This window comes from Achromobacter sp. Root170 (genome assembly GCF_001428165.1).
GTDB lineage: Bacteria > Pseudomonadota > Gammaproteobacteria > Burkholderiales > Burkholderiaceae_B > Achromobacter > Achromobacter mucicolens.
Genome location: NZ_LMHN01000016.1, coordinates 417,964 through 635,458, shown reverse-complemented (window position 1 = coordinate 635,458; position 217,495 = coordinate 417,964). Strand labels below are relative to the sequence as shown.

Sequence of the window (217,495 nt, the reverse complement as noted above, 5' to 3'; positions counted from 1 at the left end):
TTGGACCCTGTATGTACAAGGCAAGTGGGCGCAGCGGGCTTCTTTGGTATTGGCAAGGGAGCTTAGGTTTATGTTTTTTCTCGGAATTGACGTTTCTAAGGCGAAGCTRGATTGCGCGCTGCTTGGCAGCGATGCCAACAAACGCAAGACCAAGGTCGTACCCAACTCGATAGCGGGCGTGCAGACGCTGCTGCAGTGGTGCGCCAAGCAGGGAGCCGAGCCGGCGCAGTTGCATGCCGTGCTCGAGCCCACAGGGCAATAYCAYGAGCAGGCYGCCACGGCCCTGCATGAYGCTTCRGTCRGTGTCTCGTTGGTCAACCCTGCCCAGGTGCGCGACTTCGCCGGKGCGCTGGCGGTGCGCTCCAAAACCGATGGGATCGATAGCTACGTGCTGGCCCGCTACGGTCAGGCGCTCAAGCCTGGGCTGTGGCGCCCCGCRCCGCTGCATGCCCGTCAACTACGGGCCTTGTTGGCTCGGCGCGACGCGCTGGCCAAGGATCTGCAGCGCGAACTCAATCGCCAGGAGAAGACGCAGTTCAGTGATCCACCCGTGCTGGTCGAGGGATCCATCGCCAAAACGATCGCGTTCCTGCGCGAAGAGATCAAACGCCTGGATCATGCGATCAATGACCACATCGACCGCCACCCGGACCTGAAGGAGGATCGGGAACTGCTGACCAGCATCCCCGGCATCGGGGATCGAGCGGGGAACTCGATCCTGTCGATCATGCATAACCGACCGCCACCCGGACCTGAAGGAGGATCGGGAACTGCTGACCAGCATCCCCGGCATCGGGGATCGAGCGGGGAACTCGATCCTGTCGATCATGCATAACCGACCTATCGAGTCAGCCGAGGGCTTGGCCTCCTACCTGGGGGKGGTGCCGGTGCAACGCCAGTCCGGCACCAGTCTGAACAGCCGGCCGCGGCTATCTAAAACGGGTCCCAGCACGGTACGTGCCACCCTCTACATGGCCGCTATCGTCAGCAAGCGCTTCAACCCACACGTTGGTGCGCTTTACGCGCGGCTCTTAGCAGCTGGAAAGAGCAAAATGGCCGCGCTAGGCGCGGCCATGAGAAAGCTGGTGCATCTATGCTTCGGCGTGCTTAAAACTCGGACACCGTATCGGCCCGACTACGCCTGAACGCTTGACGGTCAAGACGGTATCTGTATCTTGGCCACTGTAGTGATTAGCTATCGCTACAAGCGGACCGATGAGCGTGTTCAGACACCTAGAGCCTGGACTTTGTGGTTCAGATTACGCCTCGGTTCCGCACCTCTGAGCCGGCTGGACACTGGACGGTAGCCTAGGGCNCCATGAGAAAGCTGGTGCATCTATGCTTCGGCGTGCTTAAAACTCGGACACCGTATCGGCCCGACTACGCCTGAACGCTTGACGGTCAAGACGGTATCTGGCTGGGCACCTGGCCGCGACCTGCAGTTGTCATGCCGCGCCGCCGGTAGGAGAATTCCGCCGAGCCGCGCGCGTCCGACAGCGCGCCCCCGAAGCGCGTCGCCGCCTCAAGAGGATCCGCCCGTGAAGGATGATGTTGGCCAATACCAGACTCACCCCGTCACCCTGCTCCAGCCGGACCCGTCATCGGAATGGGTCTACCACTGCGCGATGAGCCTGCTCAAGCTGCCCGCGGACGATGCGATCTCCGAGCAGCTTGCCTACATGGGTGAAACCTCCGACATCGACCGCTCCTGGATGATCGAGTACCGCCCGGACATGCTGCGGCTGCGCAATACGCACGAATGGTGCCGCGGCCAGACCGAACCTTTCGTCGCCGAGCTGCAGGATGTGCCCACCACGCTGATCGCCTGGCTGCACCGCTTCATGGTCAAGGGCCAGGCGGTCGCCATCCACGACGTCAACGACCTGCCCCGCACCGCGCGCACCATCCAGGCCGAGTTCCAGCGCCAGGGCAACAAGAGCGTGCTGAGCGTGCCGGTCTCTCATGACGGCAAGCTGCAAGGCATCATCGGCTTTGACACCACGTTGCGCCACCGGCACTGGTCCGCCGCCGAGGTCGGCGCCCTGTACCAATGCGCGAACCTCATCGGTCAGGCCAAGTACGGCAGCGGCCGCACTCGTGCGCCGCTGGGCAACCCTGCCGCGTCAGTGGTGTACCTGAGCATGCGCGGCGTGGTCCGCGGCGTGCAGCCAGAGGCCATCGTCGGCGTGCGCTCAGCCGGCAATTACAGCGAAATCTGGCTTGAGGACGGATCGATGGTGCTGGACTCGCGCGCGCTCGGCGTCTGGTCGACGCTGCTGCCCGAGCAGACATTCTTCCGGGTGCACCGCACCGCCATTGCGAACGCGTTGCATGTCATGGACGTGGACCGCAGAAGCGTCGACAAGTGGCAGATCCGGATGCGGGCCGTGGACGACGCCTGGCCGGTGTCCCGCGCCTATCGCAAGCCGCTGCGCGAGCGCATGGGGCTTTGAGCCCGGGTTTGCCGGTTGCGGCGCCGCCCAATATGCCATTCATCATGCGGGAATGTTGTTTCATCCTGGCGCAGATGGCTGCGTCGGCGGATTTTGGGATCATCGCGGCATGCGGACGGGACACCCCCAGCCGCGCCTCTTCGAGAGAACCGCATGCTGACGTCCCGCCTTCTGCCGCGCATCTCCCTTCTTGCCTTGAGCGCTGTCTGCGCACTGGCTTCCGGCCCGGCCCGGGCAACTGACCTTGCCCTGCAGGATGCCGTTTCCATGGCCGGCATGCAGCTCTACCTGAACGCCGGCGCGCCCGCCCTGATCATCGCGGCGGTGCGCGGCAATGACGTCGTTGTGCAGGGCTATGGCGAGACCGCGCCCGGCAGCGGCGTCGAACCCGACGGCCAATCCATTTTCCGCATCGCGTCGGTGTCCAAGGTGTTTGCCGGCGATGTGCTCGCGTCGTTGGCGGCCAAGGGCAAGCTCAAGCTGACCGATCCGCTTGCGAAGTACGCGCCCGATCAAGCCAAGGTCGACGCCAACGGCCGGCCGATCACGCTGCTGGACCTGGCAACGCATTCGGCCGGCCTGCCCCGCGAATTGCCCAATCCCGACGCCAAGCCCTCCGACAACCCGTTCAACGCCTTCGACCGCGCCTATTACTGGAAGTGGATGGGCACCCACAAGCCGGCCTATGCGCCGGGCACCACCACGCTGTACTCCAACCTGGGTTATGGCCTGTTGGGCGACGCGCTGGCCAAGGCGGGCGGCGCGGACTATTCGACCGTGCTCGCCAACGAGGTCTTCAAGCCCGCCGGCATGACCGACGCCACCAACATGCTGACCGAGGCGCAGAAAAAACGTCTGATGACCGGTCTGGATCCCTTCGACAAGCCGGATCCCAATGCGGTGGCGCCCGACATCATGTACGCCAGCGCCGGAATCTATGCCACGGCGGACGACATGGTGCGCTGGATGCGCTGGCATCTGGATGGCGCCCGGCAAGCCCGCGAGGCCGCGCTCCTGGCCCACACGATGTGGCTGCCGTACGACGGGCTGAAGTCCGTCGTGGGCACGGAAGTCACGGATGGCGACGGCATGGGGCTGGGCTGGGTGGTGACCCTGCCGCGCAACGGCACGCCGTTCCTGCTGGGCAAGAGCGGCGGCATCGGCGGCTTCATGTCCTACGCCGTCCTGTCGCCCAACCGCGACCTGGGCGTGTTCGTCGTCGCCAGCCGGGTGAACTTCGGGATGTTCAACAACATCCATGCGCAGGTGCGCGAACTGGCGGCCGAGCTGGGCCGGTGATGCGGCGCCTTCGTGCGCCGCGCCTGGCCGCAGCGGCGCTGTTGCTGGCGTGGGCCGCGCAGGGCGCGTGGGCGCAGCAGGCGCAAGACATTTTCAAGACCGAAATCTTCCTTACGCCCTACAGCGACCTGTCGGGCGGCGACGACTCGTATCCGCGCCTGAACGGCAGATTTCTGATGATGACTGGCTACACGGGCTTTTTTGGCGTGCGGGACGACAACGGCCAGCTGCCTCGCTCGCACTGGAGCAGCGTGCAACCGACGGCTGAGGCGGCGCTGGTGCTGCAATTGACGCGGGCGTTCTCGGTCCGGACCAAGGCAACCTTCAACTCGTCCACCAACGACACCAAGGACAACGCGTTTTCCGATCTGGGCGTGAATCTGGACAACCTTTTTGCCGCCTACACCGCCGACAACTACGCGCTCTACGGCGGCAAGATGGACCTGGGATTTGGCGACGCCTGGCACATCGTGGACGGCCTGTATTCGGGATTCAACGAGAACTCGGAATTCCGCGGCTCGATCGGTGTGGGCGGACGCTACACCCTGGACACCGCGGGCCGCGGCGCGCACTCGGTCGCCGTCATCCTGTTCAAGCGCGACAACACCGCCATGAACCGCCGGTTCAGCCTGGACGGCGGCCTGCTCGGGCCCGATGAACCGCCCCTGTTCAGCGACCAGCTCAAGTCATTCGTCGTGTCGTACGACTTTCGCGATCTGCCCGGATTGCCGGGCGTCTCGGGCGGGGTGGACGCCGGCCGGCTGCACCTGGATCCGGACCAGGGAAAAAGCGCCAACACGGTATCGGCCCGCCTGAGCTACGACACGCCGCTGGGCAACGCATGGCACCTGAACTGGTTCAACGAAGCCACCTACTCCAGCGCCTTTCGCGGCACGCCGGTCGCCAACGGCAATGGCGTAACCTCGGTGTCGTTGTCTCGTGACCGCTGGCAGGTTACCGCGACGGCCGCCGCGCGCAAGCTGACCGGCGGCGGCCAGACACTGGCGCGGCATGGCTGGCAGGACGGCACGGATTGGGGAGTATCGGGCGCAGTCACCTACGTCACGCCCTTGGGATTGATCGTGCAGGCCGGGCTGACGCATCAGCGTGACCAGGCCCTGCGCATCAACCAGGGCGTTTTCCGCATCGCTTACCAGGCAGGATTCTGAGGCCGACATGAACAACACCATCACGCGCATCACCGCAACGATCGTTCTGGCCCTGGGCGGCGTCATGCCGGCCGGGTCGCAGCCGGTGCCGATTACCCGCGCCGACTACCCGCCGGCGGACGCGGTCGCCATCCCGGCCGGCAGCCGCGAACGCGCCGTGCGGGACTTGCCCGGCATCGTCACGGACATCATGAAACGCAGCCAGGTGCCCGGCCTTGCCGTGGCCGTCGTCATCGACGGCAAGACCGTGCTGGCGCAAGGCTACGGCACGCGCGAGGCCGGCAAGGACGCGCCGGTGGATGCCAACACCGTGTTCCAGATCGCGTCCATCTCCAAGTCGTTGTCGGCAACCGTCGCGGCCATCGAAATCACGCGGGGCAAGGTGGCGTGGGACGACCCCGTGTCGCGTCACCTGCCTGGCTTTGCGCTCAGCAACGCCTATGTGTCCCAACACGCCACCATCGGCGACTTCTTCGCGCACCGCACCGGGCTGCCGGGCACGGCGGGAGACGATCTGGAGGACCTGGGCTTTTCCCGCAACGACGTCATCGCGCGCCTGCGCCTCGTGCCGCTCACCCCCTTTCGCACGTCGTACCACTACGCCAACTTCAGCACCACGATAGGCGCCGAGGCCGTGGCCAAGGCAGCGGGACGACTCTGGGAGCAGCTTGCCGACGAACAGCTGTTCAAGCCGCTGGGCATGGCGTCGACCAGCTACCGCCATGCAGCCTTCGAGGCCCAGGCCAATCGCGCCTTGCTGCATGCCTACCAGAACGGCCGCTTCGTACAGGCGGGCCAGCGCAACGCCGATGCCCAGGCGCCCGCGGGCGGCGTGTCCTCCACGGTGGTGGATCTGGCGCAGTGGCTGAAACTGCTGCTGGCCGACGGGCAGCACCAGGGCAAGCCGCTGGCCGCCCCCGGCGCGTTGCTGCCAGCGCTGTCGCCTCAAGCCTTCAGTGCGCGCGCGCCCGATGTGGATGCGCGTTCCGGCTTTTATGGCTATGGATTCAACGTCAACACGGAAACGGGCGGACGGCCGTCGATGGGACATTCCGGCGCATTCCTCGCGGGCACGGGAACGACGTTTCGCATCGTCCCTTCCGCCGGCATCGGCATCGTCGTGCTGACCAATGGCGCGCCGGTGGGCGCGGCCGAAGCCGTCGCGGCCACATTCATCGACACCGCGCTGTACGGCCAGCCGAGCCGCGACTGGTTTGCGGCGTACCACGGCGCCATGAAGGTGCTTTTCGAGCCGCAGGCCGATCTGACCGGGAAAGCCGCCCCCGCCAAGCCCGCTGCGCCGAAAGCGTTGCCGCAATACACCGGCACGTTCGACAACCCCTATTACGGCCCCGCCCGGATCGAGGAGGCGAAAGGCGCGCTGACGCTGGTGCTCGGCCCCAAGGACATGCGCTTTCCCGTAAGCCACTGGGACGGCGACACGTTCGCCTTTTCGCCGGCCGGCGAAGCCGAAATGATCGGCTCGCGCGCATCGATTGTCTTCAAGATGGACAAGGGCCGGGCCCAGGGCTTTGACATCCAGTACTACGACGGCGCCGGACTGGGGCGCTGGGTCCGAAAGTAAAGCGGGCGGGCGCGGGTCGAATGTCGACATTCGCCGGATCGCGTCCCACCATTCCCGCCACCACACGCTTCGGGCTAAAGTGCCCGTTCATCGGAATCCACGAAGGATCGAGCATGGCCGACGACAGCACGCTTCTCAACGACAACGCGGTGTACAGGACTTTGCTGGAATCGACCAAGGCGATTCCCTGGAAGATCGATTGGGCCACCATGAAGTTCGCCTACATCGGCCCCCAGATCGAAGCGTTGCTGGGCTGGCGCGCCGACAGCTGGGTCAGCGTCGAGGACTGGGCCATGCGCATGCACCCCGAGGATCGCGAGTACGTGGTGAACTTCTGCGTCTCGCAGTCCCAGGCCGGCATCGACCACGAGGCCGACTACCGGGCGCTGACTCGCGACAACGGGTACGTCTGGATCCGCGACGTGGTTCACGTCGTGCGCACGGAAAGCGGCGAGCCCGAGGCCTTGATCGGCTTCATGTTCGACATCACCGAACGCAAGAAGACCGAGGAAAAGCTGCTCAGCCTGCAGAAAGAGCTGGAAGTGCTGTCCTTCAAGGACGGCTTGACCAACATCGCCAACCGGCGCCGCTTCGACAGCAGTTTCGAACTGGAATGGGAGCGTGCGCGCGGCGAGGGGCAGCCCCTGTCGGTACTGCTCTTCGACGTCGATTTCTTCAAGCAATACAACGACCTGTATGGCCACACGCAGGGCGACAAGTGCCTGATCGAAATCGCCGAGACGCTGAGCCTGGCGCTGGACGGGCCGCGCGACCTGGTTGCGCGCTACGGCGGAGAGGAATTCGTGGTGCTGCTGCCCGAGGCCGACGCCGAGGTCGCCCGCAAAGTCGCCGAACGCTGCCAGCGCCAGCTTCAAAAAAAGGCCATCGTCCACGCGCTGTCGCCGCACGGCAGGCGCGTAACGGTCAGCGCCGGCGCGGGCACGGTGTCGCCGGCCGGCCCGGTGACGGCGGCCGACTTCATCAAGGGCGTGGATCAGGCGCTGTACCTGGCCAAGAACAACGGGCGCAACCGCGTGGAGCATGTGCAGGTGGGCAGATAGCGCCAATCCGCCATTTTCACCCGTAGTTCTCCGTATTGCAGTGCAGCAAAACGTGCTGTAGTGGCCGGGTGGAGGGCGCATTCCGCCCCGTCGCGTGCCCATCATGTCCAAACTCAGAAATCTCTCTCTCCGGAGCAGCCTGACTGCACTGGTGCTTTTTTTCATCTTGATGCTGGTGGCCGTCGGCGCCATCGCCATGCAGCAGCTCTGGAGCATCAGCCAGAAGCAGCGCGCCATGTACACGGAAACCGTCATGCCGCTGCGCGTCGTCGTCGACGCCGCCCGGCAAGGCGCCACGCACTTCCGGCGCATGTACGTCTACATCTGGAACACCGATCCGCAAGCCCGGCAGAACGAACTGCGCCTGAACGACGATTCCGAGAAATCGGTGCTGCAGGCGCGTGACCGCCTGCAGCAGGAGCAGGACCCTGCCCTGCGCGCTCTGGGCGGCAAGCTGGCCGACACCTGGACCCGCTACAAGGCGGCCGTGAACGACGTGAAGGGACTGGCCGACCGCAACGATCCGACCGCGATGACCGTGCTGCACAAGGACTCGGCCGAACTGCACGTGGCCGCGCGCAATATCCTGATGGAAGCGGCCAAGCGCCAGGAAGAGCTGGCCCGCCTGGATACCGAAGACGCCGCCGCGGCAGTCGAACGCACGTTCTGGACACTGACCGCGCTGATCGTGCTGTGCGCGCTGATCGGCAGCATCCTGGGCCTGGGCCTCGTGCGTTCCGTCATGCGCCGCCTGGGCGGCGAACCCGCCTACGCGGCCCAGATCGCGCAGGAAGTCGCAAAGGGCAACCTCGCCGTGCGCGTGCAGCGCCGCGACGGCGACCAGACCAGCGTGCTCGCCAACATGGACGCCATGCGCGCCAACCTGGCGCAACTGGTCAGCCAGGTGCGCCAGTCCAGCGAATCGATCGCCACGGGCGCCACCCAGATCTCCACCGGCAATACCGATCTCAGCCAGCGCACCGAAGAGCAGGCCGCCAACGTCGAAGAGACCGCGGCCTCGATGGAAGAGATGAACGCGGCGGTCAAGCAGAACCTGGAGTCCGTGCAGATGGCCGCCAGCCTGGCCGGCTCGGCAAGCGAAGCCGCCGCGCGCGGAGGCCAAGTGGTCGGCAACGTGGTCAGCACCATGGACGCCATCTCCGCCAGTTCGCGCAAGATCGTCGACATCATCGCCGTCATCGATTCCATCGCGTTCCAGACCAACATCCTCGCGCTGAACGCGGCCGTCGAAGCCGCCCGCGCCGGCGAACAGGGCCGCGGCTTTGCCGTCGTGGCCAGCGAAGTGCGTGCACTGGCCCAGCGCAGCGCCAGCGCCGCCAAGGAAATCAAGCAACTGATCGGCGACAGCGTCGGCAACGTCGAAGCCGGTTCCAACCTGGTGGGCGAAGCGGGCAGCACGATGAACGACATCGTCACCCAGGTGCGCCGCGTGGCCGACCTGATTGCCGAAATCGGCGCCGCCGCGCACGAGCAGGGACAAGGCATCTCGCAGGTGGGCGACGCCATCAACCAGCTAGACCAGACCACGCAGCAGAACGCGTCGCTGGTGGAAGAATCCGCCGCGGCCGCGCACAGCCTGAACGCCCAGGCCGCAACGCTGGTGAAGCTGGTCAGCGTGTTCCGCCTGGCCGAAGACGAAGCGCCGCGCCCCGTGGCGCACGCGCAGATCGCGCAAGCACGCCCCGCTCAGGCGCACATTGCTCAGACGCGCGAGACGCAGCCCGAGCCGACAGCGCCGCCGCCTGCAAAGCCGCAACGCGCGCTGGCCAAGCCCAGCGCGTCGCGCCCGGCTGCGGCCGGCAAACCGGCGTCGCCCCGCCGCGCCGAGGCGAAGCCGGCCGCGCAGCCTAAGGCGCCGCTGCGCGTGCCGGGCGATAGCAAGCCTGCGCAGTCGAATGACGATTGGGAGAGTTTCTGATCGGGAAGTCGGGCAACGCGGCAAACCCACGCTCGCTCCCCTCAGTTCCCTACGCAAGGTAATGAGGCTTGACGCCTGAAGGCGGCCAGCGGGCCGTCTTCACGCAGACCCCTGGCCAATGCCGACGACCTGCGACGCAAGGCCGGTACATGGCGGGCACGTCCACCCCGGACATCGAAGTCGAAAAGCGCGGCCTGCGCGATAACTGCCCGAAGAAACCGGATCGCGCCGCGGCGCTGTATCGCACCGCCCCCACTGCGCTTCACAACGCGCGTTATCGTTTCCACCAATTATCGTAATCCCTAATTTTTTCACTGCTGCTACCCCGTGATAATTTGCGGAAACGTTTCCACAAGGAGCAGAAATGAAGGGCGATGATTTGCAAGCAGCACGGGTCAAGACCGTGGTGGATCACATGGCGCTGGAATGCACGCAGGAGTGGGACAAGGTCATCGACACCTTCGAACACCCCCGCTATGAAATGCACTCCAGCGGCGCCGTTTTCGACGGCGAGAGCGAAGTCATGGGGTATTTCCAGTCATCGCGCGCGTCATTCCCGGACTTGAAGAACGAGATCATCGCGGTTGCCGCCGCCGACGGAACGGACACCGTGTTGGTTGAGTTCTGGCTGTCCGGCACGCACGCCGGCCCCTTCACCGTCGATGGCAAGACCTACGAGCCGACCGGCCGCAAGTTCCGCGTGCGCATGGCCGCGTCCTTCGAATTTGCGCCGAACTCGGACAAGGTGATCTGCGAGCGCCCCTATACCTGTCAAAACGCCAAGCTGCGTTCGCTCGGGTTGCTGTAGAAGTACAGGCTTTCCCGTTCAGGAGGCGGGAAGGCGCGAAGCATGAAGTTGTTCTGCACATAACAGCCAGGGCGGGCCATCCGGCACTGCACCAGGAATCCAACTCGAGGAGACAACAATGATGAAGCTGTCTGCCGCAGCGGCCGTGCTGCTCGCTGTACTCGGCATGGGAACTGCCCACGCCGACGATTATCCGAACCGCCCGATCCGCATGCTATTGCCCTTCTCCGCGGGCGGCGGCGGCGACACGCTGGGCAGGATCCTGGCAGAGCGCTTTGCCGTCGAACTGAAGCAACCCGTGATCGTGGAGAACAAGCCTGGCGCGGGCGGCACCATCGGCATTGCTTCAGTCGCGCGCGCGGCGCCTGACGGCTACACGATCACGATCGGCGGCATGACGACACATATCCTGTCTCCTTCCGTCTACAAGGATCTGCAATACGACCCGATAAAGAGCTTCACATCGCTCGGAGCCATTGGCAATTCAGCCATCATGGTCGTGGCTAACAACAACTTCGCCGCCAACAACATCGCTGAACTCAAAAACCTGGCCGCCTCCCGCAACGATCCAGTCCAGTACGGCAGTTGGGGGATCGGTTCGACGGGCCACTTCTGCGGAGAAGTGCTCGTGCAGAAGGGTGGCCTGAAGCTGCAACATGTTCCCTACAAGGGAACCACCCAGATCATGACCGACATCATGGGCGGTCATGTCGACGTCGGATTCGTCGATATGGCCACAGCGACCCCGATGGTCACGCAGCACAAGGTCAAGGGTTTGGCCGTCTGTACCCAGCGATCGCCCAGTGTCCCGGACATCCAGAGCTACAAGGAACAGGGTATCGACTTCGATCGCGAGTTGAACTGGGCCATGTACGTTCCGGCCGGAACGCCAACGCCTATCGTTGCCAAGCTGTCCCACACGCTGGAAAAGGTGCTCAAGGAAGCGGACGTCAAGGACAAGCTGCTTGGATTGGGCATTACGGCAAATTACGTTCCCGGACCGGCGCACGAAAAGGCCAACATCGCTGATATCGAAGCCTGGCGAGCCGTGGCCCGCGACGCCGGCATCAAGCCCCAGTAACTGCATCTCCACGGCGACGAGTGAGCTCGTCGCCGCTTTCGCGAGACCTCAATGAACCTGCTTCAAGACCGTGTCGCCGTCATATCCGGCGCCGCCCATCCCAAGGGGATCGGCAAGGCAACCGCCAAGCTATTCCTCGAGCATGGCGCCCGCGTGGCCATCCTTGACCTTGACGCGGCTCGCATACGCGAGGCCGCCGAAGACCTCGGCGCGCCGCAATCCCGACTCATTGCTTTAGGCTGCGATGTCGGCGACGCCCAGCAATGCCGCGCGGCAATCGATTCGGTTACGCAATGGGCCGGCGGCCGAATCGACGTGCTGGTGAACAATGCCGCCGTCACGCAAAAGGCGGCTTTCCAGGAGATATCTCCCGCGGACTTCGATCGGATCCTGCGGGTGAACCTGACTGGCGTCTTCAATCTGAGTCAGGCGGTCATTGCACGGATGATCGGGCAGCAGGCAGGAAGCATCATCTCGATTTCCTCGCTCTCCGCCCAGAACGGCGGCGGCATCTTTGGCGGCGCCCATTATTGCGCCGCCAAAGCCGGCGTGCAGGGCATCACGCGCGCCATGGCCAAGGAATTAGGCCAATACAGGATCCGCGTCAACGCCATATCACCCGGGCTCATCACCACCGACTTTTCCCGAACTGGCCGCTCGGATGAAAGCAAGGACGAAGCCGCTCAAGGCTGGCCATTGCGGCGGGCGGGGCGGCCACACGAAATCGCCGGCGGCTGTCTCTTCCTGGCGAGCGACCTCTCAACTTACATCACCGGCACGACGTTGGACATCAACGGCGGCGCATACATGAATTAAGGAAACAGCATGAGCAAGATCCTTGGGGGAGTCCGGCAGGTGGGCTACGTGGTTCGCGACATAGAGAAGGCCATGAAGCATTGGTCTGACGTGTTGGGCGTGGGACCGTGGTTCTACAAGGAGGAAGTGGGAACCACCGAGTTCCGCTACCAGGGCAAGCAATCCCGCCCTCCCCGCCTCTCCATCGCGTTGGCCAATACGGGGCCACTTCAGATTGAGCTGATACAGCAACGGGATGACGCGCCGTCGCTGTATCTGGACTCCCTGCGCAAAGGCGGAGAGTGCGCTCAACACGTGGCGTTCTGGACGCTGGACCACTTTGACGACTTTTGCGCCCACCTGAGCGCTCGCGGCTATGTGGAAGGCCATGGAGGGCGGATGGGAACGCGCGGCCGGTTCTCGTACTTTGTTCACCCCGACCTGCCCAGCGGCATGATCGAAATCTCCGAGATGAAAGGCGGAAAAGGCGAGTATTTCGAAGAGATCAGAAAGGCCAGCGAATCGTGGGACGGGTCCGCGCCGATCCGAGTGCGAACCTAGCCGGCCGTGCGCCAAAGACGGTGTATGTTAGCCACTTTTGGCACGGACAGAACGCAATCATGAAAGACCGGATCACAATTCGCGATGTTGCCAGGAAGGCCGGGGTGTCCCTGGGAACGGCATCGCGCGCGCTCAACCGTACAGGACGCGTCAGCGAGTCAGCCATCGCTGCGGTCGAACAGGCCGCGCGCAGTCTTGACTACCGTCCGGACGCCGTCGCGAGAAGCCTGCGGACAAAGTCTTCAGGCGTGATCGGGCTGCTGGTGTCAGATCTGGCCAATCCGCTTTACGCACGCATCATCACCGCTACGGAATCGGCGCTACAGGCGGAGGGCTACTCGCTGCTGGTGGCCAGCACCCATAACGAGCGGCGGCGTGAAGCGTCATTGATCGAGATATTTCGTGGCCGCCGGGTTGACGCGTTGATCCTCGGGCCCTGCGAAAGAGAGTCAGCCGATCTCATCGATGCGCTATCGCAGGAAATTCCGGTCGTGGCGCTGGATCGGGAGTTCGGTACGTCCTCCGTTGGTATCCATGTGGATCACGCGGCTGGGGCATTCCAGGCAACGCAATATCTGCTCAACCTGGGTCACCGGCGGATCGCCCTGCTTACGCCAGGAACCGACTTGCGTACGGGAAAGGAGCGCATCGCGGGCTTTCGTCATGCCTACGACGTGCACGGCATCTCGCCGGACCCGGCACTGATCCGTGCCGAACAGTCAGCAATGCAGTTTGCATTCGCCGAGGCCATGTCGCTGCTGTCGCATGCCAACCGCCCCACGGCCTTCGTCTGCCTGGGTACGCGAATACTGTCCGGCGTGCTTCAAGCCCTTCGACACACCGGCGACTCGGTGCCGAACGACATCAGCGTCATCAGCATCGGCGATACCGACCTGTCTCGGCTGTTCAGCCCTTCCATCACCTCGCTCAGTTGGGATCTGGAGGCGATGGGCACTTGCGCGGCGCAGCAGGTTCTCAAGCAACTGGATCGTCAGAATTCTTCAGAGCAAGGCGATCGCATTGTCATCAAAACACAACTGATACTGCGTGAGTCATGCGCTCCCGTGGCGCCCAGTTGACCCTTCACCCAAGGAAAATTCCATGACGCTTCCGTACACAGAAACCCACCAAGACCGTCTGCTGACCGTCAACATCGAAGACGGCGTGCAGCTTCCTGGCGCGGCGCCCGGCTCCTCGATCATTCCGCTCTTCCTCGATAGAGAAAACGGCGTCTGGGTTCTGTACGGAAAGTTCGCGCCGGGCACTCGCCTTCCCACCCACTTCCATACCGGCGTCGTCCACTTCTTTACGACGAAGGGCCAGTGGAACTATCTCGAATATCCGAACGACCCGCAGACAGCCGGCAGTTACCTGTACGAACCCGGCGGCTCCGTCCACACCTTTTCCGTGCCCGACACCGCCACGGAACCTGCCGAGGGATTCATGGTGGTATTCGGCGCCAACATCAACTTCATTGATGGCCAGTTCGCGAACATTCGCGATGCGGGCGCCATCGAAGACTCGATCATCGACGCAGCCAGGAAGGCCGGTCTGCCGCTGCCCCGCTACATTCGTCCGAAGGGCGGCGCCGAGTTCACGCGAGATTGAACCCGGAGACCATCAGCCATGCGGTTGAAATCCAAGATTGCCCTGGTCGCCGGCGCAGGCACATTGCGAAGCGCATTCTCGTCACCCGATCTGGTCGGCAATGGCGCCGCCTGTGCGATTCGGTTTGCCCAGGAAGGGGCAACGGTCATCTGCGCAGACCGGTCCTTGCCGGCCGCCCAGGAGACAATCGAGAGAATTCTGTCGGAGGGCGGTGCGGCACATGCCATCGAACTTGACGTCACCGATTCGGCCCGGATTGGCCACGCTGCACAGGACATCGCGCATCGTTTTGGCGGCATCGACATCCTGCACAACAACGTCGGCATCGAGATCCAGGGTGACCTGCTTGCGGTGCAGGATGACGAATGGGATCGCGTCATGACGGTCAATGTACGCGGGTCCATGGCCATGGCGCGCGCCTTTCTGCCGCAAATGAAAGCGCGCGGCGGGGGCTCTATCGTCAATGTCTCGTCGACGGCCAGTCTGAAATGGAGTCCGATGCAATTTCTTTCGTACAGCACCGCCAAGGCGGCGGTCAATCACATGACGCGGGTCATCGCCCGCCAGTATGCAGCCGATCAGGTCCGCTGCAACTGCATCATCCCCGGCATGATCCGGACGCCTCATGCGGACGCGCTCTACTCATCGGCGCACGCTGCCGCGCAAGGCCATGAAGCGCGCGACGCCCGATGCCCGATGGGCCGTCAGGGAAGTCCCTGGGATATCGCGAATGCGGCGCTCTTTCTTGCGTCCGACGAAGCCGCGTATATCACGGGCAGCCTGATGGTGGTCGATGGGGGATCCAGCCTTTGACCGGCGTCCGCGATGTCAAGGCTGGCCGGGACGCACGCCCAGCGCGCGCATCCACGGCATGTCCGGCAGACCCTGGATGGGCGCCCCGCCCGGCATCGGAAAGCCCACGGGATTGAGCGCGGCGTCTTGCAGCACCCGGGCCCATTCGCGCGGGTCGATCGGTTCGCCCATGCGCGCGCGCACGTCCAGCAAGTCCAGCGCCGCGCGCCGGTGTCCCGCCTCGGCCGCGTCGCGGAACAGGCGTTCGGCCACGGCGTAGTTCTTGGGCACGCCGCGGCCCATGCCGGTCAGTTCGCCCAGGTAGGTCTGCGCGGGTGCGAAGCCCTGGTCGGCGGCGCGCTGGTACCAGCGGGCGGCGACGGGGTAGTTCTGTTGCACGTGCTCGCCGTTCTCGGCGATCAGGCCCAAGGTGGTCATGGCGACCACGTCGCCCGCCTTGGCGCGCGCCTGCAGCGACGCCAGCCGGGGTTCATCCACATACTGGGCGCCCCGCTCGATCTCGTATTCCCATGCGCTCATGCGCGCCTTGATCAGGTCGCGGCCCAGGGTGGGCGACGGGCCACGGCCCTGCGCGGTCTGGCCGCCGGATCCGCCGGGCGTCGCGGGCGTCTGCCCGTCCGCCAGCGTCGTGAAGGTCACCGTGCCGACCAGGCTGCTGGCGTAGTGCGGAATCTGCCGGTAGGCGGTGGCCACCTGCACGTCGGCGGTCAACTGCTTGAAGAAGGTTTCCACGGGCGCCGTGGCGGGCAGCGCGCGCAGGCCCTGCGCAAAGTAGTACGCATAAGGGCTGTGACGCGGTCCTTGATTGCCGAAGCCGTCCTCGGCGGTCGCCCCGGGCTGCGTCGAAAACGCGATCAGCTCCCCGCCCGCGGGCACGGCATGCACCAGCCCGGCGGCAGGCGTGCCGCGCGTCAGGTTGGTGCGGCAGGCGTCCAGCACCATCAGGCGCGCGCGCACGTTGGCGCGCCGCAGGGCCTGCGAAACGCGCCTCAGGCTTAGCGAACTTTGCTGCGCCGTGCGGATGCGCACGTCGCCCAGCGGCAACGGCAGGTCCACGCCAAACAGATAGTTCACGTCGTCCACGGCGACGGCGTGTCCGGCGAAGTACATCAGCGCCAGATCCCCGCCTGCGGCGCGATCGGCGAATTCGTCGACGGCGGCTTCCATCTGCGCGGTGGTCAGATCCGTGAGCAGCGTCACATCGATGCTTCGCTGGCGCAGCGCCTCGGCGATCAGGCGCGCGTCGTTGACCGGGTTGACGAGCGCGTTGGCCGGCACGGCGTAGCGGGCGTTGCCGATCACCAGCGCGTAACGGCGCCGGGCAGCAGCCGGATTGGACGCCGCCTCGCGGTCCGCCTGGGAGGCCGCATTGGATTCGGGGTTGGGCACCGCCGCGCTGGCGGCGGGGTCGTCATCCGGCGCCGGCGCGGGCGTGGCGGGCGGGTTCGACGGCGCGGCGGACGGCGGCGGGTCGTCGTCCATCATGTTCCGATTGTTCAGCCCTCTGGCGTTGCTGCCGGCCGCCCACACGGCGGTCGCCGGTCCGCCGCTCAGGGCGGCGCCAAGCAACGCCGTCAGCAGACGCCGCCGCATGAGGGGGTGTGAGCGCGAAATGGGTGCGCTGGCACGGGCGGGTGGGTCGATGCGCTTCATGAGGGTTCGCGAACGGGGTTTCAAAGGGGGGGCTTCAAGGGGTGGGGCAGGCGCCGGCCGGCGCTGCCGTGGCGGACAGCGCGCCCAGCGCCGCCGCGGCGTCTCGCAGCGACGACTCGCGCGTGGCGGCCAGGACGTAACGGCCATCGGCGTCGGGGCCGTCGACGATGGACACGGCGTACTGAGACAGGGTGTTGCGCAGTTGCCGGGCGGTCAACGCGTCGGGCAGGTCCACCACCAGACGCGGGCACGAGGCGCCCCCGCGCGTCAGCACCGCATCGGGCGCAGCGCCGCCAGCGTCCGGACCGACGGGCGCCTGTTGCGCCACCATGACGGACAGCACGATCGCCAGCGCCCAGCCCAGCGGCATCAAGGGGCTGGCGGGCGTGGGCCACAGCCACTGCCACAGCCGGCGCGCGCGGGAGGCTGGCGCGTTCCGCGGACGCTGCTGCGCTAACGCGCGCAGAAAGGCGGCATCGCGCTCGGCCTGCCCGATCTCGTTGTGCGCCAGCTGGCGGGCTTGTGCCAGGTTGCGCCACGCCTCAAGCTCTGCCCGCAGCGCGGGATCGCGCGCGAGGTCCGCTTCGAAGGACCGGCGGGCATCCGGATCCATGCCGCCCGACAGATAGGTCAGCACTCGGTCCTCGGGAATCATCGGTCCATTCCTTTACGCGTGCAGTCGGTCACCAGCTTGCGCGCGGCGTGCAGGCGACTCTTCACGGTGGGCACGTGCAGGTCCTGCTGCCGCGCGATCTGCTCCATCGGCATGTCGTCCAGATACAGGAACATGGTGGTACGCAGCGTATCGCTGAGTTTGTTGATGCAATCGCGCATGCGCTTGATGATCGACAGGTGCTCGTAGGCGCGCGCCGGGTCGTTGAACTCGGAAGAATCAGCCACGTGCCGCGCATCGCCGAGCGCCGCGTCCTCCCCTTCCTCAATGCCCTGCGGGCCAGTCAAGTGCACTTCGTGCCGCGTGCGGCGATGGATCTGGATCAATTCATGCAGCGATCCGCGGTACAGGTAGCCGCCCAGCTTGCTGACCGCCAGCTCGTGCGCCGTCCATCCGCCCACGGGCTGGCCGTGCAACAGGGCTTCGTCCTTGAAGGAGCGCGTCTGCAGGAACTTCATGAGCGCGTTATTGAACGCATCCACCACGCCTTCCGGCGGTGCATTGAAGAATTTCCTGCGCAGCTTCAGCGTGATGTGCTGCTCGGCCTTGTTGCGAAACGCCAGCGCGTAGCGCGGGTCGGCGTGCAGGATGCGCAGCAGCGCGTCGACGTTATTGATGACGTAACGCTTGGAATCGAGCGTATTCATGATTCGGATTCTGGGAGCTGCGGCACCTTAGCCGCGCAGGGGCGGAAAATCAAGCGCGGCGGCGCATCGCGGCGATCCCGCGGACGGTAAAGGCGATGGCGATGGCCGCGCACAGATAGAAGCCGAATCCGAACGACAGGCTGTTCCACAGGTTGGACGCCATGTCGCCCGCCAGACTGCGGCTGGCGCGCGAACTGCCCATGAAACCCGCGAACTGGCGCGTCGCGTCCATGACTTCCCGCACTTGCGAAACCACGCCCGCCAGCGCAATGGCCCACAACGCCAGCGGCGCGAAATAGCCCAGGCGCGCCGCGCGATGTTCCATGAGCGAAGGCAGCAGCGGCCCCGCAACGGCCAGCAGCCACACCACGGCATACACGCCCGCGCCCGCACCCTGCCCTGCGATTGCACCCTGCAGGCTGGCGCCGTTCTGCAGGCGAAGCAGGTCGTAGAAGCTCAGGCTGGCGGCCGATCCCATCATGCGCACGGTAATGACGGCAAAGAGCGTCGTGCCCAGCAGGAACAGCAGTGCGCCCGCCGCGTCGCCGCGGTTGACGCGCCGCGCCGCGATCGCCGTCCAACGCGCCGCATGGGTCCTGGCCTGCGCCAATACGTCTTGTGCTTTGTCCTGCATGGTCTTTCCTTGTGAGGGTGAGGCGCGAAGGCCGGTACTAGTCGCTACGCGCGGCCGAACAGAAGGTTCGATTTTTTTTCGGGTCTTATTTGGCGATTGCCATTTCGGGTTCCGGTTTATGCTTCGCCCCAACTTTTTTCGAACCTTTTCCGAATCGGCGCGTAGCCATGGTCAAGGGCTCGCCTTTTCAGCCCCGCCTGCTGGAAAGCAAACCGCCACTTCCACCTGCCGATATTTCCCACCATCAAGAACGGAGCCTTCAAACATGTCCACCCCTACCCCGCTGTCCGCCCTGTACCAGACCCTCGTGCAAGAAGAACTGGGCCTGGTCGCCAGCCAGGACGATCAAGGCGACGTGGTCTTCAAGCATCCCGATCTGGGCATCATGTACTTCAGCCTGAGCGACGCAGACCCCGAGTTCCTGCGCCTGGTCTACCCCAGCTTCGTGCAGGCCGACGAACTGGACCTGACGCGCGACCAGTTCCTGGAGGTCATCAACGTCGTGAACAACCGCTGCAAGGCCATCAAGCTGACGCTGGCCCCCGAAAGCGCCGACCGCCCCGCACGCGTGTCGGCATCGGTGGAGAGCTTCGTGGCCGCCCCCGACACGCTGCCCGACCTTGCGCTGCTGCGCGGCATCGCGGCGCGCTGCGTGTCGGCCGTGCGCCATGGCGTGCACGAACTGGTCAAACTGTCGATGGAGTTCAAGCAGTCCGCCAACTGAGGCGCGCCCGCGCCGCGCAATTGAAAGAAGTCTGGCCCCGCGTTGTAACTTTGCGATACATTGCAGGGCTTTGATGAAAATGGCGCCCAAGAGGCGCCAATTTTTTCTGCCTACAACATGATGTCGATGCGCCTGTCCGATTCCCGTTCGTTGCTCCTTCGCCTTGCGGCCAGCGTGCTGCTCCTGGCGGGCTTGTCCGCCTGCGCCGTCAAGACCAATTCGCGGGGCAACCTCGTGTACGGGGTGGACACCGCCGCCCTGTTCGGCACCGAGATCGGCCAGTTTCCCTTGCAGGATGGCGGGCTGGGCACCTTGCGGCGCGAAGGCAAGAACTTCTCGGTCAAGCTGTCGGGTAACCAGCGCGTGGTGCCGATCAACAACGTGGAATCGGCGCGTATCGCGCGCACCGAGAACGTCGGCTCGCGCACGGTGGTCGTGATCGAGACCCAGCGCCGCAACTGCGATTACCGCTACAGCGTGCTGGCCATCGAAGGGTCCGACGTGCTGTCGTGGGACGTGGGCAATTGCCGCGACCGGCCGGTCGTGCTGGTCCAGGATGACCGCAGCGCCCTGACTTTCGACTTCCCCAAGGGCTCGTCGATCGAACGCTTCGTCTACACGCAAGACGGCCGCATGCGCCGCGGCAACGTGAAGGCGGTGGCAGGATTGAATCCGCGCGCCAAGCCGTTCGCCGACGAGTCGCTGTATCCGCCCGGGTACATGGATTCGATCCGCCTGCATGGCGTCTATCCGCCGCCCGCCGCGCCGGCCGCCCGGCCGGGCAAGGCGGCAAAGCCCGCCAGCGGCAACCGGCCGAACCGGCGCACCGCCCCCGACGCTCCCGCAGCGGTGCAAACCCAGACGGCCAGCGGCGCGGCCAGCGCAGGCCGCGTCGTGCCACCGCCCCCGCAGCGCGTGCCGGCGGGCGACACGCCCGCGCCGGCCCGTTCGGGCACGGCATCGCGCACGCCCGCCAAGCTGGATCTGCCCGATGAAGAAATCACCTCGACCCGCCTGGATCTGAGGGATTGAACGTGCGCCAAGCCCAGATTCGCCAGATCCTCTTCCTGATCGTCCTGACGGTCATCTACCTGAGTTTTGAACTCGGGTTCAACGCCCGGCTGCTCGATGTGGTGGGCAGCCGCGCGACGCCGCACGACATCGAGGAGCTGGAATTCTTCGGCCGCACCCTGTCCGGCATCGCCGCGGCGCTGGTCGTGCTGCAACTGATGCTGGCGCGGCGGCTTGCCACCGGCGGCCGGCCGTCGTACCTGAAGATTGCCATTGCCTGCGTGGTGACGGCGCTGCTCGTCTTCAGCGCCATCAAGATGATGGTGAGCGTGCTGGTCGACTCGCGCGACGGCGAGTTCCGCCGCGTTGCCACCAACGCCGGACTGCTGCAACGATCGCTCGTGCAGGGCGACCTGCATCTGGATGGGCTGGTCGACGATGGCGTCTACGCGCGCCCCGAAGGCAAGGCGTTCCTGGCGGTGTTCCAGGTGCTGCTGTCCAACATCGACAACCTGGACGACAAGGTCGAACCCAAGAAGCGGCAGGTCATCCGCACCGACCTGCAACGCCAGATGAAGACCTTCACCTTCGATGACCGCGAAGTCCGCATGACGGCGCCGGGCATTCGGGGGTATCACCAGGTCTACACCAGCGTGATGCAGTCCGTGGCCGAGCGCTGGAAGCAGTACGCGGGCGTGCCGGTGGCGTCGGACATCGGCCTTGCGCGCGAACAGGACCGCGCCTGGGGCGATTACCGCCGCAACCTGTCGCGCCGCGGCTGGACCCCGGAAAGCGTGCCCGCCCGCTATCAGGGCCGCGTGGTGCAGGACGTGCGCAAGCGCATTCCCGTGCCTGCAGGCTGGCAGCCGCACGACCGCGCCACCTTCAACGAAGCCGTCGCGCAGCAATACTGGAAAACGATGCGCAGCCGCACGGTGCACGTCGAAGGCGACGCCATCCCGCCGGGGCTGTCGTACGAAGATTTCGTGGCACGGCCCGGCGTGCAGAAGCTGCTGCGCCAGACCTTGATGGTGCCGGCCACCATGAACGTCGCGCCCAACTACACCGACGCCGCCGGCTTCAAGCGGCTGTACGACGGCATGCTGGACCGCGCGGTGGACGAAGCCCTGCCGCGCTTTTCGGCGAGCAGCGCGGATTTTTCGCGCGGCGGCCAGCATTACAAGCTGGGCGAAGACGCCGCGCGCGCGGCGATCGTGCCGCCCGTCGCGCTGCTGTTTTCATTGCTGGGCGCGGTGGGCCACTTCGGCAAGCTGCTGTACCTGATCGTCAAGCTCATCGTCTGGCTGCGCACGCCCGCCGGCCAGCAGCCGGGGCGCACCGCGACGCGGGCCGCGGGCCTGGCGCTGGTCCTGACGCTGGCCTGCGTCTGGACCGCGTTCTCGTTCATGCAGAACGGCGTCACGCAAAGCGACCTCTTCCAGCAGATGTCGCGCGTGGAAGGCGGCCGCGATGACGAATCGATCGGCCAGGCGCTGCGCCGCCGCGTGCTGGCCAACGTGGCGCACGTGATCGTGGTGGGGCAGGCCTACACCTACCCCTTCAACGAGGCCGTGCGCACTTACGTGCTGGGCGGCTTCCGGTTTGGGTATCACGGCAATGCGGGCTGATCGCCTGATGGCCGGATACCGTCAATAGGCGGGCGGCTTCGCCTCCCGCCCGGCAGAGGCGGCCTGCGCCAGCGCGCGGGTGATGATGCTGGTCGACACGTTGGCAAAATAGCGCGCGCCCATTGCCCCGTACTTTTCCTCGTCCTGCGGCGTCAGCGCGATGATCCCCGAGCACTTGCCGGCCCCGGCGATGGCGCGCAGCCCGGCCTCGATGGCGCGTTGCACGGGTTCGGCATTCCAGTCGCTGCCGTGGCCCATCGCGTGCGCCAGATCATTGGGCCCGATGAACACCGCATCCACGCCGTCCACCGCCGCAATTTCGCCCGCCGCCGCAATGGCCTCGGGCGTTTCGATCATGGCGATAAAGCCGATGCCGTCATTGCTGCGCTGCGTGTGACCTGCGCCGCCGAAAGCCCCGTAACCCGCCGCGCGCGTACTGAAGGCGCTGCCGCGGCGGCCCACCGGCGGATAGTGGATCATGCCGGCCAGACGCCGCGCCTGCTCGGCGGTCTCCACCATCGGCACCTGCACGGCGCTTGCGCCCATGTCCAGGATGCGCGGCAAGTCGTGCTCAAAGCAGCGCACGATCGGCACGATGCCCGTGGCCCGTGCGGCGCGCAGCATGTGTTCGGTCATGCCCAAATCGGCACTGCCGTGCTCGTTGTCCAGGATGATGAAGTCAAAGCCGGCATACGCGCACATCTCTACGATGGCCGGGCTGGGCAGTCCGTTGAACAGGCCACGCAGCGGCTTGCCACTGCGCAGCATGTCCGGCAGGCGGCCGTCCAGCGGGAAGCGGGGATCGGTCATGCAAGTCTCCTGTGTCGGGGCGGGGTCAGTCAGCCTGAATGCCGGCGTCCTTGATCACCTTGCCCCATTTTTCTATTTCGCTGCGTTGGAACTTCGAGAATTCTGCCGAACCGCGGCCGTCGGGCGCAACGCCCAACGTCAGCAGCTTGGCGCGCACGTCCGGGCTGTTGACGATAGCCGCGATCTCGCGGCCCAGGCGGTCCACGACCGGCGCGGGCGTTCCGGCCGGCGCGAAGATGCCCTGCCACGATTGCATCGCGAAACCGGGCACGCCCAGCTCGGCGAGCGGCTTGACGCCGGGCAGGTCCGCCAACGGGGCCGCGCTGGTCACGCCCAAGACCTTGACGCGCTTGGCATCGATCATGGGACGCGCGGCCGCGACGGTTTCGAACACCATGTCGATCTGTCCGCCGATCAGATCCACCATTGCCTGCGATCCCCCCTTGTAGACGATCTGGCGCAGGCGCGTGCCGGAAATGGACTGGAAGAGCTGGCCCGACAGATGCTGCGACGTGCCTGCGCCGGCCGTGCCGTAAGTCAGGCCGTCCGGATCGGCGCGCGCGGCGTCGATCACCTGCTGCACCGAATTGAACGGACTGTCGGCGCGCACCACCAGCGCATTGCTGACCATGCCCACCAAGCCGACCGGCGTGAAGTCCTTGACCGGGTCGTACCCTAGCGACTTGATGAAAAACGGATTGACGGCGTGCGTGGTGATGGTGCCGCCCACAATGGTGTAGCCATCGGGCTCGGCGCGGGCCACCAGTTGCGTGCCCACGATACCGGACACGCCCGGCTTGTTCTCGACGATGACCGACTGCCCCAGGCGGGCGCTCAGTTGCTCGGCCATCAGGCGGGCCACGCCGTCGGATACGCCACCCGGCGAAAACGGCACGATGTACCGGATGTTCTTGGTGGGCCAGGCTGGCGTGCCGCCTTGGGCGTGGGCCATGCCGGCGGTCAGCCCGATCGCCGCGATGGCGGTCAGGGTACGGACGAAAATGCTGCGCATGCGTTTGTCTCCTGGAGTCGATGAGCGCGGTCTGCGCGCGCTTTTTTGGGTAGTGCCGGAAAAAAGAAAAAAACGTGTGTCAGGGCCCCGCCCGGACCGTCGCGCGTTCGACCAGGCCGCAGGGCACGACGATGTCGCGCGGCCGCAGTTCGGCCTGCATCTGTTCGCGCAGCAGGTCGACGGTGGCGTCCACCATGGGTTCGACCTGCTGACGCACGGTAGTCAGGCGATACGCGCCCCACGCGGCCTGCGGGACGTCGTCAAACCCCACAACGGCCACGTCCTCGGGCACGCGCAGGCCCAGTTCCTGACGCAGCACGTCCAGCGCCGCAATCGCCATGTGATCGTTGCCGGCAAACAGCGCGTCCGGCGGATCGGCGGCAAACATCTGCCGCACGGCGGCCTGCGCCAGATCGAAGTCGTAGTGGCCCACGTCGCGGCAGGCGACGTCGTGGCCGAGTTCCCGCAAGGCGTCGCGGTAACCGCGTTCGCGCTCGATGCTGGTGGACGAATCCTCCAGCCCCGCCAGAAAGCCGAAGCGGCGATAGCCGCGTTCGACCAGCAGGCGCGCCACCAATTGGCCGCCCGCGTAGTTGTCGGACGTGACCGAGCTGCTGGCGTGGCGCGCCAGCCCGCCCAGGATGGAGACGCGATTGAACTGCACCACGGGCACCCCCACCTCGGCGCAACTGCGCGCCACGTTGGGCGACAGCATTGCGGAAGCCATCACGATGCCATCCACCTGGTACTGCAGAATCTCGGCCAACACGCCATCGGCCGCCTCGTCCACCTCGGCGATGAACATCAGCACGTGGTAGCCCTCTTTCTGCAGCTTCTGCGACAGCCGTTCGATGACCAGCGGGTAGAACTGGTTTTCCAGGTAGCTCATCACCAGCGCCACGATGCGGCTGCGGCGCGTGATGAGGCTGCGGGCCAGCGCGTTGGGCCGATAGCCCAGCTTTTGCGCGGCGGCCAGCACCTTGCGGCGCGTGGCTTCGGACACGCTGGCGCCCGGCGTGAAGGTGCGGCTGACGGCCGACTGCGACACCTGCGCCAGATCCGCCACGTCTTGCGCACGGGGCGCGGTCCTCATGCCGCGGTCCATCCTGCATCCAGCATCAGCGCGCTGCCCGTCATCAAGCTGGAGGCATCGCTGGCCAGGAACACGATCGCGCCCATCACCTCGTCCAGGCGGCCGACGCGGCCCAGCGCGTTGCGCGCGCAAACCCAGTCCCGAAACCCGGGCTGCTCCAGCATGCCCGCCGTCATGGGCGTTTCGATGAAAGTCGGGCACACGGTGTTCACGCGAATGTTGGCGGCGCCCAGCTCCCAAGCCAGCGCGCGCGTCATGCCTTCCAGCGCATGCTTGCTGGCGCAATACAGCGTGCGCCGGGGGCTGCCCACGTGCCCCATCTGCGAGGACACATTGATGATCGATCCGGCACGGCCTTCGGTCAGCAGGCGGCGCGACACGGCCCGGCTGGTGTAGAAGGCCGCCTTCACGTTCAGGTCCAGCACGGCGTCGATGTCCTCGTCGGACTGATCGATGAGCGGTTTGGGACGATTCATCCCGGCGTTGTTGACCAGGATGTCAAAGGGCTCGCCGTACGCGACCGCCTGATCCACGGCCGCGGCGTCCGTCACGTCCAGCACCAGCGGCGCACAGCCGATGCCTTCGGCCCGCAAGGCTTCGCACACTTGCGCCAGTTCCGGCTCGCGCCGGGCCGCCACCGTGACATGCGCGCCCGCCCGGCCAAGCGCGGCGGCCGCCGCCAGTCCGATGCCGCCGCTGCCGCCCGTCACCAGGGCGCGGCGTCCGTCCACCCGGAAGTCCGGTCCTTTGGGTAGCGCCATCATGCCTGCGCCTCCACCGGCTGATACCACGGCAAATCAGGACGATTGCCATGGCGGCGCACGCGAATGTTGGCCTGTTCGCCGTGGCCGGCAAAGTTCTCCATGTGGCACAGGCGCGAGCAGTATTCGCCCATCGTCACGCTGGCGGCGTCCGTCAGCACGCGCTGGTAGGTGCAGGTCTTGAGAAACTTGCCCACCCACAGCCCGCCCGTGTAGCGCGCATTGCGGTTGGTCGGCAGCGTGTGGTTGGTGCCGATCACCTTGTCGCCGAAGCTGACGTTGGTGCGGGGTCCCAGGAACAGCGCCCCGTAGTTTGTCATCCGGTTCAGGAAGTAATCCGGGTCGCGCGTCATGACCTGCACGTGCTCGAACGCCAGGTCGTCGGCCACCTGGAGCATTTCCTCAAGCGTGTCGCAGACGATGACCTCGCCACAATCGGCCCAGGCCTTGGCGGCAATCTCGGCCGTGGGCAGGATGGTCAGTTGGCGCTCGACCTCGGCCAACGTGTCGCGGGCCAACTGTTCGCTGTTCGTCAGCAGCACGGCCGGCGACGTCGGACCGTGTTCGGCCTGACCCAGCAGGTCGACCGCGCACAATTCGCCATCCACGCTGTCGTCGGCGATGACCAGCGTTTCGGTGGGGCCGGCAAACAGGTCGATGCCGACCCGGCCATACAACTGCCGCTTGGCTTCGGCCACGAACATGTTGCCGGGCCCCACCAGCATGTCCACAGGCGCCACGCTGGGGGTTCCCACCGCCATTGCCACGACGGCCTGCACGCCGCCCAGCACCAGGATCTCGTCCGCGCCCGCCATGTCCATGGCGGTCACGATGGCGGGATGCGGCTTGCCCTGATAGGGCGGCGCCGTGGACACGATGCGCTTGACCCCTGCGACCTTGGCGGTCAGGACGCTCATGTGCGCCGAGGCCAGCAGCGGATACTTGCCGCCCGGGATGTAGCAGCCCACCGCATTCATCGGCACATGCCTGTGGCCCAGGACCACGCCGGGATAGGTCTCCACTTCGACGTCGCGCATCGAATCGCGCTGGATCTGCGCAAAGTTGCGCACCTGGCTCTGCGCAAACGCGATGTCTTCGATCTCGCGCGACGACAACTGCTTGCGCGCTGCCTCGATCTCGGCGCGTGACAGACGAAAGTCAGCCGGATCCCAGTTGTCGAATTTGCGGCTGTAATCCCGCACGGCTTCGTCGCCCCGGGTTTCGATGTCGCGGATGATGTCTTCGACGGTGGCGCGCACCTTGGCGTCGTCTTCGGTCTTGACGGCGGCGGTCCGGCCGCGCTTCAGATAACGGATCATGGTCTCGGGTCCTGCAAGTGTGTGGAAAGTTCTTCGATGGAGGGCACTTTCAAATCCTTGCATACGTATGCAAATAGGGAGAAACCCGGACCTTTCGATACACTCACGGGATTCCGCACCGATGACCGCCGCGCCGTCCGGCGCACCCACGCCCCCCTCATGTCGCATCCCGAATCGTTCAATCTGAAGCAGATCGCCGTGCCGGCGTTCGGTCCGTCGCTGCTTTACGGCATCAGCAACGGCGCGATCCTTCCCGTCATCGCGCTCACCGCGCGGGAGCAAGGCGCGTCCTTCGCGGCCGCCGGCCTCATCGCCGCCCTGATCGGCGTCGGCTCGCTGCTTTCGAACATTCCGTCGGCGCTCATCACCGAGCGCTTCGGCGAAAAACGCGCCATGGCCGGCGCCGCGCTGCTCAGCGTGGCCGGACTGCTGCTGGTCATTGGCGTGCCGCATCTCTGGGTGCTGGCGCTGGCCATGCTGATGCAGGGATGCGCGCAATCGGTATTCCAGCTGGCGCGGCAGAGCTACATGATCGAGGTCGTGCCGCTGGCCTACCGCGCGCGCGCCCTGTCCACGCTGGGCGGCACGACGCGGATCGGCACTTTCATCGGCCCCTTCGCGGGCGCGGCGCTGATCCACTTCCTGGGCCTGGATGGCGCGTACTGGATCGCCGTCTGCGCGATGCTCGGCGCGGGATTCATCGCCATCAAGGCGCCGGACATCGAACCCGTTCACGTCAAGGCGGCTGGCAAGCCGCGCGCCCGCATCGGCGAGGTCGCGCGCGATCATCGCAGCGTGTACGCCACGCTGGGCGTGGGCGTGATGCTGATCAGCGCCCTGCGGGCATCGCGTCAGGTGGTGATACCGCTTTGGGCGGACCACCTCGGCCTGGACGCCACCACCACGTCCCTCGTCTACGGGCTGGTTGCCGCGGTGGACATGTCCGTGTTCTATCCCGCGGGCAAGGTGATGGACCAGCGCGGCCGCCTGTGGGTGGCGCTGCCGTGCACGCTGCTGATGGGGCTGAGCCTGATGGCGATCCCGCTGACCAGCGGCGTGACGAGCTTCATCCTGGTGTCGCTGCTGCTGGGCTTTGGCAACGGCATCGGCTCGGGCATCGTGATGACCCTGGGGGCCGATGCCGCCCCGCCGGGCGCGCGCACGCAGTTCCTGGGCATCTGGCGCTTCATGGCCGATCTGGGCGCAAGCGGCGGGCCGGTGGCGTTGTCGGCGCTGACGGCGCTGTTATCGCTGGGCGGCGCATCGTTTGGGGTGGGAACGTTAGGCTTGGTCGCGGCCGGGGTGTTCTGGCGGTGGTTGCCGCGCCGGGCGTCGCCATAACAGACCGCGGCAAGCGGCATTGACGCACTGCGTCATCGCAAACCGCTGAATCTACCGCGTCGCGGCAACCCCGCAGCGCCACGCGACGCCCCTCGGGCCGTCCGAAATAAGTTCAAAAAATATCAACCAAATCTGTATTGCTTCAGAGATTCGCAAGTTCCAGAATTCTGTTCATGGGCGCAGCATGCCGCTTGAGGACGGAAAATGGATACGAAGCACTCCGCGAACCCAAAGCAACTGACGGTTCGCATTTCGCGAGGCACGGAGGACGGCAAGTTCTCCACCTACCTGGTCCCGTGGCGTGACAACCAGACCGTCCTGGACGTGGTGACGGAAGTCCAGCGAACGCAGGAACCCGGCCTCTCTTACCGCTACGCCTGTCGCGTCGGCGTGTGCGGATCCTGTGCGATGACCGTCAACGGCACGCCGCGCTGGACATGCCGCACGCATGTGAGCCGCGTCGAAGAAGCCGGCGTGATCGTCATCGAACCCTTGCGCAACATGCCGCGGATCAAGGACCTGGTCGTCGACATGCGCGAGTTCTTCCAAAAGTGGGCACGCGCCGGAAATACCTTTATCGGCACCGCCACGCGCGACGATCCGCCGGCACAGGTGTTGCCGCAAAGCAAGCAACGCAAGCTTGCCGACGCGGCCATCGAATGCATCAACTGCGGCGTCTGCTACGCCGCCTGCGACGTGGTTTCCTGGGACAAGGACTACCTGGGTCCCGCGGCGCTGAACCGCGCGTGGACGCTCTACAACGACGAACGGCACGCCGATCCCAAGGACGTCCTGCACAAGGCCACCTCCGGCAGCGGCTGCAATTCCTGTCACACGCAGGGCAGCTGCATGAAGCACTGTCCGGTCAGCCTGAGCCCGACCGGCAGCATTGCCGGGCTGAAACGCAGCGCCATCTTCAGCCTGCTCAAGGGAGACTGACATGGAGGCCCGTCTGTTCGCGCTCCAGCGCCTTACGGCAATGGTGATGGCGCCCTTCGTCCTGGTGCATGTCGGCCTGGTGATCTATGCGGTCCGCGGCGGCCTGACCGCGGGCGAAATCCTCTCGCGCACCGAGGGGAACTGGCTGTGGATCGTCTTCTACGGCCTGTTCGTGGTCAGCGTATCGGTCCACGTCCCCATCGGCTTGCGCAACATCCTGATCGAGTGGCTCAAGCTCGGGCGGCCAGCCGCCTCCGTCGTCGGCCTGGCGTTCGGCGCGGCGCTGCTCGTCCTGGGCATGCGCGCGGTCGCCGCGGTGGGAGGGCTGTCGTGATGAAGTCCGCACGCAATCACCGGGCGTACTGGGCCTTCCTGGGACATCGGCTCTCCGGCCTGGCGCTGGCGCTGTTCGTTCCCGTGCACTTCTACGTGCTGGCAATGGCGCTGGACGAAGCGAGGCTGGACGCCTTCCTGAAGCTGGCGGAGATGCCGTGGATGAAGGCCGGCGAATGGGGGCTGGTCCTGCTGCTGACGCTTCACATGTTCTTCGGCCTGCGCCTGCTTGCGCTGGAACTTCTGCCCTGGCGCTCTCCGCGCGACGCGCGCGTTGCCTGGATCGGATGGGGATTTGCGATCTCGATGGCCACCGGACTGGCGTTCATCGCCGGAGTGATCTGACATGCGTATCGAAAACCACAAGACGGACATTCTGGTGCTGGGCACCGGCGGGGCCGGCCTCTTTGCCGCGTTGCATGCGAAGAAGGCAAACCCCTCGCTGAAAGTGACGGTGACCGTGAAAGGCCTGCTTGGCAAATGCGGCTGTACCCGCATGGTCCAGGGCGGCTACAACGTCGCGCTGGCGGCGGGCGACTCGGTCGAGCGCCACTTCATGGACACGATCGAAGGCGGCAAGTGGCTGCCGCGCCAGGATCTGGCGTGGCGGCTGGTGGAAGGCGCGGTCGAACGCGTGCGGGAACTCGAAAACGAAATCGGCTGCTTCTTCGACCGCAATCCCGATGGATCGCTGCACTCCAAGGCGTTTGCCGGCCAGAGCTTTGACCGGACCGTGCACAAGGCGGACCTGACGGGCATCGAGATCATCAACCGGCTGATGGAGCAGGTGCGCGCGCTGGATGTGGAAGAACTTGAAGAGCACCGCGCCATCGAGCTCATTCCGGCCGCCGACGGATCGGGCATCTCGGGCGTTCTCTTCATCGACATGCGGGCGGGCACCTATCGCTTCGTGCAGGCCAAGGCCGTTCTGCTGGCCACCGGCGCCGGCCCGACGATGTACCGCTACCACACGCCGTCCGGCGACAAGACCTGCGACGGCCTGGCCATGGCATTGCGCTATGGCCTGAAGCTCAGGGACATGGAGATGGTGCAGTTTCATCCCACCGGCCTGCTGGGCGGACCGGATACACGCATGACCGGCACGGTGCTGGAAGAAGGATTGCGCGGCGCCGGCGGCTACCTGCTCAACGGCGAAGGCGAACGCTTCATGACGAACTACGACAAGCGCGGCGAGCGGGCCACGCGCGACGTGGTCAGCCGCGGCATCTACGCCGAAATGCGGGCGGGGCGCACCGGCCCGATGGGCGGCGTCTACATCCAGATGAGCCATCTGGGTCCGGACAAAGTCGCCAAGACCTTTCCCGGCATGGTCAACCGATGCAAGGACTGCGGATTCGACCTGGCCGGCGGAAAGGTCGAAGTGGTGCCGACCGCGCACTACCTGATGGGCGGCGTTGAATTCAATGTGGATGGCTCGACCGCCTCGCCGGGCCTGTATGCCGCGGGAGAAGACTGCGGCGGCGTGCACGGCGCGAACCGCCTGGGCGGAAACGGCGTCGCCAATTCCACGGTGTTCGGGGGCATCGCGGGCGATGCGATGGCCGCCTATGTCGCCCGCGAAGGCCACTGGCGCGATCCGGACCAGCAGGTCATCGCGCGCGGTGTCGAACGCGCCGAGTTCCCGTTTTCGCGGCGCGCCGGACGCATCCATGAACTGCGCGATGCGCTGTCGCAGACGATGTGGGACGACGTGGGCGTGCTGCGCAATCGGGATGCCATGGAACATGGCCTTGACGCCATTGCCGCCCACCGCGCCGCCCTGCGCGATATCGGCGTGGCGGACGGCGACCGGCGCTTCAACCTGACCTGGCACGACTGGCTCAACCTTGAAAGCCTGGTCGACATCTCCAAGGTCATCACCGTGTCGGCGCTGGCGCGCGAGAACAGCCGCGGCGCGCACTATCGCGAAGACTTCTCCGAACCCGGCGACCTGCACACCAGCTGCTACACGCGCGTCAGCGCGCGGGACGGCGACGTAAAGCTGGAGATGGTGCCGGTTTCCTTTGACATCGTGAAGCCCGGCGAATCGCTGATCGACGGCGAAGCAGGCAACCCCCAAAGCTGAAGGCAACCCACCATGAGAATTCCCGTCCAGAAGATTGAACAAGCCGCGCTGGAAATCATGCGCCGCGCTGCAATCGAAATCCCCAAGGACTACAAGGAAGGCATCCAGGCGCTCCAGAAAAAAGAAACCGGCAAGCTGCCGCGATTCGTCATCCACGCCATGATGGACAACTGGGAAGCGGCCGACCAGGACCGGCGCCCGATGTGCGCCGATACCGGACTGCCGAGGTATTACGTCAAGGTCGGCAACGAGGCATCCGTGGACGCCGGGTTCGTGGCCGTGGAACGCGCGCTGCGCCACGCCACGGCCGAAGGCACCGTCACCATCCCGCTGCGGCCGAATCGCGTCCATCCGCTCTGGCGCACCGACCACAACAACAACGTCGGCATCAACGCGCCAGAAATCGAATGGTCGTTCGAGCCGGACGCCGACTGGATCGAGATCACAACCGTGCACAAGGGCGGGCTTTTCGGCACCGACTACCGGATGCTCTTTCCGGGCGACGGCATAGACGGCATCAAGCGCTTCGTGCTCGATACCCTGATCGCGTTCGGCAAGCGCGGGCTGGCCTGCCAGCCCGCCATCGTCGGCATCGGTCTGGGCGGCTCCAAGGACACGTGCATGCAGCTCGGCAAGCAGGCGGCCTGTCTGCGTACGGTAGGCGACCGCAATCCCGATCCCAAGGTGGCCGAGCTGGAGCTTGAACTGATGAAGCTCGGCAACTCGATCGGCATGGGCGCGATGGGCTTCGTCGGCACCGGCATGGTGGTCGACTGCCACATCGAATGTGGCTACACGCACACCGGCGGCATGCCCATCAGCCTGCATACGTTCTGCCTGTCTTCGCGCCGCGCCACCGCGCGAATTCATGCCAACGGAGAGATCCAGTACCGCACGGATCCCCAATGGTTCACGCCCTACATGCGCCGGGAGACGGTCGAATGGTAAACAACGACGACGACATCAAGGTCTTTCACCTGGACCTGCCCGCCAAGACGGAAGACATCGCCAAGCTTGAACTGGGATCGGCCGTGTACTTGAATGGCTTGGTGTACACGGCTCGCGAGGGCGTCTACAAGAAGGTGCTGGACGAGGGCCTGCCGCTGCCGGTGGATCTGCGGTCCGTCAGCAACGTCAACTTCCACTGCTCGCCCGCCGCCGCACCCGACGGCCACGGCGGCTACAACGTGGGCGCGGTCACCGCCACCGCGTCGTTCCGGTTCTCCAAATGGATTCCCCGGTGGCTCAGCGAGACGGGGTGCCGCATCCTGATCGGCAAGGGCGGCATGCCCGCCGACGACTACAAGCAGGTACTGGCTCCGGGCGGGGCCATCTACCTGACCACGGTCGGCTACGGCACGGGCGCGCTGCTGGGACGGGGCATCAAGCAGGTGCGCGAGGTGCATTGGCTGGATGAGCTTGGCATCGCGCAAGCGATGTGGCTGTTTGAAGTCAAGGACTTCGGGCCTTTCATCGTCGAAAGCGACCTGGACGGGAACTCGCTTTTCGCGCAGCACGCGGAAACGATCAACGCCGGCATCGAAAAGCTCTATGCCGGGTTGAAGCCGCCCGCTTTGCACCGCTACGGCGAGACCGACGACCGCAAGGACGAAGTGATGTAGGCGCCGCCTTGCCGCGCCCCCAATCGGATTCCATTCAAAGAGACTGCGATGATCATCGACTTTCGGCTTCGGCCGCCCGTGGGCGGCTTCCTGAACACGCTGATGTATTCAGCGGGAGAACGGCGCGACGGCTTCACGCGGACGGTGGGATTCGAACCCTCCAAGGCAGCCCAGCAGCAGTCGATGGACCTGCTTCTGCAAGAGATGGAGGCGGCCCGCATCGATCGCGGCGTGGTGGTGGGCAGGCTGGCCGGCGTGCTGGGCAGCGTGTCCAACGACGACGTGCGCGGCATTGTAGCCGCGCACCCCGACCGGTTCATCGGCGCGGCCTCGATCGACCCCACCGACCGGCGCAAGGCCTGCCAGACCATCAATCAGGCCATCGAAGACGGCTTTCGGCTCATCAACATCGAACCGGGCTCGTATCCGGTGCCCATGCATGCGGACGACCGGCGTCTTTATCCCATCTATGGCCATTGCGAAGACGTCGGCGTGCCCGTGATCATGATGGTGGGCGGCACCGCGGGGCCCGATTTGAGCTATTCCGATCCCATTCGGACCGATCGCGTCCTGACGGATTTTCCCAACCTCAATATCGTGGTCGCCCACGGCGGCTGGCCCTGGGTCAACGAAATCCTGCACCTGGGCTTCCGGCGGCCGAATCTGTGGCTGTCGCCAGACATGTACTTTTCGCGCATGCCCGGCTGGGAGGAATACGTGAAGGCGGCCGACAGCTTTCTGTCCGACCGGATGCTGTACGCCAGCTCGTTTCCCTTCTGTCCCGTGCAAGGGTACAAAGAGTGGTTTGAGCGCTTGCCGATCCGTGAGGAAAACCTCAAGAAGATCATGGGAGGCAACGCCCGGCGGCTGCTCGGGATTTAGCGCCCGAACCCCGCGCGTTTCGCAACGCGCCCCCTACCAGGACGACTCTTGCATGGACATCCGGACCCTCTACACGCTGATAGCGATCGCAGACCACGGCAGCTTCGCCGAGGCCGGCAACACGATCGGCCTGTCGCTGTCTGCCGTGAGCATGCAGGTCCGCGCCCTGGAGGATGAACTGGGCATCACGATCTTCGACCGCAGCCGCCGCCCGCCGATCCTGACGGACACGGGCCTTGCGCTGGTCCACCGGGCGCGCGACCTGATCACGCATTGGGAGAGCATGAGCGCCTCGCTCAAGAAGGGGACGTCAGCCGGCCTGCTCAAGCTGGGCAGTGTGCACACCTGTGTGTCGGGTGTGCTGCCGCTGGCCCTGCGGCACCTGCAAAAGCAGGGGCATGGGCTGGAGGTTCACGTCACCACCGGGCTGACGCATGACCTGGAGCGGGCCATCTACCACCGCCAGCTCGATGTCGCCATCGTGACCGAGCCCGATGCGCCGCGCTCCGGCCTGGACTTCCTGCCCTTCGTCGAGGAAGAGCTTGTCGTCATCGCGCACCGCTCGGTGCAGGGCGCCAGCGACCAGGAAATTTTGGAGCAGACCCCGTACGTGCGATTCAACCGCTCTGCCCGCGTCGGCCATCTGGTGCAGGAAGAAATGGTGCGCAGGCGCATCACGGTTCGGTCGACCATGGAAATCGACAACCTGGAAGGCGTCATTGCGATGGTGGCCAATGGCCTTGGCGCGTCCGTGGTGCCGGCCAGGCGCGGCCGCAACGAGTTCCCGGCGGGAATCCGGGTCACGCCGTTCGGCTCTCCGACCATCAAGCGCCGTCTGGGCATCCTGGCGCCGCAGGAGAATCCCCGATCGCATCTCTCGCAGTTGCTGCTCGACGCATTGAAGTCCGTCTGCGCCAGCCAGACCCGATGACGACGCGAGGCGCATCCCCATACCTGATCCGCAGTACGTAGCTCAGCAGTCCAGCAGTGCGTAACCCAGCAGTCCAGTAGTCCGCCAACAATCACCGCGACGCCCCAAAAAAATCGAGCCGACTGGCCCGAGGGACAGTTGCTGCCTGGCAAAACCCGCCCTTCCCGCAGATCGGCGGGCCGCGCCTACCGCGAACGAAGGAGACAACACCGTGAAAGACGAACATCAACTTCTGTATGCACGCCGCCGTCTGATCAAGGCCATGGGATATGGACTGGCGCTGTCGCCCTGGCTGGCGGCGCCCGCGCGCGCGAACTGGCCATCGGACAAGGCCATCCGCATGGTCATCCCGTTCTCGGCGGGCGGCGCCACCGATCTGCTGGGGCGCGCGCTCGGCTCCGAAATGGCCAAGGGCCTGAACCAGACCATCGTCGTCGAGAACCGCGCGGGCGCCGGCGGCAGCGTGGGCGCGCAGGCCGTGGCCGGGTCACCCGCGGACGGCTATACGCTGTTGCTCGCTTCGGGAAGCATGTTCACCGTCAATCAGTTCATCTACAGCAAGCTGCCCTACTCGCTCAACGACTTCAGCCTCATCGCCAAGGTCGCCAGCGGACCGATGGTCATCACCGTCAATGCCGAACTGCCTGTCAAGAACACGCGCGAACTCATCGCCTACGCCAAGGCGCGGCCGGGCAAGCTCAGCTTTTCGTCCGCTGGGGTCGGCAGCCAGACGCATATGGCTGGCGAAGCCTTCACGGACGCGGCCGGCATTGAACTCATGCATGTCCCGTACAAGGGGGAAGGCCCTGGCTATACGGACCTGATGGCAGGCGTCATCCAGGTGGCCGTCGGCAACATCAATGCGATTGCGCCGCTGCTCAAGGGCGGCCGCCTGCGCGCGCTTTCCGTCACGGGCAAGGAGCGCGCGGCCTTGCTGCCCGGCGTGCCGACCACCGCCGAGGACGGCGTGCCCGGCTTCGAGTTCACCGGCTGGTTTGCGCTGATGGCGCCTGCCGGCACGCCGCAAGCCGCGATAGACCGGCTGCTTGCGGTGGCCAACCAGGCTGTTGAGCAACCGGGCTTGAAGCGGTACCTTCAAGACCAGGGCATGGCGCCCACTATCGTGCCTGGCGCGGCGCTGCAAAAGGAGATTGCCGCGGAGTCCGCCAAATGGCAGGCTCTGGTGCAAAAGAAAGGCATCACCGCCAGCTGACCCACCGCAGGGCTTCGTCGCGCTCCAGCCCTGCTTCGACCATCGAGGTGCTGTTTCCACCCATGCCCACCGAATCGCTTGCGTTTGTCATCCCCGTCATCTTCGTCGCCTACACGGTCTTCGGGATGACGGGATTCGGCGCGGCCATGGTCGCCGTGCCCGTGCTGGTCCAATTCATTCCCCTGCAACTGGCCGTGCCGCTGGTCGTGCTGTTTGACCTGACCTGCACGGCCCTGGTCGGCGGCAGAAACTGGAGACGCGTCAGCCTGGCCGAGTTCAAGCGTCTGCTGCCCTGGATGCTGCTGGGCATCGCGCTGGGTGTCACGCTGCTGCGCGACGCCGGGGCCCGCTGGCCCCTGATCCTTCTGGGCGCGTTCGTGCTGGTCGTGTGCATCCAGGGCCTGCGCGGCGCCCGGGGCGGCCCCAAGCCGCCGCTCAAGCCCATCTGGGCATTTCCGTTCGGAGTGTTCGGCGGCGTCTTCAGCGCGCTGTTCGGCACCGGCGGCCCCATTTACACGATCTACCTCTCGCGACGCCTGGACGCACTGGAGCAATTCCGGGCAACCATTTCGGTCGTGATCCTGCTGAGCGGGATCGTGCGGGCGGCAGCGTTCGGGGCCGCGGGGATGTACTCCAATCCGGACATCCTGCGCGCCGCCGCCGTGCTCCTGCCCGTCGCGCTCATCGGCCTGTACGCCGGCTCGCGCTTCAGAACGCGCGTCTCTCCCGAACTGCTGAAGCGATCCATCTTCGTGCTGCTTGCGATCGCGGGCGCCGGCGCGATCTACCGCGGGTGGATGTCGCCCGCATGAGCGGCATTGCGCCGCGCGGGCTGGCGGCCCGCGGCGCGGGCAGGCGGCCGCGTGCCCGCCGCCCGCCGCCACGATCACTTCGCCGTCGGCATCGCGAACTCCGCGCCCTTGCCGATGCTCTCCGGCCAGCGCTGCATGATCGACTTCTGGCGGGTGTAGAAGCGCACGCCTTCTTCGCCGTAGGCATGCATGTCACCAAAAAGGCTGCGCTTCCAGCCGCCAAAGCCGTGCCAGGCCATCGGGACGGGAATGGGCACATTGATGCCCACCATGCCGACCTCGATGCGCCGGCCGAATTCGCGCGCCACGTTGCCGTCCCGCGTAAAGCACGCGACGCCATTGCCGAACTCATGCGCGTTGATGAGATCCACGGCTTCCTTCAGGTCCTTGACCCGCACGCAGCCCAGGACCGGACCGAAGATTTCTTCCTTGTAGATGCGCATGTCGGGCGTGACGTGGTCGAACAACGTGCCGCCCATCCAGAAGCCGTCGCCGCACCCCTCGCCTGCCTGCGTGCCGTTGAAGCCTCGGCCATCGACCAGCAGCTTCGCGCCCTCCGCTTCTCCCTGCGCGATGTAGCCGCTGATGCGCTCGTGCGCGGCGCGGGTCACGATCGGTCCCATTTCGGCGGCCGGGTTCTCGCCGTCCAGCACCTTCAAGGCCTTCGTGCGCTCGATCAGCCTGGGCAGCAGGCGGTCGGCCACGTCGCCCACCAGCACGGCCACGCTGATCGCCATGCACCGCTCACCCGCCGATCCGTAGCCGGCGCCGATCAAGGCATCCACGGCCTGGTCGATATCGGCATCGGGCATCACCACCATATGGTTCTTCGCGCCGCCCAGCGCCTGCACGCGCTTGCCCAGGCGGGCGCCCGTCTCATAGATGTAGTTGGCGATCGGCGTGGATCCGACAAAGCTAACCGCCTTAACGCCGGGATGCGTGAGCAGCGCGTCCACGGCGACCTTGTCGCCCTGCACCACGTTGAACACGCCATCGGGCAGACCTGCCTCGCGCAGCAGTTCGGCGATGCGCAGCGACGCACTGGGATCCGTCGGGCTGGGCTTGAGCACGAACGTGTTGCCTGCGGCGATCGCAACCGGAAACATCCACATCGGCACCATCACCGGAAAATTGAAAGGCGTGATGCCGGCCACGACGCCCAGCGGCTGGCGCAACGTCCAGTTGTCGATGCCGGTGGAAACCTGTTCGGTATGCGCGCCCTTAAGCAGTTGCGGAATGCCGCAGGCGAACTCCACAATGTCGATGCCGCGCGCGACTTCGCCTTGCGCATCGCTGAACACCTTGCCGTGCTCGGCGGTGATCAGGTGAGCGAGCTCGTCGCGGTGGCGGTTCAGCAGTTCAAGAAATCTGAACAACACGCGCGCACGGCGGATCGGCGGCGTGTCGGCCCACGCCGGAAAGGCGGCTTGCGCGCTGGCTACCGCGCGCTGCACCTCGTCGGGCGTGGCCAGCGTGACGTGACGGGTGACGGCGCCCGTGGCCGGATTGAAGATGGGCTGGCGCGCGCCTGTCCCATCGACGCGGCTTCCGGCGATAAAGTGTCCGGCAATGGATTCGCCGGCGCTGCGCGGGGTTGCATGCATGGTGTTCTCCTGTGCTCAAGCGTGAAGTGCGGGTGCTGGCACTATGTCGTGCCGCCCGCCGCGCGTCGAGACCAGAAGGCTGGAATCAGTGTTTGCGGTTCTGAACAATGGAAATTGGCATGACAAAGACAAGACGCCTGGAAGACCTGTGGTCGCACATTCACTGCCTGGGCGTGCTGGCCGACACGGGAAGCTTCACGGCCGCCGCGCGCCGGCTGCAGATCAGCAAGGCGTCGGTCAGCCAGCGCATCGTGGAACTGGAGCAGGCGGCCGGCGTTCCCCTCGTGCGGCGAACCACGCGCAGTGTCAGCCTGACCGAGGCGGGGGCAAGCCTGGTCGACCACACGGCGTCGGCCTACCAGCGCATCGAAGCGGGATTCTCCGCGGTCCGCGACTTGTCCGACGGCCCGCGCGGCGTGTTGTCCGTGACGGCGCCCGTCGCCTTGGGACGCCAGGTCATCGCGCCGCTGATACCCGGTTTCCTTGCGCGCTTTCCGGACGTCCGGATTCAGCTTGAGCTGAGCGACCACCTGGCTTCCCTGGCCACCGAGGGATTCGACCTGGCGATCCGGCATGTCGCCGGCGTGCCCGACACCCATGTCGCCTCGTTGATCTGCGAGACGCGCTCGGTGCTCGTCGCCACGCCGCAGTATCTGTCGGCACATGGCACGCCACGCACGCCCACGGATCTGGAGGGCCACAATTGCCTGCACTACCTGCGCCGCAGCGGCGGCGCGACCTGGTCGTTCGAATCGCTGGACGGGGACAAGCGCATCGCCGTGCCGGTGCGCGGCAGCTTCACGGCCAACAACAGTGAAGTCCTGCGCGAGGCGGCCGCCGGCTCGGTCGGCATCGCGCTGCTTCCGGATTTCAGCGCGGGCCAGGCGCTGCAGTGCGGCACGCTGGTCGAGGTTCTGCCAGGATGGCGCGTCGTCGGCGACTATGCCGAACGGCTCTATGCCGTCAGGCCCTACACGCCCCGCGTGCCCCTGACCGTGACCTCGTTCGTCCAGTATCTGCGCCAGGCGATTCCGGCCGCCGAAGGCCTGGCGCCCGGAATCGCCCCGCATGCCCACGGCTAATTGACCTGCAACCCCGCCTTGGCTACCAGCTCGGAATAAATGGTGGCGCCCTGATCGACGTACTTTGCCGTATCGGCAGGCGACAACACATGCGGAATGCCGCCGAAGTTGGCGTTGCCCTCGATCCACTTCGGGTCCTTCGAAATCTGCTGAAGCGCGGAGGCCCACTTGTCCACCGCTTCGGCGCTCATGCCCGGCGGCCCGAACAGCCCGCTCCAGCCGATGACGGCCTCAAGCTGCGGCAGGTTCGATTCGCGTGCGGTCGGAATGTCCGGAAACTGCGCAAGGCGTTCCGGCGTCGTCGTCAGCAAGGCGCGCAACTTGCCGCCCGCAAGGATTCCGGTCATCGAGCTCAAGTTGTTGCAGGCGAAGTCCACATCGCGGCTCAGCACCGCCATGGCCACCTCGCTGCCGCCCTTGTACGGGACGCTGACGGCCGCGTCGGGCTTCAATCCCAGACTGCTGAGCAACAGTTGCGGGGCAAGGTTCTGCACGGTCGCGGGGCCGGAATGGCTGTAGTTCAGCTTGCCGGGCCTGGCCTTCAGTGCCTGGGACAGGTCGCCGATGGTCCGATAGGTGCTATCCGGATGCACCACACAGACGACGGGGTTCAGCTCCAGCAGCCCGATGAACGTGAAGTCCTTAGAGGTATAGGGCGTTGTCTTGGGCTGCAACGCGGGCAGGAGGACCTGGGAACCGATGCGGCCCATCAGCAGCGTGTACCCGTCGGGCGCTGCATTCTTGACCGCGGCCGATCCGATCGCGCCGTTGGCGCCGGCCTTGTTGACCACGACCACCGGCTGCCCCAGGACGCCTTGCGCAGCGGCGGACAAATTGCGCGCCGCCATGTCGGCGTCGCCGCCCACGCTGAAAGGCACGATGAGCTGGATCGGTTTGGCAGGGTAAGCCTGGGCGGCGGCCAGGCCGGGACAGGCGAGAAGCAGGCAAAACGCGGCGCGAGCGGACCCGCCCGGGACGATGCCGGTGAGGCTGATCATGGGATGTCTCCTGTTCGTTCTACGGGACGAAACCGGACTGCGGCAACGCTCGATGCCTTGAGCTCAATGACCGGTCGTGGACTGCATTGATGCTGCGTGGAAAACCGGCGCGGCCTCGCCCGCGAGAGACACGTTGATGCAGGCTGGCAAGCCGCTAGCGGCGGCCTGGCGCAAGGCGGTGGCCAGGCCTGCGGCGTCGTGCGCCGCAAACCCCGCGCCGCCCAGCGCCGAGGCGACGTCGTGGTAGCGAGCCGCCGGAGAAAGCTCGCAGCCGATGAGCCGCTGCGGGCCGTAGGTGCGCATTTGAATCAGGTGCTCGGCGTTCCAGCGCAGGTCGTTGCCGATCACCGCCATGATCGCCGCGCCTTCGCGCACCGCCGTGTCCAGCTCCATCAGGTGGAATCCGGCGGTGCCGTCGCCCATCATGACGACCACCGTCGCCCCCGGCCGCGCGATCTTTGCGGCGATCGCATAACAGACCCCTGCGCCGATCGCCCCGGACATGCCGTTGATGATGCGGACCGGCGCCTGGCAGAACGCCTGCGCCCATTGGCCGAACTCGCCGCCGTCGCAGATCAGGATCGGATCGGGCGCGGACGCCAGGAACGCCTGCACGGTCTCGCACAGCGCGCGCGGATCCAATGCGCCCTGCGCCGGTGCGGACGGCGTCTTCACCGTCCGGCTTTGCAGCGCTTCATCGACCTGGGCGCGCCACGCAAGGCGTTCGGCCGACGGTTGCGCCGCCGCCACCGCCGTCAGCGCCGCCGCCGGGTCGGCCTGCAATGCCAGGACCAGACGCGCGCCAAGCAGCCGGCCCGCGCGTTCCAGCATCGCGGGGTCCGGGTCGATGACCGCGACGCGGGCCTCTTGCCCAAGCGCGCCGGTGCTGCCGAATCCCAGCGTGAAGTCCAGGCACTTTCCCGCCAGAACGATCAGGTCGGCGCTTGGAATGATGCCGGCCAAGGCCCCCAGCGACGGATCTTTCAGCCCGCGGGGGCTTTCCATCGGGATGATGCGCAGCCCCAGCGCGGCTTCGGCTGCCGCGCGCGCGGAACGTCCTTGCGGCCGCGCGCTCGACGGCCCGGCCAGCACCAGCGGACGCCGGGCCGAATGCAACAGGTCAGCCAGTTGGTTCACGCTGACAGCATCCAGCGCGGCGACCGGCAGAACGCCCGGCGCCTCGGGAAGGTCCGCCATGCCCGATTCGGCGGTCAGCAGGTCAAAGGGCAACGCCAGGTGGACGGGGCCGCGACGAGGCGCAAGCGCCTGCGAGATCGCCGCTTCGAGCGCCGGGCATAGCTCTGCCGCGGACCGCGGACGGACCGACAACTTGGTCAGCGGACGGGTGATGGAGACCTGGTCCAGTTCCTGGAACGCGCCAGAGCCGTCTTCCGACACCGAGGAGTCGCCCGAGATGAGCAGCACCGGGCTTTCCGCCTGCGAGGCCGAATAAAGCGGCGCGAGTCCGTTGGTCAGGCCCGGCGCGGCGGTGATCAATGCCACGCCGAGTTCGCCGGTGATCTGCGACCACGCATCGGCCATGAAGACCGCGGCCGCTTCGTGCCGGACGTGGATGATGCGGATGCCTGCGTCGATACAGGCATCGTATAGCGGCATGATCTGGTTGCCGGACAGGCTGAAAATGGTATTGACGCCCCGCCGACGCAGCGAGCGAATGATCAACTCAGAACCAAGCACGTTTGTCTCCCCCCGAGGTTGCGCTTGGCTTTGCCTTGCAACCTTTTATTGATCCGACATGTTTCTTTGACCCATTTGCGGCTCAGTGTATCGGGTAACAGCGGCGTTTAGGTTGATGTTTTTTGAACCAAGGATCACGCCCTCCGGCGTGGCGGCCTGCCCTCACACGCTGAAAGCGGATCCCTCTATACAGATCGGCGCGCCTGGTGTTTCATACCGTCTTGGCGATCCATGATATTGCGCGGCCGTCGCGCGGCCCTCTTCGAAGGCGACACCATGGCAAAAAGACACCTTGGCGCGGCAGTTGGCCTCATGACCTGGATGATGACGATGACCCCCAGTTTTGCCGGTTCCATTGGTTACCTGGGGCCCGCGGGCTCTTGGACCCATCAGGCGTGCCTGGACCTGTTCGGGCCCAACGCGCTTGTCCCGCTCACGCGCGATGAACTCTTTTCCGGCTACGCATCGGGCAAGCTGACCCAGGCGTGCGTCCCCGTGACGACGTCGGTCGTTGGCGTCACGCCCTATCTGGACGCGGTGCTGGATCTGCCCAATGCCGTGGTGGTCGGCGAATACCCCAAGATGCTGGGCTACAGCCTGCTGGCGCGTCCCGGCGCGAAGCTGCAAGACATCAAGGAAGTGTTCGCCCACCCGGTGGCATTCGAGGAAGTGAAACCCTGGCTGGACCGGGAAATGCCCACGGTGAAGCGCACCGAGTCCGCAAGTGGCGGCGCCGCCGCCAAGACCGTCGCCGAAAGCGCCACCCTCGACAAGGCCTCGTTCGGTCCGAAGGTGGGCGCCAGCGTGTATTCGCTGAGCGCGCTGGTCGATGGGATCGAGGAAGGCCCGCACAATGTGACGCGCTGGTGGGTGCTGGGCCGCGACCTGCCCGCGCCCACGGGACATGACAAGACCTCGCTGGTGCTCTCGACCGCGGACGACAACCTGAATGATGCACTGCGCGCCCTCGTGCAGGCCAACGTTGCCGTGCTGACGATCTATGAGCGTCCCAGTAAAAAGACCCTGGACACGCACCGGTATGTCGTCGAGGTCGCGGGCCATGCCGCGCAGGAACCCCTTGCCGGGCTTTTGAAGGCGCATCCCGAGTTCCGGTTGCTGGGATCCTACCCGCGCAAGTGAGCCGCCCTCGCCTTCAGCGCGCTTCCTTCAGCAGCGTCCGGACTTCCTCTCGCCTGCCCTCGTCAGCCACTTCGCGGCCGGGGCGGGGCGGCGCCTTCAGCGCCTTTTCCAGGTACGGAATCGCCTCGGACTTGCGGTTCCGGTACACCAGGTAATCCGCGTAGAAGTAGTTCGGATCGATGCCGTCCGGGTTGATGGTCAACGCCTGCTGCAGCAAGGCCTCGGCGCGCTTGTTGTCGCCGAATCCCACTGGCCAGCCGGGCACCTTGTAATACAGCACGCCCAGGCTGTTCAGTGCGGACCCGTCCAGCGCCTTGCTGTCGATCTGGATGGCGGTTTCGTACTCGGCCTTGGCCTGCTTCGCCAGGCTGAGCGCCCCCATGCCGCCCTTGGCGCCGGCCCACGAGCTCAGGATGATGCCTTCCCAGATGTGCGGTTCGGCTTTGTTGGCGTAACGCTGCGTCAGGTCGTGGGCCTGCTTGGACAGAGCCTCGAAGCGCTTGGCGCGATCGTTGGGCGGGGTCTTGTATTGAATGTCCGCCCAGCCGTTTTGCAGCTCGCGGATACCCTGGTCCATGTCGGCGGGCGCCGCGAGGGTAAAGGTGGAAAACAAGCACGCCACACCCGCCAGCAAGCCGGCGGCCGCATTGCGCAGGCCGATATTCTGATTCATGACTAGGCTCCAGTAGGAAATTTCAACGACATCAAGGCGCGGCGATGCTTCGCAAACGCGCCGTCCAACCATTCAGGGCAAAGACCATTCAGCCGTGCCGCCACGGATTCGATTCCGCCCGCGAAGCGTTGGCGCGATTCGCTTTGCAGCATGCGCGATACCGCCTCTGCGATTTCTTCCGGGCTATCGCTGGCCGAATCGGTTTCTTTGTTGAACGCCAGCACTTCGGGCGAGTTGAACGGCGTGTCGATGGCCCGGGGCGCGTAGTACTGCACCCGGACGGACGAGTCGGCCAGTTCGCGGCGCAAGGTTTCGGAGTACATCCGAAGCGCGGCCTTGCTTGCCGCATAGGCCGAGAACCCCGGCACGCCCAGACTGCCCAGCGTCGATCCGATGTTCAGCACCTGGGCGCGCGGCTGCGCCAGCAACAGCGGCAGCATGCCGGCGGTCAGCATCATGGGCGCGACGACATTCGTGTCCATGAGCTGGCGCAGCGCTTCGGTCTGCAGGGACTGCGCCGGCCCGAACGCGGCCAGCGCCGCATTGTTGATGAGCACGTTGGCATTGCGGGCGCCGGCGGCATCGATGACCGCGTTGCGGCCGGCATCGGTGGTCACGTCCACCACCAGCGCGTCCACACGCGACCGGTCGCGCGCCCCGGCGCTCAGCGACTGCGCCAGCGCCAGCAAGGGCGCTTCGCTGCGGCCGACCAGCAGCAGGCTCGCGCCTTCGTCGAAGAGCCGGCGCGCAATCGCGCTTCCGAGGCCGCCCGCGGCGCCCGTCAACACGACGGAGGCATCGCGCGGGCTCATGCGCCTTGTCCTTGCGAAGACGAGCGCGGCAGGGAACGGAAGATCGCCCCATAAAGCCCGTAGAACATATTGGCGGCATGGATCACGGCGGCGCGGTCGGCGTCGTCGTCCAGGCGGTTGACCAGATCGGCGAAATGCGCGGTGTGCTCCTGGTCCAGCGTGCCGTGGGACCGCAGATAGCTGAAGGCGCTTGGCGGCAGCGCCAGCGCGCGCTGGATCTGATCGGCGGCGTTCAAGGCCAGCGTGACGCTGGTGCCCTCCAGCACGTGCACCATGCCGAAGAATCCCACCGGATTCTTGCGCGCGATGGTGTCGTAGGCGTAAGCCACCATGATTTCGGTGGCCGGCCCGGGTCCGGCACGGCGAACCTCGTCCGCATCGTGTCCCAGCGCACGCAGGTCATTGAGGATCCAGTCATCGTGGCCGGTCTCCTCCTCGATGTATTCATCGATCGCGGGCAGCATCCATGCCAGGCGTGCCGGCATGCGCGCGCGGCACGCGTGCATCAACGGCACGGTGTGGCTGACGTGGTGATAGGCCTCGCGCAGAAACGCCGCATAGGCGGGCCGCGCGACCTGGCCGCGCAGGCAATCCTGGATGATGGGCGTGGCCACCAGGGACTCCCGGGCCTCGCGCGTCTGATCAAGCAACTGTTCGAAAAAGGTCATGATGGGTCTACATCGATAGTTGAGCGGTAACCCGCGGAAAAGAGATCGGCATGCAATTGGGCAACGGCCTGCCGGCGCGGACGCCCATTCACCGTCGCCAGGCCGCTGGTGGCAGAGAACTCGGCCCGCGCGCGCATCCAGGATCCGATCCGGGCATAGTCCGGCAGCCCCTGGTTGACCTGGTCGACGCACGCTTGAATGGCGCTATCGCTGGGATTGCCCAGCGGCCAGATCACGGCGCCCAGCGCTGCCTGGCCTTCGCCCAACACGACGCAGTGGGCGACGACGGGCTGGTTCGCCAGGCGCAGCTCGACCCATTCGGGCGACACATTGCGTCCGTATCCGGTAATCAGCACATTCTTCTTTCGACCGCGGATATGCAGGAATCCGGCATCGTCGATGCGGCCCAGGTCGCCTGTCGGCAGCCATGTCGAAGGCATCGCGGGCTGCCCCAGATAGCCCAGCGCCAGCGCCCCGGCCACCTCGATTTCACCGTCGGCAGCGACGCGCACGCGCGCATGCGGCAAGGGGCGGCCCGCCGACCCGGGACAGTCTGCGCCGGGCAGGTTCAGGGTCTGCACCGAGCAGGCCTCCGACAGCCCGTAGCCTTCATAGGCGGGTATCCCCAGCGAGCGGGCGTATTCCAGCAGGTCGCTTCCCACTGCCGCCCCGCCCACCGCAACGAAACGCAGCGTGCCGGGACCTGCGAGGCCCGCCGCCCGCAGCCAGCCCGCATAAGCGCGCAACATCTGCGGCAGCACGATGACGCTTTGCGCGCGGCCCGCCACGAGGGCTTGGTGAAACACGGCCGGATCGAAGCGCGACGATCCCTGAAGCCCGATGTCCTTCAAGGGGTTGACGCAGATCGCCGCGCCCTCGATCAGGGGCGCGTAGACGCCCGCAATGTTCTCCAGCAGCACGGGCAGGGGCAGCGCCGTGAAATGGCGCGCAATGCCTAGCGGCCGCGTGGCGGCCGCAAGCCCCCCCGCCACCGCGAGCATCTGGTCCGCGCCCAGGCACACGCCCTTCGGGCTGCCGGTCGACCCGGACGTAAAGGTGATCTTCGCCGTGCCGGCGGGCAACGGCACCTTGGCGAAAGCGCGCCGGAAAAGCGCCGACTGGCCCTGCGCTTGCGTGGCGATCTCGAACCCGAAGGCCTGCAACATGGGCTGCAATGACGCAGGTCCGACGACGGCGTTTACGCCAGCAGCATCCAGGGTCTCGCGCCACTGGCCAGGCGTGAAGAACAGCGGCAGGGGCACGTGCACCACGCCTGCTTGAAGACAGGCCAGATCCAGCACGATCCATTCAAGACCGTTGTCCATCAGCGAGGCCACGACCGTCGCCCCGCGCGCCGCGAGGGCGCCGGCAAGCGAGTCCACGCGGGCGAGCAGCGCCGCATAGTCCAATCCCTCTGACTGGGTCTGGACCGCAACCGCACGCGCGCGGGCAGGTTCCCTCAACAGCGAGAAAAAGTGGGGCACGTTCATACGTCCAGCTCCGGAAGGCGGCCAAGAATGGCATTGAGCCGCCCCGCGAACACCGTCGGCGCATGCGCGTAGTAATTGCCCCAGTCCTTGCGCTCGGCTTCGTTCAGGTGGTCCGAGGTGGCCGCCGAGATCGGCTGATGCGCCAACCCCATTCGCTGGAACAGATGGTGCAGTTCGATGGTGAGCGTGCTGACCGCCCAATCAAAGCCCTCGGCGTGCAGATGCCGTGCCAGAAGCGGCACCAGCAATCTGCCGCCGCCCGGCCGCACGGCGGCAAACTGCCCGGCTTCGACGATGAGGCTGCGTGCGACGGGCGCGCCTTGATCGCGCACGTATTGCTCGATGGGCGCGGACAGGTAGCGTTCCAGAAAAAGCGGATCGCTCGCGCTGCGATAGCCCGCCGCCGCCAGGATCTCGCCGTCTCTCTGCACACTGACCAGCGTGGGCAGCCACTCGGTCAGCCGGGCGCCAAAACGCTGTTGATAACGTTGGTGGATGTAGGATTCGATCCGCTCACGCATCGGATCCTCGATGGGATGGATGTGCAGCGTTGCGGGCAAATCCCGAGGCCGCGCGGCCATCGCCGTCCAGGTGGACGGGGCGAAACATTTGTTGTGGGGCATGCGGTATTCCATGCTTAGGAACTGATTTTCCCGATACGATGGAGCGCAGCTTAGGCATGGAACCTTAATGAGAAATTAACCACCCAGGCGGTGGTAATCTCAGTCCTGCACGGCGAGAAGACGATAAATGAGAATTCTCATCATTGAAGACGACCCGCTCATTGGCGACGGTCTTACATCCGGCTTACGGCTTCTGGGCTATGCCGTCGACTGGTTCTCCAGCAGCCGCGAAGGCGATCAGGCGATCAGCGTTGTGCATTACGACGCCGTGGTCCTCGATCTGGGCCTGCCCGGCGAAGACGGCGTATCCCTGCTGGGCCGCTGGCGCCGCGAAGGGCGCACCGTGCCGGTTGTCATCCTGACGGCGCGCGAAGCGGTCTCAAGCCGCATCGCGGGCCTGGATGCCGGCGCGGACGATTACCTCATCAAGCCCATCACCCTGGATGAACTGGCGGCGCGGTTGCGCGCGGTGACGCGGCGCGTGGCCGGCAAGCCCGAGCCCGTCTGGCGTCATGGCGATCTCGACTACCACCCAGCCCTGCATGAAGTGCACTGGAAGGGCCAGAAGGTGGACCTCACGACGCGCGAAGCGCTGCTGCTGGAACTGTTCCTGACGCATCCGAATCGCGTGCTGACGCGCGACTTCATCCGCGACAAGCTCTACGACTGGGAAGCCGAACTCGAAAGCAATGCGCTGGAGGTGTTCGTGCATCATCTGCGCAAGAAGATCCACCCGAAGATCGTGCGCACCGTGCGGGGGTCGGGCTACGCGCTGGGCCAGGTGGAAGCCGACTCATGACGTTGCAACGACGCCTGATCGTTGCCGTGCTGCTGGCGGCGCCAGTCGCGTGGCTCATCACCATCGCCGGCACGTACTGGCGCGCCGCCCACGAGATCAACGAGCTCTACGACACCGACATGGTGCGCCTGGCGCAGCAGACCATCGCCATATCCGCGCTGATCCCGCCTTCCGCCCAGACGCAGCCGGCGCGCGCCCAGTTGCCGGCGTCGGACAGCGCCGGCGATGCGGGCCTGGGCGATCTGTCGGTGGCCATATGGCGCGGATCGCAAGCCCCGTTGGTGCTCGACCCCGAAGCCCTGCAGTTTCCTCGCAACGAAGACCGCGAAGGGTTTGCGGAAAGCATCGTCAACGGCGAACGCTGGCGCCTCTTTTACCTGGACGATCCCTCGGGCCAGACGCGGGTCGGCGTGGGACAGCGCATCGGCGAACGCGACGACCTCGTGATCGCCTACGTGGCCGGGCAGATCCTGCCGTGGCTGTTGGGCCTGCCGGTGCTGATCGCACTGCTGATCTACGCGGTGCGCCAGGCGATGTCCCCTGTGCGCAGGCTGTCGTCCGACCTGGAACGGCGCAGCCCGGACGACGCCAAGCCCTTGCCGCTGTCCGGCGTGCCGGGCGAGCTCACGCCGCTGGTGACGTCCATGAATGGCCTGCTTGCGCGGGTCGGTACGCTGATCGAACAAGAGCGCCGGCTGACCGCGGATGCGGCGCACGAGCTGCGCACGCCGCTGGCTGCCGTGCGGGCGCAGTGGGACGTGATGCGGCGCACGCAAGACCCGCAGGCCCTGCAACAGGCGCAGACCAGCGTGACGCGCGGGATGGAGCGGCTGGACCGGCTGGTCTCGCAGCTGCTGACGATGGCGCGATTGGACAATGCCAATCACACGGACTTCGGCGGCGCTGTCGACTGGGGCAGCGTGGCCGAGCAGGCCGTCAGCGACTGCCTCTGGATCGCCAACCGGCGGGACGTGGACATCGCGGTCGAATGGCCCGCGCCGGGCGTGCTGCCGCTGCCCATGGCCGGCGATGCCGACGCGCTGGTCATCATGCTGAAGAACATCCTGGACAACGCCATCCGGTACGGCCCGCGCCATGGCCGGGTGCGTCTGGCATTCTCGCCCTCGCAAATATCGGTCGACGACCAGGGGCCCGGCGTTGCGCCCGAGGTGCTGCCGCGGCTGGGCGACCGGTTCCTTCGCGCCGCCGGCAACGAGGAAGCCGGCAGCGGCCTGGGCGTCTCCATCGCGCGCCGCATCGCCCATGCGCACGGCATGCGCATCGCATTCGCCATGCGAGATGCGCAAAGCGACTTCGGCCAGGGCCTGCGGGTGACGATACGCCGCGGCGCGTAGATGGCAAGCCCGCGCGAAGGCACTAGAATCTGCGCTTCACGTTTCCCTTCAGGCCGGCCCGGACGGCGGCCGCTGGTCTGACCATGGCCTCCACGCCCGCACCGCCACCGCCAACGACAGGCACGCAGCTTTCGCTGCGCGAAGCCCTGCAACAGGCCCACGCACACTGGAACGCCGGACAGGCGGCCCAGGCAGAGGTCCTCTGCCGCCGCATTCTGGCCGCATCGCCAGGACAGGCCGATGCCTCCCACCTGCTGGGCCTGATCGCGCACGCGCACGGCCAGCCCGCGCTGGCGCTCGACCTGATGCGGCACGCTTGCCGGACCGACGCCGCGCCCGCGGTCTACTTCGGCAACCTGGCCGAAATCTGCCGGCAGCAAGGCCTGCTCGCCGAAGGCGAGGCCGCCGCGCGCCATGCCACGCAACGAGAGCCCGGGCTGGTCATGGCGTGGAACAACCTGGGAATCATCCTGCAGGAATCCGGGCGCCACGCCGACAGCGTCGAATGTCTTGAACGGGTGGCGCAACTTCAGCCGAACAGCCCGGAAGCCCTCAACAACCTCGGCAACGCGTACACGGGCGTCAATCGCCTGGACGAAGCACGTCAGCATTACGCCCGGGCGCTCACATTGCGCGGCGACTACGCCGAGGCGCACAGCAACCTCGCCTTCGTGCTGCGCGAACTGGGCGATCACGAGGCCGCGGCAAACGCCGGGCAGCGCGCCATCGAATGCAACCCGCGCCTGGCGAACGCGTACATCAATCTGGCGGACATCGAAGCGGCGCGGTCGCGGCCCGCACAAGCGCTGCAATGGATCGAAGCGCTGCTGGCCTTCTCGCCCAGCCACCCGCAGGCGCTTGAACTGCGCACGCGCCTGCGGACGGCATGCGGCTCGCAGGCTGCAACAGCCGAAGCGCAAGACTCGGAAGACTTGGCACGCCGCGTCCGCGATCTGCTGACTGAGCGGCAGAACGCCGAAGCCGAGCGGCTGCTGCGCGAGAACATGGACCCGCGCGGCGCTCCCGCCGTACTTTGGCGCCTTCTCGGTCTGGCAGTGAAATTTCAAGGGCGCGTTCAGGAAGCCGCTGACATTCAGGCCATGCTCGCCACCGCCATGCCCGGCAACCTGTCCGCCCGATTCGACCTGGCCGAAACGCGCTTGCTGCAAGGGGATTTCGAGCGCGGCTGGTCGGAATACCGTTGGCGCTACAGCCTTTCCCATACCGCGGCGATGGACCGCAAGGTACAGCGGCCGCGCTGGGACGGCAGCCGCATCGATGGCCAGACGCTGCTCATTCATGACGAGCAGGGGTACGGCGACACGCTGCAATTCATGCGCCTGATCGACGCGGCCCGGACCCGCAGCGGCGCGCGCGTCGTGCTGGAAGTCCATCCCGACCTGCTGTCCTTCGCCCGGCGCCTCGTCGGCCCGGATGCCTTCCCGCGCGGACAGATCCCCCCGCCGTTCGACCAGCACTGCGAACTGATGTCGCTGCCCATGGCGATCGGCCTGCGCATGGCCGACCTGCCGGGCCAGGTCGGCTACCTGTCGGCCGATGCGGCCCGCGTCGAGAAATGGCGCAAGCGGCTGACCGGCTTGCCACGGCCATGGGTGGCGCTGGCCTGGGCAGGCAGGCCCACGCATTCGAACGACGCCAACCGGTCTCTTGCCTTGGCGGACATGGCGCCCCTGGCCGTACCCGGCATCACGTACCTGGCCATCCAGAAAGGCCCTGCCGCAGCCCAGGCCGCCACGGCCCCGCCCGGCATGAACATCGTGCCGCTGGATGCCGAGATCGCCGACTTCGAGGACACCGCCGCGATCCTGTCCCTGGCCGACCTGCTCGTCTCGGTCGACTCCTCGCCCGTGCATCTGGCCGGCGCATTGAATCGGCCCGCCTGGGTGCTGCTGCCTTTCCTGCCCGACTGGCGCTGGCTGTTGCAGCGGTCCGACTCCCCCTGGTATCCGTCGCTGCAGTTGTTTCGCCAGCCCGCGCCGGGCGACTGGAAGCGGGTCATGCACGACGTGGGCCAGGCGCTGGCAACCCGGTTTCACCGCGGCCAGGCCTGAACATGCGGGCGCAACCGGCGCCCAAGGCGGCGCCCGCTGATGTCAACCGGAAAAAGGCCTGAATTTCGGCATTATTGCGGCCTTTGAGACCGCGGCATCGCCAGTAATGTGCGTGGTGAGATAGTACGCCCCAGCAAAAGGCCGCCTGTCTGCCCTCATACCCTGGCACCGGCCGCGCGGATAGTCCATAGCTCCAACGGTTGCCGCACATTCCAACCGACATCGCCCCAGGCGGGAGCTTGCCTTGAAGCTGAAACACCGAAAAAAACGTACCCCCTCTTTTCCCGTGGCATGCGCGCGAGCCGGCTCGAGGCCGGCGCTTGCCCGGTCGACGCAGATTCTGTCGGGTGTTTCCCTCGTGGCCGCCAGCCTGCTTCCCGGCATGGTCCATGCCGCGGCGTGCCTCACAATTGCGAACAACACGACGCTCTTCGGCTCCACCGACTGCATCGAATGGACGGGCGGTAACTTTTTGGTCACCGGGACCGGCACGCTCTCCGGCGCCGACATCGGTCTGCACGCCTCCGGCACCATTTCCGGCCGCACGCTGACGAACCTCGGCACCATCGTTGGCACACTGGCGGGCATGCAGAACGACGGCGTTCTGGCTCAGGTGCAAAACACTGGCTTGATCTGGTCCACCGGAACGGGCGTCACCGTGGCCGGCATCCTGAATACGGGGTCCGGAAGCATCACCAGCGTGGTCAACCACACGGGCGGCTCCATCGCCGGCGCACGCGCCGGGATCTTCAATGAGGGCAGCATCGCCACGATCAGCAATGCCGGGATGATCAGCAGCAACAGTTCCTTCGGCGGCACGATTGCAGCCATCTGGAACGACGGCGGAACGATCACCAACCTGACCAACACCGGCACCTTGCAAAGCGCCAAGATCGGCAGTTTCCTCGCGGGGTTTGGTGTGGTCACCGAAAATGGCGCCATCGAAACGCTGCAAAACGAGGGGACCATCGTCGGCCAGCTAGGCATCCTGGCTCAGGACAACGCCCGGTTAGGCACGCTCACGAATTCCGGGACCCTCTCTGGCGACATCGCAGGCATCTTCATGGATGCCAGCACGGCCGGCACCATCACCAACACGGGCCTGATCGTGGGTGCGCCCAGCAGCGCCATGGGCGGGTCGTTCGATGCCGGCATCTATCTGTCCCGCGCCAGCAGCATAAGCCTGCTCGCCAATAGCGGCACCATCACCGGCCGGAATGCGGCGATCCAGCTCGACCGCAACAGCTATATCAGCACGATCACCAACAGCGGCCTCATCGCGGGCGACCTGACCTCCGCGAGCGTCATCCCCCTTTCCATCGCAGGCGGCAGCGGCAACGTCTTCGGCACCCTTACCGGCGCGAGCGGCGGCCTGGGCGTGGCCGATAAAGGCCTCATCAAGGTGACGGGCGCAAACCTGGTGTTTTCGGGCGGAAACCTGCTGCTGAACAACGACATCGCTGCGGTGGGCCGTTCCGTCCTCAACTATGGCGCGACCCTTCAGATCAACAACCCCATCACCGTCACGGGCAACTATTCGCAGACCGGCGGCGGACTGGCCTTCAATGTCGTCGACACCAGCAGCTATGGCTACCTGGACGTGAACGGCTCGGCGTCCATCAGCAGCGCGGCGATCAGCCTGGGCGGCACGGGGTTGGCCAATGGCCAGTCCTACACGGTCGTGCGCGCGACCGGGTCCGGCACTTATGCCAACAACACGGCCTTCGTGTCCACCAACAACGGCCTGCTCGCCCAACTGAGCGACGTGAACGGCGCGCTGACCGTGACCATCGCGCCCGACGCCCAGACCCACTACTGGGACGGCGCCAACACCGTGGCCGACGGCACGATTGCCGGTGGCTCCGGCACCTGGACGGCCAACGGCAAGAACTGGACCTCGACCGACGGCACCGCCAACGGCAAGCTCGATCAGACCGACGTGCGGCCCGTGTTTGGCGGCGCGGCGGGCACCGTGACGGTCGACGCCAGCCACGGCGCAATCGCCGTGAACGGCATGCAGTTCTCCACCGATGGCTACCGCGTCACCGGCGACGCCATCGGGCTGGCGGCAGCCACCTCGGCCATCGAGGTCGATGCCAACGCCACCGCCATCATCGATTCCACGCTGAACGGCAGCGGCGCGCTAGCCAAGACCGGCAGCGGCATGCTGATCCTGAACGGCGTGAACACCTACTCGGGCGGCACCTCGGTGTCCGCGGGCACGCTTGAGATCGGCGATGCCGCGCATCCCACCGCCAGCATCCTGGGCGACGTGGCCGTCGGCAGCGCCGGCACGCTGCGCGGGCACGGCTCCATCGGCGGCAATGTGACCAACGACGGTATCGTGCGTCCGGGCGGTTCCATCGGCACGCTGACGATCCTGGGCAATTACACGCAGTCCCCGACCGGCACGCTGTTCATCGACGTCAGCCCAACGGCTGCTTCGCAACTGAAGGTGAGCGGCACCGCCACCCTGGCCGGCACCCTGAACGTGCTGTACGGCCCGGGCACCTACAGCGCGACATCCTTCCGCATCGTCGACGCGGCCAGCGTCACCGGCCGTTTCGCGTCCGTGACCAGCAACGCGCCGGCCGCACTGGCGCAAAGCGTGCAGAACCTGGCCGACGGCAGCACCCTCACGCTGGCCGCCAGCGGAACGGATAACGGCGGCGGCACAGATACTGGCGGCGGCACGGATACCGGCGGCGGCGGTACGGACACCGGCGGCGGCACCGACACCGGCGGCGGCACGGACACTGGCGGCGGGACCGTCGTCATTGCCCCCACCAACGCCACGATCTTCGGCGCGGTCGCCTCGGCCGCCATCCGCGAAGGCCAGCGCGTGAACGACACGCTGCTCGCGCGCCTGGGCCAGGATTGCGCGGACGCCGCGACGCCCGCCAATTGCGCGCGCCCCGGCCGCCAGGCCTGGGCCCAGATCGTCTCCAACAGCGTCAACGTGCGCGGCAACGACGACGCGCCCAGCTACAAGGATCGCCATTACGGCTTTCTTGCCGGCCTGGATCAGCAGGTCGGCGCCTGGACGCTGGGCGTCGCGGGCGGCTATAGCCACGTCGATGTGACCGAAGACGAGGCAAGCGGCAAGATCGACACCCTGCGCATCGCCGGCTATGGCAGCCGCCGCGTGGGGGCCGTGACCCTCGCCGCGACGGTCGGCGCCGCCTACGACTTTCTCCAGACGCGCCGGTCGTTCCCCGGCCCGGGCAAGGCCCGCGGCGACTCCGACGCACAGGAAATCACGGCCGGCCTGCAAGCCAGCCTGCCGCTGGCCGCCGGCCCGCTCACGATCACGCCGCGTCTCGGGCTGCGCTATCTGTACCTGCACACCGAACGCTTCAGCGAATCCGGTTCGACCAGCCAGAACCTGGATGTGCGCGCCCAGGACTTCAACAGCCTGCAACCGTATGCGCAGCTCGTCGTGGGTCTGCCCTTCAACATGAAGTCGGACAAACCCGCCGTCGTCGAGGCCCGCGTCGGCTACGCCTACGAAACCCTGGACAGCAACCGCGCATTCCACGCCACGGCGACCGACGGCACCGGCTTCACGCTGCCCGGCGTGTCGCCCTCGCGCGGCATGTTCTCTGCCGGCATGGGTCTGACGATGCCCGTCAGCAAGGCCATGGATCTGACGGCCAGCTACGACCGGCTGTTCGACACGGGCAACGTGTCGGGACAAACGTTCCAGCTGCAGGCGACGTACCGGTTCTAAAGCGCGATAAATAAAAATAGGCCCACGCCATGGCGTGGGCCTATTTTTTTTGGAACAACGTGCGCCAATTCGCGTTCTGCCCGGAGGTTTCCAGCGTCAGAACGCACCCGACGTTGGCGCACGCCTCAGAACGGCACCATGACCTTCAACGTGCCGCTATGGCTGCGTACATTCTCGGAAAACTGGCCGTCGTACTGAAGCCGGAAGTCGACCCCCGCAGCGCGCATGACGTGCAGCCCCGCCCCCACCTTGCCCACCACATCGTCGATGGGCAGCGACGTATCGAACGATCCCGTGCCGGCCGGCGCCCCGCGCAGGCGCGAGGTGGTCGTCCAATCGTCCTTGGACAGGAACGACACGCCGGCGTACACGAACGGCCGCAGCATCGCGCCGTTGGACAGCTTGGCGCGTCCGCCGAACTCGATCATGGGCGACAGGCCCAGGATGAACTGGTCGCTGCCGTCCACCGACAAGGCCAGCGGATTCGCGCCCGATTCCTTGTAGCCCGGCATGCGGGTATAGCTGGCGTCGAAGTCCAGGTACGGCTTCACGTACACGCTCTCGAAGGCGAAGGTGCGGGCTGCGCGCAAACGTGCATTGAAGCCATAGACGTCGGGGCGGCTGGTCAAGGTGTCCTGGTATCCCGCGATGTCGATGTTGCGGTCCATGCGATAACCGCCATAGCCGCCGCCGACCGCGGCCGAGAACACCCACGGCCCTTCCTGGCGCTTGACGACCATGCCGGCGTAGCCGCTGTCGCCATCGCCGCGCACGCTGCCGTCGTTGGCGCGCACCTTGCTGCTTTCGTAGGCCACCGAGCCGCCGACGAACCAGCCCGGACTGACTTCGCGCTGCCCGCCAATCTGGTAGGTCACCGTGTCGTAGTCAAAGCCAGCCGTGCCTTTGCTGCCGTCCTGGCTGGTCGCGCGGCCCGTGACCTGGCCCCAGTAGCAGTTCTGCTCGCCCGAGAAGGCATCGACACCGGTGAACGTGGGGCAGGACATCATCGCGCCCGTGAAATGCCCCAGGTTTGCGGCCGATTGCGCCGCCGGCGCGCTCGTCACGCCCGGCGACAGGTTGGACATGCGGTCGCGATACGTGCCCGCCCCCTGGCGCGAAGCCTGGTCCAGCTGCCCGAAAAGCGGCGCCAGGGCGGAATTGCCGCCTGCATCCCAGATACGCTGAAGCTGATCGGCGACCTGGCGCTGGTTGGCCTTCAGTTGCATCGACGGCGCGTTGAAGTCGGCGCCTGCGACGCGGATGCGCGTGGACTGGCCGACCTGGCGCGTGGCGTAATCGAACACCGGACTGTCGACGGCGCCCACGCTGCCTTGCGAATCGCCCTGCACCGTCAGGACCGTCAGCTCGCGGTTCGGCATCAGCGCCGCGGCCAGCACGTCGACGTTGCCATTCAGGTCGCCATTGCCTTGCACCACCATCTGCGAGGCGCGCATCTGGTCGAAGTCCACGTCGGCGCGCAGGACGCCGCTGGCGGACTGCCTGAAATTGCCGCTGACCGTCAGGGTCTGGAACTGGCCCGGCGAGCCCATCACGACCAGCCCCGAGTTGATGACGTTGGCCTGATACGCAGTGGCCGCGTTGGCCACGCCGCCCGACTGCACGTAGTAGTTGCAGGCATTGGTGGAATCGCCGTTGCCGCAATAGACGTTGCCGGAGATGGTGCCGTAGTCGTTGATGGTGAGGAAAGACCCCGCCGCCGTGGTCGAATCGCCGTTGAACGTCAACGCCGTGCTGGACAGCGCGCTGAGCGAACCGCCTGCGTTGACGTTGACCACGTTGTCCCGGCCGCTCAGTATCCACACGCCTTTGCCGGAGTTGGAGCCGCCCGACACGCTGCCGTTGATGTTGACCGTGACGCCCTGCTCGCTTTGTCCGCCCTGGCTTTGCGCCATGATGCCCGTCGCATCCGGCCCCGTCACACTGAGCGTCCCGCTCTGGTTCACGGTGACACTGCCGGAATTGCCCGTGGCGCTGCTGACCGACCCGGCAAAGCCGGCCTGCGGCCCGCCAGCCAGCCCGCCGCCGCCGCCGATCGACTGCGCGATGATGCCGTAGGCATTGGCGCCCGCGGTCGTCAGATTGCCGTCAAAGGAAACCGTCACGTTGCCGGCGGTGCCCGAACTGAACGCGGTCGGCAGGAATCCGGCCGCGCTGGTGGTGATCAGCTTGGTGGTGTCGCCCAGGATGCCCCCGCCGTCCGCGATGGACTGCGCCACGATCCCGTGCGCGCCCGCCCCATGCGTGGCCAGCGTGTAGCGCAGATCCACGTTCACGGCGCTGGCATTGGCGTTCCCGCCACCCAGCACCGTCGTGCCGACGCCGGTTGCCGTGCCGGACGTCACGATGCCGCCGCCCCCGCCGATCGATTGCGCGATGACGCCGATGGCCCGATCGCCATGGGTGTTCAGGTTCAGGCCGGTGGACAGATTGACCGTGCCGCCCGCGCCGGCCACGCCCGCGCCGCCCGCGTGCAGGTTGAATCGCTGGCTGCCGGGATTCGCGGCCGATGCCGTGCTGCCCGCCATCGCAATGCCGCCGCCCCCGCCGATGGACTGCGCCACCAGGCCGTAGGCGCTGTCGCCGGTGGTCTGGATGGCCGCGTAGCTGCCGCTCGTGACCGTGATGCTGCCGCCGGCGCCACCGCTGCCGCCGGTCGCGCCGGCCCGCAGCGAGCCGTTTGCCAGCGGCGATCCCGTGGCGCCCATGCCGCCGCCGCCGCCGATGGACTGCAAGACGATGCCCATCGCGCCATACCCGGCCGTGTTGAAGCTGTTGGTCCCGTTGCCGTTCAGGAAGGCGACGATGCTGTTGCCCGCCCCGCCGCTTCCGCCCGAGCCGCCCACCGAAATCGACACGTTGGACGACGAAATGCTGGACGAGGCGGTTGATGCGCCACCCGCGCCGCCGCCGCCGCCGATGGATTGCAGGACGGCTGCGTCCGCGTAATCCCCGTACGTGTTCGTGGACGCCCCGACGCTCGCGGCATTGGAAGTCGTTCCGATCGCGCCGCCATTGCCGCCCGCGCCGCCATTGCCGCCCACCGAGACGTTGAACTGGTAGGTCGTGCCGGAGTCGTCCAGCGAGTCGGATGAATTGTTCTGGCTGGTGCCGCCGACCGCGCCGCCCAGCCCGCCCGAACCGCCGATGCTCTGCACCAGCAGCCCGTCGGCATCGGCGCCATAGGTGGTGACATTGCCATCGCTGTTCAGGGTGATGGCGCCGCCATAGCCCCCGCCGGTGCCGCCGCGGCCAACCGACACGGTGGCCCTGACGTCGGTCGTGCTGTCTTCGCTTTCGCTGTTGACGGCCAGCCCGACCTGGCCGCCTTGCGACGCCCCGCCGCCGCCGCCGATGGACTGCACCAGCACGGCGCGCGCGCCATCGCCGTGCGTGATGATCGTGCTGGCCGGATCGACGGTCAGCGATGCCGTGCCGCCCTGTCCGCCCGATCCGCCGATCCCGCCCACGTTGGCCGTGATCGACACGTTGGCATCCACATTCGGGCTGCGTCCCGTGGCGGAACCCACGCCGCCCGCCCCGCCGCCGCCGCCAATGCTTTGCAGCACCAGCGCATTCGCGGAGTCTCCCCACGTGGTGATGGAACTGCCCGCCAGGCTGAGCGTGGCGTTGCCGCCGTAGCTGCCCGATCCGCCGCTGCCCCCCACCGACGACTGAACCGTGCCGCCGACGGAATCGCCGGTGCCGACCACCGTCGAGAGGGCCGATGCGCTGCCGCCCAGCCCGCCGCCGCCACCGATCGATTGCACCAGGACGCCTTGCGAATTGGGACCATACGTGGTCAGGATGGAATTGTTGATGGCCGATGACGCGGTGCCGCCCGCGCCGCCCGAGGCCCCGGACCCGCCCATGGCAAACGTGACCGCGACGCCAAAGGACGCGTCCTCGTCTGGCACCGCAATCGCCAGGGCCTTGGCGACGGACGCGCCGCCCGCCCCGCCGCCGCCGCCAATGGATTGCACGACCACGCCGTGCGCATCGCCGTTGGTACTGCCCGACGAACCTGTCGTCAAGGTGGCGTTGGACACGTTGCCCGCGGCGCTGCCGCCCGCGCCGCCGTTGCCGCCGGTGCCGCCCACCGCGACGGACATGGCAAAGCCGACGCCGGCGTCGTAGGAAGAGGCTGCGCCCCCGGTTCCTCCGCCGCCGCCGATGGACTGGGACACGATGCCGTACGCATGGTCGCCGCCCGTGGTCAAGCTGTAGCCGTTCAGGCCAACGGTGGACGAGCCGCCGTTGCCGCCGCCGCCGCCCTGCCCGCCGATCACGGCAACCCCGCTTGCCGCGCCGCCATCTCCGCCGCCGCCGCCGATGGACTGGCCCAGCATCCCGATGGCCGACGTTCCGCCCGTGGTCAGCGTGCCGGACTGGTTGATCGTGACCGTGCCGCCGGCGACCGCCGTGCCGCCCGCCCCGCCCAATGCAACGATGCCGCTGCTGACGCCCGCCGTGCCGCCGCCGCCACCGATGGCCTGCGCCGATATGCCGTGCGAGGACTGTCCGGTGGTCGTGATCGAGGACTGGCTGTTGATGGAAACCGAGCCGCTGGCCCCGCCGATCCCCGCATCCGCGCCGGCATTGCCGAACAGTTCGAAGTTCGCCGTGGTCGTGCCGCCAATGCCGCCCATCGACTGGCCGAGGATGCCGATGGAATAGTTGTTGGAAGTCTGGATGGAGCCGCCGGTGGTCGTCACCGTCACCGCGCCGCCGGCCCCGCCGCTGCCGGCGTTTTCGGGCGTAAAGTCGATGATGCCGCTGCTGGTCTCCACCCCTCCGCCCGCGCCGCCCAGGCTGCTGGCCGAGATGCCGGTGGACTGCACGCCATTGGTGCTGATGGTGGCATTGCCGCTCAGGGTGACGTTCACCGTGCCGCCATTGCCGCCGGCCGCCCCATTGCTGTCCTCGCGTCCTGCCCCGCCGTTGCCGCCCTGCGTGATCACGTTGACGCCCGGCAGGTAGTCGCCCGATGTCGTGACCGACGACCCGCTGTTCAGGGTGACCGTGGTGGTCGTATTGCCGTTGCCGCCGCCGTATCCGCCGACTTCGCCGCTGGTGTTGGTGATCGTCTGCGGACCCATGCCGCCATTGCCGCCCAGCCCGATCACGACGATCCCGCCGGACACCTTCGACAGGCTCGCGGGCTGCACGGTCGAGGTGCTGGACACGGACACCTGGCCCGAGTTCACCACCGTCATCGCGCCAAACTGGCCCCCGGTGCCGCCGTTGTCGCTGCCGTCCTCGGACGTCGTGCCGTTGCCGCCCTGGCTCAGGACATACAGGCCGCGCACGCTGCTCAGGGCCGTCCCGCTGACGTTCACCGTCACGGAGCCCGTATTGGTGATGATCGTCGGATTCGAGTAATTGACCGCACCGCCGCTGGAACCGCTGCCGTTGTCCAGCCCGCCACTGCCGCTGATGGATTCCGCGCCGATGCCCCATGCGTAGCGCGACGTGGAACCGGTGACCGACACGGCCCCGGCATTCGAGATATTGACGATATTGCTTCCGCCGCCATTGCCGCCGCCTGGTCGCCCGTCGCCGCATTGTCCTGGTTTCCGCCCGTCGCGCCGATGCTGGCGCCATAGAGGCCCACGCCGCCATAGGGCAGGTTCAAGACGCTGACGTTGCCGCTATTGGTGATGGTGACGGCAGAGCCATCGCCCCCCTGGCCCCCATTGCCCCCGCCAATCACCGTCTCGTTGGCATTGGCGCCAATGCCCCCGACCGACACCCCGTAGATCCCGAACTGCGCGCCCGAATCCGCCCAGATGCCAGGACCGCTGCCTTGGGCGCTGGAGGTCGGCGCGTTCTGAACGGTGATCGTCCCGCCGTTGTTGTTGATGGTGATGGTGCCGCCGTTGCCGCCGTTCGTCGCATTGTTGCTGGTGTCGCTGGACCCCATGCCGCCGGTCAGGCGAACGAAGATGCCGCCCTGCGGGACGCTCGGCTGCAGCACGGCGCCGTTGTTGACCACCGTGTAGTTGCCGCCATAGCCGCCGATGTTGTCGCCGGTGCCGGCGCTGGCAGTGTTGACGACACTGACCTGCGCACCCGACCCGCCCTGGCTGGACGAAATGGTGCAGGTGGTGGAATTGGAAGGATTGGTGTCGACCGAAGGACAACTCAATGCCGCGACGGCGGGCTGCGCCATGACGAGCCCCACGGCGGTGACGGAGAGCATCTCGCGCCAGTCCGGGGGACGTGGCAGCGAACGACGAGGTTCCAGTGTCCAAACCGCAGTGCCCCTGGCTCGCAAAGGTCGCTTTGCGGTCGGCTTTCCCATCGTCTTCCCCTCGGCGCGAACCGTAACAACGGGCCGCATAAGTCTTCTGATTTATTCTGCTCCGGACGTTTTTTACCAGTGGCGCTTGCCTTTGCACAGCGCTGTTGCACTTCAGTCCGCCCGCCTGTTGCCTCGCCACCATGCGACCATCGCGAACCGGCCAGCCTGGAATTGCCTCAAGAATTTGGCTTAATTCCGCGAATGACGGCCGGCGGCCCGGTGATATAGTCCGACCGCCTCATGCGAATGCCGTAGGCGGCATGTCGACCTGTCGTACCCGAGCTCTCGGGAGGATCGCCGCCCGGCTCCACCACCACGATTGAATAAGCGCTGCGTCAGTTGTCAGCGAATGCCGGCTCCGGGCCGGCCGGCCAATGGGCGCGCAAAGGGAAAGCAACGATGAACCGCAGCTATCGGCTCGTCTGGAATCAGACCTTGCAAATGATGCAGGTCGCGCCCGAAATCGCCACATCCAGATCCTCAGTCCCAGGCAGCGCGACGCATTGCAGGACACCACGGCGCTCCCTTCCCCGCGCCGCACACCAGGCCGGGCAGATCGCCTTGATGCTCGGCCTGACTTGCGCCTTTCCTTCCGCGTGGGCCGCCGGGTGCGCCGCCAGCGATGCCAGCGCCTGCGGCGCGTCCGGCGGCGCGGGTTACCCGGCACGCAGCGGCAACGGCGGCGCGGGCAACGGCCAGGGTGGCGGCTCCAGCGAGCTCGATGCCAATACCGTCACGGTGCAGGTTCCGGGCGGCGCGCCCGGCGCCAGCGGCAGCGGCGGCAGCGGCGCCGCGGGCGACGCGGGTGGCAACGCTTCCGGCGGTGCCACCGGCCTGGCGCTCTCGTCCACCAACGTCTCCGTAAATACAAACTTCGGCGGAACCGCGGGCGACGTGGGCGCAGACGGCACCAACTTCGGCGGCGGCGGCGGCGGTGGGGGCACCGGGCTGTACTACGGCGGGACCGCGGCGACGATCGGTGTCAATGCCGTCCTCTCCGGCGGCGCCGGAGGTGCCGGGGGCGCCACGTCCAATGGTGTCGTCGGCAATGCGGGCGCCGGTGGCGGTGGCGGCGCCGGGATGATATCGATCACCACCGGCACGAACATCACGTCGAACGGGTTGATCCAGGGCGGCGCCGGCGGCGCGGGCGGGACGGGCGGCTTTGGCGGGGGTGGCGGTGGCGGCGGCGATGGGCTGGTGGTGTTTGGCGTCAGCTCCAGCGTCATCAACCTCGGCACGATAGGCGGCGGCGCGGGCGGTGACGGGGGCGCCGGCGCCAGCGGCAACGGAAGCAGCGGCAACGGCGGCGCCGGCGTCAATCTCCTGGGCGCCTTCAGCTCGCTGGCCAACGTCGGAACCATCACCGGCGGCAGCAGCAACGGCGGCGCGGCGGGCGCCGGCGTGATCACGCACGGTTCCAACTACATCACAAATGCCGGCACCATCGTTGGCGGCGTCGCCAACGGCACGCGCGCGGCTGCCATCCAGTTTGGCGGCACGGGGAACACACTCACGCTGCTCTCGGGTTCCACGATGGTGGGCGATCTGGTCGTCGAGGCCGGCGCCTCTGCCCAAATCAACCCGGCACACCAGGGTCTATCGCTCGGCAATGCCGTAATCCTGACCGACGCCGCATCCGTCGTCTCCTTCAACACCAGCACGGCCCCCCTCACGCTGACGGGCACCATTTCCGGATCAGGCGGCATGACCGCGATGGGCGGCACGCTGTCCACGTCGGCCGTTCACGACTACACGGGCGCCACGACAATCACAAGCGGCACGCTGGCGCTGACGGGCAACGGCAGCATCGCAGCCTCGTCGGGGCTGGTCAACAATGGCCGGTTCGATATCTCTGGCACCGCCGCAGGCGCTTCGCTCAAGGCGCTGACCGGCACCGGCGTCATCGCGCTGGGCTCCCAGTCCCTGACCGTGAACAGCGCCGCGGGCGCCTTCAGCGGCGTGATCGGCGGCGCCGGTGGCTTCACAGTGGCGGGCGGCACGCAGACGCTTTCGGGCGTCAACACCTATACCGGCGCGACCGCCATCGGCAATGGCGCGACCCTTGCGCTGGCAGGCAATGGCAGCCTCGCGGCCTCCAGCGGCGTCATCAACAACGGCACGTTCGATATTTCCGGCGCCACGGCGGGTGCTTCCGTCCAAGCTCTGACTGGCGCTGGCGCTACCACGCTTGGCTCGCGCACCCTGACGCTGACGAACGCGGCGGGCGTTTACGCGGGCGCCATTGGCGGAACGGGCGGGACCACGCTGAACGCCGGCACGCAGACGCTGACCGGCAACCACACGTACAGCGGCGCGACCACGATCAATGGCGGCACGCTGGCGCTGACGGGCAACGGCAGCATCGCGGCCTCGTCGGGGCTGGTCAACAATGGCCGATTCGATATCTCTGGCACCGCCGCAGGCGCTTCCGTCAAGGCGCTGACTGGCACCGGCGTCATCGAGCTGGGCTCCCAATCGCTGACCGTGAACAGCGCCGCTGGCGACTTCGGCGGCGTGATCGGCGGCGCCGGTGGTTTCACGGTGGCGGGCGGCACGCAGACGCTTTCGGGCGTCAACACCTACACCGGCGCGACCGACATCGGGAATGGCGCGACCCTGGCGCTGGCAGGCAATGGCAGCCTCGCGGCCTCCAGCGGCGTCATCAACAACGGCACCTTCGATATTTCCGGCACCACGGCGGGTGCTTCCGTCCAAGCCCTGACTGGCGCAGGCGTTACCACGCTCGGCTCGCGCACCCTGACGCTGACGAACGCGGCGGGCACCTATGCAGGCGCCGTCGGCGGGACGGGCGGAATCACGCTGAACGCCGGCACGCAGACGCTGACCGGCAACAACACGTACAGCGGCGCGACCACGATCAATGGCGGCACGCTGGCGCTGACGGGCAACGGCAGCGTCGCAGCCTCCAATGTCGTCGTCGACAACGGCACGTTCGATATTTCCGGCGCCACGGCGGGCGCATCGGTCACGGGTTTGACGGGCAGCGGCGCGGTAGCGCTGGGCAGCCGCACCCTGACGATCAGCAACGCGGCGAGCGCCTTCGGCGGCAGCATTGGCGGCACGGGCGGCCTGACGGTGGGCGGCGGCACGCAAACGCTCACCGGCGCAAACACCTATACCGGCGCGACCACGATCAGCCCGGGCGCCACCCTCGCCATCAACGGCGCGGGCAGCATCGCAGCCTCCCGTGGGATCACGAACCAAGGCACGCTGGATATCTCGGGCACGGCGGCGGGCGCGTCGGCAACGAGCCTGAACGGCTCGGGGAACGTGGCGCTCGGCGCGCGCACGCTTACGCTGACCAACGCCGCCGGCAATTTCTCGGGATCCATTGCCGGCACGGGCGGCCTGACGCTTAACGGCGGCACGCAGGTCCTGGCGGGCGCCAACAGCTACACGGGCGCCACCACCATCAACAGCGGCACGCTTGCCGTCACGGGCAGCCTGTCGTCCGCATCGAACGTCGTGCTGGCCGGTCCAGGCGCCGCGCTCGATGTATCGGGCGCCGGCCCGCAGCGGGTGACCGCGCTGACGGGCGGGGCGGGCACGCGCCTGCAACTCGGCACAAGCACGCTGACGCTGGATTCGCCGGCCGACAGCACGTTTGACGGTTCATTGAACGGCTCTGGCGTCTTCGCCAAACAAGGGGCCGGCATGCTGACCCTGAACGGCGACAGCAGCGGTTTCGCCGGCCTCACGCGGGTGGACGGCGGCACGCTGGCCGTGGGCGATGCCAACCACGACGCCGCGCTGCTCGGCGGCAACGTGGCCGTGGGCGCCCAGGGCACGTTGAAGGGTCACGGCACGATCGCCGGCAGCCTCTTGAACCAGGGCATCGTTATGCCAGGCGGGTCGGTCGGCACGTTGAGCGTCGGCGGCAACTACACCCAGGCCAGCAACGCCACGCTGTCCATCGAGGTCAATCCGCTGGAAAGCTCGCTGCTGCGCGTCGGTGGCGCCGCCACCCTTGACGGCGGGCTATCCATCGTCTACGCGCCCGGCACCTACACGGCGCGCCGCTATACCCTGCTTTCGGCCGCCAACGGCGTCAACGGCACCTTTGCCACGGTGACCAGCACCACGTCCGCCGGCGCGGATCTTTCCACGCTCGACCAGTCGGTCACCTACGGCGCAAACGAGGTCGGCCTGCAGTTGTTCACCCCCGACGCCCCTGGCCCCGTGATCGTCGCTCCCACCAACACCAGCATCTACACCGCGCTTGGCACGGCGGCGATCATGCGCGCGCAATCGGTCAACGCAACGCTGCTCGGCCGCTTCGTGCCCTCGCCGCAGACGCAGCCGGCCGCGCGCGGCGCCTGGATCGAGGCCACCGGATCCAGCACGCGCCTGCACGCCGACGACGGGCAGCCTGGCTTCAAGGCAAACCAGTTCGGCTTTCTGGCGGGCACCGACCGGCCGGTCGGCGACTACACCGTGGGCCTGGCCGGCGGCTATGCGCACACGTCGATCAACGAAGACGAAACGGGCAGCTCCGGCGCCACCGACACCGTACGCCTGGCGCTCTACGGCGGCCGCGACTTCGGGCCGGTCATCGTGTCCGCAACGCTCGGCTATGGCCTCGACTTCCTGTCGCAGAAGCGCCCGTTTGGCGCGTCTGGCACCGCGCAAGGCGATCACATCGGGCACGAAATCTCGGCCGCCACCCAGGCCGCCGTGCCGATGCGCGTCGGCAGTGTCACGCTGACGCCCGCCGCCGGGCTGCGCTACGCCTTCTTCCGGGGCGCAAGCTTTACCGAAAGCGGCGCCTCCGCGCAGAACCTGGACGTCGATTCCGACACCGCGCGCAGTCTTCAGCCCTACGTGATGCTCAAGCTGGACAAGACGTTCGGCGAGGGAGAACGCGCCATCGATGCCCAGTTGCGCGTGGGCTATGCGCGCGAACTGATGGGCACAAGCCGGCAGGTCACCGTCCTGTCGCAGGACGGCACCCGCTTCGCCGCACCCGGCGTCGCGCTGCCGCGCAACTACGTCACGGGCGGCGCGAGCATCGGTTTTCGCCCCTCAAAGGCCACGTCGATCTCGTTGGGCTACGACGCGCTGATCAATACCGGTCACGCGTCGGCGCAAGCGGGATATGCGCGGTTCGAGTATCAGTTTTGAAATCAAGTTCGACTTCAGCGGCCGATGGCCGCGGCCTTTCTCACTGAAGCGGAGCCGAAACTCGCGCACCAAGATTTGTTTCCATTTTTTCCGAACCGCAAGCATGGCCCGGAAACCGCGCAAATATAATTTCCAGGACTCAAATTCAGCGGAGGTTTGCCATGCGCCATGCAGAAGCCGGTCGTCGTTTTACCCACCCGTTGCGGCGCGTCGCGCCGTGGGTCGCGTTGGGACTATTGGGCTTGACGTTGTATGGCTGTGCTGCGACCACGCCGCCCAAAGGCGTGACGCCCGTCGGCGCCTTCGACGTGCATCGTTACGAAGGCCGCTGGTTCGAAATCGCGCGGCTGGACCACCGTTTCGAACGCGGCATGACGGACGTCACCGCGCACTACACGCTTCAGGATGACGGCACCGTGCGCGTCGTGAACCGCGGATTCGACCCGGCCAAGGGGTCGAATGGCGATTGGCGTTCGGCAGAGGGGCTGGCCCGCTTCACGGGAGACCCCTCAGTGGCATCGCTGAAGGTGTCGTTCTTCGGCCCCTTCTATGGCGGCTACCATGTGGCCGCATTGGATCCGGATTATCGCTGGGCCCTGGTGGTTGGCCCGGATCGCAGCTATGCCTGGATCCTCGCGCGCGACAAGACACTGAATGCGCAGACGCGCGACGACATCCTGAGCCGCGCCAAGGCGTTGGGCCTGGACACCGACGCGTTCATCTGGGTCAGCCAGGACCGCGAACAGCCGCCGCTGGAACCGGCTTCCTGATGCCGCGTCGCGCGCCATGACAGCCAAGGGCGCTGGCGCGCACACCCTGCGCTTGATTCTCGGCGACCAGCTGAACCCGCTGCACAGCTGGTTCGCCCGGACCGACCCGGACGTGGTGTATGTGCTGATGGAAGTGCGTCAAGAGACGGACTACGTGCTGCACCACGCGCAAAAAATCTTGGCGATATTTGCCGCCATGCGCGATTTCGCGCGCCATCTGCGCCAGGCGGGACATCGCGTCAGGTATGTCGCGATCGACAACCCCAGCAACCGGCAGGACATCACCCAGAATCTGACTGCGCTGATGGCGCACTACGGCGCCCGCGAACTGGGCTACCAGCAACCCGATGAATGGCGGGTCAGCCAAGTCCTTGGCGCCTGGAGTGCGACGCAGGCATTCTCCGTACAGCAGGCCGACAGCGAGCATTTCCATACGACGCGTGACGAAGTGGCCACGTTCTTCGGGCCCCGCAAGAGCTGGCTCATGGAGACGTTCTACCGCCATATGCGCCGGCGTCACGGCGTATTGATGGATGCAACTGGCGAGCCGGTGGGCGGGCGATGGAACTTTGATCACGACAACCGCAAGCCCTGGCCCGGCACCCCGCCGCTGCCGCCCGACGTCCGGCCGGTGCACGACCGTCGCGCGCTGTGGGAAACGGTGCAGCAGGCAGGCGTGCAGAGCTTTGGGAATCCGCAGGCCGATCAGTTCCGCTGGCCGCTGAATCGCGCGCAGGCGCTTGCATGGCTGGACCATTTCATCCAGCACACGCTGCCCAACTTCGGGGCCTACGAAGACGCCATGAGCGCGGGCAATCCGCGCCTGTTTCACTCGCAGTTGTCGTTCGCCCTGAACACCAAGATGCTGCACCCCGGCGAGCTGGTGCGTCAGGCGCAGGCCGCCTACGAAACGGGACATGCTCCCTTGGCGGCCGCTGAAGGCTTCATCCGGCAGATCCTGGGATGGCGCGAGTATGTCCGTGGCGTGTATTGGACGCGCATGCCGGGGTACGAGACGCGCAATGCGTTGGGGCACACGCGCCCGCTGCCGGCCTGGTTCTGGACCGGGCAGACCCGCATGCGCTGCATGAGCGACGCCATCGGCAATTCGCTGGAGAACGCCTACGCGCACCATATCCAGCGCCTGATGGTCATCGGCAACTTCGCGCTGTTGGCCGGCCTGGACCCTGCCGAGGTGCACCGTTGGTATCTGGGCGTCTACATCGACGCGTTCGAATGGGTCGAGCTGCCCAACACGGTGGGGATGAGCCAGTTTGCCGACGGGGGCTTGCTGGGCACCAAACCCTATGTCAGCAGCGCGTCATACATCGACAAGATGAGCGACTACTGCCACGCGTGTCCGTACGACAAGAAGCGGAAGACGGGCGAACGCGCCTGTCCGTTCAACGCCCTGTACTGGGATTTTTTTGCTCGCCACCAATCGCAGCTTGAGGACAACCGGCGCCTTGCCATGGTGTACCGGCGATGGCAGGACCTTCCCGGGGAAGCGCAGGCCGCGTTGCGTGAGCAGGCGGCGCTGACGTTGACGCGCCTGGAAGGACTGTAAGACTCGCTTAACGCCAAAGCGCGAATCATTCCGGCGGCATTCATCCTGCGTTAAGGTCGGGCCGCTATGCTGGGCGCCCAAATATCCCATCGCAAACGCCAAGCATCGGAGCTGTACCCATGACACCCCTTCGGCCCGCGCCCGACGCCCCCGAAGATAACGAACACACGCCGGCAGAGCGCGCTGCCGCCGCTTCCCGCAGCACATGGGTCAGCGTGGGCGTCAATGTGGCGCTTGCGACTGCCCAGATCATCCTGGGCATATTCTCGAAATCCCAAGGCCTGATAGCCGACGGCATTCACTCGCTTTCAGATCTGGTCGCAGACTTCATCGTGCTGCTTGCCAACCGGCATAGCCAGAAGGAAGCCGACGCCGGTCATCACTATGGGCATTACCGCTACGAGACCGCGGCGTCGTTTGCACTGGGCATCTTGCTGCTGCTCGTGGGCGGCGGCATGCTCTGGGCGGCAATCAGCAAACTGGAGCAGCCCGGCGCGATCCCGCAGGTGCATGGCATTGCCCTGTGGGTGGTGGGCATCGCCCTGGTCGCAAAGGAACTTCTGTTCCGCTACATGCTGGCCGTGGCCAAGCGCGTGAAGTCCAGCATGCTGGTGGCCAATGCCTGGCATGCGCGCTCGGATGCCGCTTCCTCGTTGGTGGTCGGTATCGGCATCGTCGGCAACCTGCTCGGCTACCCGATCCTGGATCCCGTGGCGGCCGCCATCGTGGGGTTCATGGTGGCAAGAATGGGCTGGAATTTTGGGTGGGATGCCCTGCACGATCTGATGGACCGTGCGGCCGACGAAGATGAAACCGCAGCCATTCGCCAGACCTTGCTGGACACCGCCGGCGTTCAAGGCGTGCATGACCTGCGGACCCGAAAAATGGGCGACATGATCCTGGCCGACGCCCACCTGGAAATCGACGCGGCGTTGACCGTGGACGAAGGCCACAAGATCGCGGTCGAGGCCCGCCACCGGGTCATGCAGCGGCACCGTGTATTGAATCTGATGACCCACGTCGACCCCTGGCGGCGCACCGGCGCGCCGGCAAGTTCCGATCAGGGTGCGTCCGGCATCACGCCCACCATTGCGCAGCAGCTCTGAAAGAAAAGGAAACCTCATGGCAATCAAGAATACCGATACACAGTTTGGCGGCCTCGTCATTGCGCTGCACTGGCTCATGCTCATCGTGCTGGCGCTGGTCTACGCCTGCATGGAGCTGCGCGGCCTGGCCACGAAAGGCACCAATCTCTACAACGACGTCAAAGCGCTGCATTTTTCGCTGGGATTGTGCGTGATCGGGCTGGTCGCCGTGCGACTGGCCGTCCGCGTGGCCGCTGGCGCCGCGCCTGCCGTCCGGCCGCCGATGCCGCGTTGGCAGGACGTGCTCGCGCGGCTGATGCACTACGCCCTGTATGCGTTCATGATCGCCACCCCCATTCTTGGGTGGCTGACGCTTAGCGCGGGCGGTAAAACCATTCCGTTCTTTGGCCTTGAGGTGCCCGCCTTGGTGGGCGCGGACAAGGCGCTGGCAAGCCAGCTGAAGGAACTGCATGAATCCCTGGCGACGGCCGGCTACTTTCTGGTGGGCATGCACGCCGCCGCTGCGCTGTTTCACCACTACATCCTGCAGGACAATACGCTGGCGCGCATGCTGCCGGGACGTCGCTGACGCCAGGCCCAACGCAACGCGAAATGCCGAACGTGCGCTAGGCCCTAGGGAAATCCCGGGGCTAGCCTGGACTTTGCCCTTCCCCTAGAATTTGCCCTGCCTTCACGCATTGAAGGCCGGCTCGGCAAGTTCCAAAGGCGCAACTGCCCGCAAGGCCGCTCAGTTTTTCTCGTCGACAACGGCGTCGACATCCTGCCGGGTTCTCGGCATACCCACACACCTATACACGTCTACGCGACTTTCGGCGTCGGCCTCTGCTCGTCCCTGCACTTTGCGCCGGGCGCCAGACCGTGCGCGCCGCGAGCGCTCAAGGGGCCATCAACATGAGCATGAACCGCCGCCAGTTCCTCTCGTCCACCACTGCCACCGCCGCCTCCGCCACCCTGATGGGGCTGACGGGCTCGCGCGCCTTTGCGGCCGGCGAGGAAAAAATCAACGTCGCCGCCATCTACGATCTGTCGGGGGGCCTGGACATCTACGGCAAGCCGGTGATGGACGCGCTGCGATTCGCGGCCGAGGAAATCAATGCCAAGGGCGGCCTGCTGGACAGGCAGATCAACTTCATCGCCTATGACGCGCAGTCGAACATGCAGCTGTATGCGCAGTTCGCGCAGCAGGCCGCGCTGCGCGACAAGGCCGCCGTGGTCCACGCCGGCATCACGTCGGCCTCGCGCGAGGTCGTGCGCCCGGTGCTTAACCGCTATCGCACCCTGTACTTCTACAACAACCAGTACGAAGGCGGCGTCTGCGACCGCAACTACTTCGCGGCCGGCGTGACGCCCGCGCAGACCGTGCAAAAGCTCGCCCCCTACGCCGTCAAGAATTGGGGCAAGAAGGTGTACATCGTGGCCGCCGACTACAACTACGGCCAGATCGTGTCCAACTGGGTGCGCAAGTACGCGGCCGACGTGGGCGGCAAGACCGTCGCGACGGAATTCTTCCCGCTGGATGTGACCGATTTCGGCGCCGCCATTTCCAAGATCCAGGCCGCTTCGCCCGACTTCATCTGGTCGGGTCTCGTGGGCGGCGCGCACATGTCGTTCTACCGGCAATGGAAGGCCACCGGCATGACGGGCAAGATTCCGCTGGCCTCGACCACCTTCGCTGGCGGCAATGAACACATCGTGCTGTCGCCCGAGGAATGCAATGGCTTCCTGGTCTGCCAGAACTACCTGCAGGAGCTGCCTGGCGCGGCCAACGCCGACTTCGTCAAGCGCTTCCATGCCCGCTACGGCGCCGACTATCCCTACATCACCGAACTGGCCATGGGCGCCTATCAGGGCTTCATGCTGTGGGCCGAAGGTGTGCGCAAGGCGGGCTCGCTGGACCGCATGAAGGTCATCGAGGCGCTGGAATCCGGCATCGCCATCGATGCGCCGAGCGGCCGCGTGTCGCTGGACCCGGCCACTCACCACTGCACGCTGGACGTGCACATCGCCGAAGTGCGCGACCGCAAGCTCAACCTGGTCGAGAGCTTCCCGCAGCAGCAGCCCGGCGACACCGCGGCGGTGTGCGACCTGATCAAGAACCCGGCGGACAACCGTCAATACGCCATCAAGTTCTGAGCGTTCCATGGATCTCGTTGCCATTTATGCCATCGATATCCTGGGTGCGATCGCCATCCTGGCGCTGTTGAGCGTCGGGTTGGCGGTGGTGTTCGGGATGATGAAGATCATCAACCTCGCTCACGGCGAGTTCATGATGCTGGGCGGCTACGTCGCCATCCTTGCCACCAATCAATGGGGCGTGCCGATCTGGATCTCCATGCTGGTGCTGGCTCCCTTGATCGTCGGCGTCTTCGGCGTGCTGGTCGAGCATCTGCTGGTGCGCCATCTGTACGGCCGCATGATCGACACCATGCTGGCGACCTGGGGACTGTCGCTGGCCGTCATCGGCCTGGCCACCATGGTCTTTGGCAACACCACCGTCGGCATTTCGTCGCCCCTGGGCGGCATCACGATCGGCGCGCGCCAGGCAAGCGGCTACACGCTATTTCTGATTGCGCTGGCCGCCGGCGTCATGGTGGCGCTGTGGTGCCTATTGCGCTTTACCGATTTCGGCCTGCGCGCCCGCGCCTGCATGCAGAACGCCGCGATGGCCAATGCGCTGGGCATGAACCCCAATGGCGTCTACAAGATGACCTTCGGTCTGGGCGCCGCCCTGTCCGGTCTGGCGGGCGCCGTGCTCGCTCCGCTGACCGGCGTCATCCCGACCATCGGCGCGGCCTATATCGCCAAGGCCTTCATCACCGTCATCAGCGGCGGCAGCGCCGTCATCGCCGGCACGGTAAGCGCATCGGGGTTCTTCGGCGCCATCAGCCAGGGCGTGACCTTTCTTGCCACGCCGGTTTACGGCCAGGTGGCCTTGCTGCTGGCCGCCATCGTGCTGATCCGTCTGCTGCCGCAAGGCATCACCGGCCGATTCTTCAAGCGAGCGATCTGATGCGTCTACCTGTGATTTCTCTGGCGCTGGGCGCCGCGGCCGTCGCCGCCGCGATCCTGTTGCCCACCGTCGTCGACATGTTCAGCCTCTTGTCCATGACGGTCTACCTCGTCATGGCGTTGCTGGCCCTGAGCCTGGCGTTCGTCTGGGGGCACGGCGGCATCCTGTGCTTCGGGCAGGCCGCCTTCTTTGGCCTGGGCGCCTACGCCTGGGCGATCGGCGCCTTCAACTTCGGCGCAGGTCTGGCCGCGATGACCCTGGCGGTCGCCGTGCCGGCGGCCTTTGCCGCCCTGCTGGGCTACTTCATGTTCTACGGCAAGATCAGCGACGTCTATCTGGGCGTCATCACGCTGGCCGTGACCTTGATCCTGTTCAACTTGATGAATTCCACCTCGGGCGACAGCTATCGCATCGGCGAGGCGCTCCTGGGCGGATTCAACGGCATTCCGTCCATCCCGCCGCTGACGCTGCCGGGCGCGGCCGAACCCCTGTCACCCGAAGGCACGTTCACGCTGGCCGCGCTGATCCTGATCGCGGCGTACTTCGGCCTGCGCGCCGTCATGGCCTCGCGCTTTGGCCGCGTGGTCGCCGCCGTCCGTGAAAACGAGCAGCGCGCGCTGCTGCTGGGCTACAACGCCAGCCTGTACAAGCTGGCCGCGTTCACGCTGGGTGGCGCGCTGGCTGGCCTTGCCGGCATGCTCTACGCCAACTGGGGCGCCTTCGTCAGCCCTGGCGTGTTCGGCCTGTCGCAGTCGGCGCAGATCATCATCTGGGTGATCGTCGGCGGCCGGGGCACGCTGATCGGCCCCATCATCGCCTGCGTGGCGCTGCAAGCCATGGTCACGCAACTGGGCGCGCAGCACACCGTCGACACCGGACTGGTGCTGGGCGTCATCCTGATTCTCTTCGTTCTGTTGATCCCGCGCGGCCTGGCCCCGACGGTGCTCGACGCGTGCCGCCGCGTGGTGCGGCCGGCCAAGGAGCAAGCATGAGCACGCTGCTGTTGGAAACCCAGGGCCTGGGCGTGAGCTTCGGTGGCGTGCACGCCGTCAGGGAGGTCGATTTCCGGCTGGAACGCGGTGAAGTGCGCTGCCTGATCGGCCCCAACGGCGCCGGCAAAAGCACGTTCTTCAAGATGCTGTCGGGCCAGTTGCAGCCCAGCCGCGGCGAGATCCGCTTCAAAGGGCGCCCCCTGCGCGGGCTGGCCACGCACGAAGTGGCGCGTTTGGGCATCGGCATCAAGACCCAGGTGCCCAGCGTCTTCGAAGGGCTGGACGTGCGCGAGAACCTGCGCCTGGCCGCGGCGCGGCGCGCGCAGGGCGTGCCGGCCGAGATTGCCGCCCAGGTGCTGGCGGAAATCGGCCTGGACGCTGTGGCCGGCACGCCGGTCAACGCGCTGGCCCACGGCCAACGGCAATGGGTCGAGCTTGGCATGATCCTGGCGTCGCGGCCCGAGCTGGTGCTGCTGGACGAACCGGCAGCCGGCATGACGCACCAGGAGGTGCGCAAGACCGCCGACCTGATTGGCGCCATCAACCGCCACAGCACCGTGGTCGTGGTCGAGCACGACATGGCCTTTATCCGGCTGATCGCCGGCCGCATCACGGTATTCAACCAGGGCGAAGTGCTGGCCGAAGGCAGCTTCGACGACATCATGGCGCATGCCGAAGTGCGTGCCGCCTATCTGGGCAAGCAAGGAGAGACACATGCTCCAGGCGCGTGACCTGAAGGCCGGGTACGGCCGCATCCCGGTGCTGCATGGCGTGAGCTTCAGCATGGCCGCCGGGGAATTCACCGGCATTCTGGGCCGCAACGGCATGGGCAAGACCACGTTGCTGCGCACCTTGATGGGCGAGCTGCCCCTGACCGGCGGCGACCTGACGCTGGCCGACCGGAAGATCGGCGCGCTTGCCCCGCATGCGCGCGCCCGCCAGGGCCTGGGCTTCGTGCCGCAAGGCCGGCAGATCTTCCCAGCGCTGAGCGTGGCCGAAAACCTGCGCATGGGCTGCGTGAAGAACCTGCGCGGCGCCGATGCCATGATCGCCTCGGTGTTGAAGGTCTTTCCGCGTCTGCAACGTCTGCTCGATCGCCCCGGCGGCAGCCTGTCGGGCGGCGAACAGCAATTGCTGGCGCTGGCCCGCTGCCTGTGCGGCGAGCCCAGGCTTATGCTGCTGGACGAACCCACCGAAGGCATCCAGCCGTCTATCTGCGATGAGATCGTCGAAGCCTTGCAGACGCTGCGCGCCTCGCATGGCATCGCGATCCTGCTGGTCGAACAGGACATCGACTTCCTGTGCGCGTTGTCCGACCGCATTCTGGTGCTGGAAAAAGGCGAGCTGATCGCCGACGTTCCCACCGCCACCACCACTGCCCAAGAGATCGCCCGGCGTTACGGCGGTCTGCAATCCTGATACGGAATCCAAGATGTCCCTTCCCCGTCCCACCCTGGAAGCGCTGGACCAGGCCGCGCGCCGCATCGGCCTGAATCTGGACGATGCCACGCTGCGCGCCTACGGCAGCATTCTGGAGGCCACGTTTGCCGACTACGACCAGGTCGATGCGCTGATCGATCAGCCGCCGGCGGTGCGTTATCCGCGCACGCCCGGCGTGCAGCCCGAAGACAACCCGCTGAACGCCTGGTATGTGCGCACCGAGATCGACGGCCGCCCCGGCGGTCCGCTGGCGGGCAAGCGCGTGGTGCTCAAGGACAACGTCTGCCTGGCCGGCGTGCCCATGATGAACGGCGCGGCCACGCTGCGCGGCTACGTGCCCGATCAGGACGCCACCGTCGCCACGCGCATTCTGGATGCCGGCGGCCGCATTGTCGGCAAGGCCCATTGCGAGTATTTCTGCGTGTCCGGCAGCAGCCATACCAATGCCGCGGGCCCGGTGCGCAACCCGCGCAATCCCGAGCACTCGGCCGGCGGCTCGTCCTCGGGCGCGGCGGCCCTGGTCGGCGCCGGCGAAGCCGACATGGCCATCGGCACGGACCAGGGCGGGTCGGTGCGCATTCCGGCGGCCTACTCCGGCATCTACGGCATGAAGCCCACCCACGGCCTCATTCCCTATACCGGCATCATGCCGATCGAAATGACGCTGGACCACGCCGGCATCATGACGGCCAATGTGGCCGACAACGCCTTGCTGCTGGACGCTATCGCCGGCGCCGACGGACTGGACCCGCGCCAGCAAGGCCTGCCCGCCGAGCGCCCGTCCTACCGGGACGCGTTGGACATGCCGCTCAAGGGGTTGCGCGTTGGCGTCGTGCCCGAGGGCTTTGGCTGGGCAAACAGTGAAAGCGAGGTGGACGAAGCGGTGCGCAAGGCGGCCCGGGAGATGGCCGCGCTGGGCGCCGAAGTCGTCGAGCTGCCGGTGCCCCTGCACCGCAAGGGCCATGCCATCTGGACGCCGATCGCGGTCGAGGGCACCACCCAGCAGATGAAGGGCTTCAATTACGGCACCAACTGGAAGGGCCTGTATGTGACCGGTCTGATGCAGGCGCAACGCCATTGGCGCGACCACGCCGACGAGTTCCCGCACGACGTCAAGACCTGCCTGCTGGCCGGCGAATACTTCTACGCGCGCTACGGCGGCCAGTACTATGGCAAGGCGCAAAACCTCGCGCGCCGTCTGCGCCAGGCCTATGATCAGGCTTTGGACCGCGTCGACCTGCTGTTGATGCCGACCGTGCCCATGCGCGCGCCCCGTCTCATCGATGCCGGCGCGGCCCCGGACCTCTTCGTGACCCGCGCCCTTGAAATGAACGCCAACACCGCGCCCTTCGACGTCACCGGCCATCCGGCCATCTCCGTGCCCTGCGCCCTGCGCGACGGCCTGCCCGTCGGCATGATGCTGGTGGGCCGTCATTTCGACGAAACGACGCTGTATCGCGCCGCCCATGCTTTCGAGCAATCGCTCGACTGGACATCGCTGTGACCGCCACCACCGGCCATCGGGTCGGCCTGCTGTTCTCGCACGAGAGCCTGACAGCGGCCACCGAGATCACCCAGGAAAACGCCACGCTGCTGGCCATCGACGAAGTCAATGCCGCCGGCGGCATCGGCGGCGTGCCGCTCGTTCCTGTCAGCGCACGCGTGGGCGCCCAGCCGGCCGACTATCGCCAAGCCGCCGAATGGCTCTGCGACCGCGAGCGCGTGCCGCTGATCTTCGGCACCCATATGTCCAGCACCCGCAAGGCCGTGCTGCCGGTCGTCGAAAGCCGCCGCGCGCTGCTGTTCTACGCCACGCTCTACGAGGGTTTCGAGTACTCGCCCTATTGCTTCTACGGCGGCTCGGTGCCCAACCAGAACTCGGTGCAGCTGGCCAGTTACGTGATCCGCCACTTCGGCAATCGCGTGCTGTTCATTGGCGGCCAGTACGTCTACCCGCGCGAGTCCAACCGCATCATGCGCGAGCTCTACGAGCAGGCGGGCGGCGAAGTCGTCGACGAGGTCTACCTGCCGCTGAACGCGCCGCAGGAGGACCTGGCCGATGTGCTGAAGCGCGCCGTGGCGTTGCGTCCGGACGCCATCTACTCGACCATGGTCGGCCGGGACATCGTCAAGCTGTACCGCGCCTACCGCGAGCTGGGCCTGGACCCGGCGCGCATGCCCATCGTCAGCCTGGCCACCAACGAGACCGACGTTGCGGCGCTTACCGCTGAAGAGGCCGAAGGCCACATCACGGCCGCGCCCTACTTCGCGTCCCTGAACACCGCGCCCAGCCGCCGGTTCGCCCACGCCTACCATGCGCGCTTCGGCGAAGACAGCCCGATCACGGCAGGCGCCGAAGCCGCCTATTCCCAGGTCCATCTCGTGGCCGACGCCGCGCGCCGCGCGGGCGGTCTGGCCGTGCCCGACCTGGTGCAGGCCCTGGACGGCGCCCAGTTCGAAGCGCCCCAAGGCCTGGTCACCATCGATGGCGATACGCAGCACACCTCGCTCTGGCCGCGCATCGCGCGCATCGACGCGCAACGCCAGTTCAAGATCATCTACGCCGCGCGGGCCGCGGTGCGGCCGGTGCCGTACCTCGTGGACCACGCGCTCGACCCCGAGGCCCTGGCGCTACCGTGACCGCCTCTCTCACCCGGCCCGGCCGCAGCACCACGGCGCTGCGCGAACTGAACGGCCTGCGCGTGCTGGTCCTGCACCCGCAGGATGCCGAATCGCGTCTGTTGATGTCGCATCTGAAACGCATCGGCTGCGTGCCGACCCAGCAATGGCCGCTGCCCGATACGCTCTGCACCGATACCGACGTGGTCGTTCTGCCCATCGAAGAAGACTATCGCGACGCCATCCAGAAGCTGGCCGACGGCCTGAACGCGCTGAGCCCGCCGCTGGTCGGCATCGTCGAGTACGAGAACCCCGCCACGTTGCAACTGGTGCTGCATAGCGGCTGCACCGGCGTCATCGAGCGGCCGATCCGCCCTTTTGGCCTGCTGACCCAGCTGCTGCTGGCGCGCACCGCCTGGCGCCAGCAGGCCGCCACGATGGCTCACATGCGCAAGCTGGAAGGGCGTTACGCCGCGGTCAGCAAGGTCGCCACCGCCAAGACGCTGCTGATCGCGCGCGAAGGCATCACCGAAAACGAGGCGCACCGCCGAATCCAGGGGCGCGCCATGGCCACGCGATCGTCGCTCGAAGACGTGGCGCAAACCATCATCAACGAATTCTCCTGATCCCATGTCCGCCTTTTCATTTCAGACCGTCCCCCACATTCTTGTCGAACCGGGCCTGGCCCGCCGCCTCGGCGCCCTGCTGCGCGAGCGCCATGCCGGCGCGCGCGCGGTGCTTGTCACCGACAACTTCTTGAACCGCAGCGGCGCGCTGCAACCGGCGCTCGACAGCCTGGCGGCCAGCGGCTGGCAGACGTTGGTGATCGACGATGTTGTCGCCGACCCGCCCGAAGCCGTGGTGCAGGCGGCTGCCGAACGCGCCCGCGCATTCGACGCCGACGTGGTGATCGGCTTTGGCGGCGGTTCGTCCATGGACGTGGCCAAGCTGGTGGCGTTGTTGTGCAAGAGCGATCAGCCGCTGGCCGCCATGTACGGCGTCAACCAGGTGCAAGGCCAGCGCTTGCCGTTGATTCAGGTGCCGACAACGGCCGGCACAGGCTCGGAAGTCACGCCGATCTCGATCGTGACCACGGGCGCCACCACCAAAAGCGGCGTGGTCGCGCCGCAGCTCTATGCCGACGCGGCCTTTCTGGATGCCGAACTGACGGTCGGCCTGCCGCCCGCCGCCACGGCCGCCACCGGCGTGGACGCGATGGTGCACGCCATCGAGGCCTACACCAGCAAACGCCTGAAGAATCCGCTGTCCGATCATCTGGCCATCCTGGCGTTGAAGCTGCTGTCCGCCAACCTGATCACCGTTTGCCGCGACGGCGCCAATCTGCAGGCGCGTTCGGACATGCTGCTGGGCGCGATGCTGGCCGGCCAGGCATTCGCCAATGCGCCCGTGGGTGGCGTGCACGCGCTGGCCTACCCCATCGGCGGCATATTCCATGTGCCGCATGGCCTGTCGAACGCGCTGGTGCTTCCCGCCGTGCTGCACTTCAATGCGCAGGCCGCGGCACCTCTCTACGCCGAACTGGGGCGGGCTGTGGGCTTGCCGGCGGCCGCGGATGACGCCAGCGGCGCGGCCGCCTTCATCGCCTTCCTGGAAGACCTGATCCACCAGGCCGAGTTGCCGAAGGGGCTGCGCGCCGTAGGCATCTCGGAAGCCGACTTGCCCACGCTGGCAAGCGCCGCCATGGCGCAGCAGCGCCTGCTGATGAACAACCCGCTGCCCATCGATGAGGCGCAGGCGCTGGCCATCTACCGCGCCGCCTACTGAGCGGCCAGTCGCGCGGCCCTCGGCGTCATTTCAGCGCCTGGATGACCACGAGCGCAAGCCACATGCCGAGCAGGCCGCCGGCCAGCCAGCGCCACCGGCCCATGCGCCGCCACGCGGCCGCCCATGCAGACGGGTCGCGGAAATGCGGTGCGCCCGCTGGCGCTCCGCGGCGCTTGAGCGCGGTGCGCGCCGACTCGGCGATGCGGATGCCGTAGAGATACGCGCCGGTCAGGGATAGCGTGGTCAACAAAATTCCGAAAAAGCACCACAACGCCCGCACTGGCCAGCCGCCAAACGTGCCGAAATGGAGGGGGTCGGCCGCCTCGCCGATGCGCTGGTGAACAGTCATGTCCTGCCCGTCGTTGCGTCCCAGGATGGCGCCCGAGTCGATCTCCACGCCGATGACGTTGGCGCGCTCGCGCAACAGCCATCCGTTTGCCTGCCCTTCCAACAGCAGCGCCTTCCCATTGGGACTCGGCCGCACGCTGGAGATCTTCAGATCGGGCCAGGCCGCCTGCGCGGCAGAAATCGCCCTGTCCAAGTCCTGGGCGGCCAGCGGCGCGTGCGTGGCCGTGCCCTTGAGCTGCACGATCGTTGGCGGAAGGGGCGCCTTCGCCCCCAGTGACTCGGCCAGATACCAAAAGGCGGTCACGCCGATGAGCAGCATGAACCCAAGGCTCCAGACGCCCGCCAGGCGATGCACATCGCCCCACGTCAGCCGCGGTTTGCCCTTGCGTGGCCAGGCCAGGAACCCGCGCCACCAACGCTTGTAGATGTAGAGGCTACTGATCACCATCAACAAGAGCGGGATCGACAGTAGGGCGACCAATGGCACGCCATATTTCGGGGGCAGCATAAGGTTGCGATGCGTGTCCCGCAGCCATCGCTGCGCGCTCCACCACGACGACTGCCCCGTCACTTGCGCGGTATGCGGATTCACCCACACCCGCAGCAATTCACCATTGTCCCGACGCATCAGCGCTTCGGCGGCAAAGCGCTCGCCGTGCGGCGCGGCCAGGCTGCGCAGGCGCAAGCCGGGGTGCGCCCGCTCCGCGGCCGCCAGCATTTCTCCCCAACTGGCCTGGCGGTCCTGGGGTGCCACGCGCATGGCGGGTTCGATCAGCCAATCGATCTCGGTCGCCACCACCGCCAGCGTCCCCGTACAGAAAATGAAGCCGAGCAGGAGGCATAGATTCATGCCAATCCAGCTATGCAGATCGAACCAAAGCCGGCGGGCGGACGAACGCGTCTTGGCTTCGGCAAGCGTGCCAGCGGAAGATTCAAGCGAAGACGGCATGAGACATGAACGTGATGTAAAGCGACACAGGGACGAAATTTTCGGGCGCATTGCCGCGCCCAACGCGCATTGTAGTGCTTATAATTAATCGTTGTTATTCTCATTCGCAAAGCGCGTTGATCATCGATCTATCGTGCCGCCGCGCATGCATACCCACCGCTTCTCCTGCGCCCGCCGTCCTTCCATGCCCTTGAATTCCTATTCGGCACTGGCCGCCGCCATCGTGCTGGCCGCCCCCTTTGCCGCTGTCGCTCAGACTGACGATTCCCCCGTGCAACTGCCCGCCGTGCGCGTCACCGGCGACGATGACGCCGGCCAGGACGGACTCTTCAACCCGGTCGCGCCGCCCGCCGTCAACAAGTCGTCCGTTCCCCTGTCCAAGACCCCGCAGTCGATCACCGTCGTGCCGCGAGCGGTTCTGGACGCGCAGCAGGCGCAGACCCTGGCCGACGCGCTGCATAACGTGCCCGGTGTGGTCGCCAATCAGTTCGGCCGCCGCGGCTGGGACGATCTCATCATCCGCGGGCAGGTCGCCTCCGATTCCCTGTTCCTGGACGGGCTGCGCACGGCGGCAAGCAACCGTGTCGCCGAACAGCTGTTCGGTGTGGAACAAGTGGAAGTGCTGAAGGGGCCGGCCTCGCTGCTTTACGGTCAGGTCCTTCCCGGGGGCCTGGTCAACATGGTCAGCAAGCGCCCGCGCGCCGAAACCTTCGCCGAAGCGGCCACCACGCTGGGCAGCCACGAATTCCGGCAGGCCACCCTGGACATGGGCACCCCGCTGTCGGACAACGGCAAGGCGGCGTTTCGCGTCAATGCCCTGGCCATGAATTCGAATGACGAAACCGACCACGTGTGGTTCAAGAATCGGTTCATCGCCCCTTCGCTGTCGCTGGATCTGGGTCCGCGCACGGATTTCACCATCCTGACCAGCTACCAGGAACGCCGCTACATTCGCCAGCAGGGACTGCCGATCGTCGGGACGGTCCAGTCCAACCCCAATGGCGCCATCCCGCGTGACCGCTTCACCGGCGAGCCCGGCCAGGACCCCTATCGCGGCTACCAGAGCCGCGTGGGCTACGCGCTGACGCACCGCTTCGACAATGGCTGGACGGTCAACCAGAACGCGCGTTGGCAATCGTTCACGCTCAATGGCCAACTGGTCGCCAATGGCTTGCTGCGCGCCGACAATCGGACGCTGCGGCGCACCGCCACGGACCAGCACTGGGACGGCGACACGATCACGCTGGACACCAACGCGCAGCGCAGATTCGATACGGGATTCGGCGCCCACGACATCACGGTCGGCGTGGATTACCTGCGCACGCGCGAAAACAGCCTGTCGTACAACTGCTCGGTGCGGGACTTGGACGTCTACCAACCGGTTTACGGCAGCCCCATCAACTGCCCGGCCAATCCGCGCACCGACAGCAGCACCACCGTGCGCGCGATCGGCGTGTATGCCCGTGATCAGATCGCGCTGGGCGAGCGGTGGAACGCGGTGTTCGGCCTGCGCCATGACACCGCCAGCACCTATTCGACCGACCATCTCACGCAAGCCCGCGAGGACAGCAGCGATAACGCCATCACCGGGTCAGGTGCGCTGATGTACGAGATTGCGCCCGGCGTGCGCCCCTATATCAGCTACGCCACGTCGTTCTATCCCAACAGCGGCACCAACGTCGACGGCAACACCTTCAAGCCCGAAAGCGGCAGGCAATGGGAAGCCGGCGTGAAGATCGATCTTGACGACGGCGCCACCAGCATCACGGTGGCCGCGTTCGACCTGGAGCGGCGCAACGTCCTGCAGGCGGACCCGGTGAATGACGGCTACAGCATCGCAGTCGGCAAACAGCGCACGCGCGGCGCGGAACTGGGATGGGCGTCGGACCTGGGCAATGGCCTGAGCCTCATGGGCGGTTATGCCTATCTATCGGCCGTGGTCGTGGACGACGGCGGCCAAGTGCCCTCCACCAACAACACCCGGCTCAACAGCGTGCCGAGGCACAGCTTCAACGTGACGGCGCGCTATCGGATGCAGGGCAGCCTGGCCGGCTGGGAGCTGACGGGCGGCCTTCGCGCAGAAGGAAGCCGCTATACCTACGGCTACGACATTCCCGGATATCTGGTGGCGGATGCGGGCGTGGCGTATGACGCGGGGCGTTGGCGGGCGGCCCTGACCATGAACAACCTGTTCGACAAACAGTATTACGCCGGCGGCGTGCGCAACGCCGTCGCGCTGGGGGATGGACGCACCACGTTGGTCAGCCTGGCCTTGCGCTACTGAAGCGACGCCCCTACCGGCAAGGGAACGACCGCGCCAGCGCCTCGCCCACCAGCGGCCCGGCGTTCCCGTTCACCCGGCTGCCTGGCAGCGCAGTCAGATAGCTGTGCACCCGGTCTTTCAATTCATGCGGCAGGACGCCGGTTCGGGTGCACCAGACCGTACCTTGCGTCTGATCGGCAATTCCGCTCACATAGGCCTGCGCATAAGCCGAAGAAAACTGGCGTGCCAGCGAGGCATCGCGAATCTCCGAGGGCATTTTTCCTTCCATGGCGGCGATCAGATCGGCGCCGGAAAAATGCCAGGTACGGACATCCTGCGCCTGGACGGTCACGCAGGAAAACAGCATGAAGATCGATGCCACGCGTTTCATTGTTCGACGTTCCTCTTTGAACCGGACTTCAGAATCTGACCGGAGAATAGCGTAGTCGCCACCGAACGGCCCAAAGCGGTCTGCCCGTCCTGCCGCATGTGGCAGGTATCAACATACCGCGTTCCCCATAGACTCCCCGTTCAAGTCCGGCCTGAGGCCGGGCGCCTCTTGAATGCGGAGCCACTCATGACAGCACCTCGGGCGGGTCTCAGACCCGCCGACTTCCTATCCCCCACCGTCGCAGCCCTGATCTCGGTCCTGGTGAACTACGGCGGCACCTTCGTCCTGGTGTTCCAGGCGGCCGAGCTGGCCCGGTTGTCGCCGGCGCAAACCACCTCCTGGGTATGGGCGGTTTCCGTCGGGGTGGGCGTGACCGGCGCGCTGCTGAGCTGGCGCTACAAGGCGCCGATCATCACGGCATGGTCCACGCCTGGCGTCGCGTTCCTGGCAACCGTCATGCCTTTCACGCCTTATGGCGAAGTCATCGGCGCGTACATGCTTTCGGCGCTGGGCTTCATCGCGCTGGGGCTGTCGGGCGCTTTTGAAAAGCTTGTGCGCAGGATCCCGGGCGGCATTGCCGCCGGCCTGCTGGCGGGCATCCTGCTGCAGTTCGGCGTCAATGCCTTCGGCGGCGCCAGCGCCGACCCCCTGCTGGTGATCGTGCTGGTGATCTCCTACGCGCTGCTCAAGCGCTTTACCTCGCGCTTTGCCGTGGTCGGCATCCTGGCCATCGGCCTGGGACTACTCATCGTGCAAGGCCGCATCGACTTCTCGGCCGTCCATCTGCGCCTGGCGGCGCCCGTGTTCGAAATGCCCAGCTTCTCTTTGCAGGCCTTGCTGGGCGTCGCACTGCCCCTTTTCATCATCACGCTCACCGGCCAGTACATGCCCGGCATGCTGGTGCTGCGCAACGACGGCTACCGGACCAGCGCGAATCCGATCCTGACCGTGACCGGGCTGGGTTCGCTCGTCATGGCGCCCTTTGGCGCGCACGCGTTCAATGTCGCGGCCATCACCGCCGCCATCTGCACCGGCAAGGATGCCCATGAGGATCCCGCCAAGCGATACATCGCAGGTCTGGCCTGCGGCGTGTTCTACATCCTGGTGGGCACATTCGGCGTCACATTGGCGACGCTGTTCATGGTGCTGCCCAAGGCCTTCATCACCACGCTGGCCGGGCTTGCGCTGCTTGGCGCAATCGGCGGCAGCCTGGCCAACGCCATGGCCGACGCACGCACCCGGGAAACGGCGCTCATCACGTTCCTGGCCACCGCCGCGAACGTAACCCTGCTGGGCGTGGGCGGCGCATTCTGGGGGCTGGTGGCCGGCCTGACCGCGCACCTGCTGATGCATGGCGGCCGGGCCTTCGTTCTGCCCCGTGAAGGCCGGTCAGGCGCTTGACAACGCGTTCGACAGACGCAGCACGGCGTCCTCGATCTCGTAGGCCGTCAGCGACGCATAGCCCAACAGCCAGCCCGGCTGCTTGAACTCGCCGGCATACAGGCGGCTCAGCCCGGGCAGGCGCAGACCGGCGCGCTCTGCCAGACGGAGAGTCTTTTCCTCGGTCCAGCCTGGCTGAAGCAGGCATGGAATCTGCAAGCCGCCCGGCGGACGCACAGCCTGCACAACGCCGTCCAGCCGCTTTACCAGCGACGCCAGCAGCACCTCGCGGCGTCCCGCGTACAGCTTGCGCATCGCCCGCACGTGCGTGTGGTAATGACCGTCTTCCATGAAGCGGGCCAGCGTCAGCTGCAGTATCTGCGGCGTGTGTCCGTCCATGATGCTGCGCGCCCGTGAAAAGGCGTCGACCAGTTCCAGCGGCAGCGCCATGTATCCCATCCTGAGACCGGGATACAGCGTCTTGCTGAACGTGCCCAGGTACAAGGTGCGTTGATGCCGGTCCAGGCCCTGCACGCAAGCGGTCGGCAACCCGTCGTAATGGAACTCGCTGTCGTAGTCGTCCTCGATGATCCACTTGCCATGGCTTGCGGCCCAACCGATCAGCGCCAGCCTGCGTTCCAGCGACAACGTCACACCGGTCGGATACTGGTGCGACGGCGTCACGTACACGCAACTGGCGCCGCTGCGATCCGCGTGCAAGAGATCCGTGCGTATGCCCTGCGCATCGACGTCGATGGGTACGATCCGCGTCTCGGCGGCTTCGAACGCCTTGCGGGCGCCGAAGTAGCCGGGATTCTCCATCAGGATGGGCGTGTCCGCGTCCGCCAGCAGTTGCGCGCACAGAAAGAGCGCTTGCCGGGTGCTGCTCAGCACCAGCACCTGCTCGGGCAACACCTTGGCGCCGCGCTCCAGGTTCAGGTAGGCCGCGATTGCGCGGCGCAGCGGTTCGGCGCCCTGCGGGTGGCCATGCAGCAGCACGTGGGCGCGGCTGTCCTTCATGACCTGGCGCTGCAGGCGCTCCCAGACGCCGGTGGGAAACGTGCGTGTCTCGGGCAGTCCGGTGGCGAACGCCTTGATGACCTGCTGGTCGGAAACGCCGCCGCTCTCCAGGATCGCCCGCCCGCGCCGGCTCAGGCCCGTGCCGGGCTGCGCCGGGCCCGGCTGGCGCGCAAGCGTTGCCCGCTTGCGCGTCGCGCCCCGCAGCTCGATGCCCACCGTCTCGGACACATAGCTGCCCGAGCCCTCGCGGCGCACGATGTAGCCGTCGCGGTGCAGTTGCACATAGGCGTTTTCGACGGTGTCGCGCGACACGCCCAGCGACTTGGCCAGGCCGCGCGTCGCGGGCAGCTTGACCCCCGGGCCCAGCGCGCCGTCCAGGATCAGCGCGCGCAGCGCCCGCTGGATGCGCTGATTGAGGTCCAATCGCTGGAGCGCCGCCTCGCTCATCCGAATCTTGAGCGTGTCGAGCTGGAATGTCGTTGCCATGAGGTCGCGTAACGGTCTGCCGCCGCCCTCAGCCCCGCTTGCCGAACAGCAGGGCAAGGCCGAACACCGCGCCAAGGCCGCCCACCACCGCCAGCGAGATCGACGGTTCGCGCAGGTTCAGCGCCATGATGGCCGAGCCCGCGCCCAAGGCCGTGATCACGCCGCCCACCAGACGCCCGCCCGTCGATCCGTAGAAATGCGTGCGGCGCGCGGCCGCGGTGCCCGCCGGCTGCCGCGCCTGCCACGCCGCCAGCGCCGTTTCGAATTCGCGCAGCAGCCTTTCGCGGCTGGGCAAGTCCGCCGGGCTGACCAGCAGCGTGGGCAGGCCGGGACGGACCAGTTTCAGGTAGTCGTCCGTGCCCCAACTGCTCAGGTCGGCAAAGGCGATGGGCGACCGGCGTGAAAACTCCAGGCCATCCGGCGTCACCCTGACGGCGTTGCGCGTGGGAAAGCCCTTGAATGCCACCAGCGGCGGCACCAGCAGGCCCAGCACGGCCAGCGCCGCGCCCAACCCGATCGGCCCCCGGTTCAGCACCACCAGCATGAAGCTGCCTGCTGCCAGCACGAACGCCAGCGGCACCGACAACTGATGCCATCGCGTGTACACCGCCGCCTGGATCCCTTCACTGCTTTTCATGCTTGCCGTCCATGCTGGTCTGTCGTTTGCGAAATCATCCGGCAGGTTGCCGGGTCAATTGCTTGCTTTTATCAGATTGGAGCCGTTGCCGCCCATCGGCACCGAGCGGATGTCGGGCATGCGGTCCGGATCGGGCCAGTACTCGACCTTGATGATCGCTTCCTGGAAGATGTCGTCATCGACCAGCACCTCGGTGCGCAGCACCGCGCAGCCATTGCTGACGTGGAACTTCACGACCTCTTCCCACGGTTTGCTCGTGAACTCGATGGCTTGGCTCCGGTCCTTGCGTATCCAGCGCCACGCATCGGCCCACCCCGGGCGCGAGGCCATGTTGTCCACGTACTTGTCCATGCGGTCGGCCCAAGTCTCCGGCTTGGGCCGGCCTTGCACGAGCTGCGCATTGGAGGGACCGCGCGGCTGCAATTCGGGGTCATTCGAACGCATCGACCCCTTGCTGGACACCACGGCGCTCACGCCCTCGCCCACCAGCTTCAGGCTGTAGGCGTAGTCGCTGTGCTCGGTATAGCCGGGCATCACCACTTCCAGCACCAGCCGGTCGCGGCCAAAAATTTCGCCTTGCCACAGGCCCTTCCAGTCCAGCGTCACGCGCACGCCGAACACCGCGCGGTTGAACTCGTAAAGTTCCTCTTCGCGGTTCTCGTACAGCGGGCGGTCCTCCACGTTTTCAAACGCCGCCGAGCGCATGCAGCATCGGGTGAACCAGATCTCCAGTTCGCTGTCCTTGGCGCTATCGCCCCAGAACTTGAAGTACAGGCCAGCCGCAAGCAGGCACAGGCCCAGCACGATCCAGCCCCAGACCGGAATCCCCAGCAGCACCGTGCCGCCGCTGGTCAATCCGACCATCGCGCTGCCAAACCCGCCGGCCCCCGCCACCACGCCGGCCGCGCTGAAGGCGCCGCCCAGGCTGACCAGCGCCGTCGCCACGCCGGTCAGGCCGGACAGCAACAGGAACATCGAGGACGTCGCATACGCGCCGCCGGCCTCGTAGTTCTTGACGTCGTACTGGTCCACCGCGCTGAGCGCGTTGTTGGCGCCATCCACAAACGTGGCCGCCGCCGCGAACACGGCGCCCGCCGTGCGCACGGTGGCCAGACGCATGTTCAGGGTCAGGTTCATCGAATACGCGGTATTCGTGCCCACACGCGCGCCGATCGCACCCGCCGTGGCTTCGATCGCCACGCTGCCCACGCCCAGCACGCCCGACGTGATGCCGAACCAGGCCTTGCGCGCCGCCTTCGCATCGCCGATGGCGTCGGCCTTGTTCAGGTCCGACACAGACGTGTACAGGGCCACCAGCGTCAACACGCCCGTCGCGCTTGCGTTCTGGCCGTCCCGCGTCTTGGCCCACTTGACCAGCCCGGCCAGGGGCGACATCGTGGGCGCCGGCAAGGCCAGCACCCTGGGCGGCGACGGCAGGGACAACTGCGGCGAGGCCGCAGGGCGAGAAGGCGGCGGCGCGTTGGCGGCCGCGTTCAGCTGCGCGTCGACCTCCTCGGGAATGATGTAGTTGATGGTCAGCGGGGTGGACCGTTCGGCCTGCGTGCCAATCCAGCCGGACTGCATGTGTTTGTTCGCGTAGATCCCGCCTCCGCCACCGACCGTGACCGACGTCAGATTCGGCTCCCAGACGATCTGGTGCATGTCCGCGATCATTCGCGGCAGCGTCGTCGTATGCGTGCGCACCGCCACCACGATGTTCATGCGCGCCGACACGGACAACGTGACGCGCGCCGCCACCCGTTCTGCGATGGGGTCGCCCGACAGGGTCAGGCGCAGAAGCTGCGTGGCCATGAAGCGGCCAATCGCCGAGCCCGCCGCCCGCATGGGCGGCAGCTTGCCGTCGGCCGCCCGCAACTTGATCCAATCGTTGTAGCTCTTGACCATCTTGCGCAGGTTGGACACCTGCTTGGAGATCACCTTGCCTTTGCCTTCCCGGTTCAGGAAGGCCAGCAAGTCGCCATCGTTGCCCGCCAGCGACCGCCATATCGCCTCGTACGTGCCGTCGACCATGTCCTCGTCTTTCAGCGAGTCGTCGATGGCCTTGTGCTCGCTAGCCACCGCGCCCGCGCCATCGACGCACATCGCCATGTCGTCTTCCAGGCGCTCGCCGGCGGCGGCGTCCTTGGGCGAATACGCCTTGCACGCCAACCAGAACGTATCTCGGCCATACCACCAGGCCCAGTCCTTGCCCGCGCCCTCGATCTTGTCGCGCATGCGGGCAATGGCCGCCTTGTTTTCGCTGAGCGTCCTGGTGACCTTGCCGGTGTCGATGCGCTCGCGCAAGCGCTGGCGTTCGTCGCTGGACGAGTCCATCTGCTTTTCCAGCCCGTCGATGATCTGCGCCACCGCCACTTCGCGCAGCCGCGTCGGCTCCAGATGATGCTCGGCCAGCTCGCCCATGCACTTGTTGCGCCACGTGGAAATGTCGGCCAGCACGCCCACCGGATCGCGCAGCGCCAGCGCCACGCCGCCCTTGGGCGTCATCTGCCGCATCTTGCCGGCCATCGCCGCGGCCTGCCCGCCAAACAGCGTGACGCCGGGGGTCAGCGTGTTGGAAAACAAGGTCGCCGCGCCGGCGGCGTCACGGAACTCGATCGAATGCTTGGCCAGATTGGCGCCGTCTTCCGCCACGCGAAAGCCCGTTTCGGGCTTGGGGTAGCCCCCCGCCCAGACGGCCTTGGCGTCCAGCTCCACCATGACCTTCTTGCGCCAGCGATCGTTGCGCGCCAGCTCGCGGCGGATATCCTGCGTCCACCACACGCGCGAATAGCCGACCCACACGCTGCGCGACGCGTTTGCGGGCGCCTCGACGTTGATCAGCGCGGATTCCAGGCCGTGGCCTTCGCGCGTGCACGTGAACGTCGGTTGCTCGGATGGACGGTTGTCGTCGTCAACCGGCACTTCCTTCATCTGCCCCGTTGCCGTGGCCGCGAACGCGCGCCAGCCGTAGCTGCGGCGCGGATCCCAAAGGTACACGTAGCCAGCCGTGATGGCGCGCAGCATGTAGGCGCCCTGGCGCATGGTCTCGTAGTACAGCTCGGGATCCGTGTACACGCCGTCGGGCAAATCGTTCTTGCCGCCCGGCACGTACGCAATTCGCATCGGCAGGATGGGCAGCCCCGGCCGGCCGCAGAACTTGCCCTTGCAGGGCAACGCGTCGTAGTCAGTCGTCATGCTTGCAGATCCTCCCGCGCCTGCGCCTCGTGCGCAAACCGCTGCCAATCCTCGTCGTCCATGTCCTGCGCGGCGCCGCGCAGGCGGCCGCCTTCTTCTTGCACCTCGCGCAGCAAGGCCGCAAACGACGGCGCACGTTCCAGCGGCGCGTCCAGGCGCACCCGCCAGGCGGCGAACAGCGCCGCGTCTTCATCGTCGTCAATCCCGCACTCCGCGGCCGCGTCCAGCGCGCGGCGGACCGCGTCCAGCACGGACGGCCCCACGCACAGGCCTTTCGCGTTCAAGCGCTGCAGCACCGCGTTGATACGCCCCAGCCGCGCAAGGCGCGGCCAGTCAGGCGTCACGGTCTGCATCGGACCCGGCACATCCGGCAGCACCTGCCAGCGTGCAAAGCCGTCCACCGTCATCCACGTGACGCCCGGTATCCACGAGGCGGGCGCCGTGCCCGCGTACAGCTCGCTCTGGTACTGCGTGGTGCGCGGATCCCAGAATCGCAGGATGCGCACGCGCGCCTGCGCGTCGCGCAAACGCGCGCGCAGCGCGAGCCGCTGCGCCACTTCGGCCAGCGGCAGGTCCGTGGCCAGCCACGCCGCCATCGACCGGGGCCGCTTGGCGGCGGGCGCGGGACGCAAGGCTTCGTCCACCGCCACGCGGATGCTGGCGTTGATCAGCCGCTCATGGCGGATCTCGTCCGGCACCTCTGCCAGATACAGCGGCGGCGCGGCCGCGCCCTGCGAGATCAGCTCGACCTCGCGCCGCGCCAATCCCGCAGCCGCGATGTCGCCGGCCAGCGGATCGGCCAAGGTGGAATCGCACAAGAGCAGCACACGCCGGTTGGCGCGGCCGTCCAGCACGGCCCGCAAGCCCGCGATGGCGCGTTCGACACAGTCCTCGGCGCGAGGCGGTTCCCAACGTGCTTGAGACGCTTGCGCCAGGCGGGGCGTTGACGGTGCCATCATGCCGCCAATGCGCCGCTGCCGGCCGCGTCTTCGAGCGCCGCGGCGCAGCCTTCCATATCGCCCTGCGGCGGCTGCGCCGGGCCGGTCCCGCTTTGCGGTCCCACCCAGTTGTGCACACCCGCCTTCAATTCCACCTTGCCGGGCGCATGCAATTGAATCCCGCCGCCCTCGATCCGCATGTACGCGCCGGCCGCCGTGGCCAGCACCTTTTTCGATGCGTTCACGTCCACGGCGCCTTGGGCCGAGGCCAGCGTCACCGACTTCTCGGCGGCCAGGCGCATGCGCGCCTTCTGGCTTTGCATCCGCAACTGCCCGCCTGCCGCGTGCAACCGGATCCCTTTCTCCGGCACGGCCCGGCCGTCGCCGCCCAAGCCTTTGGTGAACAAGACCACGCCCTGCGCCACGCACAGAGACAGGTGCGCGCCCGCGGCCCAGTTCACGTCCGGCGCCACCTGGCACAAGGTCGCGCCCGCCACGGCAAACGCATTCTTCGGCGTGTATTGGCCAATGCCCTTCGGGGCGCTGACCTGGATGTGCGGCAGGCTGTACGCCGGCACCTGCACGCCTTCCTCGGCGCGGGTGCCTTCGATGATCTTGCGCACGGCGTCCAGTTCATCCAGCGGACGCGCCTTGTCGCCGTCGCCGTCCAGCTTCGCTTCCTGGCGCGCCGCCGTGGCCGACAGCTCTTTGGCCTGCTCGATGGCCTTTTCCATCTGCTGGATGGCCGGCTCGCTATCCAGCAGGCCGCCCGTCGCGCCCTCGCGCTTGTCCGCGCTGATCAGCAGGCCCTCGCCCGCGCGCAACGCCACGGCCTCGCTGGTCGCCAGTTCCGCGCCATGTCCCAGGTCCGACAGACGCTCGTTGTCGCGCTGCTGCTTCAGGTGGCCCAGGTTCAGCCGCGCCTCGGCCTGCGTGGTCGATGCCGTCAGGCGCGACTGTCCCGGCGTGTCGTCCTGCACCAACTGGTTGTAGCCGCCCATGCCCTGCCCGCTATCGGCCAGCGCCTGTGTCTTGAAGCCCGACATCACCACGTTGTGCGCGTGTCCGCCCTCGCTGCCCGCGAACCAGGCCGGCGCGTTGCCGGTGGCCTTGGCGGCGCCGGCCTGCACCTGGTTGTTGGCGGCGTTCTCGCTGCCCGCGCCGTTATACAGCGCGCCCACCACCACCGGCCGGTCGATGTCGCCGTGCATGAACTGCACCAGCACCTCCTGTCCCAGGCGGGGCACGAAGTGACCGCCCCAGTCCGACCCCGCCACCGGTTCGGCCACGCGCACCCACGTGCCCAGCGCGTCGCTGGCCGGTGCGTTGTCTTCGCCCGCGGGGTGATCCTGGCGATTGCTGGACGCGCTGCCGCGCTGCCAATGGAATTGGATCTTGATGCGATGGTCGCGGTCCGTATGGACCGGATCATTCGCCCCGACCACCAGCGCCGTCTGCGCGCCGTGCACGGTGGGACGGGGATGCAGGCGTGCGCCGTGGCCATCCACCGTGCTGGGGCGGTACTCCAGCGTCGCGGCAATCGCCTCGAAGCGGTTGCGATAGAAATCCGCCGCGGCGTCAACGGCGTTGCCCGGGCCCTGGTTTTCCCCGGCCGCGCCCAGGGCGTCGGCCACCGCGCGGCCCAGGCTTTCATCGAAATTGTTGCGGGCCTCGTGCGCGATGCGCAGCACCACAAATTCGGCGCCCGCCCCCTGCGACGGCCCGAAATGCCCCGTCAGCGTAAAGCGCTGCCCCGGCGCCAGCGTGCGCACGGTGCCCTCGCCTTCATGCAACGACTGGCGCACCCGCTGCGCGGCCAACGCGTTGTGCGCAAGCCGCTCGCCCTGGGCGCCGTCTTCGAACAGATACTGGCCGGGGTAGTCCGAATCCGCCAGCTCCACGGCGTTGGCCAGCTTGTCCTCGACCTGCGCGCTGACCCGCCGCGCCTGCATGGCGCGGTAATCCCACGTGGCCAGCCGCACAGCGTTGGTGCGCCACGCGCGGCGCTGGCGCCACGCCTGGATGGTGTCTTCGGTTTCGGTCGCGTCCGCGCGCTGGAACTTGACGCTGTCCTGGGGCCCGGCCTTGAACGCGCCGTTGTGGTCGGCAATGACCACGGTATGGCCGCCCGGCGCGCCGTCACCGGCTTCGTGCTCGACCCAATAGAAGAGCCCCTCTTCGGCCAGCAGCCGCTCGACAAAGGCGAAGTCGGTCTCGCGGTACTGAATCGTCAGGCTGCGCTTGGCGTAAGCGTCCCGGTCCTTCACTTCCCAGCGCCACTGCGCCGCCACCGCGCCCTGCCCGTTGTAGTCGCCGAACACGCTGTCCACGATGTCGATCACCGACAAGTCCTGGAAGGCGAAGCTGTCGCGGCGCTGGCGCAGCAGCGCCAGCCACGGCTCGATGCGCAGCCGGTAGCGCGCGAAGCCGCCATTGGCCCCTTCAAAGCGCGCCTCCGCCACCAGGCCGCACCACACGCGGTGCGCGTCGCGGCCCAAGGCCGTTTGCAGCTTTACCTGCGCCGGCTGGCCGATCAGCGACTTCAACGGCACATGCGCATCGTCCGACAGCGCATCGACCATCAGCGCAAAGCCGCCATCGCTCAGTTGCTCGGTGCCTTGAAGACGCTCGGCCAGCAGCTTGTCCGGCCCCAGCGGCGTGCACAGGTCGAGCAGGCGGTCGGCCTGCGTGAAGCCCGCGCCCAATGGGCTGGCGGCGGCAAGTGTCTGAGCCATGTTGGCGTAACCTCTCTGTCTTGAATCAGCTCATGCGGAAGCGGAATTCGCCGTTCTTGCCCGCACTGACACGGATCTTGGCGATCGCCTCACCTTGCGCCATGCGGCTGAGGACCTGTCCGGCAATCTCGGGCAGCAGCGTTCCGTTGAGGATGTGATCGACATTGCGCGCCCCCGTGTCCACTTCGGTGCAGCGGGCCAGCACCGCCTCGACCAGCGCCTCATCCCATTCGAATACCGCGCGGTGCGTGGCCGCCACGCGGCGTGCGATGCGGCCCAGCTTCAGTTCGATGATGTGCGCCAGCGCGTCATCGTCCACGGGGAAATAAGGAATGGTCTTCATGCGGCCCAGGAAGGCCGGCTTGAAGGCCTTGTACAGCTGCGGCATCAACAGCTCGGACAAGGCATCCGGCGTCGGGCGCTCCGCGGCCGGCTTGTTCAGGCACGCCTGCATGATGGCGCTGGAGCCAACGTTCGACGTCAGGATGATCAGCGTGTTGCGGAAGTCGATCTCGCGCCCCTCCGCGTCGTCCATCACACCCTTGTCAAAGACCTGGAAGAACAGCTCCAGCACATCGGGGTGGGCCTTTTCGATTTCATCCAGCAGGACCACGCTATAGGGCTGGCGGCGCACCGCCTCGGTCAGCACGCCGCCTTCGCCGTAGCCCACATAGCCCGGCGGCGAGCCCTTCAGGCCGGAAATGCTGTGGGCCTCCTGGTACTCGCTCATATTGATCGTGACGAGCTTGCGTTCGCCGCCATAAAGAATGTCTGCCAGCGCCAGCGCGGTCTCGGTCTTGCCCACGCCCGACGGGCCCACGAACAGGAACACGCCTTTGGGCTTGTCCGGGTCTTCCAGCCCCGCGCGCGCCGTGCGAACGCGCTGCGCGATGGCCTCCAGCGCGTGGTCCTGCCCGATCACCCGTTCAGCCAGCAGCGGCTGCAATTGCAGCACCGTGCGGATCTCGTCGTTGACCATGCGGCCCAGCGGAATCCCTGTCCATGCCGAGATGATCTCGGCCACGATTTGCGCGTCCACGCAGGCCGGCACCAGGGGCTGTTCGCCTTGCAACGCCCGCAGCTCGTCCATCAAGCCCGCCAGACGCTGCTGCGCGGGGGTCAGCGGCACCGCTTGCGCGGCCTTGCGGCGCGACGAGGACGGCGGCGGCGCCTTCTCCGCGGACGCCTCGGCGGCCGCTTCCTGCGGCGCGGTCTCCAGCTCCGCGCGCAAGGCGTGTATCCGCGCCACCAGGTCCATTTCCGCCGCATGGCGCGACTCGGCATCGGCCAAGGTTTGCGTCACCGCCGCGATCTCGTCGCGCAATTCGTCCAGGCGCGCGTGCGGCGCGCCCGTGGCGGCTTCGCGCTGCAACGCCGCCTGTTCGGCGCCAAGACGCGTCAGGCGATGCCGCGCATCATCGATCAAGGCCGGCGTGGCGCTGCGGCCCAATGCCACGCGCGCGCATGCCGTATCCAGCACACTGACCGCCTTGTCGGGCAGCTGGCGGCCGGTGATGTAGCGATGCGACAGCCTGGCCGCCGCGCTGATCGCTTCGTCCAGGATGCGCACACCGAAATGGCGCTCCATCAGCGGCGCCATGCCGCGCAACATCGATGCGGCCAGCGTCTCGTCCGGTTCCTCCACCTTGATCACCTGGAAGCGGCGCGCCAGCGCGGGGTCCTTCTCGAAAAACTTTTTGTATTCGCTCCAGGTGGTAGCGGCGATGGTGCGCAGTTCGCCGCGCGCCAGGGCCGGCTTGAGCAGGTTGGCCGCGTCGTTCTGCCCCGCCTGCCCGCCCGCGCCGATCATGGTGTGGGCTTCGTCGATGAACAGGATGATGGGCGACGGGCTCTTCTTGACCTCGTCGATGACGTTCTTCAAGCGGTTCTCGAACTCGCCCTTGACGCTGGCGCCCGCCTGCAGCAGACCCATGTCCAGCGTGCGCAGCGTCACCTCGGCCAGCGCGGGCGGCACGTCGCCCGACACAATCCGCAGCGCCAATCCCTCGACCACCGCCGTCTTGCCCACGCCCGCCTCGCCGGTCAGGATGGGGTTGTTCTGCCGCCGCCGCGTCAGGATGTCGATCATCTGGCGGATTTCGGCGTCCCGTCCGATCACCGGGTCGATCTTGCCCTCGCGGGCGCGTTCGGTCAGGTTCGTGGTGTATTGGTCCAGGGCCGGGGTGGCCGACAGCGCCGGCGCCGGCTGGCCAGCTTCGCCCTGCGGCCCCGCGCCATCGGCAAAACCCACGGCTTGCCCGGCCTCTTCCGAACCGGCCGTCAAGGCGGCAAAGTCATGCTTTAACGCATCCAGCCGGAACGATTCGAACAGCGTCGATCCGCGCCGCGCCAGTTGCGCCAGATCGGGCTCGGTCAGCAGGGCCAGCAACAGGTGGCCGGACCGGATGCGCGTCGTCTGGGTATCAAGCGACGCAATCAGCCACGCGTGTTCAAACAGCTTGGGCAGATGCGGCGAAAACACCGGCGTGCGCGTATTGCCGTTCTTGAAGCGGCCGATCTCCGCATTCAGGTCCGCCTCCAACGCGTCGGTCTTGATGTGGCAACGCTGCGCGATGACGCTCACGTCGCTGGCCGGCTTTTCCAGCAAGGCCAGAAACAGATGCTCCAGATCCACTTCGTAGTGGCCTTGCGCCATGCACAGGCTGGCGGCGCGTTCGGCGGCCTGGCGGCAGGTCTGGTTGAGCTTTCCGATCAAGGTCTTCAGCGGTGTGGCCATAAGTGTCTGAGGGTGATGGGGTCAATGAATGGTGTGCAGTTCGTAACTGGCGTCGTCGCGGTCTTGCCGGGCGGCCTCGGTGCACAGGAACGAATTCCAGCCCAGGCGCACCTCGGCGCCTGCGCCCAACTGGCTGGGGGTGACGCTCTCACGCGCCAGCACCAGCCGCACCTCGTATTCGAACGTCATCCCGCCGAACATCGTCAGCAGTTTCTCCAGCGCCTGCGCGCGCTCGCCGCCCGGCAGGAAGTCGGTGAACGCCTGGCCCGACAAGGGGCCGATCCAGAGCCGGATGCGCAGGTCGCGCTGCCAGATGCGGTCGCCAGCAAGCGCCGACACGCCCAGCACGGCGCCAGGATGCCCAAGCTGCGTGCGGTTCTGCGGCGGCACGTCATACCAGCGGCCGACAAACTGTTCCACGCGCAGCGGCACGCCAAAGTAATCCTGCAGCACGCGCTGCAGGTACGGCGCCGACACCGGACGCTGACGCGCCGCCGCCGCGTAGTGCGCGATCGATTCGTCATGGACGCGGCCCGCGCCGTTGTGCAGGCGGTCCCGCAGCGCCGGATGGCCGATGCCGCCCAAGGCCAGCAAGAGCGGCAGGTAATGATGGTCCGGTTCGGTTTCGTGCCGCAGCGGCATGCGGTACTTCTTCCACGCCGCGTAGAACAGCGCCGCCGCCCGGTTCGAAAAGATGTCGAAGAACGCGCGGGCGCCCCGGTCGCGCCGCAGGCTTTCGCGGTTGGCCAGCATTTCCGAGTAATGCAGCGGCAATGCGCCCTGCCCGCCCAAGAGGCCAAAGAACGCGGGCGTCACGTCCACGCGGCCCAGCCGGCCTTCGGCCACGGCGGCCTGCCGCGCGGCCTCGTCCGCCAGCACTTCGCCGTTCTTGTCGTACGCCACCGCATCCACGATCTCGCTGGGCGGAAAGCCCAGGCCCGGCGCGTTGGGAAAGCGCAGGTGCACCGGCACCGGATGACGCGTCGCCCCGCGCTCCTGCCGCGCAAAGCATTGCTCCAGCAGGCGCACCGCCTGGAAAAACTTGAAGCGCTGCGGCTCGGCCAGCAGCGCGTCCATCACGCTAGGATGGCGTCGCCGTTGCAAGGGGGGCATCGTAGAAGTTCCTCCGCGCCGCGGCGCGACAACACAACCAACTGCACGAAACTGTTCGCGTGCACATACAGGCCGAAGAAGCGATTGATGACCGCCACGAACGTGTGCAGGCTGGTGCCCACAAAGTGGTCTTCATTGACGGTCAGCCGGATTTCGATGCCGCGCACGAAGGTGGCGAACGGTTCGCCCGGCATCCAGTGCGTGGCGGGCTTGTAGTCCAGACCGACCAGCCCTTCGATCTGGCGCGCGGCCACCGCGGAGCCGGACAGGTCGTACAGGCGCAGCGTTTCCTTGAGCGCCGGCAACCCGCTCTGCACCAGGGACAGATGGTTCAACGCCAGATGCGAGATCAGGCGCCAATGCGCCGCGCGGCCCTGCTGGAACCGGTGCGAATGCGTCGGGCGGCGCAGCATGCGGATCGTGCGCGCCACCGAGCCGCCTTCCAGAAACAGATCGCCGCCCGCCTGCCCGACCGCAATCTGCGAGGGCAAGTCCCGATTGGTGCAGGTCAGGTCCAGGCTCAGCGTTTCGGTCTGCGGCACCGACGGGTCGAAGTCGATATCGACGATCGAGATCTCCGTCTCGTAGCCCGGACTGCGCTGCGCCATCGACGCATCGCGCCGCATCGTCCAGTAGTGGCCCGCCTTGTCGGGCGACTCGCCATGGTGCAGCGAATAGAACGGCCTGAACTCCACGACCGCATCGCCCTGCGCGTTCTGACGCACCTGGCGCACGCGGTCGATCGAATAGACCTCGTAGCCATAGGCCCGCCGCGCGTCCGCCACCACCGGGTACGATGCCGACGCATGCGTGACGCGGATGGGATCGGCACGCTGCGAAAACAGGTTGGACACCGGCGTGCAGCCGAGCCGCAGATTGTCGGCGGACGTCGATTCCAGTAGCCGCGCGGTATTGGAATCCGCGCGCAGGCCGCTGACCGGCAGGTGCAGCGTGAACTGGCGCACCGTGCCCAGATAGGGGCGCAGCGCGGCCAGGTCGATGTCCACGAAGTTGAATTTTTCCGAGAACACGAAGTACTCGGCCAGCAGGCGATACGCCGGGTGCGAGCTGGCCGGAAAGTCGATCAGCGCGTCTTCTTCCGCCAGCCCCACCTGCCCGACCGGAATGGCGGGCAGACGATCCCAGCGTCCCGGTTGCAGCTCGACGTAGGCCGCGGCGGCGCGCAGGAACAGCGCGTCGCGCAATGCCGCCACGAATGACGGTTCACCGTGCAGGTACACCCGAAGCCGGTCCACGCCCAGGGCCCCGAAATGCTGGTTCTCGCCCTGGCAGCCCAGGGTGACGGAAAAGCGTCCGGTCACGCCGGCCGGCAGCTTGGCCGTGGCGGGCGCATTGGCGCTGGACTCAAAGCCCGCGCGCAGCACTTCAACGGGCGCCAGCGTGACCTCATAAGTGGTGCGAAAGCGGCACGACACGCCCCGGACCGGGTGCGACTTCAGTTCCGTGCCGCGCGCAATCCGGACCGGCGCGGTCAGTTGCGCGCCCGCGCCGCCAAGGTCGAACTGCGCGATGCTGCAAGAGGGAAAAGGCCGCAGGTAATGCGGGTACATCACCTCGAACAACGCTTCGGTGAATTCCGGGTAGTCATCGTCCAGCTTCTTGTTGATGCGGGCGCTCAACAAGGCGAACGACTCGATCATGCGTTCAACGTGCGGATCTTCGCAGGTCTCGCCCGACAGGCCCAGCCGCGCGGCGATCTTCGGGTATCGTTCGGCGAAGTCGCGCGACGACGTGCGCAGAAAGCCCAGTTCGCGCTCGTAATAAGGCAGCAATTCTTCCATTGTTGTCTTTCCTTCCAGCGCGCCAATGCACCTGCGTTACGAATGGGGGCCTCAGACCGTGGCCGGGCTCTTGGCCCAGCCCTTGGTCACGGAGTACTGCAGCGTCGAGGGCTGCAACGTGGCGTCGAAGGTGACGGGCTCGTGGGCGGGTCCCACGTCCAGCATCGCCGTGATCGCGAAATACAGCACCGAGGTCGCGCGGCTGTCCACCTGGAGCATCACCCGCACGTGCGTCAGGCGAGGCTCGTGGCGCGCGATCGCCTGCTCCAGCGACCGGCAGATGAATTCGCGGTCGTAGTGGCTGGCGAGACTCAATCCGGAAAAGTCCGACAGGCCGTACGTCAGCACCGACCGCTGGCAGTTGGGGAAGCGCCGCAAGTCTTCCTCGGTGAACACCATGCGGGTGTTCAGCAAGGCCTCGATGTCGCGCGCCACCGTTTCCTTCATCTCTTCGATCGACAGGCGGCGCAGCGCATAGGGCGATTGGCCCTCCGCCTCGAACAGCTTGTCGAACAGACTCGGTTCGAATCCTTTCATCGGGGCCTGATCAATCCGGAGACAGCAAAAAAATGGACAGCGGCCCGGCTCGGGCCGCGGTCCCTTGGCAACCTGGCAGCGATCAGACCGAGTAGGTCTTGTCGTTCTTGGTCAGGCTCCAGGCGCCCTGGGCGTTGCCGCCCTGGTTGCCGCCGACCTTCTGCTGCGTGTACTTCCACTGCACGGCGGCGTACTTCAGCGAGAACGACTCGTGCGGCAGGCCTTCGGCAACCACTTCCGGCGCCACACGCGCAATGATCACGTACTTGAGCTTGATTTCCAGGTACTTGACCCGATTGCCCTCACCGTCCGCGCGCAGAAAATCGATGGTGACTTCATCGAACGTCGTGCCGCCGGACGCGTGCTGATACAGCAGCGGGCTGACCACGTCCAGATCCTTGGTGAAGACCATTTCGCCGTGTTCGGTGCGCTCGGCGGTATGGCCGCCCGAGGTCGACGCGGTGGCCGAACGCGGCTGGATGATTTCATGGCGCCACGAGCTGACTTCGATCCAATCCGGGTGGTCCTTGTCTTGCGATTCGCCCTTGAGCGCCGGATTGCCGAACTTGACGTAGATGTCCTTCATTGTTGATAACCTCTTTCAATGGATGAGTGGTCAGTGCAATGACGATCAGGATTTCTGAGCCTGAGCCGGCAGTTCGGCAACCAGGCGCAACGAGATCGAGAGTTCGTCAAGCTGGAAATGCGGCCGCAAAAACGCCACGGCGCGGAAGACGCCCGGACGTCCCGGGACCTCGGCCACCTGCACCGAAGCTTCGCGCAGCGGAAACTGCGCTTTTTGTTCCTGCGTCGCGTTGTCGTCCAGCAGCACGTACTGCGACACCCAGCGATTCAGGAAACTCTCAACGGACTGCGCCGACGCGAAGCTGCCGATCTTGTCGCGCATCATCGCCTTCAGGTAATGCGCCACGCGCGACACCGAGAAGATGTACTGCAGCTGCGCCGACAACACCGCATTGGCGTTGGCGCTGTCCGTGTTGTATTTCTTGGCCTTCTGCACCGACTGTGCGCCGAAGAAGGCCGCGTAGTCCGAATTCTTGCAATGCACCAGCGGGATCAGGCCCTGATCGCTCAGTTCCTTTTCCCGGCGGTCCGTGATGGCGATTTCGGTCGGGCACTTGAGCGCGATTTCGCCGTCGTCCGTCTTGAACGTGTGCGTCGGCAGGTTCTCGACCAGACCGCCGCCTTCCACGCCGCGGATCGCGGCGCACCAGCCAAAGTCGGCAAACGCGGCCGTCAGACGGGCGCCGAACGCCCACGCAGCGTTGCACCACAGGTACTTCGAGTGGTCGGTGCCGTCCACGTCCTCAACGAAGTTGAAGCCTTCGACCGTGGTGCCTTCCACCGGATCGTAGGGCAGGCGGCCCAGAAAGCGCGGCATGGTCAGGCCCACATAGCGGGAGTCTTCCGAATCGCGGAAGCTGCGCCACTTGGTGTATTCCACGGTGTCGAACACCTTGGCCAGGTCGCGCGGGCGGCCCAGGTCGGCAAAGCTGTCCAGGCCCAGCAGTTCGGGCGAGGCCGAGGCGATGAAGGGCGCGTGCGAAGCCGCGGCCACGTGCGACATCTGCTCGATGAAGTACATGTCCTCGGGCTGGCGCGTGATCTCGAAGTTGCCCAGCAGCGCGCCGAACGGCGCGCCGCCAAACGTGCCGAACTCTTCTTCGTAGACCTTCTTGAACATCAGGCTCTGGTCGAAGTCGATGGCGGTCTGGAAGTCGCGAACCAGGTCACGCTTGGTGGTGTTCAACACCTTGATCTTCAGCATCGGGCTGGTGTCGGTCTCCTGGCACAGGTAGTGCAGGCCGCGCCACGTGCTCTCCAGGTTCTGGAATTCCGGCGCGTGCATCACCTCGCTCAGTTGCGCGGAAATCAGGCGGTCCAGCTCGGCCACGCGCGCATCCAGCATTGCGGAAAGATTGTCGGACACCACCACGGTGCCCTTCATGACTTCACGCACCAGCTCACCGATGATGTCTTTGGCGCGATCGTGCTCGGCGGTCGACTTGGCGACGCGGCTTTGCTCGACAATCTGGTCCAGCAGGCCGCCTTGCGCGTCGGCCGGGGCGGCGGCGGTGTTCTGTGCAGCGGCGGAATTACTCATTGCGGCCTCCCTTGTCGGTCTCGCTGGTCAACTGTTGCAGCTTCTCGGTGCTGGACAGCACTTCGCCCAGCAGGTCTTCCAGCTTGTCGTTGCCCGCCAGCTTGTTGCGCAGGTCCGCCAGCTTGGTGCGTATGTCGAGCAATTCGCGCAGCGGATCCACCTGCTGGACCACGGCTTCCGGGCGGAAATCCTCGATCGAACGGAACTTCAGGTCCACGCCGAACGTGCCGCCTTCCTCGGTCAGCGCATTCTTGACGCGGTACGCGGCGCGCGGCTCCAGCCCACGCATCACGTCGTCGAAGTTGTCGACGTCGATGTTGACGAACTTGCGGTCCTTCAGACGCGGCAGCTCGGCTTCGGATTGCGCCGAAAAGTCCCCCACCACGCCCACGACGAAGGGAAGCTCCTTCTGTTCGATGGCGTCGCCCTTCTCCACGTCATACGTGAGCTGAACGCGCGGCGGACGGACTTTCTGCAATCGTTTCTGAACGCTTTCTTTCTTGGCCATGGATGGCTCCGTGCAAAGGATCGTGGCGGTCGGTCAGGCGCGCCGGGCTACCCGGCGCTGCCTGGGCGAATCACTTGGTAAGCAGGTCGCCGAACGGGTTCGGCGCGCGGTTGGGCTGCTGGGCGGGCTGGGTTGCGGCGGGCGACGCATTGGAGGCGGCCCCCGGCGCGGCGCTGGGAGTGACCTTGGGTGCGGCAGGCGTCGATGCGGCGGGTGCGGCACCCGTAGCGGCGGCGCTGGAAGGCGACGCACTCGCCGGGGCGGGGTCGGCCTTGCGCGGCGGCTGACGCGGACGCGGCGGCGGGCGGCGGCCTTCCGGGAACAGCACATCCTGCCCCAGCGTCTCGCGCATTGCCGCGGCCAGGGCCACGGCGTCTGCGCGCGCATTGCCAGCCAGCAACGCATCGGCGCGCAGGTCCGCCAGCGACTGCATGGCCACGCGCAGGCCGCCGACGGCGCGCACGCTCTTGGCCACGAAATCATCCGGGTCGCGGCTCAGCGCCTCGTCGGCCGCGACGATGGCTTGACCATATTTCTGTTCGTCGAAACGAATCTTCGCGATGTAGGACCACGGCAATCCCTTGGACGGATTGCGGACCGCAATCTCCTCGAATTGCGCGACGGCCTGGTCGGCGCTCTTTTGCTCAAGCGCCTTTTCCGCTTCGGCCATGGATTGTTTGTATTCGGATTCCGACTGCGGTTTTACCGACGCGCAGCCGGCCATAACGGCAACGACACCTGCGAGAACGACGAGGCGGGGAAAGCGCATTTTTAAGCACCTAGCGGGGTTGTAACTAGGGGCCGTATTTCAACAACCTTTTGTTAGCCCAGCGCTACAGCAAGTGTCTTCATGTTACTTGCGTCGAAATTGCGCCTAACGTGCTGCGATCTGTATTGCTTCACACACTTCCGGTATAAAGGGCCATGTCCAAACATATCCATTTATCACGCTTCTTCGCAGTCGCGGCTTGCTCGCTTGCAAGCACCGTCATTACTGGATGTGCGGCCGTATCAGCCATCGGCGCGGTGGCCGGCTTGACCGGAAATGCGATGGAGATGGCGGGCCTGAAAAAGCCCGAAAACGCGCCTGTCGAGGTGAATTTGACGATCCATGCCGGAGAAAATTTGAATGCCAGCAGCGGACAGTCGATGGCTGTGGTTACAAAAATATACTACCTGAAGAATCCTGAGCAATTCCAACGTGCGCCGCTCACGCAATTGATAGACACTGCTGCCGAGAAAGCCACGCTCGGGGAATCCGTGCTGGGAATACGTGAGCTGACGCTCACACCCGGCCAACGGTTCGAAGCCGTCGAAAAGGTCCCCAAGCAAGCCGATTACATCGCGATCGCCGGGTTGTTCTACGCGCCCGCGCCGATGCGTTGGAAGTATGTATTCAAGGTCGACGACGTGGAAGACAGTGGGATTGTGCTGGGCGCGCACGCGTGTGCGCTCACCGTCGCCACTGGCAAACCCACGTTGCCGGCGGGCCTGCCAGCCTACGACCCGGCACGCCTTTCCGGCGTGCAGTGTCCCGGTTGACGCGCATTGCGCGTAGGCCCGCCTTCTATATGAAGACATGGAAAGACAAGCAAAGGGAGCGCCAACTTGAGTCACTCAGCCAAAGTCCTTTGGGGCGAAGGGTTGTTTCTGCGGCCGCAACATTTTCAGCGGCAGGATGCCTATCACGAAGACCGGCTGGCCGAGATGGCCCGCGCCTTGCATCCCTATGCGTGGGGCCTGCGCGCCGCGCGCTTCGATGCATCGGCACTGGCCAACGGCATGTTGCGCGCCACAGAAATGAGCGCGGTGTTTCCGGACGGTGAACTCTATAACGCCCCCCATGGCGATGAACTGCCGCCGCCGGTAGCGCTAACCGCGCTGGATGGCGTCACCGAAGCGGTCTTTTATCTGGCCATCCATCCGCTCAAGGCGATTGGCGGCAATTACCGCGATGGCCAGTCGGCAGCCAGCTTCGACTCACGCTACACGCACAACAATGCGCCGGCCCCCGACCTGTACACGGGCGCCACCACGGCTGAGCTGGCGTTCCTGCGCAAAGACGTGCGCCTGATCTCGGAATTCGAACCGCGCGACGCGCTACTGGCTATTCCGGTAGCGCGCGTGCGCCGCACCGCCAGCGCGGGCTATGAGCTGGACACCACCTTCGTTGCGCCGAGCCTGTCGTTGACGGCCTCTGGCGCCCTGCATGAACAGCTGCGCCGACTGCTGGACGCGCTGCAGGCCAAGGTGAATGCGCTGTACGGCTTTCACCGCGAACCCAGCAAGAACATCATCGAGTTCCGCTCGGGCGACGTCGCCTCGTTCTGGCTGCTGCACACGGCCAACGAGGCCTACGCCACGCTGTCGCATCTGTTTCACCACCCGCAGCTCCACCCGGAACGCCTGTTCCAGGAACTGGCGCGGCTGGCGGGCGCGCTGATGACGTTCTCCAAGCTGCATACGCTTGCCGACCTGCCCGTCTACCGGCATGACGCACCCGGCCCGGCGTTCGCCCGCATGGACGAAATCCTGCGCGACCTGCTGGAAACGGTGATCTCCACACGCTACTTCTCCATCGTGCTGGAAGAGTTGCGGCCGTCGTTCCACATGGGCAGGCTGGACTCGGAAAAGCTCGACGAAACCACGTCGCTGTATCTGGCCGTGCAGGCCGCGATGCCTGCCTCGGAACTCTCCGAGAGCGTGCCCATGCGCTTCAAGGTGGGCGCGCCGGAAGACGTGGACAAGCTGGTGCTGTCGGCCATGCCCGGCGTGCCGCTGGCCTACACGCCGCAGGTGCCGCCGGCGGTGCCCGTCAAGCCCGGGGCGGTGTATTTCGCGCTACAGGCGCGGGGTTCGCTCTATGACCGCATGCTGCAAGCGCGCAGCATCGCCATCTACGCGCCCGCCGGCATCCCTGAACTCAAGCTGGATTTGATTGCAGTCACCCGCTGACAGGACACGTACTTCCATGACCGCAGACGCTCCCTCCCTGATGCCCGGCGCCACGCTGCCGCCCCGGGCCGCCGAGTTCCACGCCAGCCGTCCGGCCAGGTCCTTGCTGGACTTGTTGTATGACGGTTTCCTGATGCTTTTCCTGCTCAAGAGCGGACAGGAGCCCACCGACGCCGCGGCGTTCTCGGCGCGGGTGCAGCAGTTTCTGGCGGACTACGAACGCGCCGCCAAGAAAATGGATATTCCCGCGGAAGACGTGTATGCCACCAAGTATGCATTCTGCGCCGCAGTGGACGAGACCGTGCTGAATTCGCAGTTCGCCATTCGCGACGCGTGGATGCTACAACCCCTGCAGCTCACCTTGTTCGGCGAACAACTGGCTGGCGAGAATTTCTTTGCCCGGCTCGAAGACCTGCGCGCCCAGGGCGCGCCGCGCCTGCAATCGCTTGAGATCTATTACATGTGCCTGTTGCTCGGTTTTCAGGGCAAGTACCTGATCGAGGGCCAGGAAAAACTCGGCTATCTGACTGCGCGTCTGGGCGACGAGATCGCGCTGCTGCGCGGCAAGCGCACCGGCTTCGCGCCTCACTGGCCGCTGCCCGACAAGGTGGCGCACACGCTGAAACGCGACGTGCCGCTGTGGTCGATCATGGCTGTCTTTGCGCTGCTCGGCCTGCTGGCGTTTCTGGGGATGCGCCACTTCCTGAACACCGAGATGCAGACGGCGATGGCGCCGTACCACGACATCGTCAAGCTGGGTCCGCGCGCCGCGCACCTGACGATTTCGCTGCCATAGCGTCCGGGCCGATGCCCGGCCCCCGCTTTCACCCGTCCCCTCCCGGCGCGTGCCCCGCGCCCCGGCTCTGCCGACCGACATTCGCCACGTCCTATGAACGCCTTGCCTTCGAACGCCCCGGCCTACTCGTCATTGAACATCGCCACGCTGTCGCAGCAGGCGCGCCTGCTGCGCCTGGACACCCCGCTGAACGCCGAACTCGTGGTCGAACACCTGAACCTGCGCGAAGGCGTGTCGCGCCTGTTCTCGCTGACGCTGGATTGCCTGGCGGCCAGCGCCGAAGTGGACGTGAGCGCGTTGCTGGGCAAGGAGATCAGCGTCAGCCTGCTGCAGGCCGATGGCGCGATGCGGCGGTGGCACGCGGTGGTGGAAGGGGTGGACGCGCTGGGCGCCGACGGCGGGCTGGCGCGTTTCCGCCTGCATGCCGCGCCGTGGATGGCCGCGCTGGCGTTGCGGCGCGACAGCTTCATCTACCAGGACCTGTCGGTGCAGGACATCGTCAGCGAGGTGTTTTCGGATTATCCCCAGGCCGCGTTCGCCTTTGAATTGAGCCAGGCGCTGGAGCCGCTTGCCGTCTGCACGCAGTATCGAGAGTCGGACCTGGCGTTCGTCGAACGCATCCTGGCCGAGGCGGGGCTGAGCTATCGCTTCGAACATCAACAGGACGACGGCCAGTCCGCCAGCGGCGGCGCGCGCCACCGCGTGGTGATCTTCGACGCCGACGCCGCGCGTCCGCAGGACCCGGCCTCGCCCTTGCGCTTTCACCGTAGCGACGCGACCGAAACAAGCGACAGCATCACCCGGTTTGCCGCCCGGCAGGCCGTGCGGCCCAACCGCGTGGCGCGCGCCGCCTGGAACGAGCGCACGCTGAACGCGCACGCCGCGCAGAGCCAGTCGCAGGTGCAGGTGGAATCGCTGCCCGTCCTTGAAGACTACGACTACGCCGGCCATGGCCGCTATGGCGACGACGACGCAGCCGAGCGGAGCGCCGCGCGGGCGCTGCGCGCCCATGAATCCGAGGTGGTGCGCTTTGAGGGCGCGGGCACCGCCCGCTCGCTGGCGGCAGGGCACGTGTTCGCGCTGAGCCAGCACGCTCGCTACGCCGAAGGCGGCGGCGGACAGGCCGCCGATGAACTGGGCGGCAACCGTTACGTGGTGCTGGACGTGACGCACGAAGCCACGAACAACCTGGGCAGCCAGGCCGCGCAGGTGTTGAACACCCCGGACATGGAGCGCGGCACATACCGCAATGTCTTCGTTGCGCAGCCCGACGCCGCCGCGTTGATGCCCGCGTGGCGCGCGCGCCCCACGGCGCCGGAAAGCCTGGCTGCCGTGGTCGTCAGCGCGGCCGATGCGCCCATCACCGCCGACCGCGATCTGCGCGTCAAGGTGCAGTTTCCGTGGCAGCGCGGCGAAAAGCCGCTGCCGGGCGGCCTGCCGCATCGCACGCATGGCGATGCCAGCGGCAATGCGCCCGGCGATGACCGCTCGGGCACGTGGCTGCGCGTGGCCAGTGCGCAGGCGGGCCCGAACTGGGGCGCGCACCACATGCCGCGCGCCGGCACCGAGGTCATCGTTGAATTCATCGACGGCGATATCAACCAGCCCGTTGTCGCGGGGCAGCTCTACAACGATGCGGATCTGCCGCCCTGGTCCGCCGGCGAAGACGGCGACGCCAATCACGCCGGCGTGTTGAGCGGGTGGCACAGCCAGGGCCTGGATGGCGCGGGCCGCAACCAATGGCTGTTCGACGACACCAAGGGCAAGCTGCGCACGCGGCTGGCCAGTTCCACCGCGGCCACGCAACTTGGGCTGGGCTATCTGGTGGAACAGGACCTGGACGACGCCAGCCGCGGCCAATGGCGCGGCACCGGCTTTGAACTGCGCTCGGATGCGTGGACGGTCGTGCGTTCCGGTCAGGGCATGCTGTTGTCGGCCACCGCGCGGGAACAAGGCAAGTCGACGCAAGCCGATGCAGAGGAAGCCTTGCTGCTGCTGCGCGGCGCGCAGGACGCGTCGCGCCGGTTGAACGACAGCGCGGGCCAGCACAAGGCGCGCCCGCTGGCGGCGTCCGAGGGCTACGAGGATCTGCTCAAGGCGCTGGACCCCAAGCTGGAAGGCCGCTACGCCGCCCAGGTGAACGGGCAGGCCGCGGGCAAGGCCGCCGACGGGAAACGCACCGGCGAGGCCGCCGTCGAGCGCATCAACGGCCCGCATCTGTTGATCGATTCGCCGAACTCGCTGAACCTGGCCACGCCGGCCAGCGCCGTGTTGCACGCGGGCGAACACCTGCACGCCACGGCGCAATCCGATGCGCATGTGGCCGCCACGCAAACCTATGCGGCCGTGTCGGCACGGTCGGCCAGCGTGTTCGCGCAGCAAGGGGCGATACGCGCGGTTTCGGCGCACGCGCCCGTGTCGCTGCACGCCCACACCGACATTCTGGAAGCCCTGGCGGGGCAGGACATCACCGTCACGTCATCGGCCGAAGGCATCGAGATCCTGGGCCAGCAGCGCGTCACCTTGCAGGCAGCGGGTGGCAGCGTCATCCTCGACGGCGCCGATATCGTCTTCAAGGGCCCGGGGCTGTTTTCGGTCAAGGGCGCCACGCACAACTTCGTCGGCCCCGGCAGCGATGCCGCCGCACTGCCGGCGCTGCCCAGCACCACGGTCGACGACCCGCTGATCGTCAGCGCAGAGCTTATCCACAAGGACGGCGCCCTGGCCTCGGCCGCCAAAAAGGCCGGAACCAGCCTGATGGCCGGTTTTGGCGGCGCGGCGGGTGCGGCCGGTGCGGGCGGGGGCCTGGGCGGATTGGGCGACCTCGCGCCCAGCGGCTTGGGCGAACTGGGCAAGACGGCCGCCGGCGCGGCGGCCAAGCTCTCGCAATTTGCCGGCCAGGCCAACACATTGGCCGGGCTGGCGAAAAATCCCATGGGCGCGTTGTCGCAGGCGCCGGGCTTGCTCGGCGGCATGGGTTCGACACCCTCCGCCGTGGGAGGCTTGCTGAACACGGCCAAGAACACGATGGGCATGGTGTCGCAGGCGCAAGCCATGATCGCCAACCCGATGTCCGCGCTGCCCGCCGCCTCCGGCATGCTGGAGTCCGTCGCGCCCGGCGCGGGCGGCATGATCGACGGCGCGACAGCAGCGGTTGGCACGGTCTCGAAGGCGGCTGAATGGGTCAAGGACCCCACCGCTGCCCTGCCCGCTGCGACCGACATGCTGGCCTCGGCCGCGCCCGAAGGCGCGTCCAAGATGATCACGAGCGCCGCGTCGATCGCGGGACTGGGCAAGGGTGCAGAGGCAGGTTCGGGCGCGGGGCTCGGCGCCGACGGCGGACTGACGGGCGCGGCCGCGACGCCGTCTTTCGCGCCGACGGGGACCGGCGCTGCGCAATCGGCGGCTGCAGGATCGGCGCCAGCGTCGGCATCAAGCCCGATGAATGCGGCGAGTGCGTCGCCGGCCGCCGACCCGGCAGGCGCAGGCGCATCGGCTACGGAAGGGACATCGGCAACGGCTGGTGCGTCGGCTACTGCAGGGGCATCGGCAGGTGCATCGGGAACGGCAGGTGCGTCGGCAACGGCAGGCGCATCGACGCAGGCTACGGCTTCCGCGACCACGGCAACACCGGCATCCGCGGCCCCCTCCGCCGTTTCAGGAAACCCGGCGTCCGCGTCGGCACAGGCCTCGTCACCGGCCTCGCAAACGGTCTCGCAATCGGCCTCGGAAACGGCGTTGGGATCGGCAGCAACGTCGGAATCCGCCGCGACGTCCGCCCCGCAGGCCACGGGGGCCGCAACGCCTCCGTCTTCGGCGGCCCCCGCCGCTGCGGCGGCCGCGGCATCGCCCGCAGGCGCCATGGCTGACAACAGTGCGCATCCGGCCAACGGCACCCTGCAAGCGCCGTCCGCATCCGACGCCGCAACACAAACGCCCACGCTTGCCACGGCAGCGGCCGGCAGCGGCGCCGCGTCCGCAATTCCTTCCCAAGCAAGCACCAGCGCCGGCGTGGGAACTAGCTCTGGCGCGGGCGCGGGCATCGCTTCAGTCGCTGGCGCGGGTGTCACATCGGGCGCAACCCTGGCAGGCACAAGCATCGCGTCCAATGCGTCGCTCGCCAGTGCGGACACCGGCGTCGCCTCCGGCATGCACCTGGCAGATGCGAGCCCGGGCATTGCCTCCGGTACGTCCTTCACAAGCGCGGACGCAGGTATTGCCTCCGGCACGTCCCTTGCAAACACGGACGCCGGCATTGGCTCCGCCACTTCCCTCGCAAGCACGGACGCCGGTACAGCCCCCGCCGCGTTCCTCGCAAACACAGACGCCGGTATTACCTCCGCCGCGTTCCCCGCACACACAGACGCCGGGGCACCCGCCGCCGCGTCGCTCGCAAACACAGACGCCGGTGTTGCCTCCGCCGTGTCCTCCGCAAGCGCGGACGACCTTCTGGCATCTGGCGCCGTGGCCGCTGGCGCGGATGCGAACATCGCCTCGCCGGCATCTGTTGCTGGCGCGGACGCTGGCGTTGCGTCTGCCATCGCCACCTCAAGCTCCGGCACGGCCGTCCCATCCATCGCGTCGGCTGCTGGCGGCGCCGCCGCTTTTGCTGCTGGCGCAACGGGAGTCGGCATCCCGGCCACGGGCTCGCTGGCTGCCTCGTTGGCGGGCCGCAGCAGTTCGGCGTCCGCAGCGATGACCATCGCGACCCAATCGGGATCGGGGTCGGAGTCGGGATCGGGGTCCGGATCGGCGTTTGACTCGCAAGCGTCCAAGGCAGGCGAGCCCGCTTTCGGCTCGTCCTCATCGGTCGCGTCCACCGCCGCTACGCAATCCGACGCTGCCGCCCGCTCGCATCTCTCCCCCATCGCGGGCACGGAAGCGCCCGGCCGCATCGAGGCGGACGCCAGGACGGCGCCGGGCTCGACCCACGATGCAGCGCCGTCCGCGTCCATGGCCGCGCCGGGCCACGCCCGTCAGACAGTGGGATCGGGAGCCGCCATCGGCCTGCTCGCCGCTGTCGCCGGAACCGTGGCCGCGACGACGTCGCGTCGTATGCACGCCCAGGACGGCGATGACGACACGCAGCACGCGCATGACGGCGACGACGCCACCCAGCACGCCCATGACAGCGACGACGCCACCCAGCACGCGCAGGTCGACCCGACACGTATCGGCGCCGCCGCCGCGGGACTGGCGCCCGCGTTCACGCAAGGATCGACAGCGCAGCATCCGGGCGCGTCGCCTGACGCGCATCGCTCGACCGGCCCAGCCCCGCATCTCGAACGCACGGCGGAACGGGACGAGCAGACCACCCACGCGGAACAGACTGCGCGGGACGCGCGCGACTGGCTTGCGCGCGGCACGTCCGCCCACCGCGAAGGCGGCAGCGACAAAGCGTCCGGCATGCCCGCAAGCCAGCGTGCCGATGCCCCCGCGGCCACCGGTGCGGCCGCTGTGCGCGGGTCGATAAACGCCCCCGCTCATGACGCGGCTGATGCCGCGCAGCAGGACGACACGGCCAAGGGGCGCAGCCCGGCTGCGAATGCCGCGCTGCTCGCGTCCATTGCGGCGGGCGCGGGCAGTCTGTTGGGCGCCACCTCTGCCGCGGCCAGCAGCGTCACGCAAGCGGCGTCCGGCTCGACCGCCGCGCCGGGCAGTCTGCCCGATGCATTGGCGTTGCCGAATGGCGCGCCATCCGTTGCGGCGCCGAGCGTGCCGGTCGCGTCAGACGCGGCGATAAGCGGGTTGCCGGTTTCCTCCGGCGCCACGGACTCGGGCGCTGCCCTGGCCGGCGCGCCGTCGCTGCCCGAATCGGCCGGCGTTTTCACCACGCCGCCCTTGTCTGGCGCGGCGCCGCAAACGCCCGGCTTCGTGCCTGCGTCCGGCGAGAGCCTGCCTCAGGGAACCGGGCTGCCCGGTGCGACCGGGGACGGCACTTTCGGGCTTCCTAACATCGAAGCTTCTCCCAGCCCATCCGTTGCCGTCGGCGCGGCGGGCGCGGGAGCGGCAGTTGACGCGGCCGCGGCAAGCGGCGCCGCGACCTCGACCCTTCCCGCAGCCACGGGCGGCATCGCCAGCGCGGGTCCGCTCGCAGGAACAGACGCGGTTGCAGGTTCCGCGGGGGCTTCTCCCCGTTTGGCAACTGCCGACGTCAGCGAAGGCACGGCGGCACGCGCCGGAATAGAGACAGGCTCAGCGGATGCAGGTGTTGGTGCAGGTGCCGGTGCAGCAGGTACAGGTGCCGATGCAGGTGCAGTTGCTGGTGCAGCAGATACAGGTGCCGATGCAGGTCCAGTTGCTGGTGCAGCAGGTACGGGTGCCGGTGCAGGTTCAGGCACAGGTGCTGGAGCTGGTGCTGGTGCTGGAGCTGGTACAGCAGGTGCGGGCGTAGGCGCAGCAGATGCAGGCGCAGGGGCAATCCCCGGCACCGACGCGACCGCAAGTTCAACGAACGCCTCGGCGGCCTCCGCTCCCATCGGCGCGAATGGCGCGGCCGCGCCGAGCGGTTCCGCAGCGGCCGATGGCAGCGCACCGGCAACCGCCACCACGCAAACTACCGGCGCGCCCTCCCCGGCGGACGTCTCTTCATCGCAACCCGCCGAGACCACCGCCCCCATCGCTGGCGGCGGCGCCAGCCCAACGCCTCCCCTCGCCGCCAGCAACACCACCGGCGCAACGCCGCCCCTGGCAAGCGCCAGCACCGGTGCCGATGCCACCAGCGCAACGCCGCCCTTGGCAAGCGCCAGCACCGGCGCCAGTGCCACCGGCGCAGCGGCCGGCGCCACCAGCGCCACGCCGCCCTTTGCGCCGGCCGGAACCACAGCCCCTGCCGCCCCGCCGGACACCGTGCTCGGCGCCGAGACCGCGCGCGCGGCGGGCATGGCCGACAGCACACCGGCAACCCGCGCGACGGACCTGTCAGCCGCAAGCGGTGCAGCCGGTGCAGCCGGCGCTGCCGCGGGCGGGGGTGGCGGCGCCGGGGCGTCCGGCATTGCCGCCGTGGCGGGCGGCGGCACCCTGGCGGCCATCGCGCAGCAGGCCAGCACCGCCTCCACCGTGCTATCTAGCGCCAGCACGCTCGCCGGCGGCGGCGTCAGCGCCAACGTTGGCGCAGCCATCGTGCCCGTCATGACGCAAGCGCTGAACTCGGCGGGTGACCGCGCCGCCGCGCTGAGTTCAGCCGTGGACACGCTGTTCTCACTGCCCGACGTGAAGCAGGCCAACATTCCCGCCGTGGCCGGCGCCATTCTCAGCATGCCGGGCCTGTCGTCCTCGTCGGTGCCGGGCGTCATTGGCGCCATCCTGCAATCGCCCACGCTCGCCACCGAAACGCTGCCCAAGGTGGCCGAGGTGTTGATGAAGATCCCGGGCGTGGCGGACTCGCCGCTGCCGCAGATCGCGCGGGACGTGCTGGACACGATCGGACTGGGCCCGGTCGCCCGCACGCAGGGCACCAATCTGCCTGGCGGCCTGCCCGGCCCGTCCGGCTCCGGGCGTGTGGTGCCCAGCGTCTCCACGTATCGCGGCCGCCAGGATGGCGCGCGCCTGCAATACGTCAACCTGGAACGCGCGGACGAACGCTGGAACGACGGCAACGCGTTGACCACCACCGAGCGGCAGACCCGACGCCCGCGAATCCACGTGGAGTTCAACCGTCCGGGCGCGCACCGCTTCACCATCACCGTCAAGGCCGACGCCGGCAACATCGCCTACTCCAGCCGCGAGCGCGGCCGCCGCGCCAGCTACCAGGAGCCGCACGCCAACCCGCGCAGCTACGTCACGGACGCCGACGGCACCCGCATCGTCGATGACATCGACCTGCCCGCCGCCGGCCGCAACGTCTATCTGTTCGAGGTGCGCGACGAACGCGGCCAGCTCATCAAGACGGAGCGCGTCGAGACCGCGCGCCGCCTGTATATCCAGGAAGTGATGTGCATGAGCGCCCGCCCCGCGAACCATCTGGCCGACGTGACGCCGGTCACCGCGGAATTCGCGCTGCACGGCATCGACATGATCCAGCTGCCGCGCCTGCAATTCCGCGGCCGCTCGGCGGTGGATGCGGCGGACAACGTCGACGCGCAGCAGGCCATCATGGACGCCGTGCGCCGCGTGTACGCCACCTCGCCCGGCAAGCAGCGCGAGCCTTACACGCTGGTGGTGTGCCACGTCGACCGGCTGGCCGCGCCCGGCACCAGCGGCGACATGCGCCTGCCCGTGCCGGCCGGCCCGGGCGGACGCGTGATGACGGTGCCCATCGTCAACGACGACCGCACCCTTGCCAGCCTCTGGTACGAGTTCGACGACAGCGACGACTGGCTCGTCCACGCCCGGTATATCTACACCGACGCGTCGGGCGCGGAACGTTCGATTCCCATTCCGCGCCATTTGATGACGCCGCTGCGCGAAAGCTCCGGCGCCGTCTTCTCCGTGAAGGTCGACCTGACCCAGATTTCGTCCACGCCCCTGAACGGCGTGCTCAACATCCAGTTCAACACGGTCGCCGCCAGCTATGCTGGCCTGGCCATCACCGGCACCAACCTGCTGTTCGTGTCCACGCTGGATCCCTACGTTCCTAACTCGCAGGCGTACCTGACGGAAACGCTGGCCCACGAAATGGGCCACCTGCTCGGCATGGTGCCCAGCGGCCCCGATTGGCCCGGCCTGCGCAACGAAGACTCCTCGGCCGACGATTCCAAGCTGGATCCGCCGCAGTACTTCTACTACAACATGGGAGGACACTGCTACTTTGGCCTGCCCAACCGGAACGGCCAGTACAGCGATGAGATCGGGCAGTGCGTGATGTACGGCATCACCTGCGCCAACATCCACTTCTGCCCGAGTTGCAGCAAGGCCGTGCGCAAGGTGGACTGCTCGGAAGGCTGGACCTCATTCTGACGACGCGCCCCGGATCACCCTCGCCCTCTGAAACGACATCGACATGCCCATCATGACTACCGACTGGATCGAGCCCGCCTCCTTTGCCTCGGTGCCCACGCACTCGCAGCAGGAACACGCCTGCATGCCGCCGCTGCAAGGCTACGACGCGCAGATGCGCATCGCCGCGCCCTCGCGCGTAAGGATCCGCGACGGCAGCACCCTGACGATTCCGGTCTGCGCACGCGGCATCCTGCCCGTCATCGACAATCCGCAACTTCCGCGCTTCGTGGCGAAGGATACGCGCACCGGCAAGGTCTACCGCGGCGTCGCGTTCAACTACGTGCGTCCCAAGCTGCCCAATGTCTCGGTGGACCCGCGGGAAGGCGGCCCCCGCCCCCCGAAGATTGCCCTGCCGCCGGGCATGACCGTGGAAACGCGCTTCACCACCGACATGGCCGGCGTGCTGCACCTGCCGGCCACGCCGGCCACGTATGAGGTCTACATCGAGGCCGAGGACGTGAAGTCGAACACGGTGACCATCGAGGTCGAAGAAGGCCAGAAGTGAAACTCGGCCAGAAGTAAAAGCCGGCCAGGGAAAGCGACGGCCAGTAGAAGATCCGGCCGCCAAACGAACGGGCCGGTCAAATGAAGACGGCCCCGCTCTGCGGGGCCGTCGCTCCATTACAACCACGCGGCCGCTCAGGGCCGTGCGGGCGTCATCTGCCGGATGTTCTGCTCGTTGCGCGCGGCCATCGCCTCCACCTTCTCAGCGTTGCGCATATCCTTGGCGCGCTGTTCCATCTCGGCCTTCGCGTCGGTCTTGGCGAACACATCCTTGTCGCGCACGCGGAAATACATGCGGGTGCTGGCCAGCAGATGGTCTGGCCAGCTGCTCAGCATCGCGTCATGCACCAGCCAGTCGAACAGCGTCATCACCTTGGGCGGCAATTGCGTCTTGCCGTCGCGCGCATCGCGCCAGGCGGTCAGCAGACGCCGCTGCATGGCGCGATCGGCCTTCATGTCGGCGAAGGGGTCCGGCAGCTTCTCCACATAATCTGGGTCGCCCGGCTTTCTGCCAAGGCGCATGTTTTCCATGAAGACCGCGTCCTGATCCCACCGTTCAATGGCCCGAAGCTGCTCGGGTTGATTGCGTTCCATGTCCTGCCGCCGCTGCTCCGTCGCCGCATCCTGGCGTTCGGCTTCTTCCAACCCCTTGTACTCCTCCTCCAGACGCTCCCACAGCGGCAGAAAACGCTGCGGCGGCGCTTCGCCACGGCTGGCATTGGCGCGCTCGCGGCGCTCATTGGCCAAGGCTTCCAGCTCGCGCACGCGCGCCGTGGTCTCGGGTTTGGCAAGCTCCTCCCGCGATACCATGCCCAATCGCCTGCGCTCTTCGATGAGCTCCTGCTCCGGGGTGAAGAAGTCCCGGTCCTTGATCCACTGCTCCGCGGGATCCGACATCCCGGCGCGAAATACGGGGTCCTGATAACGCACCGCCAGCCACCGCAGGAAAACTTCCATGTGCGGCACGAAATCGCAGCCAGGTTCGTATTTGACGATCTCGCGGTAGGCATCGACCAGTTCCTGGACGTGATAGGTCTGCCCTTCGTCTTCGATCGCGTCGGCCAGGCTCAGCATCCGGTAAAGCGCCAGATCACGGACCGCCAGGCTTTCCATGCTATGCATTGCGGCGCCGTGTGCGAGCGCCAGGTTCATCATCTCGCGCAATGGAACCCGGGACAGCGACGCGCGAGTGCCCAGCGATCCCATTGGGGCCACGCCGGTCACGTCACCGCTCGAGCCCGGATAGAGATACTGCAGGCCACGCGTCTTTTCCAGGGAGTCCAGCCGCTGATTGCGGCGCAACTCATGCGCCGCGGCGAAATGCACGGCCTTCTCCACGGCTGCGGGTATGGTCAGCGTGCGGTCCTTGTGCGTCTGTTTGATCAGGTCCGTGAAGGGAATTAACTCAAGGAACCAGTTTTCTTCCATGATGGAAGCGACACTGTCAAACAGTCCCAGGAATCGAATGACAATCTTCGCGTCCGGGGCACCGTCTTTTCCGATGATGGCCAGGTCGGTGTCGTGGCGGCGTTTGTACTTCTTGACGATATCGTTGACGAATTGCTTGGCGATGACCCCGCCGCGATCCGCTCCAAAAACGCAGACCTCGATACGCACGACCTTTTCCGTGCCCGCGTTCTCAGCCTGATAGGCTTGCTCGAACTGACGTCTGGCTGCATCCAGGCGCGTGTCAACGCCCGTTCCCATCAATTCGGCGACGACGGCATTGTCCCGCACTACCGGCACGCCCTCCAGCAACGTTGCCTTGGCGGCGTTCTTTCCCGCAGTCCAGGCAACCTTCAGCGGGTTCTTCTTGAAATCCGACCAGAAGCCCCGCAAGGTGGCCTGTGCGCGATTGCGGATCCGGTCGGGATCCAGGGCATTCCAGATTCTGACCGTCTTCTCCGGAAGCGTCTGAACGTCTTTGACGACGTCCTTGTACGCCTTCACCATGGGGTGGAAGGACCCGTCCTTGATGGATTGCTGGACAGCCTTCTTGGCACGCCCGGTGGCATCCACATCGGGCACTTCATCAAGACGCGTAATGTTCTTCGCAGCATCCTGCGCACTAGAGACTGCCTTGTCTACCATCTTGCCGCCAGCAAGCGTGAGCGCGCTGACGAGGATTTGTTCCTTTGCGCCCTCGTTGAGGTCGACGCCAAGGCCGGAATAGTAAAACCCATACCAGCGTTGTTTGTTCGTGACGGGCTTGTTGCCCGCGTTGTAGTGCGCCATCCACAACCGGCTGACGTTGGACAGGAACGTAGGATTTTCCTTATCCAGATCCTTGTTCCGCCCGAACCCGTCAAAGAAGAATCCCAGGCGCAACGTGACGCCGCATTCCGTGCAGGAGTCCTTTGGATAGGCCGCCTCATTCTCCGCCATCGCCTTCAATACCGATGCGGGCGTTCTATCCTGATCCGGAAGCTGATCACTGGACATGCTTTCCTCCCGCCGGCTCGCCGGTCGCCTTGATCCGTGCGATCTGCTCTTTCGACAAAGCGGCCACGGCGCGGCCAAAGTCACCGGGCTTGCGGTCAGGGTCGTTCAGAACGGATGCCACATCCGGGTCTTTGCCAAAGTTGGAAGACACAATGAAGTGCAGATACATATATCCGCGCAAGTCTTCGGCGTCTTCTAGTCGATAGGACATCCACGCCTGTTTTGTGACCCTGGCAACTTCGTTGGCCAAATAGCCTGCACTCTTGTACCCCGCAAGCTCGTCTCGGTACTTCCCATACAGCCAGCGAGTGGTATCGACGATTGGAATTCTGACTTGCCCTTTCAACTCGCGGCTCAAGGCGAGCTCCATGTGTTCATCCGGATAGATGTGCAACTCCAGAATCAGCGTTCCATCCCCTTCGGGCACTTTCGTGGCCGGGAAGTGCACCGTCGTTTCCTTCTTGAACAGTACCTCGTCGAACTTGCCGTCAAACAGATGTTTGCGGAGCAGGTCGGGGTCACCTCCGCTCCATTTCACCTTGAATTCGGTACCGGAAAACGTATAGCAGCAAGAGACGCTCCCCTCGCCGCCGCCCGATGGGAGCGTGCTGGAACTTGCCACGCGACCCGATGCATCACTGATGCGTACGGGCTCCAGGTTCCATGGTGTGTAGTTGTACGTGACAAAGCTCACCCCCTTATAGATGGGTTCGCCATTGCACCCCGCCAATAGGCCCAGCCACAGCAGTATCCCGATCAAACCCTTACGCATTCATTTCTCCGAAATCGTCTCGCGCCACTTTGCATGCACCGCATCCCACACCGCATCCGGCACGCCTTCCAGCGCTTTCGACAGCCCGCCTTCTGCGTTTTCCCGATACGCACGCAGCCCGTCGGCGATCGCCGGATGCTCATCGAAGCGCGGCGAGATCGCCACGCCCCACGCGACATAGTCGAACGTGTCCTTATCTCCTGCCACGCCGTGAGCACGCGCGCGTTCCAATTGCGCCTGCACGCGCGGCACCAGGGCGTCCTGATCGGGGTTGCCGGGCAGCAGGTTCGGATAAAGCCGGCGCAACTGCACCGCCAGCTTGTCCGGGTAGTCCAGATCGAACAGCATCTGATGCTGTTCGGGCGTGAAGCGTTCGATGCCGTCCGGCCGCGCGGCCGGTAGCCGGCCCGTGCCCGCCAGCTCGCCCTGCGAGCCATCTCGCAGCGCATACCGCAGCGTGATCAAGGGCGCCGCGAAACGCGCGCGCTGCTCGGGTGTCCAGACCTGGACCGCGCGCGCAAGGATGCGGCTGTCGTACCAATGCAGGAAGAACTCGCTGGCATCCGGCAAGGCGTAGTCGCAGAACGCGCCGAAGTGCGCGATCAGCTTTTCCAGCGGCACCGCCGACGCGAAGCTCATCATCGCGTAGCGGCCTGCGGCGCGCTCGTGCAGCGCTTCCAGCACGCGCACCAGCACGGTGCTGAAATCCCCGTGACGCGGCCCGCGCAGCACGCCTTGCGAGGCGCCGTCCACTTCGATCAGCAGCGGCGCCACGTCGCCGTAAATGTCCAGCCCGGTCTGCGCCCACACCGAGCCGAAACTCAGGTCCTCGGTCGCGGTCAGCCGCGCCAGCAGATCCGGATGGCCGCGGAAGTCGACGATCACATACGCGCGAGCGGCCTCGCCATACGGGCCGCGGTGATGGGGCAATTCGGCGAATGTGGACAGCAGCGCGTCCTGCCAGGAATAGTGCATCGCCGTCATGCCTTGTCGGTGATGGACTGCACGCTCTCCAGGGCGTCCAGGATGCAGGTCTTGCAGACGGTGAACTGGGGCAGCGGATACGGCATCTGCGTCGGGCCGGCAAATTGCTTGTTGCCGGTCTTGACGTCGATACGGCCCGGTGCGGTGACGGTGATGTTGCCGCCTTCGATCACGATGCTGGCGCCCGCCGCGTTGGCGATGCGGATTCGCGTGGGCGACGCGTACTCGATGCCCGCGTTGGCGCTCACCATGCGCAGATCCTGCTGCGCCTGCACCGTCAGCACATCGTGCTGCGACAGCACCTCGACATCGCCCGTGCCCGCAATCAGATCCAGGCCCGATTCCGCGCCGCCCTGCTGCACTCCGGCCACGATGCCCAGCGCCTGCCCGGTATGCACGCGCAACGACCCGATGACGGCCAGGTTGTGGTCCTGTCCGGAAGACCAATGCACCAGTTCGCCCGCCGCTACCTGCAGGTTGCGTCCGGCCGCTTGCGTCAGGCCCGCGCGGCCCGCCATCAGCACCAGCGGGTCCGTCAGGTGGGGCACTTTGCCGTCCACCACGTCCGTATGTTTGGCCGAGGCATCGCCCGCCGCGCCGCCCAGCGCCTCGCCGGCCACGGTGCCGGACACGGCGTGCGTCATGGCGGCCAGCGGCGCGCGTTCGCCATCCAGGCGGCTGGCGCCTTCGGACGTCGTGCCGCGCGCGGACGCCAGCCGCACGCCCTGGTGGGCGCCGACCACGCCATCGAACGACTGCGCCATGATGTCGGCCTGCCCGGCCAGCGTCAAAGGCGCCGCGGCCTCGCCCGCCGGCTCGCTGCCGCCCGCGTTATAGGTCGTGAGCAACACGCCGCCAGCACCGCGCACCGCGCCGAACGCATCGGTGCGCAGCTCTGCGCCCACGCCGCGCACGTTGCCGCGATAGTTGCCGCTTTGGTGAATCAAGTGGCCCAGGTTCAACTCCGTGGCGGCCTGTGTCGTTTTGATCTGCATGCGCAGCTGGCCATCGCTGTCGTCGAACACGATCTGGTTGTAGCCGTCGCCGCCGAATTCCTTGCTCTTGAAGCCGCTCAGCGCGGCCGCGTTGCGATGCTGTTCGTCGCCACCGGCCGCGCCATGCCAGGCAGGCGCATTGCCGCTGGCCAGGTTGGCCTGCGCACTGGGCTTGCCGTCCAGGGCGGCGGCGTAGACGTCGGTGTTCATCGGTTCGCCGGCCCTGCCGCCGGGCGTGGAAGGGATGCCGCCCTCGCCGCGTCCGTTGTACAGCGCGCCCACCACCAGGGGCTGGTCGATGTCTTCATCCAGAAACCGCACCAGCACTTCCTGGCCGACGCGCGGCACGAAGCTCATGCCCATCCCCGCGCCTGCCTGGCGCTGCGCCACGCGGGCCCATCGGCTTTTTGCCAGGCCCGCGCCTTCGGCCTGCCAATGAAAGCGCACGCGGACATCGCCGCGTGCATTGCGGTAGATCTCGTCCTCGCCGCGGGCCTCGGTGGAACCTTCAGCGTTGGTGACGATGGCCGTGTGCACGCCCACCACCGACGGCGCGCCCGCCAGCCGTGCGCCGCGCCCCGCAGCGAAGGCGGCGCGCCAGGGCCGGTCGCAACGCACGGCGCGGAACCGGTTTGCGTAGCCGACGTCGTGCGCGCGCGCCAGCACGGCGGCATCGGGCTGCGCCTGGCCAAGGAAGGCGTCGTTGCGCGCAGGCTCATCCCCGTCGGCGGCGTGCGCGACGGTCTCGTCGTCAAAGCGCAGAAACTCATCCAGCGCGCCCCGCATTGCCGCCATGCCGGCATCGGCCTGGCCAGGCAGATTGTTCACGCCCACCTGCTCCAGCAGATCCAGCGCGAAGACCGGTTCAAAACCCGCCTCGCCGGACGGACCCAATGGCGACATGTCTTGCAGCGTGAACCGCGTTCCCGACCGGAAGGTGCGCACATTGCCGCGCCCCACGAACGTTTCGGCGCTTGCCTGCACCGCCTGCATCATCAGCGTGGCCTGGAACTGCGCATGCGCCTGATTCAACAAGGCGCCGTGGCCCAGCGGCTCGAACCATTCCAGCCCGGCGCTCTCGTCATCGGACCCGCTCGCTGGGCCCGCCAGGGCCTGCCCCGAAATGGCATGCTTGCCGCTGCCGTGCCATCCCAGCACGGTGACGCGTTCCACGCCGCGGCGTTGCCGCCGCGCAAACACCTGCACGCCGTCCCGCGATTCGGTGGCGTGCGCGCGCTGAAAGCGCACGCCCACGCCGGCGGACTGCGCGTCCTCGGCCAGCGTGCGGCTGTCGGCAAAGATCAGCACCGCGTGGCGCGCAGGCGCGCTGTCGTCTTCGAAGGTGGTCCAGCCCAGGCCCGACTCGGCCAACAGCCGCGACAGGAAGTCGTAATCGGTTTCGCGATACTGCGTGGTGTAGGGACGCGCGGGCAGATCTGCCAGATGCGTCTCGACCTCGGCGGACACCTTGTACGTGTAGCCCGGGTAGGTATCCAGCACGTGCCGCACGATGTCCAATACGGGCTGGCTTTCATAGATGCGGCTTTCGCGCCGCTGCGTCGCCAGCCACAACCACGGCGCCAAGGTCAGGCGATACCGCGCCATGCCCGGATTGCCGCCCAACATCTCGGCCTCGCGCACGACGCCGCTTCGCCCAATTTCTGTGCCGTCCGCACACGTGGTCCACAAGGTGGCCGGGCGCGAGATCATGTCGTTCAGGTCCAGCCCCGCATCTTCGGCCAGCGCCACCACGCGCATCTGACCAATCGTCGACAGCCCCTCGCGCGCGGCCCAGCCTTCCACCTGCAAGGACGACATCGCCCCTTCGCCGTCCAGCCGGAAAAGGCGGGTCTCGGCGCTGAAACTGCCGCTGCTTGCGTTGACAGCCATGGAACAAAAACCTCTTGGAAGACGTTGACGACACTCGCCCGCTCCGGGCGATGCGAATTCAGGGCTCGACGTTGGCTTGCGGCGTGGGGCATTCCGGGGCCGTGCCCCACTGCCCCGCGCACACGCGCAGGCGGCATTGCTCGCCTTCGATGAAACTGAGTTTGCGGCATGCCTTCAGCCGGTCGGCCAGCGGCGAGCCAGGCATCTCGCGGATGAACACGCCGTCGGATTTGTAGACGCGCGTACCTGGCGGAGACGCTGGCGGCAGCCCGTAGCTCATCAATGCCGAGAGCAAGGCGGCGTCGGTATCCGACTGCTTGGCGGCAGTGCGCGGCGTGGTGCTGGAAGGCTTGGCCGCTTGCGGCGCGCCAGACTGGCGTGCACGTTGCTGTTCGGCTGCCTGACGCGTGGGCCCGGGCGCTGGCGCGGACGCGGGCGGCGGCGTCATGGCCAGCATGGACAGCGGATTGGTGGGTTCACCCAGCGGGTCCGGATCGCCGCGGCCGATGTTCGCATCGCGCGCGGGCGGCGCTTCGTCAACGATGGCGGCGACCGCCGGCGGCGTGTCCAACGCAGAGGATAGCGGCGTGTCTGCCGCGGAGACCGCGCCAGACGCTTGCGGCGGCGCAGAGACGGGGCGCTCGGCCGACGCCACGGCGGGCGCCGGTGCTTGCGCAGTCATGGGCGCCGCGCCATCTTCATGAATGAACCAGGTGACGCCGCCAGCCAGCAAGGCCAGCAACAGCGCCAGCGCCAGCCACCGCCCCGCGCGGCGGCGCGGCGGCGCAAGATGTTTGACCTCGGCTTGCGGTACGCGCCCCTCTAGCGCCGCCAGAATGCGCGCCGATTCGATCTCGCGTGACGAGGACGCCGTGGCGCTGAGCAAACTCGGCGCGGTCTTCGTAGGGCGAGATTCTTGTTTGTCTTCTGCCATGCGGATTCCCGTGTCAGCAGGAGGCGTGTGCAGCCCCCCTGTAACCAAGCCCGCCGAGAATACCCGATCGATCCATTTCGATCATCGCTCCTTGTTACGATTCCTAAGGGTCGGACGCTACTTGCAACGCCCGAGCACTTGCCTCGTGCGCGAATAGAACAAAAGATTACGCCTTCACATGAGGGACCTATTTTGTTGCTGCTACTGCCCCTGTATTTTTTACTGGCGGTGGGCGTCTCCGCTCTCCTTTTTTTTCCCGCGTTGCGCCATGGCGCAGCCCGGGGTCTGCGCGCCTGCGTACAAGGCGTGGCGCGGGGTGCGACGCGTGGCGCGACCCACGCGGGCGGGGCAGTTGGCGGGACGGCGGGCGTGCTGCGCAGCGGCATGAACGCGTCGAGGGATTGGGTCGGAAGGTATCGCTGGCAAGTTGCAATCGGGCTGACAGTTGTAATGCTTCCGTCACTTTTTGCTTTCTTCATGCGACACAATCACACATTCGTTTACAGCACCCAAACGGCCGGTCCGGACCGCCGGATACAGGCTTTGCTGGAGGGAGAAAGGCTGGCGCCGCCGGCCCCGCTGCCCCCCGACGCATTCACCACCCGCGAAGTGGAATTGGTGCGTCCGAAGCTGGGCGGCGCAAGCCGCAACTGGGACCTGCTGGACGCGGATTTCCGCCAGCGCCTGCTCTTGGCGTATCGCATCATGCGTGAACAGCATGGGTACGAAATGGCGCTGATCGAGGGCTATCGCAGCCCCGAGCGGCAGGAAGAACTGGCGGGCATGGGCACGCACGTGACGAACGCGGGCGCGTTCCAGAGCTATCACCAGTATGGCCTGGCCGCCGACAGCGCATTCTTCCGCGACGGCAAGATCGTCATCTCTGAAAAAGACCCCTGGGCCATGCGCGGCTATGAACTCTTCGGCGAAACCGCCGAACTGGTCGGCCTGACGTGGGGCGGCCGCTGGAAGATGATGGACTTCGGCCACGTCGAGCTGCGCCGTCCCGGGGTCATGCAACGCGCTCGCGAGGGCGCCAAGTGATGGCCCGCGTAGTCAAGAAAGGCCTGTTGGTCCTGATGCTGTTCGCGGTGGTGTGGCTGGCCGTCATCATCTGGTGGCAGGAATCCCGCACGCTGCCGACCGGCGTGGACATCGGGCTGTATCTCTTCGCGCTGCCCCTGGCGRTGCGTGCCGCACGCGCTCCCAAGCCTGCCGCGGACGCCGCCACGCCGGCGGCGCAAACGCCGGCGCACGCGCCTGCGCAACTTGTCCAATTGCGCGTGGCCGCCGTGGCGGCGCGTGCCGCCGCCGGCGACGACACCGCCGCCATCGCCGAGGCGCTGGCGGCGCAAAAGCGTCCCGAGCTGGATGCCGAACTGAAAACGCCGCAAGGCTATCCCATCTTCGCCGCGCGCGTGCCCGGCGTGAACGACCTTGCGCTGTACGCCGCTGCCCGCGAGCGCGGCGCGCCGCCCGAGGCGACGGGCACGGCAACCCTGCGCGTGACGTCCTTGCTGGCCGACGTCGCCCGCACGCTCACGAACGAGGCGCATCGCCACGTCACCGCGCTGGATGTGCCCGCCCGCGATGAGGACTGGCCCCTGCTGCGCGTGGAGCTCGTCCTGCCGGCCGATTGGCCCGACGCGGCGCGTGAACGCGCGTGCCAGGAGATTCAGGCCGCGGCCGGCGTCTGGCCTGATAGCCGCATCAGCGTCGCGCAACACCAGGCGCGCGACACCATGGCAGCCGACGGCCTGCTGCGCGACCTGGCGGCGGCCCCGCACGACGCGCAGACGCCCGAGCCCTGGCGCATCGTGCTGGCTGGCGACGGCTATATCGATCCCGAGCAAGTGGCGATGTGGGATGGCATGTCGACACTGCTGACCCCCGCCAATCCGCAAGGCCGTGTGCCGGGCGAAGCGGCCGCCGGCCTGCTGCTGGGCCCGGCCGGCACCGACGCCCCACTGCGCGTGGCCCTGTCGCCCGTGCTGCGCCGCCAGAAGCCGGCCGACGCGCGCGGCGCGCAGGCCGAAGCCCCGCTGGCGCAGACCGTGCAAGACCTGCTGCAACGCGCGGACGTCATGCCCGACAGCGTCATCCACGTCATCAGCGATGCCGACCACCGGGGCAGCCGCCCGCTAGAACCGATCAACATCGCGTCACAACTTTTCAGTCACCTGGACGCCGCCAAGGATTGCCAGTCGGTTGGCGTTGCCTGTGGACATACCGGCGTGGCCGCCTCCCTGCTGACGCTGGCCGTGGCCGGGCAAGCCTGCATGCAGTACGCCCAGCCGGTCCTGACCCTTACCCTGCAAGACCCCGTATTGCGCTCGGCGGCACTGGTTACCCAGCCCGCCGCCGGCGCTACCGCCTGACCCCATAACAACAGCGAAAACCATGCGTAGCCCATCAGGATTGTTTTCTCGATTTTCCAGCGCCATGAGCGACTTCCGCTACTGGAGCGCTCGCGTGTTCGCCAACCCGCGCACCTTCATGGCCATCGGCCTGATTGCGCTGATCGTGTTCCTGTTCCTGTTTGCCGACACCATGCAGATCGCGATGGTGTGGGCCGGGGCCTTGCTGGGCGTGCTGCTGTTTCTGTGGTTGTGCACCTACCTGTGGCGCCGCCGCAAGGCGCGGCGCGCCAACCAGAAGCTGGGCGACATGCTGGAACAACAGGTGCAGACGGGCGCGGCCGCCAGCCCCGCCGCCAACCGCAATGAGATCGAGGCGCTGCGCACGCGGCTGACGCAGGCCGTACGCACCATCAAGACATCGAAAATCGGCCAGACCTCCGGCAACGAAGCGCTGTACGAGCTGCCCTGGTACATCGTCATCGGCAACCCTGCCGCCGGCAAGAGCAGCGCCGTGATCAATTCCGGCTTGCAGTTCCCCTTTGCAGACAAGAACGGCGCGGCGGTGCGCGGCGTGGGCGGCACGCGCAACTGCGACTGGTTCTTCACCACGGAAGGCATCCTGCTGGACACCGCGGGCCGCTACTCGGTGCACGAAGAAGACCGCAACGAATGGATGAGCTTTTTGGACCTGCTCAAGCGCCATCGTCCCAAGGCGCCCATCAACGGCATCATCGTGGCCGCCAGCATCAGTGAACTGACGGATGCCGGCCCCGAGTTCGCGATCAACCTGGCCAAGAACCTGCGCCAGCGCGTTCAAGAGCTGACCGACCGGCTGGAAGTGTTTGCGCCGGTGTATGTGATCTTCACCAAGGCCGACCTGATCGCCGGCTTCTCGGAGTTCTTTGCCGACGCGGATGCGCGCGAGCGCGATCGAGTCTGGGGCGCCACGTTGCCCTATGGCGCCGATGAAAGCCGCGACGTCCTGACGCTGTTCGACGAGCGCTTCGACGAACTATACGAAGGGCTCAAGGAAATGGGCACGGCGCAGATGTCGCTGCGCCGCAGCGCCGCCCTGCCCCCGGGCCTGCTGACGTTCCCGCTGGAATTCGCGGGCATCAAGCCGGCGCTGCGCACGTTTCTGTCGACGCTGTTCGAGACCAATCCGTTTCAGTACAAGCCCGTGTTCCGCGGCTTTTACTTCACCAGCGCGCTGCAGGAAGGCGCATCGCGCAGCACGTCCACCGACAAGCTGGCCGAACGTTTCACGCTGCGCCCGGCCACGCGCGAGCCCGCGCGCGGCGTCAATTCGCACAACGGTTTCTTCCTTCGCGACCTGTTCTCCAACGTGATCTTCGCGGACAAGAAGCTGGTGCGCCAGCACGCCAGCCCGAACAAGGTCCGCATGCGATACCTGACCTTCTTCGGGTTGGTTCTGGCGCTGGGCCTGGTGCTGGGCGGATGGAGCTGGTCGTACCTGGGCAACCGGCAACTGGCCACCAACGTGCAGGCCGACCTGGACAAGGTCGTGCGCCTGCAAGGCGAGCGCACGGACCTGCAAAGCCGCCTGGAAGCGATGGAGATCCTGCAGGACCGCATCGAACAGCTGGACCGCTATTCCGCCAGCCGGCCGCTGTCGCTGGGCCTGGGGCTGTATCAGGGCGATGTGCTCAAGCAGCGCCTGCTCGCCGAGTACTACAACGGCCTGCGTCAATTCATGCTGGCGCCCGTCAAGGCCAGCCTGGAGGACTATCTGGGACGGGTGGACGTATCGCAGGCCGCCGCTTCCGGCGAGCGCCCCGCCACCCCGCCCGCGCAAGCGCAAACCGTGCGCGCGAACGCGGGCGACACGCTGTTTCAGGACGCCTCGCCCACCAACGTCGACGACGCCTACAACGCGCTCAAGACGTACCTGATGATGGCCAATCGCGAACACGTGGATCCGACGCACCTGTCGGATCAGATCACGCGTTTCTGGCGCGGCTGGCTGGAAACCAACCGGGGCGCGATGCCCCGCGACCAGCTCATCCGCAGCGCCGAACGGCTTATCTCGTTCTACGTCGCGCGCGCGGCGGACAGCGACTGGCCGCAGATCGAAACCAACCTGGCCATGGTCGAGCGCACGCGCGGCAACCTGCGCAGCGTCATGCAGGGCATGCCGGCGCGCGAACGCGCCTACGCCACGCTCAAGGCGCGCGCCGCCACCCGCTTCCCCGCGATGACGGTGGCGCGCATCATGGGCGAAGCCGACGCCGCCGTGGTCGCGGGCAGCTACGCCGTGCCGGGCACCTTCACGCGGGAAGCGTGGGAACAGTACATTGAGCCGGCCATCGGCGAAGCCGCCCGCAAGGAAGTCCAGACCAGCGATTGGGTGCTGGGCGTGAACGCGCGCGACGACCTCACGCTGGAAGGCAGCCCCGAGCAGATCCAGAAAAGCCTGGCCACGATGTACAAGACGGAGTACGCGCAGGAGTGGCAGAAGATGCTGCGCGGCGTCACGATCAAGCCTTTCTCAAGCTTCGATCAGGCGGTGCAAGGCATGAACCGCCTGGGCGATCCGCAGAACTCGCCGCTGGTCAAGCTCATCAACACGACGTACGAGCAGACCTCCTGGGACAACCCGTCGCTGATCAACACCGGCCTTTCGCAGGCGCAGACCGGCGTGGTCGCGTGGTTCAAGCGGGTGATCCTGCGCCAGGGCCAGCCCAAGCCCACAGAAGTCGCGCCGGGCGGCGAACAGATGCCGATGGGACCGGTGGGCCGCGAGTTCTCCGACGTGGCGCGACTGGTTGTCACGCGCGACAACCAGTCGCTGCTGGGCAACTACATGAACGCGCTGTCCAAGATCCGCACGCGCTTTAACCTCATCAACAACCAGGGCGATCCGGGCCCCGGCGCGCTGCTCCTGATGCGCCAGACGCTGGAAGGCAAGGATTCGGAACTGGCCGATGCGCTGAAGCTGGTGGACGAGCAGATGCTGGCGGGATTGACGCCCGCGCAGCGCGAGACGCTCCGTCCGCTGCTGGTGCGCCCGCTGATCCAGGGTTACGCCGTCGCAATGCAGCCGGCCCAGACCGAGCTGAACAAGGTCTGGAACGCGCAGGTGTACCAGCCCTTCACGCAGACGCTGGCCGACAAGTATCCGTTCTCGACCAAGGCCGGCATCGAGGCCAGCGGTGAAGAGATCGGGCAGATCTTCGGCCCGCAGGGCAGCATCGCCAAGTACGTCAATGAGACGCTGGGTCCGCTGACCGTGCGTCGCGGCGACATCCTGACCGCGCGCACCTGGGGCGACATGGGCATCGAGCTGCAACCGTCCTTCACGGCGAACTTTGCCCAGTGGGTGGCGCCGCTGTCCGGCGGTGCAGCCGGATCAGGCGCGGCAAGCCAGCCGCAGACGCTGTTCCAGATCCAGCCCAGGCCCGCCGGCGGCGTGACCGAATACACGATCGAGATCGACGGCCAGCAGCTGCGCTACCGCAACACGCCGGCGCAATGGGTGAACTTCGTATGGCCCAACGCGCAGGGCGCGCCGGGCGCGCGCATTACGGCCACCGCCTTTGACGGCACCGTGGTGGAAGTGGTCAACGAGCCCGGCCGCTTCGGCCTGGAGCGCCTGATCTCGGGCGCGCAGCGCAAGCCCAACCCGGACGGCAGCTTCGAGATGAGCTGGAGCAAATCCAACATCACCGTGCCCGTCCGTCTGCGCATCATCAGCAACGCGCAAGCCGCCAGCGCCGGCGGCGCCGAGCCCGGCAGCCAGGGCCTGCGCAACCTGCGCCTGCCCGCCACGGTGGCCGGCACGTCCCCTCAACCCTCCGTCGCCCCGACGCCTGCCGGAGCGCAGCAATGAGCAATCCGCAGTCTCCCATGTTCCGTACGGCTTACTTTGGCAAGATTCCGTCCCGTGGTGATTTCGTCAAGAACACCTCGCACCCGCAGTTGATGGCGACGCTGGATGCGTGGGTGGCCAACACCATGGAGGTGCTGGCGCAGGACCCGCACTGGAAGACGCTGTACGACGAAGCGCAGCCCGTTCCCTTCGCCGTGCTGGGCTCGCGCGGCAAGCTGGCCATCGCCGGGCATCTGCAGCCCAGCCGCGACCAATCGGGCCGGCGCTTTCCGTTCATTACCGCCACGTCGGTGGAAGTGACCCGTCCGCTGGACTTCATCGCGCGCAGCCCGCTCGCCTTCAGCCGCATGTGGAATCGCATGGGCACGGCAGCGGCGCAGCTCATGCACGACGGCGACCCCGCGCCCGCGCTGCAAACGCTGAACGACCTGGAAGGCGAGATCCGCACCGCCGCCGACGACGGCTTCGATGCCTTCATCGACCTTCAGACGATCGAACGCGTCGAGGCCATGCTGCGCGGCAACGGACACGCGGCCAGCATGCACGACATCGTCCTGGCGCTGGGCATCCTGCTCACGCCCGTGATGTCCAGCGGCTCATCGCAACTGGACACCGGGCTTGCGCTGCCGCTGCCGGACGATCCGCTCTACATCAATCTGGTCGCCAGCTACTGGATGACCTTGATCGCGCCGTTCCTGACACGCGCCGATTTCGAGATCGCCATTTTCATCGGGCGCATCGCCGGCAAGCATCGGCTGGTCGTGGGCTTTCGCGGCGCCTCGCCGCGCACGCTGGCAACGCTGCTATCCACCCCGCAGGCGCTGTCGCAGCATTACATCGTGCTGGAAGACGCGCCGTGGGTGCGCGATCACGTCAGCGCCAGCCACGGGCTGGCCAAGCTGGCGAGCTATCTGGATCAACCGCGGCTCTCCTTGCGCCAGGCGCTGGAGACGTTCCGCGAAGTTTTCATCGGAGCCTAGGACATGCGTACGCTTACTCTGGTCCTGGCCGCCTCGCTGGCATTCTCGGCCCACGCCCAGGACGCCGCCACGGTCGTGCCCGCCAACGTCATTCCCCAACCCGGCCAGGTGGTGGCCAGCGGCGCGGTGCCCGACGAGGCCACCAAGGCCGATGTGCTGGCGCGGCTGCAAAAGGTCTATGGCGTGGGCAACGTCATCGACCGCATCGACGTCGGCGGCGTGGTGGCCCCCCCGAACTGGTCCCAACACGTGGGCAAGCTGCTGGACAGCCCGCTCAAGCAGATCAACCGCGGCCAGCTGGAAATCGACGGCACGCAGATCCGCCTGCGGGGCGAAGTCGACAACGAAGCCTCGCGCCAACAGATCGCCAGCAACTTTGCCACGTCGCTGAACCCGACGTACAAGATCGTCAACGGATTGCGCGTGTCGGCCGGCAAGGATGAGCAGGATGTGCTGGACAACCTGTTGACCAACCGCGTGGTGGAGTTTGAGACCGGCAGCACCCGCTTGACGACGCGCGGCCGCGAACTGCTGGATCGCGTGGCCGACACCGTGCCCAAGCTGCGCGCCGACAAGATTCAGATCATCGGCCACACCGACAGCTCCGGCAGCCGCAGCACCAACCTGGCGCTCAGCCAGGCGCGCGCGGACGCGGTTCGGGACTATCTGGTGGACAAGGGGTTGCCGGCGTCGCGCTTCGAAGCGATGGGCGCGGGCCCCGATCAGCCGGTGGCCACGAACGCCACGGCGGAAGGCCGCGCCAAGAACCGGCGTATCGAGTTCCGGGCGGCGCGGTAGTCAGGGGTGGCGGCGGGGGCCGCTCAGTTGCCGTCGCCCGCCTTCTTGATGCCCAGCAACTCTTCCAGGCCCGACAGCGTCTCGTCGTTCTTGACCACCGTGCGCAGCCACAGGTGCAACGACATCTCGCCCCAGCTTGCCGCCTTGTCGGCCAGGTAGGCCACCGGGCTGTGCGGCTCGGTGCGGCGGAAGAACTCGGCCACGTCCCGCAACTGCGCCAGCGCCTGTTCGCGGGTCTGGATGGGCCCGCGGGCGGTGGCGGGCGGTACGGCGTGCAGCGGCGCGGCGGCGCCCGGAGCGCCCGACGCAGCGGCGTCATCGAAGTGATCGGCGGCAGTCAATGTGGGCTCCACGCGAACAGGGGCGGCGGGCGCGGCCGGCGCCGTTGCGGCGGCAAGGTCCGTACGGACCAGAAGGCCCGCATCGCGCGCAAAACGGTGCACCAGTTCGGTCACGTTGCGCAGCGCCTCGCGCACCCGGGAGAACGCGGGGCTTTCGTCGCCCAGTTGCGCATCCAGGGTGCGTTCCAGTTGATCCAGGGCCTGCGCGCAGCCCTGCAGCTGCGCGTCCAGCTCCGAATAGAAAGACGGCGGCGTGTCGCGCCGCGCGGCATCGAAGCGGTCCAGCGTGAGCTTGCCGCGTGTCAGTTCGTGGGCGTTGTCGGGCGTGCGCTTGACCGCATTGGCCAATTGGCTTGCCGCCTCCCAGAGCACCGCGCCATAGCGGGCGCCGTCGGCTTGCGTCAGCGGGATCTCGCCGATCAGTTGCTGCGACCGCGACAACAGCCACGCCAGATTGCCCACGCGCTGCTGCACATCGCCATCTTCGGGCACCGGGTGCAGCCCGTCCCAATAGTTGCGGCACAGGCCGTCGATCAGCAGGTAACCATCGCGCAGCCCCGCGAAGCCGCGGGTCTTGGCCCAGGATTCGGCAAGCCACGATGCGATGCGGATGTCTTTGCTGCGGTCGCGCAGCACGGTGGTGCAGATGCGCGTCACCTCGGGCCAATCGGCCTCTTTCAGGTCGATGACCCAGTCGCCTTGGTCGAGCTGGGGGTCGTCATGCCGGCGGGCCTCGCGTATCGCGTCGAACTCGGGCGAGAACACCAGGTCCACGCCGCAAGGCGCGTCGCCGGGAATGGGTTGCAACAGGGCGTTGATGTCGGTCATAGGCGTCAGGGCTGTTGTAGGCGCAAATCATGCCACATCCGCTTACGTGTAACGTTCAAAGATGACACGTCCTATTACAAGGCGCATCACGATGCTTCGTTATGATTTGCCCTCATCCCCAAGGAGCATTCATGACGTCGAAGACCATTCGTATGTTGCCCGACGGACACTTCATCGCCGGCACGCCGCGCCGCGCGCCCGATGGAACGTACGTGGGCGGCGAAGGCCCCATCACCCGCGCGCCCGACGGCACCTATGTGGCCGGCAAGCCCCAACGCGCGCCCGACGGCAGCTACAAGGGCGGCGGCGGGCCGGTGCGCATGGCGCCGGACGGCACCTTCGTGGCCGGCCCCGCGCGGCTCGCGCCGGATGGCACGTATCTATAAACCTGACTCTCGCGCACCATGTCCCAACGTTCCGTCATCCGCAAGGGCGATAAAACTTCGCACGGCGGCGTCGTCGTCACCGGCGACGAAACCGTCGTGATCTTTGGCCAGCCGATGGCGCGGGTCGGCGACCGCGTCACCTGCCCCAAATGCGGCGACAACCACACCATCGTGGAAGGCGTGCAGAACGTCGGCTCCGACCGCCTGACCGCCCTGGAAGGCATGCGCACGTCCTGCGGCGCCACGCTCATCGCCAGCCAGAGTTTCTATCAGCTGGAATACGGTTGACCCCGCGCAGGACACCTTACCGGTCGCAACGCTGCGGCACCTTGCGCGGCGCTTCCGTATAGCCCAGCGCCGTCACCCTGCGCAGCAGGTCGGCGTACACCGCGTCGTCCAGGCACGGCACCCTGGCCATGATCCAGACGTAGTCGCGCTTGGAGCGGCCAATGATGGTGGTCTGGTATGACTCGTCCAGATAGGCGATCACGTACTCGGCCTTGATGGGCCAGATGAACTGCATGCCCCACACCGCGTTGCCGGTGCCGGGCCGCACCGTCGCCACGGGGTGCATGGTGTCGATGGGCGCATCGAAGCTGCCATCGCGATACCGGAAATCCGTCTGCACCCGGCCGTCGGGCAACAGCCGGTAGCTTTCCACGGCGTCATAGGCGTTGCGCTCGGGCCAGCTGGGAATGTGCGCGATCACATACCAGTCGCCCATGAAACGGTCCAGGTCCACTTGCGCCACCGGCGGCATGGGCGGCGGCGACGCGCAGCCGGCCAAGAGGGCCGTCACGCCGATACACAGGGTTCGCAACATGATCGTTTCTCCTCAGGGCCGCGTGTAGCGATAGTGCGCCACGCCCCATTGCTGTCCGTCGTCGTAGCCGAAGAGTTCGGCGCACGCCATCCAGAACATGCGCCAGCGCTGATGCCACAAGCCGGCCAAGGGTGCGCCGTAAGCCTGCGCCAACGCCGCCCGCGCCGGTTCCGCTCGGGCGTCCTGGTTAGCCAGCCAGTGATTGGCGGTGCGGGCGTAATGCGTGCCGTCGAGAAACCAGCGTTCCTCAAGCGTCAGGTCTTGCTGGAAATGCAGCAGCGTATGGGCCGACGGCATGATGCCGCCGGTGAAGAAGTGCCGCCCCATCCAGTTGCCGGCCCCGTCGGTCTCGAACGGATAGGCGCGCTCGCGGTGCGCAAAGATGTGCACGAAGAGCTTGCCGCCGGGCCGAAGCCACTGCGCGATGCGCGCCAACAGGTCCTGGTAGTTGCGCATGTGCTCGAACATTTCCACCGAGACGCATCGGTCGAAGGCGGCGCCGGGCAGTGACAGGACATTGACGTCGCAGGTCACCACGCGCACATGCGTCCAGCCGCGCGCGCGGCATTGCGCCTCGATATGCTGGCGTTGCGTGGCCGAGTTCGACACCGCGGTGATGCGCGCGTTGGGATACTGTTCGGCCATCCACAGCGTCAACGAGCCCCAGCCGCAACCCAGCTCCAGGATGTCCTGGCCATCGGCCAGCCCGGCGCGCTCGCCATACAGACGCAGCATCGCGTCTTCGGCCTGGTCCAGCGTTTCGCGGCCCGTCGGGTAATAGCAACTCGAATACTTCATGCGCGCGCCCAGGCACAGCTGGAAGAACGCAGTGGGCAACTCATAGTGCTGCGCGTTGGCGGCGTCGGTATGGATGGCCACGGCGCTGGCGCGCAGGCTGGCGATCAGCTGGCGGTCGCGTTCGGTCCAGGCCTCGATGCCGCCGGCGTATTCCTGCGCCAGGCGCTCGGCGCACAGGCGCCGCATGCCCAGGCGCAGGAGCGCATCGGGCAGCAGGCCTCGCTCGGCCAGGCCAAGCAGGCCTGGCGCCGGACGGTCGGAGGCCAAGGGAGAGTCGTTCAGAATGGCGGTCGTCATGGCATGCCTCGTCAGCGTTTCGGAAACCAGGGAAAGAACGCCGGTGTGCGGCGTTGATAGTCGCGATAGTCGTCGCCGCGCGTGCGCAGCGCCTGTTGCTCGGTGAACGGAATGCCGCTGATCCAGCGCAGGAACACAAACATCAGCACCGGTCCCAGCCACGACAGCCATGCCAGCGGCGACCCCCACGCCAGGGCGACGTAGCCGAACCAATGGCACCACTCGAAGAAGTAGTTCGGATGCCGCGAGTAGCGCCACAGGCCCCGCCTGCAAGTGTTGCCGCGATTCGCGGGGTTGTCGCGGAAGCGGTCGAGCTGGCGGTCGGCGATCACCTCGCCCGACAGCGCGGCCAGCCAGATCAGCAGCCCCAGCGCCACGGGCCAGCCCTGCGCGGGACTGGCGCCCACCGCCAGGAACGGCAGGCAGAACATCATCACCAGCCCGGCCTGGAACATGAAGAGGCCAAAGAATTTGCCCTGATGGCCGTCCCAATGTTCCCGCAGCGCGCGGTAGCGGCCGTCCTCGCCTTCGCGCACGCGGCGCCACAGGTGCCACGCCAGCCGCAGCGACCACACGCCCGCCATCACGGCCAGGGCCAGCCTTGCGGCACCGCTGCCCGCGCCGGTGGCCGCGATCAGCCAGGCCGAAGCGCCCATGCCCAGCGCCCACACCACGTCCACGATGCCCGCGTTGGCATGGCGGCGCTGCCAGCCCCAAGCCAGTGCCATGGCCGCGATCATCACGATCGCGATGGTGGACCACTGTTGCCAGATCGTCATGATGCCTCCCGGGTCCATCGCCGCGCCCCTGCCGTCAGCGCGGGCAATGCCAGCGCCCAGCCCGCCGCCAGCGCGGCGGTGGCGCGCCACGCGGGCGGTTCGAACTGCACCGATTGCCAGCCGCGGGCGGCGCCCCAATAGGCCAGCGGCGCGCCCACCGCGCCGAACACGCAGGCCATCCACGGCCGGGAACGCAGGTAGACGAGCGAGTGGTTCAGCGTCAGCGCAAAGGCGGCCCACAACGCCAGGATCCACAGTGGCGCGGGCCAGGCGTCGGCCGCGTAACGCGCCCATCCCAACGCGGACAGCGTGCCCTCCAGCACCAGGCCGCACAGCACGGCGGCGGCCGCCAGCCTGAAGTCGGCACGCGCCGTCGCCGAAACCGCCAGTTGCGCCGCGACGAACACCACGGCGGCAGCCACGCCCGGCCAGGCCAGACCGCGGCCCGCGCCGATGACGGCGCTGAACCAGACGAGCTGGTAGCCGATCAGGTTGGCCCAGAAGCGCATCATGCATCCTCCCGCAGCCAGCGCTCGCCCTCGGGGCGCGCCTGCGGATGCGTCAGCAGCAGGTGCGCGACGCCGATGGAGCGTTCGCGAAAACCGCCTTCGCAGTACGCCAGGTAGAACTCCCACAAGCGGCAGAAGCGCGCATCGAAACCTTGCGCCCGCACCTCGGGCTGCCGCGCCAGGAAGCGTTCGCGCCAGGCTTGCAGCGTGCGCGCGTACGACAGGCCGAAGTCCTCCAGGTGCACCAGCGCCAGGTCGCAGGCGCGGGTCTTGGCGCGCAGCATCGCCTCGATGGACGGAATGAAGCTGCCGGGAAAGATGTGGCGCTTGATGAAATCCACCGAGGCCAGCGCCTGCTCGTAGCGGTGGTCTTCGATGGTGATGGCCTGGATCAGCGCGCGGCCATGCGGACTGAGCAGGCTGGCGACCTTGGCGAAATACGCTTCCAGGAAATTCGCGCCGACAGCCTCGATCATTTCCACCGACACCACCTTGTCGTACTGGCCCTGCAGGTCGCGATAGTCCCGCAGCACGACGCTGACGCGGTCCTGCAGGCCGGCTGCCCGCACCCGCTCGACCGCCAGGTCATGCTGCTCGCGCGACAGTGTGGCGGTGGTGACATGGCAGCCGTAATGACGGGCGGCGTGGATGGCCAGGCCSCCCCAGCCGCTGCCAATCTCGACCACGCGGTCCGACGGCTGCAACGCCAGCTTGCGGCAGATCGTGTCCAGCTTGCGATGGGACGCCGCCTCCAGTGTGTCGTCGCCGTCGGCCCACAGTGCCGACGAATACATCAGGTCGCCGGAAAGAAACAGCGAGAAAAATGGATTGCCCAGGTCGTAATGCGCGGCGATGTTGCGGCGGCTGCCCTCGCGGGTGTTGGCATTGCGCGCATGCCAACGCCGCAACGCCCAGCCGGCCAGCCGCGCCAGTCCCGACTCCATGGCGTCCAGCGTGTCGCGGTTGCGCACCAGCAGCCGCACCAGCCCGACCAGGTCGTCGCAGCGCCACAGGCCATCGCCGTAGGCCTCGCCCGCGCCGACGCTGCCTTGCGCGGCCACCAGCCGGTAGAACCCCAGGTCGCTGACGGTCAGGCGCACCAGCGGCTCGCCGCGGCCCAGCTTGGCGCTGCCCAGGCAGTCCTCGATCAGCAGTTGACCGTGGTCCAGCGCCGCCAGGCTGGCGAACAGGCGCTGGCGCAACAGGCGGTCGAGCGCCGTGGCGGGGCGGCTGGCCGCGATCGAGGCATGTTCCGAGGACGTCATGGGTTTCATTGCGTTTCTCCGTTGGGCGTGCGGGGATGGTCGTAGACGGGATTGCGCTTGAGCCACAGGCGCAGCGCCTGCCAATGGATCGCGCCGACGACCTGCAGCGTCATCAGCGGATAGCGCCACAGCACGCGCGCCAGCGCCGCGCCGTCCAACGCGCGGCGCTGCAGGCTCAGGTGCGCGTCGAACTGCGTCACGCCTTCCCGGCTGACCTGCATATGCACACGCAGGTCGTCGGCGGGCAGGTTGAAGCGCCAGTCGTAGGCGCAGTCCATGGGCATGAAGGGCGACACATGAAAGCGCTTGTCAAAGCGCCAGGCCAGCGCGCTGCCCTCGCGCTCGGCGGCGGCGGCGGGCAGCACCACGCAATGGCGCTGCTTCCAAGGGGTATTGGTGATCTCCGCCACGATCGCCGCCAGCGTGCGGCCGTCGGCTTCAAAGCAGTAGTAAAAGCTCACGGGGTTGAAGACGTAGCCGGCATAGCGCGGATGCGCGAGCAGGCGGATGGGCCCGGCCGGCACGTCGCCCAACTGCGTGCGCAGGCGCTGCCGCACCGCCTGCGCCAGCGGCAGGCCCTCGGCGGCGTCAAGATAATCGGCCCGGCGCCACTGCGCCAGGTTGGGCCGCTCCACCGACCACAGCCAGCGGTCCTGGAACACCTGGCCGATCTCGTCCAGGTCCAGATAAAGCTGCGCCATGCGATAGCCGAAGCCGTGCGCATGCGGGTGGTGGCGCCGGTGGGTGACCCGGCCTTCGTAGACGGCGCTTTGCAGGTTCATGCCGCCTCCCGCGCCCAGCCCCCCGGCTGTTCCTGGATGCCGCGCACCACGTCCAGCGCGCTCGCCACCCCGTCTTCATGGAAGCCCCATCCCCAATAGGCGCCCGCATACCAGCTGCGCCGCTGTCCCGAGATCTCGGCGCGGCGCGCCTGCGCGGCCACCGATTCGTGGGTGTACACAGGGTGGTGATAACGCATGCGCGCCAGCACCGCCGCGGGATCGATCGCATCGCTGCGGTTCAGCGTCACGATGAAGGGCCGCGGCGACGTGATGCCCTGCAGCAGATTCATGCAGTAGCTGACCGAACAGGGCGCCTCGGGGTCGGCCGGCACGTAGGCGTTCCAGGCGGCCCACGCCTTGCGCTGGCGCGGCAAGAGGCGCGCGTCGGTGTGCAGCACCACGTCGTTGTCCTGGTAGGTGATGGCGCCCAGAACCTCGCGTTCCTGCGCCGTCGGGTCGGCCAGCAGCGCCAGCGCCTGGTCGCTGTGGCAGGCGAAGATCACTTCGTCGTGATGTTCCAGACCTTCGCGCGTTGCCACCTGCACGCCGCCCGGCAGACGCCTGACGGCGCGCACGGCGCAGTTCAGCCGCTCGCGCACCGTCCACCGCTGGCGCATCGCGTCGATATAGGATCGCGACCCGCCCTGGACCACGCGCCATTGCGGACGGCCGCTGATGCGCAGCATCTGGTGGTTGGCCATGAACCGCACCAGGTAGCGCGCCGGAAATTCCAGGATGCGCGAGGCCGGTGACGACCACAGCGCCGAGGCCATCGGAATCAGGTGATCGGTACGAAAGGCGTCGCCATAGCGGTGCTGCGCCAGGTATTCGCCCAGCGTGGGGTCTGGCTCCGGCGCACGCAACAGCGCGGGCGACTCCCGGTAAAAGCGCATCAGGTCGCGCACCATGCCCAGGAAGCGTGGAGATACCAGGTTGCGCCGCTGGCAGAACAGCGTGTCCAGCGACGTGGCGTTATAGGCCAGGTCATTGGCCTCCTTGTGCACCGAAAAGCTCATGGTGGTGGGCTGCGACGCCACGCCCAGCTCCGTCAGCAACGCCGTGAAATGCGGGTAATTGAGCGGGTTGTGGACGATGAATCCGCTATCGACCGCGTACTGTTGCCTGTCCTGTTCGACCGTGTGCGTATGCGTGTGCCCGCCCAGGTAGTCGTTGGCCTCGTACAGCGTGACCTCGTGATCGCGGCCCAGCTTCCAGGCGCAGACCAGTCCCGAGATGCCCGAACCGATGATGGCGATGCGCATGTTCACTCCTTGGCGGCGGCCAGCGCCCAGGCCGGTACGCCCTTCAAGTCCCAGATGAGGCCGGCGGCGGCCAGCAGGCGCAGGCCGTACCAGGTGATGTCGATCTCGCGGGCGCGAAAGCCCTGGCGGGCCGAGCCCGGATAAAAGTGATGGTTGTTGTGCCAGCCCTCGCCGAACGTCAGCAGTGCAAGCCAGGCGTTGTTGCGGCTGTCGTCGGCGGTGTCGTAGCGCCGCCTGCCGTAGCGGTGCGCCAGCGAGTTGATGGTGACGGTGGCGTGAAACAGCGCCACGGTGGAAATGAAAAAGCCCCACACCAGCATCTGCGGCCCGTCGGTGCCCAGGCCCGGCGCCACGCGCGCCAGCAGCGCGCCCAGCCCGTAGCACCCCAACGCCAGCGCCAGCGGCACCGCCGCGTCGAATCGGTCGAGCCAGCGCAGTTCGGGGTAGCCGCGCAGGTCGGGCACCCGTGCCATGTCGGTGGCGAAGGCGCGGCGGGTCAGGAACCAGCCCATGTGGCTCCACCAGAAGCCATGGCGGCGCGGCGAATGCAGGTCCTGGGCATCGTCGGCATGACGATGGTGATGACGATGATGGGCCGCCCACCACAACGGTCCGCGCTGCGCGCAGGACGCCCCCAGCACGGCGAAGACCAATTGCATGCCGCGCGAGGTGCGGAACGTGCGATGCGAGAAGTAGCGGTGGTAGAAGCCGGTCAGGGCGAACATGCGCACGGCATACAACGCCGCCGCAAGCGCCAGCGCGGCCGGGGACACGCCGGTCCACAGCACGCCCAGGCAGCCGGCGTGCAACAACGCGAAAGGCAAGGCGCGGGTCCAGTCGATGCGATCGGGGTCGCCGCCTGGCGCATCCTGCGCCTGCGTATCGACCCAGCGTCGTATCGAAGCGGTCCAGCCGGTAAGAACGGAGCGCATCATGCTGTCCTGTGTGAAACGTGTCGGGATATACGGGCGCGGCGCGGCATCGGATGCATAGGGGGAAACCCTTAATCGCAACGCACCGCGAGCGGCGAGGCTGCCGCCAGCGATCGCATGGTCACTCTCCTTCGGCAGATGGGCACGGACGGCTGACGAACGCGCTGACGTCGTCGAGCACGGGCGCACGCCAGCGCAGCGGCCGCGACAGCGCGCCCACCAGCAGCTTGTGACCCAGGTCGGGGTACTGCACCAGCTGCGCGCACGCCCCCGCCTCCTGCAAGGCGTCCGCCAGGCCGACGCTGTTGCGGCGCGGGTCGACCGTGGTGTCGGCGGCGCCCGTCAGCAGCAGGCCAGGTGGCGCGTCGCGGCTGACGTGATGGATGGGTTGGGAGTCGGCGGGCGTGTCCGGATAGCCCGCTGCGCCAGCCGCCGCCGTAGAAAAAAACCACAACGGGCGCCCCCGTGGCGTCCGTCGGCCGGTAGACGTCCAGGTGCTGACGCGGCAAGGTGCCGTAAGCCAGCCCCGCCGTGACGTCGCTGCCGTCCTCGGGCACCGCACCGCTGAGCAGCGTCAATGGCGAACAGGCGGCCAGCAGGCCCAGGGCCAGCGCGGCCACGGCCACGATGGCAAGCAGGCCACGCGGGCCAGCGGCAATCCAGGAAGACATGGGGCACTCCGCAACGGAACACCCCTCTATACGCGGGCAGGCCCGGTTTGGATGCAGCTCAGATCTTGAGCACGTCGCCCTTCATGATGACCGGTCCGGTGGGCTTGCCCGACGGCGAGCCGCCCGGCGGCTCCAGGGTGATGGCCAGGGTCTGCACCCCTTCCAGCCCTTGCGCGCGCGGCAGCGCCGTCTGGCCATCGGGCGCCACGACCCCGACGGATATCGGCGCCTGCCCCGGGGGAATCACCCAGAGCTCCAGCGCCTTGCCGTCGGCGCGCGAGGCCAGATCCTGCAAGGCATGCACGTGCAGGCCGCCGCGCTCGTCGGCGCGCACCACCAGCATCGCCTGCGCCTCGGGGCTTTGCAGCACCGCCATCAATTGGGTGCGCGCGGCGCGGTCGACCTGCATCGGGTAGACCACCACGCCGGCCACCAGCATGGCCGCCAGCGCGCCGCTAAGCACGCGCCAGAACGCCAGGCCCTGCCAGCCGCGGCTGCCGCCGGGCTTCAGGCGCGCTTCGATGGCGCGCCACACGCGGCGCGGGGGAACCCGCGGCGGCAGCGACCATAACAGCGGATAGATATCGTTTTCCCAGTCGCGCACCTGGCGGCGCAGGTTGGCGTCGGCGGCCATCAGGCCTTCGAAACGGCGGCGCGCGCCACCGCGCATGGCGCCGGCCACGTAGTCGGCGGCAAGCCGCTCGCGCAGTTGAGGATTGCTGTAGTTCATGACAGGCACCTCTTGAGCCGGTCCATGCCGCGCCGCACCCAGCTCTTGATCGTGCCCAGCGGCGCCTGGAGGCGCCGGGCGATCTCGCTGTGGCTGAGGTCGTCGAAAAAGGACAGCGCGATGGCGGTGCGTTGCTGCCCCTCGAGCTGTTTCAGGCAGTCCGCCAGGCGCTGGCCGTCCTGGTCGCGTTGCAGCCGCTCGAACGGGCCGGGCGCGTCATCGGCCCAGGCCTGCGTCAACGCGCCGTCGGCATCGGGGCGTTCCAGGTCTGGCCTGCGTAGCAGGTCGATGCAGCGGTTGCGCACGATGCGCGTCATCCAGGTCATGACTTGGCTCTGCTCCGAGGAATAGCGGGCGGCATTGCGCCAGATATTGATGAAGCTGTCCTGGAGGACTTCTTCCGCCCAGTCGCTTCGCCGCAATATACGTACGGCGAGCGCAAACAGATGCGGGGAGGTCTGACGATAGAGTTCCGCCAGCGCGGACTCCTGGCCGCGGGCGCACTCCTGTATCAAAGCCTGCAGACGTAGCGGGTCGGGCATGGCGGCTATCCGGGGTCACTGGCAATCAGGCCGCGCGGCGGAATACGGCGCTCGGGGGACGGATGTCTTGCAGCGGATGATACAGGCAAGTCCGGGGCGCGGGCGTGGTGGACACTGGCCCGCCGCGATCACGGAACCGGCACGGCCGATGGATTGCGCCGGAGAACACAATCCATCCGCCCTACATTCCGTGGCCGCTCTCGCGCTTGCACGGCGCCCGTGACCGCACATAGGCCATCGGGCTGCATTTCATTTCAGACCGGAACGCAAAGATGAACGAGGACGTGGAGCCATAGCCAAGTTCCAATGCGGTCCGCGTCACATCAAGACCATTTTCCAATAGCTCGATAGCTCTGAACAGCTTCAGCCGGCGACGCCAATCGCGCAACGTGAGACCGGTTTCCGCAAAGAACTTCCGGGCCAGTGTCCGGCCCGACATCCCCAGCTCCCGCCCCCAGTCGTCCGGGCTTCTGGGGTCGGCCGGCTGGTTGTACAAGGTCTCGCAAAGGGTCAGTAACGGGGGGCTTGTCGGCCATGCCAGGATCAATGAAATCGGGCTCGCACGACAGAGCTGGTCGAGCACCAGTCTGTAGATCCGGCCGAAATACCCATCCTCGTCCGATTTGCCTTGAAGCGTCGCCGCCTCGACGACAAGCGCCTTCAAAAGGGCGGATACGCCAAACACCGCCACGCCGCCCTCGGAAAGCGTCCCACCGGGGTGATCGGCAAGCCAAAGACTGCGATATTCGGCGCCAAGGAAGGACCCCACGCTATGCACAGTACCTGACGGAATCCACGCAGCCTGATTCGGAGAGATGGCGAAAGAATGCCCGTCAGCCGTCACCATGAGGACGCCGGATACCGCGTAGACCACCTGGTTCCATTCATGCGTATGCGCGGCGAAATAATTCCGCGCGCCGATGGACTGCACCCTCATGGTCATTGGCAAAGGCGGCAGGACATCTGGCGGCGCGGTAATCGCTTCCCACGGCACGAGCGCTTTCATATGTCGCCGATTCTATATAACTTGGCAGGCTGTCGATAGATCGCCTTCGTAACTCTGAGTTGTAATGCCACCTCAACGTAACGCCATTGACCATAATGACAAAAAATAGCGCCGCTTCCGCGCATGACCGCCCCGCTGTTCTGCCCGAGGGTGTTCAACAAGGCAACATCTGGCGACTGACCGCCGCCCAAGCCCTGGCGGGCGCGAATTCGGTGGTCGTCTATGCAACGGGCTCCATCGTCGGCAATACGCTTGCCCCGACGCCCATGCTCGCGACGCTGCCGATTTCCATCTTTGTGGTGGGCATGGCGACGTGCACGCTGCCTATGGGCGCCGTCGCCAGGCGCCACGGCAGGCGCGCGGCCTTTCTGCTGGGCACCGGCGCTGGCGTGCTCACCGGCCTGCTGGCGATGCTGGCGGTCATGATCGGAAGTTTCTGGCTGTTCAGCCTGGCCACGTTCTTCGGCGGTGTCTATGCTGCGGTCGTCCTGTCGTTCCGCTTCGCCGCCGCGGACGGCGTGGAGCCCAAGCGACGGGCGCGCGCGCTATCCCTGGTCATGGCGGGCGGCGTCGCGGCCGGGATCGTCGGGCCACAGCTCGTCAACGGCACGATGAACCTGTGGCCGCCGCACATGTTTGCCGCCACCTTTCTGGCGCAAGCGGCGGTTGCAGCAATTTCCGCGTTCATTCTTATCGGTGTCAGGTTGCCCGCCCCCACTGCCGCGGAGGTCGCAGGCGGGCGGCCGCTTTCCGAGATTGCGCTGCAGCCGCGTTTCATCGCCGCGGTGATCGCCGGCGCCGTCTCCTACATGCTCATGAACTTCCTCATGACGGCCGCACCGCTGGCAATGCACATCTGCGGCCACTCGCAGGAGTCCGCCAATCTGGGACTGCAGTGGCATGTCATTGCCATGTACGCGCCAAGCTTTTTCACCGGCAGACTGATATCGCGCTTTGGTGCGGGACGGGTCGCGACCATGGGCCTGATGTTGATTGGGTTCGCGGCCGCGGTGGGCCTGGGCGGTATCGATGTCGCGCACTTCTGGTGGTCACTGGTCCTGCTCGGCGTGGGATGGAACTTCGGGTTTCTGGGCGCGTCCGCGCTGGTGCTGGAATGCCATCGGCCCGAGGAGAGAACGCGTGTCCAGTCCCTGAACGACTTCATCGTCTTCGGCTTGATGGCGATCGGATCGTTCTCTTCCGGGGGCCTGCTGTCGGCGTTCGGTTGGAACACCGTGCTGTGGGTGTCATTCATTCCGCTGGCGCTGTCCGTCGCCGCCCTTGGCGTTGCCATGCGTAGAAAGCGCGCTGAAATGAGCCGAAGCGGGGCTTGAGCCATTCAGCGCGGCCTCCCGGGTATCAAGGCGTGCCGTTACTATCCTCCTTTTCGCCGGTCTGACCTGCAAGGGCTGCCGGCGTCTTGCGTCCAACCTCTACCCTTCGATCCCCCTTATGGCGCCACGCGTTGCAATCATCGAGACCATGGACGACACGCAGCTTGGGCTGCTGTTGAGCGCGCTGCAAAGCGCCCATGCCGAAATCACCTGGTTCCGCGCGCACCGCGATGGGCTGGGCGACATCTGTCTGGACGACTTCGATGCGTTGATCGTGCCGGGCGGCTGGCCAAGCGCGCGAGACGACGAACTCCATCCCTACCTGCCCAAACTGGCGGCGCTGATGCGCGAGTTCGGCGATGCCGGCAAATCCGTGCTGGGCATCTGCCTCGGGGCGCAGGTGCTGGCCCGCGCTTACGGGGCCGACAACCTGCTCGGGGTGGCCCGGGAGTTTTCCTGGACGCCGCTTACCGTGACGGAAGATGGGCGCAAGGACCCGTTGTTTGCCGAGTTGCAGCCGGGTTTCGTCAGCTTTCAATGGCATGTGGACACCTACACGCTGCCGGATTCCGCGGCGCTGCTTGCCGAGAGCCGCCTGGTCAAGAATCAATGCTTTCGCGTGGGCCGCGCCGCGTACGGCATGCAGTTTCACTTCGAAGCCAGCGGTGATGTGGTGCAGCGCTGGACCAGCAGCAACAAGGAACGCGTCGATCGCATCGCGCCCGGCTGGCTTGAATCCCAGGCCGATGCCGACCGCGCCCTGCACGCGGACGACGCCGATGCGGCGGGCGCGAGGATCGCACGCGCCTTCGTCCAGACGATTCAGCGTCCTGACAACCTGCGCTGATCCGGACCCCACAGCGACCAAGGGCCACCATGCGGCGAGAACTCCAGACTTTCATGGCCGTTGTGCGTTACGGCACATTCGCCAATGCGGCGGCTCACATCGGTCTGACGCAGTCCGCCGTCAGCGCGCAGATCCAGCGCCTGGAAGAAGAACTGGGCTATCCGCTCTTTGACCGCACGGGACGTTCGGCAAACCTCAATAGCAATGGCCGCGAAGCCTTGGCCATTGCCGAAGAGGTGATGTCCGTCTACGCCAAGTTCGGCAAGAACGTAAGCAGCCCCAAGACCGGCCTGATCCGGGTCGGCTCCATCGCGTCGGCGCAAACAACGTTTTTGACCGATGCCCTGACCGAGTTCTGGAGCATCAACCCCGGCTATCGCATCCGGCTGGTCCCGGGCCTGTCGCTGAACCTGCTGGGACAGGTCGACTCGGGCGAAGTGGACATTGCGGTGATGATCAAGCCCCCCTTCGCCCTGCCCGCCGACTTGCGCTGGCGCGTGCTGTTCAGCGAGCCGTTCGTGCTGCTGGCTCCCCGCAAGCACGGGCAGCGCGAGTGGCTCGATCTGCTGGAAAACGAGCCCTTCATTCGGTACGACCGCGGTTCGTTCGGCGGCAGACTCGTCGATCAGTTCCTGCGGCATTCGCGCATCACGCCCAAGGAAGCGATTGAACTGGATGAACTGCAGGCCATCGCGCAACTCGTGCGCAAGGGCGTGGGCGTTGCGCTGCTTCCGCTAAGCAAAGCGCTATCGCTGCCACGGGGAGTCGTCGTCAAGACATTGGGCGACGCCACCTTCTTTCGCGAGATCGGACTGGTTGAACGTCCTTCCGACATCCGCCAGCCCGTGGCCGCGCTGCTCGCGCAACGCATCGTGGAAGCGGCCGAACGATTCAGCCGCTGAAGGCGCAGGTGCATCTGCGCAGAGGTGGCGGAGTTGAATGGACGATGGCCAAACCCTGCAAACTCTTGTGACAGCTTTGAATGACTTTGTAGCCTGTTGGGAAAACGAAGGGAATATCATCCGTCCCCTTCACAATTACCCCCAACAGGAAACAAAGATGTTTATGCCGCGCCCCTTGCGCATGTCCGCAGTTCTGGTCTTCACGCTGGCGCTTGCCGCGTGCGGCGACGATAGCGCCAAACAGGAAGCCAAGGCGCCCGAGGCGGCCTCCGCTCAGGCAGAGATCATCAAGTACAACCTGTACGTGGATACCGCGAACAGCCTCTCCACGACGTTCGCGCAGGCGCTGGACCGCTACGAGACCCATGCCGTCCCGGCCCTCAAGAGCGGCAAGCCGCTCAAGGACTTTGTCATCAGCAACGACACGGCAATTCTGCGCACCAAGGAAAAACTCGACCGCGCGCTGGCGATGCCGACGCCCATCGCCGAGATCGACGCACCGGCCAAGGCGTTCTCGGACGCGCTGGGCAAGCTGGCGCCGCTGAGCACCGAACTGCAAAACTATTCGGCGGCCAAGACCTTCCTGTCGGACAACGGCGCGCTGGCCCGCGAGAAAAGCCCGGCCTATGTCGCCGCGCTGACGGAAGTCGCAAAAGCCGAAAACAATTTCTACCGCGGCATCTCGGTCAAGGACACCGCGAACACCAAGGAAGCCTTCGAAAAGGCCAAGAAAGACACGGTCGCCTACTACCGCGCCGGCATGGTGTATTACGGCAAGGCCACGATGGACAAGGCGTCGGGCGTGTTCGACGGCCAGGGGCTGGGCGCCGACCAGGAAGCGTTCAAGCAGCAGCTGGACAAGATGAACGAAATGGCGCTGGGCTTTGACAAGAAAACGCGCGAAGCCGACCCCAAGGGCTGCAGCGGCATGATGATGAACGTCAACAGCTTCCTCGCCTCCGGCCGCCAGATTCTTGAGCACACCAACAACGGCCGCTACAAGGAAGACGCCGCCCGCACCGGCGCGTTCAAGATGATGCGCCCCACGATCGAAACCGACGCCAACAGCCTGCGCCAGGATTTCAACAACCTGATTGCGGACTTGAATACCGGGCGCTGCTGATCGCTAGTCCGGGCGCAGGGTCCGCCGTGTTGGGCGATCCGGTCTTGATGGACGCCCAAGCCCGCCGAGAAAAATTTCAGCCGCCCTGCATCCAATAGCGTCTCCCGCGTGTAGTACCTGCAACGGCGCACATTCCGTGCGCCGTATCCGCAAATTCCTTTTGCGCAGGAGACCGCTCATGACGACTCGCCCCACCCCCGCCACCGGCCTTTTCACCGCCGCCCTGCTGGCTGCTTGCGGCATGCTGCAAGCCCCGGCCATGGCTGCCTCGCAAGACGCCCTGCCCGCCGCCGTCCAGGTGCCCGCCGGCCACAAAGTGGCCTGGGAAACCGTCGGCACCGGCGAAATTACCTATGAATGCCGCGCCAAGGCCGACGCCAAGGATCAGATGGAATGGGTGTTCGCCGGGCCGAAGGCAGTCCTGAAAGACCGCCAAGGCAAGCAGGTCGGCACCTATTACGGCCCGCCCGCCACCTGGGAGGCCGCGGACGGCTCCAAGCTGACCGGCACGCAGGTCGCCGTGGCGCCGGCCGGCGCGGGCAATTTGCCCTATCAACTGGTCAAGGCCAATCCCGCCATGGGCGCCGGCGCCATGACCGGCGTCGCTTATATCCAGCGCACGGCGCTCAAGGGCGGCGTGGCGCCTCAGAAGCCTTGCACCCAGGCCGGCCAACGCAGCCAGGTGTCGTACCAGGCCGACTACATCTTCTGGAAAGCGAACTGACGCCGGGCGGGCTGCGGCGGCGGGAGTCCGGTAACATGGCCCGGATCCGCCGCCGGGCTTGCCTGCCCGGTCCGTGCCCCTCACCCCCTGCCCCCGCGCGCATGCCAAACCGACCTGTTCCGGATTTCGATTACGAAGCAGCCCTCGAGCAGTGCGCCGCAGGGCGCCGCTCGGCGCTGGAAGCCCTGTACCGCCACGAAGGCCCGCGGCTGTTGGGCGTCGCCCAGCGCATCGTGCGTGACCGCGCCCGAGCTGAAGACATCGTGCACGATGCCTTCGTCAATATCTGGAACCGGGCCGGCAGCTTCGACGCTACGCGCGGCTCGGCCCGTGGCTGGCTTTACAGTGTGGCGCGCAACCTGGCGCTGAACGCCGTGCGAGACGGCCGCCATGAAACCGCCGTCGACGACGACACCGCCGCCGCGCTGGATGCGCGCGACGCGATCGACGCCTGGCACGACACACGCGAGGCCTTCGACTGGCGCGACAGCGCCGGCCGCATCGGCCCCTGCCTGGAACAACTGGAACCCGTGCGCCGCAACTGCGTGCTGCACGCCTACGTGGACGGCCTGTCGCACAGCGAAATCGCCCAGCGCCTGGGCGCGCCGCTGGGCACCGTCAAAGCCTGGATCAAACGCAGCCTGAAAGCGCTGAAGGAATGCCTGGCATGAGCGCCCCGACAGTCCCCCCCGAAAACCTGGACGAACTGGCCGGCGAGTACGTGCTTGGCACCTTGTCCGGCGCGCGCCGTCAGGAAGTCAACGCCCGCCTGCCGCACGATGCCGACCTGCGCGCCGCCGTCGACCGTTGGGAAGCGCGCCTGCTGCCGCTGACCGGCCTGACCGAACCGATCGAGCCCTCGCCCGGCCTGTGGCCACGCATCGCCAAAACGCTGGACCGCCAGCATGCGGCCCGGCAAGCCGGCCAGCCCGCGCGTCCAGGCTGGTGGGATAGCCTCTTCTTCTGGCGCGGCGCAGCCGCCAGCGGCCTTGCCGCCGCATTGGTCCTGGCCGGCACGCTGGCGCTACGGCCAGCGCAAACTCCAGGTCCCGTGCAGTACATGGTGGTGCTGGTAGCGCCACAATCGCAGACGCCAGGCTGGGTGGTGCAGGCCAGCGCGGGTCAGCGCGAGGTGCAACTGGTGCCGATCGCGGCCATGCAGGTGCCGGCCGATCGCGCGCTGGAATTCTGGACCAAGGCGGACGGCTGGGCCGGCCCGGTGTCGCTGGGCCTGATCAAACCCGGCGAGCCGGTGCGCATCCCCCTGGACAAGCTGCCCCCGCTGGAGGCGAACCAGTTGTTTGAACTGACGCTGGAACCGCCGAATGGCTCGCCCACCGGCAAGCCGACCGGTCCGATTCAGTTCATCGGCCGGGCGGTAAAGGTGATGTAGCCAAGGGGTCCTAGTCGATCTTGGCGCCAGAGTGCGCCACGATCGGCGCCCATTTGATCCGGGCCTCCTGGATCCGGCTGCCGAACTCAGCGGGCGTGGACGTAAGCGGCGTGGCGCCAATGTTCAGGATCTTTTCTATCGTCGCCGGCTCCTGCGAGATCTCGGTGATGGCCTTGGAGAGCGTCGCCAACGTCTGCGCCGGCAGGCCTTTGGGCGCGGCCACGCCGAACCACACTTCCACGTCATAGCCCGGCACGCCCGCCTCGGCCATGGTCGGCACGTCCGGCAGCAGCGGCGAGCGCTTGGCGCTGGTCACGGCCAACGCTCGCAGGCTGCCGGCCTTTACGTGCGGCAACGAGCCGGGCAGATTGTCAAACATCAACTGGATCTGATCGGCCAATAGATCCGCCATCGCGGGGCCGCTTCCTTTGTACGGCACATGCGTGAAAGACGTGCCCGTCATCGACTGGAACAACTCACCCGACAGATGGTTGGTCGTACCGTTGCCAGCCGAGCCCATGTTCAGACTGGCCGGCTTGCTCTTGGCATACGCCGCAAGCTCTTGCACTGTCTTGGCCTGCACCTTGGGATTGACGACCAGGATGTTGGGCACACTGGCAAATTGCGCGATCGGGGTGAAGTCCTTCTCCGGGTCGAACGGCAGCTTCTTGTAGAGGGAAGGATTGATTCCCAACGTGCCCTCGGTGGCGAACAACAGTGTGTACCCGTCGGCGGGCGCTTTGGCGACCAGGTCCGTGCCAATGTTGCCGCCCGCGCCCGGACGGTTGTCGGCCACCACTTGCTGGCCAAGCTTCTCCGACAGGCGCGCCGCCAGCACGCGGCCCAGGTTATCCGTGCTGCCGCCCACGGCAAACGGAATGATCAGCCGAATCGGCTTTGTCGGATAGGCATCCGCAATCGCAGCGGAAGAAAATGCCAGCGCCGAGGCGGCGGCAATCGTGATGGCAAGCTTCATGGTGGAACCCCTTGTGTAATAAGAATAGGAAAGCCGTGATTCCGACTCGGCCTTAGTCCAGCGGCGCCATCGCCAGCACCGCAATCTCTTTCTTCAACGTGGACCTTGCCGCGGCAATCGCCTCGCGCCGGGACGCCGCCAGGGACCGGGAGCCAGCCAACGCTCGGCGCAGGTCTTCAATGCGCTTCGACACTTGCGCAGGCGCGGGGCCGCCATAGGCGGAACGGGCCTGCACGCTCGCCTGCGGATCCAGACAACGTTGAACGGTTGCCGCATCAAGATGGATGTCGCGTCCCGTCTGTTCCGACGCCGCGGCGTTCACCATCTCGACGGTGATCTCATCGGCACACAGCTTGGCTTCAATGGCTTGGTACACCACGGCGCCCACCGCATGATGCGCTTCCCGGAACGACAGCCCCGATTCACGCACCAGCGCATCCGCCAGATCGGTCGCCGTGGAAAAGTCGGTCTTCGCTCTGCGCAGCATGGTCTGTTCGACGGGCTCTGCCGCGTCCAGCACCAGCCGGAAAAGCGCCAGGCAGCGAACGCACTCGTCGGCCGATTCCCAGAAGCTGCGCATGCTCTCCCTGTTGCCATCGCCGCTATGCGTGAAGTGCGTGCCCTTCACGGCGGTCATCGACGCGGTGAACAGGGCGATCAGGTGGCTGGTTTTACCTTTCAGATACTCGACCACCACCGGGTTCTTCTTCTGCGGCATGATGCTGGACGTGCCGGCCACGCGATCGGGAAAATTGATGAGCCCGAACTCAGGGGTCGCCCACACATAGAAATCCTGCGCGATTCTTCCCCAGGTCAACGAGGCGATGGTCATCGCCGACATCAGTTCCCAGGCAAAGTCCCGCGACGCCACCGCATCCAATGAGTTGTCGACGCAGCGGTCAAAGCCCAGCAGACGCGCGGTCTCTTCGCGCTGGATGGGAAACGTTGTTCCCGCCAGCGCACCAGCCCCCAACGGGCATGCGTCGATATGCGCCAACGCCTGTTCGATGCGGGCGGCATCGCGGGCGATGGCATCGGCCGCGGCGGCCAGGTAGTGGCCATAGGTGATGGGTTGCGCGGATTGCAGATGGGTGTAGCCGGGCATGACCACGCCGGCGTACTGCTCGGCGCGGGATATCGCCACTTCTCGCACGGCATTGAGCCCGTCAAGCACGTTCAAACCGGCGTCGCGCGCCCGCAACCGGTCATGCGTGGCAAGGATGTCATTGCGGCTGCGCGCCACATGCAGGCGGCCGCCCACTTCCGATCCCGCCAAGCCCATGAGGTGGGCTTCGTAATTGAAGTACGCATCCTCCCGCTGCGGGTCCAGCGGCACCGCAGCGGCGCCATCGCGCTCCATTCGCTGCAGCGCGCGGGCAAGACTGATGGCCGGCTCTCGCGGCATCAGGCCCGCGCGCAACAGCATCAGCAGATGCGCTTGATTGATATCCGACAGGTAGTCAAAGCCACTACCGAACTCGCGATTCAACCGCGGCAGATATATGTGGTCGCAGACTTCCTGCGCGGTGGCTTGCTGCAATCTGCGACTGACCTTCGATTCCATGATCTTCCTGCTCCTGTTGCCCGTGCAAGGCGCCCGATCCGATGTATGGCTGGAGTATGAAAATCGACCGGCATTACGTCAAATGACAGTATTCGGCTTACGCATGCAGTTTTGATATGCTGCGACTCACACAAGGGGATTCAACGATGAAGTTCAAACACATCGAGACGTTTCGCGTGGTGATGCTGACGCGTTCCATGACGCTGGCTGCGGGTGAACTCCACACCTCGCAATCCAATATCAGCCGGGTCATCGGGCAACTGGAAGCCGCTACCGGATTTCGATTATTTGAACGCCGGCCGGGCGGACTGATTCCCACGCCGGAAGCCGAAGCGTTCTACCGGGAAGTGCAACGCGCATTTCTTGGCATGGATGCGTTGTCCGATGCCGCTCGCCTGATTCGGCAAGTGGGTCCAGGAACGCTGCGCATCGGCGCCGTGCCTTCCATCGCCATGAGCGTCATGCCGGAAGTGATGCGCAAGTTCCGGCAACACTACCCCGACGTGCCGGTCTCGATTCACACGGGCGACTCGCCCACCGTCGCCAAGTGGACCGCAACGCGCTACTGCGACGTTGGCCTGGTCTCGTATCTGGCCGACACGCCCGGCGTCGCCGTCAATCTCTGGGCGGAGGATGAAGGGGTGTGCATCGTTCCCAATGGGCATCGATTGGCACGCAAGCGACGGGTAAATGCCGGAGACCTTGTTGATGAGCCGTTTGTCTCGCTTACCCAGGGCGACGGCACGCGCGCCGCGATCGATGCCGCATTTGTGCCCGATCGCCGCAAGCTCATCCTGGATACGCCCTACGCGGCCACGATCTGCCGCATGGTGGCGATGGGGCTTGGGGTAAGCGTGGTCAATCCGCTTGTGATGCGAACCTTGAAGATTCCCGGCGTCACCAGCTTGCCGTTTTCGCCGACGATCGTGTTCTCGCGCTATATCCTTGCCGCGCAGCAACAGGCCGAGTCAAGTTTGACGGCGGCATTTCTGGGGTGCCTGCGCGAGGAGTAATGCGAGGAACGCCAATCACGCCGGCTTCTTGCCGTTGCGCGAAGCCGTCGCATCCTTTGCGGCGATCTGCAGCGGCTCCGGCAGGGTCTTGAGGCTTTCCCTGAAAAAGCGTCGTTGGCCGGGACCCAACCCCTGGACGATGTGTGCCAGCCGCTCCACCGCCGCAAACACTTCACGACTCAGTCCCTTGCTGTGCGTGCGAAACCACACAAATTCAAGCAGCAGGTTGGCCACTTGATGAGCTCCGTAGAAAACCCGGCCCGCATCATTTTCCTCAAGCGTAAACGCCGCGACATTCGACCAGTCTGCGTAGCCCTTGGCACGAGAAAAGGCGGCTTCAAACGGCTTGACCGCCTCCAGCATTTTTTCTACCGGAAGGGGCGATTGCGATTGAAAGCGCTTCACGTCCCCGCTCCTGTCGTCGCAACCGCCACGCGCGATGCGCAGCACGAATACCGTATTCCAGGCAGAACTGCCGCCCACGCCGAAGCGGTCGCATATCCATTCCGACAGCCCCAGCCAGCGTAGCGAAGTTCCTTGTACCGAATGAACGTCCTGGTCGTTGATGACAGCAAGCAATCGCTGCTGCCAGAACAACCATAACGTCCATCCGATGTTTGCCGCCACATCCTGAGCCGCCTCGACAGAGTCCGCCTCGTAAGCGGCCTGCAGCGCTTCGGACAAGGCGCTAATCGCCTTCTCCGCCTCGTTCATTCTCATGACTCGATCCGCGCTTTTGTCTTCCAGAGCGCTGCCTTTGTGCAGCAGCGCACGCAGATTCAGATACTCAAATCGCACGCGGGGGTTATAGCGAATGACCGGCGCCAGAAACTGGTCTGCCGCCAGGCGGTCCAGCCCGGCATGGGATTGCCTGATATCCCCGCGCGCATAGCTATTCCAGGCTGTGGCAACCGACGCCATTGCCGACAAGGTCGGCATGGATGGACCAACGGCTTCCGACTGGAGAATCTTTCCCAGCCTGTTTAACGCGGCCTCGCTACGCCTTACGTTACCGTGACGACGCCATGCCAGACTCTCTTTCAGTATGGCCAACGCTCGCTGAAAGTCGTCCAGCGCCGTTCGGTCGGCGGCCCGATAACTCGCCGCCCAATTCATACCCGTTGTCGCCATGCCATCTCGTGCCAGCCGCATGGCCTGGGTCAGGTGATTCCAGTAATCCCCCTCCTGGGTCACGTATTGCAGCAGATCTGCGCGCGGGGGCACCTGCCCGCTCAATCCGAGAAAGTTCGCCACGAGGTCCAGGCTTGCCGGCGCCGCGCCATGACGGCACAGCACCCTATCTGCCTGCGCTTGCGTCATCCAGAAGGGTCCCTGGCTGCGCCGTGACGCATTGAGCAGCGCAGGCGGCAGGTCAATGGCGCTTCCCCACCCCACCTCCACGCCCCACGCTGCGAAATCCCGAAACGCGCGGGAAACAAACATGCGCAAGTTGGCGTTCCCCGGGTATCGGGCCTGCAATGACGACCCGAGCACAGCCCCCTCACCGGTCTGCTGCGCGTACCAGACCCTTAGCAGCAGCCAAACCGACTGATTCCGCGCAGGCTTGCCGTCCACAAGCAATGGACGGTCCAAATCGATTTGGATGTTCTGAGTCATGCCGCCATGTTACAGGCGTTACGGAACCTTGATTGGCGCTCATCAACCGCACGCATATTCTGGCGGCCGCATGCATCCCGCATGACAATCACGGAGATAACATGAATTCGAAATTTCGTCGGTTTGCCAAAGCCGCCTTGCCGCTGCTGATGACGTTGCTCGCGTCCGCCGGCGCGCACGCCGAATTACCGCAGGTCGATATCGGCGCGAGATTCCGTGAGGAACAAGTTGAGGGCACGTTCGTCCTGCTTGACGGACAGACCGGAGCATTTCAGCGCTACGACGAGGCCAGGGCCGATAAGCGGTATCTGCCCGCATCCACCTACAAGATTCCCAACTCGCTTATTGCGTTGGAAACAGGCGTCGCGAAAGGCAAGGACTTCGAAATCGAGTGGGACAGTAAGCGCAACCCTCGCCAGCCATGGTGGCCGGCAGCATGGGCGCAAAACCATACGCTTGAATCAGCGCTGCAGAACTCCGCCGTCTGGTATTACCAAGAAATCGCCCGGCGCATCGGCACCGAACGTATGCAGGCTTATGTCGACCGTTTCAACTACGGAAATCGAGACATCTCTGGTGGCATCGATCAATTCTGGCTAACCGGTGGGCTCAGAATCTCCGCGAACGAGCAGGTGGAATTCCTGCGCCGGTTCTATGTCAATCAATTCGGCCTGTCCGAGCGGACGGTGCAGATGACCAAAGACATCCTCGTCCTGGAAGAGAGTCCTGAATACCGTTTGAGCGGCAAGACGGGTTGGGCCGGACTTGGCGAACCTGGTGCGCAGCAGACGGGATGGCTGGTGGGCTACCTGGAGCGCGAGGGCAAGGTTTTCTATTTCGCGCTTAACGTGGACGTCAAGAAAAAACAGGATGCCGCTGCACGCATGAAGATCGTGCGCGCGGTGTTTGGGGATCTGGGGTTGATGGGCACTGTCGCTCCCAAGTGATCGGCGCAGTCCGCCGAATCTGAGAGGTCTGGCGTCTCCAGACAGCGAGCATCGGACACGGCTCACCAGTTTTCCCTTCAGAGGTGGCATCGAGTCCACCGGGCCGGATGCGGACGTTAATCAACGGCCGCAATCGGCCAGGAGCGGTCCTTGATCGCACCGCTTTACATACCGAGTTCCTAAGGTCTGTCCGTTCACTTAGCGATACATCGCCTGGCGGGAGGTGTTCGACAGCACAATCACCGCGCATGCTGCGCCGGTAAGTCTACCGACGTCCGTGCGAATGACTCGGCATATTTTGCCGTCTGCGGGATTTTCCATGCCTGTGCTCCTGGGCGTCGAAAGCACGGATTCGTACCACCGCCGCTGAATGTCCAGCAAGCCGCCGGCTCGCGAGCCTAGGCTGCACTTCAAACCAAATGTCTTCAATTTAACGGTTCGAGGTCCGGCAGACGGCATTCAATCGCGAGGAGTGCTGTCCCGTCCGGCAACCGGTAATTATTATCACCGAGCCATGTGACGGGCTCGCCGTCGCGTAAGCAGCAGTAGTAATTAGCCCAGGCCCCGTCGTGGTTCGGAGCAGCCCTGTAGCGACGTTGGATGATATACGTAATCCCGTTGGCGTCCACCGCTACTATCTCAGTGACGCGTTTGGTATGGTCTAGTGTCATGATGCGGCCTCTATCTGAGGGGTAGTGCTCACCTCGTGCGGTAAGAGCCTCTCCGCCCGTTGTGCTGACGTGGACGATCTCCGGCGCATGCCCGACGCACAGGCGAAGACGTCCAGAGCCGACTGCACTGGGTACACTTCAAGGTACGCACTTAACCGGCGTAGTGATAGTTGTCCGGCGTCCAAGGGTCATCAATCAGGGTGGTTGCTGTCTTGGGCACGACGGATCGAGCGTTGTGGTTTGACTGTAGCGCCGGAAGTGCGGCGCCCTTCGGTGAAAGATGTCTCTCGGCTATTTGATGCAGACTAGTGACGAGCTGATTGATAAAGGGGAAGGGCATTTAGGTTCCATGGTGTCTGCGGCAGACGAAGCCCGGCAGTATTTATAGCGATTCAATCTTGGGCATGTGCCACAGGTTGTTGTGGCCGACGCCCCCCTTCACAGTACGCTCGCCACCCCTGATAACCTAAGCCTGAATTGAAACAAACCAATCCCCCGTGAATCGCGAGCTTCACTCTTCCTTGAGCGCGCGCATGCGAAAACTTCTCCAGACGGCGACTCCTGGACCTTCCTGAGGACGTTGCATTACGTGCGACTGGCCGCGCTTCGCCATACCTCCCGTGCCGAAATCAAGTTAGTTGCCCCCTCGAAATCAGAAACCTTATCCGGAACGCTTTACCGGGTGCTTTCTACTCATATCGTCTTGTTGGCGATTCCGATAGAGTGTCGTTTCCAGGACCAGTACTTTTCGTGCGGGCGTCGGAAAGCTCGCTCTGACAGGTGAGGCGTTCAATGATCACAAGACGAGAGTTTCTAGGCTCCAGTGCACTTGTAGCGCTCACTGGCACGACGCTTGGTCCGAGCCGGGTTCGGGCACAGACAAGCGCGGATCGCCCCGGGTTCTTCGGTGCGAAGGACATCGCGGAGGCGGGGTTCATTTACGGCCTGCCTATCGTGATGAACTACGCCGTCATGCATGAGTACGCGGTGGATCGCGGCTCGGGGCAATTCAAGGCGCCTTTCAACCACATCAAGAACGAACCCAACGTATTCACCTACAAAGACACGGCGATTGTCACGCCCAATAGCGACACGCCGTATTCCTTCGTGTGGATGGACTTGCGGGCAGAGCCGGTGGTGCTTTCCGTGCCGGCGATCGACCCGAAGCGCTATTACTCGGTCATGCTCTGCGACGGCAACACCTACAATTACGGCTATATCGGCACTCGCACGACCGGAAACGAGGCTGGCGACTACATGGTGGTCGGACCCGAATGGAAAGGTGCCGTCCCGGTGGGCATCAAGCGGGTGTTTCGGTCCAGCACACAGTTTTCGCTCGCCGGCTACCGCACCCAACTTTTTGGTCCAGACGATCTCGACAGCGTGAAGGCGGTCCAGGCTGGTTACCAGGTGCGAATGCTCTCGGCGTACCTGAATCAGGCGTCGCCACCGGCCGCAACAGCCATCAGCTTTCCCATGATCAACAAAGAGTTGGCGAAGACCAACTTCTTCGAGTTTCTGGACTTTGCGCTGCAGTTCGCGCCTCCACAAGCCAACGAGCTTGCAGTCCGCGCGGAACTCGCGCGCATCGGCGTGGGGGCAGGCAAGACTTTCAACTTCAGAGATTTGCCGCTGGACCAAAAACTGGAGATCGGCCTTGGCATGAAAGAAGGCCAGCGCAAAGTGGACGAAGCCGTCGCCAGCACTGGAAAGGCGATCAATGGCTGGCGGCTAAGCGGACTGCCGGGTAACAGCGAACACTACAACGGCGACTGGCTCAAGCGCGCCGTCGCGGCTCAGGCAGGCATATATGGAAATGACCCGGACGAGGCAACTTACCCGTTCACCCGCGTAGACGCAAATGGTCAGACGCTGGACTGCAGCAAACACAATTACACCCTCACGTTTCCGGCCGGCGCGTTGCCGCCGGTTAATTCGTTCTGGTCGCTGACTATGTACGACGGCAAGTCGCAGCTACTGGTCAGGAACCCGATCGACCGCTACCTAATCAACTCGCCCATGCTGCCTGCGATGAAGGTTAACGCGGACGGGTCATTGACACTCTACATCCAGCACAAGACGCCGGGCGGCGACAGGCAAGCCAACTGGCTCCCCGCTCCCGATGGGCCGGTCTACCTGGTAATGCGGCTGTACTGGCCAAAGATCACACCACCCTCGGTCCTGCCAGCCGGGGAAGGGACGTGGCAGCCGCCAGGGGTGGAACGCGTCGTATAGGTTCCGGAGAAGACAGTGCCTCGACGGCGCCACGGCTCAGCCGTGATCTCCCAACGCGGCCTGGAGTGTCTCACAGATCGCATGACTGCTGGACACCGTCGAGTCAGCTTTGAATCAATAGCCCGTCACGGCTCTCAGCGGTCGGTCGGGAACTAGCTTTCGGCAGCTTCGAATAACGCAACACGCATTGTGGATGTCTCTTGTGGGTCGAAAGCTGCCGGATCGCACCGATGGCCGCCTTGCGGATTCGAACGCGCGGCCCCGCCGTGCGTCCAAAGCAATGGCCGCCTAGTGCGGCCTTTTGCTTTGGCGGATGTTGCAGGGTCAGTGAACGTCGGCAGCCCCTCATCGCCCACCACGAAAGACCGCTCCCCAGCAACGAACGGAATCTTACATGACCGATGCCACAAGGGTGCTCTGGCATCAACGCTGTCGTATTGCGGCGGCAATGAGTTTCGCCACTTGTCCATTCGCCTTGCCCGGCTGGTGCCGGGAAGTCAGGGGGCTGGCTACTTCGCTAGCGTCCCCATCGCCTGCCGGACAAACGCCAGCGTCGCGTCGTCCGCCCATGTGCCAGCGGTCAAGTCGGGCTCTGTCATCAGTGCCTGCCGGAACTTGGCGTGGGTGGCCGGGTTCTTGCCCGCATACGAACTGAACAGTTCCAACCACTGCCGCGCCAGCGCCCGGCCGGTTTCCGAGTCGGGCGCCGCGCCCGCATCAATAGCGTTCCGGACCTCTGCGATTAACGGTGGCCACTCCGAGATCCTGTCGCAGTAATGCTCGCGCATGAACCGTGCTTCGTCCGGCGTCAGATATTTTTCGTAGATAAGCAGCTTGCTTTCCGAGAAGGCGCGCAGCACATAATCGCGCATGGCTTTGGAAATGCCGACGTGCGTCTGCATGTCGGGCTCCTGCTCGTGCATTTGGTTCAGCTTCACCAACAAGCGCGGATCGCCGTTGGTATCGCGCAGCAGCAGTTCCATCCAGCGATGGGCAAGTTGGCGCGGTTTAGCCTCCTCGGGCGCCACGCCCTGCTCCATTAGCTGCTCCACTTCGTGGACCAACGCAAGCCAGTCCGGGTCGCCGTCCGGCCCACGGGTGTATAGGGGCAAACGCGCCAGTTCTTCTCGCGAAAAATATTTATCATACATAGTCATCATCTCCAAAGCTTTCAGCCAATCGGCCAGCTCAGGCTCCGTGCCGTCCGCCAGCTGCTCGTGCAGTTGCGCCAAGCGTTCGCGCAGGTGCGCGGCCTGCTGTATCTGGCGGTCCAGCATGGCAAGCTGCCGGGAGATCACGTCCGCCAAGCGCGCGCCGGGCTGGTCCAGGTAAGCGCCAATTTCCGCCAACGCCAATCCGAAACGACTCAATGCCTGGATCTGATGCAGGCGGGCAATCTCGTCGCGACCGTACAGGCGATAGCCGTTTTCGGCGCGCGCTGAAGGCGTCAACAAACCGATCGCGTGGTAGTGGTGAAGCGTGCGGACGGTCAGCCCGGTACGCTTTGCCAGTTCTCCTACGGTCAGTTGCATGTTTCCTCCTTCGAATACGCAGGCCAAACTTTGGGCCATCACGTTACGTGAGGGTCAAGCGGTGCTGCAAGTCCTGTGGGCGGTCAGGGTTTAATTGGATGTCGGCCGCCGCAGCAGGCCGGAGGTGGCACACGTAGGTCGACCGCGCAACGGTACCGGGCTATGTCACGGCCGCCCGACCGTTTCGGGTCGTCATCGGCCGGTCGACAAGGACAGTTCTCGGCCAGGAGGAGACAGGGGTCACCGTTTTTGCTGAAGCTGATCCCTATACTGTGGATGACCTACCCAACACTTCCCTAAAGAGAACAAGCAGTCATGGAAATCTTGACATTAATTTCAATCGTTTCAGGTTTTGCATCAGCCTCGGCTTGGATCTACGCGAGCCAGGTAAAGGTATCTCGCGAGCGTGCTATACGGCAGCGCCGTCTGGCGGCGGAAAAAAAGGGAACGAATCCGGACCTTTCTGGCGTGACATTCGATGGATGGGAAGTGCGGGAGACTTTGGCAGCACAATCAAAGTGGAACTCCATCGGCGCAGTGCTGGCAGCAACAGCGGTGCTTTGCCAAGCAGCAGGTCAGGCGCTCGATTAGCCGTGGCTCGACCAAATGCCAACTCTCCGCGGCTCAGTTTAATTTGAACATCTACGATGCAATCCGAATTCAAGCGTCTGTTGACGAAGTTCGAGCTGAGCCGAAAAGCTCTGTGAGAAGTTCTTGAACCAGGCTTTACGGCCTGTCTAGGGTCGAAAGCAGTCAGAGGAAAGAGCTACCTTGGCCGAAGGACGCCATGTCAAATATCGGCAGTCACCGGCCAGTTCCAACGGCAGTGGCTTGGCTGAATCTAGAGAGCATCCAGAATTACCCTACCTCTTACCGTCCCCGCAATTCCGCCCTCACCGCCGCGCACGCCTTCCAGCCCCCCTCAACGTATCGGAAAAAACGTACCCCCCAAGGTCCCATTCACCCCGCAATAAGGCGGACCAGATGAACCCGCCCCCGGCGGCAACTCCTCAACGGTCAACCCATCACCCTGCCGTTGCAGGTTCAGCACCCACCCCTTGGTGTCGACGCTCTTGACCCGCAGCCGCTCGCCCTGGGCCTTGCCAGCGGCTTCCACGTTGCACGACCAGCGCCCGTCGTGTGGCTGTGCAGCCGAACCTTCATACAGGATGTCGCCGTCGGGCTTCTTCCAGAGCGTGATCTCGCCGGAGAGGTTGCGCCATCTACCGCTGAAGCCCTTGCGTTCTGCCAAGTCGAGCGACGCGAGGAACGCGTCCCGGTACTTCAGGCGGCTTGCCAGTTCCTCGATGGGTTTGTCTTTGTCGAACGGCTTCTCGAAGGCGTCGTCGCGCACCTGGGTGAAATACCGTTGGTCGCGCAACAAGGCCTCGGACGTGACGGTGTCCAGAGATTTGCGCGCTTCGTTGTAGCGCTTGGCGATGCTTGCATCGAGCGCTGCGAGTTGAGGGTTTGCGCAGATGGCTTTTTCTGCGCCGGTGCGCGCCTTGGCGCAGTTGAATGAAGGCGATGCGTCCGGCGCCGCCATGGCGGAGATGGAAAATGCGCACAGCACGGCGGCGGCGCAGGCGGCTGGGAGAGTATTTTTGGTCGGCATGGTGCCGCTGATGATAGCGAGAATTCGTGCACCGCATGGGCCAAGGACATCAAGCGCACGCCGATCAGACAAGCCCCAGCAGTCTTTCCGTTTCTCTGGCCAACGCGACCAGCCGCGGGCCGATGTCAGCCGCGCGCTCCCGGTAAGGCCCGTCCTGCGTGGGCACGCCGCAATTGAAGACATACAACAACGATTGATACGGCCGCCCCAGCGGCGCCGCAAATCCGTAGGCGTCCGGCCGCCATTCCTGGTTGTTGCCGCAGAAACCCTTGCGTTCCAGATCGCGGCGCGCCGCGGCCAGATTGGGGAAGTGCGCCGCGTAATGCCTTGGGTCGGCCACGCGCAGCTGGTTCAGCACGACGGCGCGTTCCTCGTCCGGCACCCGTGCCAGCCATGCCTTGCCGGCGGCGCTGGACAGCAGCGGCAGCGACGCGCCGATGTCGGGCCGCGTCTGCAGCGCCTCATTGGAGCGGGCCGTTTCCACGTACACCATTTGCAAGCGGTCTCGCACAACGAGCGACACCGCGCCGCGCGCGTGGTCGGCAAGCTGCTTCATCAACGGCCGGGCCAGCTGCCGGATCTGCATGCTGGCGAGCAAGGGGTAACTCAACGCCAGCACCGACGCGCCCAGGCGGTAGCGTGCCGGCTCGCCCTCGCGCTGCAGAAATCCCAGTTCCACCAGCGTGTGCGTCAGACGCGCCACCGCGCTGCGCGACAGGCCGGTTTGCTGCGCAAAGTCCTTGTTGGCCAGCACGGGCCTGTCGGCACGGAAACACGTGAGGATATCGATCCCGCGCGCCAGGGTGGTGGTCAGTTCGCGGTCCGGATCACGCGTCATTGCGCTGCTCCAGCATTTTCTCCACACGATTGACCAGCGTCACCAGGCGCGGCGCAATGCGGCCGCGCAGGTCGCCGGGCCGCAGCCGCGTCACCGGCACCCCGCAATTGAAGACCAGCGTCTGGCCATCCACGCGCGTGCGCATGGGCACCGCCACGGCATGCACGTCCGAGTGCCAATCCCCCTGTCCCACGCAATACCCGTGTTCTGCGTAATCGCGTTGCGCCGCTGCCAGATCCGGCGCGTGGCGCCGCCAGATGGCGGGATCGTGCCGCCGTAACGCCGCCAGCACGGGTTCGGCCTCGCCGGGCGGCGCCTGCGCCAGCCACGCCCGCCCCATCGCCGAAGGCAGCAGCGGCAGCAAGGCGCCGATGTCCGGTCGGAACGACACGGCATCGTGCCCGCGGCAAGTTTCGACGTAGACCATGCTCAAGCCGTGGTGCATGCCCAGCGAAGCGGACCCGCCCGCCGCATCGGCCAGACGCTTCATCAAGGGGCGCGCCAATTGACGCACCTTGATGCTGGCCAGAAGCGGATAGCTCAGCGAGAGCACCGCCGTGCCAAGGCGGTAGCGCCGCAGCCCCGCGTCGTAGCGCAACAGGCCGCGCTGCATCAGCGTCGTCGTCAGGCGGGAAATCGTGGCCTTGGACAGGCCGGTGCGGTCCGAGAGTTCACGGTTGCTGAGCGCGGGCTCGCCATGCCGGAACGCCTGCAGCACCGACAGGCCGTGCGCCAGCGTGGTGGCGAAGGCGGGGTCGGCATGGTGTTCACCGGAGCGAGCGGTCATGGGCGGGATCCTGGTCCGGCGCGCTCGGGATGCGCACCGCGTATCCGTCGATGATAGAGCAGCCGGCCTGCGGATCCCCCTTCATGCCGTTCAAGATATCGAAACACTTGTCTCAAATCCGGCGGCCTTTTGCTAGCCTGATTCGAACAAGACGCGGCACGCATCAGCGCCCACGATAAAACGGAGACTCGCCATGATCAGGGACCCCGAAGGTTTCCCGCAATTTCTCGATTCACTGCGCCGCTACGTGCGCGACCAGCTCGCGCCCCGCGAGGCCGAGATCGCCCGTTTGGATGAGGTGCCGCAGGATCTGGTCGACAGCATGGCCGAACAGGGGATGTTCGGCTATTCCATTCCGCAGGAGTATGGCGGGGCGGGCATGACGACCGAAGAGCTGATCCTGGCCGCGATGGAGCTGTCCCAGTGTTCCGTGGCGCTGCGCGCCCGCGTCGGCACCAACACCGGCATCGGGTCCGAGGCGCTGGTCGCCGACGGCACCCCGGCGCAGAAGGCGCACTACCTGCCGTTGCTGGCGGCGGGCGAACTGACCGGGTGCTTTGCCCTGACGGAGCCGCAGGCAGGCTCCGATGCCACCGCGCTGCGGACCACCGCCGTGCGCGACGGCGACCATTACGTATTGAACGGCGAGAAGTGCTTCATCACGAACGCGCCGCTAGCTGGCCTGTTCACGGTCATGGCGCGCACCGATCCCGACGCGCCCGGCGCCAAGGGCATCACGGCTTTCATCGTGGAGCGCGGCACGCCAGGCCTGACCACCGGCCAGCCTTACGACAAGATGGGCCAGGCCGGGTCCCCCGTGTCGGCCGTGCATTTCCAGGACTGCCGGGTGCCGGCGGCCAACATCATCGGCGGCCAGGAAGGCCTGGGTTTCAAGACCGCGATGAAGGTGCTGAACAAGCAACGCATCCATCTGGCGGCCCTGTGCATCGGTCCCGCCATCCGCATGCTGGACGACACGCTGCGCTTTGTGGCCGAACGCCAGCAGTTCGGCAAGCCGCTGATGGACTTCCAGCTCATCCAGGCCATGCTGGCGGACTGCCAGACCGAGATCCAGGCCGCCCGCGCGCTGGTGCTGCAAACCGCCCGGGAACGCGACGCGGGCGTGGACGTGACGCTGAACGCCTCGATCTGCAAGTACTTCGCCTCTGAAATGTGCGGCCGCGTGGCCGACCGCTGCGTGCAGATGCACGGCGGCTATGGCTACATCGCCGATTACGGCATCGAGCGCTTCTACCGCGACGTGCGCCTGTTCCGTCTGTACGAGGGCACCAGCCAGATCCATCAATTGACCATCGCCCGCCACACGCTGACCCAGGCGGGCTACACGCCCGGCCGCTAGGGCACCCAGGGACCACGGCCACCAGAAGCCGCCGGCCCGCCAAACCAAAGGAGACTCCCATCATGCTGCACAAGCACCTGCCCAAATGGATCGGCGCGCTGGCCGCCGCCCTCGCCTGCTCGGCGTTGCCGCCACAAGCCGCGGCCGCCTACCCCGACAAGCCCATCCGCCTGATCGTTCCGTTCGCCCCCGGCGGCTCGACCGACATCCTGGGCCGCCTGCTGGCCGAGGCCCTGCACCCTATCCTGGGTCAGCCCGTCATCGTCGAGAACAAGCCGGGCGCGGGCGGCAACATCGGCGGCGACTTCGTAGCGCGCGCGGCCCCCGACGGCTATACGCTGCTGCTGGCCGCCGCCGGGCCCACCGTCGTCAATCCCAGCCTGTACGCCAACATGCCGTTCAATCCGGCCAAGGACCTGGCGCCCATCACCTGCCTGGAACGCGAGCACAACCTGATGGTGGTGACCAAGTCGATGCCGGTGAAGACGCTGCAGGAGTTCCTGCAATACGCCCGCGCCAACCCGGGCAAGCTGTCGTTCGGCTCGCCGGGCAATGGCTCTCCCGCGCAACTGGCTGGCGAGCTGCTCAAGCAGCAGACCGGCATCCAGGCCGAGCACGTGCCGTACAAAGGCAGCGGTCCCGCCATCACCGACCTCGTGGCCGGGCACATCGATTTCATGATCGACAACATGCCCGCCCTCTTGCCCCAGGTGAAGGCGGGCGGCCTGCGCGCGCTGGCCGTGCCCAGCGACCAGCGCGCCACCGCCGCGCCCGACATACCCACCTTTGACGAGGCCGGCCAGAAGGGCTTTGTGGTGATGGCCTGGAAAGGGTTGATGGCGCCCGCCGGCACCGACCCGGCGGTGATCGAGCGCCTGCATGCAGCCGTGGTCAAGGCGCTGCAGGATCCGCAATTGCGGGCCCGCTTTCAGGAGCTGGGGGCCGAGCCGCTGGCCAGCACACCGGCCGAGTTCGCCAAGCAGATCGCCGACGAAACCGCCTGGTGGGCCAAGCTGGTGAAGTCCACAGGCACCCGCATCCAATAGGCCGACGCCAGGAGACCGCCATGCAACCCTGCTTTCGAACGTTGCGCGCGCTATGCGCCGCCGTCCTGCTGAGCGCGGCGGGCGCCGCCCAGGCAGGCGCCTATCCGGATAAACCGGTGCGGCTGATCGTGCCCTATGCCGCCGGCGGCGGCACCGACACCGCCGCGCGAATGATCGCGCGCAAACTGGCGCCCCTGATCGGGCAGCCGGTGGTGGTTGAAAACAAACCTGGCGGCGCCACGCAGATCGGGACGGCCTACGTGGCCAGCGCGCAGCCGGACGGCTACACCCTGCTGATGGGCACGGCCAATCTTGCGACCAACAGCGTGCTGTACGCCAAGCTGCCTTACGACGTGACCAAGGACCTGACGCCGGTGATCGGGGCCACGGATGTGCCCGTGTACCTGCTGCTGCCGGCGGCCAGCCCGCTGCGGACGTTGGAAGACATCAAGCGTGCCGCCACCGCGCAGCAGGGCCTGACCTACGCCACCGCCGGCACGGGCAGCATCCCGCATCTGGCAGGCGAGCAGTTCGCGCACGAGACGGGCATTGCGCTGCGCCACATTCCGTACAAGGGCAGCAGCGAGGCCGCCACCGCGCTTGTCGGCGGGCAGGTCCAGATGAGCTTTGACAACCTGCCCCCGGTGTATGCGCAGGTCAAGGCGCAGCGGCTGCGGCCCATTGCCATCGCGGCGCAAAAACGCAACCCCGATCTGCCCGACGTGCCCACGCTGGCTGAGCTGGGCGTGCCGCTGTCGGCCTCGTCGTGGTGGGGCGTGATGGCGCCTGCCGGCACACCGAAGGACGTGATCGGCCAGCTCAACCGCCAGATCAACGCCGTGCTGGCCGACCCCGAAGTGCGCAGCTATTTCACCGGCCTTGGCATGCAGCCCACGGGAGGCACGCCCGAAGCCTTCGGGCAGCACATCGCCGACGAAACCCGCAGATGGCGCGCCGTCGTCAAGCAGACGGGCGTCAAGATCGAGGAATAAGCCATGCAGGATACGCAAGATCGCTACGCGGGCGATGCCCTGCCGGACCTGTGCGCACGGGTGCGCCGCTTCGTTGACGAGGTCGCGATACCCGCCGAGTCCCCGGCCATCGCGCGCGACGTGGCCGCACTCGACCGTTGTGTCGCCCAACTGCGCGCACGGGCAAAAGAGGCCGGTCTGTACGCGCCCCAGTTGCCCGTGCAATGGGGCGGACTCGGGCTGGGCTGGCGCGCGCTGGCCGAGGTGCTGGAAGAAGCCGGCCGGAGCTTCCTGGGCCCCGCGGCGCTGAACTGCGCCGCGCCCGACCAGCCCAACATGCTGACGCTGCTACGTCTGGGCAACGCTGCCCAGCAGGAACGCTTTCTGGCGCCGCTGGTGCGGGGAGAACAGCGGGCCTGCTTCGCCATGACCGAACCGGCGCCGGGCGCTGGCTCCGATCCCTCCATGCTGCGCACACGGGCCGAGCAGCGCGGTTCGCGCTGGGTGTTGAACGGCCACAAGCAGTTCATCAGCGGCGGCGTGGGCGCGGACTTTGCCCTGGTGCTCGCACGCGGCGAGACCGGCGCCACCTTTTTCCTGGTGCCTGCCGACACCCCGGGTTACCGGGTGGTGCGCGACATCGGCATGGTCACGGGCTACCAGATCGGCGGACATGCCGAGATCCTGCTGCAGGACTGCGAGGTGGGCGACGACGCCGTGCTGGGTGAGCCGGGCCAGGGCCTGGCCCATGCGCAACTCAGGCTGGAGCCCGCACGCCTTTCCCACTGCATGCGATACATCGGCCGCGCCCGCCGCGCGCTGGAAACGGCGCAGGCCTATGTTGCGCAGCGCGAGTCCTTCGGCGCGCGTCTTGCGGACCTGCAACAGGTGCAGGCGATGATCGCGGACTCGCACATCGACCTGCATGCCAGCCGCCTCATGACGCTGGACTGCGCGGCCCGCATGGACGCGGGCCTGCCGGTAAAGCAGCACAGCGCCATGACCAAGGTTTTCGTGTCCGACGCCGTGAACCGCGTGGCCGACCGTGCCGTGCAAATGATGGGCGCCTTGGGCCTGTCCGACGACACGCCCGTGTCGATGATCTGGCAGGAGATGCGCCCTTTCCGCATCTATGACGGCGCCAACGAACTGCACCGCGCCACGCTGGCGCGCCGGCTGATGGCGCAAGCCTGAGCCTCAATGGAGACGACGATGGACAATCCCCGATTCCAGGTCTACCGGCTGCACGCCGGTGCGGCGGGCGAGCCGCCGCAGGGCCGCTTCGAGACGCTGACCGCCGACCAGTTGTCCGCGGGCGACACGCTCATCAAGGTGGCGTATGCCGGCCTGAACTACAAGGATGCGCTGGCGCAGGCCGGACGCGGCGGCATCGTGCGCGACTACCCCCGCATCGGCGGCATCGACCTGTCCGGCACCGTGGTGCATTCCGCCGACCCCGCGCTTTCGCCGGGCCAGGAGGTCGTCGTGCACGGCTTCGGCATCGGCGTGGATTGCGACGGCGGCTATGCCGAGTTTGCGCGGGTGCGCCATGACTGGGTGCTGCCGCTGCCCGCGGGCATCGGCCTGCGCGACGCGGCCGTGCTGGGCGCAGCCGGCTACACCGCCGCGCTGTCGCTGCACTGGATGGAACACTGCGGACTGACGCCCGCGCACGGCGACGTGCTGGTCACCGGCGCCACAGGCGGCGTGGCCAGCGTCGCGATCGACATCCTGAGCCAGCGCGGCTACCGCGTCTGCGCCATGACGGGCAAGCCGGACGCCGCGGACTATTTGCGCTCGCTCGGCGCCCACGAAGTGATTGCCCCGCCCGATCCGTCGGCCGGCATCAAGCCGCTGATGAGCGCGCGCTGGGCGGGCGTGATCGACTCCGTGGGCGGCGCGCTGCTGGCCCACGCGCTGGCCAGCGTGAAACCGGACGGCGTTGCCGCGGCCTTCGGCAACGCGGGCGGCGCGGAGCTGCCCACGTCGGTCATCCCCTTCATCCTTCGCGGCATCAAGCTGCTGGGCATCAACGCCAACAGCCCCATGCCGTTGCGGCGCGAGGTCTGGAACAAGCTTGCCGGTGAATACCGCCCCGCTCACCTGGACCTGATCGCGCGCGTCATCGAACCCCGCCAGCTGCCGCAAGCGCTTGCCGCCCTGCTCGAACGCGGCAGCACCGGCCGCAGTGTCGTCCGCTACTCCTGAACGCCGATATCCATGAACCCGTCTGCCCTCCCCTCCCTGTCCCGCCTCTTCGATCCGCAAGGGATTGCCATCGTCGGCGCGTCGGCCACGCCCGGCAAGATCGGCGCGATGCCCGTCGGCCTGCTGCTGCAGCACGGCTATGGCGGCCGCATCGTCCCCGTGAATCCGCGCGCGGACACCATCGCTGGCCTGCCTGCCGTGCCCGGCCTGGACGCGCTCGACGCGGACATCGACCTGGCCATTCTGGCGGTGCCCGCCGCCCACGCCGCGCAGGCGCTTGAATGCGCCCGCCCCGGCCAGGTAGGCGCGGCCGTGGTGTTTACCTCCGGCTTTTCCGAAACCGGCGCGCAAGGCGCGGCCGAACAGGACCGGCTATGCGCCATCGCGCGCGAGCGCGGCATCCGGCTGCTGGGACCGAATTGCCTGGGCTTCATGAATGTGCGGCGCAACGTCTACGCGACGTTCTCGCCCGCGCCCGCCAACGGTGTCGTCGCCGCCGGCGGCATCGGCATGGTGACGCAAAGCGGCGCGTTCGGCGCCTACGCCTACCGCATGGCGCGCGAGCGCGGCTTGGGCCTGTCGCACTGGATCAGCACCGGCAACGAGGCCGACATCGACGTTGCCGACTGCATCGAATGGCTGGCCGGCGATACGCATACCCGCGTCATCATGGCCTACATGGAAGGCTGCCGCGACGGCGCCAAGCTACGCCGCGCGCTGTCCGCGGCGCGCGCTGCCGGCAAGCCCGTGGTCGTGACCAAGATCGGCCGCACCCAGGCCGGCGCGCAGGCCGCTGCCTCGCACACCGCGGCACTTGCCGGCGACGACGCTGTGTACGACGCGCTGTTCCGCCAGTACGGCGCCCTGCGCGCGCGCACCATCGAGGAATTCTTCAACCTGGGCTATGCGCTGGACACCTGGAAGCGCCCGCCGCAAGGCCGCCGCCTGGGCATCTTCACCATTTCCGGCGGCGTGGGCGCGCTGATGGCCGACGACGCCGCCGACAGCGGGCTGACGCTGCCCGAACCGGCCGCGGACGCGCAGGCCAGGCTGCTGGAACGCGTGCCGTTTGCCAGCGGCCGCAATCCCGTCGACGTCACTGGCCAGGCCGTCGCCGAACCCGGGCTGCTGCTGGCCACCGCCGACGACATGCTGGCCGATGGCCGCTACGATGCCCTGGCTGTCTTCCTGGCCGCCGCGGGCTCGTCCGAAGCGCTGTGGCCCACCTTCGAAGCCTTCGCGCGGCAGATGCAGGCGCGCCATCCCGACGTGCCGCTTGCAATTAGCGCCCTGTTCCCGCCAGCGCGGCGGCGCGAACTGGAGCGGCTGGGCTGCCTGGTCTTCCCGGATCCCAGCGCCGCCGTCCGCACGATCGCCGCGGTGGCCGCAATGACATCCCATTCCGGCCGCGTAACGACGCAGGCGGATCCCGCCCCCGCCAGTGCGGACAATGCGCCGCTGCGCGAAACCTATACCGAAATCCAGGCCATGGAACTGCTGCGTGATGCCGGGATGCCGGCTTCCCCGAGCACGCTGGCGGTTGACGCCGACGCGGCCGTGCGTGCCGCCGGCGACCTTCGCGCGGCGGGCCAGGACATTCCTGTCGTCCTAAAAGTGGTCTCGCCAGACATCACGCACAAAAGCGACGTGGGCGGCGTCAAGCTCAGCATCCGGGGCGAGGACGCGGTGCGACGCGCTTATGTGGACATCATGGCCGCGGTAAGCCAGCATCGCCCCGACGCCCGCGTCGAGGGGGTGCTCGTCGCGCCCATGGCGCCCAAGGGCGTGGAATGCATCGCTGGCGTGCATTGCGACCCCGTGTTCGGGCCCGTGGTCATGTTCGGACTGGGCGGCGTTTTCGTCGAGGTGCTGAAAGACGTCAGCTTCCGGCTGGCGCCCTTTGGCCGCGATGAGGCCCTCGACATGATTCGCGAGATCAAGGGATACGCGCTGCTGCAGGGCGCGCGCGGGGCGCCTCCGTGCGATGTCGATGCCCTGGCCGACGCGCTGGCCACCCTATCCCGGTTCGCGCATGCGCGAGCGGGGGAATTCAGCTCGGTCGAGATCAATCCCTTGCTGGCGCTGCCCGAGGGTCAGGGCGCGGTGGCGCTGGACGCGGTGGTGATTCGGAAAGGCCAACCGGCATGAGGCACTGGGCGTTTGGACCAGCTAGCCCGCATCCAGAACGCGCGCCGGGATCTCCGGCCGCGCATCCTGACCCGGACGCCAAACGCCCATCGACTTCCTACAAATAATCTTTGTATCGGCGAATGTACTCGCGCGCGCTTTGGTTCAGCTCGCGCACACAGCGATCCGCCTCGTCCACATCGTTGCGAATCATGGCGTCAAGCAGCGTCCGGTATTGCTTGATTCCCATCTCGGCGCGCCCAGGCAACAACGCCACGCGGCGCATCGTCACTTGCATGCGTTCGTAAATTCGTTCAATCAGATCGCTGAGCACGGGGTTGTTGGCGATTTCGTTCACGCGATTACGGAACCGCACGATGGTGTCGACATGCGACTCGATGTCGCCGTCCCTCAACGTGTCTTCAAACTGCTGACCGAGCATCTGCTGAAGCGCTTCGTAGTCGCTTGCCGAAGCATTCTCCATGGCCAGGCGAACGGACAGGCTGTCTAGCGTCTCGCGGACCTGGTAGAGGCGATAGGTGGTTTCCATGTCAACGGGAACCACCACCGCGCCCTTGTTCGGAACCCGTTCGATCAGGCCGCGGTCTTCCAGCGTAGCCAGCACCTCACGGGCCTTGGCGCGCGGGATTCCGTAGTTCTTCACGAGATCTTCTTCCGGCAGGCGCGAACCCGGCAGCAACGCTTGGGAAGCGATGCGCTGTCGCACATCCAACACGACGACCTGGGTGGACGGCATGCTTTTGCGCTCTTTTGCAGGGGCGGATTGCGCTTTTGGTTTCTTCGGAGAAGTGGCCATGTTTTAAGCAGGTCGAGACAAGGTTTTGACGCCGTCGATCATAGCACTCTTATCGCACTCAAGATTGTGCACAATCTTGCGCTCATGCTCGTATTTTCTTATTGACACAATGATTTGTGCCAGCGCAAGATACCCCACATCGCATCACCTGACGCCGATTTCCGAAGGAGAGTGCCTTGTCCTCAGCCGTGCTTGCATCCCTGCCGGGCCCGATTTGCCAGCAGTACCAAATAAAGCGGGACGCGCTTGTCGCTCGCGGAGTCGCCAATGGAGCGCCCATCTTTGCGGCCCGCGCAAGCGGGTCCGAAGTGGTCGACCTCGACGGCAATACCTACCTGGATTTCGCGGGGGGCATCGGCACGTTGAACGTGGGCCACGCGCACCCGGAGGTCGTTGCCGCGGTCAAGCGCCAGGCAGACGACTATCTGCATACCTGCTTCAACATCGTCATGTACCCCGGCTACATCGACCTCGCCGAAATGTTGGTCAAAAGGCTGCCCGGCGACTGGCCCAAGAAGGTGATGCTGCAAAGCACCGGCTCAGAGGCCGTCGAGAACGCAATAAAGATCGCCCGACGCGCAACGGGGCGTCAGGCAGTGGTGGCATTTGAGGGCGCGTTCCATGGGCGCACCAACATGGCCCTTGCCCTGACTGCGAAGGCGCCCGCCTATAAAACCGGCTTTGGACCCCTTGCCAGCGAGGTGTACAGGGCGCCCTTCCCCTACGTGTATCGCACTGGCGCCGACGAAGAAACCGCGGCTCGCCAGGCCTTTGAGCGTTTCGAACGCATGGTCGAAACCGAAATCGGCGCACGACAAGTCGCCGCAGTCATCATCGAACCCGTGCAAGGCGAGGGAGGCTTTCACGCTGCGCCGGCCAGCTTCATGCGCCGGCTACGCGAATTCTGCACAAGCCACGGCATCGTCCTGATCGCCGACGAGATCCAGTCCGGTTTTTGCCGCACGGGCCGCTGGTTCGCCATCGAGCACAGCGGAATTACCGCCGATCTCTACACCCTGGCCAAATCCATGGGCGGCGGCATGCCGATCGCCGCCGTGGTCGGCCGCGCCGAACTCATGGACGCGCCCGATGTCGGCGGCCTGGGCGGGACCTACGCGGGCAATCCCCTGGCCTGCGCAGCGGCGCTGGCCGCAATCGCCGTCATGGAACGAGACGACTATGCCGGCCGCGCGGAGGCGCTGGGCCGTCAATTGGCCGAGCGATTCGACGCATGGAAACGCGACATTCCCATCGTGGGGGACGCGCGCGGGCTGGGCGCGATGCGCGCCGTGGAAATCGTCACGGACAAATCCACCCACCGTCCGGACGGCCAGGCCACCGCGCGCATCGTGCGGCGCGCATATGAAGCCGGTCTGATCCTCGTGAAGGCGGGTTTTCATGGAAACGTGCTGCGCTTTCTTGGCCCGCTGAACATGAGTGCCGAGCAGTTGCAGCGTGGTTTGGACATCCTTGAAAAATCCATCAATGCCGAGGTGCGCGCATGAATACGCTATTGAAGTTGGACAACGCGCGTAAGGTCGTGCATCTGTTGGGAGACGCGCGCCCCGGCATGAATGTGCTGGTGCTGTACGACTACTACACCGAGCAGAATGTCCAGCCGCTGGCCATCGCCATCAACGAATGCGGCGCCATTCCCCACATGCTGCAGATACCTGGCAGCCGCCAGCATGGGCGCCCGTTTTCGCCCATCGTGGCCGACGCCATGTGCGGCGCGGACCTGGTCATTGCGCTGACGCGCGCCAATGCCGCCCATACCGAAGCGCGGCAAAAAGCGACTCGCGCCGGCGTCGGGGTCATTGTCTTGCCCGAATCGGATTTGCCGGATTTCTTTATGGCCGAAGGCTGGAACGCCGACTTTCAAGCCTTGCGTCCGCAAATCCAGGGGTTGGCTGATGCGCTCACCCACGCCGATACGGCACGGGTCACCAGCGCTGCGGGTACCGACATAACGATGAGCATTGCAGGTCGTCGTGGCCGTGCGCTGCATGGATTTGCGAACACGGAAGACATCTCGGCGGGTTACTGCCTCGAATCCAGTCTGGCCCCCGTTGAAGGCACAGCCGAAGGCGTCATCGTGGTGAACGCCAGTATCCCCGGCGTGTCACTGATCCGAGACGAATCGGTTCGCATCACATTTGAGCGCGGCATGGCCGTGTCCATCGAGGGCGGGGCCGAGGCTGCCAAATTCCGGGATCTGCTTGCCGGGTTCCACGATCCCCTGGTCTACAACCTGGGCGAACTGGGTGTCGGCATGAACCCCTGCTGCCAGCTGGACGGAACGATGCTTTCCGATGAAAGCGTGTACGGGTCCATCCAGTTGGCGCTCGGCACCAGCGCCTACATCGGCGGAACGGTCAAGGCGGCCGCCCACTACGACACCATCGTGACCGATGCGCAACTCTGGCTGGACGGCAAGCTGGTCCTCGACGGCACCACGCTGCACCTTGGGGACGCGCGATGAGCATTCGACTGGACCGCGGCCAGAACGGAATCGTCACCGTCTTGATGGACAGGCCTGCCAAGCGCAATGCCTTCACGCTCGACATGTATCGTGAGTTTGGTGATGCATTCGACACGCTCAACGCCGATGACAGCGTCAGGTGCATCGTGGTGCGCGGCGCGGCAGGCGCTTTCTGCGCCGGTAGCGATATCGGCGGGTTCGACGAAACCCGCAGCGGCGCGGAACAGGCGCGAGAGTACGCCGAGTTCACGCTGGCCATGACCGACCGGCTCAAGCTCACGCCGCATCCCACGGTCGCATGCATCGAAGGCGCGTGCGTGGGCGGCGGGCTGGAGATCGCGGCCATGTGCGATATCCGCATTGCGGGCCGGGGCGCCCGATTTGGCGTGCCGATCAACCGCATCGGATTGACCCTGGACTACCGGGAACTGGCCGATCTGCTGGCCGTCATCGGTGGCACGCGCACGCTGGAAATACTGCTCGAAGGCGCCGTTTTTGGCGCAGACGAGGCACTGAACAAGGGCCTCGTCACCAGAGTGGTGGACGACGACAAGGTTGGCGATGAAGCTTACGAAGCTGCCGGGCGTATCGCCGCGGGCGCTCCCCTGGTCAACCGCTGGCACAAACAATTCGTGCGTCGCTTGCAAGCTGGCGGCGAACTGGCCGAACACGAACTGGCTCAGGCCTATGCCTGCTTTGACACCGAGGATTACCGCAACGGGCAGCGCGCCTTCCTGAAAAAGGAAAAGCCTGTCTTTGCAGGTCGCTGAAAGGAAAGACATGAAGCAGAACACTGCCGCGATGCCGCTGGAAGGCATCAAAATTCTGGACCTGTCCCAAATCATGGCCGGGCCGTACTGCACCATGGTTCTGGCGGATCTGGGCGCCGAAGTCATCAAGATCGAAAAGCCTGGCGCGGGCGACGATTCCCGAGAAATGGGGCCCTATGTAAACGGAGAATCGAGCTGCTTTGCCCAGATCAACCGCAACAAGCTGGGCATTTCCCTCAACCTCAAGCGACCGGAACTTCGCGAAACCGTGCTGGAAATGGTGCGGTGGGCCGATGTGCTGATCGAGAACTACCGCGTCGGCGTCGCCTCCGCGCTGGGGCTTGACTACGAAACGCTCAGCGCCATCAATCCCCGCTTGGTCTATTGCTCGATCTCGGGCTATGGGCAGACCGGGCCGTATGCGGGCAAGGGGGGATTTGACCTGGTGGCGCAGGGCATGACTGGCATCATGAGCATGACCGGCGAGCCAGACGGACGCCCCCTCAAGTCGGGTATCGCCATCTATGACGTAGGCGCCGGACTGACCGCTACCTACGCCATCCTTGCCGCCTGCATTCACCAGCAGCGCACCGGCGAAGGCCAGCACATCGACATCTCGCTCGCGGAATGTGGACTGCCCTGGTTTATCTGGGAGGCCGCGGCCTACTTCTCGGAAGGCACGGTACCCAAGGCTACCGGAAGCCGCCACCGCGTGTCCGCACCCTATCAAGCCTTTAGCACCGGCGACGGCTACATCGTCATTGGCGCCGCGAACCAACGCACCTGGGAAAAGCTCTGCACCGACGTCCTGGGTCGCCCGGAGCTGATCCACGACCCGAGATTCCTGACCAATAGCGACCGTCTGGACAACATCGCCGAACTGGAGCCACTGCTGGAAGCCGAATTCGCGCGCGCCGACGCGGCTAGCTGGATCGCCCGATGCGAAAAGGCCCAAGTGCCGTGCGGCCCCATCAACGATTTCCACCAGGCGATGCAGGATCCGCATTATGCGGCTCGCGGCATGGTTCAAGAACTGGACCACCCAAAGCTCGGCCGCATGAAAACGGTCGGCATACCCACTAAATTTTCTCGTACACCGGGCCAGATCAGGCGGGCTGCGCCCCTGCACGGCGAGCACACTGACGAAGTCCTGCTTCGCTTTGGCGCGTCGCCAGAAACTATCGCGCAATGGCGCGAACACGGCATCGTTCAGTAAAGAAGCAGATATCTCCACAGCACAAAAAAAAGCAGTCAAGGGGCCGGGCAGTCAGCCGGCATATTCGAAGTGAAGAATCGCGTCTCACGCGAAATCAAGGAACGAATATGAAAACGCAGCAACCCAAGAACACGTCCCGCCGCGACTTTTTATCGGTTGGCCTGGTGCTGGCTGGCGCAAGCCTGGCCCCCTGGAGCCTGCGCGCCGCGCCCGCGGGGCAGCCATTTCGCATCGGCGCGCTCAATTCCATCACCGGCGTGGGCGGCCCGTATGGGGTGCCGATGCTCGAAGCCATTCGACTGGCTGTCGACGAGGTGAACGCCGCAGGCGGCGCCGCCGGGCGTCAGCTGCAGCTTTTCGCCGAAGATGATCAGACCAAGCCCGACGCTGCAGTCCTCGCGGCGAAAAAGCTGATCGAGGTGAATCAGGTCCAGGCGGTGGTCGGAATTTGGCCCTCCTCGGTGGGTCTGGCTGTCATGCCCATCACCAACAACGCCGGTCTCATCATGATGAACACCTGCGGCGCCCCTGAAATGCTGACGGAGAACCGCAAAGGCCTTGCCTGGATGTTCCAGGCATCGAACGCGGTCTTTGGACGCGCCTTTGCTGAAGTGGCACGCCAGCGCGGCTTCAAGCGCCCGGCAGTCATGGCCTTCAACAACTCCACCTTTGTTGGGCTGGCCAACTATTTCAAAGAGACGTGGGAGAAAGACGGCGGCAAGGTCAGCAGCATGGTGATCTACGAACCCAATCAGACCACCTACCGAACCGAATTGAACCGCGTCCTTGCAACGAAACCGGATGTGATCGCAATGGGCTCGTATCGCCCCGACGCAACGATTTTGCTGCGCGAGTGGTACCAGACCGGTCAGGACTGCAAGTTCATCATGCCGGGCTGGACCGCCAACGAAGCGCTGGTCAAGGCGCTGGGCAAGGAGGTCACCGAGGGCATCATCTCGATTTCCAACGTCGCGGCAAGCGGAAACCCGGCTTACAAGAGCTTCTCCGAGCGGTTCCGCGCCAAGGTCAAGCACGATCCCGATGTGTTTGCCGCCCAAAGCTACGACATGGTCATTGCGCTGGCCCTGGCCATCGAAGCCGCCGGACCGACAGCCGACATCGCCGCCATCAACGGCCAGGTCAAGGCGGTCACCCGGCATGGCGGGGAAAAGATCTCTTCGTTTGCGCAGGGCCGTGATCTCATCCGCGCCGGCAAGGCGGTGGACTACGACGGCGCATCGTCAAACCTGGAGTTCGGCGCGCATGGCGAGACCGTGCCGGATTTCGGCGTATCGGAAATCGAAAACGGCAAACTGGTACTGAAAGAGACCGTGCCGGGTACGCGTTGAAGCGGAGCAACGATGGAACTCATCCCGATCTTGAACGCCGTCATCAATGGCATCGTGCTAGGCACCTTGTTGTCACTGCCAATCCTGGCGATCACCATGGTGTTTGGCATATCGCGCTTTCCCAACGCGGCGACGGGCGACTACATGACGCTTGGCGCGTACACAGCCGTCGCCACCCAGGCGTGGATCGGCAGCTCACTCGTGCTTGCCGTGGTAAGCGCCAGCGTGGTGACCGCACTGATCGCCGTATTTTTCTATCTGTGGGTCTTCCGGGCGCTTGCTAAACGCTCCAACGTGGCGCGTCTGATCGCCTCGCTGGGCGTGGCGTTCGTCGTACGCACGACGATCACCTTTTTCGCGGGCCAGGACCAGTACAACCTGGAAATGGGCCGGATCATGCGTGCGTGGAACTGGCATGGCATTCGCATCCTGCCCATGGACGTCTACATCCTGCTTACGGCCATCGGTGCGTTGGGGATCGCGTTTGTGATTCTGCATGCCACGCCACTGGGACGGCGCATGCGGGCGGTGGCCGACAACCCAGACCTCGCCGCCGCCAGCGGCATCCGCTCACGGCGGGTCATGCTTTATCTGTGGCTGTTGAGCGGCTTCTTCTGCGGGCTGGGCGGGGTTCTGCTGGCCATCAAGGCAGTGGTCGTCCCCGAACTCGGATTCGAGCTATTGATGCCGATGTTCGCAGCAGTGATCCTGGGCGGCATTGGCAATCCCATCGGGGCCGTCGTCGGTTCCCTGATATTCGGGATCTCGCAGGAAATCGCCACCCTTTACGTTGGCCCCTCCTACAAGATTGTCATCGCCTTCCTGGTCTTGCTGGTGCTGTTGTTGTTCCGGCCGCAGGGTCTGTTTGGCCGCCCGATCATGGCGAGGTAAAGAGAGATGGAATCCTATTTGATTGCAATCTCCATCGGCATTCTTATCTACATGCTGATGGCTCTGGGTCTGTCGCTGCACTATGGCTTCACGGGCCTGGTCAACTTCGGGCATGTCGGCTTTTTTGCCATCGGTTCCTACACCTCTGCGCTGCTCGCGCTTCAGGGGGTACCCATCCCCTTGGCGATGGTGGGCGCAACGCTGCTCACCGCACTGGCGGCCTGGCCGCTGGGGATCGTCGCCTTACGGCTGGGAAGCGATTATCTGGCCATCGTGACGCTCGGGTTCTCGGAGTCCGTCCGGATGATGCTCCAGAGCGAGGAATGGCTGACTCGAGGCATGCACGGTCTGCCGGGCATACCCCGTATGTATGAAGGTTGGATCCCCGCCGGCCAGATCGATCTGGCCATCATGTTGACCTTGCTCGCCGTCAACGGGGCGGTGTTCTGGTTGGTCACGCGCGTCGTCAAAAGCCCGTTCGGACGGGTCATTGAAGCGGTTCGCGACAACGAAGTCGCGGTAAGGGCGCTGGGCAAGGACCCGGCTCGCTTCAAGACCCGCTCGCTCATGCTGGGCGCAGGCCTGGCGGGTCTTGCGGGCGCCTTTCAAGCGCACTACCTCACGTTCCTGAGCCCCGAGCAGTTCGTTCCGCTCATTACCTTCTATATCTGGATCGCCATCTTTGTCGGAGGCGCCAACCGCCTGCTCGGTGTCGCCTTGGGCACCGTCATCATGGTCGGCTTTCTTGAGGGGTCTCGCTTCGTCCGGGACTTCGTGGGCGGCATCTCCGAAGTGCAGATGGCCAGCGTGCGAATCTGGGTCATCGGCATGGCATTGATTCTTATCGTGCTGTATCGGCCGCAAGGGATCTTGGGAACAAAGGCGGGGAAGTCGACATGAGCCTTTTGACTGTCAGAAACGTTAGCGCCGGGTTCGGCGGAATGCTCGCCTTGGACAATGTCAGCCTGGACCTGAACCAGGGCGAACTTCTGGGCCTGATCGGCACGAATGGCGCGGGAAAGAGCACGCTGTTCTCGGTAATCACGGGGTATGTCCCCAGCCGGGCTGGCGTCGTCCAGTTCGACGGCCGCGACATCTCTCACATGGCCGTGCACACCCGCGTGCGCCAAGGCCTGGCGCGCACATTCCAGGTGCCGCGGGAATTCTCTCAGCTCACCGTCATGGCCAACATGATGGCGGCTGCGCCAGACGCGCAGGGCGAGAAGTTGCTGTCGATCTTCTTCAATCCGGGGAAAGTGCAACGGGAAGAGGAACAGGTGGCCGAACGTGCCCGCGACTTGCTGCAATTTCTTAATCTATCGCGGGTCGCGGACACCCAGGCAGGCAAACTTTCCGGCGGACAAAAGAAGCTGCTGGAGCTAGGACGGCTGCTCATGCTGGAGCCTCGCTGCATCATGCTTGACGAGCCTTTCGCTGGCGTCAATCCGGTGCTGATCGGCGAGTTGTCAGAACGCATCGTGGCGTTGAACGAACGCGGCATGAGCGTGCTGATCATCGAGCACAACCTCGAAGAACTTTCGCGCATCGTGCCTCGCATGTATGTGATGGACCGCGGCAAGGTCATTGCAGAGGGAAAGCCGCGGGACGTGCTCTCCCAGGACGCGGTTCGCGAAGCTTACATGGGGGGTGTGATATGAACGTAACCAATGCCGCCGCACCGATCCTCACCATAGAAAACATGGCCGCAGGCTATGGAGACGTCGATATCGTCAGTGGCATCGACCTTCATGTGAAGCCGCGCGAGATCGTCACGATCGCTGGCACGAACGGGGCCGGCAAGTCCACGGTCATCAAAGCCGTCATGGGCCTGCTGCCGCGGCTGTCGGGGTCGATCACCTTCGACGGGAACGACCTGCGCCGGGCCGCCGTGGAAGATCGCGTGCGCCTGGGCATCTCTTACGTGCCGCAAGTGCAGAACGTGTTCGGCGAGCTCACCGTGCTGGAGAACCTTCAGGTCGTCGAACACGTCAGCGATGCCCGTCGACGCACCGAGGAAATGTTTGAACTCTTCCCGGCGTTGGCGCAGCGGCGCCGCACCCACGCCGCCAATCTTTCCGGCGGCGAACGCCAGCAATTGGCGTTTGCTCGCGCGTTGATGCCTTCCCCTCGCATGGTGCTGCTCGACGAGCCGTCCGCGGCATTGTCGCCCGCGCTGACTTCCCAGGTGTTCGAGGAAGTGCAACGCCTGCCCCAGTTGGATATCGCGGTGCTGATGGTCGAACAGCGGGCCCGCCAGGCGCTGGCTTTCAGCGACCGCGGATACATCCTGGATTCCGGCCGCATTGTCTTGACCGATACCGGCCCCAACCTGCTCGCAAATGAAGAAATGGCGGAACTCTACATCGGGCACCGTCACGACTCCCAAGGAGAACCCGTATGACCGCAACCAAGGCGCCCGGACGCCCTGCACCCTCGGAGCGCGCCCACCTTACCCTGGCAGAGGGGCTGCGCGCCCTGGACAAGGGCACGCTCAGCGCCGAAGCCTGGGCGCAGGCTTGCCTGGAACGAATTGCTCAGCGCAACCAGGATGTCAAGGCGTGGGTGCACGTGGCGGGCGAAGCCGCGTTGGCGCAAGCGCGCGCCATCGACCGGCGCGGCCGCCGCACTCGATACGAGGGTGCGCCGATCGGCATTAAAGACACCATCGACACCGCGGACATGCCCACCGAACTGGGCGAACCCGAGATCTTCACTGGGCGTCAGCCTACGCAGGACGCGCCGGTGGTGACGCGCGCGCGAGAACAAGGGTTCGTGCTGCTGGGCAAGAACACCGTGTCTCGCCACGCGATCATGCTGCCCGGTCCGTGCCGCAACCCCCACGACCTGACCCGTAGCCCGGCCGCCTCCTCCGCGGGTTCGGGCGCGGCCGTGGCAGACTTCATGGCCCCCTTGTCCATCGGCACCCAGACCGCCGGCTCCATCTTGCGGCCCGCTTCCTTCAGCGGCGCCGTCGGATTCAAGCCCACGCTTGACGCCATCCCGTATGTCGGCATCCGAAGTTATTCGCGGCCGCTCGATGTGATCGGTCCGCTTTGCAGGTCCGTGGAAGATGCGCAGCTCTTCATGCATGCGTTCGTGGGCGATCCGCGCTTTGCACCGTCGCTGGAAAGCGGTAACGCGCTGCGCCTTGGCGTGTGGCGTCCCCGCGCCTGGCCCGAAGCCGAACCCGCGGCGCAAGCCGTCTTCGAGGAATGCCTGAGCCGGCAGACGGCCGCGGGCGTTTCATTGCAGGTCTTGTCCATGCCTGCGGCCTATGAAGAAATCGGCGACATTCAGGATGTCATCATGGCCTACGATTTAGCGCGCGAATACGCGCATATCCGCCGCGATCACGCCGCATTATGCGACCCCGAGCTGCTTGCCTACCTGGCCCTGGGCGACACGTACACCGACGCCGACTATGCAGCCGCATTGGACGCCGCCGACAAGTGCCGGCGGGCGTTCTATGACATTGCCCGCGACGTGGACGCCATTATCATGCCTGCCACGTTGGGCGTGGCCACGCCCGCCGAAAGCACGGGCAGTTCGGTGTTCATCCGCGCGTGGTCATTGCTGCACAATCCCTCGATTTCACTGCCGGTCGGACGCAGTCCGGAAGGTTTGCCCCTTGCCGTGCAGCTCGTTGGCTTCCAGAAGGAAGATCCCAAGCTGCTGCAGCATGCGCGCCGCGTGGAGTCCATTCTCGGGAACCGGGCCGGGGAAACGTAGCGGGCGGAGCATTTATCGCCGTGCCGTCTACTGCTCCTTCAGCCCCAACGATTTCATCAACGGCGCGAATAATTTCTTTTCGTCCTGCACGCGCGTGGCGTAGTCGGCCACGCTCAGCGGTATCGCCTCGGCGCCCGCATCCAGGAAGCGCGCCTTGATATCCGGCCGCGCCAGCACCTTGTTGATCTCGGCGTTCATGCTTTCGACCACATCATCGCGGGTGCCCGCGGCCGCATACACGCCGAACAGGCTGTCCGCGAACACACCGTCAATGCCGGCCTCAGTGAAGGTCCGGATGTCGGGCGCCACGGCCGCGCGTTGCCGGCTTGCCACCGCCAGCACCTTCAATTTGCCCGCCTGCACCATGGGAAAGACGGTGGCGGGTCCAAACGCGAAATCGATCTGGCCCGCGGCCAGGTCCTGTATCGCCGGCGCCACGCCGCGATACGGCGCGTGGGTGGCCTGCATGCCCGTGGCCTGCTTGAGCAGCTCGCCGGCCAGATGCGGCGTCGTGCCGTTGCCGGCCGACCCATAATTCAAAGGATCGGGCCGCTTGCGCGCGTATTCCACGAACTCTTCGAGCGTATTGACGCCAAGCGAGGACCGGACAAACAGGAACAACTGGCTGTTGGCCAGCAGGGCGACCGGCCTCAAGTCCCGTTGCGGGTCGAACGGCATGTTGGCGAACATCAGCGGGTTGACCGATTCAGTCGTCGACGGATTGAGCAGGAAGGTATGGTTGTCGCGGCCGTTGCGGACCACTTCGGCCCCCGCCAGATTGCCGCCCGCACCGCCCCGGTTTTCCACGATGACGGTCTGCTTCAAGGCCTCGGCCAAGTGCGGCTGCACGGTGCGGGCCAGCACGTCGACCAGCCCGCCGGGCGCCAGCCCCACGACCAGACGAACGGGCTTGGTGGGCCACGCCGCAGACGATGTTTGTGCATGGCTGCCCGTCGTCCAACCCGTCAACGCCAGCATCATCACGGCCAGACAACGTCTACGCAGCAGCATGCAATTCTCCTTAAGGGGGCTCTACCCCGCGATCGTGCGCCCGGTGCGTCACGCGCCGCACCACCGTGAACCGCCCTGATTGCGCATCGCGGCGGCGGCCCCGCATGTGCCGCTCATTCTTCACAAAAGTTTAAGCATAAAGAATCCCGGATAACCCTAGCTTGCCGGCCGCAGGCCAGGCTTTCCTATTCGCCGGTCTGTGACAGTTCGTGCTCCAGCCCGGCCTCCAGCTGCCGCGCCACGCGCCCCAGTCCCCGGTTCAGGGGCCATACGATGGAAAGGTCAAGACCGCCTTCCACATCGACGGGTACGACGTTCAGCCCATGCCGACGCGCGTACAGGCCGCTCATGCTATCGAGGATGGCCACGCCCAGGCCGCGTTCCGCGAAAGCGCAGGCGGCCGAGTACTGATTCACCTCGATCACGGGCAGAAAGGGCAGCCGCTCCTGCTCGAACTGCCGCGCCGTAAGCGCCCCCACCTGCAAGTGGCGACTGAGCGAGATATAGGGGATGTCCGCCAGATCGGACAAGGCGAGACGACGGCGATCCGCCAGCGCGTGGCCGGCCGGCATCACTGCCTGCAGGGTCAACCGCGCCAGTGTGCGCTGACCCACGTTCGGCAGCGCGGCCGAGCCGATCACGATGCCGATATCGATACGCTGATCGGCCGCCAGCCCCGCCACGCCCAGCGTCATGTCCGTACGCACGCTGACGCGCACGCCGGGCTCGCGGGCTTGCAACCACGCCATCGCACCGGGCAGGATGCTCGCGCCCACGGCCGCCACCGCCCCCACGCCCAGCCTCGCCTGCGCCCCGCCCCGCATGCTGGCCGCCACCCGTTCGGCGTTGTCCATCGCCGCAAGCGCATGAACGATCTCCGGCAGCAACATGCGGGCCTCGGCGGTCAGCGCCAGCCGGCGTTTCTCGCGGCTGAACAGCGCAAAGCCCAACTTGTCTTCCAGCGACTTCAGCATCGCGCTGGCCGCGGGCTGCGACATCCCGGTGGCCGCAGCCGCCAAGGTGACGGAACCGGTTCGCCCCACCGCTTCAAACAGCGCCATCTCGCGTTTATTCATGCAAGCCCCGTTGTTCATACATATTCATGTATGAGATGACTAAATATATATATTTGACTATATCAATCCGCCTGCCGGACACTGGCTCCACATCACAACAGCCGGCGCCGCTTCGATGCGGCGCACGGCAATACCGCGAGGAGACAACGATGCAGACGAGACCTGGCGCTCACCCACGCAGGCTGCTGGCCAGATTGCTTGCACCGCTGCTTGGCAGCGCGTTGCTGGCTTTCGTGGCCCCCGCCCTGTCCGACACCCCGGCCGGGGGCACGATCCGGATCGTCGTCGGCGCCCCGCCGGGTGGCGCGCCCGACACCGTGGCCCGCATCGTGGCGCAGCACATGCAGGTGGGCGGGCGAGCCGTGATGGTCGAAAACAAGAACGGCGCCGCTTCCATGATCGCGGCCGCCTATGTGGCCCGCGCGCGGCCCGATGGCAACACCCTCTTGCTCGCCAGCCAGACGACGGTCGCGGTCGCGCCCACGCTGCAGAACGTGACGACGTTCGACCCCATGAAGGATTTCACCGGTGTGGCGTTGGTGGGCAGCGCGCCGCAGGTGCTGCTGGCCGGGCCGAAACTACGCGCCAACTCCGTCCAGGAACTCATCGCGCAGGCCAAGGCCGCGCCGGGCGAGATCGATTTCTGTTCGGGCGGCATCGGCACCTCGCCCTACATGGCGGCCGTGCTGTTTGCCCAGACCGCGGGAATCGAACTGCACAGCATCCCGTTTGCCGGCGAACAAGCCTGCATCACTGAAATGCTGGCAGGCCGCCTGCCGTTCATGTTCGCCAATGCCTCGACGGCCCTGCCCTACATGAAGGACCAGCGCCTGCGCGCCCTGGCCGTGACGAGCAACGCGCGCGTCAGCTTCGCGCCGCAGTTACCTACAACGGCCGAAGCGGGCCTCAAGGACTACGAGGTCGCGACCTGGCTTGGCCTGCTTGCCCCCGCCGCCACGCCGCCCGACGTCGTCAACGCACTGAACGCGGAAGTGCGCCGCGTGCTGCGCCTGCCGGATGTGCGCGAGAAGCTGCAGGCGCAGGGCTATGCGCTGTCGGACGACAGCCCGGCGGCGTTCACCCGCTACTACCAGGCCGATCGCGACAAATGGGTGCGGCTGATCCAGACCGCCGGCATCAAGCAGAACCCCTGAGCGCCGACGTTTGAATGCGTTTCCCGACCCCGAACCTTTCGAGCCTCCCATGAGCCGTACCCAGTCCGCCGCTTCTTCCGACGACCCGCGCACCGTGTTGGGCGTCCATCACAGCCCTGTCGCCGGCACGATTCCGCCCGGCGCCTGCGATTGCCACGTACACATCTTCGGCCCCTTCGACCGCTATCCGCTTGCCGAAAACCGCGTGTTCATGCCGGGGCTCGCCTCGACCGACGATCTGCTGGCGCTGCACGCGGCGCTTGGGGTTGACCGGGCAGTGGTCGTGCAGGCCAGCCCGCAAGGCACCGACAACCGCTGCATGACCGATGCCCTTGCCACCCTGAACGCGGCAGGCCACGCGTCGCGCGGCGTCGCGGTACTGGCGCCCGATATCTCGCGCGAGGGCCTGCGCGCGCTGCATGCGGCGGGCGTAAGAGGCGCGCGCGTCAACCTGCAATCGTTCGGCCAACAGGATCCGGCCATCGCCCGCGATGCGCTGACGCGCACCGCCGAGCAAGTCGCCGACCTGGGTTGGCATGTGCAGATCTACACCACGCTGCCAGTGGTTGCCGCGCTGGCGCCCGCGCTGCGCGACTGCCCCGTGCCAATCGTGATCGATCACTTCGCATTGGCGAGCGCCGTCGCCGGCACGGGCCAGCCCGGCTTCGATGCGCTGCTGGAGACGGTGGCAACGGGCAATGTGTACGTAAAACTCTCCGCGCCGTATCGCCTTACGGTCTGGCAGGACGGCCGCCCGCCCATCCAGGCGCGCGAGATCGCACGCGCCCTGATCGATACGCGGCTAGACCGCATGCTGTGGGGCACCGATTGGCCGCATTCGGGAGCGTGGCCGGGTGTGGCGCGCACGCAGGATCGCAGCGAACCGCTACATCCCATCGACGATGGCGAACAACTGTCGGCGTTTTGCGCTTGGGTGAGCGAGGCGGAAAAGCAGGCGATCCTGGTGGATAACGCGGCGCGGCTTTATGACTTTTGAGGGTGGCGCCAGTCTGTACAGCCACGTGCCGAGGGTCTGAAAGCAGCGGCAGGAAACGCCCGCGTCACTCAGCCTGGGCCGATTCGCTCAGCGACTTGAGCACCGTCCACCCGGACTCGATGTGCTTGCGCATGGCCAGCATGGCGGCCGACGCGTCGCCCGACGCGAAAGCCTGCAGGATTTCTTCGTGTTCGCGCACGGCGTCCGCGCCGCGGCCCGAGGCGGAGTTGATCAGGTCGAACGGATAGCGGGCCCACAGGATCTGCACAAAATGCAGGGTCTGGGGCAATTGGGCGATGTCGTAGAGCTGGCGATGGAAGCGGTAGTTGATGCCGCGCGCGGTGGCGCGGTCGCCGCTTTCGAAGGACTTGGCGAAATCATCGGCCAGCACGCGCAATTCGGCGATGTCTTCGGTGGTGATGCGTTCGATCGCGGCACGCACGAGCTGCGATTCCAGCAGTAGACGCAGTTGCAGGATCTCGGCCGACGCGCCCGCGTCAAACGGGACGACCCGCGCGCCGCGGTAGGAATCGCCGCTGATGTAGCCTTCGGCCTCCAGCAGCTTGAGCGCCTCGCGCACGGGCGTGATGCTCAGGCGCAGTTGCTCGGCGATCTCGGCTTGCTTCAGTCGCGAGCCGCGCGGAAACACACCCGAAATGATGCGCTCGCGCAGATAGTCCGCGACCTGTTCCTCTTTTGTACGGTATTCCATCGATTAAGCCTGAGTGGCCCGGACGAACCGGATGAACCTGTTTGCAGGCCGCAAAGCCCATATGGGCCCGATTCTAACCGTTAAGCCCTGGCCGCACCCCCGGTTTCCGCGACGATGCGCCGGGCTTGCTCGACTACCGGCTTGTCGATCATCTTGCCGTCCACGGCGGTGGCGGCGCCGCCGCTTGCGTCGAACGCCTCCAGCACGCGCCGCGCCCAGGCCTGCTCGGATTCGGAAGGCAGCCAGGCCGCGTTGACCTGCGCCACCTGACGGGGATGGATGCACAGTTTTGCGCCGAAGCCAAGCAGCCGGGAACGGACCGCGTCGGCCCGCATCGCGTCCGGATCGTTGAACTCCAGGCTGACCCCGTCGATGGGCGCGGGCAGGCCGGCGTGGCGCGAGGCCAGCGCGATGGCCGTGCGCACTGGCGTCATCGCGTCGCCCTGGTCGGCAATGCCGCTGTCCATGGCGAAGTCGACGCTGCCGAACGCGATGCGCGCCAGGCCGGGCACGCGGGCGAGCGCCGCCAGGTCCATGTAGCCGTCCACGGTTTCGAGCAGCGCGATGACCCGGCGGCCCGGCAACGCGGCCAGCACCTGCGCGAGCGTGCCCGCGTTGGCCTTGGGCAGCATGACGGCCGCCTGCGGCAATGCGCGTAGGGCGGCCACGTCTTCGGCGTGCCAGGCGGTGTCGGCGGGGTTGATGCGCACGCACGCCTGACCGCCGTTTGACAGCCATCTGGCCGCCTGGGCACGGGCGGCGTCCTTCGCAGCGGGCGCGACGGCGTCCTCCAGGTCCAGAATGACCTCGTGCGCGCCGCTGGCAACGGCGCGGTCGTAGCGTTCGGGCCGGTCGCCCGGAACGAAGAGCAGGCTGCGAGAGGGTCGGTTCACAAGGCGCTCACTCGAAGACGACGTCGTTGGAGTTGGTGATGCGGCAGAACCGCTGCAGGCTCTTGATCGCGTTGTCGTGCTCTTCGGCGGTCAGGCCGCAGCAGCAGTCCTCCAGGACGATCATCTCGTAATCGCGGTCGTGGCCTTCGCGCACCATGGCCTGCACGACGGCGTTGGTGGAAATGCCCGAGCAATAGATACGCTTGATGCCATGGGCGCGCAGGATGGATTCCAGGCTGGTGCTGTAGAACGGACTGACGCGATGCTTGACGATGTCGAAATCCTGCGGCTGGCGGCCCAGGTCGGGATGCACTTCGGTGCCCCACTCGCCCAGCTTGAAGATGCCGTTCTTGCGCGCGCCCGAGAAGATTGGCGAGTTGGGCGGGCATTCGCGGTAATCGGGCGAAAATCCGACGCGCACGAAGCCGATGGGCAGGCCGGCGGCACGTGCCTTGTCCACCGCGCGCCGCGTATGTTGGATGATGCCGCGGCCGCGCACCTGTTCGCCGTAGCCGGCGCGGCCGTTGGGTCCGTCCGCATGGACCAGGTCGTTTTCCATGTCCAGCACCAGGTAGATGGCGTCTTTCATTGGGGGCTTTCCTCAGGGTTGGGGTTCGGAAGAATGGGGATAGTGGCCGGGGCGGCGGGCTTACAGGATCACCTCGCGTGCCTGCAGGTCCGCGCGTTGGGCTGAGTCCAGCCCCAGGAGCTCGCCGAAGACATAATCCTCGTCCTGGCCCAAGGCGGGCGTCAAGCGGCGGATCCCGATGCCGTCCGACTTGCTGAAGCGGGCGGGCGCACCCACCGCCAGGCGGGCCGGAATGCCGGGCGCCTCGACCGGCGTGACGGCGCCGCGTGCCTGCAGATGCGGGTCGGATGCGATGTCCTGCATGTCCCAGGATACGTGCGCGCACACGCCCGCCTGCTGCAACGCGTCGGCAGTGGCGTCGGCGTCGCACGACGCAAGCCACCGCGTGACCAAGGCGTCGATCTCGTCGCGATGCGCCAGACGCGAGGCCGCGTCCGAATAGCGCGCGGCGTCGTCTTCGTGGCCCAGGATACGCGCCAGCAGGCGCCATTGCGCGTCGTCGCGCACGGCCAGCGTCAGCCAGCGGTCCGGCCGCGCGGTGGGATAGACGCCGTGCGGCGACATGGCCAGGTCGGCATTGCCCGGCCGCTCGGGCGTCAGGCCCAGGCTGGCCAGGACCAGGGCGTCGCCAATCATGGCCGACGCGACTTCGCGCGCGGCCAGGTCCACGTGCTGCGCCTGGCCCGTACGCCGGCGTTGGTTCAGCGCGGCCACCGTGGCCAGCGCGGCGTGCATGCCGGCCGAGTGGTCCATCACGTGCCGCATCTCCACGGGCGGGCCATCGCTGTAGCCGCTCATCCAGCCCAGTCCGCCCCACGCGCCGAAAAGCGGCGCATAACCGGCAAAGTGCGAGTCCGGCCCGCTCTGGCCGCAGGACGACAGGGACAGCAGGACGAGGTCTGGCTTGACCTCGCGCAGCGCATCAAAGCACAGGCCCAGCCGCTTCATGACGCCGGGGCGAAAGCTCTCTGCCGCCACGTCCGACAACGCCACGATCCGCTTGGCGAGCGCGACGGCCTCGGGCTGCTTCAGGTTCAGGCGCACGGACAGCTTGTTGGCCGACACCTGGTCGAACGTCGCGGCGGACATGCGGCCATAGACGGCATGGGGCTTGCGAAACGCGTCGGGCCGCGTTGCGCTCTCGATCTTGATGCACTCGGCGCCCAATTGCGACAGCAGATGCGTGCAGAAAGGCCCGGCCGCGTGGATCGTGAAGTCGGCGATGCGCACACCGGCCAACGGCGCCCGTGGCGCACGGGCCGGATTGCCGCGGGAGTTGTCGGGTGGATTCATGACGATGCCTCCTGCGCCATCTCGTCCAGGGCGGGGACGCGTCCCTTCCTGGGCAAGGGCGTGCAACGGAATTGGAATGGCGCAACCAGGACGCCGGCGTCGCGTCCGCTGGCCAGCACCGCCGGCGCAAACAGGCCCCGCGCGGCCTCCTGTTCGCCGGCCACCACTTCGGCGGGCAGGCGGTACTTGGCCGCCGGCACGCCCAGTTCCTGCGCGCGCCGCACGATGTCTTCGACAGGATGACGGGCCATCCACTCGCGGACATGAGCGTTGATTTCGTCGCCGCGGCGGCTGCGCTCCAGCGGATCGCGCAACCCCGGATCGGCTGCCCACGCCGGGTTGCCCAGCAACTCGACGAGCGAGGTCCATTGCCGGTCCTCCAGCGTGAGCAATTCAATGAAGCCATCCTGCGCCTCGAACACACCGCCGTAGCGAAAGCGCCGGGTGGTCCGGTGCTCCAGCGACCCATCGCCCAGGCGTTGCAAGGCGAAAGCGCCCACGGACAGCACCGCGTCCTGCACCGACACGTCCACATGCTGCCCGCCGCTGAACGGCACGGCCCACCAGGCCGACAGCGCACAAAAGGCCGCCATCGCCCCGCCCTGATATCCGCCGAAGTGGCCGTAGATTTTCAGGGGGGGCCGGTCGGGAAACAGTTCGTTCGACAGGCCATTGGGCAGCAGAAAGCCTTCGCCGCCCGCATGCAGCAGGTTGACTTCCTCGCCATCCCAATCGGCCTTGGGCCCTTTGGCGCCGAACGGCAGGACGCTGACGTGGACCAGATCGGAAAAGCGCCGGGCGATCTCGCCCGGGTCCAGCCCCTGTGCCGCACGATCGCGCACCGGCGTGTCGTCGATGAGTATGTCGGCGCGCGCCAGTTCGCGATCGAGCAAGGCCCGGCCGGCCGCGGACGCGAGGTCGGCCGCCAGGCTGCGCTTGCCCACCGCGAGATATGCAAAGAGCGCGCTTTCGCCGTCATCCGTCAACGGCGGCGCCTGCCGCAGGCGGGAGCCGCCTGGCGGCTCCAGCATCACGACCCGCGCGCCCAGGGCGGCAAGCATCCGTCCGGCATAAGCGGCCGCCACCGTGTTCGAACGCTCCAGGACCCGGCACCCGGACAACGGCAGCGTGGCGGTTTGTGGCGTTTCATTGGACTGCATATGGGCTGTCTCGCAAGGTTGCGGCCGCGGGCCGGATCAGCGCGTCACCGGCAGTTCGAGGTCAACGCCCGAACCATCCAGGAACGCCGGCAGCCGCACATCGCGCGACGGCAGCGCCACGGTGGCGATCCCCGGCGTGGTCAGTTCGCCCCGCTGGTTCTCGGCCGCCAGTTCGATGTCCACCAGGCCGGTCTTGTCCTTGACGTACTTGCGCACCACCTTGCCCTTGCAGAAGGTCGTGTCGCCCATGATGTTGAAGCGGCGCATTTCCGTGCGCACGCGCTTGATGACACCTGCGTCGCCCATCCAGTTGGTCACCAGCGAGCACATCCACGACGACCGCTGCGGACCGTAGTCATACGTGCCGGGCACGCCGACCTCCTTGGCCACGGACTCGCGGTGGTGGCCAATGCCCGTGTATTCCACGCCGCCTCCCGCCTCCGGATTGCGGAAGAAGTGGCCCGGGTGCTTCACGGCCGCCTGCAGCACGACGCCGTGCGTGTGCCCGCGGCCGCAACCTACCAGAAAGCCCATCGTGTCCATCAGCGACAGCGGGCCACGCGCGATCGTCGGCAGCTCCTCGCCTTCCTGCACGTCTTCCCAGTAGCGCACATTGGCGCCGCGGATGTTCTTCGGCTCGTCCAGCACCATCTGGTCGATGCGGTCGCGTTCCTCGTCGGAGTACTCGTGCTGAACGATCTCCTTGTACTTGCCGGTTTCGCGCGCCGCCTTGCGCTCATGGCGGGTGCACGTTCCCAGCGCGCGGGCGACCAGTTCGCCGCGCTGGTTGTAGTAGCTGGCCTCCACGTATTGCAGCACCAGCCGGCCTGAGAACTTGCTTTCCTTTTCCTCCACGCCGACCACGCGTTCGATGGCGGTGATGCGGTCGCCGGGGCGGACGTGACGGAACAGTTCCCAATCGTTGCCGGCGTAGAAGCCGTGCACGCCGGGCAGGCCCCAGCGGGTGCGGCCCAGCCAGCCGAACGCCATGGGGAACATGGGATGGCCGAGAAGCGTGCCGTAGCGCGTGCCGGCGGCGTAGCCCGGATCGCGGTAGAGCGGATTGAGGTCGCCGATGCCATTGCACCAGTTGCGCAAGGTGTCCGCGGTGGCATCCTGCAGATAGGGGCCTTCGGGGCGCAGGTGCAAGCCGATCATCGCGCGGGCGGCGGTGACCGCTTCGTCCGTGATGCGGCCTTCGGCGGGCGCGTTTCCGACATCGGCTTGGGAAAGACTCATGACGTTGCTCACTTTTGATGCTCCTTGCTATCAGCGTGAATGCAGAATGCATTCTTCAAGAAATGAAAAAAAGGGGCGCACGACGGCGCTTTGGGGGTCATTCGATGCGGATACCGGCAGCCTTGATGATGTCGCCCCACTTTTGGCGTTCGTCCTTGACGAAGGCGTCCAACTGCGCGGGCGGCATCACCAGCGGTTCGACGCCAATGTCCAGCATGCGGCGGCGCATGTCGGGCTGCTCGAGGACATGACGGACGTGTCCGCCCAGCTCCTGCACGATGCCGGGCGGCGTGCCGCGGGGCGCGAACAGCGCGTCCCAGGCCACGACGTCGAATCCCTGAACGCCCTGCTCGGCCACGGACTTGACGCCCGGCAGCATGTCGCTGGCCTTGAGCGAGGTGATCGCGACCGCGCGCAACTTGCCGGTCGCCAGATGGGGACGTGCCGCGGTGACGGTGTCGATCGCCAGTGGAATCTGTCCGCCCATCGTGTCCGTCAATGACTGGCCGGACGCCTTGTACTTGACCGCGAACAGCGGCGCTTGCGCCGACTTCACAAACTCGGCGAAGACGACCTGCGCGGTCGTGCTGGGCAGCCCCACATTCAAGACATTGGGCTTGGCGCGGGCGCGCTCGATCAGCGCCGGCACGCTGTTGGCGGGCAAGTCCGCGTCCGACGTGGCGATCACCATCGGCAGCAGGCCGACCATGGCCACGCCAACGAAATCCTTCGCGGCGTCATAGCCGGGATTGGAATACAGGAACTCGTTGGCCGCGTTGGTGGCGTTGGTGCCAAAGAGAAAGGTGTAGCCGTCCGCCGGCGCCCGCGCCGCCGCGGCCGAGCCAATATTGCCGCCGGCCCCCGCCCGGTTTTCGATGACGATGGGCTGGTTCAGGCGCTTGCCGACTTCCTGGAACACCAGCCGGGCCAGCACGTCCGCGCCCTGACCGGCCGCGTAGGGCACGATGACGCGGATGGGCTTGTCGGGCCACGCCTGCGCGGCGGCCGCCTGGGGCAGGATACACAGCGCCGCCGCGGCCATGATCGCCGCATTGAAGGAGCGGCGGGCACTGTTGATCGGGAGCTTCATCGATGCGTCCTTGCGTGACGGTTCAGGGGGGAAATCAGCCGTTGAGCGCCAGGCCGGCGCGCGGCCAGCGCGCCGCGAAAAGCTGGCCGTGCCCCGACAGGGTGATGTAGGCGGTGCGCCGGCCAGCGCCCCCGAAGCAGATATTGGTGCAATAGCCCTCGGGCGCCTCGTGGAATTCCAAAAGCTCGCCGCCGGGCGAGATCACGCTGATGCCGCCGCGCACGAGCGTGGCGACGCAGACGTTGCCGCCCTCTTCGAGCGCCAGCGAATCGAAGCGTTGATAGCCGGGCAGGCCATGCACCAGGCGCCCGCCGTTGGGCGATGGCCAGGGTTCGGCGCCAAGCCGGCCGCGCTCGCCTTCAAGGATCGGGTATGACCACAGCCGGCTCGTTTCGGTCTCCGACACGTAGAGCACACTGCCGTCCGGTGACAGGCCCACGCCATTGGGCGTCAGCACGGGATGCGCGGCGCGGCGAATATGGCTGCCATCCGCGCGTGCGTAATACACCGCGCCGCGCAGTATGCGGTCCTCGAAGATCTTGCCGAAATCCGTGAACCAGAAGCCGCCGTCAGCATCGAAGACGATGTCATTGGGACCGTGCAGCGCCACGCCGTCGCAATGCGTGTACAACGTCTGCACAGTACCGGTGGCCACGTCCACGCGCTGGATGCTGCCGCCCGTGTAGCCGGCCGCGGGGCCCGTGGGCCGCGTGAAGCCGTTGTCGGTGCGCCAGCTGAAGCCCCCGTTGTTGCAGACGTAGACGTGCCCGTCCGGCCCCAACGCCGCGCCGTTCGGCCCGCCGCCAAGATCGGCTACCTTGCGCAGCTCGCCATCGGGAAGCACTTGGGTCAGGCGTCCCGCGGCGATCTCCACCACCAGCACGCTGCCGTCCGGCATGGCCACGGGCCCCTCCGGAAATTCGAGCCCGTTCGCCAGGACTTCGCCTTGTAGTTTCAGATGTTCCATTGCGGTTCCGTTCATGCGTGGGTTGTGGACGACGCGGACGGGCTGGCCTGCCCTCGCGCGCCCAAGTAGGCGTCGATCGCGCGCTGGCGCCCTTCGCGGCTGCGCAGCGCCTGCTCGTCCAGCTCGCCCACGATATGGCCATGCCGCAGCACCCAGGCCCGCTCTGCCAGCCGCGCCGCGACGTGAAAGCTCTGTTCCACCAGCAGCGCCGCCAGCTTCTGCTCGCGCTGAATGGTGGCCAGGCGTTCGTACACGCGCGCCACCAGCAGCGGCGCCAGACCCAGCGATGGCTCGTCCAAAAGAAGCAGGCGCGGGCCGGACATCAGGCCGCGGCCGATGGCAAGCATTTGCTGTTCACCCCCGCTCAGCAGGCCGGCCGGCGCGTTGCGCCGTCCCGCGATCTCGGGAAAGAAGTCCATCACCATCTGTTCGCGCCGCGCCCGCGTGCGCGCGTCGACGAAGTACGACCCCAGGATGAGGTTCTCGCCCACCGTCAGATCCGTCACGATGGCGCGCCCTTCCGGCACGTAGACGATGCCGCGCCGAAAACGCTGCGCCGCCGACAGGCCGGAGATGTCCTGGCCATCGAGAAGGATCCGGCCTTGCGCGGGCTCCAACCCGGCGATGGCCCGCAGTGTGCTGGACTTGCCCGCGCCGTTCGCGCCCAGCAACGCGGCGACGGAAGACGCGCCCACCGTCAGGCCAATGCCATGCACCACCGGCCCGGCGCCGTAGCGCACCGTCAGCCCTTCCACAGCCAGCAGCGCCGATGCCGCGTCATGCATCCTCGTCTCCCAGATAGACCCGAACGACGTCGGGATTGCCACGCACCTCTTCGGGGCTGCCGGAGGCCAGCAGCCGCCCGACATTCAGCACGTGAATGGTGTCGCAGACGTCCATGATCAGGTCCATGTCGTGTTCCACCACCACCAGCACCAGTCCGGGCGCGCGCAGCCGCTTCAAGGCGCTGGACAGGTCGCCCGTCTCGATGGAATTCAGGCCGGCCGCCGGCTCATCCAGCAGCAGCACCCTGGGATCGCCGGCGATGGCGCGCGCGATCTCCGCCAGGCGCAACACGCCGGGCGGAAGCTGGGCGGGATAGTCGTCGGCCACGTGCAGCACGCCCAGGCGGTCCAGCGCCGCCAGCGCGCGCTCGCGGTTGCGGCTCCGCTCCGCGCGGCCGCGAGGCAAGGGCAGAAAGGCGTCCAGCCAGTTGGCCGAGGACTGCCGGTCCAGGCCGATCATGACGTTCTCGGCCACGGTCAGCTCCGGGCACAGCGCCACGTGCTGAAAGCTGCGCGAGAATCCCAGCGCCGCGCGGCCGGTGGGCGGCACCCCCTCCAGCCGCTGGCTGCCCAGGCGGATGCTGCCCTGCTGGGGTGAATACAGGCCGGTCAGGCAATTGAAGAAGCTTGTCTTGCCCGCGCCGTTCGGTCCGATCAGCCCGGTGATCTCGCCCGACTTCAGGTGCAGGGCGATGTGTTGCAACACCTGGATGCCGCCGAACGACAGGGACAGGTCTTCGACCACCAGCGGATCGCGGTCAAGCGTGGCGTGCGCGCTCATGGGTTGCCTCCGTGCAGCCGGGCGCGCAGCCGGGCGGGCAGCGCATTGACGCCCAGCACCACGGCCAGCAGCGCCGAGCCGTACAGAATGGGCACCCAATCGCCCGCGCCAGCCAGCAGCAGAGGCATGAGCGTCAGGAACAGGCCTCCCAGCAGGCTCCCCAGGATCGACATCGAATACAGGCTGACCACCGAGCCGACCAGCAGGAAGATCGAGGTCCACAACGTAAAGCTGTTGGGCGATACCGTCGACGAGCTGAACGACAGCAGCGCGCCGGCGATGGCGGCGATGGCGCCGCTCAGGGCCATGCACGAAAGCCGCGCCCAGCTGCGGCGCACGCCGAACGATTCGGCCGCATGCGGCGACGCGCGGATCAGCAGCAGCGCCATTGCCTGGCGCGAGCGGCGGAAATGACGCAGCAGCAGCGCGACGGCGACCAGCCCGGCCAGCGGCAGGTAATAGCGCTGCGTTTCCTTGGCGATGCCGGGCAGCGCGTCCAGCTTGACGTACAGCCCCTCGTAGCCCCCCGACACCGACGAGAAATGCAGCAGCACTTCCGGCAGGGCCAAGGCCAGCGCCATCGTGGCCACGGCCAGGTAGATGCCCGACAGATAGCGCGAGGGGTAGGCAAAGACCAGCCCCAGAAAAGCGCCGGCGATGGCGGCCAACGGCAGACTGGCCAACAGCGACACGCCCAGATACTTTTCCATCAGGGCGACGGTGTAGGCGCCAGCGGCGACGAACACGCCATGCCCGATCGAGACCTCGCCGCCGTAGCGCACCAGGAAGCTCACCGAGATGATGGCGATGGCGTTGGCAAAGCACAGACCAAGGGTGTAGGTCCAGTAGCCGCCTGCCACCAGGGGAAGCAGCGCCAGGACCAGCACGCCAGCAATGGCGGCGCTCGCCAACAGGCGCCCAGGCGCCGCGGTCTGGGCCGCAGGCTTGACTTGCGCCGCCAGGCGGTCGGTTGACATGATCACACTAGACACGGGCACCTCCCCGGATCGCCAGCACGCCCTTCGGAAACACGTTGAGCACCAGCAGGATCGTCAGCAGCAGATAGGTGTTGTTGAACTCGGCGGACACATAGAACGACAGCAGGTTCATGATGGCGCCGATCAGAATGCCGCCCAGCACAGCCCCCGGCAGGCTGTTGAAGCCGCCCACGACAGCCGCGGCGAACGCCTGGAGCATGAAGGAGGACACGCTGGTCGAGGACAGGAAAGTCGTCGGCACGATCAGCAGCGATGCAATCAGCCCCAGCACGCCCGCCGTGATCCAGGAAAACAGATGCACCCGGCGCAGGTTCAGGCCGCACACGCGGCTGGCAAAGGGATTGGCCGACACCGCGCGGAATGCAATGCCGATTCGGGTGCGCTCGATCAGCAGGTACAGCAGCCCGATGGCAAGCGCGGTCGCGCCCAGCACCGCGAGGTCATAGGCGGTGATGTGGATCGGCCCGATCTGGCCGCGCCAAGCCGGCAGTGGCAGGTCCAGCGACACCACGTTCGAGCCGAAAAGCAATTGCGTCGCCCCCTGCGCGATCAGGCCCACGCCCAGCGTCGCGATGGTGCTGGTCAGGTCCGACTTGAATACCAGTGGCGCAATCAGGAAGTAACTGACCGTCATCACCGCCACCATGACTGCCAACGTCAGCACCACGGCCGCGCCCCAGGCCAGGTTCGCAAAGATGCCTGCCGTGAAGCCGAACACCAGGAATGCCGCGAGCCCCGCCAGGTTGCCGTGCGCGAAGTTCACGACATTCGAGCTCTTGTAGATCAGCACGATGCCGATCGCGCCCATGGCATAGAGGCAGCCGCTGACCACGCCCGCCCAGATGAGGCCGATAAAATCATCCATGGTCCGGCCCCTGCTGCGCCGCCGCGACGCCGGCCCCGTCGCTCCGGTCGATGATTTCGATCACCGACGGAAAGTACCGGCCGCTCCAGCCGCCGCTGGCGGTTGCGGCGTAATAGCGCTGCGCCAGCTCCGTCACGCGCGCGGTCAGGCCGGTTTGCCCGGCAAGCTCCAGCACGTAGCCGAGATCCTTGAGGGCGTACTCGGGCGGAAACGATTTTTCGGGAAACTCGCGCGGCAGCATGGCCTTGCGCCCGTGGTTGCGCAGCACGAAACTGTCGCCCGACCCTTTGGATACCGCATCCAGCAGCACCGCCGGCTGAACGCCGGCGCGCTCTCCCAAGACCATCATTTCGGCCAGCGCCACGGTGTTCTCGAACACCAGCGCGTTATTGATGAGCTTGACCACCTGGCCGCAGCCGACCTCGCCGCACCGGGTCACGTCCGAGCCGATGTAGCGCAGCAGCGGCTCGATGCGCGCATAGAGCGCTTCATCCGCCCCCACCATGATGCTCAGTTCGCCGCGCTGGGCGGCTTCGCGGGTTCGGGCGACGGGCGCGTCGGCAAATGCGATGCCCAGCGCCGCCAGGCGTTGCGACGTGGCGCGGGCCGACGCGACCGTCGTGGTGCTGAGGTCGACGATCACGGCGGGATGGCGCGCGCCGCCAGCCAGGCCACCCTCGCCCAGGCAGACCTGCTCCACCTGCGGGCCGCCGGGCAGCGACAGGAACACCACGTCGGCAAGCTCGGCCAGCTCGGCCACCGAGCCGGCGCGGCGGGCGCCGGTGCCTTCCAGCAGGGCGTGGGCCTGCGGGTTCGTGTCGAAGGCAATGACTTGGCCGGCGTGCTTGACGGCCATGTTGCGGCACATCGGGCCGCCCATCACGCCCAGGCCGATAAAGCCGATCACGGGTAAGGTATCTGCGGTCATGCGAGGCTCCTGTCAGCGTTGCCGGGTGTCAGTCCATCCACATGCCGCCGCTGATGTCCAGCGACGTGCCCGTGATCCAGTTCGAAGCCGGCGAACACAGGAACAGCGCGGCCTGCGCAATGTCGTCGGCATTGCCGTAACGGCCCAATGGCACGGTGCCGTTGGCCGACGGCGCGCCGCCGCTGGTGACGCTGGCCCACATGGCCGTCTCGACGGGTCCGGGGGCCAGGGTGTTGGCATAGACGCCGTGCGGCGCGCCTGCCTTGGCGATCCAGCGCATCATGCCGTGCACGGCCGCCTTGGACGCGACGTAGGCCGGTCCCGACGCCACGCCGCCATTCTTGGCGGCGATGGAACCGGCCGCCAGGATCTTGCCGAATCCCTGCTTGCACATCAGCGGAAACAGTTTGCGCGCCGGGTTCACCACGCCACGCACGTTGACGGACATCACCGCATCCCATTCGTCGTCGGTGCTGTCGCCAAGCGGCGTGCGGGCGATGATGCCCGCGCATAGCACCAGGATGTCGATCCTGCCGTATTCGGCCAGCACCGCGTCGATGACCTGGTCGGTCTCGGCGCGCGAGGTCACGTCGTAGCGGCGGTAGTCGATGCCGCCGCCCAGCTCCTGCGATTCCACGCGATCCGTGGCGATGACGCGCGCACCGGCCTGCCGGAACGCCTTGGCGATCGCCTGCCCCATCGCACCCGCGCCGCCGGTGATGAACGCGACCTGGCCTTCAAGATTTGCCGGACCGCTCAAATGCTGTGCCATCTTCTCGTGTCTCCTGTCAGTGTTTTTATCCGGCCCGCGCCGCGTCTTATCGCAGCACCGCCGTGGCGGACATCGCCAATTCGCCGTCCGGCCCGCGCGCCCACAGCGCGAGCGACCCGTCTTCCTGCGTGTGGCCTTCGATGCGGAAGGCGCGGGACACGAACAAGGGGCTGACGCCGCGAAAGTCGAAGCGCGCCAGGCCGCGTCCGTCCCCGTGTTCGACCGCAAGCTGCTGCAACAGCGTGGCGGTCAGGGGCCCATGCACGACCAGATCGGGATAGCCTTCTTCATTGCGCGCGTAGGCCTGGTCGTAATGGATGCGATGCCCATTGAAGGTCAGCGCCGAATAGCGGAACAGCAGCGTCGTGTCGGGCCGGACCTCGCGGCCCCAACGCGCCTCGCCCTCGTGCCGGGCGGGCGTCGCAGCGGCCGCGCCGGGTGGCGGCGCCTCGCGGTAGACGATGTCCTGTTCCTCGACGATGCAGTCCGTACCATTGCACTCGGTCGTGTGCTGGACCGTCACGAACCACAACGCCCCGCGCTTGCCGGTCTTGTTCTCGACCTTCACGATGCGGCTGCGCCGCGTGGCCTGCTCGCCGATGGGCAGGTTGGCCAGGTAGTTGATCCGGCTGCCGGCCCACATGCGGCGCGGCAGCGTGATGGGCGGCAGAAAGCCGCCGCGCTGCGGATGGCCATCTTCGCCCAGCCCGCTACGGCGCGCGGCCGGGTTGAAGAACAGCCACTGCCAGCCGGGGGGCAGCGGTTCGCCCACGCCCGGCGCGCGTTCCAGATCCAGCGTTGCCGCCATTGCCGCCACGGCCGCCGCGTCGATGCGCTGCGTGTGCGCTTCTTCGCGGCCAACCCACTCCTCGTATGCGTTGCTCACGCGGGCACTCCTTTACTGTGTGCCGGCCTAGGCCAGCTTTGCGTCGAACACGTCGGCGGGATAGGGCTTGAAGTCCCGCACCAGCTTGAAACTGCCGCCGGAGACGGCCTGGATGATGCCTTCCTGACGCGCGCCCCGATGGTCGCCGGGCTTGAAGGTCACTTCGCGCGCGCCGCCCACGGTCTGGTTCGTCATCGTTTCCATGACGTCGACCAGGTTCTCGCGGGTCAGCGGCTTGCCGCTGGCCAGCAGCATCTGAAAGCCCTTGGCGAACAGCGCCGCGTTGCTCCAGCCATTCAGGCCAAAGACGCCGATCGGGTCGTTGGGATAGAGCTTGGCCACGGTCTCGCGGTAGGCCTTGATGTTGGCGTCGTCCGCGTCCACGGGCATCAGCCAAGACGAGAAGTAGGCGCCATCGAGCAGCTTGCCGGCCAGCTTGTACGTCGTCGGATCCGCAGTGAAGAACGGCGCCATCCACTTGCCCTGGTAGCCCAGCCGGTCAGCAGTCTTGAGCGCCGCTGCCAGGTTGGCGTTGGAGCCGAACAGGATCACGACGTCCGCCTTTGCGTTGGCGATGCGGCGCACGTGGGGCGTGAAATCGGTGCTGCGGACCTCGAAGGGAATGGACTCGGCAGGCTGTTTCTTGCTGGCTGCCATGAGCATGTCGAAGCCGCGCTTGGCGGAACGGCCGAGCTCGTCGTTTTCCCAAAGCAGCGCCACGCGGTCGGCGTTAAGACCGCTGAAGGCGTATTCCAGGTTCGAGGCCGCGGACCAGCCGTAGTCGGGCAGCAGCGGAAACACCAGCCGCTCGGCAAAGAGCGCGCTTGCGCCGCCGATGGGCCCGATCATGGGCAGGCCAACTTCCTTGGCATAGGGAATTACCGCGACCGATTGCGCCGTGCCGACCGGTGCGGCCAGCGCGAAGATCTTGTTCTCTTCGACCAGACGGCGCGTGACGGCGACGCTGCGGGCCGGCTCATAGCCGTCGTCATACGTGACCAGCTTGATCTTCCAGCCGTTCAGCGCGTCGGTCTCGTTGATCCACTTGAAGCAGGCGTCGGCGGCGCGGGACAGGATGGCGTAGAACGGCACCGGGCCCGTGATGGGGGTGAAGGCGCCGACCGTGACTGTCTTGCTGGCCGTATCGATGCCGGGAGAAGCGGACTGCGCGCGCGCCCAGCCTGGAAGCGAAATCGAGGCTGCCGCGGCACAACCGGAAAGAAATGTCCTTCGATGCACGTTGTGTCTCCTGGTTGTTCTTCGATTGCCGCCGTCTGCTGAGCGACTAAGAATGCATTCTATATATTTAACAGCGACGAAAAATACGGGCTTTCCCTAGCAAAATGCCCAACACTGCGCAAACTTTGAACATATAGAATGCATTCTTTCAATACCAACGCCAGGAGACACCATGCACTCCCCACCCCTCGCGGGACGCCGCGTCATTGAATTGGGCACCATGCTCGCCGCCCCTTTTGCCTCGCACATCCTTGCCCAGCTTGGCGCCGAGGTGATCAAGGTGGAGCCGCCGCGGGGCGATCCCACCCGCAGTCTGGTGCGCGGCGGCCCCAGCGGCACATTCATCGCCTACAGCCATGGCAAGAAAAGCGTCTGCCTGGACCTCGCCCGGCCGGACGGCCACGCCGCCTTCCTGAAAATGCTGGAATCGGCCGATGCCTTCGTGCACAACCTGGCGCCCAAGGCGGCGCGCAAGTTAAAGCTCACCAAGGCCGAATGCCAGGCAATCAATCCCCGCCTCATCTATTGCCACATCCGCGGCTACGCGGACGGCCCGCAAGCCGACGACCTTGCCTCCAATCCCGTCGCCGAAGCGTCCACTGGCGTCATGGAGGCCAACCGCATCAATGGCCGGCCCAGCAGGCTGGGCCCGTCCTACCACGACCAATTCGCCGGCGCTTATGCCGTCATCGGCATCCTGGCCCGCATGCTGCAGCCAGACGCCGCCAAGGACGGCGGCCACGTCGAGGTCGGGCTGTACGAAACCGGGCTGCACATCGCCGCGCGCGATCTGGTGGGCGTGCAACTCAAGACGCAGCTGTTGGGACGCCCCGAACGCGAACCGCACGGCGAATTCAGCATGCCGGGCTACGGCGCCTACCTGACCTCCGACGACCGCTGGATGTACCTGCTCATGCTGACCGACGCGCATTGGCTGAAGTTCTGCCAGGCGATGGCGCTGCCCGAAGCCAACGACGCCTCGCTGGCCGCGCTGAAGGACAGAAAGAAGGCGCGCGAGCGCGTCGAGGAAATCGTCAGGAATGCGATTGGCGCGCGGACGTTCGACGACGCCACCGCGCGGCTGCGGATCGCTGGCGTGGGCAGCACGGAGGTCCTGCCGCTGGAACGCGTGCTGGATGCCGAGCAGGCGCACCAGCCCGGCAAGCTGCGCAGCGTGCACTACCGCGACCTGGCGTTCGACGTGCCGGAATTTCCGCGCATGGATGCCGCCCACGATGGCATTGCGACGCTGCCGCCGCCCGACCTGGGCGAACACACCCAGGATGTGCTGCAAGCTGCGGGACTGACGGCCGAGCAATGCGAGGCACTGATCGGCAGCGGAGCCGCCAGCGCCAGCCGGCCGGGCGATTTCGCATGGGCGCCCGTGCGCAAACAGGCGTGATCCGCGTATAAAAGGCGCCGATGGCAGGCCGGATCGATAACCGGCGCGACCGCCCGGCGAGAACCGAGGAGACAGAAGATGCAGACCAACCCCGTTGTGTCCGGCCTGTTCAAGGCCGCCATCGCCGGCTTGCTGTTCGCCGCCGCCACCGCGTCCGCCGCAGGCTACCCCGACCGCCCCATCCGGCTGGTCGTCGGCTTTCCGCCGGGCGGCGGCGCCGACTTCGTGGCGCGGCAGGTCGCGCAGCGGCTGGGGCAATCCCTGAACGCCAGCGTCGTCGTGGACAACAAGGCGGGCGCCAACGGCACCATCGCCGCGGCCGAAGTCGCGCGGGCCCCCGCGGACGGCTACACGCTGCTGCTGGGCGTCACGGCCTCGCAATCCATCAGCCCGGCGCTGTCCTCGCGACTGCCCTACGATCCGCTGCGCGACTTCACGCCGATCACGCAGGTCGGCTACACGCCGCTGGTGCTGGTCGTGAACCCCAAGCTGCCGGCCAAAACGCTGAGCGACTTCCTGAAATACGCCAAGGCCAGCCGCACGCCCGTGCCGTACGGATCGGCGGGCACCGGCAACATCACCCACATGACCGCAGAGCTTTTCGTGCAATCGTCAGGCGTGTCGAACTTTCAACACGTGCCCTACAAGGGCAGCAGCCAGGTGATCACGGACCTCATCGGCGGACGCGTCGACGCCTACTTCGACACCCTGCCCTCGTCGCTGCCCCTCATCCAGAGCGGGCAACTGCGCGCCATCGCGGTGACCAGCCGCACGCGCTCGGATACGGCGCGAGACATTCCAACCGTGCAGGAAGCCGGTGTGCCGGGCTTCCAGACCACCACCTGGTTTGGCGTGCTGGCGCCGCCCCGGCTGGACCCGGCCCTGACCGAACGCCTGTTCGAGGCACTCAAGAAAGGACTGGATGCGCCCGACGCGCGGCAGGCCCTGGTCACGCGCGGCGTGGAACCGGTGCTGGACACGCCAGCGCAATTCAGCGCGGAACTGAAAGAAGACTTGCAGCGGTGGCGCGACGTGGCGCAGAAAGCGAACATCAAGCTTGAATAGCGCGCCTGGCTCAGGCTGGCAGCTGCGCATGCAACCACCAGCCCGTTTGTCCTCTTCAGCCCGGTGGGCGTTTCAGAGCTTGGCCACGGACACCTCCGTGGCCTTCACAAAGGCGAGCACTTCGGTGCCGACCTGCAGATCCAGTTCCTTGACCGAGCGCGTCGTGATGACCGAGGTCACGATGCCCGCGGGTGTGTCGATGTCGACTTCCGACACCACGGATCCCAATACGATTTCGCGGATCTTGCCGCGGAACTGATTGCGGGCGTTGATGGATTGAATGGCCATGCATGACTCCAGTAGAAGATAGGTAATCCGGCACCACTCACCGATCGGCCCCGATGAGGCGGAAATCCTGCGCGGCGGCGCGTTCGAGCTGCGCCACGAGTTGCAGCTCCCAATCGAGATAGGCACGAAACCCGGCGTCGCGCGCCGCCAGATCGTCCAGCAGGTACGGGCTGATGTCCTGGTCGTCGTCGCCCGTCAGCACACCTTCGTCACCGCGCTCCAGTGGCAGCCCGGCCGCCTGCCAGGCCCCAGTGCCGCCCTGCAGCGCGTAAACCTCAGGCGCGTGTGTCTCACGGCGAAGCCGCCATTGCAGTTCGGCGGCAACGGTCTGCGCGAGCACGCCGTCTTCCGACACGATGACCACGCGCGCGGCGTTCGCGCCCTCCTCGGCAAGGAGTGCCGGCAGCCGGTCCGGCGCGGCGAAACGCGCGCCCGGGATGTGGCGGCGCACATAAGCCTGGCGGCGATCCACGTCATACACCCGCGTGGGGCCGTGCTTGGCCAGCCAGCCTTCGAGCACGGCGGCGCGGACCTCCGGCGCCGGTTCGCGATGGCGCAGCACGCGCACGCGCTCCGGCCCGCCCTCCAGAATGACCGGGAGCGCCGGTTCGCCAGGCTCGCCTGCGTGCGGCGCCAGCGGCGCGGCATACAGGTAGACCTCGAGGACGCCCAACTGGCGAAGCCAGGCCGCGGTGGTCAGCGCACGCACCCCGTCGTGATCGGCCAGCACCACGCGCGCGCGCCGGGTGCCGACATATTCGTCGGTCGCCTGCACCAGTTGCCCGCCGGGCGCCCAGCGCCAACCGGGAAGATGGCCGGCTTCGTACTCCTCGCGCGTGCGCACGTCGAAGCGATAGAGGCTGCGCTCGTCAGCGGCGGCATCGGCCTCGAACCTGGCGAGCCGCGCGGCGTCGATGTGGTCCACGCCCGCCGCTGCGGCCACGGCCCGAGCGCGCTCGCGCGCCTGGGCCAGGGCCTGTGGCCCCGGCTCGGGTAACGCCGCGTGGCGGCCATAGGCCAGCTCGCGCCCCGACAGCAGCCATTCCATCGTGCCATTGCGCAGCGACGCCACCTTGTTCGGGATACCCGCATCGATCAGCGTCTGCGCGCCCACGATCGAGCGGGTGCGGCCCGCGCAATTCACCACGACGAACGTGTCGGGATTGGGCGCGAGTTCGCCGATGCGGTAGACCAGCTCGGCACCGGGCAGGCTATGCGAGAACGGCAGCGTGAAGTTGTGGAATTCCTCCGTGGTGCGGCTGTCGACCACGACGATGTCCTCCCCGGCTTCCACGCGGGCGGACAGCTCGTCCACGTCGATCCAAGGCGTGTGCTTTTCATGCTCGATCACTTCGCCAAATGCCTTGCTGGGCACATTGGTGCCCCAGAAGACCTCGCGACCCGACGCCTCCCAGGCGCGCGTGCCGCCAGCCAGCACGGCCACATCGGCGTAGCCCAGCCGCACCAGCTTGCCGGCGGCATCGTGCGCAAGCGACTCATCCTCGTCGACCAGCACGATGCGGGTCGAGCGGCGCGGCACGAGGCGGTCGATGCGTTGCTCAATGCGCCAGAGCGGAGCGTTGGCCGCCTCGAGGAGATGGCGTTCGGCGTATCGGCCCGCCTCGCGCACGTCGAGCAGCGCGATTTCGGCGGGGCCGCGCAGCGCACGCTCCAGTTCGGCCGGCGCCACACGCGCATGGAGAATCGCCGCGGGCGGACCGAAGGTCCGGTACGTGCCCCCGGCCGTGCTTTCGAACACCACACGTCCGGCCAGCCGGTCCAGGGCCAGTCCGTAGAAGTGCAGATGCGCGCCGGACGACGCACCGATGAGTTCGATGGTGTGAACGTCGTCGGGCTGCAGCACGATGGACGAGCCCTGCGCGACGTCCACGCGGCGCACGTGCGTGAGCGTGTCGCGCAAGGGGTCCGAGCTCCGGCTGCGGGCATACACCTCGTTGCGCTCCTCACCGCGCACGCCGGCGATGATCGCCCACGTCGTATGGTCGTGCGGCGGCTGCGCCTTGCCGGCTTCGCCGAGCGAGAGGTATAGCGCATAGGCGCCGTCCACGTCCTCGGCCAGGCGATAGATCGTGGCCGGCCGCTCCGGATGCAATGCGAAAGTTTCCGCATCGAACAGCTCGGCGCGCGCGGCTAGTGCGCGCAGCAGGCCCGCCGCCGACTCCAGCTGCGCCGGCGTGGCGCGTCGCGGATCGGGCAGGATGGCCCGCACGTCGCGAATGAACGCGGCGACGGCTTGCGTACGCTGGGTCTGGAGGGAAAGGTCTGCGGTGGGCGGCAGTTGTGTCATGGCGGTTCCGGGTTCGGTACGAGGCCCGGGCAATCGCCGCGAGCCGGATGCCAGCCAGACTACGGTGCCCGCCACGGGCGGCGCAACGCAGAAATCCGACTATCCATATGCGCACTGCAGGCACCGCTGCGACGCATAAGGACATACGAAAAACGACCTTCCCCGCACGCACCCCGCTCCCTACCATCGTGGCCTTCCCCATCGTCGCGTCCGAGGCGCGCGGCGTCTCCCAGACCACGAACAGGATTGTCCCCATGCCCGCAATACCTCAAACGCCCGCCGCGCGGCGCGCCGCCGTCCGGGTGGCCGTCGACGTCGGCGGCACATTCACCGACATCGTCCTCGAACAGGGCGAGACGCGGCGCTCCGCCAAGCTGCTCACGACGCCTGCCGCGCCAGAACAGGCCGTCCTGGCCGGCATCGACGAACTGCTGATCGCAGCGCAACTGAGTTGGCCGGACGTGGATCGCCTGGTGCTGGGCACCACGCTCGCCACCAATGCGCTCATCGAGCGCAAGGGCGCGCGCACGGCCCTCGTCACCACCGCCGGTTTCCGCGATCTGGTCGAGATCGGCCTGGAGGACCGCTACGCCCAATACGACATCTTCCTGGACAAGCCGCAACCGCTCGTGCCGCGCGACTGGCGCCACGGCGTGACCGAACGGGTCGACGCCCAGGGCCGCGTGCTCACGCCGCTCGACGAGGACGGTGTGCGCGCGCTGGCTGACCGGCTGCGCGAGGACCGCATCGAGAGCGTCGCGGTGTGCCTGCTGCACAGCTACGCGCATCCCGCACACGAGCGCCGCATCCGCGACCTGCTCCGCGCCGAGCTGCCCACGCTGTGGATCTCCCTGTCTTCCGACGTGTGCGCCGAGATCCGCGAGTATCCGCGCCTGTCCACGGTCTGCGCGAACGCCTACGTGCAGCCCCAGGTGTCGGGTTACCTGCGGCGCTTCGAAGCGGCCGCGCGTGAACGCGGCCTGCGGGCCGAACCGTTCCTGATGACTTCGGGCGGCGCCATCGCGACGCTGCAAACCGGCGTGGACGAGCCCGTGCGGCTCGTGGAGTCGGGGCCCGCAGGCGGCGCCATCCTGGCCCAGCACATCGCCGAGCAGGTCGGCGCGGCGCGCGCGCTCTCGTTCGACATGGGCGGAACCACGGCCAAGATCTGCTACATCGACGACTACCAGCCGCAGATCAGCCGCAGCTTCGAGTTCGGCCGCGTGCATCGCCACCTCAAGGGCTCGGGCCTGCCCATCCGCATACCCGTCATCGAAATGATCGAGATCGGCGCGGGCGGCGGCTCGATCGCCCGGGTCAATCACCTGGGCGTGATCCAGGTCGGGCCCGACAGCGCGGGCTCGGCGCCCGGGCCCGCGGCCTACGGGCTGGGCGGCCAGCATCCCACCGTGACCGACGCCCACGCGGTCCTCGGCACCATCACGCCGGAGCGCTTCGCCGTAGGCAAGGTTTCGCTCGATCCCGCGCTCGCGCGGCTCGCCGTGCAGGCCCATCTCGCCAGCCCGGCCCAGCTCACGGATCCGGAGGCAGCCCAGGCCGTGCTGGAGGTCGTGAACGAGAACATGGCCAATGCCGCCCGCGTGCACGCCTCCGAGCTGGGCAAGACGGCCGACGAACACACCCTGATCGCGTTCGGCGGCGCCGCGCCGCTGCACGCAGCGCTGCTCGCGCGCAAGCTGGGCATCGGCACGGTCATCGTCCCCCAATCGGCCGGCGTGGGTTCGGCGGTGGGATTCCTGTGGGCGCCCATCGCCTACCAGGCCGTGCGTAGCCTGCATCAGCGGCTGGACCGCATCGACCTTGCGCTGGCCACCGGTCTGCTCGCGGATCTCACCGCGCAGGTCCAGGCCGTGGTGCGGCGCGCCGCGCCGGACGAGCCGATCTCGATCAAGCGCCAGGTCTATATGCGCTATGCCGGCCAGGGGCATGAGATCGCGATCGATCTTGCGCCCGGCCCCTTCGACGCGGCTGCCGCCCAGACGCTGGGGGAACAGTTCGCGCTGCGTTACGCGCAAATCTACGGCCGCAGCCTGCCGCACGTGCCCGCCGAGACGGTGAGCTGGTCGGTCTCCGCGCAGGCCGGCGCCCGCCGGGACATCGCCGCGGATGTAATCGACGCGGCCGGGCTCCAACCGGCCACCCCTGCCGGGCAGCGCTCGCTCTATGACCTTGCCACCGCAAGCTGGCGCGACGTGCCGGTCTACGAGCGCGGCGCCCTTGCGCCCGACCAGTTGGTGCGCGGCCCGGCCCTCGTCGTCGAGGACGAGACCACCACCCACGTTCCCGATGGCTTCGTGGCCCATCGCAGCCCGCAGGGGTCGCTGGTGCTGCACGATCAGCAACGCGTTCCCGCCACGCCTTCCCCGCTCCTGGAGACCACGGCATGACGTCGACCTCTTCCCCCGCCTCCGCGCAGGCGCGCGCCACCGCCGCGCGTGCACGCATCCGCCAACAGCTCGCCTGGAACCGCCTCCTCTCGGTCGTCGAGGAACAGGCGCAGGTATTGATCCGTTCGGCCTTCGGCACGGCCACGCGCGAGGCCGGCGACCTGTCCGCGGGCGTGTTTCTCCCCGACGGCCGCATGATCGCGCAAGCGGTGACCGGCACGCCCGGCCACGTCAACGCCATGGCGGAGTCGGTGAAGCACTTCCTTCGCGTCTTTCCCGCCGACACGCTGCGCGATGGCGACGTGCTGCTCACCAACGATCCCTGGAAAGGCACCGGCCATCTGTTCGACATGACCATGGTCTCGCCCGTCTTCCATGCGGGCCGCCTGGTGGCGCTCTTCGCGTCGACGCTGCACGTGATCGACATCGGCGGAATCGGCAGCAGCGCCGATGGCCTGGAGGTCTATCACGAGGGTCTGTTCCTGCCGATCGTGAAGCTCTTCCACGCGCACCAGGCCGATCCCGGCGTGTTCGCCATCATTCGTGCCAACGTACGCGAGCCCGAGCAGGTCGAAGGCGACCTGTATGCGCTGGTGGCGTGCAACGAGGTCGGCGGCCGCCGTTTGAAGGATCTGCTGCGCGAGTTCGAACTCGACGATCTGGTCACGCTGGGCAACACGATCATCGAGCAATCGCGTCTCACGATGCTGCACGCGATCGCCGCCTGGCCGCAGGGCAGCTGGACCAACCGGCTCACCATCGACGGCTATGACGCGCCCATCGAGCTCGCCGCGCGCGTCACGGTCGAGCCCGACCGCATCCTGGTTGACTTCGACGGCACGTCCGCCCAGGTCGCGCGTGGCATCAACGTGGTGAAGGCCTACACCGACGCCTACACCTCATTCGGCATCCGCTGCCTGATCGGCGCCGACGTGCCGAACAATGCGGGCTCGCTGTCCGTGGTGCAGGTGAGCGCGCCCGAAGGCTCAATCCTCAATGCCCGCTTCCCCGCCGCCGTCACTGCGCGCCACATCATCGGGCAGATGCTGCCCGACGTGGTGTTTGGCGCGCTGCGCCAGGCGCGGCCCGATCAGGTGCCAGCGGAAGGCAGCTCGTCGCTGTGGAACCTGCACCTGGTGGGCGGAGAACCGCTCGCGGGCGCCAGCGCCGAGCAGAACGAGGCGCTCATCCGGGGCCAGCGCTTCAATGCAGTGAGTTTCTCGACAGGCGGCACCGGCGCCCGCCCGGGCAAGGACGGACTGTCCGTCACGTCCTACCCGAGCGGCGTGCGCAACGTCTCGATAGAAATCCTTGAGGCCGCCAATCCGCTGGTGTTCGAGCGCAAAGAGTTCCGCGCCGACTCGGGCGGCCCGGGCGCGCTGCGAGGCGGGCTGGGACAGACCATCGCCGTGCGTCACGCCGACCCGCGTGCGGGCATGATCATCGCCGCTGCCTTCGACCGCGTCGTGCATCCCGCACGCGGCGCGCTGGGCGGCCAAGACGGCGCGCCCGGCCACCTCGGCCTTGCCTCGGGCGCGGTCCTGCGGGCCAAAGGACGCCAGCTCATCCCTGCCGGCGAGACCCTGGTTGTCCACACCCCGGGCGGCGGCGGCCTGGGCGATCCGGCCGGCCGCGCGCCCGCGCTGCTGCGGGAAGACCTGCAGCTGGGCCTGGTGAGTCCAGAGCAATCGCGCGACCGCTATCGCACCTCCTGAAACCCTGCCCGCACCGCTTTCCTACTCAATCACGAGCCATTGCCATGACCCTGACCCGCCGTACGCTTCTACACGCCGCCCTCGCCACAGCGCTGGCCGCACCCTTCGCCTTGCCCGGCAACGCCGCAGCCCAAGCCGCCGCCAAGCCCCAAGGCGGCACCCTGACCCTGTTGCTGCCATCCGAACCCACCGCGCTCGTGACCGTCGGCAACGTCGCCACGCCCATCCTGAGCGTCAGCGCCAAAGTCACGGAAGGCCTGCTCAAATACGATTACGACCTTACGCCGCAACCGCAGCTCGCCACGGCCTGGACGATCAGCCCCGACGGCACCGTGTACACGTTCACGCTGCGCCAGGGCGTGCGCTGGCATGATGGCAAGCCGTTCACCTCGGCGGACGTCGCCTATTCGCTCAACCTGCTCAAGAAGATCCACCCGCGCGGACGCAACACATTCGCCAACGTCACGGCGATCGAGACGCCGGACGACCACACGGTGGTCCTGCGCCTGTCCAAGCCGGCGCCCTATCTGATCCGCGCCTTCGTAGCCACCGAAACGCCGATCGTTCCGCGGCACATCTACGAGGGAACCGACCCGCTCTCCAACCCGGCGACGGCCGCCCCGATCGGCACGGGCCCATTCAAGTTCAAGGAATGGGTGCGCGGCAGCCACATCGTGTACGAGCGCAATCCCGACTACTGGGACAAGCCCAAGCCTTACGTGGACCGCCTGATCGTGCGCGTGGTCGCCGATCCGGCCGCTGCGGCAATCGCCTTCGAAACCGGCACGGTCGACCTTGGCTACCGCACACCGGTGCCGCTCGCCGACCTGGAACGCCTGCGCAAGGTGCCCAGCCTGCGCTTCGAGACCAAGGGAAACAGTTATTCGTTCAACGTGACGCGCCTCGAGTTCAATCTCGACAACCCCTATTTCAAGAACGAAAAGGTGCGCCAGGCGATCGCGCACGCCATCGACCGCAACGTGATCCTGAAGGTCGTGAACTATGGCGTCGGGCAGGTGGCCTACTCGCCAATCGCCCCGGGACTGATGGCCTACAACGACCCCGCCCCTACACCTTATCCCTTCGACCTGAAGCGCGCCAACGCCCTGCTCGACGAAGCAGGCTACCCGCGCGGCGCGAACAACGTGCGCTTCTCGGTCCCGCTAGACTTCAACCCCATCGGCGCCGACGGCGCGCGGCTGGCGGACTATCTGCGCACCACGCTTGGCCGCGTGGGTATTGCCGTCAACGTGCGCGCCCAGGACGCCTCGGCGTTCATCAAGCGCGTCTACACCGACCGCGACTTCGCGTTCACGACAAACGGCGCGAGCAACCTGTTCGACCCGACGGTGGGCGTGCAGCGCTTGTACTGGTCGAAAAACTTCATCAAGGGTGTGCCTTTCTCCAATGGCACCCATTACAGCAACCCGAAGGTCGATGCCCTGCTCGAGGCCGCGGCCGTGGAAAACGACCCAGCGCGGCGCGTGGCGCTGTTCAAGGAGTTTCAGGAGATCGTGGCTCGCGAAGTGCCCGATCTGAACCTGTATCAACCGGAGTTCATCACGATCGCAAACCAGCGCGTTCACGATCATTCGCTCACCGCCGACGGGGTGGAGTCGAATCTGGCGGACGTATATCTCGATCCGCCGGCCGGGCGCTGAGAAGATTGGCTCGACGGGATGCGCCTGGGGGACGCGCGAGCCGCCGCTTCGGCGGCGCCCCGGTTGAGTGCGTCGTCACCCGCCGATGTCCTCGCCGCGCAGCGCCGCTTCGACGATAGGCTGCGTCAGCGTGGGCACGAAGAGCTCGATGAAGTGATAGGCGTAACCGCGCAGCCACGCGCCACGGCGCACGGCCAGCCGCGTCAGGTTGATCTCGAACAGATGCCGCGCGTCGATGGCCGTGATCCGTGTATCGCGCTCCGCATCCCACGCAACCGAGGCCACGATGCCCACGCCCATTTCGAGCTCGACGTAGGTCTTGATCACGTCGGCGTCCATGGCTGTCATGACAATATCCGGCGTAATGCCGGCGCGCGCGAACGCCTCGTCGATATGCGCGCGGCCTGTGTAGCCCTGTCCGTAGGTGATGATCGGATAGGCCGCGAGCTGCGACAGCGTGGGCGCGACGGTGCCGGCCAGCGGGTGGTGCGGCGGGACGATGACGCTGTGCGTCCAGCGATAGCAAGGCAGGTTCACCAGGCCCGAGTAATCGGCCACCGCCTCCGTGGCCACGCCAATGTCCGCCTCGCCTTCGAGCAGCATCTCGGAGACCTGCTTGGGCGAGCCCTGGTGCAGGTGCAATACCACTTCCGGATAACGCGCTCGGAATTCCTTGATGACGGGCGGGAGCGCGTAGCGCGCCTGCGAGTGCGTCGCCGCGATGGACAGCACCCCCGTCGTCGCACCGGCATACTCCGCGCCCGCATGGCGGATGTTGTCGGCGGCCTGCAGGATCTGCTCGACGAGCGGCAGGATCAGCTCGCCGGGCGGCGTGAGGCCGATCAGGCGCTTGCCGGATCGCACGAAGATGTCGACGCCCACCTCTTCCTCAAGTTCACGGATCTGCCGGCTCACGCCGGGCTGCGAGGTATGCAGGCTCTCCGACACATCGGTGAGGTTGAAATCGCGGCGCACCGCTTCGCGCACGGAGCGCAATTGCTGAAAGTTCATGGGCGTCGTCCGTCGGTGCTCGTCTCAACCCAGCAGGGCAAGCTGGTTGCCGCTGGGATCCTTCACGTACATCACGCGCTCAGGCGCAGTGTCGGCCGAGCACACCGGGTGATGGCCGGCCGCGTGCAGGCGGTCGCGAACCGCCTCGAAGGCGTCGGTGCGCAGGGCAAGGTAGTCGGCCTTGACACCCGCCGCGAGGCTGGCCACGGGCGACAACGACAGGGTCGCGTTGCCTAGCGCGAACGTGAGACGGGCGCCGCTCTCGCCCGCCACCTCGTTCAGCCCGAGGATGTGACGATAGAACTCACGAATCGCGCCGGCCTGCCGATCGAGAAACGAGAGTTGGACGGATTCGATGGACAAAATGAAGGACATGCCTGGATTTCCGCTGATGAATCAGGCACATGATAGGCACGCAGGCCAATGAAAAACAAAGAGGATGTAGTCCGGTCTACATGAGCGCGAGACTTAAGGATGAATCGGCCTTTGCATATAGCTTGAAGCCGGGGTCGGCGCGGCGGCCAGTACCGCGCCGGCCCGCGTTCAGGCGGTCAGCCGCAGCCGATCGCGCACGGCGGCAAAGCCCCGCTCCAGATCGGCGATCAGGTCGTCCGGATGCTCCAGCCCCACATGCAGGCGCACGGCGCAGCGCCCGCCCGGCCAGCCCGTATGCTCGGCCAGGCGCTGCGGTGCGGCCTCAAGCGCCAGGCTCTCGTAACCGCCCCACGATGCGCCGATCGAGAAGTAGCGCAACGCATCGACGAAGACGCCGGCCGCCCACGGACCGTTCTGCGCGAACGCGAACGTCAAGAGGCCGTTGGCGCCGCTGAAATCGCGCTTCCACAGCGCGTGGCCCGGGTCCTTCGGCAGTGGCGGGTAGTACACCTGGGAAACGTCTGAATGGGCCGACAGGTATGCGGCCACCGCCGTGGCATTGGCTTGGTGCCGCGCCAGCCTCACATCGAGCGTGCGGATGCCGCGCAGCGTGAGATACGCGTCATCGGCCCCCACGGACAGCCCCAGCGCATCGTGCGTAGCCGCGAGGCGGTCAAAGAGGTCGGGCGTATCGGCGGTGACCGAACCCATCATCACGTCCGAATGCCCGGCGAGATACTTGGTGGCGGCCTGGATCGAGATATTGGCCCCCAACGCCAGGGGCTGGTGATACAGGCCCGCGCCCCACGTGTTGTCGATCGCGACCACGACGCCGCGCTCGCGTGCCTGGGCAGCCAGCGCCGGCAGGTCGAGCACTTCGTAAAGCAGCGAGCCCGGCGATTCGACATACAACAGGCGCGTCTGGGGCCGCAGCAGGTCGGGCAGCGCATCGCGCCCCGGGGTGAAGTACTCCACCCTGATGCCCTGCCGCTGAAGCAGCACCTGGTCCACCTTGCGCACCGGCGCGTAGACACTGTCGCTCACCAGCACATGATCGCCGGGCTTGAGCAGCGCGAGAAAGACCAGCGAGATGGCGGACAGGCCGGACGGCGCGAGCAGCGTGCGATAGCCTCCCTCGAGCGTCGTGATCGCGGACTCCAGAGCGGCGTGCGTGTCCAGGCCATGCCGGCCATAGGTCGCCACGCGCTCACCCGCGCCGCGTCGCGCCTGCAAGGTTTGCTGCGCCGCGCTGTCCGCAAACCGGACGGTGCTCGTGCGAACCACCGGGACGTTCACAGGGCCGGCCCCGCCGCGCAGCGCCGGCGAACCGACGTGGATCAGGCGCGTGCGCAGATCGGCGTCGTCATGCGAGAGGGAATCTTGGCTCATGCTCGCACCTCGACGCTGGGCGTCAACTGACTGGCGTTGTAGTTGATGATCTCGCCGGTTTCCGGCTGGATTCCGATGCGGCCGTCGAGCGTCTCTAGCGGCCGCCCGTAGAGATGGAAGTGCAGCGTGGGGCCGCCATCAACCACGTGGATGCTGTGGATGTCGTCGGGCAGGAAGGCGATGGCCTGGCCCGGTTCCACCAGCACCTCCCGGACCTGCTCCAGCCGGGCCACCCCTGCCGTC

At 66.5% G+C, this 217,495-nt stretch carries 179 protein-coding genes and 1 pseudogene (1 of these 180 cut by a window edge); 97 read left to right on the top strand and 83 right to left on the bottom strand.

Features of this window, described 5'->3' with window-relative positions; translation table 11 throughout:
• Positions 1–70: 70 nt before the first annotated feature.
• The 15 genes and pseudogenes from ASD87_RS20770 (at position 71) to ASD87_RS20705 (ending at position 15,172) form a co-directional block, all read left to right on the top strand.
• Positions 71–1,145, top strand: a pseudogene (locus ASD87_RS20770) (IS110 family transposase).
• A gap of 393 nt (positions 1,146–1,538) precedes the next feature.
• Entirely contained in the window at positions 1,539–2,453 is a 915-nt protein-coding gene (locus ASD87_RS20765) for a GAF domain-containing DNA-binding protein (RefSeq protein WP_235512773.1), read from the top strand.
• A 153-nt stretch (positions 2,454–2,606) separates the two neighbouring features.
• Positions 2,607–3,752 carry a D-alanyl-D-alanine-carboxypeptidase/endopeptidase AmpH gene (gene ampH / locus ASD87_RS20760; RefSeq protein ID WP_056325910.1) on the top strand — a complete coding sequence of 382 codons (1,146 nt, stop codon included), beginning with the start codon at positions 2,607–2,609 and terminating at the stop codon, positions 3,750–3,752.
• Positions 3,752–4,921 (top strand): hypothetical protein, encoded by a 1,170-nt coding sequence (locus ASD87_RS20755; protein WP_056325904.1) that lies wholly within the window; start codon positions 3,752–3,754, stop codon positions 4,919–4,921. Before ampH ends, ASD87_RS20755 begins: the two co-directional genes overlap by 1 nt.
• Before the next feature lie 7 nt (positions 4,922–4,928).
• Positions 4,929–6,506: a serine hydrolase gene (locus ASD87_RS20750; RefSeq protein WP_056325902.1), complete on the top strand. Its 1,578-nt coding sequence runs from the start codon at positions 4,929–4,931 to the stop codon at positions 6,504–6,506.
• Positions 6,507–6,619: 113 nt separating this feature from the next.
• The gene (locus tag ASD87_RS20745) at positions 6,620–7,567 is read left to right on the top strand and encodes a sensor domain-containing diguanylate cyclase (protein ID WP_056325897.1); all 948 of its coding nucleotides are present in this window, start codon (positions 6,620–6,622) and stop codon (positions 7,565–7,567) included.
• Between the two features lie 103 nt (positions 7,568–7,670).
• Positions 7,671–9,506 (top strand): methyl-accepting chemotaxis protein, encoded by a 1,836-nt coding sequence (locus ASD87_RS20740; RefSeq protein ID WP_082586376.1) that lies wholly within the window; start codon positions 7,671–7,673, stop codon positions 9,504–9,506.
• Positions 9,507–9,655: 149 nt separating this feature from the next.
• A complete protein-coding gene (locus tag ASD87_RS27010; RefSeq protein ID WP_156403477.1) occupies positions 9,656–9,805 on the top strand; it encodes a hypothetical protein in 150 nt (49 codons plus the stop codon).
• Between the two features lie 65 nt (positions 9,806–9,870).
• Positions 9,871–10,314 (top strand): nuclear transport factor 2 family protein, encoded by a 444-nt coding sequence (locus ASD87_RS20735; RefSeq protein ID WP_056325894.1) that lies wholly within the window; start codon positions 9,871–9,873, stop codon positions 10,312–10,314.
• A 118-nt stretch (positions 10,315–10,432) separates the two neighbouring features.
• Positions 10,433–11,395, top strand: a complete 963-nt coding sequence (locus ASD87_RS20730; RefSeq protein ID WP_082586375.1) for a tripartite tricarboxylate transporter substrate binding protein — start codon at positions 10,433–10,435, stop codon at positions 11,393–11,395.
• A 51-nt stretch (positions 11,396–11,446) separates the two neighbouring features.
• Complete coding sequence (locus tag ASD87_RS20725; protein WP_056325891.1) at positions 11,447–12,211, top strand: SDR family NAD(P)-dependent oxidoreductase; 765 nt, start codon at positions 11,447–11,449, stop codon at positions 12,209–12,211.
• Positions 12,212–12,220: 9 nt separating this feature from the next.
• A complete protein-coding gene (locus tag ASD87_RS20720; protein ID WP_056325888.1) occupies positions 12,221–12,751 on the top strand; it encodes a VOC family protein in 531 nt (176 codons plus the stop codon).
• 59 nt (positions 12,752–12,810) lie between these two features.
• Positions 12,811–13,830 carry a LacI family DNA-binding transcriptional regulator gene (locus tag ASD87_RS20715; protein ID WP_056325884.1) on the top strand — a complete coding sequence of 340 codons (1,020 nt, stop codon included), beginning with the start codon at positions 12,811–12,813 and terminating at the stop codon, positions 13,828–13,830.
• Between the two features lie 22 nt (positions 13,831–13,852).
• On the top strand, positions 13,853–14,359 hold the full coding sequence (locus ASD87_RS20710) for a 2,4'-dihydroxyacetophenone dioxygenase family protein (protein WP_056325881.1): 507 nt from the start codon (positions 13,853–13,855) through the stop codon (positions 14,357–14,359).
• Between the two features lie 18 nt (positions 14,360–14,377).
• Positions 14,378–15,172 (top strand): SDR family NAD(P)-dependent oxidoreductase, encoded by a 795-nt coding sequence (locus ASD87_RS20705; protein WP_056325878.1) that lies wholly within the window; start codon positions 14,378–14,380, stop codon positions 15,170–15,172.
• 15 nt (positions 15,173–15,187) lie between these two features.
• Here the strand turns inward: ASD87_RS20705 and ASD87_RS20700 are convergent, their stop codons facing one another.
• Genes ASD87_RS20700 through ASD87_RS20685 form a run of 4 tightly spaced genes read right to left on the bottom strand, consistent with a single transcriptional unit; the run spans position 15,188 to position 18,779 of the window.
• Positions 15,188–16,825 (bottom strand): caspase family protein, encoded by a 1,638-nt coding sequence (locus ASD87_RS20700; RefSeq protein WP_235512771.1) that lies wholly within the window; start codon positions 16,823–16,825, stop codon positions 15,188–15,190.
• Positions 16,826–16,859: 34 nt separating this feature from the next.
• Positions 16,860–17,480, bottom strand: a complete 621-nt coding sequence (locus ASD87_RS20695) for a hypothetical protein (RefSeq protein WP_235512770.1) — start codon at positions 17,478–17,480, stop codon at positions 16,860–16,862.
• The gene (locus tag ASD87_RS20690; protein ID WP_056325874.1) at positions 17,477–18,145 is read right to left on the bottom strand and encodes an RNA polymerase sigma factor; all 669 of its coding nucleotides are present in this window, start codon (positions 18,143–18,145) and stop codon (positions 17,477–17,479) included. The genes ASD87_RS20695 and ASD87_RS20690 overlap by 4 nt, the downstream gene beginning before the upstream one ends.
• Before the next feature lie 49 nt (positions 18,146–18,194).
• Positions 18,195–18,779 (bottom strand): hypothetical protein, encoded by a 585-nt coding sequence (locus tag ASD87_RS20685; protein ID WP_056325871.1) that lies wholly within the window; start codon positions 18,777–18,779, stop codon positions 18,195–18,197.
• A gap of 265 nt (positions 18,780–19,044) precedes the next feature.
• Between ASD87_RS20685 and ASD87_RS20680 the strand changes: the two genes are divergently transcribed.
• From ASD87_RS20680 to ASD87_RS20670, 3 genes are all read left to right on the top strand, one after another.
• On the top strand, positions 19,045–19,503 hold the full coding sequence (locus tag ASD87_RS20680) for a hypothetical protein (RefSeq protein ID WP_056325868.1): 459 nt from the start codon (positions 19,045–19,047) through the stop codon (positions 19,501–19,503).
• A gap of 117 nt (positions 19,504–19,620) precedes the next feature.
• Positions 19,621–20,535, top strand: coding sequence for a hypothetical protein (locus ASD87_RS20675; protein ID WP_227741294.1), 915 nt, complete (start codon positions 19,621–19,623; stop codon positions 20,533–20,535).
• Between the two features lie 2 nt (positions 20,536–20,537).
• Positions 20,538–22,142 carry a hypothetical protein gene (locus tag ASD87_RS20670; protein ID WP_056326028.1) on the top strand — a complete coding sequence of 535 codons (1,605 nt, stop codon included), beginning with the start codon at positions 20,538–20,540 and terminating at the stop codon, positions 22,140–22,142.
• 21 nt (positions 22,143–22,163) lie between these two features.
• On the opposite strand, the gene ASD87_RS20665 is transcribed toward ASD87_RS20670, so the two are convergent.
• The 5 genes from ASD87_RS20665 to hisD form a co-directional block, all read right to left on the bottom strand.
• Complete coding sequence (locus ASD87_RS20665) at positions 22,164–22,952, bottom strand: HpcH/HpaI aldolase/citrate lyase family protein (protein ID WP_056325864.1); 789 nt, start codon at positions 22,950–22,952, stop codon at positions 22,164–22,166.
• A 25-nt stretch (positions 22,953–22,977) separates the two neighbouring features.
• Positions 22,978–23,964, bottom strand: coding sequence for a tripartite tricarboxylate transporter substrate binding protein (locus tag ASD87_RS20660; RefSeq protein WP_082586374.1), 987 nt, complete (start codon positions 23,962–23,964; stop codon positions 22,978–22,980).
• Positions 23,965–24,043: 79 nt separating this feature from the next.
• A complete protein-coding gene (locus ASD87_RS20655; protein ID WP_056326023.1) occupies positions 24,044–25,057 on the bottom strand; it encodes a LacI family DNA-binding transcriptional regulator in 1,014 nt (337 codons plus the stop codon).
• Positions 25,054–25,821 carry an SDR family NAD(P)-dependent oxidoreductase gene (locus tag ASD87_RS20650; RefSeq protein ID WP_056325861.1) on the bottom strand — a complete coding sequence of 256 codons (768 nt, stop codon included), beginning with the start codon at positions 25,819–25,821 and terminating at the stop codon, positions 25,054–25,056. Before ASD87_RS20650 ends, ASD87_RS20655 begins: the two co-directional genes overlap by 4 nt.
• A complete protein-coding gene (gene hisD / locus ASD87_RS20645; protein WP_056325857.1) occupies positions 25,818–27,137 on the bottom strand; it encodes a histidinol dehydrogenase in 1,320 nt (439 codons plus the stop codon). Before hisD ends, ASD87_RS20650 begins: the two co-directional genes overlap by 4 nt.
• Positions 27,138–27,296: 159 nt before the next feature.
• Between hisD and ASD87_RS20640 the strand changes: the two genes are divergently transcribed.
• The 11 genes from ASD87_RS20640 to ASD87_RS20590 all read left to right on the top strand — a co-directional run bounded on the left by ASD87_RS20640 (position 27,297) and on the right by ASD87_RS20590 (position 37,296).
• Positions 27,297–28,478 (top strand): MFS transporter, encoded by a 1,182-nt coding sequence (locus tag ASD87_RS20640; RefSeq protein WP_056325855.1) that lies wholly within the window; start codon positions 27,297–27,299, stop codon positions 28,476–28,478.
• A 204-nt stretch (positions 28,479–28,682) separates the two neighbouring features.
• Positions 28,683–29,417, top strand: a complete 735-nt coding sequence (locus ASD87_RS20635; RefSeq protein WP_056325852.1) for a succinate dehydrogenase/fumarate reductase iron-sulfur subunit — start codon at positions 28,683–28,685, stop codon at positions 29,415–29,417.
• 1 nt (position 29,418) lies between these two features.
• The gene (locus ASD87_RS20630) at positions 29,419–29,751 is read left to right on the top strand and encodes a succinate dehydrogenase (protein WP_056325850.1); all 333 of its coding nucleotides are present in this window, start codon (positions 29,419–29,421) and stop codon (positions 29,749–29,751) included.
• Positions 29,751–30,095, top strand: a complete 345-nt coding sequence (locus ASD87_RS20625; protein WP_056325848.1) for a succinate dehydrogenase — start codon at positions 29,751–29,753, stop codon at positions 30,093–30,095. Before ASD87_RS20630 ends, ASD87_RS20625 begins: the two co-directional genes overlap by 1 nt.
• A gap of 1 nt (position 30,096) precedes the next feature.
• Positions 30,097–31,836, top strand: coding sequence for an L-aspartate oxidase (locus ASD87_RS20620; RefSeq protein ID WP_056325846.1), 1,740 nt, complete (start codon positions 30,097–30,099; stop codon positions 31,834–31,836).
• A gap of 12 nt (positions 31,837–31,848) precedes the next feature.
• On the top strand, positions 31,849–32,784 hold the full coding sequence (locus ASD87_RS20615) for a fumarate hydratase (RefSeq protein ID WP_056325844.1): 936 nt from the start codon (positions 31,849–31,851) through the stop codon (positions 32,782–32,784).
• Positions 32,778–33,458: a fumarate hydratase C-terminal domain-containing protein gene (locus ASD87_RS20610; RefSeq protein ID WP_056325841.1), complete on the top strand. Its 681-nt coding sequence runs from the start codon at positions 32,778–32,780 to the stop codon at positions 33,456–33,458. Before ASD87_RS20615 ends, ASD87_RS20610 begins: the two co-directional genes overlap by 7 nt.
• A 48-nt stretch (positions 33,459–33,506) precedes the next feature.
• Complete coding sequence (locus tag ASD87_RS20605) at positions 33,507–34,340, top strand: amidohydrolase family protein (protein ID WP_056325839.1); 834 nt, start codon at positions 33,507–33,509, stop codon at positions 34,338–34,340.
• 52 nt (positions 34,341–34,392) lie between these two features.
• Entirely contained in the window at positions 34,393–35,271 is an 879-nt protein-coding gene (locus tag ASD87_RS20600; protein ID WP_056325836.1) for a LysR substrate-binding domain-containing protein, read from the top strand.
• Positions 35,272–35,482: 211 nt separating this feature from the next.
• Complete coding sequence (locus ASD87_RS20595) at positions 35,483–36,484, top strand: tripartite tricarboxylate transporter substrate binding protein (RefSeq protein WP_227741296.1); 1,002 nt, start codon at positions 35,483–35,485, stop codon at positions 36,482–36,484.
• A 62-nt stretch (positions 36,485–36,546) separates the two neighbouring features.
• A complete protein-coding gene (locus ASD87_RS20590; protein ID WP_056325833.1) occupies positions 36,547–37,296 on the top strand; it encodes a sulfite exporter TauE/SafE family protein in 750 nt (249 codons plus the stop codon).
• A gap of 74 nt (positions 37,297–37,370) precedes the next feature.
• Here ASD87_RS20590 and ASD87_RS20585 read toward each other — a convergent pair whose 3' ends face one another.
• Positions 37,371–38,900 carry a CoA-acylating methylmalonate-semialdehyde dehydrogenase gene (locus ASD87_RS20585; protein WP_056325830.1) on the bottom strand — a complete coding sequence of 510 codons (1,530 nt, stop codon included), beginning with the start codon at positions 38,898–38,900 and terminating at the stop codon, positions 37,371–37,373.
• A gap of 119 nt (positions 38,901–39,019) precedes the next feature.
• Here ASD87_RS20585 and ASD87_RS20580 point away from each other — a divergent pair, with 119 nt between their 5' ends.
• Positions 39,020–39,982 (top strand): LysR family transcriptional regulator, encoded by a 963-nt coding sequence (locus ASD87_RS20580; RefSeq protein WP_056326017.1) that lies wholly within the window; start codon positions 39,020–39,022, stop codon positions 39,980–39,982.
• Here the strand turns inward: ASD87_RS20580 and ASD87_RS20575 are convergent.
• Positions 39,979–40,980 carry a tripartite tricarboxylate transporter substrate binding protein gene (locus ASD87_RS20575; RefSeq protein WP_056325828.1) on the bottom strand — a complete coding sequence of 334 codons (1,002 nt, stop codon included), beginning with the start codon at positions 40,978–40,980 and terminating at the stop codon, positions 39,979–39,981. The genes ASD87_RS20580 and ASD87_RS20575 overlap by 4 nt on opposite strands.
• 63 nt (positions 40,981–41,043) lie before the next feature.
• Complete coding sequence (locus tag ASD87_RS20570; protein ID WP_056325825.1) at positions 41,044–42,678, bottom strand: thiamine pyrophosphate-binding protein; 1,635 nt, start codon at positions 42,676–42,678, stop codon at positions 41,044–41,046.
• Between the two features lie 312 nt (positions 42,679–42,990).
• On the opposite strand from ASD87_RS20570, the gene ASD87_RS20565 reads away from it, so the two are divergent.
• The gene (locus ASD87_RS20565) at positions 42,991–43,818 is read left to right on the top strand and encodes a prephenate dehydratase (RefSeq protein ID WP_235512778.1); all 828 of its coding nucleotides are present in this window, start codon (positions 42,991–42,993) and stop codon (positions 43,816–43,818) included.
• A gap of 13 nt (positions 43,819–43,831) precedes the next feature.
• Here the strand turns inward: ASD87_RS20565 and ASD87_RS20560 are convergent, their stop codons facing one another.
• Genes ASD87_RS20560 through ASD87_RS20540 form a run of 5 tightly spaced genes read right to left on the bottom strand, consistent with a single transcriptional unit; the run spans position 43,832 to position 48,084 of the window.
• On the bottom strand, positions 43,832–44,491 hold the full coding sequence (locus ASD87_RS20560; RefSeq protein WP_056325822.1) for a hypothetical protein: 660 nt from the start codon (positions 44,489–44,491) through the stop codon (positions 43,832–43,834).
• Positions 44,492–44,493: 2 nt separating this feature from the next.
• Positions 44,494–45,303 carry an SDR family oxidoreductase gene (locus ASD87_RS20555; protein ID WP_056325819.1) on the bottom strand — a complete coding sequence of 270 codons (810 nt, stop codon included), beginning with the start codon at positions 45,301–45,303 and terminating at the stop codon, positions 44,494–44,496.
• Positions 45,300–45,971: a TenA family transcriptional regulator gene (locus tag ASD87_RS20550; RefSeq protein ID WP_056325817.1), complete on the bottom strand. Its 672-nt coding sequence runs from the start codon at positions 45,969–45,971 to the stop codon at positions 45,300–45,302. Before ASD87_RS20550 ends, ASD87_RS20555 begins: the two co-directional genes overlap by 4 nt.
• Positions 45,968–47,461 carry an AMP-binding protein gene (locus ASD87_RS20545; protein WP_056325814.1) on the bottom strand — a complete coding sequence of 498 codons (1,494 nt, stop codon included), beginning with the start codon at positions 47,459–47,461 and terminating at the stop codon, positions 45,968–45,970. The genes ASD87_RS20550 and ASD87_RS20545 overlap by 4 nt, the downstream gene beginning before the upstream one ends.
• Positions 47,458–48,084: a thermostable hemolysin gene (locus tag ASD87_RS20540; protein WP_056325811.1), complete on the bottom strand. Its 627-nt coding sequence runs from the start codon at positions 48,082–48,084 to the stop codon at positions 47,458–47,460. The genes ASD87_RS20545 and ASD87_RS20540 overlap by 4 nt, the downstream gene beginning before the upstream one ends.
• A gap of 127 nt (positions 48,085–48,211) precedes the next feature.
• Here ASD87_RS20540 and ASD87_RS20535 point away from each other — a divergent pair, with 127 nt between their 5' ends.
• From ASD87_RS20535 to ASD87_RS20520, 4 genes are all read left to right on the top strand, one after another.
• Positions 48,212–48,883, top strand: a complete 672-nt coding sequence (locus tag ASD87_RS20535; RefSeq protein WP_056325808.1) for a response regulator — start codon at positions 48,212–48,214, stop codon at positions 48,881–48,883.
• Entirely contained in the window at positions 48,880–50,238 is a 1,359-nt protein-coding gene (locus tag ASD87_RS20530) for an ATP-binding protein (protein ID WP_056325806.1), read from the top strand. Before ASD87_RS20535 ends, ASD87_RS20530 begins: the two co-directional genes overlap by 4 nt.
• A gap of 83 nt (positions 50,239–50,321) precedes the next feature.
• Entirely contained in the window at positions 50,322–52,310 is a 1,989-nt protein-coding gene (locus ASD87_RS26705; protein WP_082586373.1) for a tetratricopeptide repeat protein, read from the top strand.
• A 358-nt stretch (positions 52,311–52,668) separates the two neighbouring features.
• A complete protein-coding gene (locus ASD87_RS20520) occupies positions 52,669–56,040 on the top strand; it encodes an autotransporter domain-containing protein (protein WP_056325803.1) in 3,372 nt (1,123 codons plus the stop codon).
• 125 nt (positions 56,041–56,165) lie between these two features.
• Here ASD87_RS20520 and ASD87_RS20515 read toward each other — a convergent pair whose 3' ends face one another.
• On the bottom strand, positions 56,166–61,550 hold the full coding sequence (locus ASD87_RS20515) for an autotransporter outer membrane beta-barrel domain-containing protein (RefSeq protein ID WP_056325801.1): 5,385 nt from the start codon (positions 61,548–61,550) through the stop codon (positions 56,166–56,168).
• Between the two features lie 1,211 nt (positions 61,551–62,761).
• Between ASD87_RS20515 and ASD87_RS20510 the strand changes: the two genes are divergently transcribed.
• The 14 genes from ASD87_RS20510 to ASD87_RS20445 all read left to right on the top strand — a co-directional run bounded on the left by ASD87_RS20510 (position 62,762) and on the right by ASD87_RS20445 (position 80,796).
• Positions 62,762–67,507 carry an autotransporter domain-containing protein gene (locus tag ASD87_RS20510; RefSeq protein WP_056325798.1) on the top strand — a complete coding sequence of 1,582 codons (4,746 nt, stop codon included), beginning with the start codon at positions 62,762–62,764 and terminating at the stop codon, positions 67,505–67,507.
• 161 nt (positions 67,508–67,668) lie between these two features.
• Positions 67,669–68,277 carry a lipocalin family protein gene (locus tag ASD87_RS20505; protein ID WP_056325794.1) on the top strand — a complete coding sequence of 203 codons (609 nt, stop codon included), beginning with the start codon at positions 67,669–67,671 and terminating at the stop codon, positions 68,275–68,277.
• A 16-nt stretch (positions 68,278–68,293) separates the two neighbouring features.
• Positions 68,294–69,844, top strand: coding sequence for a cryptochrome/photolyase family protein (locus ASD87_RS20500; RefSeq protein ID WP_056325791.1), 1,551 nt, complete (start codon positions 68,294–68,296; stop codon positions 69,842–69,844).
• A 119-nt stretch (positions 69,845–69,963) separates the two neighbouring features.
• Positions 69,964–70,950 (top strand): cation diffusion facilitator family transporter, encoded by a 987-nt coding sequence (locus tag ASD87_RS20495; protein ID WP_056325788.1) that lies wholly within the window; start codon positions 69,964–69,966, stop codon positions 70,948–70,950.
• A 16-nt stretch (positions 70,951–70,966) separates the two neighbouring features.
• Entirely contained in the window at positions 70,967–71,518 is a 552-nt protein-coding gene (locus ASD87_RS20490; protein ID WP_056325786.1) for a cytochrome b, read from the top strand.
• Between the two features lie 323 nt (positions 71,519–71,841).
• On the top strand, positions 71,842–73,083 hold the full coding sequence (locus ASD87_RS20485) for an ABC transporter substrate-binding protein (RefSeq protein ID WP_056325784.1): 1,242 nt from the start codon (positions 71,842–71,844) through the stop codon (positions 73,081–73,083).
• A gap of 7 nt (positions 73,084–73,090) precedes the next feature.
• Entirely contained in the window at positions 73,091–73,960 is an 870-nt protein-coding gene (locus ASD87_RS20480) for a branched-chain amino acid ABC transporter permease (RefSeq protein WP_056325781.1), read from the top strand.
• Positions 73,960–74,952 carry an urea ABC transporter gene (locus ASD87_RS20475; RefSeq protein WP_056325779.1) on the top strand — a complete coding sequence of 331 codons (993 nt, stop codon included), beginning with the start codon at positions 73,960–73,962 and terminating at the stop codon, positions 74,950–74,952. Before ASD87_RS20480 ends, ASD87_RS20475 begins: the two co-directional genes overlap by 1 nt.
• Positions 74,949–75,683 (top strand): ATP-binding cassette domain-containing protein, encoded by a 735-nt coding sequence (locus tag ASD87_RS20470; RefSeq protein WP_056325776.1) that lies wholly within the window; start codon positions 74,949–74,951, stop codon positions 75,681–75,683. The genes ASD87_RS20475 and ASD87_RS20470 overlap by 4 nt, the downstream gene beginning before the upstream one ends.
• Positions 75,667–76,371, top strand: a complete 705-nt coding sequence (locus ASD87_RS20465) for an ABC transporter ATP-binding protein (RefSeq protein WP_056325774.1) — start codon at positions 75,667–75,669, stop codon at positions 76,369–76,371. The genes ASD87_RS20470 and ASD87_RS20465 overlap by 17 nt, the downstream gene beginning before the upstream one ends.
• 13 nt (positions 76,372–76,384) lie before the next feature.
• The gene (locus ASD87_RS20460; RefSeq protein ID WP_056325772.1) at positions 76,385–77,896 is read left to right on the top strand and encodes an amidase; all 1,512 of its coding nucleotides are present in this window, start codon (positions 76,385–76,387) and stop codon (positions 77,894–77,896) included.
• Positions 77,893–79,032, top strand: a complete 1,140-nt coding sequence (locus ASD87_RS20455; protein WP_056325768.1) for a transporter substrate-binding domain-containing protein — start codon at positions 77,893–77,895, stop codon at positions 79,030–79,032. The genes ASD87_RS20460 and ASD87_RS20455 overlap by 4 nt, the downstream gene beginning before the upstream one ends.
• Positions 79,029–79,637: an ANTAR domain-containing response regulator gene (locus ASD87_RS20450; RefSeq protein WP_056325766.1), complete on the top strand. Its 609-nt coding sequence runs from the start codon at positions 79,029–79,031 to the stop codon at positions 79,635–79,637. The genes ASD87_RS20455 and ASD87_RS20450 overlap by 4 nt, the downstream gene beginning before the upstream one ends.
• A gap of 4 nt (positions 79,638–79,641) precedes the next feature.
• Positions 79,642–80,796, top strand: coding sequence for an iron-containing alcohol dehydrogenase (locus ASD87_RS20445; RefSeq protein ID WP_056325763.1), 1,155 nt, complete (start codon positions 79,642–79,644; stop codon positions 80,794–80,796).
• Positions 80,797–80,821: 25 nt separating this feature from the next.
• Here the strand turns inward: ASD87_RS20445 and ASD87_RS20440 are convergent, their stop codons facing one another.
• Positions 80,822–82,093: a PepSY domain-containing protein gene (locus tag ASD87_RS20440; RefSeq protein WP_056325759.1), complete on the bottom strand. Its 1,272-nt coding sequence runs from the start codon at positions 82,091–82,093 to the stop codon at positions 80,822–80,824.
• A 184-nt stretch (positions 82,094–82,277) separates the two neighbouring features.
• Here ASD87_RS20440 and ASD87_RS20435 point away from each other — a divergent pair, with 184 nt between their 5' ends.
• Positions 82,278–84,377, top strand: a complete 2,100-nt coding sequence (locus tag ASD87_RS20435; RefSeq protein WP_056325757.1) for a TonB-dependent siderophore receptor — start codon at positions 82,278–82,280, stop codon at positions 84,375–84,377.
• A gap of 10 nt (positions 84,378–84,387) precedes the next feature.
• On the opposite strand, the gene ASD87_RS20430 is transcribed toward ASD87_RS20435, so the two are convergent.
• On the bottom strand, positions 84,388–84,747 hold the full coding sequence (locus tag ASD87_RS20430) for a Rap1a/Tai family immunity protein (protein ID WP_056325755.1): 360 nt from the start codon (positions 84,745–84,747) through the stop codon (positions 84,388–84,390).
• Between the two features lie 186 nt (positions 84,748–84,933).
• Between ASD87_RS20430 and ASD87_RS20425 the strand changes: the two genes are divergently transcribed.
• On the top strand, positions 84,934–86,148 hold the full coding sequence (locus ASD87_RS20425; protein ID WP_056325753.1) for a benzoate/H(+) symporter BenE family transporter: 1,215 nt from the start codon (positions 84,934–84,936) through the stop codon (positions 86,146–86,148).
• On the opposite strand, the gene ASD87_RS20420 is transcribed toward ASD87_RS20425, so the two are convergent.
• From ASD87_RS20420 to ASD87_RS20360, 13 genes are all read right to left on the bottom strand, one after another.
• A complete protein-coding gene (locus tag ASD87_RS20420) occupies positions 86,137–87,633 on the bottom strand; it encodes a PLP-dependent aminotransferase family protein (RefSeq protein WP_056325751.1) in 1,497 nt (498 codons plus the stop codon). The genes ASD87_RS20425 and ASD87_RS20420 overlap by 12 nt on opposite strands.
• A 28-nt stretch (positions 87,634–87,661) precedes the next feature.
• A complete protein-coding gene (locus tag ASD87_RS20415) occupies positions 87,662–88,270 on the bottom strand; it encodes a hypothetical protein (protein WP_056325749.1) in 609 nt (202 codons plus the stop codon).
• A gap of 54 nt (positions 88,271–88,324) precedes the next feature.
• Positions 88,325–91,465 carry a T6SS effector BTH_I2691 family protein gene (locus ASD87_RS20410; RefSeq protein ID WP_056325746.1) on the bottom strand — a complete coding sequence of 1,047 codons (3,141 nt, stop codon included), beginning with the start codon at positions 91,463–91,465 and terminating at the stop codon, positions 88,325–88,327.
• Positions 91,462–92,424 carry a DUF4123 domain-containing protein gene (locus ASD87_RS20405; protein ID WP_235512769.1) on the bottom strand — a complete coding sequence of 321 codons (963 nt, stop codon included), beginning with the start codon at positions 92,422–92,424 and terminating at the stop codon, positions 91,462–91,464. Before ASD87_RS20405 ends, ASD87_RS20410 begins: the two co-directional genes overlap by 4 nt.
• Positions 92,421–95,138, bottom strand: a complete 2,718-nt coding sequence (locus ASD87_RS20400) for a type VI secretion system Vgr family protein (protein WP_056325741.1) — start codon at positions 95,136–95,138, stop codon at positions 92,421–92,423. The genes ASD87_RS20405 and ASD87_RS20400 overlap by 4 nt, the downstream gene beginning before the upstream one ends.
• Before the next feature lie 25 nt (positions 95,139–95,163).
• Complete coding sequence (gene tssH / locus ASD87_RS20395) at positions 95,164–97,875, bottom strand: type VI secretion system ATPase TssH (RefSeq protein ID WP_056325738.1); 2,712 nt, start codon at positions 97,873–97,875, stop codon at positions 95,164–95,166.
• A 21-nt stretch (positions 97,876–97,896) separates the two neighbouring features.
• Positions 97,897–98,988, bottom strand: a complete 1,092-nt coding sequence (tssG, locus tag ASD87_RS20390; protein ID WP_056326010.1) for a type VI secretion system baseplate subunit TssG — start codon at positions 98,986–98,988, stop codon at positions 97,897–97,899.
• Positions 98,952–100,790 (bottom strand): type VI secretion system baseplate subunit TssF, encoded by a 1,839-nt coding sequence (tssF, locus tag ASD87_RS20385; RefSeq protein WP_056325735.1) that lies wholly within the window; start codon positions 100,788–100,790, stop codon positions 98,952–98,954. Before tssF ends, tssG begins: the two co-directional genes overlap by 37 nt.
• 51 nt (positions 100,791–100,841) lie before the next feature.
• Entirely contained in the window at positions 100,842–101,327 is a 486-nt protein-coding gene (gene tssE, locus ASD87_RS20380) for a type VI secretion system baseplate subunit TssE (protein WP_056325732.1), read from the bottom strand.
• Between the two features lie 82 nt (positions 101,328–101,409).
• Positions 101,410–101,913, bottom strand: a complete 504-nt coding sequence (locus tag ASD87_RS20375) for an Hcp family type VI secretion system effector (RefSeq protein ID WP_006226591.1) — start codon at positions 101,911–101,913, stop codon at positions 101,410–101,412.
• Positions 101,914–101,958: 45 nt separating this feature from the next.
• Entirely contained in the window at positions 101,959–103,452 is a 1,494-nt protein-coding gene (gene tssC, locus ASD87_RS20370) for a type VI secretion system contractile sheath large subunit (protein WP_056325730.1), read from the bottom strand.
• Positions 103,445–103,960 (bottom strand): type VI secretion system contractile sheath small subunit, encoded by a 516-nt coding sequence (gene tssB, locus ASD87_RS20365; RefSeq protein WP_056325727.1) that lies wholly within the window; start codon positions 103,958–103,960, stop codon positions 103,445–103,447. Before tssB ends, tssC begins: the two co-directional genes overlap by 8 nt.
• A 70-nt stretch (positions 103,961–104,030) precedes the next feature.
• Positions 104,031–104,630 carry a M48 family metallopeptidase gene (locus ASD87_RS20360; RefSeq protein ID WP_230964931.1) on the bottom strand — a complete coding sequence of 200 codons (600 nt, stop codon included), beginning with the start codon at positions 104,628–104,630 and terminating at the stop codon, positions 104,031–104,033.
• 254 nt (positions 104,631–104,884) lie between these two features.
• Here ASD87_RS20360 and tssJ point away from each other — a divergent pair, with 254 nt between their 5' ends.
• The 5 genes from tssJ to ASD87_RS20335 all read left to right on the top strand — a co-directional run bounded on the left by tssJ (position 104,885) and on the right by ASD87_RS20335 (position 117,156).
• Positions 104,885–105,502, top strand: a complete 618-nt coding sequence (tssJ, locus tag ASD87_RS20355; protein WP_081100935.1) for a type VI secretion system lipoprotein TssJ — start codon at positions 104,885–104,887, stop codon at positions 105,500–105,502.
• A 66-nt stretch (positions 105,503–105,568) separates the two neighbouring features.
• Positions 105,569–106,915 carry a type VI secretion system baseplate subunit TssK gene (gene tssK, locus ASD87_RS20350; protein ID WP_056325717.1) on the top strand — a complete coding sequence of 449 codons (1,347 nt, stop codon included), beginning with the start codon at positions 105,569–105,571 and terminating at the stop codon, positions 106,913–106,915.
• Between the two features lie 16 nt (positions 106,916–106,931).
• Positions 106,932–107,711: a type IVB secretion system protein IcmH/DotU gene (gene icmH / locus ASD87_RS20345; RefSeq protein WP_056325715.1), complete on the top strand. Its 780-nt coding sequence runs from the start codon at positions 106,932–106,934 to the stop codon at positions 107,709–107,711.
• 93 nt (positions 107,712–107,804) lie between these two features.
• Complete coding sequence (gene tssI, locus ASD87_RS27555; RefSeq protein WP_082586372.1) at positions 107,805–116,609, top strand: type VI secretion system tip protein TssI/VgrG; 8,805 nt, start codon at positions 107,805–107,807, stop codon at positions 116,607–116,609.
• Positions 116,610–116,652: 43 nt separating this feature from the next.
• Positions 116,653–117,156, top strand: coding sequence for a hypothetical protein (locus ASD87_RS20335; RefSeq protein ID WP_056325710.1), 504 nt, complete (start codon positions 116,653–116,655; stop codon positions 117,154–117,156).
• 134 nt (positions 117,157–117,290) lie between these two features.
• Here ASD87_RS20335 and ASD87_RS20330 read toward each other — a convergent pair whose 3' ends face one another.
• From ASD87_RS20330 to ASD87_RS20310, 5 genes are read right to left on the bottom strand one after another with little or no spacing between them, the layout of a single operon-like run.
• Positions 117,291–119,597 carry a phospholipase effector Tle1 domain-containing protein gene (locus tag ASD87_RS20330; RefSeq protein ID WP_056325708.1) on the bottom strand — a complete coding sequence of 769 codons (2,307 nt, stop codon included), beginning with the start codon at positions 119,595–119,597 and terminating at the stop codon, positions 117,291–117,293.
• A complete protein-coding gene (locus ASD87_RS20325) occupies positions 119,587–120,369 on the bottom strand; it encodes a DUF3304 domain-containing protein (RefSeq protein WP_056325705.1) in 783 nt (260 codons plus the stop codon). The genes ASD87_RS20330 and ASD87_RS20325 overlap by 11 nt, the downstream gene beginning before the upstream one ends.
• Positions 120,370–121,353, bottom strand: coding sequence for a DUF4123 domain-containing protein (locus tag ASD87_RS20320; RefSeq protein ID WP_235512768.1), 984 nt, complete (start codon positions 121,351–121,353; stop codon positions 120,370–120,372).
• The gene (locus ASD87_RS20315; protein ID WP_056325702.1) at positions 121,350–124,238 is read right to left on the bottom strand and encodes a type VI secretion system Vgr family protein; all 2,889 of its coding nucleotides are present in this window, start codon (positions 124,236–124,238) and stop codon (positions 121,350–121,352) included. Before ASD87_RS20315 ends, ASD87_RS20320 begins: the two co-directional genes overlap by 4 nt.
• A gap of 58 nt (positions 124,239–124,296) precedes the next feature.
• Positions 124,297–125,172, bottom strand: a complete 876-nt coding sequence (locus ASD87_RS20310; RefSeq protein ID WP_156403476.1) for a hypothetical protein — start codon at positions 125,170–125,172, stop codon at positions 124,297–124,299.
• Between the two features lie 189 nt (positions 125,173–125,361).
• On the opposite strand from ASD87_RS20310, the gene ASD87_RS20305 reads away from it, so the two are divergent.
• From ASD87_RS20305 to ASD87_RS20285, 5 genes are all read left to right on the top strand, one after another.
• Positions 125,362–126,216, top strand: coding sequence for a M15 family metallopeptidase (locus ASD87_RS20305; protein WP_056326005.1), 855 nt, complete (start codon positions 125,362–125,364; stop codon positions 126,214–126,216).
• Positions 126,216–127,550, top strand: coding sequence for a hypothetical protein (locus ASD87_RS20300; RefSeq protein ID WP_056325698.1), 1,335 nt, complete (start codon positions 126,216–126,218; stop codon positions 127,548–127,550). The genes ASD87_RS20305 and ASD87_RS20300 overlap by 1 nt, the downstream gene beginning before the upstream one ends.
• Before the next feature lie 64 nt (positions 127,551–127,614).
• Positions 127,615–131,382 carry a type VI secretion system membrane subunit TssM gene (tssM, locus tag ASD87_RS20295; RefSeq protein ID WP_235512767.1) on the top strand — a complete coding sequence of 1,256 codons (3,768 nt, stop codon included), beginning with the start codon at positions 127,615–127,617 and terminating at the stop codon, positions 131,380–131,382.
• Positions 131,379–132,362, top strand: a complete 984-nt coding sequence (gene tagF / locus ASD87_RS20290) for a type VI secretion system-associated protein TagF (protein ID WP_056325695.1) — start codon at positions 131,379–131,381, stop codon at positions 132,360–132,362. The genes tssM and tagF overlap by 4 nt, the downstream gene beginning before the upstream one ends.
• Positions 132,363–132,365: 3 nt before the next feature.
• The gene (locus tag ASD87_RS20285) at positions 132,366–133,160 is read left to right on the top strand and encodes an OmpA family protein (RefSeq protein WP_056325693.1); all 795 of its coding nucleotides are present in this window, start codon (positions 132,366–132,368) and stop codon (positions 133,158–133,160) included.
• 23 nt (positions 133,161–133,183) lie between these two features.
• Here the strand turns inward: ASD87_RS20285 and tssA are convergent, their stop codons facing one another.
• Positions 133,184–134,329, bottom strand: coding sequence for a type VI secretion system protein TssA (gene tssA, locus ASD87_RS20280; RefSeq protein ID WP_056325690.1), 1,146 nt, complete (start codon positions 134,327–134,329; stop codon positions 133,184–133,186).
• A 131-nt stretch (positions 134,330–134,460) separates the two neighbouring features.
• On the opposite strand from tssA, the gene ASD87_RS20275 reads away from it, so the two are divergent.
• Complete coding sequence (locus ASD87_RS20275; RefSeq protein WP_056325688.1) at positions 134,461–134,715, top strand: hypothetical protein; 255 nt, start codon at positions 134,461–134,463, stop codon at positions 134,713–134,715.
• An 18-nt stretch (positions 134,716–134,733) separates the two neighbouring features.
• Positions 134,734–135,003, top strand: coding sequence for a PAAR domain-containing protein (locus ASD87_RS20270; protein ID WP_056325685.1), 270 nt, complete (start codon positions 134,734–134,736; stop codon positions 135,001–135,003).
• A gap of 16 nt (positions 135,004–135,019) precedes the next feature.
• On the opposite strand, the gene ASD87_RS20265 is transcribed toward ASD87_RS20270, so the two are convergent.
• The 12 genes from ASD87_RS20265 to ASD87_RS20210 form a co-directional block, all read right to left on the bottom strand.
• Positions 135,020–135,538 (bottom strand): lipocalin family protein, encoded by a 519-nt coding sequence (locus tag ASD87_RS20265; RefSeq protein WP_056325683.1) that lies wholly within the window; start codon positions 135,536–135,538, stop codon positions 135,020–135,022.
• 12 nt (positions 135,539–135,550) lie between these two features.
• Positions 135,551–136,633 (bottom strand): cyclopropane-fatty-acyl-phospholipid synthase family protein, encoded by a 1,083-nt coding sequence (locus ASD87_RS20260; RefSeq protein ID WP_056325681.1) that lies wholly within the window; start codon positions 136,631–136,633, stop codon positions 135,551–135,553.
• Positions 136,634–136,644: 11 nt separating this feature from the next.
• Positions 136,645–137,412: a DUF1295 domain-containing protein gene (locus ASD87_RS20255; protein WP_056325999.1), complete on the bottom strand. Its 768-nt coding sequence runs from the start codon at positions 137,410–137,412 to the stop codon at positions 136,645–136,647.
• Positions 137,409–137,924, bottom strand: a complete 516-nt coding sequence (locus tag ASD87_RS20250; protein WP_233461915.1) for a DUF2878 domain-containing protein — start codon at positions 137,922–137,924, stop codon at positions 137,409–137,411. Before ASD87_RS20250 ends, ASD87_RS20255 begins: the two co-directional genes overlap by 4 nt.
• Positions 137,921–139,195 (bottom strand): cyclopropane-fatty-acyl-phospholipid synthase family protein, encoded by a 1,275-nt coding sequence (locus ASD87_RS20245; RefSeq protein WP_056325676.1) that lies wholly within the window; start codon positions 139,193–139,195, stop codon positions 137,921–137,923. The genes ASD87_RS20250 and ASD87_RS20245 overlap by 4 nt, the downstream gene beginning before the upstream one ends.
• Complete coding sequence (locus ASD87_RS20240; RefSeq protein WP_056325674.1) at positions 139,192–139,968, bottom strand: DUF1365 domain-containing protein; 777 nt, start codon at positions 139,966–139,968, stop codon at positions 139,192–139,194. Before ASD87_RS20240 ends, ASD87_RS20245 begins: the two co-directional genes overlap by 4 nt.
• Positions 139,965–141,230 carry an NAD(P)/FAD-dependent oxidoreductase gene (locus ASD87_RS20235; RefSeq protein ID WP_056325672.1) on the bottom strand — a complete coding sequence of 422 codons (1,266 nt, stop codon included), beginning with the start codon at positions 141,228–141,230 and terminating at the stop codon, positions 139,965–139,967. The genes ASD87_RS20240 and ASD87_RS20235 overlap by 4 nt, the downstream gene beginning before the upstream one ends.
• Before the next feature lie 2 nt (positions 141,231–141,232).
• Positions 141,233–142,165, bottom strand: a complete 933-nt coding sequence (locus ASD87_RS20230; protein WP_056325670.1) for an acyl-CoA desaturase — start codon at positions 142,163–142,165, stop codon at positions 141,233–141,235.
• Positions 142,166–142,283: 118 nt separating this feature from the next.
• The gene (locus ASD87_RS27645) at positions 142,284–142,616 is read right to left on the bottom strand and encodes an alpha/beta hydrolase (RefSeq protein ID WP_056325666.1); all 333 of its coding nucleotides are present in this window, start codon (positions 142,614–142,616) and stop codon (positions 142,284–142,286) included.
• Between the two features lie 275 nt (positions 142,617–142,891).
• Complete coding sequence (locus ASD87_RS20220; RefSeq protein WP_056325664.1) at positions 142,892–143,563, bottom strand: anti-sigma factor domain-containing protein; 672 nt, start codon at positions 143,561–143,563, stop codon at positions 142,892–142,894.
• Complete coding sequence (locus tag ASD87_RS20215) at positions 143,560–144,105, bottom strand: RNA polymerase sigma factor (RefSeq protein WP_056325661.1); 546 nt, start codon at positions 144,103–144,105, stop codon at positions 143,560–143,562. The genes ASD87_RS20220 and ASD87_RS20215 overlap by 4 nt, the downstream gene beginning before the upstream one ends.
• Positions 144,106–144,286: 181 nt before the next feature.
• Positions 144,287–145,111, bottom strand: a complete 825-nt coding sequence (locus tag ASD87_RS20210; protein WP_082586371.1) for a helix-turn-helix domain-containing protein — start codon at positions 145,109–145,111, stop codon at positions 144,287–144,289.
• Positions 145,112–145,206: 95 nt separating this feature from the next.
• Here ASD87_RS20210 and ASD87_RS20205 point away from each other — a divergent pair, with 95 nt between their 5' ends.
• The 7 genes from ASD87_RS20205 to ASD87_RS20175 all read left to right on the top strand — a co-directional run bounded on the left by ASD87_RS20205 (position 145,207) and on the right by ASD87_RS20175 (position 151,434).
• Positions 145,207–146,445: an MFS transporter gene (locus ASD87_RS20205; RefSeq protein WP_056325658.1), complete on the top strand. Its 1,239-nt coding sequence runs from the start codon at positions 145,207–145,209 to the stop codon at positions 146,443–146,445.
• A 118-nt stretch (positions 146,446–146,563) separates the two neighbouring features.
• Positions 146,564–147,292: a type 1 glutamine amidotransferase gene (locus ASD87_RS20200; RefSeq protein ID WP_056325656.1), complete on the top strand. Its 729-nt coding sequence runs from the start codon at positions 146,564–146,566 to the stop codon at positions 147,290–147,292.
• Positions 147,293–147,321: 29 nt separating this feature from the next.
• The gene (locus tag ASD87_RS20195) at positions 147,322–148,194 is read left to right on the top strand and encodes a LysR family transcriptional regulator (protein ID WP_056325653.1); all 873 of its coding nucleotides are present in this window, start codon (positions 147,322–147,324) and stop codon (positions 148,192–148,194) included.
• A gap of 181 nt (positions 148,195–148,375) precedes the next feature.
• Positions 148,376–149,317, top strand: coding sequence for a DUF3829 domain-containing protein (locus tag ASD87_RS20190; RefSeq protein ID WP_235512766.1), 942 nt, complete (start codon positions 148,376–148,378; stop codon positions 149,315–149,317).
• 178 nt (positions 149,318–149,495) lie between these two features.
• Entirely contained in the window at positions 149,496–150,041 is a 546-nt protein-coding gene (locus tag ASD87_RS20185) for a DUF3455 domain-containing protein (protein WP_056325648.1), read from the top strand.
• 101 nt (positions 150,042–150,142) lie between these two features.
• Entirely contained in the window at positions 150,143–150,712 is a 570-nt protein-coding gene (locus ASD87_RS20180) for a sigma-70 family RNA polymerase sigma factor (protein ID WP_056325645.1), read from the top strand.
• The gene (locus tag ASD87_RS20175) at positions 150,709–151,434 is read left to right on the top strand and encodes an anti-sigma factor domain-containing protein (protein WP_056325643.1); all 726 of its coding nucleotides are present in this window, start codon (positions 150,709–150,711) and stop codon (positions 151,432–151,434) included. The genes ASD87_RS20180 and ASD87_RS20175 overlap by 4 nt, the downstream gene beginning before the upstream one ends.
• Before the next feature lie 10 nt (positions 151,435–151,444).
• Here the strand turns inward: ASD87_RS20175 and ASD87_RS20170 are convergent, their stop codons facing one another.
• Together ASD87_RS20170 and argH are read right to left on the bottom strand one after the other, a co-directional pair.
• Positions 151,445–152,410 (bottom strand): tripartite tricarboxylate transporter substrate binding protein, encoded by a 966-nt coding sequence (locus ASD87_RS20170; RefSeq protein ID WP_056325639.1) that lies wholly within the window; start codon positions 152,408–152,410, stop codon positions 151,445–151,447.
• Positions 152,411–152,462: 52 nt separating this feature from the next.
• Complete coding sequence (argH, locus tag ASD87_RS20165; protein ID WP_082586370.1) at positions 152,463–153,974, bottom strand: argininosuccinate lyase; 1,512 nt, start codon at positions 153,972–153,974, stop codon at positions 152,463–152,465.
• Between the two features lie 146 nt (positions 153,975–154,120).
• Here argH and ASD87_RS20160 point away from each other — a divergent pair, with 146 nt between their 5' ends.
• A complete protein-coding gene (locus ASD87_RS20160; RefSeq protein ID WP_056325636.1) occupies positions 154,121–154,987 on the top strand; it encodes a LysR family transcriptional regulator in 867 nt (288 codons plus the stop codon).
• A 15-nt stretch (positions 154,988–155,002) separates the two neighbouring features.
• Here ASD87_RS20160 and ASD87_RS20155 read toward each other — a convergent pair whose 3' ends face one another.
• A complete protein-coding gene (locus ASD87_RS20155; protein WP_056325632.1) occupies positions 155,003–156,604 on the bottom strand; it encodes a hypothetical protein in 1,602 nt (533 codons plus the stop codon).
• A 32-nt stretch (positions 156,605–156,636) separates the two neighbouring features.
• On the opposite strand from ASD87_RS20155, the gene blaOXA reads away from it, so the two are divergent.
• Together blaOXA and ASD87_RS20145 are read left to right on the top strand one after the other, a co-directional pair.
• Entirely contained in the window at positions 156,637–157,551 is a 915-nt protein-coding gene (gene blaOXA / locus ASD87_RS20150; RefSeq protein WP_235512764.1) for a class D beta-lactamase, read from the top strand.
• A 1,628-nt stretch (positions 157,552–159,179) separates the two neighbouring features.
• Positions 159,180–160,457: a DUF1254 domain-containing protein gene (locus ASD87_RS20145; protein WP_200952217.1), complete on the top strand. Its 1,278-nt coding sequence runs from the start codon at positions 159,180–159,182 to the stop codon at positions 160,455–160,457.
• A gap of 509 nt (positions 160,458–160,966) precedes the next feature.
• Here ASD87_RS20145 and ASD87_RS20140 read toward each other — a convergent pair.
• Complete coding sequence (locus ASD87_RS20140) at positions 160,967–161,989, bottom strand: MerR family transcriptional regulator (RefSeq protein WP_056325629.1); 1,023 nt, start codon at positions 161,987–161,989, stop codon at positions 160,967–160,969.
• Positions 161,990–162,304: 315 nt separating this feature from the next.
• Here ASD87_RS20140 and ASD87_RS27005 point away from each other — a divergent pair, with 315 nt between their 5' ends.
• Positions 162,305–162,580: a hypothetical protein gene (locus tag ASD87_RS27005; RefSeq protein ID WP_156403475.1), complete on the top strand. Its 276-nt coding sequence runs from the start codon at positions 162,305–162,307 to the stop codon at positions 162,578–162,580.
• Between the two features lie 331 nt (positions 162,581–162,911).
• Here ASD87_RS27005 and ASD87_RS20135 read toward each other — a convergent pair whose 3' ends face one another.
• The 3 genes from ASD87_RS20135 to ASD87_RS20125 all read right to left on the bottom strand — a co-directional run bounded on the left by ASD87_RS20135 (position 162,912) and on the right by ASD87_RS20125 (position 165,229).
• Positions 162,912–163,604 carry a lysozyme inhibitor LprI family protein gene (locus ASD87_RS20135; protein WP_056325626.1) on the bottom strand — a complete coding sequence of 231 codons (693 nt, stop codon included), beginning with the start codon at positions 163,602–163,604 and terminating at the stop codon, positions 162,912–162,914.
• 64 nt (positions 163,605–163,668) lie between these two features.
• Positions 163,669–164,442: an IclR family transcriptional regulator gene (locus tag ASD87_RS20130; protein ID WP_056325624.1), complete on the bottom strand. Its 774-nt coding sequence runs from the start codon at positions 164,440–164,442 to the stop codon at positions 163,669–163,671.
• Positions 164,432–165,229, bottom strand: coding sequence for an IclR family transcriptional regulator (locus tag ASD87_RS20125; protein WP_056325621.1), 798 nt, complete (start codon positions 165,227–165,229; stop codon positions 164,432–164,434). The genes ASD87_RS20130 and ASD87_RS20125 overlap by 11 nt, the downstream gene beginning before the upstream one ends.
• Before the next feature lie 193 nt (positions 165,230–165,422).
• Here ASD87_RS20125 and ASD87_RS20120 point away from each other — a divergent pair, with 193 nt between their 5' ends.
• From ASD87_RS20120 to ASD87_RS20095, 6 genes are all read left to right on the top strand, one after another.
• A complete protein-coding gene (locus ASD87_RS20120) occupies positions 165,423–166,589 on the top strand; it encodes an acyl-CoA dehydrogenase family protein (protein ID WP_056325619.1) in 1,167 nt (388 codons plus the stop codon).
• A gap of 62 nt (positions 166,590–166,651) precedes the next feature.
• Positions 166,652–167,635 (top strand): tripartite tricarboxylate transporter substrate binding protein, encoded by a 984-nt coding sequence (locus tag ASD87_RS20115; RefSeq protein ID WP_056325616.1) that lies wholly within the window; start codon positions 166,652–166,654, stop codon positions 167,633–167,635.
• A 20-nt stretch (positions 167,636–167,655) separates the two neighbouring features.
• Positions 167,656–168,627 carry a tripartite tricarboxylate transporter substrate binding protein gene (locus ASD87_RS20110; protein WP_056325613.1) on the top strand — a complete coding sequence of 324 codons (972 nt, stop codon included), beginning with the start codon at positions 167,656–167,658 and terminating at the stop codon, positions 168,625–168,627.
• 3 nt (positions 168,628–168,630) lie between these two features.
• Positions 168,631–169,800: an acyl-CoA dehydrogenase family protein gene (locus ASD87_RS20105; protein WP_056325611.1), complete on the top strand. Its 1,170-nt coding sequence runs from the start codon at positions 168,631–168,633 to the stop codon at positions 169,798–169,800.
• 18 nt (positions 169,801–169,818) lie between these two features.
• The gene (locus ASD87_RS20100; RefSeq protein ID WP_056325608.1) at positions 169,819–170,814 is read left to right on the top strand and encodes an acryloyl-CoA reductase; all 996 of its coding nucleotides are present in this window, start codon (positions 169,819–169,821) and stop codon (positions 170,812–170,814) included.
• A gap of 12 nt (positions 170,815–170,826) precedes the next feature.
• Entirely contained in the window at positions 170,827–172,962 is a 2,136-nt protein-coding gene (locus ASD87_RS20095; protein WP_056325605.1) for an acetate--CoA ligase family protein, read from the top strand.
• Positions 172,963–173,059: 97 nt separating this feature from the next.
• On the opposite strand, the gene ASD87_RS20090 is transcribed toward ASD87_RS20095, so the two are convergent.
• Positions 173,060–173,758 carry a GntR family transcriptional regulator gene (locus tag ASD87_RS20090; RefSeq protein ID WP_056325603.1) on the bottom strand — a complete coding sequence of 233 codons (699 nt, stop codon included), beginning with the start codon at positions 173,756–173,758 and terminating at the stop codon, positions 173,060–173,062.
• Between the two features lie 188 nt (positions 173,759–173,946).
• On the opposite strand from ASD87_RS20090, the gene gabT reads away from it, so the two are divergent.
• From gabT to ASD87_RS20040, 10 genes are all read left to right on the top strand, one after another.
• A complete protein-coding gene (gene gabT, locus ASD87_RS20085; protein WP_235512777.1) occupies positions 173,947–175,263 on the top strand; it encodes a 4-aminobutyrate--2-oxoglutarate transaminase in 1,317 nt (438 codons plus the stop codon).
• A complete protein-coding gene (locus ASD87_RS20080) occupies positions 175,260–176,240 on the top strand; it encodes an aminopeptidase (protein ID WP_056325601.1) in 981 nt (326 codons plus the stop codon). The genes gabT and ASD87_RS20080 overlap by 4 nt, the downstream gene beginning before the upstream one ends.
• On the top strand, positions 176,237–177,010 hold the full coding sequence (locus tag ASD87_RS20075; RefSeq protein WP_056325598.1) for an enoyl-CoA hydratase/isomerase family protein: 774 nt from the start codon (positions 176,237–176,239) through the stop codon (positions 177,008–177,010). The genes ASD87_RS20080 and ASD87_RS20075 overlap by 4 nt, the downstream gene beginning before the upstream one ends.
• 10 nt (positions 177,011–177,020) lie before the next feature.
• Positions 177,021–178,226 carry a CaiB/BaiF CoA-transferase family protein gene (locus ASD87_RS20070; protein WP_056325596.1) on the top strand — a complete coding sequence of 402 codons (1,206 nt, stop codon included), beginning with the start codon at positions 177,021–177,023 and terminating at the stop codon, positions 178,224–178,226.
• Between the two features lie 107 nt (positions 178,227–178,333).
• Positions 178,334–179,575: an ABC transporter substrate-binding protein gene (locus ASD87_RS20065; RefSeq protein ID WP_056325593.1), complete on the top strand. Its 1,242-nt coding sequence runs from the start codon at positions 178,334–178,336 to the stop codon at positions 179,573–179,575.
• A gap of 12 nt (positions 179,576–179,587) precedes the next feature.
• The gene (locus ASD87_RS20060) at positions 179,588–180,466 is read left to right on the top strand and encodes a branched-chain amino acid ABC transporter permease (protein ID WP_056325591.1); all 879 of its coding nucleotides are present in this window, start codon (positions 179,588–179,590) and stop codon (positions 180,464–180,466) included.
• A gap of 6 nt (positions 180,467–180,472) precedes the next feature.
• A complete protein-coding gene (locus ASD87_RS20055; RefSeq protein ID WP_056325589.1) occupies positions 180,473–181,366 on the top strand; it encodes a branched-chain amino acid ABC transporter permease in 894 nt (297 codons plus the stop codon).
• Positions 181,363–182,124 carry an ABC transporter ATP-binding protein gene (locus ASD87_RS20050; RefSeq protein ID WP_056325586.1) on the top strand — a complete coding sequence of 254 codons (762 nt, stop codon included), beginning with the start codon at positions 181,363–181,365 and terminating at the stop codon, positions 182,122–182,124. The genes ASD87_RS20055 and ASD87_RS20050 overlap by 4 nt, the downstream gene beginning before the upstream one ends.
• Positions 182,121–182,867: an ABC transporter ATP-binding protein gene (locus ASD87_RS20045; protein WP_056325584.1), complete on the top strand. Its 747-nt coding sequence runs from the start codon at positions 182,121–182,123 to the stop codon at positions 182,865–182,867. Before ASD87_RS20050 ends, ASD87_RS20045 begins: the two co-directional genes overlap by 4 nt.
• Positions 182,864–184,195: an amidase gene (locus ASD87_RS20040; protein WP_056325581.1), complete on the top strand. Its 1,332-nt coding sequence runs from the start codon at positions 182,864–182,866 to the stop codon at positions 184,193–184,195. Before ASD87_RS20045 ends, ASD87_RS20040 begins: the two co-directional genes overlap by 4 nt.
• A 27-nt stretch (positions 184,196–184,222) precedes the next feature.
• Here ASD87_RS20040 and ASD87_RS20035 read toward each other — a convergent pair whose 3' ends face one another.
• Together ASD87_RS20035 and ASD87_RS20030 are read right to left on the bottom strand one after the other, a co-directional pair.
• The gene (locus tag ASD87_RS20035) at positions 184,223–185,206 is read right to left on the bottom strand and encodes a tripartite tricarboxylate transporter substrate binding protein (protein ID WP_056325578.1); all 984 of its coding nucleotides are present in this window, start codon (positions 185,204–185,206) and stop codon (positions 184,223–184,225) included.
• 185 nt (positions 185,207–185,391) lie between these two features.
• Complete coding sequence (locus ASD87_RS20030; RefSeq protein WP_162256800.1) at positions 185,392–186,282, bottom strand: LysR family transcriptional regulator; 891 nt, start codon at positions 186,280–186,282, stop codon at positions 185,392–185,394.
• Between the two features lie 149 nt (positions 186,283–186,431).
• On the opposite strand from ASD87_RS20030, the gene ASD87_RS20025 reads away from it, so the two are divergent.
• Together ASD87_RS20025 and ASD87_RS20020 are read left to right on the top strand one after the other, a co-directional pair.
• Entirely contained in the window at positions 186,432–187,436 is a 1,005-nt protein-coding gene (locus ASD87_RS20025; RefSeq protein WP_160144413.1) for a tripartite tricarboxylate transporter substrate-binding protein, read from the top strand.
• 49 nt (positions 187,437–187,485) lie between these two features.
• Positions 187,486–188,433 carry an amidohydrolase gene (locus ASD87_RS20020; protein WP_082586366.1) on the top strand — a complete coding sequence of 316 codons (948 nt, stop codon included), beginning with the start codon at positions 187,486–187,488 and terminating at the stop codon, positions 188,431–188,433.
• A 64-nt stretch (positions 188,434–188,497) separates the two neighbouring features.
• Here ASD87_RS20020 and ASD87_RS20015 read toward each other — a convergent pair whose 3' ends face one another.
• The 16 genes from ASD87_RS20015 to ASD87_RS19940 form a co-directional block, all read right to left on the bottom strand.
• Positions 188,498–189,145: a GntR family transcriptional regulator gene (locus ASD87_RS20015; protein WP_056325572.1), complete on the bottom strand. Its 648-nt coding sequence runs from the start codon at positions 189,143–189,145 to the stop codon at positions 188,498–188,500.
• 80 nt (positions 189,146–189,225) lie between these two features.
• Positions 189,226–190,038 (bottom strand): CoA ester lyase, encoded by an 813-nt coding sequence (locus ASD87_RS20010; protein ID WP_056325568.1) that lies wholly within the window; start codon positions 190,036–190,038, stop codon positions 189,226–189,228.
• 7 nt (positions 190,039–190,045) lie between these two features.
• A complete protein-coding gene (locus ASD87_RS20005; protein WP_056325565.1) occupies positions 190,046–190,627 on the bottom strand; it encodes a cysteine hydrolase in 582 nt (193 codons plus the stop codon).
• Between the two features lie 60 nt (positions 190,628–190,687).
• A complete protein-coding gene (locus tag ASD87_RS20000) occupies positions 190,688–191,920 on the bottom strand; it encodes a CaiB/BaiF CoA-transferase family protein (protein WP_056325563.1) in 1,233 nt (410 codons plus the stop codon).
• Positions 191,917–193,080 (bottom strand): CoA transferase, encoded by a 1,164-nt coding sequence (locus ASD87_RS19995; RefSeq protein ID WP_056325560.1) that lies wholly within the window; start codon positions 193,078–193,080, stop codon positions 191,917–191,919. The genes ASD87_RS20000 and ASD87_RS19995 overlap by 4 nt, the downstream gene beginning before the upstream one ends.
• Before the next feature lie 36 nt (positions 193,081–193,116).
• A complete protein-coding gene (locus ASD87_RS19990; protein WP_056325558.1) occupies positions 193,117–194,319 on the bottom strand; it encodes a MaoC family dehydratase N-terminal domain-containing protein in 1,203 nt (400 codons plus the stop codon).
• Between the two features lie 97 nt (positions 194,320–194,416).
• Complete coding sequence (locus tag ASD87_RS19985; RefSeq protein ID WP_056325555.1) at positions 194,417–195,409, bottom strand: tripartite tricarboxylate transporter substrate binding protein; 993 nt, start codon at positions 195,407–195,409, stop codon at positions 194,417–194,419.
• A 34-nt stretch (positions 195,410–195,443) separates the two neighbouring features.
• Complete coding sequence (locus tag ASD87_RS19980; protein ID WP_156403474.1) at positions 195,444–196,376, bottom strand: SMP-30/gluconolactonase/LRE family protein; 933 nt, start codon at positions 196,374–196,376, stop codon at positions 195,444–195,446.
• Between the two features lie 11 nt (positions 196,377–196,387).
• On the bottom strand, positions 196,388–197,161 hold the full coding sequence (locus tag ASD87_RS19975; RefSeq protein WP_056325550.1) for an ABC transporter ATP-binding protein: 774 nt from the start codon (positions 197,159–197,161) through the stop codon (positions 196,388–196,390).
• A complete protein-coding gene (locus ASD87_RS19970; protein ID WP_056325548.1) occupies positions 197,154–197,942 on the bottom strand; it encodes an ABC transporter ATP-binding protein in 789 nt (262 codons plus the stop codon). Before ASD87_RS19970 ends, ASD87_RS19975 begins: the two co-directional genes overlap by 8 nt.
• On the bottom strand, positions 197,939–198,919 hold the full coding sequence (locus ASD87_RS19965) for a branched-chain amino acid ABC transporter permease (RefSeq protein WP_056325989.1): 981 nt from the start codon (positions 198,917–198,919) through the stop codon (positions 197,939–197,941). Before ASD87_RS19965 ends, ASD87_RS19970 begins: the two co-directional genes overlap by 4 nt.
• A 7-nt stretch (positions 198,920–198,926) precedes the next feature.
• On the bottom strand, positions 198,927–199,805 hold the full coding sequence (locus ASD87_RS19960; RefSeq protein ID WP_056325545.1) for a branched-chain amino acid ABC transporter permease: 879 nt from the start codon (positions 199,803–199,805) through the stop codon (positions 198,927–198,929).
• Positions 199,798–200,733, bottom strand: a complete 936-nt coding sequence (locus ASD87_RS19955; RefSeq protein WP_056325543.1) for an NAD(P)-dependent oxidoreductase — start codon at positions 200,731–200,733, stop codon at positions 199,798–199,800. The genes ASD87_RS19960 and ASD87_RS19955 overlap by 8 nt, the downstream gene beginning before the upstream one ends.
• A 28-nt stretch (positions 200,734–200,761) precedes the next feature.
• On the bottom strand, positions 200,762–201,505 hold the full coding sequence (locus tag ASD87_RS19950; protein WP_082586365.1) for an SDR family NAD(P)-dependent oxidoreductase: 744 nt from the start codon (positions 201,503–201,505) through the stop codon (positions 200,762–200,764).
• A 46-nt stretch (positions 201,506–201,551) separates the two neighbouring features.
• Positions 201,552–202,391 carry a MaoC family dehydratase N-terminal domain-containing protein gene (locus ASD87_RS19945; protein ID WP_056325541.1) on the bottom strand — a complete coding sequence of 280 codons (840 nt, stop codon included), beginning with the start codon at positions 202,389–202,391 and terminating at the stop codon, positions 201,552–201,554.
• 27 nt (positions 202,392–202,418) lie between these two features.
• Positions 202,419–203,630 (bottom strand): ABC transporter substrate-binding protein, encoded by a 1,212-nt coding sequence (locus ASD87_RS19940; protein ID WP_056325539.1) that lies wholly within the window; start codon positions 203,628–203,630, stop codon positions 202,419–202,421.
• 172 nt (positions 203,631–203,802) lie between these two features.
• Between ASD87_RS19940 and ASD87_RS19935 the strand changes: the two genes are divergently transcribed.
• Together ASD87_RS19935 and ASD87_RS19930 are read left to right on the top strand one after the other, a co-directional pair.
• Positions 203,803–205,032, top strand: coding sequence for a CaiB/BaiF CoA-transferase family protein (locus ASD87_RS19935; RefSeq protein ID WP_056325536.1), 1,230 nt, complete (start codon positions 203,803–203,805; stop codon positions 205,030–205,032).
• A 78-nt stretch (positions 205,033–205,110) separates the two neighbouring features.
• On the top strand, positions 205,111–206,097 hold the full coding sequence (locus ASD87_RS19930; RefSeq protein WP_056325534.1) for a tripartite tricarboxylate transporter substrate binding protein: 987 nt from the start codon (positions 205,111–205,113) through the stop codon (positions 206,095–206,097).
• Positions 206,098–206,169: 72 nt separating this feature from the next.
• On the opposite strand, the gene ASD87_RS19925 is transcribed toward ASD87_RS19930, so the two are convergent.
• Positions 206,170–206,385, bottom strand: coding sequence for a molybdopterin-binding protein (locus ASD87_RS19925; RefSeq protein ID WP_056325532.1), 216 nt, complete (start codon positions 206,383–206,385; stop codon positions 206,170–206,172).
• 37 nt (positions 206,386–206,422) lie between these two features.
• On the bottom strand, positions 206,423–208,693 hold the full coding sequence (locus tag ASD87_RS19920; RefSeq protein ID WP_056325530.1) for a rhodanese-like domain-containing protein: 2,271 nt from the start codon (positions 208,691–208,693) through the stop codon (positions 206,423–206,425).
• Between the two features lie 254 nt (positions 208,694–208,947).
• Here ASD87_RS19920 and ASD87_RS19915 point away from each other — a divergent pair, with 254 nt between their 5' ends.
• The 3 genes from ASD87_RS19915 to ASD87_RS19905 are packed head-to-tail and all read left to right on the top strand — an operon-like array spanning position 208,948 to position 214,477.
• Positions 208,948–211,101, top strand: a complete 2,154-nt coding sequence (locus ASD87_RS19915) for a hydantoinase/oxoprolinase family protein (protein ID WP_056325527.1) — start codon at positions 208,948–208,950, stop codon at positions 211,099–211,101.
• Positions 211,098–212,816: a hydantoinase B/oxoprolinase family protein gene (locus tag ASD87_RS19910; protein WP_056325525.1), complete on the top strand. Its 1,719-nt coding sequence runs from the start codon at positions 211,098–211,100 to the stop codon at positions 212,814–212,816. The genes ASD87_RS19915 and ASD87_RS19910 overlap by 4 nt, the downstream gene beginning before the upstream one ends.
• Positions 212,817–212,860: 44 nt before the next feature.
• Complete coding sequence (locus ASD87_RS19905) at positions 212,861–214,477, top strand: ABC transporter substrate-binding protein (protein ID WP_056325523.1); 1,617 nt, start codon at positions 212,861–212,863, stop codon at positions 214,475–214,477.
• Between the two features lie 75 nt (positions 214,478–214,552).
• Here ASD87_RS19905 and ASD87_RS19900 read toward each other — a convergent pair whose 3' ends face one another.
• The 4 genes from ASD87_RS19900 to ASD87_RS19885 form a co-directional block, all read right to left on the bottom strand.
• Complete coding sequence (locus ASD87_RS19900) at positions 214,553–215,488, bottom strand: CysB family HTH-type transcriptional regulator (protein WP_056325520.1); 936 nt, start codon at positions 215,486–215,488, stop codon at positions 214,553–214,555.
• Between the two features lie 24 nt (positions 215,489–215,512).
• Positions 215,513–215,863 carry a VOC family protein gene (locus tag ASD87_RS19895; RefSeq protein WP_056325517.1) on the bottom strand — a complete coding sequence of 117 codons (351 nt, stop codon included), beginning with the start codon at positions 215,861–215,863 and terminating at the stop codon, positions 215,513–215,515.
• A 168-nt stretch (positions 215,864–216,031) separates the two neighbouring features.
• Complete coding sequence (gene metC / locus ASD87_RS19890) at positions 216,032–217,252, bottom strand: cystathionine beta-lyase (protein ID WP_056325514.1); 1,221 nt, start codon at positions 217,250–217,252, stop codon at positions 216,032–216,034.
• Positions 217,249–217,495, bottom strand: the 3' portion of a protein-coding gene (locus ASD87_RS19885) for a cysteine dioxygenase family protein (RefSeq protein WP_056325512.1). 401 nt of this gene lie beyond the right edge of the window; 247 of the gene's 648 nt are visible here — the last part of the coding sequence; the start codon falls outside the window, past its right edge; the stop codon is at positions 217,249–217,251. The genes metC and ASD87_RS19885 overlap by 4 nt, the downstream gene beginning before the upstream one ends.

What these genes read in the sequence shown, in the direction of transcription:
- ASD87_RS20635 (WP_056325852.1), top strand. Translation starts at nt 28,683, where the DNA reads ATGGATACGAAGCACTCCGCGAACCCAAAGCAACTGACGGTTCGCATT.
- ASD87_RS27010 (WP_156403477.1), top strand. Translation starts at nt 9,656, where the DNA reads ATGGCGGGCACGTCCACCCCGGACATCGAAGTCGAAAAGCGCGGCCTG.
- tssE (WP_056325732.1), bottom strand. Translation starts at nt 101,327, where the DNA reads ATGAAAGGATTCGAACCGAGTCTGTTCGACAAGCTGTTCGAGGCGGAG.
- ASD87_RS20750 (WP_056325902.1), top strand. Translation starts at nt 4,929, where the DNA reads ATGAACAACACCATCACGCGCATCACCGCAACGATCGTTCTGGCCCTG.
- ASD87_RS20040 (WP_056325581.1), top strand. Translation starts at nt 182,864, where the DNA reads ATGACCGCAACCAAGGCGCCCGGACGCCCTGCACCCTCGGAGCGCGCC.
- ASD87_RS19910 (WP_056325525.1), top strand. Translation starts at nt 211,098, where the DNA reads ATGACGTCGACCTCTTCCCCCGCCTCCGCGCAGGCGCGCGCCACCGCC.
- ASD87_RS20430 (WP_056325755.1), bottom strand. Translation starts at nt 84,747, where the DNA reads ATGAAACGCGTGGCATCGATCTTCATGCTGTTTTCCTGCGTGACCGTC.
- ampH (WP_056325910.1), top strand. Translation starts at nt 2,607, where the DNA reads ATGCTGACGTCCCGCCTTCTGCCGCGCATCTCCCTTCTTGCCTTGAGC.
- ASD87_RS19995 (WP_056325560.1), bottom strand. Translation starts at nt 193,080, where the DNA reads ATGCAGTCCAATGAAACGCCACAAACCGCCACGCTGCCGTTGTCCGGG.
- ASD87_RS20215 (WP_056325661.1), bottom strand. Translation starts at nt 144,105, where the DNA reads ATGCCCGACCCGCTACGTCTGCAGGCTTTGATACAGGAGTGCGCCCGC.
- ASD87_RS19970 (WP_056325548.1), bottom strand. Translation starts at nt 197,942, where the DNA reads ATGAGCGCGCACGCCACGCTTGACCGCGATCCGCTGGTGGTCGAAGAC.
- ASD87_RS19925 (WP_056325532.1), bottom strand. Translation starts at nt 206,385, where the DNA reads ATGGCCATTCAATCCATCAACGCCCGCAATCAGTTCCGCGGCAAGATC.
- ASD87_RS20220 (WP_056325664.1), bottom strand. Translation starts at nt 143,563, where the DNA reads ATGAACTACAGCAATCCTCAACTGCGCGAGCGGCTTGCCGCCGACTAC.
- ASD87_RS20720 (WP_056325888.1), top strand. Translation starts at nt 12,221, where the DNA reads ATGAGCAAGATCCTTGGGGGAGTCCGGCAGGTGGGCTACGTGGTTCGC.
- ASD87_RS20325 (WP_056325705.1), bottom strand. Translation starts at nt 120,369, where the DNA reads ATGCGTAAGGGTTTGATCGGGATACTGCTGTGGCTGGGCCTATTGGCG.
- ASD87_RS19915 (WP_056325527.1), top strand. Translation starts at nt 208,948, where the DNA reads ATGCCCGCAATACCTCAAACGCCCGCCGCGCGGCGCGCCGCCGTCCGG.
- ASD87_RS20685 (WP_056325871.1), bottom strand. Translation starts at nt 18,779, where the DNA reads ATGCAGGACAAAGCACAAGACGTATTGGCGCAGGCCAGGACCCATGCG.
- ASD87_RS20260 (WP_056325681.1), bottom strand. Translation starts at nt 136,633, where the DNA reads ATGACGACCGCCATTCTGAACGACTCTCCCTTGGCCTCCGACCGTCCG.
- ASD87_RS20640 (WP_056325855.1), top strand. Translation starts at nt 27,297, where the DNA reads ATGTCGCATCCCGAATCGTTCAATCTGAAGCAGATCGCCGTGCCGGCG.
- argH (WP_082586370.1), bottom strand. Translation starts at nt 153,974, where the DNA reads ATGGAATCGAAGGTCAGTCGCAGATTGCAGCAAGCCACCGCGCAGGAA.
- ASD87_RS20660 (WP_082586374.1), bottom strand. Translation starts at nt 23,964, where the DNA reads ATGCGCAGCATTTTCGTCCGTACCCTGACCGCCATCGCGGCGATCGGG.
- ASD87_RS20125 (WP_056325621.1), bottom strand. Translation starts at nt 165,229, where the DNA reads ATGACCGCTCGCTCCGGTGAACACCATGCCGACCCCGCCTTCGCCACC.
- ASD87_RS27005 (WP_156403475.1), top strand. Translation starts at nt 162,305, where the DNA reads ATGGAAATCTTGACATTAATTTCAATCGTTTCAGGTTTTGCATCAGCC.
- ASD87_RS20505 (WP_056325794.1), top strand. Translation starts at nt 67,669, where the DNA reads ATGCGCCATGCAGAAGCCGGTCGTCGTTTTACCCACCCGTTGCGGCGC.
- ASD87_RS20080 (WP_056325601.1), top strand. Translation starts at nt 175,260, where the DNA reads ATGAATACGCTATTGAAGTTGGACAACGCGCGTAAGGTCGTGCATCTG.
- ASD87_RS20405 (WP_235512769.1), bottom strand. Translation starts at nt 92,424, where the DNA reads ATGATGGCACCGTCAACGCCCCGCCTGGCGCAAGCGTCTCAAGCACGT.
- ASD87_RS20045 (WP_056325584.1), top strand. Translation starts at nt 182,121, where the DNA reads ATGAACGTAACCAATGCCGCCGCACCGATCCTCACCATAGAAAACATG.
- ASD87_RS20665 (WP_056325864.1), bottom strand. Translation starts at nt 22,952, where the DNA reads ATGACCGATCCCCGCTTCCCGCTGGACGGCCGCCTGCCGGACATGCTG.
- ASD87_RS20330 (WP_056325708.1), bottom strand. Translation starts at nt 119,597, where the DNA reads ATGTCCAGTGATCAGCTTCCGGATCAGGATAGAACGCCCGCATCGGTA.
- ASD87_RS20565 (WP_235512778.1), top strand. Translation starts at nt 42,991, where the DNA reads ATGACCTGGATGATGACGATGACCCCCAGTTTTGCCGGTTCCATTGGT.
- ASD87_RS20420 (WP_056325751.1), bottom strand. Translation starts at nt 87,633, where the DNA reads ATGGCAACGACATTCCAGCTCGACACGCTCAAGATTCGGATGAGCGAG.
- ASD87_RS20610 (WP_056325841.1), top strand. Translation starts at nt 32,778, where the DNA reads ATGGTAAACAACGACGACGACATCAAGGTCTTTCACCTGGACCTGCCC.
- tssG (WP_056326010.1), bottom strand. Translation starts at nt 98,988, where the DNA reads ATGCCCCCCTTGCAACGGCGACGCCATCCTAGCGTGATGGACGCGCTG.
- ASD87_RS26705 (WP_082586373.1), top strand. Translation starts at nt 50,322, where the DNA reads ATGGCCTCCACGCCCGCACCGCCACCGCCAACGACAGGCACGCAGCTT.
- ASD87_RS19980 (WP_156403474.1), bottom strand. Translation starts at nt 196,376, where the DNA reads ATGGAACATCTGAAACTACAAGGCGAAGTCCTGGCGAACGGGCTCGAA.
- ASD87_RS20680 (WP_056325868.1), top strand. Translation starts at nt 19,045, where the DNA reads ATGTCCACCCCTACCCCGCTGTCCGCCCTGTACCAGACCCTCGTGCAA.
- ASD87_RS20060 (WP_056325591.1), top strand. Translation starts at nt 179,588, where the DNA reads ATGGAACTCATCCCGATCTTGAACGCCGTCATCAATGGCATCGTGCTA.
- ASD87_RS20560 (WP_056325822.1), bottom strand. Translation starts at nt 44,491, where the DNA reads ATGAATCAGAATATCGGCCTGCGCAATGCGGCCGCCGGCTTGCTGGCG.
- ASD87_RS20590 (WP_056325833.1), top strand. Translation starts at nt 36,547, where the DNA reads ATGCCCACCGAATCGCTTGCGTTTGTCATCCCCGTCATCTTCGTCGCC.
- ASD87_RS20545 (WP_056325814.1), bottom strand. Translation starts at nt 47,461, where the DNA reads ATGAACGTGCCCCACTTTTTCTCGCTGTTGAGGGAACCTGCCCGCGCG.
- ASD87_RS20335 (WP_056325710.1), top strand. Translation starts at nt 116,653, where the DNA reads ATGCCCATCATGACTACCGACTGGATCGAGCCCGCCTCCTTTGCCTCG.
- ASD87_RS20155 (WP_056325632.1), bottom strand. Translation starts at nt 156,604, where the DNA reads ATGACTCAGAACATCCAAATCGATTTGGACCGTCCATTGCTTGTGGAC.
- ASD87_RS20285 (WP_056325693.1), top strand. Translation starts at nt 132,366, where the DNA reads ATGCGTACGCTTACTCTGGTCCTGGCCGCCTCGCTGGCATTCTCGGCC.
- ASD87_RS20485 (WP_056325784.1), top strand. Translation starts at nt 71,842, where the DNA reads ATGAGCATGAACCGCCGCCAGTTCCTCTCGTCCACCACTGCCACCGCC.
- ASD87_RS20255 (WP_056325999.1), bottom strand. Translation starts at nt 137,412, where the DNA reads ATGACGATCTGGCAACAGTGGTCCACCATCGCGATCGTGATGATCGCG.
- ASD87_RS20110 (WP_056325613.1), top strand. Translation starts at nt 167,656, where the DNA reads ATGCAACCCTGCTTTCGAACGTTGCGCGCGCTATGCGCCGCCGTCCTG.
- ASD87_RS20500 (WP_056325791.1), top strand. Translation starts at nt 68,294, where the DNA reads ATGACAGCCAAGGGCGCTGGCGCGCACACCCTGCGCTTGATTCTCGGC.
- ASD87_RS20270 (WP_056325685.1), top strand. Translation starts at nt 134,734, where the DNA reads ATGTCCCAACGTTCCGTCATCCGCAAGGGCGATAAAACTTCGCACGGC.
- ASD87_RS20145 (WP_200952217.1), top strand. Translation starts at nt 159,180, where the DNA reads ATGAACTACGCCGTCATGCATGAGTACGCGGTGGATCGCGGCTCGGGG.
- ASD87_RS20020 (WP_082586366.1), top strand. Translation starts at nt 187,486, where the DNA reads ATGAGCCGTACCCAGTCCGCCGCTTCTTCCGACGACCCGCGCACCGTG.
- hisD (WP_056325857.1), bottom strand. Translation starts at nt 27,137, where the DNA reads ATGATCCGTTATCTGAAGCGCGGCCGGACCGCCGCCGTCAAGACCGAA.
- ASD87_RS20605 (WP_056325839.1), top strand. Translation starts at nt 33,507, where the DNA reads ATGATCATCGACTTTCGGCTTCGGCCGCCCGTGGGCGGCTTCCTGAAC.
- ASD87_RS20555 (WP_056325819.1), bottom strand. Translation starts at nt 45,303, where the DNA reads ATGAGCCCGCGCGATGCCTCCGTCGTGTTGACGGGCGCCGCGGGCGGC.
- ASD87_RS19960 (WP_056325545.1), bottom strand. Translation starts at nt 199,805, where the DNA reads ATGGATGATTTTATCGGCCTCATCTGGGCGGGCGTGGTCAGCGGCTGC.
- ASD87_RS19935 (WP_056325536.1), top strand. Translation starts at nt 203,803, where the DNA reads ATGCACTCCCCACCCCTCGCGGGACGCCGCGTCATTGAATTGGGCACC.
- ASD87_RS20745 (WP_056325897.1), top strand. Translation starts at nt 6,620, where the DNA reads ATGGCCGACGACAGCACGCTTCTCAACGACAACGCGGTGTACAGGACT.
- ASD87_RS20425 (WP_056325753.1), top strand. Translation starts at nt 84,934, where the DNA reads ATGACAGCACCTCGGGCGGGTCTCAGACCCGCCGACTTCCTATCCCCC.
- ASD87_RS20495 (WP_056325788.1), top strand. Translation starts at nt 69,964, where the DNA reads ATGACACCCCTTCGGCCCGCGCCCGACGCCCCCGAAGATAACGAACAC.
- ASD87_RS20360 (WP_230964931.1), bottom strand. Translation starts at nt 104,630, where the DNA reads ATGGCCGAAGCGGAAAAGGCGCTTGAGCAAAAGAGCGCCGACCAGGCC.
- ASD87_RS20730 (WP_082586375.1), top strand. Translation starts at nt 10,433, where the DNA reads ATGATGAAGCTGTCTGCCGCAGCGGCCGTGCTGCTCGCTGTACTCGGC.
- ASD87_RS20440 (WP_056325759.1), bottom strand. Translation starts at nt 82,093, where the DNA reads ATGCCGTCTTCGCTTGAATCTTCCGCTGGCACGCTTGCCGAAGCCAAG.
- tssJ (WP_081100935.1), top strand. Translation starts at nt 104,885, where the DNA reads ATGTCCAAACATATCCATTTATCACGCTTCTTCGCAGTCGCGGCTTGC.
- ASD87_RS20710 (WP_056325881.1), top strand. Translation starts at nt 13,853, where the DNA reads ATGACGCTTCCGTACACAGAAACCCACCAAGACCGTCTGCTGACCGTC.
- ASD87_RS20470 (WP_056325776.1), top strand. Translation starts at nt 74,949, where the DNA reads ATGAGCACGCTGCTGTTGGAAACCCAGGGCCTGGGCGTGAGCTTCGGT.
- ASD87_RS20460 (WP_056325772.1), top strand. Translation starts at nt 76,385, where the DNA reads ATGTCCCTTCCCCGTCCCACCCTGGAAGCGCTGGACCAGGCCGCGCGC.
- tssH (WP_056325738.1), bottom strand. Translation starts at nt 97,875, where the DNA reads ATGGCCACACCGCTGAAGACCTTGATCGGAAAGCTCAACCAGACCTGC.
- ASD87_RS20700 (WP_235512771.1), bottom strand. Translation starts at nt 16,825, where the DNA reads ATGAAGCGCATCGACCCACCCGCCCGTGCCAGCGCACCCATTTCGCGC.
- ASD87_RS20755 (WP_056325904.1), top strand. Translation starts at nt 3,752, where the DNA reads ATGCGGCGCCTTCGTGCGCCGCGCCTGGCCGCAGCGGCGCTGTTGCTG.
- ASD87_RS20375 (WP_006226591.1), bottom strand. Translation starts at nt 101,913, where the DNA reads ATGAAGGACATCTACGTCAAGTTCGGCAATCCGGCGCTCAAGGGCGAA.
- tssB (WP_056325727.1), bottom strand. Translation starts at nt 103,960, where the DNA reads ATGGCCAAGAAAGAAAGCGTTCAGAAACGATTGCAGAAAGTCCGTCCG.
- ASD87_RS20160 (WP_056325636.1), top strand. Translation starts at nt 154,121, where the DNA reads ATGAAGTTCAAACACATCGAGACGTTTCGCGTGGTGATGCTGACGCGT.
- ASD87_RS20130 (WP_056325624.1), bottom strand. Translation starts at nt 164,442, where the DNA reads ATGACGCGTGATCCGGACCGCGAACTGACCACCACCCTGGCGCGCGGG.
- ASD87_RS20510 (WP_056325798.1), top strand. Translation starts at nt 62,762, where the DNA reads ATGAACCGCAGCTATCGGCTCGTCTGGAATCAGACCTTGCAAATGATG.
- ASD87_RS19920 (WP_056325530.1), bottom strand. Translation starts at nt 208,693, where the DNA reads ATGACACAACTGCCGCCCACCGCAGACCTTTCCCTCCAGACCCAGCGT.
- ASD87_RS20625 (WP_056325848.1), top strand. Translation starts at nt 29,751, where the DNA reads ATGAAGTCCGCACGCAATCACCGGGCGTACTGGGCCTTCCTGGGACAT.
- ASD87_RS20620 (WP_056325846.1), top strand. Translation starts at nt 30,097, where the DNA reads ATGCGTATCGAAAACCACAAGACGGACATTCTGGTGCTGGGCACCGGC.
- ASD87_RS19950 (WP_082586365.1), bottom strand. Translation starts at nt 201,505, where the DNA reads ATGGCACAGCATTTGAGCGGTCCGGCAAATCTTGAAGGCCAGGTCGCG.
- ASD87_RS20530 (WP_056325806.1), top strand. Translation starts at nt 48,880, where the DNA reads ATGACGTTGCAACGACGCCTGATCGTTGCCGTGCTGCTGGCGGCGCCA.
- ASD87_RS20175 (WP_056325643.1), top strand. Translation starts at nt 150,709, where the DNA reads ATGAGCGCCCCGACAGTCCCCCCCGAAAACCTGGACGAACTGGCCGGC.
- ASD87_RS20180 (WP_056325645.1), top strand. Translation starts at nt 150,143, where the DNA reads ATGCCAAACCGACCTGTTCCGGATTTCGATTACGAAGCAGCCCTCGAG.
- ASD87_RS20230 (WP_056325670.1), bottom strand. Translation starts at nt 142,165, where the DNA reads ATGATGCGCTCCGTTCTTACCGGCTGGACCGCTTCGATACGACGCTGG.
- ASD87_RS19990 (WP_056325558.1), bottom strand. Translation starts at nt 194,319, where the DNA reads ATGAGTCTTTCCCAAGCCGATGTCGGAAACGCGCCCGCCGAAGGCCGC.
- tssC (WP_056325730.1), bottom strand. Translation starts at nt 103,452, where the DNA reads ATGAGTAATTCCGCCGCTGCACAGAACACCGCCGCCGCCCCGGCCGAC.
- ASD87_RS20580 (WP_056326017.1), top strand. Translation starts at nt 39,020, where the DNA reads ATGACAAAGACAAGACGCCTGGAAGACCTGTGGTCGCACATTCACTGC.
- ASD87_RS20310 (WP_156403476.1), bottom strand. Translation starts at nt 125,172, where the DNA reads ATGGCAGAAGACAAACAAGAATCTCGCCCTACGAAGACCGCGCCGAGT.
- ASD87_RS20075 (WP_056325598.1), top strand. Translation starts at nt 176,237, where the DNA reads ATGAGCATTCGACTGGACCGCGGCCAGAACGGAATCGTCACCGTCTTG.
- ASD87_RS20200 (WP_056325656.1), top strand. Translation starts at nt 146,564, where the DNA reads ATGGCGCCACGCGTTGCAATCATCGAGACCATGGACGACACGCAGCTT.
- ASD87_RS20025 (WP_160144413.1), top strand. Translation starts at nt 186,432, where the DNA reads ATGCAGACGAGACCTGGCGCTCACCCACGCAGGCTGCTGGCCAGATTG.
- tssA (WP_056325690.1), bottom strand. Translation starts at nt 134,329, where the DNA reads ATGACCGACATCAACGCCCTGTTGCAACCCATTCCCGGCGACGCGCCT.
- ASD87_RS20445 (WP_056325763.1), top strand. Translation starts at nt 79,642, where the DNA reads ATGTCCGCCTTTTCATTTCAGACCGTCCCCCACATTCTTGTCGAACCG.
- ASD87_RS20600 (WP_056325836.1), top strand. Translation starts at nt 34,393, where the DNA reads ATGGACATCCGGACCCTCTACACGCTGATAGCGATCGCAGACCACGGC.
- ASD87_RS20100 (WP_056325608.1), top strand. Translation starts at nt 169,819, where the DNA reads ATGGACAATCCCCGATTCCAGGTCTACCGGCTGCACGCCGGTGCGGCG.
- ASD87_RS20205 (WP_056325658.1), top strand. Translation starts at nt 145,207, where the DNA reads ATGACAAAAAATAGCGCCGCTTCCGCGCATGACCGCCCCGCTGTTCTG.
- ASD87_RS20480 (WP_056325781.1), top strand. Translation starts at nt 73,091, where the DNA reads ATGGATCTCGTTGCCATTTATGCCATCGATATCCTGGGTGCGATCGCC.
- ASD87_RS20235 (WP_056325672.1), bottom strand. Translation starts at nt 141,230, where the DNA reads ATGCGCATCGCCATCATCGGTTCGGGCATCTCGGGACTGGTCTGCGCC.
- ASD87_RS20585 (WP_056325830.1), bottom strand. Translation starts at nt 38,900, where the DNA reads ATGCATGCAACCCCGCGCAGCGCCGGCGAATCCATTGCCGGACACTTT.
- ASD87_RS20415 (WP_056325749.1), bottom strand. Translation starts at nt 88,270, where the DNA reads ATGAAAAGCAGTGAAGGGATCCAGGCGGCGGTGTACACGCGATGGCAT.
- ASD87_RS20030 (WP_162256800.1), bottom strand. Translation starts at nt 186,282, where the DNA reads ATGAATAAACGCGAGATGGCGCTGTTTGAAGCGGTGGGGCGAACCGGT.
- tssI (WP_082586372.1), top strand. Translation starts at nt 107,805, where the DNA reads ATGAACGCCTTGCCTTCGAACGCCCCGGCCTACTCGTCATTGAACATC.
- ASD87_RS20065 (WP_056325593.1), top strand. Translation starts at nt 178,334, where the DNA reads ATGAAAACGCAGCAACCCAAGAACACGTCCCGCCGCGACTTTTTATCG.
- ASD87_RS20465 (WP_056325774.1), top strand. Translation starts at nt 75,667, where the DNA reads ATGCTCCAGGCGCGTGACCTGAAGGCCGGGTACGGCCGCATCCCGGTG.
- ASD87_RS20120 (WP_056325619.1), top strand. Translation starts at nt 165,423, where the DNA reads ATGATCAGGGACCCCGAAGGTTTCCCGCAATTTCTCGATTCACTGCGC.
- ASD87_RS20650 (WP_056325861.1), bottom strand. Translation starts at nt 25,821, where the DNA reads ATGATGGCGCTACCCAAAGGACCGGACTTCCGGGTGGACGGACGCCGC.
- ASD87_RS19985 (WP_056325555.1), bottom strand. Translation starts at nt 195,409, where the DNA reads ATGAAGCTCCCGATCAACAGTGCCCGCCGCTCCTTCAATGCGGCGATC.
- ASD87_RS19965 (WP_056325989.1), bottom strand. Translation starts at nt 198,919, where the DNA reads ATGTCAACCGACCGCCTGGCGGCGCAAGTCAAGCCTGCGGCCCAGACC.
- ASD87_RS20090 (WP_056325603.1), bottom strand. Translation starts at nt 173,758, where the DNA reads ATGGCCACTTCTCCGAAGAAACCAAAAGCGCAATCCGCCCCTGCAAAA.
- ASD87_RS20655 (WP_056326023.1), bottom strand. Translation starts at nt 25,057, where the DNA reads ATGAGGACCGCGCCCCGTGCGCAAGACGTGGCGGATCTGGCGCAGGTG.
- ASD87_RS20715 (WP_056325884.1), top strand. Translation starts at nt 12,811, where the DNA reads ATGAAAGACCGGATCACAATTCGCGATGTTGCCAGGAAGGCCGGGGTG.
- tssM (WP_235512767.1), top strand. Translation starts at nt 127,615, where the DNA reads ATGAGCGACTTCCGCTACTGGAGCGCTCGCGTGTTCGCCAACCCGCGC.
- ASD87_RS20400 (WP_056325741.1), bottom strand. Translation starts at nt 95,138, where the DNA reads ATGGCTCAGACACTTGCCGCCGCCAGCCCATTGGGCGCGGGCTTCACG.
- ASD87_RS20275 (WP_056325688.1), top strand. Translation starts at nt 134,461, where the DNA reads ATGACGTCGAAGACCATTCGTATGTTGCCCGACGGACACTTCATCGCC.
- ASD87_RS20070 (WP_056325596.1), top strand. Translation starts at nt 177,021, where the DNA reads ATGAAGCAGAACACTGCCGCGATGCCGCTGGAAGGCATCAAAATTCTG.
- ASD87_RS20740 (WP_082586376.1), top strand. Translation starts at nt 7,671, where the DNA reads ATGTCCAAACTCAGAAATCTCTCTCTCCGGAGCAGCCTGACTGCACTG.
- ASD87_RS20705 (WP_056325878.1), top strand. Translation starts at nt 14,378, where the DNA reads ATGCGGTTGAAATCCAAGATTGCCCTGGTCGCCGGCGCAGGCACATTG.
- ASD87_RS20240 (WP_056325674.1), bottom strand. Translation starts at nt 139,968, where the DNA reads ATGAACCTGCAAAGCGCCGTCTACGAAGGCCGGGTCACCCACCGGCGC.
- ASD87_RS20185 (WP_056325648.1), top strand. Translation starts at nt 149,496, where the DNA reads ATGACGACTCGCCCCACCCCCGCCACCGGCCTTTTCACCGCCGCCCTG.
- tssF (WP_056325735.1), bottom strand. Translation starts at nt 100,790, where the DNA reads ATGGAAGAATTGCTGCCTTATTACGAGCGCGAACTGGGCTTTCTGCGC.
- tagF (WP_056325695.1), top strand. Translation starts at nt 131,379, where the DNA reads ATGAGCAATCCGCAGTCTCCCATGTTCCGTACGGCTTACTTTGGCAAG.
- ASD87_RS20490 (WP_056325786.1), top strand. Translation starts at nt 70,967, where the DNA reads ATGGCAATCAAGAATACCGATACACAGTTTGGCGGCCTCGTCATTGCG.
- ASD87_RS20055 (WP_056325589.1), top strand. Translation starts at nt 180,473, where the DNA reads ATGGAATCCTATTTGATTGCAATCTCCATCGGCATTCTTATCTACATG.
- ASD87_RS20050 (WP_056325586.1), top strand. Translation starts at nt 181,363, where the DNA reads ATGAGCCTTTTGACTGTCAGAAACGTTAGCGCCGGGTTCGGCGGAATG.
- ASD87_RS20140 (WP_056325629.1), bottom strand. Translation starts at nt 161,989, where the DNA reads ATGCAACTGACCGTAGGAGAACTGGCAAAGCGTACCGGGCTGACCGTC.
- ASD87_RS20410 (WP_056325746.1), bottom strand. Translation starts at nt 91,465, where the DNA reads ATGACGACTGACTACGACGCGTTGCCCTGCAAGGGCAAGTTCTGCGGC.
- ASD87_RS20320 (WP_235512768.1), bottom strand. Translation starts at nt 121,353, where the DNA reads ATGACGGCGATGCACTATTCCTGGCAGGACGCGCTGCTGTCCACATTC.
- ASD87_RS20575 (WP_056325828.1), bottom strand. Translation starts at nt 40,980, where the DNA reads ATGATCAGCCTCACCGGCATCGTCCCGGGCGGGTCCGCTCGCGCCGCG.
- ASD87_RS20035 (WP_056325578.1), bottom strand. Translation starts at nt 185,206, where the DNA reads ATGCTGCTGCGTAGACGTTGTCTGGCCGTGATGATGCTGGCGTTGACG.
- ASD87_RS20535 (WP_056325808.1), top strand. Translation starts at nt 48,212, where the DNA reads ATGAGAATTCTCATCATTGAAGACGACCCGCTCATTGGCGACGGTCTT.
- ASD87_RS19955 (WP_056325543.1), bottom strand. Translation starts at nt 200,733, where the DNA reads ATGACCGCAGATACCTTACCCGTGATCGGCTTTATCGGCCTGGGCGTG.
- ASD87_RS20105 (WP_056325611.1), top strand. Translation starts at nt 168,631, where the DNA reads ATGCAGGATACGCAAGATCGCTACGCGGGCGATGCCCTGCCGGACCTG.
- ASD87_RS20135 (WP_056325626.1), bottom strand. Translation starts at nt 163,604, where the DNA reads ATGCCGACCAAAAATACTCTCCCAGCCGCCTGCGCCGCCGCCGTGCTG.
- ASD87_RS20540 (WP_056325811.1), bottom strand. Translation starts at nt 48,084, where the DNA reads ATGCCCCACAACAAATGTTTCGCCCCGTCCACCTGGACGGCGATGGCC.
- ASD87_RS19930 (WP_056325534.1), top strand. Translation starts at nt 205,111, where the DNA reads ATGCAGACCAACCCCGTTGTGTCCGGCCTGTTCAAGGCCGCCATCGCC.
- ASD87_RS20735 (WP_056325894.1), top strand. Translation starts at nt 9,871, where the DNA reads ATGAAGGGCGATGATTTGCAAGCAGCACGGGTCAAGACCGTGGTGGAT.
- icmH (WP_056325715.1), top strand. Translation starts at nt 106,932, where the DNA reads ATGACCGCAGACGCTCCCTCCCTGATGCCCGGCGCCACGCTGCCGCCC.
- ASD87_RS19905 (WP_056325523.1), top strand. Translation starts at nt 212,861, where the DNA reads ATGACCCTGACCCGCCGTACGCTTCTACACGCCGCCCTCGCCACAGCG.
- ASD87_RS20250 (WP_233461915.1), bottom strand. Translation starts at nt 137,924, where the DNA reads ATGATGCGCTTCTGGGCCAACCTGATCGGCTACCAGCTCGTCTGGTTC.
- ASD87_RS20015 (WP_056325572.1), bottom strand. Translation starts at nt 189,145, where the DNA reads ATGGAATACCGTACAAAAGAGGAACAGGTCGCGGACTATCTGCGCGAG.
- ASD87_RS20435 (WP_056325757.1), top strand. Translation starts at nt 82,278, where the DNA reads ATGCCCTTGAATTCCTATTCGGCACTGGCCGCCGCCATCGTGCTGGCC.
- ASD87_RS20725 (WP_056325891.1), top strand. Translation starts at nt 11,447, where the DNA reads ATGAACCTGCTTCAAGACCGTGTCGCCGTCATATCCGGCGCCGCCCAT.
- ASD87_RS20615 (WP_056325844.1), top strand. Translation starts at nt 31,849, where the DNA reads ATGAGAATTCCCGTCCAGAAGATTGAACAAGCCGCGCTGGAAATCATG.
- ASD87_RS20630 (WP_056325850.1), top strand. Translation starts at nt 29,419, where the DNA reads ATGGAGGCCCGTCTGTTCGCGCTCCAGCGCCTTACGGCAATGGTGATG.
- ASD87_RS20210 (WP_082586371.1), bottom strand. Translation starts at nt 145,111, where the DNA reads ATGAAAGCGCTCGTGCCGTGGGAAGCGATTACCGCGCCGCCAGATGTC.
- ASD87_RS20550 (WP_056325817.1), bottom strand. Translation starts at nt 45,971, where the DNA reads ATGACCTTTTTCGAACAGTTGCTTGATCAGACGCGCGAGGCCCGGGAG.
- ASD87_RS20095 (WP_056325605.1), top strand. Translation starts at nt 170,827, where the DNA reads ATGAACCCGTCTGCCCTCCCCTCCCTGTCCCGCCTCTTCGATCCGCAA.
- ASD87_RS20265 (WP_056325683.1), bottom strand. Translation starts at nt 135,538, where the DNA reads ATGTTGCGAACCCTGTGTATCGGCGTGACGGCCCTCTTGGCCGGCTGC.
- ASD87_RS20475 (WP_056325779.1), top strand. Translation starts at nt 73,960, where the DNA reads ATGCGTCTACCTGTGATTTCTCTGGCGCTGGGCGCCGCGGCCGTCGCC.
- ASD87_RS19900 (WP_056325520.1), bottom strand. Translation starts at nt 215,488, where the DNA reads ATGAACTTTCAGCAATTGCGCTCCGTGCGCGAAGCGGTGCGCCGCGAT.
- ASD87_RS20195 (WP_056325653.1), top strand. Translation starts at nt 147,322, where the DNA reads ATGCGGCGAGAACTCCAGACTTTCATGGCCGTTGTGCGTTACGGCACA.
- ASD87_RS20005 (WP_056325565.1), bottom strand. Translation starts at nt 190,627, where the DNA reads ATGAAAGACGCCATCTACCTGGTGCTGGACATGGAAAACGACCTGGTC.
- ASD87_RS20695 (WP_235512770.1), bottom strand. Translation starts at nt 17,480, where the DNA reads ATGATTCCCGAGGACCGAGTGCTGACCTATCTGTCGGGCGGCATGGAT.
- ASD87_RS19975 (WP_056325550.1), bottom strand. Translation starts at nt 197,161, where the DNA reads ATGCATGACGCGGCATCGGCGCTGCTGGCTGTGGAAGGGCTGACGGTG.
- ASD87_RS20315 (WP_056325702.1), bottom strand. Translation starts at nt 124,238, where the DNA reads ATGGCTGTCAACGCAAGCAGCGGCAGTTTCAGCGCCGAGACCCGCCTT.
- metC (WP_056325514.1), bottom strand. Translation starts at nt 217,252, where the DNA reads ATGAGCCAAGATTCCCTCTCGCATGACGACGCCGATCTGCGCACGCGC.
- ASD87_RS20675 (WP_227741294.1), top strand. Translation starts at nt 19,621, where the DNA reads ATGATGTCGATGCGCCTGTCCGATTCCCGTTCGTTGCTCCTTCGCCTT.
- ASD87_RS20115 (WP_056325616.1), top strand. Translation starts at nt 166,652, where the DNA reads ATGCTGCACAAGCACCTGCCCAAATGGATCGGCGCGCTGGCCGCCGCC.
- ASD87_RS20000 (WP_056325563.1), bottom strand. Translation starts at nt 191,920, where the DNA reads ATGAATCCACCCGACAACTCCCGCGGCAATCCGGCCCGTGCGCCACGG.
- ASD87_RS20170 (WP_056325639.1), bottom strand. Translation starts at nt 152,410, where the DNA reads ATGAAGCTTGCCATCACGATTGCCGCCGCCTCGGCGCTGGCATTTTCT.
- ASD87_RS20190 (WP_235512766.1), top strand. Translation starts at nt 148,376, where the DNA reads ATGTCCGCAGTTCTGGTCTTCACGCTGGCGCTTGCCGCGTGCGGCGAC.
- ASD87_RS19895 (WP_056325517.1), bottom strand. Translation starts at nt 215,863, where the DNA reads ATGTCCTTCATTTTGTCCATCGAATCCGTCCAACTCTCGTTTCTCGAT.
- ASD87_RS20690 (WP_056325874.1), bottom strand. Translation starts at nt 18,145, where the DNA reads ATGAATACGCTCGATTCCAAGCGTTACGTCATCAATAACGTCGACGCG.